Origin of the sequence: Pantanalinema rosaneae CENA516 (assembly GCF_050753385.1) — a bacterium.
Lineage (GTDB): Bacteria > Cyanobacteriota > Cyanobacteriia > Leptolyngbyales > Leptolyngbyaceae > Pantanalinema > Pantanalinema rosaneae.
In genome coordinates this window covers 1-195255 of sequence record NZ_JBLZFZ010000003.1, presented here as the reverse complement: position 1 = coordinate 195255, position 195255 = coordinate 1, and the positions used below count along the sequence as shown (strand labels likewise).

Genomic DNA, 195255 nt, shown 5'->3' with positions numbered 1-195255 from the left:
AGATGTGTATAAGAGACAGCCCATGTCCCCCTCCACCGCTTCCACTCAACGCACAATTGGTTTAATTGGCAAAGAAAGTACTGGAAAATCTCAACTGATTGCCTCACTGACCCATCGCACACCCTACAGCAGCAATTTTCGTGGCTCTACAGTCACCTGTGAAACCTATGCCGGAGATGGCGCTACTTTTGTCGATACTCCTGGCATTTTATATCGTTCCGACACTGCCACGACGCGAGTCGCGCTAGAACGATTGCAGACCCATGACACGGTGTTGCTGGTGGTCAAGGCGACCCATGTGGATGAGGATTTAACCGATCTATTACCTTTAGTCGCGGGTAAGCAGGGAATTGTTGTCATCACGTTTTGGGATAAGGTATTGCCATCAACGTTTACACAGCAGATAGTTCAGCGCTGGGAACAAGCTTCCAATCTGGCGTTTATCCCAGTGGATGCAAGGCATCTGACTGCCACGCAACGACAGGAAATCTTAGCGGCAATACAGGAGTCATCGGTCTTTCCCAGTCAATGGCATCTCATTCCGGCTGGATGGCGCATCGAACCGCGTCCAACGTTGCTGGAGCATCCCCGTTTGGGTTGGCTGTTGGCGATCGCCCTGCTGCTCATACCCACCGTTCTTGCGGTCTGGTTTGCCAATACCTTTGCGGCGATCGTTGATCCACTCGTACAGGGATTGGTCAACCCAATGGTAGAAGCCCTCTCTGGCTTACCGTCCCTACCCAGGGAAATTTTGATTGGGCGCTATGGCTTGGTCACAATGGGACCATTGCTGTTTGTCTGGGCAGTGCCAACGGTCATTCTTTATGCTCTATTCCTGGGTGCTTACAAAGCCAGTGGTTTAGTCGAACGAATCACCGTTACTCTACATCCGTTATTACGTCCCTTCGGCTTATCAGGACGAGATTTGGTGCGTGTCATTATGGGGTTTGGCTGCAACGTGCCAGCCGTGATCAGCACTCGCGCCTGCTCCAGTTGTTCTCGCAAAACTTGTATTTCAGCGATCGCCTTTGGTTCTGCTTGCTCCTATCAATTGGGTGCAACCCTGGGAGTTTTCAGTGCAGCGAACTTACCCTACCTGGTGATTCCTTACCTGCTCTACCTGGCTGTCACAACATTAATTTATACCCGCCTGATTGCGCCCAAGTCGGCTCGGTCTCCCCAAAACAGTCTCATGATTGAGCATCGCACGTTTCTGGACGTTCCCCGGTGGTCAGCCATTTGGCGTGAGACAAAGGGAACGCTGAGCCAGTTCTTTACCAACGCCATTCCCATTTTTCTGGTGATCACGTTAATTGCTTCTGTCCTGGACTGGCTGGGTGTTTTGAATCGTTTGAGTCGGTTGATTAATCCAGCAATGGGGCTGTTTCGCCTACCATCGGAAGCTGCATTGCCTGTGATTCTGGCATCAGTTCGTAAAGATGGACTCCTGCTGTTTGCTGAACCTAATACGGTTAGCCTGTTGTCTCCGGTGCAAATCCTCACAGGTGTTTATCTAGCCGGAGTGCTGTTACCCTGTCTGGTGACGGCACTGACGATCGCTCGTGAACAGTCCTTCAAGTTTGCGCTGAGGTTGGTGGTGAGGCAGGCGATCGCTGCGATTGTGTTCGCCTTAATTCTGGCTTGGGGCGGTTATTTGATCCAGGCAACTTGAAGCATAGTTCAATTCCAACGAGTCATTTTGCCTCAAGCGATGCCTTGCTAGAGCGATTTTCAGAGATTTAGCTCTGCCGTAAAGCGGCATCCCATAGAATGAGAACTATTATCAGTTTTAGGTGATAGTTTCTTGTCCAGAATCCAGAGGAGAAGTTGTGATGACTGCATCAATTTACAATCCTGCCACTCAAATTGGTGGAGAGACTCAATTCTTTGAATGGGTCTGGCAAAATCAAACCTATTCACTTGCCTATGAAACACGCGGCAGCGGCACTCCAGTTCTGCTCCTGCCTGCCTTTAGCACCGTTTCCACTCGTGGCGAAATGCAGGGAATTGCCGAACAGTTAGCGACCCACTTTCAACTCGTTGCAATGGACTGGTTAGGATTTGGGCAATCCGATCGCCCCCCATTAAACTATTGCCCAGCCCTCTACCGCCAACTCCTCCAGGATTTTGTTTGCGCCCATTTTCATCAACCGATCGCCGTTGTCGCTGCCGGACATGCCGCTGGATACGCGATGCAAGCTGCTCAACAGCCAAACCTTTTCTCAAAACTGGCGTTGGTGGCTCCTACCTGGAAGGGACCATTATGCGCGATGGGTGCGCCAACACCTGTACGGGATGGGGTGCGGAACCTGGTGCAATCGCCCGGTCTGGGGCAATTCCTCTACGGGCTGAATACAACTCCCGGTTTTCTCAAATTCATGTATCGTCGCCATGTGTTTGTGAATGAAGCACGGCTTACCCCAGACTTTATAGAAGCAAAGCACCAGATTACCCAGCAACCGGGGGCACGGTTCGCCCCAGCCGCCTTTGTGACGGGAACCCTAGACCCGATGGCTAATCGAGACGAGTTTTTGACAGTGGGGCAATCCCTCACCATCCCTACCCTGGTTGTCATAGGCGAACAATCACCACCTCAATCAAAGGTTGAAATGGAAGCCTTAGCAACATTGCCTAACATCCAATCTGCTCGGCTGTCGGGAACATTGGGTATGCATGAGGAAGATGCGAGTGAAGTAGCAGCGATCGTATTACCGTTCCTACGAGCTTAATTTGTACCCATCATCAAACTTAAAACCAGGGAATGGAGTCGAAGAAACGACCCATTTGCTGAAGATTGCTAAATAAGCCTACGATCCCTCCTGCTACTCCCAAGGCAACAAGGGTATAGATCTGGGATGCCGTAATATCCGAAAGAAAATACCACCCATAGGAGAGTGGGATTAGAGCCAGGAAGCAGCCAATAAAAGCACCCCAGAAAAATCGGATCGCTGCATCGGTTAGCTTGTTGGCTGGCGGGTCGGATGGTGTCGGTGGCATTGGAAATTACCGCATTAATGAGTTGTGGATATTCTGGCACACCTCCTCACCTGCTAACGTTCGGTTTCCTCAACCCAAAACTGCCAGAATTCCGCCTCAACCCAAAACACTTGTTGAATCTCAGCTTTTATCTATAATTTGAGAATGATTATCGTTCTTTAGCAAAGAGGCGTAACCGATGGTAGCTGCCGATATTCCAAGTTCTGTCCCTGTAACCGTCCTCACAGGCTATTTAGGCGCAGGAAAGACGACGCTCCTCAACCGCATCCTGACTCATGAACATGGCAAGAAGGTCGCGGTCATTATCAATGAGTTTGGCGAGGTCGGCATCGACAATCAGTTGGTGATTGATGCCGATGAAGAAATCTTTGAGATGAATAATGGCTGTATTTGCTGTACGGTGCGAGGCGACTTAATTCGCATCATTGGCAACTTGATGAAGCGACGCAACAAGTTTGATCATCTGGTAATTGAAACCACTGGGTTGGCAGATCCTGCTCCTGTAATTCAGACCTTCTTTATGGACGAAGATGTACGCTCTCAAACCAGCCTGGATGCCGTGGTCACGGTTGTGGATGCCAAGCACATTCACCAGCACTGGGATGCCGATGAAGCGATCGAACAGCTTGCGTTTGCCGACGTGATTTTGCTAAATAAAACCGATTTGGTTACACCCGCTGAACTGGATGAATTGGAGCAGCGCATCCGTTCGATGAATGCAATGGCAAAAATCTACCGCACCAGAGATGCTCAAGTGGCAATGGACAGCATCCTGGGAGTCGGTGCTTTTGACCTGAGTCGTGCCCTGGAAATTGACCCCAATTTCTTAGGTGAGGATGCTCATGAACATGATGAGACGGTCGGTTCTGTGGCGATCGCAGAATCTGGTACGTTGAACTTTGAGCGACTGAATACCTGGATGAGTGAACTGTTACGCAATCAGGGACCAGACATTTTTCGGATGAAGGGCATTCTCAACATTGAGGGGGAAGACAATCGATTTGTGTTTCAGGGGGTTCACATGCTGTTTGATGGTAGAGCCGATCGCCCCTGGAAGCCCAACGAAACCCGCAAGAATGAACTGGTCTTTATCGGTCGCAATTTGGATGAAACACAGCTAAAAGAAGGCTTCCGGGCGTGTCTGGCATGAAAACAAAAGCACAACTGGAATTTCAACAAACCTGGCGAGGCAGTTTGTCAGATTATGTGACGGCGATCTCCTGGTCGCCCGATGGTCGCTGCTTGGCGGCTTGTTCGGCGGCTGGGGAGGTGATGTTAATCAGCTTGCCAGGTTTCCAATCTACTCTTCTCCAGAGTGAAACGGGGTACTCCGTCGATTGCCTTGCGTTTTCCCATGATGGGCAATTTTTGGCGATCGGAGGGCAAAATGGGCGGGTCAAGATCTGGTCGCTTCAATCGGGTGCGCCAGAACTTATCACCACGTTAGAAAACAAATCGGTTTGGGTCGATTGTCTGTGCTGGAATCCGACAAAGCATGAGATTGCCTTTAGCCTGGGCAAGTATGTTCAGGTTTGGGATGCTGATACACAGCAAGTTGCGGCGACGCTTAACTTCGAGGCTTCAACCGTCCTGGACCTTGATTGGCGTAGAGATGGTAAATATCTTGCTCTGGCAGGCTATCAAGGGGCAAGGGTCTGGAATGCAACCGATTGGGATGCAGAAGAGGAGGCGCTAGATATTCCCTCGGCAACGGTAGGGATCGCCTGGTCACCCGATAACCAGTTCATTGCTGAGGGCAATCTCGATAGTACTCTAAGCGTGATGGAGTGGGGTAATCCGGCTCCGTGGCTGATGCGGGGCTTTCCGGGTAAAGTGCGGCAACTGGCATGGTCTGAGGTTCCCACAAATATTGGTGTGCCGATGCTGGCATCCTGTAGTGGAGCAGCGATTGTTGTTTGGGAGCGCGATCGTGATGAGCGCATTGGGTGGTCCAGTCGGATTCTGGGTAATCATCAAGGGGTGGTGCAGGCGATCGCCTTTCAACCCGGTTCACTCCTGTTGGCATCGGCAGCAGAGGATGGTTGGGTTGCCCTTTGGCACCGGGGCACCCGACTGATTCAATCGCTTACAGGTGCATCCAATGGCTTCTCCTGCCTCACCTGGCATCCCCAGGGACATCACCTGGCAGCAGGTGGGTTGGATGGCGAGTTGCTGGTCTGGTCACAGGCTCTCCGAGGGCAGGGATTTGGCAGACGATAATAAGTCCCTTACCCATCAGACTCATCTAAATGCTCAACTACAGCCTGATAGAAACTGAAAACGTGATCATCTTGCAAGCGGTAAAACACATGCCGCCCTTGCTTGCGAGAACTCACCAGGCGAATCGTTCGTAAGGTTCTTAACTGATGGGACACGGCTGATTCATTCATCCTCACAGCCGCTGCCAGATCGCCTACACACATCTCTTGTTCCGCCAGAATAGACAGAATTCGTAGCCGATTGGGATCAGCCAGAAAGCCCAAAAACTCTGCCATCCTTTGAGCTTTCTCACTGCTCAAAGGCACCTGTTGCAACGGTTGTGTTGAGGCAACAGAACGATCATGAGGAAGATCACAACAAAGGTCTTCCCCATCGTCAGAAGTTTCAGAAGTACGCTCAGCAGGCAGATTGGGCATTTTGGAAAGGGTTTAGCGATACTCAGGAATGGCAACCACAACCTGTATGACCGCAACCTGATCCTTGAGGGTGTCCATTGGCACAAGCCTCACCGCAATAGGCTTTTTCATCTTTCATTACGGCATCGCTCAGATTCACGATACACAGGCAATCCGGGCAAGCGCATTTCATTTGAGTCACGGTAGTCATAATAATTCTCCAAGACAACTTCCTTTATCTTAATACATGAACAGTAATTCAGATGTTGGACTACCAAAAATCTTTACGATCGGGAGAAATCGCTCCATATCATGTGCTTTTTGATGACAATTTTATGAACAAAGGCTAAATTGGGTGGCTAAGTACTGGCAGAAAAACAATGAACTTAACTAAACTAACCCTCTTTTCGTGCCCTATCATCCTGGCTGCTCTGGTGCTGGTCAGCAGTCCGGCTGAAGCCAGTACACCTGCTAACCTATTGCAACCCGGCTCAGTAGAGGTTACAGTCGATCATCACGCCATTTCTGTCGCTGTTGCATCGCCCTCTGAGCGTCCCCGCATCCCAACCGGATGTTCCTGTGCCCGCTGCACCAAAGCTGAAGAACTTCTACAAGGGCAACTTCCTGCTTTCTAAGCAGAGATTAGGTTGTTAGATAGCAGTGGCAATTGGGCTTGGTAATCAGTGACTCGGCTAAAGCATTTAGTGCGATCGCCTTCTATAATCCCGTCTCCAAACAGCGCATCTGGCAGCTAGAAAAAGCGAAGAAATTGTTATTACAGTGGCGATCGCCCCAACCGCCGATCGCGTTAGCCCGTAATTTGGGTAGACCCGGACAAACGGTAACGGTTAAATCGCTAGAGCAGTTGGCGATCGAGGAGGCTGATATGCGAACGGTGATTTTGATCGGCTCCAGTAAGACTCGAATCGTACAACAGCGCCAGGGAAAACAATGGGTCTATACTCCACGTCACTATTGAAACTGCGTTAACTAATCTGCCATCAACACGCGCTCAATTCGCTCTAATGCCCAATCGAGTTGCGATCGCGTGATCACCAGTGGCGGTGCAAATCGAATGATGTCTTCGCGGGTTTCTTTTGCCAGAATGCCTTCTTGCATCAACGCTTTGCAAAATCGCCGCGCGCCACCCGCTTCTGGTTTTAGTTCCACTCCGATCAACAATCCCCGGCCTCGCACTTCTTGGATATGAGGACTGGCAATTTCACGCAATCGCATGATGAAGTACGTTCCTAATTCGGCGGCGCGATCGGGCAATTGTTCTTCTACAATTACATCCAGCGCTGCCATGCCAACTGCCGCTGCCAGTGGATTGCCCCCAAACGTGCTGCCATGATCGCCGGGATTAAACACAGCCATAACTTCGTGGGTGCTGACAAAAGCAGAAATTGGGTAGAACCCGCCGGATAGGGCTTTGCCAATGGTAATGCCATCCGGTTTCACCCCTTCATGTTCAAAGGCAAACATTTTACCCGTGCGCCCCAATCCAGTTTGAATTTCATCAAACACCAGTAGCACATTGTTCTGGCGGCATAGGCGTTCGGCTTGTTGAAGATAGCCATCGGGGGGAATCATGATACCGCCTTCCCCTTGAATCGGTTCCAAAAAGAAAGCCGCTGTATGAGGAGTGATGGCGGCTTCCAGGGCTGCCACATCGCCGTAGGGCACCACTTTGAATCCCGATGTAAACGGGCCAAACCCAGATTGATACTGCTCCTCGGTGGAAAAGCTGACAATGCTGATCGTGCGTCCGGCAAAGTTATTGCTGCACACAATAATCTCAGCCTGGTTTGCAGGTACGCCTTTCACGGTGTAAGCCCATTTACGAATGGCTTTAATCGCAGTTTCGACCGCTTCTGCTCCCGAATTCATTGGTAGCACCTTGGGTAAGCCTGAAATCTGACACAGCTTTTCGTAGAATCGCCCCAACTGATCATTGCGAAAGGCGCGAGAAGTCAGGGTAACTTTAGCGGCTTGTTCCACCAGTGCTTGGAGGATGCGCGGGTGACAATGACCTTGATTTAAAGCAGAATAGGCGCTCAAGCAATCCAGGTATTGATTCCCATCAATATCCCAAACCCAGACTCCCTGCCCTTTGGTAATCACCACATCTAACGGGTGATAATTGTCTGCACCATAGGTGGTTTCCAGGTCAATGTAATCTTGAGTCGTGAAGTTAGGATGGCTAGAGGAGGAAGGCGAGATAGTTTGCATCATTTTTCTCAACTTTGACGAAAGTTTGATTGGTGTTCTAGTTCCAGGACTTAACACAGCAAGTCTCAACATCATGCGCTTGCAGACGACCTACAAACGGGAGATATCCAGATAGAAAATTGAGCCACTTAGAATGGCTGAGGAGGCTAGATCTAGCCCTGCATCAGGACGACATTAAGCGTAGCTTTGGATGGTTTTTGACAATTCCAAAAGGCTGCACCTGTGGCGATCGCAGCACTGTCATTTATCCAATGTTGGCACTAAATCTTATGAGTAAAACCTGTTGCCCATTCGACCTGGGCATAAAAATTAGAAGGGGAATCATCCCCCAGCAGTAGTGGCTGGTGCATCAGCACAACACCTGACTCATTAACACTACGATACTAGCAGACAAGGAAAGCGCATCTAAAACTGTAAAGATAGCTACAAACTTTCAATGTCTCGTGATGCGGCAATCCAGGTTGAGAGGGTTGTTATCCCGCTAGAGGGGATATGCAACCAACATCAGTTTAGTTATCGTGGAAAGGTTGTCCTTTCAAGAGGTGTACGACAGCAAAATTGGTGAATCCATCCACTTTCGCTTCTGAGGTTTGGGATCTCCAGATTCGCTTGGACAAGCGACGACAATCTGATCCGGCTATTTCCTGGTACGACCACTGCGAAGCGCCCAGTATGAGCGGGCTGGCTTATTAGTCAGTCCGTGTAATCTATTCGCTGAGCAATTCGTAGGTTGTGTTGTATTTATCGTAGGTTCAGGAGAAAGCCATGAATCGGCAGAGTTTGTTGCAAGAAATTGTTCAACCCATCGATATCAAAACGTTGGAAGTGGTGGGTTTGGTTGAGTCGATGAGTCAAATGGCATTTCAGGCACGAAATTTAGGTCGAGCCGCCAAAATTTATGATGAAATGCTGCGTGATCCAGACTGTGCCATTATTTTGTGTCTGGCAGGTTCACTGTTTAGTGCAGGCTTGAAACAGGTGGTGCATGATCTAATCAGCCATAACATGGTGGATGCGATCGTCTCGACGGGAGCTAATATTGTTGATCAAGATTTTTTTGAAGCATTGGGATTCCATCACTATGTGGGTGATCCACTGGCGGATGATGAACTGCTGCGGCAAAATAGCATCGATCGCATCTATGACACCTACATTGATGAAAATCAATTGCGGGTTTGCGATCTGACGATCGCCGAGATTGCTGAATCATTGGAAAAACGCCCCTATTCCTCGCGAGAATTTATCCAGGAAATGGGACGCTACCTGGAGCAACGGGGTATCGATACGCCTTCCGTAGTATTGGCAGCGTATCAGCATCAGATCCCCATTTTTGTGCCAGCGTTTAGCGATTGTTCCGCAGGCTTCGGGTTAGTCCATCACCAATGGAATTCTCCCGATGCTCACCTGACGATCGACTCGGTGCGCGACTTTCGGGAGTTGACCCAATGCAAACTGGCAAGCCAATACACAGGCTTGGTGATGATTGGCGGCGGTGTTCCGAAAAACTTTGCTCAAGATACCGTCGTTGCCGCAGAATTACTGGGGTTTGATGTGAGTATGCACAAATACACGATTCAGGTCACGGTGGCAGACGAACGAGATGGGGCATTGTCTGGTTCGACGCTACGCGAAGCCCATTCCTGGGGCAAAGTGAATAAAAACGTTGAGCAGATGGTTTACTCGGAAGCGACGGTGGCTTTCCCCTTGATTGCTGGATATGCCTACGGCAAGGGAAATTGGCGCGATCGCTCAGCGCGACAATTCGCTCAGTTATTCAGTCAGCCCAACGCAAACCTGATTGCGGTTTAGTCAACGCTGAATCAATCCGCAAGACGGTGGAGTTTCCGGTTTGGTCGATCTTCACCGTCTTGCTAAAAGAACCGTTATGGCGAATACAAATGGCTGGGATTGAGTAGAAATAGTGTGGAGAGGTGAGTCGAGAAAGGAGGAAAGAAATGGATATTGTGACAGAGATCGTTGGAACGCTTTCAACCCTACGATCGCAAATTAGCCAAACAGATGCGCTGATTCTCACCTCAGAAGAGCGATTGAGTCCCCATAGGGTGGGGTGCACCGTGGGCGATCGCACCGTCCGCATTTCCTTACCCCGTTCCGCAGAATTGTTTGATGGCGATGTGCTCGCGATCGATGGCGATGTGGCAATTGTGGTGGAAGCTGCGCCGGAAGATCTGTTCATTCTCTCCCCGACTGACAAACTGACCTGGGGAGTGGTAGGGTTTCAATTGGGCAATTTACATCGTCCGGTTCGCTTCACGGAAACCTCGATCTTGACTCCTGCCGATCCAGTGGTTGCAGAACTGTTAGAGCGAATTGGAATTGCCTTTGAGCAGCGAATGACCCCATTTATTGGGCAGCGCTATGGATCGCAAGCCAGTTCTCATACGCACGGTCATACGCACGGTCATACTCATACTCACGCCCACGTTCACTAATTCAAGAGGTGCAAGATGCGAAAACCTGTGCGAATTGGTATTGGTGGACCTGTAGGATCAGGTAAAACAGCATTACTGGATCAACTGTGTAAACAGATGCGACAGCAATATTCGATCGCTGCTATTACCAACGATATTTTTACCAAAGAAGATGCTGAGTTTTTAATGCGGAGTGGCGCGTTGAGCAGCGATCGTATTCGGGGTGTGGAAACCGGAGGTTGTCCCCATACGGCGATTCGAGATGATACTTCGATGAATCAATATGCGATTGACGAAATGCTGTTGTTGCATCCTGATTTAGATATTCTGTTTCTCGAAAGTGGTGGAGACAATTTAGCGGCTACCTTCAGTCCAGAGTTAGTTGATAGCCATATCTACGTGATTGATGTGGCAGAAGGCGACAAAATTCCCCGTAAAGGAGGCCCCGGTATCACCAAATCGCCGCTCTTAGTCATCAACAAAATTGATTTAGCACCCTATGTGGGAGCAGATTTGGGCGTGATGGAACGAGATTCCAAACAAATGCGGGGAACTCGTCCATTTGTGTTTACTAATTTACGCACAGGTAAAGGACTCGACCAGGTGATCGATTGGATTGAGTGCGAAGTGCTGTTGCTCGATAAACAAGCCAGTTAGAGATCGAGATTGAGGAATTCAGACGAACCCTATCAACTTTAGAAGCTGAGTTGTGTAGGGGTTGTACAGCCTCAGATCTTACTGAGAATTTATTGCGATAACCAGCGGACAGGAATAAAGGCTGCAATCGCAGCTTTCATCGGTATGACGGGAGTAAGACCAGGAGTAGTTGATTCCTGGTAGGTGGCTCAGCCTATCTGACAAGCTCAGATAGCATCTTCACAATCTCACAGGTGCATTGACTAGGCTAATGGCGGGCAGCAGGGATATCTTTTAACAAAACTTAACTCGATCTTATTGAGAATAATTTTAAACTAGCTCTTGCTACTTTATTGAGAAGTTATCTCAACTAGAAAATGTCTATGAATAGTGATGATTTAGTCAGTCATCGGACGGCTGATCGGCAAGCTGACCGTTGGCAGGAATTTGTATATGTCAGCGATGCAGTGATTGAGCCGTCGAGTCAGACAAGCTTGCCACCAGACGTGGCAGAGAGTTCCCGCAATGCCAGGGTTTTTCCGCTGTCTATGATGCAGGTAGGCGATCGCGTTCGGATTGTGTCGCTCAATTGTGGTGAATCCAACAATCGCCTGATGGGGATGGGATTGATCCCTGGTGCAGTGCTGGAGGTCATGAGCAGCAGGGCAACGGGGTCAGTGATCGTGTCTCTGCAAGATCATCGCCTGGGCTTGGGCGCAGAGATGGCAGAACGGATTCAAGTGATTGATGCAGACCAACCCATAGAGATTCCTCAAGCAAGTCCAGCAGCAACGATAGAACCGATGCAAACCACTCCTGATAGGTTCCCCGTCAAACTGCGAGATGCGGCGATCGGCTCGGTGTTACGAGTTGTCGGCTACGAACCCACCGCGCGGGACTACAAACGCAAGCTTCTGGCGATGGGGTTAACACCCGGTACGGAACTGAGGGTAATGCGCCATGCCCCCCTGGGCGACCCAACGGAAATTGAAGTGCGTGACTTTCACCTGAGTCTGCGAAAAGATGAAGCCGATGCCCTGATTGTCACACCCATTACCGGAGAAGCATCATGACGCAAGCAACGATTGGATTGGTCGGCAATCCCAACTGTGGCAAAACCATGCTGTTTAATGCTCTAACCGGAGCCAATCAGCGTGTGGGCAACTGGCCCGGTGTGACGGTCGAACGGAAAGAAGGCAGCTATCGCGCTCATGGTCAGCCCGTGACGGTAGTGGATTTGCCCGGTGTGTATTCGGTGGATGCAGAAGACAACACCACCGGACTGGATGAACTGGTGGCACGAGATTATCTGCTGTCTGATGAGGCAGATGTCATCATCAACATTGTCGATGCCTCCAATCTGGAGCGGAATCTCTATCTCACCACTCAGATTCTGGAGATGGGCGTGCCGATCATCATCGCCCTCAACATGATGGATCTGGCGGAGAAACGGGAAATTCGCATTGATTCCCGGCTACTATCTGAACGTCTGGGCTGTCCGGTCGTTCCCCTCTCTGCCCATACCGGAAAAGGCGTGCCGCAGTTAAAAGAGGCGATTCATCAGGCTTTGATCCATTCCACAATTCCCAGCACCTATGTGGCCTATCCTCCAGTAATTGAGGAGGCACTGGCTGATTTAATTCCAGTGCTGCAAACGCGAGCGATCGCCAATCCTGCTCATATTCGCTGGTTTGCGTTGAATCTGTTGCAGTATGACGATCGCCACTTGCCGGATCTGGGACGAGATACCCTGCGACAGATTGCCGAGCATCGGCACCGCATTCATCAGACCCTGGGAGAAGATACTGATTTACTGATTGCAGATAGCCGCTATACCTGGATTCGGCGCATGATTCAGGGCGTTACCGAACGGACTCATTTGGTGAAACAAACAGTGTCCGATCGCATCGATCGCTTGGTGCTAAACCGCTGGCTGGGGATTCCCATCTTTTTGGTGGTGATGTACCTCATGTTTATGGTGTCAATCAATGTGGGAGGAGCCTTTATTGATTTCTTTGATATTGGCATGGATACACTCGTGGTGCAGGGTCCTGCCCATTTGTTAGAACAAATCCATGCACCGGGTTGGTTGATTGGCTTGCTAACCGCTGGTGTGGGTGGTGGCATTAAAACAACTTCAACCTTCATTCCTCAAATTGGTCTGTTGTTTATCTTTCTCTCCGTCCTGGAAGATTCAGGCTACATGGCACGGGCCGCATTTGTCATGGATCGGTTGATGCGGTTTATCGGGCTTCCCGGTAAATCCTTTGTGCCGATGATGGTGGGATTTGGTTGCAACATTCCGGGCATTATGGCAACCCGGACGCTGGAAAATCGGCGCGATCGCTTGATGACGATCTTGATGAATCCGTTTATGTCGTGTGGTGCCCGTCTGCCTGTCTATGCTCTTTTTTGCGCGGCTTTCTTCCCCACCAACGGTCAAAATATCGTTTTCCTGCTTTATATCCTGGGTATTCTGGCAGCCGTCTTTACCGGACTGGTGATGAAGAAAACCCTGTTCCGGGGCGATGCCGCGCCCTTTGTGATGGAACTGCCCCCGTACCATATTCCTACAGTTAAGGGGGTGCTGATTCGTGCCTGGGATCGGCTCAAGGCGTTCATTACCAAAGCTGGACGCATGATTGTGGTGATGGTGTTGATTTTAGGCTTAATTAACTCCGTTGGCATGGACGGTTCCTTTGGCAAACAGAATAGTCAGGATTCAATTCTGAGTGCTTTCAGCCGCACGATTACCCCCGTGTTCACCCCAATGGGAATTCAGTCGGAAAACTGGCCTGCGACAGTGGGGCTAATGACCGGAGTATTTGCCAAGGAAGTCATGGTCGGCACAATGGACTCCCTCTATACCCAACTGGCAGAACAGGCATCCGGCACCAGCAACGAAGAAGAACCGTTCGATTTTTGGGGCGGTATCGGGGAAGCCTTCGCCAGCATTCCCAAGAACCTGGCAGACTTGACTAATCAGGTGCTAGACCCAATCGGACTCAACATTTTGAACGATACAGGCGATCAACAGGCAGCGGCGGCAGCACAGGACGTTCATTACACCACTTTCGGACAAATGGCGACCCGATTTGGTAGCACGACTGCGGCGATCGCTTTCCTGCTCTTTGTGCTGCTCTACTTCCCCTGTGTCTCCGCCACAGCAGCCGTCTACCGCGAAACCAACCTGGGTTGGACAGCCTTTGTGGGAGCCTGGACGACTGGGTTGGCCTATTGGGTTGCCACTTTCTACTACCAGTTCATGACGTTTAACCAGCATCCCGGCAGCACGATTGCCTGGTTGGTGGGTCTGGCTCTATTCATGGTCGCAGTGCTGCTGGGATTGAAATGGTTTAGCGATCGCCGTCGCATTCCACCCCAGAGTTCAAATCGTCAAAGCGTGTTGGTCAATCAATGATTCTGCAACAACTCCAAACCTACCTCCGCACCCATCCCCAAACGTCTCTGGAAGAACTTGCCCGTCAGTTTCAAACCGATGCCGATGCCCTGCGAGAAATGCTGAATTTGCTGATTCGCAAAGGGCGTGTACGTAAACTGGCAGGCAAACAGTGTGGTGGCTGTCATAGCTGTGCCCCAGAGAGTTTGGAACTGTATGAGTGGATCTATTCTAATTCTTGATTTTTGATAGAGGAGTAATTGAATAATGCTATCAACAGCGATGATCGATCGGTTGAACGAACAAATCAACCTGGAAATGTTTTCGTCTCACCTTTATTTGCAAATGAGTTCCTGGTGTGCCTACAAAGCTCTGGATGGATGCGCCACCTTCCTCAGTCAACACGCTGATGAAGAAATGATGCACATGCGACGGCTGATCAGCTACCTGCAAGAAACGGGGGCACTCGCCATTATCGGCGGCATGGACGCACCGCCGAAAGCGTTTAATTCCTTGCAGGAAATGTTTGAAAAGATTTACATCCATGAACAATCTATTACCGGGAAAATCAACGATCTCGTCCATCTGGCAAATACAGAACCGGACTATTCCACTCTGCAATTTCTGCAATGGTATGTGGCAGAACAACACCAGGAAGAGTTCTTGTTTAAGAGTATTCTCGACAAGATTAAGTTGATTGGCACAGACGGCCAGGGCTTGTTCTTTATTGATCGCGAAGTTGCCGCACTGGCTGCCATCAAAAGCAAGGAAACAACAGCTATGGCATAAGGGACTCGCCAGAAAATGGCATCCCATCCACTCATCTACTCATCCACCGTCTAATCTCTGGGATTTTATTTAATCCACGATCCTAAGCGTATCGCATCCACCGCTTAGCCATTTAGTTGGGGCGAGGATGATCCCCCTGTTGCCTCACTCAGACAGTTTCAAGATGCGATATTGCACCCCCTGATCAAAAATTCGGGTTCCCCCGCCCTCGGCGATCGTTTGCCGTAGAGCCGTTGGATCGGTGACTGCAACTCCGGCCAGATAATCAATCCCCATATCCACTAACTCAGGCAACCAGGGAACGGTGGGCTCCATCAATACCAACTCTGCTGATTGAGCGAGTTCAACTAGGCGGGGAAACGTCTTATTGGCGATGGAGGTTGCGGTGAGGAAGACCCAATCGGCATCGGGCAACAGGTACTCACAGGCGGTATCCGGCAAATCCTGAGCCGTGGGTTGACGCTCCAATATGGTCAGGTCTGCTGCTTGTTCGTACTGGGAGAGTCCGGGATACCGCCCAATAATCACCACTCGTTTCCCTCGAATCAGCGGGAGAAAATGCTCAAACACGGCTAGATTGGCAGAACCTTGTGGAGAAAGGGGTTGTGCCTGGGAGAGTAAGGGTGATATCTGGTTGATCACCGAATTGATCACAGCCATACCGATCGCTGCTTGGTAGCTATCCCAGGAGCGTAGCCAGGGAGCCAGATCTGCGATCGCCATTCCCACCAGCGTTCCCGACCAGGGTAAGGTGCGAGTCGGCTGACCGGGACTCATGCATAAGCCAATTCCTTCCGTTCGGCAAAACGTCCAGGTCAGTCCAATGATAATTTCTTGCACTGCCGTATCACTACAGCTTGACTCTAACAGCAAATCATAAATTTCACGGGGGTGAATCTTCATTTAGTGCAATCGTTCAATCAAATGATCCACCACTCGCAACGCATTAGCGATAATGGTCAGAGCAGGGCTGACGCTGGCGTTAGATGGGAAAAAACTGCTATCAACGACATAGAGATTATCGATATCATGAGTGCGACAATTCAGGTCTAATACAGATGTCGTGGGATCTTCACCAAACCGACAGGTGCCACATTGATTTGCCATCACCTGAATCGGAATTTCACCGCGCGGATGCATCACACCCCGCTGAAATCCATCCAGTTCTTTTTCAATCGTTTTGAGGCTATCAGTCCAGCGGTAAATCAGGCGATCGTGGGCTTCCACGTTGTTGGGAGTGTAGTCGATAGACAGTTTCTCCCCTTTGACCCGAACTCGATTATCTGGATTGGGTAAATCTTCCGTTTGTGCCCACCAGCTGATCGAGTGGGTGGCTAATTGCTTCAGTCCAAAACCGGGCATGAATTTTGCTAGAACCGAAAACATCGGCGGGGCTTCTGCAAAGATGATATCGGTGAGTAAACCACCTGCGTTTTGAATGTGTCCCATTGGATACGGGAAATCGCGATCGCCCCCATAAAAATCATTGATGCAAACGGTTTTGGGAAACGCACCAGAATTAGGTTTGGTACTCAGTTGCACCACAACCGTCATCAAGCTTTTCATCAGATTGCGACCGACCAGACCGGAACTATTGGCTAACCCATTGGGGTGGCGATCGCTGCTCGATCGCAGGAGCAGAGCCGCCGAGTTAACTGCTCCACAGGATAGCACCACCAGATCCGCCAGAAACAAATAGGATTGTCCAGCGATTTCGGCTTCTACACCCTTCACGGCTTGCCCTGATGGATTGGTATGCAGGCAAACCACCTTAGCCCCTGTTTTCAGATTCACATTCGGATGCTTCAACGCAGGGACAATGCCACTCACTTCAGAATCATTGGTGGGATCATCCGTTTGCCGCGTTAAGCCCAGGGGCAGTGGAGCAGGGTGTAAACCTTGCTGGGTTAGCCCTTCTACAATGGACTCAATCTGCGGATCATGGGAGACGGCAGGGAAGGGATAGTCCCGGCTGTGGGGTGGCTCGGTGAAGTCAGCACCTACCTGACCATGCACCTGGTAAAGCTGCTCGGCTGCTGTGTAATAGGGTTCAAAGTCTGCGTACTTGATTCCCCACTCCGGAGAAACGCCCGACTGATGGTTTGCTGTCTCAAAATCCTGTTCGCGAAATCGCGTCAGCACGGCACCATAGATTTTGGTATTACCGCCGATCGCATAATTCATCTGTGGTGAAAACGGCTCCCCATCTCTGTCATACCATTGTTCAGGAGCGTGGTAGCGTTCGCGCTTGAAGATATCCACATTACTGCGATTCTGTTCTTCTAAGGGCATGAAATCACCCCGTTCCAGAACCAAAATTTTCTTGCCGGTGGGAGCCAGTTTTGCAGCCAGTGTACCACCTACCGCACCCGTGCCAACAATAATCAGATCATAAATTTTGTCATCGATAATCATAAGATCCCCTCACTGCCAAACCACTACTGCCAGACATAGATCAGCACAAACAAAATAATCCAGATGACATCGACGAAGTGCCAAAACAGGGATGTTGCCGCTACCCCAAATTCACCGTGATCGTAATTACCGGGGATGAACGATCTCACCAGCATGATCGTCTGCAATAAAATCCCCGTCAGCACATGCAGCCCGTGAAATCCGGTGAGCAGGTAAAAGGTGCCACCAAATACGCCATCGGTAAAGCCAAACGACAGACTGCGCCATTCCACCGCCTGTCCATAGAGGAAATAGCTGCCCATTGCCATCGTTAACAGCCAGAAAAACCGGAATCCCCAGAGATTTTTGACATGCAGGAACCGTTCGGCAACGTAGATGACAAAACTACTGGAAACTAATACCACCGTATTAATTGCGGGTTCGCGGGTTTCCAGTCCTGTCACACCGAGAGGCAACCAGTCCAGAGCACTGGTTTTGTAGACAATATAGCCAGTAAAAAAGCTGAGGAAAATCACACTTTCCGACAGCAGAAACGCGATGAAGCCAAACATGCTGTTGCCCGCTTCGTCGTGATGGTGTTCGGCACTGACGTGTAGATCGGTCGTGGGAGCCGTGGGAGCCTTTGCGTTTAAAGAAGAATCGACTTCAGTGGGATTCATGGGCAACCTCCAACCGATCCGGATTGGCAACCAGGGGTTCAGTCTTCCCGTAGCCATAGGGTTCTGCGATCACGATCGGCAACTCCTCATAGTTTTCAACCGTGGGTGGTGAGGAGACCAACCATTCCAGCCCGATCGCCCGCCAGGGATTTTTAGGAGCCGCTTCACCCTGCACCCAGGAGCCAATCATGTTCAGAATAAAGGGCAAGGTGGACATCCCCAACAGGAACGCCCCTAAACTGGCAACTACATTCCAGAAGGCGAATTCCGGGTCATAGGAGGCAACCCGGCGGGGCATTCCCTGCAAGCCCAGGGGATGCATGGGGAAGAAGTTGAGATTCGTGCCAATAAAGGTCAACACAAAGTGCAACTTGCCCAACCCTTCCGAATACATGCGTCCCGTCATTTTGGGAAACCAGTGATACAGCGCCGCATACATTCCCATCACCACCGCACCGTAAATCACATAGTGGAAGTGACCGACGACAAAATAGGTGTTGTTAACGTGAATGTCAAAGGGAACTGATGCCAGCATGATGCCTGTCACCCCTGCAAAGACAAACATCACCAGCCCGCCCAGAGCAAATAACATGGGCGTATTCAGACGCAGCTTACCGCCCCAAATCGTGGCAACCCAGGCAAATACCTTGATGCCCGTAGGTACGGAAATCAGCATCGTCGTTGCCATAAACACCATCCGCATCCAGCCCGGAGTCCCGCTGGCAAACATGTGATGCACCCAGACAATGCCGCTTAACCCCGTGATGATCAGAGACGAAATGGCAACGACCTTGTAGCCAAACAGCGGTTTGCGGGCGTAGACCGGGAAAATTTCTGAGAAAATGCCAAAAATCGGCAGGATGATGACATACACAGCGGGGTGGGAATAGAACCAGAAGAAGTGTTGAAACAACACCGGATCACCACCCTTAGCGGGATCAAAAAAGCTGGTGCCAATGGTCAGATCAAACAGCAGCATAACAGCTCCGGCGGTCAGAGCAGGCAAGCCAAATAGTTGAATGATCTGCGCCGCAAAAATCGTCCAGACAAACACAGGCATGCGAAACCAGGTCATGCCCGGTGCCCGCATTCGCACGATTGTCGTGACAAAGTTCACGGCTCCCATGATGGACGATACGCCAGAAATGGCGACTGCCAGAATCCACAGCACCTGCCCGTTGATCAGATTTCCCGTGGGATTCTGGAGACTTACCGGAGGATACGCCCACCAACCCGATTGGGAGGGTCCGCCAGGAATCAGAAAACTTGCCATCAAAATCACCCCGAACACAGGCACCATCCAGAATGCCGCCGCATTCAGGCGGGGAAAGGCCATATCCTTTGCTCCAATCATCAGGGGCACCAGATAGTTGGATAGCCCCACCAGGGAGGGGAATGTCCACAGAAATAGCATCACCGTACCGTGCATCGTGAACATGGCGTTGTACACGGCGCGATCGAGTAGATCGGCTTCTGGGGTAATCAGTTCCCCCCGAATGATCATGGCAAAGATGCCACCCACTAAGAAGAAGAAGAAGGACGTAACCAGGTATTGAATCCCAATCACTTTGTGATCGGTACTGAAACTAAAGAACCGCTTCCAGTTGTTTGGCGCACCGGGGAGCGGTTGTTCAATCTGGGCGATCGCATCAACCGAAAGATTTGTCATGGGGTACTCGTTGGAAAACTGGGAGAGTTAACGATCGGGGGAGGCACAGGCTCGACAATCTTCCAGCCTGTACTGATGGGATTGTGGGCCCGCTGATATTCATCAAAGGCGCGGTTATAAGCGGCAACGGGAGGTTGGGTTGCCACTGCTACCAGCCACTGCTGATATGCTTCCGGCGACTCCACCACTACATCGGTTTGCATCGCGGCAAAATAGGTGCCACTGTACTGGGAATCTCGCAGGCGATAGCGTCCCTCCCGAATCGGAGTAAATTCAAACTCAATCACCTGTCCAGGGATGATGTCTTGCTTAACACGGAAGGCGGGCACAAAAAAGCCATGCAGCACATCTTCAGAATGCAGTGCCAGTTTGATCCGCTGACGATTGGGTAAATGCAGTTCGGTACTGGTGATGGCGGGTTGAGGATAATGGAACTCCCATGCCCATTGCCGTGCGTAAACGTCAATGAGTTCTACCGACGGTTGATCGGGAGATTCCTCAAGTGGGGCTGCTTCCGCTGTTGCCATGCCCATGTGCACATGCTCCATCGGACCCAGAATCGACATCTGGTCATAGATCTGATAGCTGTAGCCCGCAATCCAGATCACCAGGACAAAAGGAATAGCTGTCCAGACGATTTCCAGGGGCACATTGCCCTCAATAGGGGGGCCATCGCTAAAGTCATACTTACCTGCCTGTTGGAACAGAACGGCATAGGTCAGCGTCCCAACCACGCCCAGAAAAATAAAGGTTCCCAGCGTCACCAGAAAGCTAAACAACTGATCCACCAGCACCGCTTCTGCGGACGCTTGGGGGGGAAACCAGGAATACGCTTGCTGCCCCATCCATAAACTGATGAGAGCAAGGGCAATTGCCACGACTCCTAAGGTTAAAATTGTGCGAATGTTCATGCGTCCCATCATTTCAACAGCAAATTCGGATTCTCACCGATTCGCAACAGGCGATCGGCGGTGATATGCACACCAAATTCCGCTGCCATCTGTGCGCCCAGCGTCCCGTGGGCAAACATCAAGACAAAGATCCCCAAGCCCACCAGGAGATAGCTCCACTGCACCTGCTGTGCCTGGTCTTTGCGCCAGATAAACCGCTGAAATCCACGCCAAACAGTCATTGCTACAATCAATAGCAACAGCACCACCCCGCCCACTCCATGCCAGAGCAGCGTTTCCATGGCCTGCAATCCCCAGGCACTCGTAACATCCACAGGAGGGGTTGCCAGCAAGATTTCATAGAAACCAGCGGCGACGGTAAAGAAAGTAACGGTGGCAGCCGCGACGATGTTGTACCAACCCACGTCAAAGAAGTTAGATCGCGTGGTTGGAATGGCCAGAAACTTAAAGACGGGTTTTTCTAGAGGAAACAAAACACCGACGATATCAAAGGCGATCGCCATAATAAACAAACCCAAAGTCAAATGCACCAGATTCGGATGAATCGGGATGGGATAGGGCAATCCATTGGCACCTAATTGATCCCTGAGTTGATCAATTAAATCCAGGCTCACTACAGCACCCCCTGCTTCATTGCTTCCACCACTGGCACTGTATGCAGTCCGTAAACCCAGACCAGAAGATCCCCCAAATAAACCTGAACACAAACTATCCCTACTAATACAATGCCCACCCCTAAAAATGGGATGGGTAACTCCTTCGGATTGCGAGAGCGTAAGACATACCGCCATGCTGTGATCGCGGCAATGATGCCAGAGAGTGACCAGCCCAACAGCGTATGCAAATTCAGGGTTGACTCGGCGGCGGCGTAAGGTTCTGCTAATCCTGCCTCAATTTGCCCAAAGATGATCGCAATAAAGATCGAGATGGTTGCAAAAAATAAGTTCCACCAACTCACCTCGTAAAAACGGATGTTGCGGGTGAAATAGCCCAGAACATCGCAGAACACCGCGAATAACACCATTGCAATCACGAAATGCACGACGATCGGATGCATCGTATCGGGATAAGGCAGGTTGTGATCATTAAGTGGGGGAAGATACTCCAGCATAGTTAAAATGAAGAGCGGCAAAACGCTACTGAGGATAAAGCTAAAACGCGAAACAAAGATCAGTCTGTATCATTGAAAGCAACTCAATAAAAATTACAAAGTCTAGCGTGGTAAGGACTAGAATCGTAAAAACCTGCTCACCTGCAACATTTTCCATATTCGCTACAGCCCCCTATCTCTTATCCTCTTGGTTAGTCAAACTAAAAATCGACAAGAACTCCATTGTTTTGGAGGGAGCCAATCGTCACTTTAGACTGCGATTGAAATAGTCTAAAGTAGTTTGACTCTTCCGCAGCTTACTCAGTAAACCCCCTTTCTAGATGGGTTCTTAGGATTCTTTTAAGACTCGATCTCATGTTTGAAAGTATGACAATCTGTCAAACTTATGTAAGACAGATTGTCTTTTGACATCCCTATAAATCTTTGATTAATTTTGAGTCTAAATTAAAAGTTGCATAGAAGTTAAAGCTGTTTGTTTGACATCTCAGAGCAAGCATTTAAGATAACAGCTTCAAGTCAAAATCATTTCAGTTATTGAACTGAGAGTCATAATTGATTGAAAGTCAATTTCTTCAATATGACTGAGATAGTTTTGCTGTTTAGTATTTGATTTAGCTCTAGGTTTCACCCCTCTCAAGCGGCAAGCAACCTTGCTGACTCGCAGAAAGATTGCCATGGCTCTATTGATACTCCTGATCACGGTTGGATCGGCTTGGCTCCTGCGGATGACTTGGATTGAGTCAAACGGGCAATGGGGCGATCGCTGGTACTCTGCCTTGAGGCAATTTCTTTTACCTCCATTGCTACTCTTGACAACTGCGATCTCGATTCCTTTGCAGATGTTGAGTTATTCTGTGATCTGGTCATGGGACAAAAAGTTGAGCTGCGCGGTTTGTGTTGTCTTTTTGGGATGGGCATTACTGCTTTGGTTGCATCTGATGCAGCGTGGAAAACGGATGCTTCAACAGGTGAATCTCTATCCTGAAATGAATCTGTATACTGCAACCGCTCGGATTGTTAATTTTTCTATGCCCTACAGTGCTCAAATCGGGTTCTGGCGACCGCTACTGGTGGTTAGCACAGGATTATTCACTGTTCTAGAACCGTGCCATCTTGAAGCGGTTCTCGCCCACGAACAAGCACACTCTCACTACCGAGATACATTCTGGTTCTTCTGGCTAGGGTGGGTGCGTCGAACAACAAGTTGGCTACCTGAAACAGAAGCAATCTGGCAAGAGCTTCTGTTGTTACGAGAATTGCGAGCCGATCAATACGCTGCGCTGCAAACCAATCCTCTCTTGCTGGCGGAAGCATTAGTTTTGGTGGCTCAAAATACACCTCTATTGCCTGAAGATGGCTATATTGCGTTTAATCAGGCTTCCTCTCAAGGTCGTTTGGTTCAAAGAATTGAAGCACTCCTCAGCGAACCCACCTCGATAAATCTGTCTAGCTGGAAACTATGGGGCGCACTGTTGCCGATGCTAATTCCGTTCCTTGCAATTGTTTGTCATTTCTATGCAGCTTTTTAGTGAGACCTATCTTTATTAGTGAGACATATGATGATGAGGACTCATCTCTGTCTCCGAGGGTTGCTGCTGCATCTCAACTGGATTAAGCGGTTTTAAGCTCATATTGACTTTGCCGAAACTGGCTAATCCCATTGTGATGATTCCGGCACTGAACAGCCCCATTGAGACAAACCCAATCGAAATGACACCCATTGGGACAAACCCAATCGAAATCAATCCATGAGGAATGGCACCGATTGAAATTAATCCATGAGGAGAAACTCCGATTGAGAAAATACCATCGTGAGGTGCAATGCCTATCTCAACAAGCTTTAACCGCTTGGATTTCGGTTGTTCACGAGTCATACAATTCAGCCTAAAACTTAAACAGAGTTGGCCTGGATTAACTTACAAGCCTGATTCAAGTTTGTCAAAAGACAAAGTGTCATACTGACTCAGATTTGTCTTGCTAAATTTTGTCTTGTAAATATATTGTCATGTTTGACAATCAGTCTTTTGACGAATCCATATTGATTGGTCATCTTAAGCGAAGGTACCTTTTTCTAAAGTACAGATAGAAATTAATCGACGCAGTTAGGGTGGTACACGATGTGTCAATTTCCTCAAAGGAGCCTGAATGAAATTTTCTTCTGTGTTACCCCCTACCTCACTTTCTGAAACCCAAGAGTGGGGAGACTTTGTGATGAATTCACCCAAACAGCTCTGGTCTTTGCTTTTCATTGGGATTGGCATCATCCTTAGCATTATTGATTCTCATCCACCTCTAGTCGGGTTAGCTGCTGTTGCTGGAACAACACTATTGCCTAAACGTGCGATCGGAGTGATGACCTTAGTTTGGTTTGTCAACTCGATTCAGATTTACAGAGACCCGAACCATTCAGGCCTTATAGCATCCCTTATCTGGATGTTGATTACAGGGTTGGGCATTGTTTTGACCACGGGATTAGCCGCGATTAAGCCCAAGCTGATGCAAAAGTCACCCCTTGAACATCTACTTTGGGTTAGCGTGGTGAGTTTATTGGGGCTGATGATCGTTGAAGTGCTGCACACGGTATTCTGGAATACTTTGGGAGGCTATGGGTTAACATTTGAAGTCTTTGGTTGGATGTTCAGTAAAGAGTTATTTTGGGCAATCACTCTCACGGTTGGACAGTGGCTAATTGCATCATTCAGACGTGATTTTGTAGTATCACGCCCTCATTAAGGAAGGAATCAGGATGCGGAGATGATGGGGGAGCCAATGCATCATCTCCTTCGCCTTTGAGATTGCTTTGAATGCAAAGATGAACGCACGGAAATGATCCACCTCTATCAGCCTATACTCAGTTTTTTGGTTGCAGTGAGTATTTCGCTGTTGCTGATGGTGTCACCTGTATTTGCAGCCACATCTCAAAGCATTCCAAGTCCTGAAAAACTCTATTTTCAGGAAGGCGTTGCTTTATTCAATGACGGAAACTATTCCGTTGCTGTTGAAGCCTTTTCTAAGGCGATTCAAGAAAATGAGAACTACAGCGCAGCCTATGGAAATCGCTGTTTAAGTTATATTGAATTGCAAAATTATCCAAGTGCGATCGCAGATTGCACAACAGCGATCGCATTGACTTCTAATAATGCCGAAGCCTACCTAAACCGAGGACTCGCCCACTATCGACTAGGGGAATACGCAACAGCAATCGCCGACTTCACCCAATTGCTTCAAATCAAACCCCATGACCATCGGGCGCACTACAATCGGGGGCTGGCATACGTCGAGCAAGGTCAGTATCGAGAAGCGGTTGTAGACTATGGTGAAGCCTTACGACAAGTTTCCTCCCTCGATACCGCGTCCCTTACTTTGATTTATAACGATCAAGGAGTGGCTTACTTGATGTTGGGTCAAGATCGAGAGGCGATCGCGGCTTTAACTCAAGCGATTCACTATCATGCCAGTGATGCCAGAGCTTTGTTTAATCGGGGCTGCGCCTATCATCGTTTGGGGAATGAAACTGCGGCTCTAGAAGATTTTAGTCAGGTTACGGTGATTGATCCGGACTATGCTCAGGCGTATCTTAATCGTGGGCTAATTCAGCATCAGTTAGGAGAGCAGGACAAAGCGATCGCGAATCTGCGTCAGGCGGCTCAACAGTTCCTGAGTCAAGGGAACGTCACTGCCCATCGACAGACCCTCAATCTGCTCCACAAAATCCAAGCTTCTCCGTCCACCATTGGATAAGTCGTAAGGAGAGGACGATTACGCCGTTGATATTACCTGAAGAAATGCAAAGGCGACACAATTTAGCCGTTCAAGTATTGAACAGTTATGAAACAATCCTGGCTGCGATTGCCTGGAAGGGCTTTCAAAATCAGGGTCGAGGCTATATATTTGTCGCTCTGGTATTAAATTCAGCGACAACGATGGATCGAGTCAGAATTCAGTATTGTGCCAAAGACAATCACTCCGCTTCTTTCCCATCAGTGGATGCAGCCTATGAGCAACAGCAAAAAGAGCTGATTACGCTCTTGGCAAGCTATCATCCTCGCCAAGAATTCATCGCTGTAATTGTCTGGAGTGATCAGTTTATCCCCGATGATCCCCAAGCAATGCCAACTGAGCATTGGTTTTGTCATGTGCCACAAATGTCTCCGATACAGGCATTCACGGCTGTAAAGCGTCGTCCCTCGGAATTTGGCATGAAGCAGTTTCCATAAAACTGCTTTCAGGCTCTAATAATCGCCTGCAACTTTGCCGCGAAACACGACATAGTTATAAATTGTGTAAGCCAACAGAATTGGAATCAAAAAGCCAATAAAGGTCAGCATAAAAACGAGCGAACTGGGAGAAGCAGCGGCTTGATAGATGGTGATGCTGGGGGGAATGATTTTAGGGAAAATAACAAACCCCAATCCGATAAATGAGAGCGAGAATAGCAGAAATGTCCAGATCAGTGGTGTCACTTCTTCCCGCCGTTTCAAGCTCTGCAACAGCAGACCAATGAGTAAAACACCTAAGAGGGGAATTAAGCCAAAGATATACACCAGCGGTGCCGTGAACAACTGCGATCGCGCCTGTTCTGAAAAAGCTGGAGTGCTGATGGTAATGAAAACTGCACCCGCAAAGGTTGTCCAGGCAGCGATCGTCGCCGTTTTGTAATGGGTTTCTTGCAATTCTCCAGAAGTTTTCAAGATCAGGTAAGCCGAGCCGACCAACACATACGCCTGAATCAAGGTCAGCGCCACCACGACCGAGCGCCAGGTCAACCAATCCCAAATTCCACCCGCAAAATGTCCGGACGCATCTACCGTAATGCCTTCAAACACACTGCCCAATGCAAAACCCTGCCCTAATGCCGCCAAGAAACTTCCGACACCAAAGGCAATATTCCAGATGAATTTGCGATCGGCATTTTCCCGAAATTCAAACGAAACGGCTCGCAGAATTAAGCCCACGACCATAATGACCGCAGGGAGGTACAAGGCATTCAAAATGGTGGCATAGGCCAGGGGAAATGCCCCAAACAGCGAACCGCCCATCAAAATTAGCCAGGTCTCATTGGCATCCCACACATTACCCAAACTAGTCATCAAGATACTGCGCCGGTCCTCATTGGTGGCAGTAAGGGAGAGAATCCCAACCCCCAGATCAAAACCATCCAGCAGGACATAGAGAAATAAAAACAAGCCCAGAATAAAAAACCAGACTTGAGGCAAAAACTGCTGTAAAGGTTCCATGCTTGCCTCCTACTGTTGCGCCTCCGCAGGGCGGTGATCAGGTTCATGTTGAGCTGGCTCGATCCCCAGTTTGGGTTGATTCCCAAATACTGGAGCAGGTAATTCTAGATTGGGACCTTTTCGCACAATCCGACTACCAAAGTACAGCGCGGCTATGAAAAACACCAGATACAGGCTGGTCAAACCAAGCAACGAGAACAGGACTTCACCAGCGGGTAAATTGGAGGCAGAGTCAACCGTGCGGAGTTCCCCGTAAACGATCCAGGGTTGTCGTCCAACACAGCGGACAATCCAGCCCGTTTCAACGGCTAAATAGCCCAATGGAGCCGCCAGGACCCAGGCACGCATCAGCCATTTTTGTTGGGCGATCGCCTCTGCGGCAAACTTTCCGCGCAGCCACTGGAGCACACTGATCCCCATGAGGGCGGCAAAAAATAATCCGATCGCCACCATGATGCGGAAGGAATAGTAAATCAAACCCACCATGTGAGGACGATTTTCCGGTTGCCATTCCCTTAAGCCTTTGACAGGTTGATCCAGCGTGGGTTTGAGTTCTAAGAGATAGCTCAACGCCCCAGGGATTTTTACCTCCCAATCATTCTGCTCGGCTTGATCATTGGGCAACGCCACCAGACTCCAATCCGCAGGCTGACCCGCCGGAACAGTCTCCCACTGGGCTTCCATCGCCGCCAGCTTAGCAGGCTGGTAGTGATAGACCTGCTCTGCACTCAAATGTCCAACAAAGACTTGCAGGGGAGCGACGAGAATGAGTACAGCCAAAATCACTTTTAGGGACTTAGCAAAGAATTCAGGCTGCCGCTGCTTCAAGATATACCAGGCACTAATGCCACCAATCACAAAGAGTGAAGTCTCCAAAGTCGCGAAAAACATATGGAGGAAACTATTGACCATAAACGGATTAGCGATCGCCTGGAAGTAATCTTGGACGACAAATTTACCGTTGACAAATGTTCCACCGGCAGGGGTTTGGAGCCAGGAATTGGCTGACAAGATCCAAAAGGTGGATAAATTTGCGCCAAAGGCAACCAGGATCGTGGAAATTAAGTGAATGACCGGGGGCACCCGTTCCCAGCCAAACAGCATAATGCCGAGGAAACTTGCCTCTAACATAAACGCCATCGTGCCTTCAAATCCCAGGACGGTGCCAAAAAAATCACCGACGGCTTCCGAAAACGGTGCCCAATTTAAGCCGAACTGAAATGCCATTGGTAGCCCGGAGGCTACGCCAATCCCAAAGTTAAGGACGTAGATCTTCGACCAAAACCGAGCATGGTGATAGTAATCCAAGTTGCGCGTTTTTAACCACAGCCCTTCAATAATTACCAAATAAATTCCCATCCCGGTTGTCAAGACGGGCCACAGCATATGAAAAATTGCAGTTAGCGCAAATTGGATTCGTGACAGTGCAACCGTATTGGACAGCAAATCGATCATGACAAAAAATTAAATCCAAAAGAAATAAATCAAGCCTCAAGCAGGTATCTATATCAACGGTGTAGCGATTTAACTGCCCCAAAGCAAGCGACAGAGCGTCAAACCTCGATAATTTCAAGGTTTACTTCAGGATCGCTGCCCCTGATTAGGGGCGATCGCCATGATGATTAAACCGATATCACCATGCCGACTAACGCCTTACACCAAAAATATCGCCCTAAAATCCTGGCAGAACTGGTTGGACAACCCTACGTCCAAACCGCTTTGACCAATGCCATCAACCGGATGCACATAGCCCCGGCGTATCTCTTCACAGGTTCTAGAGGCACTGGTAAAACCTCTACTGCGCGTATCTTTGCCAAGTCTCTCAATTGTCTGAGTTTTGACGGACCTACCGATGAACCCTGCGGCACCTGTCAGTCTTGTCGCTTGATCGAAGCCAGCAACAGTCTGGATGTCAGTGAGATTGATGCAGCTTCCAATAATGGGGTGGATGATGCCCGTGCCTTAATTGAGCGTAGTAGCCTTACACCCGTGCAGGGACGCTACCGGATTTTTATTCTTGACGAAGCACATCAATTAACCACCCAGTCCCAAAACGCTCTGCTGAAGTGCATTGAGGAGCCGCCACCTCATGTAGTCTTTATTCTTTGTACGACAGAACTGCATAAGGTACTGCCAACGATTGTGAGTCGCTGTCAGGTGTTTCATTTTCGTGCGCTTTCCATTCAAACGATCGCTCAACACTTGCAAGAGGTTGCCGATGCTGAAGCGATCGCTGTCGAGAATGAGGCTTTGATGGCGATCGCCCGTTTTGCTGAGGGAGGCTTGCGAGATGCCCTTCAGCTTTTGGGGCAGGTTAGTCTGCTGGGTGAAGCCGTGACCGCGAACCATGTGATTGAAATGACCGGGGGAGTGACAGAAACAGACTTGTTGGCAGTACTCGATGCGATCGCCACCAACGATACATTTCAACTCCTTAAATTGGCACGAACGCTGGTAGACTCTAGCAAAACTCCCAAACTGATCCTCAGCAGCTTACTCCAAACCTACCGAGATCTGCTCATTCTCAAATCGGCTCCTAAAGCATCAGACTTGCTCACCAGTCCTGTCAACTACAACCAACTAAAGGTAATTGCTACTCACTGGGATTTTGATGCACTCAATCAATCTCTGGCTCAATTGCAGAAAGCCGAGATCTATCTTCGCAATACAACCAACGCGGCTGTCTGGCTAGAGACGTGTTTGCTGAACTTGATGCCGATGTTGAGATCGATCCCCTCCAGCTCTCCAGAGGCAAAGCAGGCAGCAGGTAAAAATGGGCACAGCCGTAAAACAATCTCTGAGCCAGCTTCGACAACCACAGGTCACAAACCTACTGATTTAGCAACTCTCTGGCAAAAAGTTGTAGCTTCGGCTAAACCAGGAACCCAGAAATTATTGACTCAGGCGCGCTTGACCAAGCTACAAGGCACTAAGGCAATTCTGGAAGTTGCCCCTGCCTCGTTTGCAAAATTTGAGGCGAATCAACAGGCGATCGCTCGAATGCTTCAGCGAGTTACCCATAGCTCGAAGCCGCTAACTGTATTGATCAGAACGCTCACACCTACCAAGAATGGGAGATCTGCATGATTATCCTATTGGTTGGAGATGATCAATTTGCCATCCGACAAAAACTGGAGCAATACAAAGCAGAACTTGATCCACAGTGGTTAGAGCTTTGCTATCATCGCTTCTCATCCAGTGCTTTGGAACAAGCTATGAGTGCGGCACGAACACCCTCGCTCAGTGGTGGTAAACGGCTTGTGGTCGTAGAAGACTGCAATCTGAAACAATGGGGTGATATCCAGTTAGAAAGTTTGCAGCAACTTGCTCAGATACCGGATGCCACAATAGTTGTCTTTCTGGCAACAAATGTGGACAAGCGCCTGAAAATCTACAAGCATTTGATCAAGCACGGTCAGTGTTTCGAGCTTTCACTAATTCCGCCCTGGCGTACAGATCTGATCGCAGAGGCGATCGCCACTCAAGCAAAGCGCATGAAACTGCGACTACCCAAAGATGTTCTTGAATATTTGGCAGAAGCGATCGGCAATGACATGATCCGGGCTACGTCAGAACTCCGCAAGCTAGCAATCTATACAAATGGTCAGCCCGTGTGTCTTGCTGAAGTACAAAGCCTGATTCCTTGCCAGACTCAGAGCAATCTGCAACTAGCGGAGGCGGTTCGCAACGGGGAAAGTGAAGCAGTGGTGCGTCTGATCGACGAATTGCTGGCTCGCTCTGAGCCAATGCTGGTGATGGTTGCGACTCTACTGACCCAGTTTAGAACCTGGCTATGGGTTAAAAGTGCGCTTGTGAGAGGTATTCAGAACAACACTGAAATTGCTCAACTGTGCAACGTGGGGAATCCTAATCGGCTTTACTATTTGCGACAAGAGGTCGCAACCATGCCCCTCAGAACATTGATTCAGGCAGTCACAAAACTGGTGGATCTAGAAATGGCAATTAAGCAAGGTTATGTCAACGCAAACTCTATCCTGTCGTTCTTGCTTGTGATCACACGATTGTTCCAACTTGTTCACTCAAAGTGATTTGGATAGTTCAGGAGATTGAAACTTTAATACCTGCACAATTGCAGGTTTCTGCCCTTCCCTCCCCTACGGGGGATGTTTTTGGGCAGTGAGCGAAGGCAACGACCATGACAACTACACCGAACTACGGTGCCCTGCTTCAAAGCTTTTGGACACCTCCGACAACCTCTACTGCGGAATATCCAGATTCCGCTGACAATCATCCTTCTGAACCAACCAACATTATTGAATTTCTTGGAGAAGACTTGCTTTGGCAGCAAACCATTCCTGCACAGGAGCCAGATTTGAAAGATATTCCTGCTGATTTGCCGCCTGAATTGGTTGAGGCTCTTCATGCTCAGGGGATTCACCAGTTCTACTCCCATCAACACAAGGTTTTGCAAGCCATTCGTGCAGGCAAAAGTCTGATTCTCACCTCTCCCACTGCCAGCGGCAAAACACTCAGCACCTACCCTGGCATTTTAGAAGGTTGCATGAGGCAGGAACACCGGGCCTTGGCGTTTTATGGACTCCGCGCACTAGCGCTGGATCAGTTTCATAAGATCTCGGAGTTGCTCTCAGCAATGTCTGTTGCCGTCCGTCCTGTATTGGCAATGATGACAGGGGATGTCAAGACTGAAGAACGGGAGCAAATTCTCGCGTCCGACCCTCATATACTGGGGGTCACGCCAGAACTGATTCACTTTCAACTTAAGCAAGCCTGGAAATCGCAGCGTTGGGCAACCTTCTATCAGCAATTACGTTACGTGCTGATTGACGAAGCACATACGCTCTCAGGTAGCTATGGAGCCAATATGGCTTGGCTGATCCGTCGCATTCGGTTAGCAGTGGATCACTATGGCGGTTGCTCCAGAGACCTGCAATTCATCTTTCTGAGTGCAACTTGTGGCAACCCGAAACAGCTTGCCCAAAAGCTGTCCGGACTGAAGCCAACTAAACGTGTTCCAAAGCCTCTCATTTGGATTCATAGGAGCGGAGCTGCGGCACCCCATCGCCAAGTGGTTGTGACTCAACCCAGCTACAACCTGACTGCGGATACAGCTCGTATTATTCAGTTCTTGTTAGCTCAAGAGAAGTCCGGGATTGCCTTTTGCAACTCGCGCCGGAGTGTCAGGGATCTAACGGGACTGCTGAAGTCAAACATGGTTGCTGCTTTCTATGGCGGCATCAGTCCAGAGCGCCGCGCTGAAGTAGTTCAACAACTCCAGTCCGGTATCATTCAATGGATTATTGCGACGGAAGCCTTAGAAGCTGGCATTGACCTACCTGAGCTGGAGTGCTGTGTTCTACGGGGCTGGCCCGGCTCCAAGATGGCATATCAGCAGCGTAGCGGTCGAGCCGGACGTGTCAAACCGGGAATGACAGTGCTGATTCCCAATGCTCTTAATCCGATCGACCGCTACATCACAGAGCATCCAGAACTGTTGATCTCTGGCGAAGCGGAGGACGTTTTCTTCAATGATGAATATCCCATCTTTGCGGCTAAACATCTGCTTTGTGCCGCAGCAGAAACGGGCATTCCCACCAGCAAAATCAAGCATTACTTTGGAAATGCTGGGATCGAAGTTGCAAAACTTTTAATGGCTCAAGGACATCTCAATAAAGGGCGTAATGGGCTGTGGGCGCGGGGCTACCCGCATAAAGATGTCAACTTTCGGGGAGGTGTGTCTCAAACGACCGTCAAACTGATGGATGCTGAGTCGGGCGAAGCACTGGAGGAAGTGTCAGAGGACATTGCCTATCGGGAAGTGCATCCCCATGCCATCTACAAACGGCAAGATGGCGACGGACAAATGTTGACCTATCAGTGCATCTCGCTCGATTTGACCAGTAAGCAGGCAATTCTAAACCAAGTGCCGGAAAGTCCCCTTTTCACGGTTGCCTGCACTCAATCGGAAACCAGCAGCCTGAAGGCTTTAACCAATCCGGTCGCATTGCCTTTAGAATTTCCCCGTGCGGAGGGGATTGCTGATTTACCTGCCGCTCTAACGCTTGAACTCAGCTATGGGCAAATCAGCCATATCACCAGCGGGTACAGTTTGATGACACAGCTGTATGAACAGACTTGTCTGAACCGACGGTGTTTGAACTACAAGGAGCCATTACCAGACGAGCGCCGCTGTCCACTTTGCAGCAAGCCAACCCGCAAGGCACTAATTATCAAAACCCTATCTGAGGAAAGTTTTGAGCAGCCCTACCGCACTCAATTTTCAGCCCCTATTGTCAAAGTGGCGATCGACTCAACAGCGCGAGACTATCTCCAAACCTTTGCTAGAGAAGCAAGAACTAGCTTGAGTCGCAGTGGGCAGCCAATTCCACCCGGCTATCAGCAATTATGGGAGCATTCCAGTAGCCTGATCGCCATACACAGCTTTGGGCATCAAATCCTGCGATCGCTCCAACTATTTGCCAGAGTTGACCCCAGAGAGGTGAATTTTTCGGTGGTTAAGGAAGCTGGCGATCGCAACCAGTACGCAGGCTATTTCTACGACACCAGCGACGGCGGAAATGGAGCTTCGGAAGCTGTATTTAAACATATGGCTGAACTTGCGAGTGCTGCCGCTGCGATCGCCCGTGGCTGTGATTGTGATGCGGGTTGTGCCAAGTGCCTGATTCAACATGGTTGTCCTGATGGCAATACGGCTTTGCTGAAGCAACTGGGGTTGGTGTTGTTGGATGCGTTGGCAGAGCCGTTGGTTGAGAGAAACGCTTTACCCACCGCACAAACTGGGACAGAAATTAGCTCCTGATCAACTGGTTAACCGTCAGCTATCGCTGCACATCCGCCGATCTTCAGAAATGGAGGTCGGTTGTTCATTTTTAAGAACGATGGCTAACAAACTGGTAAGCAAAAAATCGGATCTAGAGCACACCCTATCGACGATCAACCGAGAATTTGGCAATGGTTCCATCATGCGCCTGGGGGATGCTAGTCATATGAACGTGAAAACCTTCTCCAGTGGCTCAACTGAACTAGATTTGGCATTGGGAGGAGGCTATCCCAGAGGGCGCATTATTGAAGTTTATGGACCAGAGAGTAGCGGCAAGACCACACTGGCATTACAGGCGATCGCCGAAATGCAAAAGCTTGGAGGTATCACCGCTTTTGTCGATATGGAACACGCCCTCGATCCACTTTATGCCGCTGCGATCGGAGTCGCTAGCGATCAAATGCTGGTCAGTCAACCCAATAGCGGTGAGATGGCAATGGAACTGGTTGAACAACTGGTGCGTTCCAAGAGTGTTGATCTGATTGTGGTAGACTCCGTGGCTGCATTGGTGACAGAGGCAGAACTTCAAGCAGAGATGGGTGATTTTCCAACAACTTCTATTGCTTGGTTGATGAGCAAAGCCCTCCGGCGCTTAATGAATTGCCTGCATAGTCAATGCACAGTGATTTTTCTGAATCAACTGCGTTTCAAGATTGGGGTAGTTTATGGTAATCCTGAAACCACCACAGGTGGTAATGCTCTCAAATACTATGCTTCGATGCGGTTGGATACTCGCCGGATTCAGACATTGAAACGAGGAAGTGAGGAATACGGTATTCGAGTCAAAGTTAAGGTGGCAAAGAACAAGATTGCCCCACCCTTTCGAGCGGCAGAAGTTGACATGATCTTTGGTAAAGGCATCTTCAAAGGCAATACTCTCAACGAGCTTGCTGCAACCAACGGGCAGGTAGACAGCGATTTGCTGCTGTGCCGCTAATGATTCCAACCAAAACCAGCTGCAACCTGAAACTGGACTACCACGATCTCCCACAAAAACGACAACTTCTCGAACCACAACGTTGTGGTTCAAATTTGGAGCCAGTTAATGCTGTCTGAATTCAGACAGTAATTTTTTCTCCCCTAGCGGGGTAAATGGGCAGTTTTGACATCCCTTTCAGCAATACTTATGGAACCTGCTCAATTTCATCAACTCAGAAAAGCGCTTGGCACCTTCTACTGGGACAACGGATTTGAAACTTTCTGCTATGTAACTGGATTTGATCCACAGTTTCAACATGCTCAAGAGAAGTGGCAGCAATTTTCAACTTGTATTCAAGCGATGGGACAACTGGACGATCGCGCCTGGGAAAAGTTGTTAGAAGCCAGTCTGGCTACCCAACAAATCGAGCCGCTACTGCCTAGATAGAGACTGTAGCGGCGACAACCGCCGCATAGGTAGGATAGTTATCCCTTCTTACCTATGGCACTTTTTACCCTGGCTGATCTACATCAGATCCATCAAAGCCAACAGCCTCTTTTGGGGTTATGCACTCATGAATCAGAATTTGCATTTGATCCAGCCGATCCAGCTAATTTCCAGTTGTTGATGAAACAGCTATTTCTGGGACTGCCCGTGCAACCTCTTTTGGATACTCACCCATTGATTGGTCGATGGGTCACTGAAGTCCAAGAACTGGTTCCAGAGCTTTTCCAGGGTAGGAAGAAACTCTGGCTTGATGTGCCAATGGTTGCTCCTCTGAGGACTGGGGACGCTCCAATTTTCATTCAAGTTCAGGTTAACTATGGTCTTCGACGAGGGATACCCAGACTTTATGAATGGGCGATTCGCTCTGCAAAACCAACCTGGCAAGATGCTGTAAAGCTTTGGGTGATGTCTGTGCATTACGCCATTCCTCCAGAGAAGTTATCCCTGATTGGTTTGGCACTGCATCCAGTTCTACCAGCTCAAAAACTCCGATTGCAGTGGGATCAAACGCAACAGGATCAGACGCAGCAGTGGTTAATACAGCTCCTGACGCAGCCTATCAACCTTCCAGTGCCTGAAATCCACACGAACACTGATTATTCGGTGCTGTTGAACCTAGATGCGATTCCAGAAGTGCCTCTCTAGCAAGAAATTAACAGTATTTCACTCCACCCCTTATTTGAAAGAATGCAAGGTATTCGTCATGACAACACGATCGCCACAATCAAATGATCCAACACGCGCAATTCCAGTTTTAAATCCAACGGTGCCAATGCCAGAGTTTTCATTCTTCCAAATCGTTAAAGTCAGGACGACTAAAGAAGTTGGAACAATTGTGGGAATGTGGTGTGTACAAACAGAGGAACAGTCTTACCAATGGCTCTATCGATTAGAAGGATTGACAGAGCGGAGTACAACTTGGTGGCAGGAATTGCAGATTCGTAGTTTAGATCGTAGACAGAATCGTTGATGGGTTTGTTTTCCTCGCGATAGTTATTCTTGTAATCCCGGCGCTGTAAAACTCCGTTTAGGGAAATGATCGAGTGCATCCGTTTCAACACCACTTTTTGTTGATGAGTCTGATGCTGCTACTTCATCTGGGAGTGGTAACATTCGTTCTGCTTCTTCAATTCGCTCATACAAGGCTTGAGTTAGTGCGTCTACGTTTGGCATAATTACTTGGCTCTCCAAGCCTGCTCGCACTTGCGCTTCCCATAATGCCTCACTTTCCTTTGCACGTTTCTCATCTGCCTTAGAGACAGGAATAATCAACGGATAAGGAATCGATGCCTGCCCACCTGAACTATAGCCAGGACTGGTGATCACGCACTTGCCTTGAGGAAATTTGAGAATTTCATCGGCGCTGATCACCGGCATTTTTTGCAGATTCTCACTCCAGCTAATCGAACGGCTCATTTGTCCACCGAGCGATCGCCCCGTCGTTCGATTTTTGATCAGCACTTCTTTTTCACCGTACCGTTTCGAGTAATCCTCAGCCGTTTTATGATTGCCGGGATTGAACAAGACATGGGTGCTACAGGCAGAGGCGATCGCCGCGCCCATCTTGTCTCCATAAATGTCATAAAGTTGATCCAAACTTTGAATGCCCAGGATGAAGCAAGCGCCATTGGAGCGGTATTCGTTAATCCATTGCGGCAGGCGATCGAGCTTGATCGAGGGCAACTCGTCTAGAGAGATAATCAGCGGGTCTTTGCGGGGTGTGCTGAGATTGCCCACAATCATTAGGTGAATTGCAGCAGCCAGTAGCGGACCCACCACACTGCGACGCTCATCATCCAACTTGAATACTACGATCTCTCGTCCTTCCAAGCGAGTTGGAATCGTGGATTTGCCAATAAAGGCGCGGAGCAGATCTGCTTGAATGAACGATGAGAAGGTGCCTGCGGCGGTTGTTAGGATACCAGAGATTGTTTTTTCAGCGTCCTTCGCACTGAGGAACTGCACAAAAGAGGTAGCGACCCATTCATCCAACTGTTTAGATTGCACCGCATAGTCAATTCGATGCACTAAGTTAGGCAGGCGCAGCACGGCGTAAAGCATTGCCATGTCGGGGTAACGGGAACCTTTAACCAGTTGCAGCAATGCCTTTGCCAATAAGTCTCCTGCCTTAGTGAAAAACTCATCGCTCCGTCCACCATCGCCCTCCCTGGCGTTGCGATTAATGACTTTACCGATCTCACCCGCCATCACGCCATCTTGTGCATCCCGCATGTAATCCAACGGGTTAATCACGCCACTGAAGGCTTCTCCTGGTGCAAAGACTCTGACTTGATAACCATACCGCGCTGCCAGGGGTGCATGGAGGCGCATCTGATCACCCTTTTTGTCGTAGAGCAGAATGGGAAAGCCTTGTTGCATCGCGCTCTCCAGCATTCGATCGATGGTAGAGTACGTTTTTCCAGAGCCAGGAGCACCAATGACTAACGTACCTCGTTCAGAACTGGGAAACCAAACCGTTGGGGATGCTCCCAATGTGGTTTGGATGGTTGTCATTACCCCGCACCATGCGCCTTTTGCCCAATAGCGGGGTGTGCCAGACCAAAGCGTTACCTTATTGTGTTTGCGCTCCCGAATCTGTTTGCGCGACAGGCTTGTTGCAGATAGTTTCTCGGCAGTGCCGCATAGCTTGCCTGTCGTAATCTTGCCCTTACCCGATCCACTGATGCGGAGCAGCAACAATACAACCAGTAATCCACCCAGCATCATCCAACCTTGAGGATTGTTGTATTGCTGAAGCATTTTACCAAAGTCGATCGCTGCCAGTGGTTGGGAGTAGGATGGCACCTGCATCAAAGCAATAGATGTATTGCTTTTACTGCCAGAAAGGGAGTTCCAATGGGTCGGCAAGGGGAGAGGCATAGCAGAAGGCTAAGATTTTAGCGAAAATCCTAACGATTGCAGGTTGGTCAGTGGATCAGCTACCTGGACATTTTTTAAGGGGGTGAGGAGATGCGACAGCTTGCGCTGACTTGTCGGTTCGCGATGTCCAAAGGCTCAATACCCAAATTCTGTTTCAGATAGCGTCAGGCTAACGCCTCAGCGTTGGGATAATTCATTTGACTGCACTGCAATGGTTAAATCAACGAACTCCAGAAATAGCTCTACCAGCACTGCCAGAACGAGTGCTAAGACGGCTACTCCCAAATCACCAAAATCAACTGCGACAACCAACTCTCGTGCGGCTCGAACCGACAGGATGGAGCCAGAAGACTTTGAGGTTGACACAGACCTACTCAGCGATGTCTACAATCAGGTGCGCCGACCGCAGTTGCCCTATGGCATTGTCGTTAATGACAAGCCAGCCGGGATTCTGATTCCGATCGATCAGTTGGAAAAGGCGGGCTGGCTTGCCATGCCGGATGAAGATGACCTCACGACGGTTACTTTCACTGAAGATGTGACGGGTCTTTTGATTACGGAAGCCCGGTTGCTCGTGCTGGCATTTGTGCCGGAATACATTCGCTACAAGTCGGATGTGGAAGATTTGGGCGGTACGGTTGTGGGACTCTACGATGAGTACCGCAATAGCCTGGACAAGAAAGCGATGGATGTTTGCTCAGAACATGCGCTGTTGTTTCTGGATGAGGATAATCAACCCCTGCATACGATGCCGATCGTAGTGCGGTTCAAAAATGTCGCGCTCTGGAGCTTTAAGTCAGCCCGTGAGGAGTTCTACCGTGCCCTGGAAAAAACATTTGCTGACTACTTCAATGTGCCTTTCAGCGGCAAGAACGATCGATGGCGGAGTTTGGGAGTGTTGGAGGTGGAGTTCAAAGCCGTTAAGGAAGGGGAAGGCAAGAACAAACACGACTGCTGTAAGACAGTGGCATATACCAAACCGACGATCGAAACCTTGCCTCTCCTCTATTTGGGCACTCCTACAGCAAAATCGCTGATCTGGCAGCAGCATGATGCGATCGCAGGATTCACGGAACCTCAATCTCTGCCTGCCTTGCCAGGTGAGGTAGAAGCGGTTGAAGTAGAAGTATTGCCGCCTCACAAGAATGGTGTAACTGGTAAAGCCCTGAATGCCAAATCCTCTACTAAATCTCCTCGAAAGATCAAACCGATTGAAGAGGATGAAGATTTCCTGGATGACTTGGATGACTCAGATGCTGAGCTGAATGATGATGACTTTGATTTTGAAGATGATGACTTGGATGATGACGAGGAGTAATCTAACTTATCTCTATTAATTGTTTTGGATCAACCCCTGCTGGAGCTGAATTGGCTACAGCAGCTTTTTTGCTTGCTGCTGAAGGACTAATGTTGAAAGTCATTCAGGACGTGAAGAGTTGACTATCGGCAAGCTGGTAACGATCGCCATTGAAACAATAATTCAATTGCCGTAGGCGATCGCTCTCCATCTGTAACACCTCCAAACAGGGCAAAGCCTGACCCCGATCTTTTCCTACCTCAAACAGAAGTTTATTTGCTGGAAGGTTAGGGTTGAGATAGCTCTGGAAAACCTCTACTGCGGATCGATTCTCTCTCAACCAGTAGCCAGTGTAGAGACAACCTAAAGCTCCACATAAATTGGGGGTGTTGAAATTGAACAGAGTCAATTTACCTTCTTTTCCGTCTACAGACCAAGCAAGCAAGGTTTCTTTTGCCTGTGCCACATCCAAATCTGTGTTTGATTGAATCACTTGCTCTAAAACAGGTTCAGGAACTACTGTGGTTGCTTTTTGCCAAGGAACGGTAGCCGCACTAGAACTACAACCTGCTACCCCAATGAGTACTGATAGCAGCAGAAAAAAGCTAAAGCCGATGCGAAACCAGTATCCTACTTGGCATAACCAGTGAGGCGGTGGAGGAAGAGTGGGTGCATTCATTTCCTGCGGCTGAGTTAGAGCCAGTTTTGCAGATGAATCTATCATGGCGGATATTTTCTCCAACTTGAACTCACTGTTGCACCTGAACATTAGCGGGAACGGTAATGCCTAACTGCCGGAGTGCCCAGACTTCCTCAGCAAACCAGGTAGGATTTCGGGTGGCAGCAGCACCCTGATTGACCTGTTGCTGAAAACGATCTCTGCCAATACGCTGAATTTCCTGGCGGTATCGTGCCAGCGTCAACTGCTGGGCTATCGATTGGGGAACAACACTAGCAAAGGGAACGCGATCGCCCATCGGGTTAAAAAACACTTCCTCGCAGCGTCCATTCGTAACCGCGATAATCAAATTAGTCGGCGGTTGGCTGTTTTCGGTGTAAGTTGCCAGTAAGTAATAATCCTTGCCTTGTAATCGACTAGAGCCGATCAGTTCACTCCGAACAATGGGTTGCCGGGTTTGTTGGGGAATACAACGACTGACGGTTTCTGGGATTCCAGTAGTTTGAGCATCAAGCGGAAGATACCCTAAGCCGATAGTGAGCAGCATACCCACCGCTAAAGGTAGCCAGAAGGTTGCAGTCAAACGTCTGCCAATGGATCTCAGTGAAAATCGCTGCTGGGGTTGCATGATTGATTCCTCCTTAGAATTGAACCCACTGTCTAGGATTGATGGAAGAGCCGCTGCGCCAGTTGCCGGGGGTAGCACCTTCAATCACTTCAAAGTGGAGGTGGGGTCCGGTGCCCAAGCCGCTTTGTCCACTACGGGCGATCGCCTGCCCCTGCCGAACAGCTGTGCCAGCGCTCACGTCCATTGAATCCAGGTGAGCATAGAGCGTCATCCTGCCATTGGCATGTTCCACAATCATGGTTTTGCCATAGCCTGATAGCCAACCTGCGTAAAGAACCTTGCCCCCATCAGCCGCCCGAACCGGTGTCCCGATCGGTGTTCCGATATCAATGCCAGCATGATTAGAGCTACAACTAGCACAGGGACTGGAGCGAGGACCAAATTCACTGGTCACTGGAAAGCCTGGAGCAGGGTTAGTTAGCTTTCCGGTAGCTTGTCCGGGTGTCCCACGGTTCGAGGTTGTATCATTGCTTTTCGTTCCAGAAGCATTAGCGGTTGTCAGGGTGGCGCTGGGAGCACAGGTGAGTGTGCCATTACCACCGTTGCGATAGCGAGTCACAGCAGCGCGACCGTAATCTCGTAGGCTCAAACGACCCAAGGCATCAGAGCCTCCACCATCGACACGGCTGTAGTCGCCACCGAAATGTTTTTGGGCAACTCGTTCTAGTAAGCGATCGCCCCTAAAGGGTTGCCCTGTCGTTGGATCAATCTGTCCTCGCGTCGCCTGAATTTTATTGGCGAGATCTGCCATAAAGGCGCGATCTTGATCAGCAGGTGGAAAAAACTGAAACAGTTCCGCTTCAGTGGGTTGGTAGCCCTGTCCAATGCGATTTAAGAATCCCTGCCCCCCTGGCTTTGCAGCAATTAACTGCACTGCATAGGGATTGTAGCTCATGAACTGGTAGCGTCCTAACCCCCGTCCGCAGTTACTGCCCCCATCCGCACACGTATGAACTCCAACTGCTTGATAGCCTCCGCTTCCAGCACTTTCGATGCTGGCGATCGATTTTGCCAATGCGTTTAGACTAATGCCTTGCATGGACTGTGCTGATACGGGCTGACTACTGCCGCTGATCGTACAGGGATTGCCCTCCTTTTGATTTCCAGCACCAGTTCGGTTACTTCCAGACTCTCGACTAGCTCCAGTGGGTTGGGAGGCAGCGGCAGCGCGTTGATCGCTCAAATCCCCGACAAACATCAAAGCATTTACTTTGTAGGTGAAGAACGGCACCGGACCAATGAAGTAGGGTGTGCAGCCCAGCGCGTTGGCACAGAAACGGAAGAATAGAGCAGTATCTACGGTATCTGTGGTTTCATCTGGCTCCATCACCACAACTTTGAAAGCAGAACCGAAGGGCAAACGTCCTGTAGGTTCTCGACCACCATTCACCGATCGCAAAACACCCCAGCCACCCTGGACTTCCTGATATTTTCCTGAAATCCATTGCTTGCCTTCCAGCCTGCCACGCGCACTACGTCCGGCGTTCTCCAGATCATCCAGTTCAACATAGGCGCAATCCGTTTCAGCACAGGGGACAGAAAAGCCTTGAACATCGGAGCCAGAAATAGTGTTATTGCGTTGTGCCTCTGCTGGACCATACACCTGATCAACTCGCATGACCAGGCTACCCAGTTCAGCGATCGGGTTGGGCATTGACCCTAACGGCACCTGACCCAATCCTGGAATACCTTTCACAAAGCTGTTCATCCAGCCCTCAAATTGTTGGAGCTGAACGGCTTCCAGGTTGGGAATAGAGTTGACAGGAAAGCGAGAAAGATCAATCTCCTTTAAGCGTAGCTGTCCAATCTGAGGATTCTGTGCCAGCACTTCAGCCAGGGTCTGATCAGAGACATTAATGCCGACGGCTTTGGCAACCAAAAGCGCCGCGACAGGCGCGATCGCCCGGACATTAGTTTGTGCTAGCCCCGGCACCACTTTTGCTAAATGGCTCAGGGTTTGATCGGCTGCCAACGTAAACGCGCTCAGGGCAACTTGGTTGAGATCGAGGTTGGTGAGTTGGGCGATCGCCCCTGACGAAAATACTTCTGCTTGAAATGCTTGTGAAATATCCCCCAGCTTCAAATACTGATCGGGAGTCATGCCAGCACTCCAACGGCGGCTCAGGTCGTACCCCACCATTTGGCTGTAGGGCTTGCCATCTATGGAGCCGGAGCGACTGATACCCGGCATTTGTGATAAAGAGATCCGGTTCCAGTCAGGCAACAAAACTTGAGTTGCAGTCAATCCAGATTGACTCCCTGCAATTTCTAGAATTCGCGTGGGTAGGCTGCCGTCATCGATCGTTCGAGCAGATGCAGGTGCAACAAGCCCGCAAAGGCTGATGACAATCAAGCACAGCGAAATGAGCCATGCCAGAACACGCTGCCTTTTGAAGCCGTCTGGCATTCTCAGTGGGGTATTCATGACATCAGACCGGGTTGAGGGAATTAAAGCTCCAGTTCGGGTGCGGAAAAGTTACGCTCTGTTTTCGGCTGATAAGCGGAACCCTTGCCATAGCCCTTCAAGTGAGGGTTGGGGTTGGCGGCTGATTCTGAGTAAGGTGTATCGCCAAAATTTTGTTCAAAGATGTTTTCCTGATAGCCATCACTGAAGTGATCGGTTTGCCAGGGATTTGTGCCCGCCCCAGAGATCGACTGTTCGCTACCAGCACCAGTGGTTTGATAGCCATCCGTTTGATAACCGCTACTGCTGTCGGGGGTGGCATTGAAATCGGGATTTGATTCGGTGTTCATCGCGCAAGCATCCATACGAAACGATATGCTTGCCAGCCTATAAAGCTTGACTCGGTACTGACCTCAACCAGGTGGATAACAACGCTCCAGCCAATTGGCTGTTTGTAGGGACACCCCTACAAGAGGCTTGCGCTGTGGATCAACTGAGTTTTATTCCTGAAGAGTTGGTGCGAACTCTTCAACAAGCGAAAGATGCTGCTACCCCAGACACCCGTTGCTCATCCAGCACCCTGGAAATGTTGCGGCTTTTGGCATCCCTCGACGTTCCGAAAGAATTGCTAGCGTGCATGTTGGAAATGGCAGAGTTTTCCATCCATCATGTCCGTTATTTAGTGGGACCCTTGGTATTGCACCGCAGTTTGTGGGGTGATGTCATTCCAACCTGGTTGAAGGTTGCCTGTGTAAAAGATCGCTTTGATCTCATCCTTTCTGAATATGAGCAGGATCAAGTGGGAGACTACGCTACACCCACTGAAGTGCTGACCTATATGATGCCTGCCAGCTTTGAAGCACCTATGCACCGCGACTATTCTGACCTTTACATTTGGGCAGGTAATGAGGTGATGCGGAAGCACAATAAATTACCAGAAGGGGCTGACAATTTTTATGAATTGATTGGTGGTCATCCGATTGAATTCAGCACAGTCAAAAATGATTTTCAAGATCTGAGTCGATCGATTCGTCAAAGTGTAGTGAAACATGCGGCTCAACAGGGATGGGGAAAACGCCGCAATCGGAAGACAGAAGCAATTGCGGTTGCCCCAGTTCAAACAACCGATCAACCAGAGCAGGGCAGTTTGTTTTGAATCATGAGAGCTACTGGAAATAGTTGGTGCTATCGCCCCTTCAGGATAGTTCTCCATCCATTTCCAGTCATGCCCATTTCCAAAACTTACCCTAATTTGAAGGATGTTACGTATCGTCTGATTACATCGACCAGAGAACTTGAAATTGCACTGCGTTCGCTTGAACAGTCTCCAATTCTTGGCTTGGATTGCGAGACAACTGGGTTAGATCCTCACATTCATACGATTCGGCTCATTCAGCTTGCAGTCCCCAATCAGCCAGTGATGCTCATTGATCTGCCTCAGATTGCTCCCTGCGATCGCCACCCACTCCAACAGATCCTCTCCAGCCCTGCGATCAAAATTACCCACAATGGCAAATTCGACTGGCAGTTCCTTGCCCAGGCAGGACTCCAACCCGCGCCGCCCTTCTTCGATACACAAATTGCTTATCGTGTGTTGACGGCAGGACTGAAAACCAGTCTCTCGTTGCAGACGCTTGCTCAAAAGCTATTGAATATAGCGCTGGATAAAACCCAACAGGTCAGTGATTGGAGCCAACCCCTGACCTCAAAACAGTTACAGTATGCGGCGTTGGATGCCGCAATTTTATTGGAACTGTACCCGATCCTGGTCAAGAAGCTGGAGCGATCGCAGCTTCTCAAAATTGCCCAACTGGAGTTTCACTGTATGCCTGCGGTAGCTCAGATGGAGCTGAATGGGATGTTGCTAGATCTTTCCCGCTGGCAAACATTGGGGGCGAAACTGGAAAGCGATCGGGATGCAGCACTTCATCAGCTCAGCCAACTCCGGATCGCTGGTAAAGATCAGATGTCTTTGCTGCCGGAGATGACGGATACGATTAACCCAAACTCCCCCCAACAGGTACTTGCAGCGCTTCAGACATTTGGAATTTCAGTAAAATCTACCAATCAAAAGGAACTGGTTCCCCTGGTGAAACAGTATCCTGTGATCCGAGCGCTATTGGACTACCGTCACCTCTCCAAAATTACTGCTACCTTTGCCGACAGCCTGCCCAAGCATATCCATCCGGTGACAGGCAGAATTCACCCGACCTACTATCAGATCGGAGCCAGGTCAGGGCGGTTCTCTTGCCGCAATCCACCTTTGCAAACCATTCCTCGCGATGCTGCCGCCCGAACCTGTTTTGTCGCTGCACCAGGTTATCAAATCGTGCGAGCGGACTATTCTCAAATTGAGCTGCGAATTGTTGCCCGCTTGAGTGGCGATGCCCGGATGCAACGAGCCTATCGTAAGGGTGAGGATCTGCATCGGCTGACAGCAGCTCTTGTGACGGGGAAAGCGATCGCTAATGTGAGCGAGGAAGATCGACGGCTTGCCAAAGCCATCAACTTTGGGCTGATTTATGGCATGGGTGCTGCCAAACTTCAGAGCTATGCAGAGACAAAGTACGGGGTCACTCTGTCTCTAGAGCAGGCAAAAGCATTCCGAAAACGATTCTTTGAGGTCTACACCGGAGTAGCAGAGTGGCATGAGACGATTAAGCGCAGTTACATCCGGGGAGTAAGGGAGAGCCGTACCCTGGCAGGCAGGCGGCGCAGGTGGGCAGATAAACCCAGACTGGCGGAATTGCTGAACCATCCTGTCCAGGGATTGAATGCGGATATCACGAAATTGGCGTTGGTGAAGCTTGACAAAGTACTGGCGGGTACAGGAGCGAAGCTGATTTGCACAGTTCATGATGAAATCCTGCTGGAGTGTCCTGTTGCTGAAGCAAAGCACAGCAGTTATCTCCTACGTCGCTGCATGGTTGCAGCAGCTCGGAAGTTTCTGCATCCGATCCCGGTGGTTGTGGACATCAAAGTTTCAGCTAGTTGGGGTGGCGATGAAACTTAGGGAATAGTTTTACCTTTATGACGAGTTAAGTTTTTCTTAAGTAAAAGCAGTACGGGTGAATCTGGACTTAGGGAATAAAAACAAGCTAAAGATCCCTAAGTATTCCCTAAGCAATTTTTGCGGAGTCAGGGGTGGGAGATGCCAAAGCGGAGCAAAGCAGCGCGATTGATTCAGGAACTCCAGGATTGGAGTGATGAAGAGTTGGGGGATTTGGCTGAAATGATTCAGGGGCTACTGGAGTCGCGGCGGGAGGAAGCAGAGGAGGAGAACCAAGAGACTCGTGAGGATGGCACACCGCTGGGGAAGCACGGGGGACGAGGGCATATTGAGCTAAAGATGATTCCGGATTCTGAAACAGGTAAGGTTTATGGACCTTACCGCTATCTGCGCTACTGGGGAGTGACGAAGAAAGGAACGATGGGGTTGAAAAGTGTCTACCTTGGTAGAGTAGAGGGGGAATAGACGAAATCGATTTCTCCGCTTGAAACGAACAAGAGAGGGTAAACACTCCCTGTAATCTGAAGTTTCTTATTTCTGTCAGTAACGGAGGTTTTGCTAATGGACGTTGCATTGTTAACTGCCTTTCTTGCCCCTTTTCTACCTTTCCTGATGAAGTTAGGTAGCAAGGCATCAGAAAAAGTTGCGGAGAAATTTGGTGAGGATGCCTGGAACAAAGCAAAGGCAGTCTGGTCGAAGTTGCATCCAGAGATCGAAACAAAGGAAGATTTGAAGATGGCGGCAGAGCAGGTGGCTACAAAGCCAGACAGTAAAGCTCGTAAAGCTGTTTTTCAGGAAGAACTAGAAACTTTGTTGAAGGACAATTCAGATTTGGCAACAGCGATCGCCCAAATTCTGCAAGAAGATGCCCCCGATGGTACGTCTGGCAATCAAATCATCCAGACTGTGACGGGTGATCAGAACCAGGTGCTGGGACAGGTGACGGGTGGGAATGTCCTTGGCAACGTGCAGGGTAATGTCACGCTGAATTAAGCAAGAGTCAGCCTAAACCGCAATGAGCAACGAATTACCAGATCAGAATCAAACTTCTACAGACTTGTCTTCTCCAGATACAGTCGATTCTTCAGAGGCTTCTCATCCTCCAGCAACTGATGTTCAGCAAACAGTGAAGGGCGATCGCAATCAAGCGATCGGGCAGATGTCAGGTGGTACGGCGATGGGTAATGTGCAGGGACCAGTTTTTAATATCTTGAATAGCTCTATTAAAAATTTCACGGGGGCTGGAAATATTTATTATCAAGAAGCTCCCCACCAGCCGTTTCCCAATGATGATACTAGAGAGCCTGATCAGCCTCAAGTAGTCAAGACGATTCTAGTCTTGGCAGCGAACCCAAAAGGAACCTCGCCCCTACGACTGGGAGAAGAAGTGCGATCGCTGCAAATGGGGTTAGAGCGTTCTCGATACCGCGATCGCTTCAAACTTGAGCAGCGTTGGGCTGTGACTGCCATAGACATGCGACGAGCATTGCTTGATTGCCAACCCCAGATTGTTCACTTCTCAGGGCATGGGGTTGGAACGGAAGATTCAGATCAGCAAGTGCTTTCAAGAAAAGCAACCGTGGTTACGGATAGCACGGCAGAGCCAGAAGGGTTAATGTTTGAGGATGAAATTGGACAGCCTAAATTGGTGTCAGGAGAAGCGCTCTCAAGCTTGTTTGCATTGTTTAGCAATCAGGTTAAATGTGTGGTGCTGAATGCTTGCTACTCGGAAGTACAAGCGAGGGCGATCGCCCAGCATATTCCCTACGTGGTGGGCATGAAACGGGCGGTCGGGGATCAAGCGGCGATCGAGTTTGCGATCGGGTTTTATGATGCATTGTTGGCCGGACAATCAATAGAATTTGCCTACAAATTAGGCTGCGCAGCTATACAGATGGTCGGGATTCCAGAACATTTGACTCCTATACTGCAACAAAACAAATGCTGACCAGATTAAGTCTTGTCTATTACAGATAAATAGCTGGTTGACTGACAAAACTTGAAAAGGAGGGAGGCTAAGCCCTTGGTAAAAGGGCACTCGCGGATTAGTGTGAAAGTTACCACACAAACACAACTGAACCATGCGAACCTCCCGTCTTTATGATCAGCTATGCAACCTTTTGGGTCAATCCACTTCATGGGCAGATCGACGTCATCTGCAAACCCTGATTTGGATGGTGATTGGACTCATTTGTAGTGAGTGCATTAGCCTGACCAAATGGGGCGTTTACGTGCAGAGTCGAGCAAAATTCGCCCAAAGCCATCAACGCCGATTCAGTCGATGGTTGCACAATAGCCGCATCCATGTGCAACGAGTCTACAGCCCCATGATTGTGGCAGCATTAGCCCAATGGGGAGTGTCTGAACTGATTTTGATTGAGGATACGACGATGCTGTGGGATGAGTTCTGCCTCATCCGGTTATCAATTCAGTATCGGGGACGTGCCATTCCCTTGATTTGGCGGGTGCTGCGCCACGGCAGTAGTAGCGTTGGCTTTGAGTGTTACCAACTGATGTTGAAACGGGCAGCCCGGTTAGTGCCTGCTGGAGTATCAGTCCGATTTCTGGCCGACCGGGGATTTGCTGATACAAAGCTGATGCGCTATTTGCGCGAAGACTTGCAGTGGCATTTTCGCATTCGGGTGAAAAGTCGAGTCTGGATCTACCGTCCGCACCGAGGCTGGAAGCAACTTAAGCAGTATCATTTGGCGGCAGGAGATAGCGTTTTGCTACAAGGGATCACCTTAACGAAAACGCGACCACTCCCCAACTTGAACTTGGCAATGGGGCGTGACCCCATTTCGCATCAACTCTGGTTGGTGGTCAGTGATGAACCTGTCTCATTGCAAACGTTCCGAGAATACGGTGAACGGTTTCAAATCGAGGAGGAACTGCTCGATGAAAAGTCCAATGGGTTTCAACTGGAACGCTCTGAAATTCGCTCTGTTCCAGCCCTTTCCCGCCTCTGTCTGGTGCTTGCGGTGACCACACTGCTGTTGAGTGTGCAGGGGCAGCAAGTCGTCACCGCTGGGAAACGGCGGTGGGTTGATGTGCATTGGGAGCGGGGCAACAGCTATTTTCGCATTGGCTGGAATTGGCTCAAAGGTTGCCTACACAAAGACTGGGCATTGTTTGCCTCACTTGAGTTGCAGGGCGGACGCGATCCTGCTCCCGCGATTGCATCTAAAAAGCAAGCTCAACAGCAATCTAAACGAGAGTTTACTGTGCAGTCTTACCGATTTGTTCCCTAAGTTTTGTCAGTCAACCAGGATAAATAGACGGAGTTTAACTTTCTCCATCTCTAATTTCCAGGAGATTATTTAACTGGTTATTCTATGATCTCTGAAGGCTCAGGAAACCATTTTGCCTGCCCTTGAAGCTCACCATAACTCTCATCTGACAGGAGATTACGTACTCGTGTATTCGTCTTTCCGCCATCATCTAATCGCCAATAGGCCACTAGATCTTCATTCCCAAAGTCTTTAGATTCACTCAATAATAAACTCTCCAAGCGGCGATACATATTCTTTCTGATTTGCTCTTGAGTGCGGGCTTTTTTCCAAATGCGAACTTCCGAAATACAACACTGGAAGTTGGTATTCATGTCAGAAGATCGACCAATGTATAGTGTTGGTTTTTTATTGGGATCTGAAGCCTCAAAAGCTTCTGTAAACAGGGCAGAGGAGAACTTGCCAACGCTTTTATATTGATCGCCAACGACTACCGCTTCAGATTCACCTTGAATGGGAAAGCTATTTTGTCGAATTCCATCGATATAGATTTCAACTTCTGCTGTCTTTTGACTCCAGGTAAAAGCGATATGATGCCATACATGATCGGTAGGAGCATAATTAGCTGTTTCAAAAATTCCTATTGTAGATCGAGATTTTTGAGCTTGAGAATTTGGAGAAACAATGTCCTGGAGTGTTACACGAATCTTATTCCCAACCCAGGATATAGTATAACCACTATCTTTGTTCATCCTACTCTGACTAACAATTTCAACATTGCCAAACAGATGCTTGACCCAGGCTTCAACCGTAACTGAAGTTATTTGACCACTCGTGTCACCACTACTCCAGGCGACATTATTACATTCAACAAAGTTCTCTTTTTCGAAATGAAGTCCAATTGGAAAAGGTAAGCTAGGAAAATTGTTGGCACTCAAATATTGTATTCCTGGCTTATAAGAATATTTGGAATTTAGATATTCATCATATTTCCTGCTTATAAGTGCACTATTTAACAGTGGCAAATCTCCCCCTTCTTCACATCGCCAGTATCCTACCAAGCTCTTCTCACTTCCTGTTAATCGGCTAAACCTTCTATTGTTGATATCAGCATGGCTTATTTTTGTTGACCAAAGTCTTACTTCGGCAATCCTACCCTTAAATCTACTGCAATAGGTGTTAAATGCTCCTAACTGCATAGAATAAGCTCCAAGGGTAGTAGGAAGAAAATAATCTTTATTCTGGCTCTCTCTTTGTAAATTCTTTTTCTGTTGCTGTGATTTTAGCTGCACACCGTTAACATACAATTTAACTTCTGAAGCATCACAGATAACCACAACATGATTAAAACAGTCAGGTTTCAATAAGCTATTCTCAGTCGATATGGATTTTACTATGAAATTTAATCTTTCAAATTGAATTTGAAATACTTTAGAATGTTCAAAATTTTCATCTTTCTTTTCAAAACAATTGACTTGTAAATTATATTCATTTCTGTAAAAGTTGGATTTTGAAAGAATTGTACCGCCTTCTCCGTCAATAGAAGGATTTACCCAAACTTCAATACTAAAAGGTTCTCCTTCCTTAAAGGAATATGGATCTGTAATATCTAAATCATTTAAAGATAAATTTTCTTTGAATTCTACAGTTGTTAGGGGAATACTCTTGGGAAAATCATCGAAATAAAATCTCCTCATGGGTATATGTTCATAAACGTTTGTAAACTCTATGAGACCTTCTTTATCCGCTGATGCAAGTACTTGACTATCGATCAAAAAGCCTAAACCAACAATGCCATCATCATGCCCTTGCTGATTCCATTTTTCATCAGGGCTTCTCCAGTTCACAATGTCTATATCACCATAGTTCCAATTAACTGTTATGTATTGCCCCATAGGGCTAAAACAAACACTATGAACATCAGCACCTGCGTCGTCATTACCGGCAGCAGCGAACGCAAGCTCTATTTCTACAGAAGGCTCGGTTAAGCTATCTAAATCGTCTGCTAAATTCCAAACCTGCGCAGTATAGATATTACATGGATAAGGCTCAGTATGCCTGACTTCGGACGGCAGTCGGAGCTCAATACGCTTTCTAGCAGACATAAGAGCTTTACCATCAGCCGAGAAAGATAAGGTTGGAATTAATCCATTACACTTAAAACTTTTAATCAATGAATCTTTCGCTGGCTGTTTGTTAATCGTGCTCCATATTTTAATTTGTCCATTGCGACATCCAGAGGCAAGCCATTGGCTATCAAAACTGAAGCAGAGACTATGAATATCTCCTGAGTCGCCATGCTTGAACATTCTGCATTCACTGGTCTCAAGATTCCAAAGTCTCACTTTTCCATCATTGCCACCTGAGGCTAGCATTTGGCCATCTGGACTAAAGCGAATGCAGCGAACTTCTACCAGATTTCCATTTTCGCCATTATTGAAGCTTTTAACCTCAGACTCTAGTGAATCTAAAGATTCCAAGTTCCAAATTTTAACTTCACCATCAGTACCGCCTGAAGCTAAAGAGCTATCATTAGGACTAAAATTTAAGCATAAAACAGAACCATTATGTGCCTGGAATCTTTTTACAGGTTGCTCATGCCTGCTGCTCCATAATTGAACTTGCCCAATCGAATCTGCAGAAGCAAATATGATGAGGTTAGAATTTATAGAAGTAGAGACTTCTTCATCAGTTACCATCCAGTTACTAAGATCTATATGACCATCTTGACCATCAAACAGTAGAGAAGAAGGTATTTGAAGGTGATTTAATTTTTCGGCAGTAACAACAAAATTTTCAATAAATGTATATAAATTATCAACAATTCTTTTTGAATAGATTCGTCTATATGAGTCTTGCGAATTAAAGAAGTCTAAATAAAGATAGTGCAGGTATTGCTTCTTTAAGTCTTCTACAATTCGGCAAGTTCTAATGCCTTGTTCGGCAATAATGTTTCCATTTGAATCTGGGATTGAGGCATGGTTTAACCCAATTAACTGCCATTGTGTGTTAAAAACTGGGCTACCAGAGGCTCCTGGTAAAGAATCTGCTGTATACCTCAAGAAATTCTTGTAAAGTCCATTATTAGTCACTCGATTATTGGTCACAACAACTTGCTTACGCCGACCTCTAGGATGCTGAACAATAATGACTGGATCGCCAGGAATGCTTTTGTCTTTATCGTCATAGCCTAGAGCCTCTAAATCTATAGGACTCGCATTGAGAAAATCATTTAAGCTTCCTTCGGAGTCACCTAATTCTGTAAGACTCCTCTCAGACAATCCAGGAGCAATCCCTCCATAGAATTCAACTAGTTCTATCCAACCAAACTCATATCCAGCTTGTTTCTTGAAAATATCATTTCTTAGCTCAATTAATGTATAATCCAAATCTTTATTACTTACAAATAATGCCTTGGGATCAAACTCATATTCAATTGGTACTAAGATATTCCCTTCTTCTCCCTCGGCATAATTGAACTGAGCGATACAACGCCTAGCAACTTCCTGCGTAGGAAGCACATGCTGATTAGTTAGTAAGTGGTTTCCTCCCACTAAAAACCCTGTACCAATAGCAAAAGGATTTAGCTTAGCCAATCTACTTTCAGCAAGTTCATTATTATGAGCATCAGCAATGTATGATTTGAGGCGCTCAAGAGGTTTAGAATTTTGCTCAGAATCATTTCCAAAAATCTCTGTAGCATATTGCGGCGGAATTGAAAAAATTTCTTGCACTTTTTGTGGAGTGTCGAAATTTTGTGATTCATTTAAACCTTGAGCATACTCAATGAGCTTAATGAATTCTTCTCGAGAGAAATTTTGCAAAATTCGGCAGATCGCAAGACTCCTCTTCACAGCTTTTGGCAAAAAAGATACTGACAGAAAATCAGGGGTTCCTACGGCTGTAGAAGGTAAATTACTCCTCTCTACTTGAAGAATCCTGTCTCGAAATATTTTCTTTATAAACTCTGCGCTTTCTAGAGGTGGGTTAAGAAACTTTTTTATTTCTTCCTGATCTACGGGTAAATTTGATGTGTTTATCAACCTGAGCCAGTCATTCAATATCCAAAGTGGTCTTGAAGTATTAGCATTTGAGTCTACATCTTTTTCCATAAGGCTCTTCTTCCTACCTTTTTTTGAAAAACCTCTATTGAAAACCTCTGTATAAATGAGTATAATTTCTGAACTCTTAATCCTGTAAATTCCCTGATTTAAGTTAATGCCTATGGTGAGAAGCGACAATATTAAAGGAAAGCGACTTCGACAAAACACTTTGCAGACTGATTTTCAGAACAAAGCAGCAGGTCAGACTCGCTTGAATAAATTTATATTGCTAACCTTTTCCCTTATTTTATTTGGAATATCAGGTCTCTTATGTGGTTTGCTTGGATCTCTTACTAGCCTGCAGATAATTACAACCAAGGGCACCTTACCATATTCTCTCATGGTCATCACCTTGGGCATAGTATTCACGAATGTAATTTCTTTTAAGTTAAAAAAACTTCTTATTAGTATAATTTTGTACACATTTTTGGCAGCGATGCTTCTTCTGTTTCTTAATCAACTGAATATATTGGGTTATTCACTCAACTCATTTTCTGTAACTTTGGCGGTTACTATTTTTGGATTGGCATTTACCCTGATTTCTTTTGGAGTTACTCGCTTTTCAATTGCTCTGATCGATGTTCTGTTAAAGAGGGCAGAACCTTTAAGAATTCTTGGTGTTTTTGTTGGACTTTTGGGGGCATTGGCAGGGGCATGGCTAGAGAGTTCCCTAGAAAAGTCATATCCTACATTTCGCGAAGCTTTGCGCTCGGAAAATTTGCAGTTTCTGGTAATATTCTGCGGGATTATACTTGCCTTGCTTGTGTTTGCTAGTGGTTTTTTAGCTAACCATATTCACCGTATACCTTGGAAATATCCTGGTTTCCTAAGATATTTAGCGATTTTATTTGGGTCTTTAGGAGGCACATCTTTCCGAAATATAGACCTTAGCGGAGTGAATTTTAAGGGTTCGGAATTAGCTAATTCAGACCTTCGTGCTCGTCAGCTTTATCGAGTCTGTTTTCAAGATACTACGGGATTAGAAAGAGCAAGAGTTGATAATCAATACCTTGATTTAGAAAACCCGAAAGTTCAGATGCTGCTAGTAAAGGGATGTAGTCCAGATCCCATTTTTTGCAAATTCAATCTTCAAGGGGCATACTTGCAAAATGCTGATATGCGTGGGTTTGATCTGACCGATACGAATCTGACGGGTGCAGATCTCAAAAGCGCAGACCTCAGAGGAAGCATCCTTATTCGTACCCAACTGGCAGGTGTAGATTTCCAAGGAGTTGACCTGCGTAAGAACGTTCTGATTGATGCCAACCTGACGGAGGCAAACTTGCGAAATTCTGACTTAAGAGAGTGTATTCTCGTCCGCGCTCAAGTCGCACGAGCCGACTTTACCGGAGCCGATCTCACTGGTGCTTGCATCGAAGATTGGAGTGTTAGCGACAAGACCACCTTCACTGAGGTGCGATGTGACTATGTATTCAAAAAATACGAAGATGGTCAACCAACCCATCGCTATCCATTCGACCGCAACTTTGAACCTGGTGAGTTTGCTGCCCTGTTCCAACAACCGGAAAATGAACTGGAACTGATTTTTAAGGGCGACTTCAGCTATAGTGCCCTCAGTCTTGCCTTTTATAAACTCAAAACCGAGAAACCAGAGTTAGATCTGGAACTCAAAGGCATTGAACAACGCGGAAACTTATGGGTAGTTCGGGTTACCAGTATTAACCCAACGGTTGAAGCGCAGCTAGAGCAACAGTTTAGCGAAGTCTACCAGAACACGACAAACAGTGACAGTCTAGAAAGGCTTTGTTGCATGATTAGAAAAACGACCAGACCTGCCTTAAGGTCGTCCTGGTATTAAGCTGCAACTTTGTAGCTATCAGGTTTAGCGATCTGGATCATCCGGTTGAGCGCAGCACATTTGATGAACAGTTCCACCGCTTGATTGTCAAATTGACGCGCGCTGAGATTGCCACCAAAAATTGTCTTAAAGCGAAACATGGTGGTTTCGGCAATGGAGCGGCGATGATAGCCAGAATCCTGCTTCCAGCGTTTGCGTCCATGTTTGCGGATGTGACGCAGATTTTCATCTCTCGCATGGGGCTTGCCTTTGCGATTACCATGCTGCCAGATTTTGGCATCTTTGCGCGGTGGAATCACGGCTTTGGCTCCTTTGGCATCAATTTCGTCATAGCAATGGCGATGGTCATAAGCACCATCGGTTGAAACCTGTTCAATTTCCCCTTCAATCTGTTCCAGGAGGTCTTCTAGCACTTCTCCATCCGCCACATTATTGGTTGTCACGACCATTGCCACAATCTCGCCCGTAGCTTCATCAACCCCTAGATGCAGTTTGCGCCAAGTCCGACGCTTGCTCACCCCATGCTGACGGGTTTTCCATTCCCCTTCACCATAGACTTTTACCCCAGTCGAATCGACCACCACATGACGAGCACCCGGTTTCGGCACAATCGGTAAGTCAATGCTCAGGTTCCCAATTCGCCGTGATAGTGTACTGTGGTCAGGCACAGGCAAGTCAATTTCCATCAACTCAAAAATTGATTCGAGAAATCCTTGACACTGTCGTCCAGCCAGGCGATAGACCGCTTTGACAGTCGCCATCGTTTGAATCGCAAGGTCACTATAGAGGACAGACGCACCTGGTTTGCCGCTCAAATCTTCGACCACCCACTGCTCCAGAACCGATTCCTCAATCCAGAAGGTGAGGCTTCCCCGTTGCTTCAGTCCAGCGTTATACTCAGACCAGTTGCGGATGCGGTATTGAGGTTTCATGGCTTGTTTTGGTTGTGGTGATTAAAACTTACCATGCCTCGCCCTCCGCAACTCCTCTTCATGCAACAACGCCGTCTAGAAACCACCATTAAAGACTCAATTTACCGCGATTACGAAGATATCAAGCAACGCTTGGCCGAGAGTCAACAACTGGTCAGGCAATTCGCTGGGATTTCAGAAAGTCAGGCAGAAGCCCTGAAACAACTGAGCAAACAGGCTTTTGGTACTAACTTCTACATTGAAGGTAGCGCGATCACCAATCTGACCGGACAGGGACAGATTGAATACACCGAAGCGGCTGGGCAGATTCGTTCATTGGTGACTCAGAGTGGAACAGAGATTCAGGTTTCCCAGGGTTCCCAGCAGGTCTTGTCTCAGTTGCAAGATATTGCAACAACTCCACCCATGCAGACAGAGCTGATTCAGCAAATCCTTTTGAAGGAAGCCCAGAATGATCCTGCCTTTAGACACTTTCTCTTGCAGCAGCAACAACAAATTCTAACGGCCTTACCACCAGGCACGATCGCCTCAGCCATTCAGGGTGCGATTGCGCAACTCATCAGTGAAGGTAGTGGCAATGTTGTCTAAACCTTTACTCAAACAACTCCCGATGCACATAGGCAAACCTTGATCGATCGCCCCCACTCGCAGGTCTCGCATAGGTTGCTAAATTCCGAATTGCCTGCATTTGTTCCGACTCTCGCTCCATCGCTGGAGTAAACTGCTGCCGCTGCTCCAACAAATCCTCCAGTTCAATCTGCCCCGGTTTGCCCTTGTAAAACGCCTCCTCTGCACATCGCCGCACTGCATTCCCAATCTCAGCAGGGGTGCAGATTCGGTATTCCGTCAATAGTCTACGCCACTGGTTATCAGTCCAGGGAGACTGACCATTTCCCTGAAACGCCGGAAAGTACTTCGCCAGATGCAGATTGAACACCTCATATCTGGCTCCCTCATGAGGTAGATCCACAAAGAAGATGTCCTCGAACCGCCGTACCAATTCAGGTGGTAGCAGTCCTAAACGATTGACAGTCGCGATCGTGTAGATCGGTTCCTGGTGTTCCTGCATCCAGGTTAGCAAAGCAGCCGAAAGACGACGGGCTATCCCGCCATCCGCATTGGAGTCCCAGCCCGCAAAGCCCTTATCAAAATCATCCCAGTAAAGCACACAGGGAGCTAGGGATGTGACTACAGCAATAAACTCCTTCAAAGCGCGATCGGGATTAGGACTGCTCAAGAGAATGCCCCAATTTGCAGCCAGCAGGGGTAATCCCATCTTTTTAGCTGCTAATTTGGCAGATAAGCTTTTGCCTGTACCAGGTGGTCCCCATAGCACCATGCCCGTAGGCAAGCTCAGTCCATATTGTTGAGCTTCGGGTCGTAGCAGATAGGCGATCGCCTCCAACCGTCGCTCTAGTAAATCTAATCCCGCAGCAGTGGGTACATCGGGTTCTGCAATGTACTCTAATCCCCGCCCCCGCAGTTTGTTAATTTTGTGTTCCAAAATCAGTTGCACTAATTGCTCAGGGCTATCTACAAATGCCAACAGTCTGTTCAGCACCATTTCAATCTCACCGATTGGCAATCCCTGACAAGCTGTGATCAGTTTCTGTTTAGCTTCTGGGTCATCTTTGACCAACCAGAGATGCTGGTTACAAAACTGGGTAGCGATCGCCTGTACCTGTTGGTGATCGGGCAGTGCATGAGACAGTACTGGAATAAATGGTTGTAGTTCTAGCGGCAATTGAACGTAAGTTTCTAGCAAAACCCAGTAATGAGGCACGGAGTTCCATAGCGCCTGATGGTAAGTATTTAGGAGTTGGTAGCAACGTTGCTGACTCATCTCTGCAACCGTGCTATTCAAAACTCCTTCCAAAAGGTAGATACCAGGTTTTGGCTGCTCTAACAAGAATTGGAGAATATCTTGCTCGATCGTTTGCGTTGTAGATTTCAGAATCGTTTGTCCTTGAGGTGCTATCAACTGTTGAAGTGTTGAGAAACCCGGATTCCAGACATAAACCGGAAGCGATCGCACTTCACCCCATCGATAAAACTGGCTCAACACCGCCATCCGATCGGGGGTCTGATATTCTAGCGCCACGATCGGAACGTTCTGCTCGATCAGTTTTATCCAATCCTGCAACTGTCGCATGATCTGAACCTGTAGGGGTTCCCCTGGTTCTAACGAAACAAAAACACTCCTTGCCTCAGTCAAATGGACACTTTTGCCCAACAACGTTATGGAGTGTTGGAGGGAAATGCCGCTAATGCGGCGAGGGAGGGAAAACCTTGAATTTGAGAGTTTATTAAGATGGCAACAACCACAAAACCTCGCACCTCCAACGGCACTCGCAACAGTGCCACCTCCAAAATGGCTAAACCTAACGGTACAGCCTCAGCTACCAAAGCCAAAGCACCAACGGTTGATGGACCGCCGGAAACTAACGCATCAGCACTGCTCAAAGAATTGCGGAACTTGGTGTTCAAGGAGTACGGCGTGAAGCTGCAACTCCGGGATGCTCGTGTCTCTACCAAAATTGGGCATGCGACCCGCGAAAAGCTTGGGCTTGACATTGCCGCTCAGGTGAAGAAGAAGGGTGGTAACAAAAAGTTCGACTGGCAGCGATGGAATACGAAGGTGTTCCCGCGACTATTCGGACAACCCGATGCTCTGAAGTACCCGCCGGAAGTGGTGGCGATCCTGATGAGTCTTCTGTATGACACCATTCGTACTGATCCAGAACAAGCGGTTGCAGACCTGGTGGAATTCAACCGGGCATCACTGGAGCGGCGCAATTCGTTCCAGGCAGAGCAGGACGACGACCTGGACGATTTGGATGATGAACTGGACGATGACCTTGATGATCTCGATGATGAACTGGATGACGAAACCAGTGATGAACTGGATGACGATATAGATGACGAGTTAGACGAGGATCTGGACGAAGAAGAGGACGAGTAACACATTCAGCTTCGTTCACTGCCTGATTGCTTGCCCTGCATTAGTTTGACTGATGCAGGGTTCTTTTTTCCCGCCCACCTCCCTGGCACGCTGGAGTGGAACGCAGTAACAACTGCGGAAGGAATAGCAGTTTGGACTGCACAAAACAGGCATCTGTCGATGCGATTGCGGTGAGAAATCCAACTCACTCATAAAGGAGCAATTCTCATGGTTACTGCAACTGCAACACGCAAAGCTACAAAAAATACTGCACGCAAGGCACCGAAGCACACTCCCGCTTTGCAACGGGTGATTCCCTATCAGGAGAAAGTTCGACTGATGGTGATTGAAGTGTTACGGGAGGAGTCTGGACGGGAACTGGCAGCATCCGCTCGTTTCAACGGACAGGAGTTCGATTGGGAACAGCACAATGCTCAGTTTCGCAAGGACTATGCCGAAACCCCACTCCGGGATCTGCTGACCTATGCTCGCAAGCTCTATGGATTGCAAAATCTGGACGAAGTGCGCGATCGCCGTGCAGCCCACAAAGCAACCCGTACAGGGCGCTTGAATGCGCTAAACGGCTTGAGTACAACGGATGACCTGGATACGGATGAGGAGTTTGAAGTTGACCTGGAAGAAGACATCAATCTGGATGACTAATTCCTGGACAGCTTCAGCAGCTTAACATCAAACCCCGGCGATAAGTCGGGGTACTTCATTTCCCACCCACCCGCACCCTGCCGAAAGTTAGGGTATAGTTCTAGCTGTATAAGTTTTCATTATTAGCTAGAACCAGATCTAAAGGTTCAGTGAGTAGTGCGATCGCTTGCTCTAACGCTCCTTCCGCAATCTGAAGCTGTGTTTGGAGTTGGTGTAATCGGTTGCGGCGCTCAATTCCCAGTCGTCCCTCAGTATTGCGTGGATCATCGTCATGACTGAGGTGAATAACCTTGACTTTCTCCTCTTTTTCCTCTGGCTCAAAAATTGCTTCTCTGCTGGTGAGCTTGTTATACCAATAAGTTCCAGACGGGCGCTTGACATTGTAGCGGTGTGCCTCACAGTTATCGGGAGCGATGTAGCAGTCTTGGGTGAACTGTTCTGTACGCGATCGCAACTCTTGAAGTCTCATTTCGATCGATGCCAATGAATCGACTACGCCGAAGTCTTCCAGGGATTGTGAACAACCTCTCTCCATCAACATCGTTACGGCTGCCCAGTGACGGCTCACCCGGATACGTTCCTGAATTCGCTCCCATTGCTGCTGCGCTTCCTGCCGTTGCACCTCTCGAACCTGAATTAGCTCCACCTCCTCTTCAGGAGTTAACTCAGCGGCAGATCCGCAGGTTTCATAGTTGGGGCAGTCTTTTGGTTCTAGCCCTGGCTGAAGCATCATGGCAGCACAACTAAAGCTAAAGCCGCACTTTTTCCTGGGCATAGTTTTTTGTTCTAGCTTTACTATTTAATATAATAAGCTAGAACTAATTGTCCAAGATCGCTTGGACAATTGATGGTCTCTCCGCCGCCAGTACAGGATATGCTGGTTTCTGCCCGTCATGTAAAACGCCCAATTGCACAGTGTAGTAAGGTCTGGATGTCCCTCAGCACCATGTTCTGTAAACGAAATGGCAAGTAACCTGTCTTCAGATAGCTATGGTCGCTTTCTGGATGACCTCAAAGAATGGATTCAGAGTGCTCAACTGCGGGCAGCTACCGCAGTCAACCGGGAACTCGTGACTCTGTATTGGAGAATTGGGTGTGCCATTCTTGCTAAACAACAGCAGGAGGGGTGGGGAGCTAAAGTCATTGAGCGCTTATCCAAAGATCTGAAATATGCTTTTCCGGAGATGAAAGGCTTTTCTCGCTCCAATCTGCTTTATATGCGAGCCTTTGCCCAGGCTTTCCCTGATGAAACGCTGATTCAGGCAGTGATGGGACAAATTACTTGGTATCACAATATTGCTTTGCTGGACAAGCTCAAAGCCAATGAGGAACGGCTGTGGTATGCCCAAAAAACGATCGAACATGGCTGGAGCCGTAGTGCCCTGGTTCACCAGATTGAAAGCGGCTTGTATCAGCGAGTTGGAAATGCGGTCAATAATTTCGACCATACATTACCCCAAAGTCAGTCGGACTTGGCTCGTCAAATTTTGAAGAGTCCGTACAATTTTGAGTTTTTAGAACTAGCAGAAGCCGCTCAGGAACGGGATTTTGAACGGGCATTGGTGGATCACATTCGAGATTTTTTGCTGGAACTGGGAGTGGGCTTTTCTTTTTTGGGTAGCCAGTATTCGCTTGAAGTAGGCGGCAAGGAATATAAACTCGATCTGCTCTTCTACCACGTTAAACTGCATTGCTACGTGGTCATTGATCTGAAGATGGTCGAATTTGAACCTGAATTTTCGGGCAAAATGAGCTTCTACATTGCTGCTGTAGACGATTTGCTGCGAAGTGAAATGGATAATCCAACGATCGGAATTGTCTTGTGCAAGTCTAAAAATAAAGCAACGGTAGAATATGCGTTACGGTACATTCAGCATCCGGTGGGTGTGGCAACCTATCGACTGAAGGACACGCTACCGGAACCGCTACAGGGGAGTCTGCCCAGCATTGAGCAACTTGAGATGGAGTTGAATACTTTGTCAGTGGAGGCGATCGCAGACCTCACAGAGCGAGACGAGTAAGCTGTTTGGAGATGAAAAATTGTCCAAGGGCGCTTGGACGATTGGCGAAACGCGATTTCAACTAGCAAGTGCAGGTTCACAGCCACCACCGCCGAAGGTTGGAACACTTGAATTTGAAAGCTTCCCAGTGACCAATTCATGAACTTGCTGATTTGAAAGTTGTGTGGGTTTTACCTCGATCGTGGTTTTTCCACCCCGGTTAACCTGGATAATCGTGTCTGCCCAGTAAAATTGTTCTTGTGAAGGTTGCGAGTATGCTGGGTAGCAGCCTTTTGAGGCGATCGCAACTTTGTGTTGTACAGCGGACACGGATGGCAGAGCAACTCCAGTCCGAACCAGCTTTGCCTCGCCGACTGGACCCCAAAGCTGAAGTTGAGTCGTGATGCAGCGTTTTCCATCCTTTAGTGGTGCAATGATGTTGCCGCATACTTTAACATCCACATTATAGAGCAGCGGATATTCTGGAATGGAAGGATTTTGCGCTTGAGTGGCTTCATTTCCGCCTCTTGTTGCGCGAGGAGTGCAACCAACGGCAAGCATCCCCGCCAAAGTCACGACTGTCCAGTATTGAGTAGTTTTACAAGTCCACATTGGTAAATTCCCCTCAAACTTTGGATAGATGCTTAGTTTCATTGAACGGGCGCAAATTCGCGTTGATTAGGAGGCTGAACCCATAACGTGCAGAATCCGGCAGTCGCTTTTCGATTAGGCAGCATCTCCAGGGTGACACCCAAACGCTTCACTTCATTGGCACAGACAAGCTGTCCACTGCGATCGCGGCTTAACAAGTCCTGATTCCAATTCACTAGGTTGCGGGCAAATAGTCCCTCGGCACTGGTTGCCCATTCTAACGCTTTGGCTTGCTCTAATGTCAGTTGTCGGGGTCCGGCGGGATCGAGGGGGCGACTGGCTTGATACCAGGAAAGTCCAGCAATGCCCAAGAATCCTCCCAATCCGGCTGTAACCAGGAGCAATACCCCGGCTGCAATCAATGAGGGAACCGAGTGAATAGCCCGCTCAAACTCTGTGCGACGAATCAGAGCAGAGACGGTTTGGGCGATCGCCTTTTGGTGTCCCTTGATCGCTACCTTTTCATAGGTCTGGAGCCGATCGTATAACTGCGTCTGCCACTGATCAAACATTGTCTCCATCTCTTGGGGGCTGTCCTCTAGCAGCACTTCTAGCCTGCCCGTAGCCACCAGCATCAAAAAAGCTGGATCGTCTGGGTCAATTCCAGTTTGCACCACAATTTCCCAAACCCTGGCTTTGAAAGAATCATCCTTACCGCGAATTGCTAGATCGAGCAGGGTCGGGTAGGGAATCCGATTTAGACCTTTACCCCTGGCAGCCATCGATTCCAGAAATTGCTCATCTAGATCCAAAGGTTCTTCTATTTGGCGGGGATTGCTCATAAGCCTTACCTCCCTTAGCTTGAACGTTTGCTATTGCGGGATTTAGAACCGCTGGCTGCTGGTTCAGCCGTTTGAATGGTAGCTTCTCCATCTGCCATTGATGGCTCATCAGTCGCAGTTGGCTTTGAAGGACTAACTTCTGAGGGTGAGAGTTTCCAGATGTTTGCCTGGTCGATCGCCTGATAAGCACTCTTCAGAAACGTATGGAGCCGCTGCTTCCCTAAAACGCCCAGTTCACCACTCTCCCTACCTGCTGAAAAAGCAAGTCGCTTGGCATCCAGGTGATCCCGCTCTCGATAGCTGAATTTAGGAAAGTCAAGCACGGGGACTTTTTGCTTTGCCAGGAGTTTTTGTAGTTCCTCTCTACTGTCCAGGTGGGACCAATCATCACAGAGTCCCCAGTTGCGGACAAAAACATGCTGCACTTTGCCATCAAACTGCTTCAAAGATTGGATGAAAAGCTGCACACTGTCATAGCCGCCAGTGCAGATAAACCACTTACAGATACTGACCCCATGCTGCGCTCCCATCTCAAGCACTCCATTACGCTCAATCCAATCGGTGACGGCTGGAAAGACCTGAGCGGGAAGATTCACAATCACTGGAGTTTTGATTGCCAGGTCAAAAATGCGATCGGCATCATAGGCTTTGCGTTCGGCTTCACTAAAGACGGCCCGCTCACATCCTTCAGGGTAGACTTCCCCTACGTCAGGATTGCTGCGATCGGCTTCTACCAATACATGGGGCAACTGGCGATCGATGCAATATTGCACCATCACCCGAGCAAACAGAGATTTGCCCACGCCACCCTTCTCACCATCAATGAAATGAATGATTGCCATTGCGCTCTCCTATTGCCACATGGTTCGGGTTGTCCGTTCGGCGGGCTTGTTACTGCCATTTTGGCGATCGCCATTGGTATATTCGATTGTTGAAGATTCAGCAGATGGAATTGGTAGTTGCAAACATTCCCGGATATAGTCTGCCTGACGTTCCAAAGCACGACAGCAGCTCAATCCCAGTTGGCGTAGTTCTTCCTGGCTCAACAGACCTTCTGCCTGACGAGCGGCTACCATCCAAAAAGCTCTAGCGGACTCCAACATCAACTCTTTGCCCTGCCTCACGCCATCACCTTTCTTCAAAAATGCTGTCAATACACCGTCTGAAGTGTCGGTGTAGGGCGAATAGCGAAAGCTGAAATCTTCGCGTTTGCGCGAGGTTTGGGAAATATTGTTCATGCGACCTCCGCCAACTGCTCAACAAAGTCGCAGTACATTCCAAAAGCATCAATTAAACGAAAGGACAGTGCCTCTGCATCTAAACGGTTCGAGCGATAATCCAGTCCTAACAGGTCTTGTAATCGTCGCTGAAGGTCATTACCCCAATAGGTCGGGGTTCGATTGAGATAACTTTCCAATTCATCATGGAGATAAAGAGCAGCTCCGCCAGAAATAATCACCTCTGTGACATTCGGCAGCATGGTGTCAAGCCAATCTTGCAATCGTGACCAGTACTCCTCTTTGGCAGTCAAAATAGCAGTGACAATTTGTTCGCGTTCTAGTTTTTGTTCAGTAGGCGATCGCGTCTTCACCAGATGTTGAAGTTGTGGATTATCAGGGGCGATCTGATTGCCAATACTATAGATTGCGCTCGTTAACGAATCAGCACTTTGACCAGAGGTACGGTTTAATACCTTATCTACCAGTTGATGAAAGCCCAAATCGGTGGTGTTACCGATCGCCAGCTTGCCCCGTTCAAACAGCAATAGGCTGGTATTCCGATGCCCAAACATCAGCACAGCCAACGTCTGTTGCTGGAACCACTCTGCCCCGTTCTGCATCACTCGCGCCATTGCTAAACCTCCCCCCTCGGGACGACACTCAAAGGCTTCTAGCTTGACCTGGAGGCGTTCACCGCGAAAGCTATAATTCTTGAGATGTTGTTTCAGAAGTTGCTGAAAGCGTTGAGCATTCTGGTATTCGCTGTAGGGTAACAAAGCAGAGATCGCAACAGAAAACTTTCGAGGTAGATTAGTTTGTATGGCGATTGCTCCTACAGATGCCAGCACTTTGTATAAAGCCCGTTCATATTTCAACTCATTCATCCGCACGGCTGCCAGAAACTGACGTGCTAAATAACCAACCACCTGACAGTGTTGACTATCACTACATTGCAGCCAAACATCATCTTCAGGTCGGGTGATACCAAGGCTTCCTCTGGTTCTCAAGTGGGCATCAATTGAACTCAAGCTGAGTTCAATCACTTCAGGCTCCATAAGCAGCAATCGAGGTCTGCCATCCGCTAAGTGATAGATCACTTTACTGAGTGAGGAGCCTGGATCGAAAGTCAACGTGAGGTCAGACATCACGGGTTAATCAGTTAGGTTAGCGCTTCCTCAACTTAGCAAGCACTGAATGAATGCTCATCATCCATGTGGATAGAAAAGAGAAACCCGGATTTTCTCACACACAGGGGTTCACAAATGACCACAGTTTCCCTCAATGGTTCGTCTCCATCCTCATTTGACCACCCGATCAAGGCGCTGAATTCCTAATAAGCCGAACTTGTTGACACTCAATGCCCTCAAATGTCCACAGGTTTCTCGCAGCATTCCACCCATGACCCACATTCTTACAACAGACTACAGTACCCGTTCAAAATCCAGGATGCAGAGCAAGCCATGTTGTAATGTATATTCATCTATTGGAATAAAACAATGGTGTTATTGCAACACCCGTGAGCTTTGTTTGTTGTAAAAGGCTATTGCCCGATGCAGAAATCAAAAAGATAACCGACTGGTCGATCACAAGTCAACGAAGGAACAGCAAAGCTAGAGAAGAATCTTCACCGTCTTCCTGATTGGCTGGAATGTCATCGCAGAAACGTCCTATCAAGTTTCATATCTCCCTCAATGCTGAGGAGAAAGAGCAGGTGCGCTGTATGGCGGCAGAGAACAACCTGACGATGGCAGAGTTGTTTCGTGCCAAGACGTTGAAAAATCAGCTCCCCCGGCGCGTCACCCGAATCGCGGGTCTAACCTACTGGGAACTAACCAAAATCAGTGACAGCCTGAATCAAATTGCTAAGGCAATACTTGCTAACACAAAGGCTAGCACCAACACCATTGCTCCACTTCAAGCAACTCCGATCGTGGTCGATCAGGAGTTATTGAATCAAACCAGAAGTCTCTTGAGCCAAATACGGCGAGAACTTACTGACCTGGAATTCATGACAGAGATTGAAGACGAATCGTGATCGGCAAACAAATTAAAGGTCGAAGCTTTAGCAAACTGCTCAATTATCTATTTGGCAAAGATGGAGCCAGCTTAATTGGCAGCAATATGGAGGAAACAACCCCGCGTGGGTTAGCAGCGGAGTTCCGATTTTGCCGACAGTTAAACCCCAGAGTAAGTCGAATCGTCTACCACGCCTCCCTGAGTTTGCATTACACCGAGCATCTGGAGAATGACACCTGGCACGATATTGCCCAGAAATATCTTCAGGCAATGGGCTTTGACATGAATCAGTATGTCGTTGTGCGGCATAGCGATCGCGACCATGATCATGCACACATTGTCGCCAGTCGGGTTCGGTTGGATGGAACAACCGTTTCCGATAGCTGGGATTATCGCCGGAGTGAAGCCGCTATTCGCCAGTTGGAACAGGACTATGGGTTGCGATCGCTCCACTCCAGCCAGGAACAAGACAGCCGTAGCCCCACTACTGGAGAACAGCGATTACTGGCTCGGACTGGTGAGGAAAGTATTCGAGTGCAGCTTCAGCGATCGCTTGATCAAGCCACTCAATCTCCTGTCACTATGCCTCAGCTAATTGGGCAGCTACAGCAAAACGGCATCAGTGTTCGGATTCGCGATCGTCAAACTGGTGGGGTAAAAGGCATCAGCTACGAATTAAATGGTATTGCTTTCAGTGGAACTCATCTGGGCAAAGCCTACACCTTCCAAGGCTTGCAGAGGTACAGGGGAGTAAACTATGACTCACATCGAGATGCGGAATTAATTAAAAAACTGGTAGAACAGTCCGTTAATTCATCAACTACCAGTGGAATCGATGCAGATTCGTTAGTGCAGGTATCGAATATAGAAGAGATCCAACGAGACGATAATGCAGCGAAACATCGCAAAAAATCCAAATTATCAAAACACCGACAACGAGAGTTAGAACTTTGATAGTCAGGGCAGCTAACGCCACTCAGAGAGTAACAACGCTCTTGGCTTAACTGCGATGAATGTCAATCTGCGACAAATGACGATTCAATTTCTCAGGCACATTGGCTTTGTGTCAGGTGCTAAAATCTGGTTACGAATTTCCTGGGATCTGCCTGTAGAAATCATTCCTGACAACTGGAACTGCTACTGGAAGAACAATCAACTGATCTACGGTCATTACATTTTTTGTGGCAGCATCACTCCCCAGGGCTTTACCCTCTACTGCTGCACTCAGGGTGGGCGAGATCGCCAGGGTAATACCTGCTGGCAACTCACTCCCAAACGCTATGCAGATGGGTGGGCACTTGCATTCAAATTTTCCTATTTGGGTGCAACCGTTAGCTTCTATCCCAACCAACCTGATAAAGGGATTAGCAACAACCATGTCAGGCAATGTCAGTGCCTTTTCTACGAAATTGATGATTTACCTCTGACTGATCAATATGGTGCGTTGGAACGATTTAAGCATATGACTGGGTTAGAACCCGCAGCAGTTGTCTATACCGGGGGAAAGTCCCTCCATGTATATCTCAGATGCAGTGTTGGGCTATCTCCAGAGAACTGGATCTTGCTGAATCGGAAACTTGCGATCGCTCAAAATGCTGACCCAGCAATCTGCAATTTAGCGCGTTCTATGCGGCTTCCAGGTATGGTTCGCAGGGAAGTAAAAAATGGGGAGTTGAGCAGTGCTAGAGCAATCACCTTGGAGGATTATTCCACGTCCCAATACAGTTTCAGGAAGCTGAATACTGCTTTGGATGCCACTGGACTGTTTCCTTATGGACTATCGGATCAGCATTGGCGGAAGTGGGTACAACTGGTTCATCTGGCGAAAATGAATGATTCTGTTGACCCACACTCCGCACTGACTCAACCGCCTGCTCTAAGATCTCGCTCAACTGTGCTGAAGCATCGGAGACTTGGAACAAGCCTTGCAAGAGATAATCACTTATCTCTCAAACATCACCGCGCTAGCGGGATCTCAATTCCGCTAACCATCTGCCTGACAAAAAGCGATCGCGCCCTCTTAAAGTACGGTGAGCTGGAAGGCAACCGTAACAACGCAGGATACAAGCTAGCTCGAAATCTATTGGGAACCGCTGATCTATTAACCCGACACCAGATTGCTCACCATCCTGATCCGTATCGACTCTTCGAGCAATACTGCGATCGCTGTACACCCCCTTTAGATGCTGCCGAAGCAGAAACCATCTGGCAGAGTGCTAGCAAAACCCCTGCTTTTGCTAGTCGCAGCCTTGACTCAATTCTTGTAAGTGTAAGTCAATGGCGATCGCGGAAACATAAAAGACATGGTAAACCAACGGTTCAACCCCTGACCCGCCTATCCTGCTGATTAAGTACCCCTGCAATTGACTTAGGGAATAGATCTTGCTAAAACTTCAGTTTTTATTCCCTAAGTTTACTTTAGAGCTACCGCTCCACTGCTTTCAAATCTTTAATCTCTGAGCAATATGGAGTACTATCTCAACTTCAACCTGGTCGGCGAACCGCACCGCTTTCATGTGAGTCTTCCCTGGGGCAACCTTCACACCGTAAACTTCAATGCCGTTGACGCGCATCTGAAGAGTGTAGTGCCAGAGGCAATATACGACCGCACACGCAAGCTTAAACCCAGCGATCGCGCACCAGAACCTGAAAGTATCGACTTTCATAATTGGCTCCAGCAAGGGCAGACTAATCAGGACATCGCTATGAATCCCTATCAACAACAACTCGCTAAGTTGATCGGTGGTCAGATCCACCAGGTGGGCTTAACTCAGGATGGCTACCCTTACCTGATCGTTAAACAACCAGATGCAGAAGCTTTCTTTTATGTCATCGCTCAAGCAAACCCAGAAGGCACGAATGTCGGGTTCCTGCATATCACTGAGCGAACAGGAACCACCCTTTAAGAACTTCTAGCTCCCTTCTGCTGGCTCCTTCAGGCACTTGTCTGGAGGATTTTTTTATCTCTATGCCATGATTCCTCAGCTACATCTTCTTAATTGGGGCATGGGAGTCGAGAGCACAGCAATCCTCGTGCGTTGGCTGCTGGAGCCTCAGTCTCGTCCCTTCAATGACTTCCACAATCTGATTGTGCTAGCCGCGCAAACTGGCGATGAGATGAATGAAACCAAATACCTTTGTGAAACTCATCTCTTTCCGGTAATGCGGGAATACCAGGTTCGATTGGTGCAGGTTGCAAAAGCCTCTACCAGTAAACTGGATGGCTATATCATTCTCAGTGACACTCACCAGCCCTATGAGCTGCACACCGAAGGATACTTTCCCCTCAGCCGTGATTTACTCCAGTCTGGAACTGTACCTCGCTTGGGACGACCTCATATTTGCGCGCAACGCTGGAAGGGAGAGGTGCTTGATGCCTGGATCTCAGACCACATCACAGAAGCCTTTGGTCCCTATTTGGGTTACAACGCCGATGAAATCAAGCGGGCTGGTAAGGCTGATGGCTATACCTGCCAGGGACACCAGTTTCTCTATCCGCTCATCGAATGGGGATGGACAAGAGACGACTGCATTGAATATCTCTACAGCACTTTGCGAGTTCTTTGGAGGAAATCTGCCTGTAGCTATTGCCCGTTTCAACAAAAGCAAGCTGCGATCGCCCGCTATGATCGGGACCCAAAAGCCGCAGGATTGACACTGCTGATGGAAATGAACGCCCTGGCGTTTAACCCCCGAATGCACTTATTCTCATCAGGCACTGCTTATGATCTGATGGCAAAAAGTGGTAATCAGGCTGCCTTTGATGAATTAGAGCAGCTATTACAGCAATTACAGTGGGCAATCTATCACGTGCAACGCACTTACAAACAATTGATTGGGAAGAATGGCAAGCCCTACGTCAACTCCGATCGCAACGTGGTTCTCATCAATGAAGGTAACAAAGCTCAGATGGAATCCAAGTTAGAAGTGATTTGCCAACGTCATAATGCCCTAGTAGAAGACCTATATGGCAAACGATGCTATCGCTATCAACGGCAAGAAGGCGTTTATCCAGCTTTCGAGGAATTTTATGTCGTTGCTCCCAAGCTGGCAAAAAACAAATGCCGTAGCCTAAAAGCTTTTGACCAACATTGGAGAGAACTAACAGGACCTAGTAAACCTGTCCAATTGAACCTCTTTGCTCCCTGAGCCCAAGTACACCACGATATCGCGATCGCGGTAGAGCTTCCGCTCCAGATAACTGAGATGGGCTGTATGCCCTCACCTGTTTACTAATCTGGAGAGGTCTATGTCCGAATCGCTAAACTCAAATTCTCCAGCGTTTGTAGTGGTTAAGGTTGATGAACCTCTGCCGTGGTCAGAGCAGGAGATTTTCTATCCTATTTTGCCATTAGAAGAACCCCATACCTACGGTACGCTCCAGAGGGCAGCCGAACTGCTGGCATCCTTGATCGAGGACTTTGGATACACTGCCCAAAACACTCGAATTTATCGACTTGTACCTGTTGCTGACGAAGATGCCCTACCAATCATCCAAAACGCTTTGGCTACTTTGCAACAGGATGGCGAGTAGCTTCATGCGCTTCTATTTTAGTGGGCTTTCTGGCAAGAATGATGCCTTGATGCTGCAACAGGCGGGTGTACATCGAGTACTTGTGAATCCAACAAAAATTCATTTGGTTGAAGGATTTCACAGGGTGGCTTTAGACTCTAATGCCTATCACTACTTCAGGCACGGCGGTACGCTAGATGTGATTTCATACATGGAAGCTGCCGTTTCAGGTAATTATGTTTGGGTGAGTGCACCTGACGTGATCGGAGACTCAAAAGCAACTTATCAAAACTGGGTGAGTGCACACCACTGGCTTAAGCAAAATTTTAAGAAATCACCTGTCAAAATGGTTCCGGTATGGGGTTGGGGAACGCCCAAGGAATATCTCAATTACTACCTGCAATGCAGCAAGATTGTGGGAATTGGTGGATTAGTAATGCTAATGCGTCAAGGTAAATCTGAAAACCTGGAGGAACGGGCGATCGCCTGCAAAATGCTGCGTCAATTGAAAACCCTCTGTCAGCAATATCCTCAACGGTTTCACATCTATGGGTGCAATTGGACAGTTGCCCTCAATCATTTGCGGTATCTGGCTTACAGCGCAGATAGTAGCCTTGCCTGGGATGGTGCTCGCTATGGATTGATTATTCATATCCGTAACGGTAAACTAATTCGCACACCTGCCTGGAAATTAGGGTTTGAAGGTCACCGGAAAGCTCGGTGTATTGTGTGTGCCAGAAGCATTCGACGGTTTATGGCACAGAGGTAGTGCGCTATCGCGCTGGTTCATACAGCGTGATCAAGGCTACCCCTATGCAAACTCTGACAACCAGTTCTACGAATCACTCAGTACCACTGACAATCACCCATCCTGACCTCTCTCTTGAATCCGAGCAATCCTCAGAAGACATTAATCCAGGCACTCTGATGATTTTGGCAGACATTGAAGCAGAACGAGACTATTACGAATCTTGTGGGAGATGGTAATCATGACCTTTCCTCTGGCTCAACAATCCCTGGCAGGACTCTCTCAAGCAGCAGCGGAACTCTGGGATCTGCTCACCCATTCTCAAACAGTTGAGGAGGAAGCAGAACTTCTTGCAGCGATTTGGGAAACCCAGGAAGCGCAGGAAGACGCGATCGACCTTCACGCTGAACTCGCATTTCAACTTGATGCTGAGATTGCAGGGATCAAACAGCGGCTAGAACACTTGAAAGCCATACATCAAGATGCACTCGATCGCCTGGAACGATGGCGACAGTCCCTCGATCAAAGTATTCTGGAGCAAAACCTAGCCGGGGGGCTGCCCGATGAAGTCGTCGGACATTCACTCCGCATCACCATTCGCGAAAATCCTCCCAGTTGTGAGCTACTGGTGGATGCAGAAGACTTGCCAGATGAGTTCCGCAAAAAGAAAGTCACTTATGCTGCCGACAAGAAAGCGATCATTGCTGCCTGGAAGAGAGGCGTTCCCGTCGATGGCACCCATATCGAACGCAGGCGGCGCGTCATTTATGCACTAACCGCTACGGCGATTCAGGACTTCAAAAACTCACTTTTGGCAGAGCAATAAACCCTTTCGTCAGCCAGCAGCAAGGATGTGTCTCTGCTGCTGGCTAGTTTTTGCATTGTCCTGGCTACCGCCATGTCAGCTAGACCATTAATTTGTCTCTGCTATGAAATGGCTAACACCAGAAGAGGCGATCGCCAAAATGATTGCTAGTAGCTATTAACGAACCATAGCGGCAATCATTGCTTCAGTTAAGCCTAAATCTTTAGCATTCGCAGTTTCAATGGTAACGTTGGTGCGTTCACTACTGGTAGGAAAGTTATGCTCCAGAAGAATTCGGTCGTCTTCGGGTATACGAACCCAGCGTGCAGGCTGCTCCAATTCTTGTGCCAATATGAAGGTTAACTCACCAAGATAAGAATTATCGGAAGTAAATCGTTCAGAATCACCCCATCCACAAGCAGTTTCACCGTTAAACGTCCGCCATGTACCAACCGCACCACTCCATGAAGAAGAAGTGTAGATAGATTTAGAACCAATACTTCTCATGCTTCTACTTCCTCTCAGGACATTAACAATGCAATCTTTGATTCTAGAAGCTCTTGCTTTAGCCACTCTTAACTTTACCAAATGAGCTATCTCATCACTGATTGGAAAGTGTAAATGGACTTCTGATTCTAAATTCACTCTTGCGTATTCCTCTGATGCAAGAACAGCTCGACGAAAAACCTTGCTCTCCTGAAGATTTTCAGCAACTAGATAGATGGTGGCTCCCATCAATATGCGAGGAGTATAATAGGGCTTTAAAATGTCTAGAACCAGTGGTAACTTTATGGGATCAGGAATTGCTACCAGGATATCTTCGGTGTTTAGTTCAAGAAGTGTATAAGTCATAATCAAATATTCTCACTCCTATTAAAAGTTTTCTTTAGCTAAATGTCTAATTAAATCTAGAAGATTTTTACTGGCGATACTGCTTCCATGTCGCATTTAGTTCATTTTCCATCCTATTCCATAACCATGTTGGGATTAATGGAGCAGAAGCACGAGCAAGCTGATATTCACTCATTAATTTAATAGCTTCCGATTCCTGGATGCCTGAACTCGCAAGAAGATTTTCAGCAATTTTCTCAATTTGTCCTGCTTTAATACTAAAACTTTGATAGCCTAGAACAGAACGAAATAAATTTAGCGAGAACACTAAAGTTAGAGCAGATGTTACAACTCGTCCAAGACTAGATAAAGTTTGTGTATTATCAATAGTCTGAACACTGATCAGCAGTACAAGTATAGAAATACAAACTAGTAAGCAAGTCCCAATGAGGTAATAGTTGCTCATCCGCTCTGATAAATGTTTACTCCACCAAACAGACTCTTGTAAATTCTCTAATGCTCTCTTTGTTCCAGGTGGCTCTTTACTAGCAAAATATTTTCCAGATAATGCTTTTGTAACCACAAGCTTGTCAACTCTTAATGGACTTCGCATTAGCAAATCTGAGAGTTCAGCTTTTGAAAGTGCCCATCCAAAAGAGTCATGTCCATCCAGTTTACGCAGCAGAGCCTCAGCAATCCCCTTATAAGCATCTGACCGCCATGCCAGCCAATCTGCTAATACCGCCAATACAAATACAAACACTGGAGCATAGGTCGGCACTAGTGGAATCGTAACAGTCAAAACACCAACTAGAAACCCTGCCAACTTAGAAATAAAAGAAAATCTTGCCCACCGCTTCGCCAAGGTAAAATAGACTTGACAAAGTGCCCTTGGATTCTGTTTTACCTGATTGCTAGTATTAGCCATAAATTGGAAACTCCGAGCCAAAAACTTTCTTCCACCAGTAAATAGCAGTTTTCTGATCGTTTTTAGATTCAGCAGCTATTGCATGACGCGCATGACTTGCAGCCTTCCCAAGAGCCTTGCTGATGCTTTGTTTAGTATTAGATCCAACATCTACATCTAATGCCTCACCTAACCTTTTGGGATCAGGACAGCTACTGATTAGATAAAAGTTGCAATTTTGGAAGAAATATTCAAGTGCTTCTGGAATGTTAGTTATTTCAGGAGCGTACTGAAAAGTCTGGACCACCAAGGTTTCAAAATAGTAAGACATTAGAACTGGTTTGTGTCTGCGCTCATTCCAATACTTTAACAATCGCAAGATAGATAAAAGTCTACCTTTGTGTTTAATATTTGCCGATGTAATACTTTCAGCATCAATCTTAGGATTAGTTCTAATCCAATTTCCGTATCCATCAGGGATTAAAAAATGAGTGACCTTATCACGGTAATCATAGATCGGAATCGCTGGCACAATATCAAAAGTCCAAGGTTGAGACTTTATATTTAACGTTACGGCTTGCATGCGTCTATTTTTTCCAGAGTTTCTATAGTTAGTGATATAGGTAAGACAATGTTTAATTCGATTCAATACTTTAATTGAATTGACATATCCTTTATTATTTGTAAACCGCTGTAGAGGTGAATTACTATCTGTAATCTTTACTTGACAAACCGCTGTCATATTAACTCCATAACCTGAAGCCTTTTGCTGATAGGAAATCTCTACATTAACGCTCCTATTGTTCAAAAGAATCAAAAGATCAATATCATTTAAGGGACGAATTTTTGTTTTTCTAGCAAATTATGAAACGTCAACTATTTTGGCCGCTCCGCGCTAATTATTTTGGCCGGTTTTGCTGTGAGGTCGCAGATCGCTCTTTGGCGGCCTGCTGACGAAAACTTTCGGCTTGGATTTCCAGGATGAGCGCATGGTGGACGAGGCGATCGACGGCAGCGACAGTCATGGTTGGATCCATAAAGATGTCGTCCCAGGCACTGAAGGGATGATTGGCTGTAATCATGAGGCTTTTGAGTTCATAGCGGTGGGCAATCAATTCAAACAGAACCGAGGTCTCGGTTTCTGACTTTTTGACGTAGCTAAGATCATCGAGGATGAGTAGGTCAAACTTATCCAGCTTTAGCAGCGCAGACTGAAGCTGGAGATTGGCCTTAGCTGCTTGCAGCAATTGCACCAGAGTGGTGGCAGAGAGGAATTTGACCGTTGCTCCTAACTCGATTAGGCAGCGTCCAACGGCGGCAGCGAGATGGGTTTTGCCGACGCCAGAAGGACCAAACAGCAGGAGGTTGTCGCCGCGTTTGAGCCAGCTTTTGTCCTGACTCAACTGCGTGACGGTGGGCTGATGGACACCCGGACACCGGCTGAAGTCAAAATTGGAAAAGGCTTTGGCAGGCGGCAGGTGGGCATCTTTGAGGGCGCGTTGGACTCGAGCTTGGTAGCGTTGCGTCGCTTCGACCTCACACAGTGCCAGTAGAAACTGGGCATGGGTCCACCCCTGTTGGAGGGCTTGACGCTCCAGTTCCTGCCACTGTTGTTTCATGTAGGGCAGTTTGAGGGATTTGAGCAGCAGGCTGAGGGTTTCCATCGCTGTCGTGGCCGTAGGTGGTATGGGCATAGAGCAACTGGTCGTAATGGGTGAGGTCATGCTGTTGGGTTTGTAGAGTGGGTGGGGACGGCACGTCTACCAAATGAAATTGCTGTTGTAGCCCCACTAGACTGAGGGCGTTGGCATTTAGTTGAGCCTCCAAATACTGAGCAACTGCGTGTTCCTTGTCCTGCTTGGCCGCAATATAGAGGGCCTCGCACATCAGGCGAGCCGCCGTATAGGAGTCAAATTGGTGCTCAATCTGCCGCCATAATTGGCGGTAATGGTCGTTGGGCAAGAGGTCCTGTTGCCAGACCCAATAGAGGAATGCCCCCGGTTTGAGGCGCAAGCTGTCGATAACATGGCGGTAATTGACGCAATGCAATCGTTGTCGAGGATTGTCAGCCGGGGCGTAAAGCCGAGGCAGTTCAACGACCTGCTGACGACCGAAGAACCCCACAATCCGGTCATGGTGCAGATGCAGCGTCAGAGTACAGCCCACTAAGCGGGAGGGAACCGAGTAACTCATCCGTCGCACCCGGATGGTACTGTAGGTACTCACCTTCACGCTCAGCACTTCGTAGTCCGGATAACGATAGGTGGGTAGGGGCTGAAGATAGGGCACTTCCTCTTCAAAACGGGTTTGGCATCCCTGGTTCAGTCGAATAATCACCTGTTCAATGAATTGCTGGTAAGCGGCAACCGATGGAAAGTCAAAGGACTCCCGCAATAGTAGGGCTTGATGCAGGCGATTTTTGAAGTGCCCGTGAGGACTCTCTATCGACCCATTCTCATGGGCTATGCCACGATTGTTCCGACTCGGACGCAGGTTGTAATGATGGCATAAGCGGTCGTACATCTGCGTCATGTCTATATCGGTACGCAAACCTAGATTCCGGTAAGCCGCACTCAGGCTATCGGTACGGTGCTCTTTGGGGCAGCCTCCACAGGCTTTCAAGGCATTTTGCAAACCCTCCGAGAGCGCTACAAAACTCTCCCCGCCCTGCACCACCTGGACATACTGCCAACCGCTGTACGCTAGACGGTAGTGGTAGAGCAAATGCTCAAACGGCTTACCCGCAATCGTAATTTGTTCCTGCTTGAAGTGGGTGAAGTCGGATAAGCCCATCTCTCCGGGTGGGTGTTCGATAGCAAACATCACAACCTTGGGTGGACCTGCCGTGACTCGCCAGTTTTGCACCCGCCTTTGTAAGGTGCGCATAACGGACTTGCTGTAACGTCCGGGGTACGTGTCTTGCAGATACTCGAATAGTGTTATCGCTTGCAGTTTGGGTTGGTGTTCCAGCATCGGTACCAATTCACTTTCCCAAACTTCAGCCAACGGGTCACGGCGGGTGCGCCAGTCATGCGGACGCCCTCGTTGCGATTGCAACTCGCCCTGTTCTATCCGTCTACCACTGCGTACAGACACGCCAGCTTTTGCTGCCGCAGTTGTCTGCGTGCAGCCGTTCTCTTTGGCGCTCATGTATAGTTGAACCTGTTGATAATTAATTCGTTTTCCAGACACTGGGCAGTCATTTAATTGGCGTTAATTGACGTTGCCTAGTGTCTTTTTTTGATCCAGTAAAACTGTGTCAGAAGGCACACTTCGCTCACCTGAACGGCTGTCTGGAACCGGCCAAGTTAATTGTCGCGATGCGGCCAGGTTAATTGTCGCTCAACAAGCAAATGAACCAAAAGAAATATAGTCACCACTCAACGGTGGAAATTCTGGTTGATTTTTAGCTATTTTTTTAATTTGATCAAATAAATAGTCACGACTTACACGTCCTTTATCTGTAATTACTCGATCCAAATCAACAATTTGAGACTGAAACTTTTTAAATGCAGTCTTAACCGTACTTGCCTTCAAATCAGGCTTTTTCTTAGGTTTTATTTTTTTAACAACTTTAGGCTGACTAGATACCCCCTGAGTAGCAATTGTCTTCTTGGCAATAGGTTTATGGTGGATGTTAGTCTTAACTTTTGAACCTTGCTTTTCTTTACCGCCACTTTTAGGTTGTTTTACCTTGGCCGTCTTGACTGAAGCCTTATCATTTTTATCTCTACCTAAACTAGATTTATTATCAGAAACTTTATTCTCGGAAGTCAGCTTTTTTTTTGATTTATTGTTTACACTTTTACTTGACTGAGATCTTGTCGTACTAGCTCCTTCTCTCAGTGAGGTTTCTATCTTTTTGGATGCTTTCGCTTTTGAGCCAACTCTCTCTTTTCTTTTAGTGCTGTCATCTAAACCATTAGTTTGAACCTTACTAGTTCCTTTTGTTTTAGATTTATCGTTCTCCTTTTTAGTACCTTGACTAGTTGTTGAACTAGCAACAGCACGAGATCGCCTTTTTGGGCTTACTTTTTTAGCATTGGATCCACTAGTCAATTTCCTACTCCGCTTAATCATTCTGATATCTTAATTTCTACTTCAGTAATCCTAAACTCTCTGCTTGAGGTAGCACTCTTGGGAATATGTGAAAGTCTGAACACCTTAGCGCCCCTACTCTCACATACTTCCAAAAGTTATTTATCGCCTTTGTGCTTGGTTGGGTCAACTAGCCGATAGCGAAGACCTGATTCAGAAGTAGGTGGAAGAGGCTTACCCTTGGTTGAGGTTACCTCTATTCCTTTGCTTCCGCCTCGAGGTCCAGTAACCTCGTACTGTCCACTAACAGGTGTTATCTCACCAGGCTTATGCAGATTTTCACTGCTCATTTTGTTCATCCTTAAGAGAAAAGATACTACCATTCTAAACACTTGTTAAAAAAACTGGGTTAAATTCGGCTCTTTTCAAACAGTTTGCTGAATATCAGCATTAATACCAAACATCAGTATGATAGGTTTAAGAAAATACATACAAAATTTTGCTATGATTAGCGGCTTCACACGCCAAGAGGCTATATCTTTAACTGGAGTAAACTCTGGTAGGCTAAGTTACCTAGATGAGACTGGATTAGTTAAACCTGAAAAACTTGGCAATCCAAAACATCCCAAAGTCATTTACAGTTGGGAAAAGATTTTGCAACTAAAAGTAATCGACCGCTTGAGAGAACGACTCTCACTACAAGAAATTCGCAAAGTCATTGAATTCCTGGAGGAGAGAAACTACGAGCCGTCTCTTTTCACCTACAACCTAGTGTTTGTTGGTAAGCAGTTATATCTTATCGAAGACTGGAAAGAATTTGGAATGCTTGTTCTAAATGCTTCTGGCAATAATAAGGGTCAGATTGCTATTCATCAAATTGGTGAAATTGGTGAAGTATTTTCTGAATTGCAGAGAGAGGCAGAGAAACACCACGTCTTAGACTTTGATAAACGAATTAAAGGTACACCTTTAGAGGTCTAATTTGGGCTAAACAACCAGTTTATCAGGGCATTCAACAACGGGTTTCGATTATCTGTTGCAATTGACCACAGGGAAGCAGCGACGGTTCGCCACCTACTTTGATCTAGAGAGCGGCAGTGGGCGATCGCTCTACACTACCCAAACCAGTATCATTCAAGCAATCCATCAATCTTCAAATTAATCACCGCGACTGCATAATTTTCCACTGTGCCGGAATTTCTACTCGATCAGTCCTGCTCGCATTGCCAATACGGCTGCTTGAGTGCGATCACTGGCACATAATTTGCTGAGAATACTACGGATATGTACTTTGACTGTACCAAGACTCATATAAAGTTGCCCAGCGATCTGGTTATTGGTATAGCCCTGAACCATCAGTTCCAACACTTCCAGCTCTTTATTCGTCAGAGGATCAGACTCCAGAATTGTAGCTTGCTCCGAATCGAGTGCGTTGATGGTTACTGTTTGAGGTTCATTAGTACTTGATGGTGGTGATGCAAATTGCCGAGCATGTTTCAGGACAATGCGAGCGATCGCTGGATCAATCCAGGACTGTCCCTCATAGGTCATACGGATGGCTTCCAGTAGCAACTCGAACTTGGTGTTCTTGACACAATACGAATCAGCCCCCGCTGCAAATGCCGCTAATACCATTCGTTCTTGAGTGTAGGACGTTAGCATAATAAACCGGGTTTGAACATCTGACTCTGGAGGGACAGTATTCCGAAACCGCTGCACTACCTCTACCCCATCAATGTCTGGCAACCCAATATCTACGATCGCTAGATCCGGTTTCGTCTTCTGAAGCAGCTTTAACCCTGCCATCCCCGTTTCAGCATCTCCAACAACAGTAATATCCTGCTGCTCATTCAAAGCACTACGAATCCCTGTACGGGTCAGGCTGTGATCCTCGACAATTGCAACTCGCATCGTTCCCACCCTTCACGATTTTGACTACTACTTAAGGCAGATAGACGCGAATCCCTAGATAGAATAAGTCTTTGGCGAAATGCAAAGTTTTGATAAATCCGTTAGACTGACTTCTTTACATCTCTGTTCCCTATCCAAAAAGCTATTCCTTTTCCCAAATGTAGTGTTTCCCTAGGATGAAGGCTAAAAAAGCTTGTACTACACAGGCTTAGAGCAAGTTACAAAGCACAGGGTCATCGCCAGTTTGCCGTAAGTCACACAGACAACCGACAAATAAAGCGTTGGATAAAAAACATGCTCTCAAAACCTTTAAACCCAACCACCAGGTTTGCTTCATCCGGAGCGAAACGCATTCTACTGGTGAATGCCCTTCCTAATATCTTTCGCCCCATGCGCTCAATGCTGAGAAAACGTGGGTACCAAGTGGATATTGCTCATAGTGGAATGGATGCACTTGTTCAACTGGAGCAGTATCCACCTGACTTATTACTGCTGGATACGGATACTGCCGACATAGATGGATACGAAGTAACTCGACAAATTCGGAGAAACCCAGAGCTACCCTTTTTTCCAATTATGCTGGTGGCAGATCATAACCATTCCAATGTAGTTAAAGGATTAGCATTAGGCGCAAACGATGTCATCCGCCCAACGGTAAAAAAGCGAGAGCTATTCGCTAGGATTCTAGCAATGTTGCGATTGAAACACAGCATTGATGAACAAATCAGAATTAACCAGCAGCATGAAGAATTCATCGCCAGCTTGACTCATGATCTACGAACCCCTCTTATTGCAGCAGACCACGTATTGCATCTGCTACGTCGAGGTGCTTTCGGAAAAACATTGCCTAAGATGCGGGATTCTTTAGAGCAAGTGGTTCAAAGTAATCAAACTTTGCTGGAGATGGTTGATACTCTTCTAGAAATCTATCAATACGAAGCAGGATGTAAGGATCTGTACTTTCATAATGTTGACCTCTGGGAACTAAGCCAAAGCGTTATTAGAGAACTGACTCCTCTAGCTATAAGTAAAAGCTTAACCCTGAGTCTGCTTTTAGACAAAGGTACTGATGAAACATCTTTGTGGATGGGGGGCGATCGCTTGGAGCTTCGTCGTCTACTAACCAACTTGATCGGTAACGCCATCCGATACACTGATACTGGTTCAGTGGAGCTTCACCTACAGCATCTAACTCATGATTCTTCAGAGAAAAATTTTATCTTACTGGAAGTGAGAGATACGGGAATTGGTATCGCTCCAGAAGAACAAGAATTTCTATTTGAGCGATTCAGACAAGGAAACCATCAACGCCGGGGGAATGGATTAGGGCTTTATCTCTCTCGTCAAATTGTGGAAGCCCATCATGGGACTATCGAAGTTGAATCTGAAATTGGTAAAGGGACTCTCTTCAAGGTTCAATTCGATTTACTCCATGATTAGAACCTCAAGCCTTACTTCACTAGCTCCTCTATTTCTTTTAGCAGTGTTTCTAAACGATCGCGTTTCTCCTGATCCTCCCATGCAGATGTCTTTTTGAGCTGACGGCTTACAGCATTGAATCGCTTCAGGTAGTCGGGAGGCTGAGCAGTAGAGTTCTGTAATTGCGAAAATTGTTTGATACGGTCGCGAATATCTCTAATCGACAGGTCTTGGGCGATCGCTGCTTGAAGTAGCTCTTGCCGTTGCCCTTCATCCTTAACTCGTCCTATGGTTTGCGCCTTCGTATACTCAATTTTTCCTTGCTGAAGCGCCTCAAGTACTTCTTCAGGCAGGTTACGTAAAGGCAAACGATGCTTCACGAAAGACTGCCAACTCATTCTTCCCAATGCATTGAATACCTCTTCGACAACCTCTTCTTCTTGAACCACAACGTTGTGGTTCAAATTTCGAGTTGATTCATTCTGCATCCGATATAGGAGAGACACCGTTTCCTGGATAGACAACTCCAATCGAATCGCTAGTAGCTGTAAGATCCCTTCCGTCTCCTCAACCGGGTTTAAATCCTCCCGTTGCAGATTCTCAACCAGCGTAATTTGAAGTGCTTGCTGGTCACTTAGCTCAAGAATAGTAGCAGGAACCTCTGTTAAACCTACTCCCTGAGCCGCTCTATACCGTCGCTCCCCCGCAACTAACTCGTACTCCCCAGGTTTTCCCGGCATCGAACGAACCAACAGATTCTCTAAGATGCCGTACTCCCGCACAGAAGCAGTAAGCTGCTCCATCTTCTGAGGATCAAAGTAGCGTCTGACCTGCTCAGGCTTGCGATGGATCTGAGCGATCGGCAAAAAATTCTTGGGTTCGTTAGGCTCAGTCGGTTCCAATTCTTCAGTATTGGGACCGAATAGCCTAGTTAAATCAATGCTTCCCCCATAGGGTTTATCCTTTTTAGAAGCTTTGGAATGTGTCATAGAAGTTCAAGTCCATGAATAATCTGATTCATCGCTTTAAGCGCGGGATGCTTTTTGTCATACAGAGCTAGAGGCAGATGTTCTTCTGATGCATCTGCAAAGATTGTAGACCGTGCGATCGGGGAATAAACTGTCGCCACTGCTGAAAGCTGTTCTTGGATCGCTGCCAACGTCCGCTCATCATGAGAATTTCGCTGATCATACATGGTTGGCACAAATCCGGCGATCGCAAGGTCTCGGTTTGGACGTGCCCGCACCAGTTTAATCGTGTCAAATAGCTGTTGCACCCCATTAAATGCCTTGTACTGAGATTGAATTGGTACCAAAACATGAGTTGCCGCAACCAGCGAAATATAAGCCAAATTACCCAAACTTGGAGGACAGTCGATCAAAATAAAATCATACTGCTCTTGAACGGGCAAGAGTGCCTCCCTCAAACGAAAGTCACTCATCACGGCTGACATCAATTCACGCTCTGCTAAAGCAAGTCCCAAGTTAGCAGGAACTAAATCAACCCCAGGCGTACCATCTTCTTGTTGGGTCTGAGCATAAATCCCCTTATGAATGGGTAATGGCTCATCCTGCAAGATAGCGTGATAAATCGTTTTGTCCAATTCATAGGGATCAAGACCCATAAATATTGTGAGAGAAGCCTGTGGGTCCATATCCACCACAAGAACTTGATAGTAATCTCCTTTCTTCTTACTCCGTTTCTTCGTTTTCACGTCCAACCGCTTACAACAAGCAATCATGTAGCCAAGTTGATTGACAAGAGAGGTCTTGCCAACCCCACCAGCCTGATTAAACAAAGCAATAATCCGACTCATGCAAGTTTTCCCAAGTATTAGAATAAGTCAATTTTTGAACCACAACGTTGTGGTTCAACTACAAAGCACACTTTTGAACAGTTCTGAAACGCCCCTTCGGCATGGGGATCATCAAAAATAGCAACAAAATTTTAAGCGAAACTAGATTCACTACGAACCTGTACGCAGGACTGAGAACAGTGTCCAAAAAACCTCTTCGGGATTAATCAGACCAAATATTCCTGATAAATAGTATGTATCAAGACCAGCTTAATTGAGCATCCATCTTTGAAATTCGTCTCATTTCAAATCACTGTTTTGGGGAGGCTCTTCACCAATAGATTGATAAAAAGCCCGTTCTGCCGCTGCACCGAGTGCTCGCTTAGCATATCGCTTAAAGCTGGCTTCTGATTTATGACGAGTCAGCGTCCGAGCATGAAGGCTCTCAACCCCCCGCAAGAGCAGCCCAGTCGCAAAGGTGTGGCGTAACTGGTGAGGATACACATTCACCAAAGTCAGAATTTGTTTGAGTTCTGCCTCATTGAACTGTCCCCATCTATCCTGCGGATCAGGTTCTATCTCTCCTCGCTCAATTCTCTGCTGCCGCTCTAATGCCAATTGAGCCTGCTCTGCGGCAATTTTACCCAAAGCTTTAACTGCGTAATATAACCCTTGATAGCCCAAACACTGACCCACCCGGTTACGTCCAATAGACAAAAACAGGGGGCTATCAAATAACAAATCGCCCTCCTCAGAGCGACGCTGAACTAAATACGTGTTCAACTGCTCTCGCGCCTGACGGCTGAGCGGGACTGTGCCCGTACTGTCATCCTTGGCTTCTCGAATCGTTAACCGTACGCCATCGTAGTCTTCCATATTCAAATTCACGACCTCTTCTGCGCGCAGACCATGACCTAGCACGGCTAGCAATGCGCGATCGCGTACCTCCGTTTCTCCCCGTTCCTCCAATGCCAAGTATAGCGCCGCAACTTCAATTTCCGATAAGTCCCTGGCTGGGGGCAAAGGAACCCGCTCCATCTCTACGGCTGTCGTCGGGTCATGGGTAATTTGCTCCGGGTAAGCTGCTCGAAACCAATCAAAGAAACTCATCAGAGCGGTCAACGCTCGGTTAATGGAATTGGGAGAGAGGTTTTGCCCCTGCAAATAGGCTTTGAACTGGGCAATCTGGCGAGGGGTGAGATCTGACCAGGCGCGATCCGTCCAGGTGAGAAACCGTTTCAATTCGCGTCGATAGGCTTTTTGAGTGTTATCAGCCAGCGATCGCGCCTGGAAATACTCCTCGACTCGGAGCCAACGTAAATCCGTCGGTTCTGTTGAGCGTAATGTTAATGGAGCCTGGGAAGCCACCAGGCGAATCGGGGGAAGTCCGTCTGAGCCTGAAAACATGAGTAATGACCACGCAACTCAAGTTGGCTCTTTCAGTTTAGGGCATTTCAAGTAAAATATTTAAACAATATCTTATATGCGACTAAACTACGACTAGATTCACAGGGGCCAGGGTATACTGAATGAAAATCCTTGCACTGTGGGAGTTTGACGGATGCGATCGCCCTTCCCTGGCATGAATCCCTACCTGGAACAACCCGCCTTCTGGTCGTCGTTTCACACGCGACTGATGGTGGCGATCGCCGATACGATAGCGCCCCAACTGCGCCCCAACTATTACATTGAGGTGGAAACTCGCACCTACCAGGATCAAGCAGAGCCGGAAGAAATCGTCGTGGGTATTCCAGATGCTGCTGTCTTAGCGGCTCGGCTAATCGATCAATTGGAGCCGTTGCGAGTTGAATCGGGTGTAACGTTAACTCAGAAGCGACCTCGCTCCATTTTCTTGCCCCAGCCAACGACCATTAAAGAGCGCTATTTAGAAGTTCGCGAAGTCGGCACAGATACGGTCATTACAGTGATTGAGGTGCTGTCACCCAAAAACAAGCAGAAGGGAAAAGGCAGAACGGCTTATGAAAACCAGCGCAGGCGCATTCTGGGCAGTCTCTCCAATCTGGTTGAAATTGATCTGATCCGGGCGGGCATCCTAATGACGACAATAGGAGAGGTGCAGCCGAATGACTATCGCCTCATTGTGAGTCGTCGTTCACAACGTCCTCAAGCTGACCTGTATGACTTTGACTTGCGTGAACCCATTCCCAGTGTGCCGCTGCCGCTAAGACCCGAAGATGCGGAACCGTTGGTAGAACTACAGGCAATTGTGCAGGGTGTGTGTGATAGGGCGGGATACAACGAACGCATCGACTATCGTCAGCCTGTACCACCGCCCAAGCTATCGGAGGCGGATCAGCGGTGGGTGGATGAGTTATTGGCTCCGAGTCGAGGTGTGTGATGGCACGTCCCGATCAGGAAAAATGTCGGCTTTGCTCGAAGCTAGATTCCCAGGAAGCCCAACAGCGTCATGGACCAAATGGTGATGGCTGCTGGAATCCGAAGGTTTGCCATAACCGTCGCTCCTACTATCGTCATCGGGGAGTACGGAACCATATTCGCAAGCAGCGACGACGGGAACAGTTTGCAGATTTGCCAATATCCAAAACAGAAGCTGCTCCAGCAACACGAGTGGCGACTCTGGAAGTGTTGGCTCCGGCGGTGCCTGCTGCTGTGGTTCACTGGTATCGAGTAACAAAGGACTCGCCGCTTCATGCCCTGGGTGCAGAACTCTGGATAGGTAACGATCGAGTTGCGAAAATTGAGCCAGTTCACTGCCTGGGATTAACCGAATTGCAGGTTAAAACCTTGCTGGTTCGGATTCTAGATGTTTTTTCGCAGCATAGTGGGATCAAGGTAGAACGCTTCCGCTCCTCAGTGGAACTCCATCCCCAAAACTGCCCAATTCGACCCTGCCTTCTCTATCCGGAGGTCAAGCTGTAATGGAAATCCAACAGTTAGAGCTTGACCTCTGGCAATCTTTGGAGGCGGCATCTCGGTTTCCGGAGACAGCAGATTTGCGATCGCTCTGTGACGTATTAGAGCAGACCCTATCCGATCAATCTTTAACAGAACAGTTGACCGTCGCAGGGGATGTATTGGTGCAGCTCTCAGAGGTCCATGCTGCACGGGCAAATCTCTTGATTTCCGGGTGGGAGCGTCGGCATAACCCGGTTGAGCCAGTGGTAAATCTAGAGAACTGTGTCGATCTGTTCGTCCAATCCTTGACGCTAGATGTATCAGAGCTGTTTGAAGAACCAGAGCCAATTCAGTACCCTGCTAACCGCAAGCAGAAATCATCCATTCAGGAAGAGGGTTCGATCGTCGGGGAAGTCGAGAAGAATGCGTTGTTGAATTGGGTCGATCAAGTGGCAGCAGATCAAGCACTCAATGAAGCTCAGATGGCGGAGCAAATTCGGGATCTGGCGCATGGGGAGAATGTTGAAGAGTGGTCAAGAGCGATCGCCCAATATCTTCAGCGTTTCGGTTCAAAAATTCTTCTACCTGATTTGCAACAAGCCCTGGGGATTCCGATAGTGGAGTTGTGGCTTGGTTTATTGATGGGAGGATATTCGTTAAGCCAACAAGGTGAGTTTTATGATAGTCAAACCCTCTGGATTACGGAGTCCTAGAAAATACATTCTCATTCCGACAAGAGGATTTGAGGGCATTTACAACCAGAACTGACGATCGCCCTCAAGCAAACTGCTGGGGTAAATGCCCTGTAGCCGCAAGCCAGCCACTCGATCTGCGCCATAAATTGGCAGGGGTAAACGCGGTGCTTTTAGTGCCCCATGATGCAACAACGTGAGTTTCAGTGTGGTTTCTACCACTTGCTCAATAGGTGCGGGTTCTCCAGCTTCATGGACGGTCAAACGCAAGGGGCGTGCTAATCCTACTCGCTCAGAGACTTGAGTTGTCACAAGTACAGCTTCACGAGAAGATAGTCGTAAAGCTAACCCCTGCAAGGGCGCAACCAAAGTTTTCTGACTTAAGTTATAGAGCCTCGGAATGCCAGATTTTCGGCACTCTACCAAGATAAATCTTGCTCGAATTGCTCGTGCCCGCTCCAACAAGTGTGGTACTTCCTGACCGCAGAATCGTCCATCGCGATAAATTAGAACTGTTTTGTCTTCCAGCGACGCTGGTAGCAATCGTTCTAGCAGCCGCTGAGGAATTTCTTCACCTTCTAGCAGCGCATCTTCCAAGACGTAGCGAATAAACTCTCCTTGCTTACCATAGAGTCGAATACTGGCACAGGCATTCAAGGTTCCCGCAAGCTTGGCTTTTGGCGATCGCGAGATGTCTAATCCAATAAAATAATCCGCAATTTCCAAGGGTTCCGCCAGGATGAAAGGCAAATTCCCTAATTTTGCCAACACCCCTGGAACGACTTGATTAAGGATCTGCCCATGCTCAACCTGGGTTAGCGTGTCATCATAAATGACTTGACTAGCAATGTTGCGACGCAAGAGCAGTGAGTAAACAAGATGATAAAGACTACCGCCATCATCGTCATCAGCTTCGCGATCACTCTGTGGCAAAAAGGTCAACACAATATCGACTGGAACGGTTATCAGCTTATTGACTGCCTTTTCCAATGCGGCTCTTGCTTCAGCAGCACTTAGATTAACAATGGATAACGGTTTACGATCAATAATTTCGCTCTCAAACCCATAGCGCCTTAACCGTTGCTGAACCGCTTCTAGGAAAGCATTAACGCTACCGTCACAGAGCCTAAGAGCAGCAATCCGAATGATGCCAGGATGAAAATTTGGATGACGATTGTAGACACCACCCGTTGACAGCCCGTGCAGAATGCGCCCTCGAACGCCCGTTACTCCTTGACCAAATAGCAGTGGAGTTTGATCCAGAGGAATGGTTGGTTGCCAAAAGAGATCAGGATGCTCCAAACTGTTCAGGCTTCGTCCGATTTCAAAGCCGTATTTAAGCAACACCTCCAGTGCTTGCGTCTTAAAGGTTGTCAGTAACCGCTGTCGCTCTGCGTGAGGGATTTTTGTGAGTCGCAAAAACTGTCCATAGTCGAATCCAAACTGACCAGCCGTTTCAGCCGTGATCGAGGGGCGAAGGGCAGAGAGTGGATAGTGAAACAATTTTTTCCCCTTGCCAAATTGAATGGCCACCACAATCTGATCATCTGGCGCAGTTTGAATCGCATGGCGTGTAACTCCACCCGCAGCCAGTTTCAGAAGGCGATCTCGATGCTCCTGCATGGTGCCAATCAACCGGACAATGCTGCCGCTGCTACCCATATCAAAGTCCTGAACGGGTAAGCCGATCAAAACATCCTCTGGGTTTCCCTGTGTTACATTGCTGGCGTAGAAGTCTGCTAAACTTCCTGAAAACGCGATTTCAGTGTGAATGGCTATCGTCACTGCTGGACGGATTTCTGCTTGAAACTCGATCGTTTCTGCCCAGAATTTAACTTTGCGATTCACGGCTAATCCTGCAATTGACTTAATCAGGATAGGTTTGAAGGGCTGCTTAATTCTCAAAATCTGAAACGCAAGCTTGGACAAAACGGTTGGTGTTGCATTTCTAGCATCATCACCCTGAAGCTGGAGAGGTTGATCACACAAATCAGGAATATTTTGCTGCGTGGCTGAGAGCATCGCCTGACACCGCGATAGAGTCGGTTGAGGTCGCTGGTTTGGAGTGAGTACCCACAATCGTCGCTCATGCCAGACCACCGTAGCATCTTCTAATTTCCGCGAGAGATGAAAGCTCAAGCGATTACCAGTTTCTTGATCGATCTCAGGCATCACCTCGTAACAGGCAAGGTTAGATTGGACGATCGACAATGGAAACACTTCACTGAGAAAAACAAATTCCTGTGTGGGCGCAGCAGTAACAGCAGTCATGCAGAGATCTCCTGAACAGCAAATTTACAAACTGAGTTGAATTGGCAGTGTTGACATCGAAAACCAGGGTTAGGTGGGAAGATGCGATCGAACTCCGCAGGATTCTTGCGGTACTGCTTTTTCTCCATCTCATGTCGTTGAGCCAACCGCGCTAGTTCAATGCGAATAGCATTTAATTGGCTGGCAGTTGCCATGATGGGTTCGGACCACTTGCAAAGCTCAAGGTTATAGAATGAGGCGATCGCTCGTTGACGGGGAAACAGATAGCTGGCTGCCAGCAGATAAACAAACGCCTGTCGTTCATCAAAATCGGATTTGCCTGTCTTGAAATCTAGGATGTGTAACGTTCCATCAGGTTCGATTAGAATGCAATCGATCGCAGCGAACAAGTTAAATGCTGTGTTTCCGTAGTAAAGCTTGATTGGCTCTGGGAACCCTTCATCACCACGACTTAAGCTGAAAATTCTTCGTTGTAACAGAATGGGGTTCTCATGATAGCTGGTTAAAATATCGAGCATCCGAGCCTGAACATCAGAATTCTCTTTATCTAATTGCAAAATATCCGCTACTTTTGTAACTCCATCCAAGCTCTTTAGAAGATGAGTATTTTGATGAAACTCATAAACTCCTCTTTGTGCCAGCAGACCAACTCTTTGAGGTGCTGTGTCTTCCGCGAGGATTGCTGTAACCTCTGGTTGCTTTTTGCGGACTTTTGCAAAACCGCGCTTCATGTCACAGTGCCACTGTTCTTGTCCAATAGGTGCTGCAAATAAAGACCACAAGTTATAGCTAGAAAAAGGTAGCCAAGGCTTTTTCATCTCATCACACCCGAAAAAATCCTTAACGAGTTAAAACTCTATTTCATCCACACTTCTGATTAGAATAAAAAACTGTAGGATGACTTATAGCCTTCGCTGTCTTGGATTTTAGTTTTACTCCACTCGGAAAATAGGTAATAGAACAGGCATTCAGATCGACCGAGACTATTCCACCCCCGTTTTGATTCACCTGCCGCCATACTTCATACCCAGCCAAAATTGCTTTTTCCCAATCGTTAAGTGATCGTTGAGATACTTCTAAACCGGAGGTCAAATTTCTGACTGTTTTCAGCAACTCGTAATCCAGTTCTGTTAACCCTTCAAGAAACTCGTGATCTTGAGCGTAACGAAAAACAAGCGCCGAAATTCCTTCTTCAATAGCTTTTGCTCGACCTCCATCTTCTACCTCGTCGATTTTGGGATGGCTTTTGCGCTTGCATCCTAGCATTTGGCGAACAACAGGAGACCACCCAAGAATAGCGGCATAGGACAAGTGAAAAACGTCGTGAAAGCGATAGCCATCGCTGACATAAGAATTGTCAGTCAGATCATTGCCCATCTGCTTCCCATTGACAAAGGCTTGCATTTTAGTTGAACCATTCTGATCAAGCTCGGTAATTTCTACCTCAAATTTTCTCGGAAGACGTTCCTGTTCTGGTGAACCATTGTCAAACGCAAAAGCAACACATTCTCTGCTTTGAGCATTGCGCCAACCCCAGCGATCACGGCATTTCTCAAGATTCTGTTCAGCGATCGTATTTAGATCCAATCCAAATTTGTTGGCAAAGGCGGCGAGATACCAGAGAATATCGCCGAGTTCCTCTGCAATACGCTCTGGAAACAATCGGTGAGATTCGCCATCGCGCAAGAGCTTTTTATACTCACTTGATAGAGAACCAATTTCGCCAACTACCCCAAGAATTGCAATATCCATGCCGTCAGCGTTTTGAAGAGCCTGCCCTGTCTGGATAGCTTGCTCCTGATACTCGCAAAAATCCATCTTTCACTCCTGTTTTAACTTTTTAGATTTGCGTGTACGATCCTGTGTAACTGCTTCTGCCTTCAATTCAGCATCATTGCTGGTGATAAATTGATTGATATTCCATTTAGGTGGATACCAGTAACCAATTGGTTGAGAAACTGGTGTATATTTCTGTTTAATTCGGGTTCGACCAGAGATCCCGGCAACTGTTGGATGATAAACCCGCGAATACTTATCAACTTCACAAAATAGATTTTGGCAATCAATCAGTTGTAATGGTCTTCCCCAAAGAGATTGAAAGTCTAGACCTAACCGCTTAAACTCTGCTTCCTGTCGTTCGGTCATAAACTTGATGATTTCCGGCTCATTGAGTCCTCCTCGGTCAGCAAAGCATTTACGAATTCCATCTAGTGCGCCAGGCCCCGGAACTACAAAATCCATTTCGCTAAAGTCGGTGATCTCGCTGTAGTTGACATCAGTCACAAACTGGTATGCCAGAAAATCACCGATCGTTGGATAGGACCGTATTAGCTGAAACGCTTGATGCATGCTAGAAGCATTCGCTAACTTTTTTGGTAATTCATCAGCAATCATCTGCTCAATCAGTTTTAAATGGTTGCGATGTTTCACAGCGTAACCAAAGGATTTCCCTCCTGAAGGCATAATGTAAGCAGCCGAATAAACTGATTGACCTGCCTGCCTTGCTTGAGTAAGCACTTGGTCATATTGATCAAAAGAGTACTCACCATAAATAATTTCTCCAACATTCTTTTCTAAAAGCTGCCAGGTCTCTATTTTGTTGAAAAGTTTAAACAGAATAATTCGGAAAAAGACTTCCTCAAGTGATGAAGGAAGATCATCTCGATAAATTACATGGCGAATTAGATATTGACTTACTCGATCAGAGGCTCTGTAGGCATTAGTAAACTTAAAGGTGGCAAGAGTAGGATCATCGGTCCAGGGCTGAGGCTGTCCCCGGAGTTTACGGAAGAAAATATTTTGCCGCTCAACAGCAAAGCGCCAATAAGTGTCAAATACAACGGTCGGTTTTGCAGGTAAGATATGCGAAATAACAATCGGACTAGAAAAGCTAGTTTTTTTCTCTTGACCGAGATCAAGCCCTAGTTGCTCTTGTTCAAAAAAATCTTGCTGATCGTGTTGATCGTTCAAAGGCTCAGGAGGGATTAATGTGTACTTAATAACTTCTCTAACTTGCTGAAGAGTTATTTCTAGGTCTGTATCATTCTTTAAAATAGATACAGAGTAAGAGGTCTTTTCTTTAGCCGCTAATGCATCATACTCGTAGCTTAACTTTCTCCAGTCTTGAAGGGATACTTCACGATTAATTGGAGTATCTCTACGCAGCAGAATAGCAACTGCTGGTTTAACATCTCCCCAGTATGATTTCTCAAGATCAATCATCTTTTCGAGAACTTGGCGATTGACGCTAGAAGTCAGGCCATAAACCCAGGTAGACCACCAAAATCGATCAAGCACAACATGATGACCTTTTGCCAATAATGGTAGAACTTGGCACTCGATCGCGTCTAAGTGAGCAGCAATGTGAAGAATTTGTTGGCTCGTAGGAGTAACTGATTTAACTCCATATTTTGAAGGCTCATGATGAACTTCATAAATTAACTTTCCTAGTGTTCCATCCTCCCTTCCAGGAAAAGTCATTAGTTTACAAGCCTCACCATTAGCACTGAGATACTCTGCAATTTTTTGGGAAATGGTTGTCTTTCCTACTCCATCGGGACCCTCAAAAACAAAGAGTTTACCCCACATAGATTTGTTTTTGGTCATCTTCTATTCCTCACCAATTTCTGTAGGATTTGATGAGCTTAATACTTGCTGGATTATTTCCTTTAAAGTAATGATTTCCTTCGATTGTTTTGGAACTGTATCAAGCTTGGCAATTCCAATAAAGAAATTCACTTGATTTAGAGAAAGTTTCATCTCATGAGCCATAAAACTGCTTAGTCTGCATATTCCTAAGTAGTTTCCGTAAGCTTTCTCCAGAATCTGCTGCGTTGCATAATAAGCATTTACGGTTAGAGTTTTTTCTTGTTGATCAGGCACGAATTGAAGATGCTGAAGGCAGGGAAAACCAAGTCGAGGAGCTATTGTATGATCTCTATGAGGATCAAAAATTGATGCTTGAAGCATTGTATATCTCATTTTTGAATGAAGGTATCCAGAGATAATGTGTTCAAGCTGATTCCCGTTACATTGATCAAGGCGTTTACCCTTTCGTATATCACCACCAAAAGCTATGAGCCTTTGGAAATAAGTTCCCCGATCATTTTTATGACAACCCAAAGATTTTATTCTAGAAAAATTGCCAAGATATTTTTTATAGAGTTCATGTCGATTGAAATCTACTCGCTTCCAAAGATTGATGGGAAAGATAGTATTGGCTACAGTATGAACTGAGTGTTTATCAAATGCTAATAAACACTCATCTAACGCTTCTCGAATTATCAGATCTTCGATAGCTTCATCTTCTACAAAATCTGCTAAGCTGAGTAATACGGTTGAAGCTTTTGTACTCTTGCTATCAATAACGTGCAAAAACAAGTGTGCCCAAGCCTGTGAAAGATGAGTCGGCTTAATAATCAAAGGTGCATTGCTATTCATCATCGCTCTCCTCGGTATGCCGAAACTCACTGAAACCTGTGTATTCAAACCGAGATACTCTAATAAAAGCTGCCCAATCTGAATCTGGACAGTAGGCGCGGGCAACTCCTTGACGATCAGCCCGAAAAAGACAGCCTTCTTGAAGATCTGCCTTAAAGCTGATAATGTCACCTTCTATCTGCGCTGTTTTGGGCAACAAAAGCTGATACCCCACTTCAACATCAATCGTTTTAAGCAACCACTGCTCATCTGCAATTATTAGAGGGTTGGATGATTCCCCAAGTAGCTCCTGTCGCACAGTTTTAGGACTCGACTTTTTTAACTCCTTGGCTTTTATCTCAGTGATCAGTTGAAGAGTGTAAGTCATGTGGTCAATCAGTGTGTCATATCCCACACCAAAACTACAGGCAACAGTAAAAATCTGCTGCGGAGTAGCGGTTGCAGGTGTCCATCCCCGCAAAGTGAAAGCATTAAGTACGCCAACTTTGGGCATTAATAAGAAACCAGCGAAGCAATCAACCAGAAACTCTTGAGGATCTCGCTGATTTCTTCTTGCTGTTTCCTCCATCTCGTCAATTTTGGATCCATGCCCAAAGAGGTTATGTCCCAATTCATGCCCACAGGTATAGTTCTTTCGGGGAAGAGGACGCAGAGAAGATACAAGAATCCTTTTTTCTTTTTCCTCATTCAAATACATACCTGCAATCCCGGACAAAGCAACAAATTGAACTGTCAAGCCCAACTCTTTGCAAACATCGTAAATGCAGACTGGTGACTTCAAATCGAGATTTAATTTTCGCCGGACTTCTAGTGCTTTAGATAACGCCTGTTTAGCAAGATCGTTCTGTGCGTCTCCCATGCTTACTTCCTCCCACCCCGAATAGAGGCAATCACCGCTAAAACAGTATCTAGATCCTCTGGTTTCAGTTTTTTCATTTCCCTGGCGGCGAGCTGGAGCTTACTGTCTTGAGGATCTATCTGATCCTCACCTTCGCCTAACAACCAGGATGCATCTACCTTATATAGGTCTGCAAACTTGGCAATCTCCTCGGCAGAAACCTTCCTGTTACCGGCTTCAGCTTCCGTAACTGATGGGCGATGAAGTCCAAGCATCTTCGCGGCTTGCCCCTGAGAGAGTCCCGACATTTCACGAGCTTTGCGAATTCGTAATGCAATTATTGCCCTGATATCTGCTGTATCGGACATCATGTTCCTCCTTTGTTTAATCTTTCACAGACGACATCTGCTGCTTTATCGATAGTGAGAAGTGTCTTGCCATCCTCCGCAACAAAAATATTCATGTCGTCTGCAATTTCTATATTTAATGCACTAGAGAGCATGCTCATTGCCTCAGCGCAAATCATGCTGTCAAAACCTTGCAAATCCTTGAGTGGACAAGCACCTCCTGAGACGACAGAACCGTCATAACCACTGCTTGTCTGAATATCTCTAACCACCTCCACGAGTGCAGACCTTACTGTTGCTGGATTCATCGCTCAACTTCCATATAGTATCATAATCTTACGTTTTTCGGTAAGATAATCTTACTCAACTGGTTGATGAAATGTCAAGCCTCTACTGAAACTGTTAACCGCAATAAGCTCTAAGTATTAATACTCAGCTTAACGGGTTGCCTCTGATCTGAGTGCGATCGCGCTTGCCACTGCATATGACTCCTCATGGCTGATGCTTATAAGCCATGTAGCAATGCCAAGCTGGTCAGCTATTTCCTTAGCTTTTGCGTACAACACGACGCTTGGGCAGCCGGTTGCCAGTCTCTGAATTTCCACATCTGTCCATGTAATACCTTGACTCCATCCAGTCCCCAGAGCTTTGAGTACCGCCTCCTTAGCAGCAAACCGACCTGCAAGACAGGCAATGCGATTCACCCCTGCCTCATCTGCAATTTGACATTCCAAGACTGTGAAGCATTGAGACTCAAACTGGCTCTGCTTCCTATCCAAAGTTGCTTTGAATCTAGCAATTTCAACGATATCGATTCCATGCCCAACAATACTCACCTGAGAACCTTCCTCTGAGTGACATCAAATTGCATGTCGTCTATCACTCTAAACAAATTCTCAGATGACAAGTATCTATTTTTACTTTTGATGGCTCTTAAAACTTTAAATAAATAACCTCACCAGAGGAGTTGATTTACGAATAACCTCACCAGACCTCCTGAAAGCGACTATCAGAAGTCTGTCTAAAACGCAGTTCTTAATGTTGAAGTTTCCTGAATTGGCGAAGAAGGCTTATCCACTTGGGAAAGCCGTTCCAACTCTGTAAGTATCTCCAATGGAATCCCAACTGATTGGGCTGCCTCTGAAATCGTCATATTTTCAGTTCGCATCAGTTCCAAAAGCCGTCGCACTTTGGCAACAACAGGATCATCGATCGCTGTGTAGCCTCGCGTGATAGCAATGCTTAACCCGGTTTGGATTCTGTCAGGGGTCAAGTTGAGATTACCAACGGGAGATAGTTGTGCACGGGCGATCGTGGGCAAAATCTGAACGCCGACATAACGCGGGTTGCTGCTGTGAACAATATCAAACGTGTAGAGCCGATTCTGCCCTCTGGCATCTACCGTTTGCAGCATCAGGTTGGTTACGGGCGCAGTGGTAGCTCCCGGAAAGCGAAGCGGCTGAATCACTCTCAAGAAAACGGTTTTTGCCCGCCCAGTCTCTAACTCAGCATCGGTGCTATAGACTACCCGCGAGGCATCTGCCAACAGAATATAGGCGATCGTTTCATCCGTCTGGCTAAAACTAATCGACGTTGCTCGTCCAGGAGCAACTTGAACCTGAACCGCACTGGTCGTCGCTCTGTTGCGATCGACGACCTGATAGGCTGATGTTTGTGCCTGAACGGACAGCCCAGGAGATACCAAACCAATCAATAATGCTGTGCTAACTAAGGTCAGAGCGGGCAATCGTCTCATCGGTCTACCCTCAAAAAGCTGTTTACCACCACAGAAACTTCAGTTCCTTCAGGAACAAACTGCACATTGGGTCGTTGTAAGAGTTCTTGCATCGTTTGATCAGAGCGGCGAGATAGCCGTTCAGCAATGGGATTGAAGAAGCCTTCTAGTGCAGCCGCCCAAATCTGAGGTTCAGCACTCGAAGTGATTACGCTCTGATTAAAGTTACCTCCCGATGTGGTGGTGCTGGATTGGGTACGCGGTTGATTGATAATGGTTCCCACCCGACCCAAGCTGCTGAGTAACCCTGTCAACAGGTCTTGGCGAGCGATATCAGGTCCCACATCATTGAGCTTTTGGGCTATTAATGGTCGATTGTCTTGCCCTCGAATCTGAAGGCTATCGGGAGGTAAGGTTTGCTGACGAATTTGACCAAGGCGATCGCGGTACACAATGGCGATCGCACTAGCCGACACTAAGTTATTGCCTCGCCCTACAGATCTGGTGCGAATCACCAAAACCGTACCCGCCGGAAGTGCCACTGTACCATTGGCGGCTTTCATATCTTCAACCAACTCTACGGCAAAGCGATTTTCTTGGGCAGATGCTGTACCACCTGTCGAATTATTGCTACCCTCGTCCCAAATCATCGGCATAATCACCCTGGCTTTAGTGGACGTTCCGAGCGCGACTTCCCTGAAACCACCCATTTGTCCATCAAGCTGCCCCGCCGGAGTACGGTTCAGAATGCCAATCATGCCAGGAGTCATGTCAGCACTAAAAGTGGAACGCAATTCTGTAGGCGAAGCCACCCCAAAGGAGTTAGGAACCATGTCAGAACTGCTTGTCAGGCTAGATGATTCTGTGTCCGTTCTACCAATAGAGACTACGGGAATAACCGGGTTTTGCTGAGTCGCTGATGCATATGGATTAGACTGATCACCAAGGCCGCCAGAAGCTGTTCTCGAAGGCTCCATAGCACCGGGACTCACTCGTAGTTGTCCAACATTTGCCAGTTGTGCCCAACGCTGAAACGGATCGACTCTTTCGACAGGTTGAATCCTCTCTGGCGGAGTAACAGGTGACCTTACAATCACTGGATCTGGTCGAGAGGCTGTGATAGGAGGAGATACCGCAGTCGGAGTCGGCGCTGGAGCCGTTGATCTCGAAGCCACAGGTCTGGATGGGACTGGAGATTGAGGTCTAGCAGCAGATTCAGGCTGGAGTTGTTGCTGTTGATCCTGGAACGCTAGACGACTTTTTAGTTCAGCCGTCTCATCAAACGTTGGAGGCGCTGTGGGTGTTGGGGAAGGTGACTGCGTAACCTGGCGAGCTGGTGGGCGTGGCTGTAAGAAACCAAACCACAACACCGCTCCAGTTCCCATCACTGTCCCAACCACAGCTACCACAGACCCTAACCGAATGCTGGCACGTTCCGCTAGCGGACGCTCTACCGCCCCCTCCTGGTCTTGCTTCAGCCGGTATTCCTCTGAAATTAGCTGAGGGGTTGCGGGGTTAAAGCCTGCTAGCTGCTGTTCCTCTTCTGGGGTCAGGTTGTCATCCTCCTGCAAGTCAGTAAGGATGGGATTTGTAGAGGTTTTACCATTCCCGTTTGGATGGTGAGTAGGGTTTGAACGTGCCTCAGACACTTCATCAAACTCATGGGATTCAAACTGTCGATTTGCATTCGTCATGATCATCCTCGCTGCACTACCGCTGTTGCTGGGGTTTAAACTCGACAATTCGGGTGATTTGCAATCCCGCAGCACGCATTTCGTAAATTTTGCGTTCTACCAACGGTGCGTCAGCTCCAAGGGGCGATCGCGGCACCTCCACTGCTTGCAAGGTAAAGGTGCGATTGAAGGGAATTCGCTCATCTCTACCCGTGGTTCTATCGATCAACACTCGCGTCGCCACCAGATCCACTTCCCATTCTCCGGGTCGAATTTCTCTCGGTTCCGACAGGTAGGAAATGATCGTCGTGCTCCGAATCTGCCCCGAAAAAAGCGCCGGAGGAACCAGTTCCGCAACCTTGGGCAAAGACGCTTTGGCAAACTCCGATTCCAGCAGCAGAGAAGCAAACCAGGCATTGGTCGGAATCCGTTTGTTGTTCCCAACTCGAATCCCCTGATCGGGTTCATTTGTGCCAGGAATCTTTTCATCCCAGTTGAAGGTCAGGGTCGTCCAATCACTGACGACTTTCTGGATCACCGATGGATAGCGCCAGTTCCGCTCTTGCTCCGAGACATAAATCGTTTCACCATTCACCAACTGAGCAAAGGTCGTCTTCCGTTCGGCAATACGGTTCACTCGAAAAGCAGTGAATAAGGTCAAAACAAAAATCAAACTGTTAAAGACAGTCAGGCAGATGAAACACACTGCCAGCAAATTCTTTGCCTCTGGTAAGAGTGGAGCTTGAAGTCGCTTAATCTGCATAACTACCCTCGTCGTATCAGCGCAATGCTGGTGACTGTACCGATCGCATTGCTAAAAATGTCGATCAAACTTTTCACATTGGATGAAATGCCGTTGTAAAGCGCAAAGCCCCCACCACCCGCAACCAGAACCGCCAGTCCCGGTGCAAAGATGCTGAGGAAAAAGAGAAATGCCACATCCGACACCAGTTCCGCTCCAGACTTAACCAGCACAACGGCGGTTAAGCCGACCACAATGTTGTAACCCAGTTGAATCCCGAACAGAGTGATGAATCCAGTTAGCCATGCCCAGATCGGACGACCTTGCAGCGGTAAAAGCGAGAGTCCGATCGCGATCGGTGCAAACAGCGCCGTTAGCAACAGTGCCGCTTCCAGAATATTGACGAATCCCCATTGCAAAGCGTAAAGAATAAACCGGATGATGGGAATTGCAGTGTCTCGGAATACGCTACCAGGATCAGTTGTTAATCGCACGGCTGTGCTGATTTGACCAGGCAATGACGCATTCCATAACGCCTGACCAAAGGCACGTAACGGCTCCAGGGGCGATCGCGCCTGTCGCTCTGCTTCAGCCACGATCGCTTGTGCCTGCTCTTGTTTTGAGTTCCAGCACTCCACCAGTTCAGTGCCAACCTTACCCTGACATTCGCTGTAAAGACTTTCAAGCTGCTGTTTGGCAATGCCGGTGATCGTCACATTGGAAATAGCATCCCGAAAAGTCAATTCACCCACCTGAAGTTGCAATACATTCTGCACCTGTGTATAGGAAAAGCCCCGGATAAACTTGATCGTGCCTGCCAGAACATTGCCATTCGCACCCAGAAAAATCATAATCACGAGGGGCCAGATGAAGATTGAGGCTAGCTCTGACCAAGACTGCTTATCGATAATGTCTTTACCCGTAGTCATTGCAATGAACAAGATGCTGGCAGCTCCCAGCGTAATGCCCAATTGGATCAGCCCAATCCAGAGTCCAGACGCAAGCGGGTCTAGCGTCACCAGCCAGACCGTATTCCAGGACTCAACCGTTGCACGAGACAATTCCAGCGAACTGGTGATAATATCCAGCGCGTCAGATTCTCCACCTGTCGTTGGAAAGGATTGAGCAATCAGGGTCATCATGAGCATTAACCATCAAATCAAACCGTCATAGGGAGTGCCTTGGTTTCAAACTGAACTACTGATCAGAGCCGAGGGTTACTCCTCCTGGCATCATCAACAATCCTCCTTGCTGGCTAGCTGTATTGCCTGCGGAAATTGTTCTGCGGCGATCGGCAGTGGTAATGGCAGAAAGTTCACTTGCTGTTTGAGCCGACAATGTATTGCCGATCGCTCGATCAACCCGCGCTTGTTGTGCCTCCTGCAACACCCGCTCATTCACCTGACTGTTTAGGGCAGTCTGTTGAGAGAGGTTTTGCATAATCCGTTGAGTCACGTCTAACCCTTGAGATTCTTCACCTAAACGCACACTTTCCTGTGTATTCTGCTGCGTTGCCTGCCGCACCTGAGCCATTTGGGTTTGAGCTTCCTGACTCAGAGTAGATTGATCCACCACCCCTGTAGCAGTGGCTCTAGAGACATATTTGCTCAAATCCTCTCGAATGCCATAGGAACTGCGACCATTGGTTTTGTTCTCTAACGTTTCGGACAAAACAGCCCCTGGATCACGGCTGGCTGAACCTCCCATAATTCGGCTCCAAAGTTGAGACAAATCTGGAATCTGAACTGCACCCAGCGTCGATTGAATTAAGTTATTTACAGGACTCAGTACATCGTCTTGTACAAAGCTTTGAACATCTCCTAGAAAATCATTAATCTGGTTTTCTGTACTGGAAACGTAAACATTGCTGCCATTTGCCTGATCTTGAATTGTCGCTTCAACTGGATCACTGCCTGTGTCTTGGGTGCGTGCAATTGCAGGATTACTAATAGACGCGATACTTAAGACCAGGAATGGAGTGATGAATCGAATTGACATCCACTTGAGTTGCATAGATATGTCTCCTTAACGTGCAATAAGTGAGCGTTGATGACGTTCAACCGTGTCATTAGGATGGTCTTTGTGTTGCTGCAACTGCCTTGATGGTGCTGCTGATAAACTCTGCCCAATATGGCTAAATCCTTTGCCTTCCCGTAACGCTGGAATATATTCGTCTGCAAATGCTTTCAAGCCCAGCAACCGTCCTTTGGATGTGGAAGGATAGTGTGCCATAACCCGATCGCGTGTCTCCCGTTCATCCTGATTGTTGGCAACACTGGCAAGCATCAATTCACCGGGATAGAACCGAGTCCTCCAGAACCGACCACCCAGTTCCAACAGCCAGCATGAATAGAGATCACTGCTACGGGGCAGAAACGCTTCTGTGGCATTTTGGCTGATGATGTTGGCAGGATAGCCAAGGTACCGTTGGAAGGAGTTGATACCGCTACTGGTAATGCGTCCAGTAATTCGGTAATTAATGTTCTGCATGATTTGCGAACCTGCCGAACATTCACAAATGGTGTCAGGATCTTGAGAAAGCAATAGAACTGCAATACCGTCTTTACGTCCTGTCGCACAAGTCTCTCCCACGATTTGAGCAAACCCATCTCTGCGGAGCAATACCGAAAGCTCGTCTCCAATAAATAAACTGCGTGGATGGGAAAGTGCATTACGGATACAAGCCGCATGAGCATTGATTGCCATCAGATAAGCATCCTGTTCATTGGTCAAACCGCTAAGCGCGAAGAACTTAATGGCAGGTTCGGGTGAGAAAGTACTGGGACGCGCGATCGCTTTCCCTAATCGTGAAGACAATAACGCACCCACCTGACTCTGAATTTGATTGAGCGCATGTCGATCCAGATCCTCAAATGAGCGGAGGTTTAAGCGTTCACGGGTACAGAACTTGATGAAATCAGGTAGAGTTGGTATCTGCTGCCATTCGGGCGATCGCCAACCCATTTCAAACGCTCGGTTGTAACGAGTGATGATTTCTGGGTCGCGCAGAAATACATCCAACGCTCTAATCAACAACGCATCTACCCGTTGTGCTAAATGAGGATTATGGATTTTCCCCATTGCGATTGCGCTTAATGCTCGACGAATAAAGTCCTTCCAGGACTCCATGCGGCGATCGCGCTCCAATTTATCAAAGCGGCGTAGATCGGGAGGCTCCAGCAGGTTGCTGCTACCACTGGAAATGTCGTAATACGCTCCTTGATCGCCCAACAGCTCGATCGCCGTTTTGAATGTACTATTACCACTGGAAGAAATGTCCATCCCAACCACTGGAATGTTATTTGCCAGAGCTTCCATGGCAAATCGCCAGCCCAATACACTCTTGCCTGAACCTGACGTTCCAGTAATCAGCGCCCGTCCAATCTGATGATGAAATAAGTCAATGTAGATAGGCTTGCCACCGCGTCCGGTTAAAAACTCTACACCGCATCGATCGATATCCTTCGGCATCGTCAGGGGTATAATTCCCGCCACTGTATGTGTATCAAGGGTCAATCGGCGCTCATTCAAGTTGTTGCCATGCAACAGACGCTTGCAAGTAATCGGTAATGCCTGGAGCCAGATTTCCCAGGCAATATGACGCTCTCGAATCACCTTCGCCGTTTCAAAACTGTTCGCCAGCAAATTGCAGGCATGGGTCAACTCCTCAGCACTGTTGCGATAGACCAAAAAGACTGGCGCACAGTGTAGCGCTTTCGTACCCTCATAGAGACGGCGCTGTGCCTCAAAGGACTCTTCCTGCTTAATTTCAGCTCCTACATCTCGCCCCTGCCCTTTCGTAACCGCAATGGTGCGAGCTGCCTTGGACTGCTTTGCCTGCCGTGCCAAGTTGTCCTGAATAAAAAAGTCATTGCCACGACTGATCTCAATCCAGGCTTCAGTGTCATGCACATAGCTCGAAGAGAGAATTTTCCAAACCCATTTCAAATGTTCTCGGGTACTCGTCCAGCCCATCGGTGGATCGGTCATCGTCATCACACCGCAGACCTTACCTCTTCCCATCAGGTAAATCCGATCGTGATCACCTCGATGCTCCGGGCAAGCAGACCGCCCCTGAGTTCCTTCAATGAGCAAGGTACACAGGTGCTTGTCCGTCGTCACCGTTTCGGTCAGTTCCAGTCCGGTTTCTGTCTCCTTTAAAGTAATGACCTGCGGAATAGGAGGCGCAACGCCCTGATTAAATCGGCTCCAGAGCCACTGCCACAGATCTACTGCGCTACAGGGCGTTACCTCCAGTCCCACTTTAGTATTGAGCAATACTTCCCATTGAATAAACCCCTGCTGAAACCCCTGTAGTAAAAGCTTTTTGAAAAATGCTTCTTGATAAACCCGCTTATTTCCCGTAATCTGCTCGACTACCCAGGAACCCGTTTTTCTTAACCGCTCGATCAGTCCGCCAACCAAATCTTTGTGTTGCGTACCTGCTTCGTCATCACTCGTCCAGGTACAAAAAGCAAGTTGATTCCAGGTCTGCCGCGTTCCTCCCTGAGCAAGTTGCTGCACTCGTAATTGCTCATTGCGAGTCAGCACGGAAACAGGTTTTAATTGGCATCCCTCTGCCAGGGTAGACAGTTCTTCTTGTCGCGCTGCATCATCACTTGCACAACCTGTGCAGAAGGTAATTCGTTCACCGATCGGTAACTCTTTCATCCCTTCTTCAATCGCATGAGCAAACGCATTCACCTCACTGTCATACAGCAAATCGTGCAGTCCAGCAACACGAAATCCAAACACAAGCTGATACTGAGACTTACCTTTCTCTAGTAACAGTGCAGTCACTTCACGATCATCTTTTTTGATTTCTGCAATACAGCAGATATTGACTTCATTCTGGAATGGCATAAACGTACTTTTGCCTCCATACTGATTGGGCACCTGCACTGGTTTCAGCCGAATGTTGACCCGTGCATCACCATAACGTTTGCGAATCCAGATTGGTCTATGGTCTGGAATAGGCGAAACATAGATATTGTTGCCGTTACACCACTCGGTTCCCGGCGGATTACGCCAGCGATCGAGAAATTGATGGGGTTGATTTCCAGTCAGAATCCACCAACTCGCAATCAACCAGAATGATGCTCCAAAGAACCAGCCAAGACCCAAGCTGAAGAAACCATTTGTGATGACATAACAAAGAATAACAATGGCAACCCAGGGACCGAGTTGATCTGCTGGAATGGGACCAATACTCGCTTGCTTGCCTAAAATTCGATTGACTTTGATGAATTCTCGATTGAAGTCTTGTTCCATAATGCTTGCAATTCACGTTACCAGATCAACCACCAGCCGTTCCTGTACCATTCCCCACGAAGATAAACGTGACCACATCAATCGCAATCACGATCGCAAATGCCAGTCCTACCTGGGTTACGATCGGTCGCCAGTCATTTCCTTGCTGCGCCTGGTTATAAGCAAAGAGTGACGCAGCCGCAACCAGTAATAAAAACACTCCTCGAATCAAGTTGAAAATTAGCCCGATCACATTGGCATCCAGCGTGGCAGTGCCGCCACCTGCCTGTGAACTTTGTTGAGCCAGATTGACGAAAAATTGTTCTAATCCGCTGAGAAAAATAGCCTGAGCAGGTGCCGCGAAGGTGTTGAGCAGTGCCGTGATCGCAATAATGAGTGAGGCAATATGCCAGAAACGAATTTTGGCACCCAGGTATTTTTCTAGTATGGGTACTGCCTTAATCAAATGCCAGAGACTGAGAAATACCACACTGGCACAACCCAGAATCGTTATGAGCAACGGCTCTTTGATCAACAAATAAATAACAACAGCAACACAAAGCCCAATGAACAATAAATCAGGTTTAGTAAGGCTGAAATACCCCCATTGTTTAGTCGAGCGACGACGTAGTTGAGTTAAGTGAGACTTAGTAACGGGAGTTTTAATGGTTTGCATCATCGGTTCCTTTATCAATGCTGATCCAGCTTGTTAATTAAACTTGCAATTCTTCGCGATTCGGTTTGGCAGACGCTCTACCAGAACGGCGATTCAGATGCTTTTCATCCGTTTGTTCAGGTATCTGCTCATTGATGGCTGACTCCATCTCTCGGATTGGAATACTGCAATGCAGAATGTCTGGCGATTGACCGGGCACCAACATGGCATCCAAGACCTGTTCATCCTTGTGGTTCGGGTCAAACCCTTGCAGCAATTGAGTCCCGTTCGGTAACGTCACAACCTCAAACTCATACTTGGCTTTGCCCTGCTCTGTCCAGGTAAATACAGGTTCAGCCTCCCCATTGAATCGCTCCGATAAGCGTTCCTGGAAGGTGGCAATCAATGCTTGGGCACTGGCTTTGGTGGCATATTCCTGCTTGGACTGAGGAAGTTTGGCAATAGTAGCTTTCTCATCAGCACTGAGGTGATCTGCTGCGATCACCCACTGCCCATCGGTACGGTTGCCTGCAAAAAGGGTATTACCCTGATTGTTGTTAAGGGCAATTGCAACTTGATTCCCTTGCTCTTCAAGTTGCAGCGTTTTGTTACTGGAAATCGTAATTCCCTCCCGACCGGCATCATCCAAGTCTGCATGAGCCGCTCTGGCAAACCCCACTAATGATTCCGCACAGGCAATTTGCTCAGGATCAGCTCGCCGTGCCATCAGTTGTTCCAGCACTTTGGACTCTGCGATCGGTTGTGCGGGTAGAGCCGATTGACTTTCTGCCTCTGGCTCGACCATTGAGGAATTTTGTTCTGCAATTTGCTTCTCTAAACGACTCACCGCCACTTCTAAACGATCAAGCCGTTTGGATAGCCCTTTCAGATATGCCTCAATCTGGTCAAGCTGTTCACTAATGCTGGCTTCTCGATCGATCTCCAGGGGTTGCCCTTTGTAAGTGGGGTCTAGTTTTACACCCAGCCTGTCTACCTTACTCCCCACTGTTGCAGCCGCATCTGCTAGAGGATTTTTACCCACAACTGTTTCTGGCTCGACCGATGGCGTTACCGCTGAGCGCCCGGTTGTTGCCTCTTGCAAACGGCTGGTCAAATTATCAACCTGCTCATTCTGCCGCTGAAGCTCTCGGACAATTCGTTCGATCCGTTCTTCGTCATCCTGAGCTGCCAGGTTTTCTAACACGCCCTGCCCAACCACAATGCCCAGAGTTGCCAGTTGTCCTACCAGCCCTGCCACATTCACTCCATTAGTTTCGCGTCCATTTACCGCAGCCGAAGCACTGAGCCGCGACGCTTCCTCCATTGGGTCGCGGTAGCGGAAGTCTCGATGATTGGATTTACCAGCTTTGCCTTGAGCCTGCGCCTTGGATTGAGTTCTACTCTGAGCTTTTGTTGACGTTTTGGCTTGGTGTTTCGCTGTCGGAGGCGAAGCAGGCTCCTCATCGCCTAACTCATCCAACCCATCATCCAAATCGGCATCTAGTAGCGTGTCTAAATCCTCGTCTGGCTCTTCATCCAATTCGTCATTGAGATCAAGGGCATCATCCAAGTCGGCATCCAGCTCATCGAATTCTACCTCTTCAAACTCAAACATCTCAGCAATGTTGGAAGGCGTAAAGTAGTTTTCGTCCTTGTCTGTAACACCTTCCAAGTTTTTAATCAGATACTTGCCACTGGTTCTTTGGCTGGGGTCGCTGCTGAGATAGAAGCGGTAGCCTCGAATTTCTTCATCATTGCCACCACCCTCACAAAGCTCAACCGTGATGGGAGCCTTGCCCGATCGCTCACTAAACGATTCGACATAAGCCTTGAAGTCCTCATGAGACCCAATTCCTCCATCCGGTCGCGCCTCAGCAATGGCTTTATCTAAAGTGTTTTCAATGTGGCGGAGTTTGCGGCGATCGGTCAGGTTCTGCCAGGATCGCTTCTGAGTACTCTGCCGCTGCGTGGGTCGGGTAGGTGTTTTGGTAGCCATAGGCAGCCCTGGAACACAAGTTAAGGTTGCTGTAGTTGTCACCCTAACAAGGCGATCGCTCAAGCTACCTATGCCGAACGGCGATTTGTCCAGTATCCAGTTGGCTAGGTTATAATAATCCCAGAATTATGTCCTTTCGGTTTGCTCAAGCTATGAATAACAGCGTGATCAAAGATCCCACGTTCCCAATGCGCCATGCTCAGGTGACGGAGTTGAAAAATACTGCCAAAATCGCTGATTTGGCGAAAGACGCAGATGTTCTCATCACTCGGAATGGGGAAACTATTGCCTATCTAGTCAACCCAGAGCATTATGAGGCGCTGATCTCAGCATGGAATGAACTTCGGGTTAAGGTCAGCCAAATCGTGCTAACCAGCTATGAACAGCAGCATGGAGGGTTGCAACGCCTAGATGAGGCGATCGCGGCTGCCCAGCAAGGAGAATGGGCAACTCCTGAAGAAGAGGCTGAGGTGTTTGACGACTAAATGAAAGTCACGTTTCAACGAGCTGCTCTAGATGACATCAAGAACGAGAAGGGAGGTGTGCCAACGCAGTTCCGCAAGCCCCTAAGAGACTTCTTGCGGAGCATGACATACATCGGACAGGGGATGCGTTGCTCTGATCCGCGCTACTCTGACCTCTACTTCATCAAGTTCCGGAACTGGTATGTCCTTTATCTACCCATTTCTGAGCAGCATATTGTGGTAGTAGCGGTGATGTACAACTACGGACAACTGCCTTGATTCTGAGTAATTAAAAAAATTCCTAAACCAGCAGTACACATCTCTAAAATCTAGCCAATGCCAGAGATGCTGGAAGCCATTGAGTAATGCCGTCATTGGTCAAGCGATCATAGTGCGATCTCTCCTCCTGTAGGTGGGGTTGAGCACCGTCAAGTTCTTGCCTGTAAATCATTTGAAGCGAAACCCAACTGCAAGCGATCGCTCCAATCGTGAGCATCGACAGCTATTTGGAGGCGATCGCTTGGATTTGACCAGAATGTTGACCAGTGGAGTTTCCATCGACTTAATTGACGTTGCAACTCAACCAATTGGGTCGCCAACTCCAGGGTTGTCTCCAGGTTCAGGTTAGGAACAATCCACTCAATAAAAAACTGGCTTTCTCGAATCAGATCTTGGGCAGACTGCTCCTCTGTACCTGCTTGAGCCAATGCCTTAATTTGAGTCAGGTTTTCAACCAACCGACCAAGCTGAGTCGAAACGTCATGTTGTAGATATTGAGTTTTGAGGCTATCCAAATTTACTGCCATGACACATTTCCTAAAAGATTCTGAACAATGCGATGAATCTGCTCTCGAACTGCCGGATCTTGGATTTCCATTGAGCGATTGCCAACACGAGGGCGAATGTTAATCAACGATTCATAGCCGACGCTCTGTTTAAGGGGATACCAGTCTGCACCCCAAACGTGGACTTGCTCGCTGCCATCCTCCAATAGTACCTGTTCACAGTCCGCATGGAGTTCCCCTCCTCCCGCTAAAATGCCTCGTTGTATATCTACTGCTAGTTTAATGTAAATCCCCAAAACCTCTAGCATCTGTTGCATTTGCTCTGGTGTCGCTCGGTTGCGAATGATCTGGATCATCAAGGGAATGACGGTAAAAGCTTAATTCTCTCCCAATTTTCCCTTACTTTGTAGCGATAGACTCAATCCTGGCTGTCAGGTTCATAGGACACCCCAATCAATCGCGGTCAAAGGAAAATTGGGGGTTGGACAAATGGGGCGATCGCAGTTTCTCCTGCTGGGGCGACCCTTGCGGTAACGGCAAAGCCGCGCGCTCCCTCTCCACCAACATCCCCTCCAATTCACCAGCAGAATCCTCCGACAGCGGCACCGTTTCCTCACCCGTATGCAAATTTCCTCGACAAATCGTGCGCCTCGCTTCATTCCGAACAATAAAGTCACCTGTGGGTTGAACGTAGGCAGTCCATTTATCACCCACCTTAAACTGAGCAATTTTAGCATCACCTGACCGCCGCTGCTCGTAGGTTATGGCTACGGCTGTCACCAGTCCTGAAAACATCTCCCTACGCCATTGATCGCTATCCCGTTCAGAACTTTGAACCGCTTCGGCATCGGGGAAAACTGGCTCAGGCAGTTGAATGGAATCAGGGTTCACCTTCAGCACCACGCTGGAACCTTCAGGACGTAGATTAGCTTCAAAAGAACTCCCAATCGGCAGCTTAGGAGTATCGGGTGAGAAGGTGCCCAGGTTCTTGTCATCAATCTGCACGATCGGGGTGCCGTTATAACGGTAGTACTCTGGATGCGATTCCGGCAGTTCAAACTCCCCCACCTGAACCTTCACGGTCTGATTACGCCATTGCTTACTGGCAAAGTTCTCTCCAGCAAAGTCATTGTGGCGGATACCCAAAATCTTAATCTCATCGAACTGAAATGCCTGAAGCTGCTGACAGACTTCCTCAGTCAACAGGTTGTATGCCAGCGCCCCCACACCTGAATCCTGCCGAGATTCCGCCCAAGTATGATCAGCGGGAGGAATAATTCGCAAATCATCGGGCACACGAAGTTCATCCAGATCGTTAACATTCTTGCCAAACTTCGCCTCCAGCTTTTCAACCAAACGGGGCGGCAGATCTTTGAGCGCAAACTCAATCATCGGTAGCTGCGGATGAATCATCGCATCAAATTGAATGCCTTTTTGCTCCAGGGTTTCCTTCCACCGAATCGCATCCGACCCAAACGGTACACTCAACACATAGGCATCTCTGGGTAACGCTTCACTGGGTACTTCATAGCCATGCTGAAGGGCAAAGGTGATATCCATTTGCTCTGCCAATGCCAGACAATCCCGACGATGCCGATCCATTTCCGGGCGCGTGTGCTGGGTATACCAGAGTGCAGCGGCTCCCTCAAACCGTTCCTCTGGGGTCGGAAACAACTCATTGATTTCAGCCCGATAGCTGTCGTAGAGCTTGCCCAATTCCTCATTGAACGCATCCCGGTCTTCCCCCACCCGTTCCTGAATCTCATCCCTGGCTTGCTGGAAGCGAGTCTTCAATTCCTCTGACCACTCCAACGCATCCACAGACAAGTCATCTTTGGGAAATAGATAGCGGAACTCATGGCGATCGCGGCTCCGAATGCGGGTCGGCTCCCACAAGGGATTGACTACTTCTCTGGCAAGCACATTGATCGAGCCAGTAGCATCAGCAGGCATCGCAAAACTCCGATAGAGGCGATCGTCCTTCTTAAAGTCAAAAAAGTGGCTGGGATGAGATTCTGACCAGCGTTTTGCATCCGAAAGCAGATTCTCCCCTTCGATCTCCTTGATATCCTCCAACCGCTCTGCACTTTTGGGCGAATCCACCTCGACCTGAAGTGCCTGAAATAGACGATTGAGTAGTTTTCGTTGACGGCGTTCAAACCGCTCAATATTCTCCCCTTCACCCGGCATGGACGATTGCACCCGTCCAATATTCGTTGCTACCAACCCAACCTTATTCTGATTCACAGTCGCCGCAATCTGAGCTAGGCTCTGGTACTTCAAACCACCATCGTCACTTGCAACCTCGGTATAGGCTAGTTTGGGGCGTTGCTTCACCGTCTCAAATCGCCCTGGTTCTCCAGCCCGAAGCGTTTCCCTCGCAATGCTGGGTAACTTACTGGCAGGACTGACCATCAGTTGGTCACCGTCAAAGTCTGCCTGGTGATATTCCTCAGCATCTCTGGGATTAATCCAGATGACATTGCGAGTTTTCTTTAATTCTGGATCGTGAACGTTTTGATAGAGACGGATATTGTCTGAGTTGACGATCGGATATCGAGTCAGAATTACATCCCCTTCTGGAAGATGAGGCACACAAACCGTACCGCGCGACAAATTATTCGATGGCATCGCCATGCCTGAACTATGGGTGTAGCCGCTCTTAATCGCTAAATCTCGCCATCTACCTGCTACATAATCTGTCGCAAATTTCCGAAACTTGGGGGTTTCAACTAGCTGTCCATACTTGTCATTGCGAAGCAGAGAGATCCAGCGAGATTCTTGCACTTGGCTATTAGCGTTGCCATCCACATCCTCAAATTCTTCTTCTGATCGCTCCTGTCGCCGCTGCTGTTCCTTGTCGTATTCCTGCACAATGTACCGTGCTAGTGCCAAAGGATTCCGCTGTAAATCTGCCAAAATCTTAGCTTTTTCCTCCGTCGGCTGCTTCAAATCCTGCCGCACCGCGTTCTCAGAATACCAGATGGTAAACTGCCAGCTATTGTCGTAACTGGTGGCTCTCGCATTGCCCCGGTTACCTATCGCGGCTTGCGGAAACTCATAATCTCCACAAGGAATCAACTCAGCCAATCGAGCCTTTTTAATGCCCTTGATCGACGATCGATCCATGATGATGTCATAACCCTCTGCGTCAGTGAGTTGAGCATCAGGTAGTAGCGTTCCCTTGGATAGGAAGCTAGCACGGGGACCGCTTTCTTCACTTCCTTCCGCCCACTGCCGCCTCCAGGCAAACCGGAATTGAAAGGGGCAGTTCTGCTCACCCCCTAATTGTTGGGCAAGCTGCGGCGAAATCTTACCGTGGCAATCTCCAGTTTTGTAGTGGGCATACTCCGGGTCATTGAAATCCACAATTTTGACCCGCAGGTTCTCCAACTTGTCAGACCCTTTGTAACAATTACTCACTAGCAGAGAACCATACCGACAAGCGGCATCCGGTTCTGTTGCAAACAATCGCCGGATCTTCTTATGTAAGTCATCATCTGCAAAGTAGTAACTGTTACCAGAACTAAATGCCAGTCGCCGCTTAGTGCCATCTGCAAATTCACGCCTACGTAGATGATTTGCGTCTGGATTGCGATGATCAATTTTCACCAGCAGCAAAGATTGCAACTCCTCTGGTTCAAACATCTGCTCCAGCAAGGAGTTCTTAATAATCTCCGGCTCCGCTAAATACCGTCCTTTCCCGTTATTGTGCGCCCCATCAAAAATTGGGATGCTGAGACCGGAACCTGCCATGACCCGTGTGGTCAGATCCATTACCTACGGTATGTGGTGTATACGTACTGTTCTCTTGCCTAAAAACGTTAGACTGTTTTCTAACTTTCACGCACAACAAAATTGACAAAATCAGCCAGGTGGCTATTTTTGATTGAGTAGGCAAGGAGGCTAATTATGCCGTGGCACATTAAGCGTCTAGAAAACAGGTTGCTGGTTCAGGAATATGATCATGAACCCGATGATAAAAGCGAAGAACTCCTGACCCCAGATGACAGGACTCAAGATGAATGTCACCCGCGCTTTGCCCATCTGAAACCTGGGGAAAGTTTGGTGCTACCCGATGAACCCAAAACCACGACTTCTGGCTCCTGGTATCCCAGCCAGTATGAGGATCTGGGCGAGTTTTTGAACGGTGATTCGGGGGCGATCGATAAGTTGGACAGTGGAGGGCGATCGCGCCGCTACAACTGGCGGTATTACGAACCTGATGAATCTTTTTAAGGCGTATTTGATGGCTTGAGAGGGTGGCGAGGGCGATCGCAGCTAGTGAACTCACATAGCGAAGACATTGTATACACTGTATTCTCTACGCTAGAATGGGAGAAATTTGGAGAACACTAATGGCTCAAAGTGAAGTTCTTACCATTCGATTAGCTCCAGAATTAAAAGACAAGCTGGATGCTTTAGCGCAGAGTACTCGGCGTAGTAAGTCCTGGCTGGCAGCAGAGGCGATCTCCTTCTACATTGAGCAACACCTTTGGCAAATTCAAACGATTGAAGAAGCGATCGCGTTGGCGGACAGTCCTGAAGCCGAATGGGTAGAGGGTGAAGCAGTGGATGCGTGGTTGGATACCTGGGGAACGAAGGATGAAACGTCTGCTCCATGCGCGTAGTATTTCTTTCGCTTGCAGTAAAGGATTTAGCAGCCATTCGTGCCTATATTGCTGAAGACGACCCAGAGGCAGCGAAAGCGGTCGCTTCGCGGCTAAAGCAATTGATTAAGCGGCTTGCCTCAATGCCCAACCTGGGTAAACCGGGGCGAGTTTTTGGTTCCAGAGAACTGGTAACTCCCAAAATTGGTAAAACAGCTTACGTCGTCGTTTATCGCGTCAAAGACACACGTCTAGAAATTCTGCGGATTTTGCCAGGAATGCGAGATTTAGACAGTTTGCTGACTGAGGAATTGCCAGAAACATAATCAGGAATCGCCGTACCTTTGATGCTCAATGAGTAATCAAGAATGGGTGCTTAAAACCTTACTTCTCTGCCCAGTTAAGAGCGATCGCCACCTCCGCTTTCACTGGCACTTTTCTTAAATACCGCTGTCCAGCCTGCTCCATCGCTTGCTGAAGAATCTGTGCAGCCTGTTCTGCCTTACCTTCTGGGGCTTCCAGCAAGATTTCATCATGCACGGTGCCAATTAATCTGGCTCCTATTCCTTTCAATGCTACCGGGAGTTTCGCTAAAGCAGCCTTAGTAATATCGGCGGCAGTGCCCTGAACTGGAGTGTTCAAAAGCTCTGTTAACTTCGGCTCATCTTGCCAGCGCCGGAGGCGATCGCCCATTGTCCGCATCTCCCTGGGCAACCTTCGCTTAATCGCCCCATGCCAGCGGGCAATCCCCTGATATGCCTCAAAATATCGCTTGCGAAAGGTTTCTGCCTGCTTTAGGCTCATCTGCACCCCATAGTTGTTGTAGGCGTACTCCGCCAACCCCTTTGCTCCCATCGCGTAAATCAACCCAAAGTTAACGGCTTTTGCTGCCTGTCGCTCCGATTTTTCAACCTGATCCAGTGACTTATCGGCAATCAGAGCAGCCGTGAGCCGATGCAAGTCTTCATTATTTTGGTATGCCTCAATCATGCGGCGATCGCCACTCAATTCCGCTGCGACCCGCAGTTCAATCTGAGAGTAGTCCGCCACGACTAAGCGATAGCCTGGAGCGGGAACAAAGCAACTGCGAAAGATTTTGTCTCTGGGAATTTGTTGCAGGTTAGGGTTACGACAGGACATACGCCCAGTAGCAGCTCCCATCTGTTGATAGTCTGGATGAATTCGCCCGGTAATGGGGTGAACGTGCTTGGGTAGGCTACTGGCAAACGCCTGGACTGATTTGGCTGCCTTACGGTAGTCTAGCAACGCTCTAACGGGCGGATGCTCTTCTGCCAGGGGAATTAAAGAGAGCTTGCTGGTATTTTTCACTGGCACACCCATCTGCTGTAGTGCCTCTAATATCTGCTGCTGACTGTCCAGATTGAGAAAGGTTTGATTGCCCAGAATATCCAGTTGAGTACTGAGCAACGCTGGTTGGAGTTGCTTTCGCAAGTCATCTGCTAACTGATCTCTATTCCGTTCGAGTTCCTGCCGCAGGTCATCCCATCGAGAGAGATCGAGCAACATCCCGTTGAGCTCCATTTGGGCGATCGCTCCCAAACAATCAAACTCCAATTTGGCAGTTTCCACCAAACGAGCACCTGTCAGCTTGGGTTTCATCACCTCACGCAACCGCAGCAGAATCGCTGCATCTCGCACTGCATACTCCAACTGCTCTGAAGAAAGGTTGGAATTACTCCAATCACTTCGCTGTTGTTCTTTGGAGAGTTCTTCTCCTAGATAAACCTTGACTAGTTCTGCTAGATTGTAACCGTGCGATCGCACCCCTGCATCCAGCAATTGCGCCGCTATCATCGTGTCGAACAGTTTCCCAGCAATGGGAAGTCCTGCCTGTTGCAGGAATTTCACGTCGAATTTGGCATTCTGCAAAACTTTGATTGGAGTACCTTGAAGCAGTTCGCGCAGAGGATCTAGCGTTTCCTGGGCAACTCTAAACAGGTCAATGATAATAACGGGTTGATTAGTCGCAGCAATTTGCACTAAACGAATTCGATCTCTTAAGGGATCAAGTCCAGTTGTCTCTGTGTCAACCGCGATCGCCTGACAAGTTTGCAAAGGCTTAAGAAGTTCAGTAAGCCGATGCCCATCTTCAACGAATTCATAACTCACAACAGGGTGAGATGAACTAGAATCTGCTTTCTCATCTATATAGAAATCTTCTAAATCCATTGCAGATATACTTTCTGTAGCAGTGATCTGGACTATTTCTCGCAGCGGCATTAAGCAATCTGAATCGATCGACTTCAAACCCGAAAATGCATCACTACTACACCAAACACACCAAATATTTTGATACTGTCGATAAACGTTGATATACATCTCCTGAATAACTAATACAGCATTTAGCGGAATACCATCAGGGACACAATTAGTATCTGGACGAAGAACAACTTTCTGACCAATCTCAAATGTTGAGGGATGTTGATGTAGTACAACGGTGGGTTGAGGCGAGGGAGAGGTTTTAGACTCTAAAGCTTGACGTTCAGACTGGTTCTTTTCTTGAGCTTTTTTTACTTCCCCATCTTCTATGTCTGGCACTTCTTGACAAAGAGCCTCGGAAGGAACGGCTCGTTGTCTAGCACTTCCCGAAGGCAGAGACGGGGGAGTGTACCAGGTTTCAATCCAGGCTTCTGTCTCTGTTTTGATCGGTGATTCTGGATTATTTGAGCTTGAACTGACGGAACTCCCTTTCGCACGATTTCTTAAGAACTGCTGCTTGCGTTCCTTCGCCCAATCCATCAGGTCATTATAGATGGGATCTGAAGAATTCAGGTCAGCCGCCGCTGCTGACTTGGAAGAACTAGAGATCTTCAAATTCATTATCCCCTCCTAAATCAAGATCAACAGGAATAAAGCGGTGATATGCCTTCTCATAAACAAACATAGGTTCTGCGGTCATACCACCTCGATTCTTGAGTAGACTGAGACGTGCATAAGTGGCTTTTGCTCTTTCATTCAAAGGAAAACGAGTCCGGACATCCTGAAGTTGTCGAAGCTTTAAGTGATTACCTGCATAGCGTTCTTCTAATAAATCAACTTGATCTCTAGGCTGGTCATTACCACGCTGTGCCTTACCTGTTTGCAACAGCATGATGCAATCTGCCGCATGAGCAATTTTGAATGAATCTCGCAACGCGCTCATGTCCAGCATTCCGGTGCGAAGTGCCTCTTGATAAGCCGCTTTATTGATATCACTAATCGCAACGACAGCCGTATTCGTATCCCGTGCCAATTGTTTCAGCCCGGTTGCCACTCTAGAAACTCGCAAAACCTCATTAGCACCAGAATCCAACTTTTCATCCCCACAACACATCAGTTGTAGGTAATCAACGACTACCAGCACCGGCGCATTCTTACTCAAATTAGCTGTGCGTCTGACCTGAGCAATCACCCCTTTAAGGTGAGCCGCTGTCACTTCTGGTCCCGCTTCCAGAATGGTGAGGTGTTCTGCAATTTGCTGGTCATAGGCACGAATCGCTTGAGCAACCTGCTGCTTCAACCACTGAGCATTGGAATAGTCTGGATCATCCCATTGTTTAGACTCAATTAATCCTGAATTCAGTCCGGCAAGCCTGGACAAAGCACTGACCCAGAGCTGCTGTCTACCCATTTCAAAGGAGACATACAGCACCGGCGTTCGGGCTTTGGCTGCCTCATCTGCACACCAAGCACACCACGTCGTCTTGCCTGAGCCAGGGGGCGCACCAATCACATAGAGTCTACCAGGATGCAGCCCACCATTGAGAGCATGGTTAAGCCAGTGAGCAGGTGTCGGAATTGCAGTCTGCGGTTGTCCAAACAGGTCATGGATCAGATCCTGACTGTATGCCACCATTGGCAGAGTTTGAGAGGCGCTGCGTCGCTGTAGATTCTGAGACTCGTTGATCAAAGTTTCCAGGGTTTCAGTGACCGGTTGAAGGCGATCGCCCAATAACTCAGTCGCCGTAGTTGCCTTTTCTTTTGCCAGTAAACGCAGCCCCGTATCTCTTACCTTTGTCAAATGCTCAACAAACGTGTCCCAACTACAAGGCGGCATTTGCAGCAATTCATCCAAATACGTGGCTGCTTGGTTGATAACACTGGTCGGCGAAGCTGATTTCCCATCTAAAACCTGTTCCAATTGAGCCAGAATTAAGCTGGGAATCAGTTCTCTCCCGGCGGTTTCAAGCGTTACAAGGGCTTCCCAAATTAATTGATGCAAGTATAAAGGAGTTTTTTCATCTGCTACAGATGGGTAGGTTGCAACGAATCCCTCAGCAGGCAGGTCAATCCCCAACGCTTCCTGCATCCCCGCTTCTGGATGACAGAGGATGTATGCTAATAATTCTCGTTCTGTGCGTCTTGCCGCTTCATTGTCACCATCAGGTTTTTCCCACTGCCAGAAGGGACAAGCATAGCCCGTGCAGCCCCCACAACGTACAAGCTCCTGACTGGCTCGAACATAGCTACAACTCCATTGGTAATCTTGGGGATTACGTCGAGCTGAAGCGTAGGCACCCTGAAAGTTTCGTAGCTTGGCATCAACGGTAAGTTTGCTAGTAGGGTGGTGATCCGATGCCTGAGCCATTCTTTCCGCTAAGGATTCTATTTGGGTGCGATCGAATCCTCTAGTGATGGCATAGCGAGAGAGAGTGAGGTTGACAGCATTGTAGTCTTGGTCGGTTGGAGCACCATTGGTTATCAGATAGTGAATACAGACAGGATGCTCACTAGGCGACAGGATAGAAAAGTCTGCCGATTTTAGATTTTGAATTTTGGGTTTTGGATTGAAATCTGAAATTACTTTTCTCGTCTCTAAGTCCTGTACCTTTTCCTCTGCCAACTGGGCGATCGCACCTGCATTTACCTGTTGAAATTCTGTCATCAGCACCACTTGGTTCTCTGGCACAACCGGAAAACCATCTGCCCACCCCACTACTTCAGGCAGAAATCCATTGCGCCTACCACTCATTTGATGAATGCCACAGGGTAACCGAATTGGTCGTCCAGAAGCCTTACCATCGTTTGCGATCGTCGCGGTTGCTGGATAAATTTCTTTGGGTTTGTAACCTGATAAGTAGCAAAGATTCTGTAATGCCCTAATCCATGTTGCGCCAGGTAGAGAGGTATCAGCGAATAACCAAAGATGAAAGCCACGACGACCGCTAAATTCTAGGTATGTTGATAAACCGCGATCGCTAGCAGTCTGCCGCACTTTTTGTGCCTGAGCTAAAACTGCCTGAAGTGCTTCAGCGTCAGAACCATCTTTGGGAGCATCAAAATCAATACAACCCGCTCTGGCAGTGTTAGTGCCTGGTTGCAATAACCGCACTGAAACAGTTTGTCTGCCCTGAAGATGAGCTTCAACAACATCAGAGGTCAGCACCTTCTCATATTGAGATTGCAATATGTCAGTGCTTTGCCAGACCGCATAAAGCTGCTGATGCTCATGAAGGATCAGGCGATAAAGCTGTTGAGTGAGCTGAGTTGTAGTACCGGGGGACATGGATTTAACTGTCGCTGCAACGAAGTCTTGAGATTTATGAGCCTAAGAACAAACTAGTACCGACGGCGCGGCGTTTTTTGTTGTTCTAACAATAGCAACCGCTCTGGAAGGCAACCAGAGCGGTTGCTGGATCAAGATCATTAGAATGATCAGATGTGTAACCAAAATCTGAAATGCTTACTGGATAGAGGTTTCAAGATTTTTTCTGTAACTTTTGGAATTAGCGGAGGGTGTTTTTGGGACAGACCGGGGGTATTTTCTAAGCAACCCTGGGGTATTTCTTTGTAACCTTTGAAAGGAGTTTGGTTGTCATGGGAGAAGTGATCGCTGAATGATCTGGAAAATAAGGCTTTTGAGGAATTAGCCCAATGGTTACAAAACGATCGCCACCTAGATATTTGTAACTATTGGAACTGACCAACGGTATTTATGGTAAATCTTGTCCCTACTGTAACCTTCGGTCTGATCCTGGGGTATTTTGTAACCCTCTCGCTGTAACTATTGGTTCTGCCCTACGATATTTCTTCAAAACTCGCTTGTAACCTTCGGTCTGATCCTGGGGTATTTTGTAACCCTGGCTCCTCCAGCGTAACTTTTGGGATAGCCTTAGGGTGATTTTGGCGAAACCATGATGTAACCCTTCTACTGTAACTTTTAGGGCTAGCCTGGGGATGCTCTATGGTTTCAATCCGTGTTGTAACTTTTGGAGTTAGCCAAGGGTATTTCTAAAAAACATTGGCTTGTAACCTTCTGGCTAACCCTACGGTATTTCTACTTTGACTACGGGTTTGTTTCCAGGGTTCGAGTTTGCCTGAAAAGCCCTTCAAATGGGATCTACGCAAGAGTTTTAACCCAGTTGCAGTACGTTCCATTCAGTAAGCTGTTTGTAACCTTTAGTCTAACCCTGGGGTATTGAAAGCCGTTTTTGAACTGACTTGCAGCAGCACCTGTCAGTAGGATCTGGATCTCCGATCCCGCAAGCTTTTTGGAAGTTTTTCAAAGATGCAATCGAAATTTGGAACTCTACCTATAATGCAAGGTTAATCAACTAAACCCCCAGATCTAGCGTTCAGTTCTGTCTCGGTGTAACCACAATGTAACCTTGTCGGACTGCCAAAGGTTACAGATGCCTTTAGCGGCTACATCGTGGCTTGAAGAACAGTCAGTAGAACTGTTTGGTCCTCCGGTGTGATGCTGCGTCTGCCGGTTTCAACCAGTTTGACCCAACTTGTACTCTTGCCAATCTTGGCAGCAAGGACACTTTGAGTCATGCCTCTGGTTAACCTCAGCGCCTTCAACTTCTCTCCCGAATCAATCCGTTCAGTTGGCTTAGTGGTTTCAGGCAACTGGTTAGATGGTTCAGGAGACAGTAAGCGCCGTTCAGACTTGCGAGACCGCGATTTGAGTGACGTTGGTGATGAAGTTTCAGCCTCTAGGGCTAGCTTGGATATTGCTTCCCCTGCGGACATGCTACGCACTGGACGTGATTCCTTCAGCTCTTCTAGCTTTCTAGAAATTTCTTCTGGTGGTTGCACAACCATTCGGGCTGTCAGCAACTGCTCAAAGCCACCATAGGGTCGCTTTACAGTATCGGTGAGGCGATCGCCCTCTCCCTTAGCCCCATCCTCCAACCAGAACTCGGCTGCCTGTTCGGGATCATCAGGAATGTCAGTTAAAGGCAATAGGTCAGGCAGATCAGGCAGGTATTGCGGTGGGTAAGTTGCCAGATCAAACGTGAACTTCCAGCCCTGCTCATCCAGCACTTTCAGGGTAGTTTTCCACTGAGAAACCAGTCGTTTACGGGGGGCAGAGGCTTTTCTGGCTTGCTCCACCTTCTCTGTCCCGAATGCCACTTTGAATAGAGTGCCAGCTCGGACAGGTCCATTCCCGACCTTCGTTTTAAATAATAGCCAGAGAATGAGCCGCGCAGCCCCTTCGTGGTTATACCAGATGGTCATCAAGTCTTGCAGAATGGACTGAGACAAAATGCCGTACTCGTAGTAACCATTGCCATCTTTACATCGGCTAGGGTTAAGAAAGTACTGTGCCCAGTTGCCTGCCTTGACTTGCAGGGTAAAACCCACCATCTCAGAGTTGCCCATCAGGTCTTCCTGGAAGTGCAGAATCGGTTCTGAAATCTCCCAAAGCCAGGTGCGGCTGACGCTGAAAGACTTTACCTTTCCTTTTTCGGGCCAGGAGACATACACCAGTAAATGACAGGGCTGTTTTGCCAGCTCCAGCAACAGCTCTAGCTTCTGCTGTTTATTGAGCTTTTTGTTTTTGTCTAAACCGAGATATCGCTCAAGCTGACGATCGTTCAGAACAAACTGTTGCTCCCAGGGGCGTTCTAGTTGAGTGGCGTAAGCGGCGTAGATCAGATGTAAGCAGGCAGCCCGAATGTCAAACTGATCGATCAACGCTAAAGCAGCTTCTTCTTCTAGCACGGTTGGATGTTTGACGTGTAGTTCATTCGTAATCCAGAAGGAAAGATATCCTTTACCCTTAGCAACGCTGCTTTCGTAGTAGGGTGATCCTGGACCTGCTTCGACCCAGCCGATATCCCGTCCCTGAGAAAGAATATTGCAACCTTCCCAAATGACTTTGTTAGAAGCCATCCGATCGGTTTCACCATCAGGGAACAGATCGGCATGGGTTGGCGGACGTTCAAAGGAGTTATAACGCCCTCTACGCTTTGGTTTAGTTGTGGCAGCTTTTTTGGTTTCTGTTTCTGAGGCTACGACATCCACTTCGATCGCGGCGATCGCCATCGGAATATCATTCCCAGGAGTTCCGGCTTGTTTCATAACGGCTCACGAAGGTTAAAGAGGTTACTTGGAGCCAGAAACGCCATTCTATCAGTTCTTTCAGCTTCAGAACCGATGTGTCTTTTCAGCCGCATAGCGATTTGCTATGATGCAAGAGCGTGGAGAGGCGGCAACCAATCCAGCCCGGAAGGCACATATTTAATATGGTCGCTCTGGCTATAACAAAAAAACATCGAGAACACCAAGGTTTCACCCGCCAAGACGAGACTTTGGTGTTCTTCGATCTGAGGCATTGGTTGGATCACGCATATTGCATTTTGCTTGACGAGACATTGTTGCTCCTTCGCGCACAATTGGTAAGAACCTGAATCCTGGTAACTTAATGAGTAGTAACAGACGCTCCAACGGGGATCAACCGTCGGGCAATCTGTTCAATAAACTCAGATCGAGAAAGCTGAAACTCTGCGGCAAGCTCATCCAGTTGTTCAACCGCTGTGGGAGTAAGACCAATCATCGTCGGCTTTTTAGGCTCTGCATAATACTGTCCCTGTCCTTTACGGCTTCGCTTTTCCTTATCGGTGTTCATAGTTACCCATGATCGCTTATATAAGAGATACCACAGAATTTAAATTCTGATTGAGAATCTCAATAGCTCTCTAGATCTCTTGTATAAGAAACAGATTGATCTGCCAACTGTTGTATAAGAGAACTAGCCAGGTGGACAGAAACCATTGGTACCTCTGAATCACGTTTTAAGTTTGCATCCCTCGATCGGTCAACATTGGAGAGCAACATAGCGCGACTCGGAAGTGCGATCGTTGTGTTGCGAACTTCGAGGATACCAAAATAACCAGCTACCGCTGTACCAAGCCGATTTGTGGATGAAATTAGCGGAGTTGTTATGATGCAAACCCTTTCTGCTTCCTCCCCGGCTGTCTCTTTTCCGTTTCAACTGACTGAGCAGCAGCATAAAGCACTGGACGCAATGTGGACATTTCTGCAACCGACGGTCGCGGCTGCGCTGTTTCTGTTGGTTGGCTACGCTGGAACTGGAAAAAGTACCATCGTGTTCCAATTGATTAGAGTTTTGGTCAGCCAGGGAAAACGAGTTGTTCTGACCGCGCCCACCAATAAGGCTGTGGGTGTGTTGCAACGCATGGCGCTAGAAAATGGGGTGACTGGCGTAGACTTCTTCACGATTCATCAATTGCTGGGACTAGGCATGGTTTCCAGAGGTAACGAAAAAGTGCTGGCACCTACGGGAACGTCATACATTGGGCTGTTTGATGTTGTGTTTATTGATGAGTGTTCCATGATTGGGGAACAGCTCTGGCACTGGATTGAGGAAGCCTCCAAAAGAACATCAACGTGGCACCCGCTCAAAATGATTCTGATGGGTGATCCGGCTCAGCTTAACCCGGTGAATGAAGGGCGATCGCCTGCCTTCAACATACCCAATAAAGCGGTGTTGACTCAAGTGGTGCGTCAGGGTACGGATAGCCCACTGCTGGAGTTCATCACGGCTTGTCGTTATGCAGTAACCAAAAGCAAATTACCCTTTGAGCCATTTGCAAAATATCTACCGGATAAGAGTAACGGTTCATTGCTGGTAAAGCGGCGATCGCTGCTCAAGTATGCCTTCAAGAAAACCTCCAGGGAATTCACCCAAAATCCTGATTCTTTCAGGATTCTCTGCTGGACGAATGCTCAAGTAGATTACTATAACCAGCAGATTCGTAACTATCTGTATGGCAAGACGACCTCTCGTTTCGTTTCCGGTGAACGGCTGATCACGCGCGATCCGGTTTTAGCTCCGGATGGTAAAACGATCATTCTCTCAACCTCAACTGAATTCACGATTCAAGAATTTTCAGAAGATCGCTACAGTAATTACCAAGCTTGGAGGCTAAAGGTTGCAACTGATGATGGTACCGTGCGTCAAATCTATGCCTTGCATGAAGATGAGCAAAACCGCTTTGATGTAGAAGCGCGTCGGCTGATGGCGATCGCCAAGCACAATCCATTTCTGTGGCGCGACTATTATCGACACCTGGAGCAGTTTGCCAACGTGCGAAATTGCTTTGCAATCACAGTCCACAACAGCCAGGGCAGTACATTTCTGGAATGTGGCGTTGATGGACAGGATTTAAGTAAACGGCTTAACCCTGAACGTGGTGAGACGGCAAAAGATTTGTTGGCAAAGGTGAGGGAGCACAATCGCCTATGGTATGTCGGAGCTAGCCGTGCGCGTCGTCGGATTCTGGTTGTGTCCTAAGACTTTACTTAGGGAATAGTTTTGGAAAAAATATCTCAAAGTATTCCCTAAGTAAAACCAACTGCTAGAAGCCGTGTATCGGGGTTCACCCATGCTGGGCTGCTTCCAACAACCTTGTTTACTTAGGGAATGTTTAACAGTGTTTTGGCTCTATACTATACCCTAATAAATTTGACCATTCTACTAAGAAGCTTGAGTCATAGGGCCTTTGGCATTTTTCCTCTGCTAACGCAGGCATCCTTCGACGACCATTCAACCAGAGACACTGATCATGACTCAAGCATTAGAAAAATCCAGGGACAAGGCTGCAAAGCAAAAAAAGCAGACTGAGCAACCAACTTCTAAAGCGGCGGTCGCCCAGCGGGTTCCTGAGACGCTCACCTCTCTAGAGCAACCTACCAACACATCCGAGGTGAGTGAAGCCGAAGCAACGGTTGATGAGCCTAAAAATTCCGCTGAGCTTGAAGTATCAGCAGAGCCTGTGCCGAAGAAGTCATCGCGAAGACGGGCAGCTAAATCTCAGCCAAAGGACACTCCTGAAACTGAGCAAGGAATGCAGGTGATTTGTGCTCAAAGTCAGTTTCATGATGCGCTGGCGATCGTAAGTTGTGCTGTTCCAACAAAACCCAGTCATCCAGTGCTGGCGAATGTGTTGGTGGTGGCAGATGCTGACGCTCAACAGGTTCATCTGACTGTAACTGACTTGGCGATGACGATGCAGGCAAGCTTTGAGGCGCAGGTGCTTTTGGGTAGTGAGATTACAGTGCCTGTTGAGATGCTTTCAGGAATGGTCAAGCAGTTTCCAACGGGTAGCATCAACCTCAAAAGTCAGATGCAGACTACACAACCTATATCTGGAGAGGAGCAACCCATCAAAACTTGCTCGATGACCTTGTCGGATGCAGATGGCAACTATGAAATCCGAGGAATTCCGGCTGAGGAGTTTCCGCCGATTACAACACCCAAAGTGACTCCTGTTTCCCTACCGACTAATATTCTCAGGGAAGGGCTAAAGGGTGTGCTGTATGCAATCAGTGCTGATGAAACTAAGCGCATTTTGACAGGTGTTTACATTCAGATTGGGCAAAATGCACTGAAATTTATTGCAACAGATGGACATCGAGTGGCAATTGCTGAATTGTCAACGGAGGGGATTGGCAGAAAGCGGCGCAAGCGATCGGGAACTGATGAACTCATTCAATTTCCCATTCTTGGTAAAGCGCTGAAGGAACTGATTCGTAATCTTGCTGATTCAGTTGATGCGATTCAACTGCTTTACGATGCTCAAGCAACCCGTGCAAGTTTTGCATGGCAGGATATTATTTTGAGCTGCCAGTGCATTGAGGGAGAATATCCAGACTGTGAGCAGTTGTTGTCACGATACAGCTTTGATCGGGAAGTGGTGCTGGAGAAATCAGGATTGCTCAAAGCATTGGAGCGGCTGTCGGTGCTGACTGATAAGAAGGAGAGAGGGATTCAGTTTCGATTTGATGGAACGACACAACAGATTCATCTTTCGATCGAGCGAGAGTTTGGCAAAGGTGATGAAACAATCAGTGCTCATATCCCTACAGATATGACATTGGATATCCAATTCAATCTCAAATACCTGGGAGAAGCGGTTAAAGCCATTCCTAGTTCTGGAATCAAGATGCATTTGAAGCAACCGGACTATCCAGCAATGTTGGTTCCCGCTGGAGATTTCAACAATCCTGAATTAGAGGCGGAAATGCGCCACTTTCTCTTTCCTCTTTATAAGCAACCCGAGTAAGTTTGCACATGCAAAGGCAGCAAGAGCCTTGTGAGACGTTGCTGCCTTTGTCGATTTCCTATGGAGCTAAGCCGACAGCCCTGACCTGCAAGTGCAGATGTTCGAGCAGACGAGAATTCTAATCGTAGAGCAGCTTCATGACCAATTACTGCTTCCTGCTTGGACAAGATAGTTAGCGTATACTGAGTCCTTATAATTACATCAGCATAGAGAATCTAAAAATACACGAGAAGATTCGGGCTATCCAGCTTGAGCAGCGTATTTCCGAACACTAATCAAATTGAATTTAGAACAGTAAGGTGCAGGAAAAGGGTTTCAATCGATTAAACGCGGTAAAGAGTCTTCTAGTTCTTAAATATGGCGGTTGTAATTGTCTCAGTATTGAGCGATCGCATAGCATCCTCATGGGAGAATCGCCCGATGAAGACTAATCGAGTTTGGCGAGGTTCGTTGGGTTGCCAGGGGCGATCGTAAAAAGTATCAAATCGATTGCCAACACCTTGAACGACTAACCGCATGGCTTTATTGGGCACGGCTACAAAGCCCTTAATCCGATAAATCTCATACTGCTGAACCAGAGATTGCAAGCGGTTGACCAACTCTGCTGGGTCAAATGCCTGATCAAGTACCACATGAACCGAAGTAATGTCTTCATCGTGTTCATGATCTTCTTCCGTATCATGATGGCTAGGGCGAGAGTCGAGATTGTCTTCAACAGCGGCATTAAATCCCAGTAGAAGATCAGGGCTAATTTCTCCTTGTTTGCAGGGCACAATTTTCACCCCGGTTGGAAGTTCCTTTTGTAACCACTGCTGAACTTTTGTTTGAGTTGCTAAATCAACGCGATCGACCTTCGTTAACAACACCATATCGGCACACGCCAACTGATCTTCAAACAGTTCTTCGATCGGGGTTTCATGCTCCAGGCTATCATCCGCTTGCCGTTGGGCTTCCAGGGCATCCAAATCGCCCACAAATTGACCATTGGCAAGGGCTTCGCAATCCACGACCGTGACCACTCCATCAACCGTTGCTCCGGTGCGGATTTCGGGCCAGCGGAAGGCTTGCACCAGGGGTTTAGGTAGGGCTAAACCAGAGGTTTCAATCAGGATGCAGTCAAGACGATCGCGTCTTTTTAACAACTCCTGCATGGTTGGCAAAAACTCTTCCTGCACGGTGCAACACAAACAGCCATTTGCCAGTTCCAAAATATTGTTATTCGGGTCTTCATCGTCATCACAAACGCGACACGATCGCAATAACTCACCATCAATCCCCATTTCGCCGAATTCATTGACCAATACGGCAATGCGACGACCTTGATTGTTTTGTAATAGATGACGCACGAGTGTGGTTTTTCCGGCTCCCAAAAAGCCTGTCACGACGGTAACTGGAATTTTATGCATGATCTGGTACTTGATAAAGCTAAATGAGCGTTACTGATTTTCCACTGGCAGTGGTGGTAAGACGGCATGTATACCCTTCTTCACGACCTCTGGGCGCTCTTTGTACGGCACTTTGCCCTCGGAGCAAGCGACATACTGGCCACTAAATTGCAGGAGTTCAGGTACTGAATGAGTCGGAGACAGTTCACTTAAGATGAACGTAAGTTTGGTAGGAGCCGCAAAGGCTACCACACAAGCACGGCTACAAGCGCCCAGACAGCGCACTGGACGTAGCTGAATCGCTTCTTGCCAGTCACAGGCTTCTAAGCCCTGACTCAGATGATCAAAGAGAGCTTGACCCGCACTCAAGCCAGCCTGTGTTTGACTAGTCTCTGAAGGGCGGCAAAGCACACAAACAAACAACGTATGTTGAGTCATGATAATCATCAAGTGTGACGACGGCTTTGATGTTGGAGAAATTTCAGCGTTGCCATTAGCATTAAAAAGCAAGTGGAAACTAAACGGTGGCACCAAAAGGCTGCTTTCTCAGGAACGATTACTTACGACGCAGCTGCCACTTCAGCATTCAGATCGGCACAATAAGTTTCGTAGACTCCATCTAAAAATTGCCACAGGGCATCCACCGCTTGCTGCGCGACTTGCAGTACATCCGCCTCTTTCTCAGGCGTATCTGCGTACTGCTCAATCAGTTTCAATTCGGCTTCAGTGTGCCACACATCCGCCGCCTGATGAACCGTGAAGAACTGGTAGTCTTCTGGATTGTTCATGCCATAGAACTGCCTCAGCCCATCAATTTTAACGGCTGCAATTTCAGGCATTTGAGACTCGTACATCACTAATGCAGCTAATCCAGCGTAGAAGGGAGAATTGATGCAAAGGCTGCGGAAGGTTTCGATCAGATTTGTTGTGGTTGCTAAAGGAGCCGTCTCAGTTAGTTCAGCTTCCGCTGCACCGAGCGCGATCACAAACCGTTTCCAGAGCGCCGGATGATTATTCTCGCCCCGTTCTTCTTCGATCAGGTTTTCCAAAATTTCCTGGCGGACTAAGATCGCTCCATCCATGGCAGGCGTATTGAAATGCACTCCGCTGACATAAGTTGGAAACGCTAGCACATTCTGAAAATACTGAATTGCATAGTGTTTTAGATGCTCACGAGTAAGCTTCCCTTCTGTCCAGGCGATATAGAAGGGGTGTTTTAGCAAATGCTTTTGGTCAGCGATCGCCTTGAGTTGTTCACGAATTGTCATACAGCCTCCATAAGTGGGTAAAGTACAGGAAAAAGTCTAAAACTCTTTTGAACGTTGAGGTGAAAATTTGTCCTCGACGGTGCAGATGGTTTATAGCATTAAAAGCACTCCCTTAAATGATTTGGATTGTGTGAGCAGTGAACGTTAAAGGGGTATCCAAGCGCTATTGCTTGCCCTTGTAGAAGAGCAGTTGGTAAACATGTAAACCGCCGTAGCGGAACGATGCTTCAAACGATTGCAGATAGAGATACCACATGCGGAGAAATCGTTCGTCGTAGCGGGAATCGAGGGATGTAATCGTTGTTTTATTAGTTGTAAAATTGCTCGCCCAACGTTTCAGTGTTTCGGCGTAGTGCGGCTTCAAATTTTCGCAGTGAGCCACTGAGAGTTTGGCTGCCCACAGTTCTTGAGTCAACTCATGCAATTGTGGCGCGTATCCTCCTGGAAAAATGTATTTATCCACCCAGGCTCCGTTACGCTCATTGCTCTGGGTGACGATCGTGTGCAGTAATCCAATTCCATTGGGTATTAGCAGTTGGAATGCCTTTTGCATGAATGTGGCAAAATTTCCTTTACCCACATGCTCAAACATACCAATGCTGACAAACTTATCGTATTGCCCCTGCACCTCTCGATAATCGGCAATGATGATCTTAAGCCGATCGCTCAATCCTCTTTGCTCAATGCGCTCTCGTGCCAGCGCTGCCTGGGGTTCACTTAGCGTTACCCCAGTTCCAGAAATGCCATAGTGTTCGGCAGCGTAGATTAACATTCCGCCCCAGCCACAGCCGATATCAATTAGCGATTCTCCAGGCCGGAGTGCCAGTTTGCGACAGATCAATTCATACTTCTGACGCTGCATTTGTTCCAGAGAGTCAGTTTCCTGAAGCTGATAGCCACAGGAGTAGGTCATCGTGGGGTCAAGAAACTGCTGATAGAAATCATTGCCCAGGTCGTAGTGGTGCTGAACATTTTTGCGACTGTTTTGAATCAGAGTCGGTACGGTTCGCAATCGCTGCGTGATGATTTTGATTGCGAGAGCGATCGTAAGCCGATCCCGTGCTTGAGCATAAACATTGCTGCGATGAAATAGCCCAATCAGTTCCACAAGATTGTCATTTGCCTCATCCCACCAGCCAGCCATATAGGCTTCACAAAAACCTAGCGTACCGAATGCGAGCAGGCGATCGCAGGTTTCAGGATTGTGAATGATGAGATGGAGTGGCACATCAGAACCCACCTGACCAAAGTGGAATACTTTACCTTGTGGATTCGTAACGGTTAGATCACCGACTTCAATCAGACTGAAAAGTTGATAAAGATAGCGTTCTCCAGCAGGTAGGTGATGGATATGATCTGCTAAATCACAGGTAGATTGATCGCGTAACGTTTGGTTGTCAGGTTGATCAAGGAAGTTTTGCTGAGATCTGTTAATCACCATCTGCTGATTCCCCTGTATTCAATCTTAAGTGTGCAGTTTTGACGTTCGTGGCTAATTTCAGTTTCTCCAGTAATCGAACCGTCAGCCAAATCAGATCAATTTCCCACCAGTGCCAGCCAAACTGCGCTGAGGATTGACAGGCATGATGATTGTTGTGCCAACCCTCACCAAAGGTCAGTACTGCCACCCACCAGCAGTTTGTAGAGCGATCGCCCACCTCAACATTACGATAGCCAAACTTGTGACAAGCACTATTGACGAAGCAGGTGCTGTGAAAGCCCACAAATAAACGAACGAAAATGCCCCACACCACAAAGGGCATTCCCCCCAGTCCGTAGAGTATGAGTGCCAGCACACCTTGCAGCGCAATATAGTGCTGATGACAGAACTGATAAAACGGATCATCGGCAATATCTTTAGTGAAGCGGCACAGTTCGCTACGCATCGGAACGTCATGCATCAGCCAACTAATGTGACTCCACCAGAAGCCCTGTGTAGAATCATGGGGATCACCTGTGCGATCGGCATACAAATGGTGCATCCGATGATAACCCACCCAGCCTTTGACCCCGCCTTGCGCTGCTAAAGTGCCGCAGAGAATCAGGAAATATTCGAGCCATTTGGGAGCTTTGAAACTGCGGTGCGTTGCCAGACGATGAAAGCCGAGGGAAATGCCCAACCCGATTGTCAGCCAGTGGAGAAACAACGCAACTCCAACGGCTACCCAACTAAAATTAGCCGGAAAGAGAGCAAATAATACTCCCAAATGAAGTAGAACGGTGAATGCAATCACATTCCAACGAGGACGAGGTAAGGTCAAGTTTATATTGGTCAAGCAGCCTCTCCTGATTTGGAATAGTTTTGATGAGTTGCGCGACTACCCACAGATGTGACTGGGGGTGCAAAATTTGATAACTGAGGTGGTCTGCCCCACAGTCCAGTCATCAGTCGCAGGAATAATTGCCGCAAGGGAGTCCAGGCGATCATTCCGTGCAGGACAATGCGCCGCAGGATGATCAAAGGCAACCAGCGGTTAGAAAAGGTGCGATTGAGCAAATCGGTCATCAGCAAGATGATCCAGTTCTCATAACGCCGCCAGCGATCGTAGGACTTTAAAACCGTTAAACCACCAATATCCCGGTGCTGCTGCTGAGCCATTTGGAGAACCTGAGTCAGGGCTGCGGCATCGCGGATGCCCATGTTTAGCCCTTGCCCACCAATGGGATGGCAACAATGGGCGGCATCTCCGACTAAAGCAAGGCGGGGTTTGCAATAGGTTTGACTCTGCATCAACCGAATTGGAAACACCAGGGGATCACTAAGTAAGGTGAGGTCGCTGGCTTGGTTGCCATAGCGATGCTTTATTTCAGCCATGAACTGGGTCGGTGGCAAAGCAGCGATCGCCTTTGCTTCTGTATGGGAAGCAGTCCAAACAATCTGACAGCGGTTATCAGGTAAGGGCAAAATGGCAAATGGGCCACTCGACCAAAACCGCTCATAGGCGATGTTCTGGTGAGACGGAGCCGGTGAGATAAAGGCTGTAATACAGGATTGCCAATACTTCCAGCCGCTGGTTTTAATTCCAGATTCGATTCGCAATGGAGAGTTAGCACCATCAGCCGCTACCACGAGGGTTGCATTTACGGCAACAGTTTGTTCTGTTGGTTGCGCATGGCTGAGCATCAGTGTCGCGTGATCATTACCATAATTGACCTCTACGACTTGAGTTTCATACCAACAGGTCACGGTAGGGGAAGCTGCAACCTTTTGTTGAAGTGCCCGCACGAGAACGGTATGTTCAGCACAGTAGTAGACAGCAGGTTCACCAATATCATCTGGTAGGAATTCCACACGATGCGGATAGTTGGCATCCGACAGGACGACTTTGGGGAAGTGGGCGATCGCCGGAGCGATCTGCTCCCATAAACCCAGAGCTCGAAAAATGTGGGCAGACTGGGGCGATAGGGCATAGGCGCGGGGTCGCTCTGCCGCCTGCTGGGGTGTTTTCGCTTCGACGATGGCAACCCGCAACCCTGAAGATTGCAACCCGCAGGCTAACACCAGACCCACAACGCTACAACCAACAATGACCACATCGTAGATGAGATCATTATCGGCATCATGGGGAGCTAGAGGATCAATGGCACTCATGATCGTACAAGCCTATTACCCGTTTGCGTAGACAACGCCTCACTCATCGGGACATTGGCACGCACCGCCCGAAACATCCCAAAGCGACACAGCCCAGCCCCAAATGCCAGACGCATCAACAGGAACGTGGGCACTTCCCGCAATGATTTAATTAGCCCAATCAAGCCAAACCGAATAATTCCCTCTGGACGCACTACTCCCTGCCAGATGGAGTCGAGCCACGAGGGTAAGGTTTCCACTGTCCAGTCAGAAGTGGTGACTTCACCCGCAACCAGTCCGGTTGCCTCCAGTAATTCTGCAAATCCTTCAATGCTGGAAAACGCGGGATGAGACCACTGATCGAGCAGTTGGCGCATGACTGGCTTTTCCCAGAAATTTAGAGGTTTACGACGATCGTCCCGCTGATTCCAGTCAGCAACCACCAAAATTCCGCCTGGTTTCAGAACGCGCAATAGCTCTCTAGCGAACTGGGCTTTATCGGGCATATGGGGACCTGCTTCAATCGACCAGACGACATCGAAGCTGGCATCGGGAAAGGACAGTGCCAGGGCATCATCAACTTGGAACTGGGCACTCACCCCAGGTGGTGTCAAGTCTTGGGCACGTCTAACTTGCTGGGGACTGATGGTAATGCCAGTTACATGGAAGCCATAATCCCGTGCCAGAATGCGACTACTGCCACCAATGCCACAGCCCACATCCAAAACAGTAGTACCGGAAGGCAGGCTATCTAGTCCACCCCAGCGCACCATTTCATGTACAAAGTCTTCCTTAGCTTTGAGAAAGTCTTTTTTGTGGGGTGGAGAGCCATAATGCCCCAGGTGGATATGTTCGCCCCAATAAAATTCCAGAATGCCGTCATTCGTCCAGTCATCATAGGAATTCGCAACGGAATCAGGAGATTGATACTTACGGGCTGTGAGTAGATAGAGTACGATTCCAGCGATTAGGAGTACCAGTAGAATTCCCAGGGTCGTAAACAATAGATTCATCTAGATCAAGCCTCAACCTTCAATACTTTTAACCGTTGTATTGTTTGACTCTCCGCTGCTTGCACAATTGGTCGTTAGATTCGCCATCTCAGTTGCTTGACGCAAGGATGCGATCGACACTAAACGGTCTGAGTCCGTATCCCACAGAAGAAATTGGGCACAGTCAAATAGATCTCCGATTCGCAGGGTCTTGACATCCGAGAGCAGGTGACTATTTTCACGATGACAGGCTGCGAGATGATAATTAGGAATTCTTTCGGAGAGATGGTGAATCGTGTGATAGCCAATATCTGCGCTAAACCATCTGAGAATGACTGGGAATTCTAAATAACTGCTGCCCTTAACCGCTCCCAAAATATAGTTCCAGCCTTCTGTTTTGTGAGCATAAGCCCCCTCAAAAATATGCTGGACAAAAAAGATCCAGATGAAGATCGTTGCAGAACAACTGAGGGTGATCGAGTAAATACTCCAAAACAGCCCAACTCCCCATAGATGGCTCAGAAAAATCCAGCCCCCAATGACACAAATATTGTTCAACAGGAGATCCCAAAATTCAGTAGCCGACTGCCAGTGTTTTGACTGATGGGTAGATATCGTTTGCGCTAAGTTAAATTCCGAACCCTGCCTCAGGACAGTAAATACATGATGGATAAAATCATAGATCCCCATCATCAACATGAATCTGGGCTTGATCACCAGGTAGAAAAAACCACCCGGAATTCCCATTAATGGATGTCGTAGGACTTCGTACAGCCTTTGATTGAACGGATCGAGCTGAGAAAACTCCTCGGTGGATAAGAAATCTGCAACACCCCGATATCGCTCCCAGTCACCATTCGTTTTGTGATGGTAGGCATGATCTCTGGACCAGCCATATTGGGGAATCGCATTGATTACACCCAGCAGGAACCCAACGATGCGATTCGCTCGCTTTGACCGAAAGAGAGAATAGTGTCCGCAATCATGCATCAAAGAAAAACAGCGAAGTGAAAAGAGAACCATCAGAGCCATGATCGGGGGGAGCAGCCATAAGGAAATTGTTGCTGCTTGCACAGCCGCAATCCATAAAAGAACATAAGGCACAACGGTATTGAGAATTTGATACGTTGCTCGCAGGTTGCTGCTTTTGATGTATGGAGTCAACACAAAGTCAGCTTTTTTGAGCGTATCCGATGGTTTTAGTTGATGAGAAAATTCATGTTTGACAAAGGGATGAACCGCTGTTGGGATCTGTCCAGAGCGATTCAGGTAATACTTGAGCATAATGGGTCTCAATTCAGGGATAAGTCGGGATGAGGGGATGGCTAGACAATTCATCGCTTCGGAACACTGCGCGAATGTCCAGCAGGGTTACTGCACGACCTTCTTCGGCAATGCACAAACAGCTGGCTGAAACTCCTCCCAGGTTTTACACACTTGCTCGTAACATTGGGGCGGCGTGATCGGTAGATTTTTCAGGTAAAGGAACGTTACCTGGTTAAATGATTCCATCAGGAAGACCAATTCAGTTGTTGGATTGTAAGAATCCACTGCTTCCAGGATGTGGGCATTCATGAAGTGATGACGCAGAATCACCGTATCAGGAGCCGCTAACCAGGCATTCAAAAAAGCAGCAAGACGCGATCGCCGGACAAAATAGGTTTTGAAGGATTCCCCTGCAATGCCAACGGTCGGAGAATTGGTGCTGCAAATGATCGCGCCGCGTTCACCACCCAAATAACCTGCCCAAGCGTTATAACCGATCGCCAACAAATTCGTGGCAATAAACTCTTGCTGCCAGTCCAGATGGTTGGGAGTTTCACTCATGGACACCTCCTTGGGGTGGTTAAATCAGGCTGAAATTCTGTCCAGCGCCGTTGCACTTGTTCGTAACAGTTGGCTGGGGAAATCGCCAGGTTTTGCAGCAGGTTGATATCGACGGCACCGTTACCGATAATCAGGACGACGATCGCTTGAGTTGGGTCATAGGTGAGGATCGATTCCAACAAAGCGGTCACGACTCCTTTCTCTAGTTCCAGTGCTTGCATATATTGCGTGACTTGAACGTAAGGAATGAATACCTGATGGAACATCACCCTATCGATGTGCCAATCGATGGTAGGAGGGATGGCATCCACAACATCGCAGACCACCATGCCCCGTCCCTGGTTTGCGTAACCAATCCATGCCGTGTATCCGATAGTCAAAAGATTGTGCTGGATAAAGCGATTCTGCCAATAGCCAAAGTTGCCTTGCCATACTTCATTCCTTGGTCGCATGGGCTTCCTCCCGCACTTGTTGTGCTGCTGCTACCATGTTTTTCAGAGCGGGAATCACTTCCTCCCATCGGCGTGTTTTCAGTCCACAATCAGGATTTACCCAGATTTGCCGCAACGGTAAATTATGAATACCTGCCTGCAATTGCTGTACCAGTTGTTCAGTCGTAGGCACCACTGGACTATGAATGTCATACACCCCATTGCCGATTTGGTGGGAATAGCCTGCCTCAGTGACTTCCTGCAACGTGCGATTATTACTGCGACTATTTTCAATCGAAATCACATCCGCATCCAGACGTTCAATCTCTTTGATGATGTCGCCAAACTCGCAATAGCACATGTGGGTGTGAACTTGCGTCTGCGGTTGGGCGATCGCCGTTGCCAGTCGAAACGCATCTACCGCCCAGGATAGGTACTCATTCCAGCGTTCCAGTTTCAGCGGTAAGCCTTCCCGTAAAGCGGGTTCATCCACCTGGATTATCTGTGCACCAGCGGTCTCTAGGTCTGCGACTTCTTCGCGTAATGCCAGGGCAATCTGGAATGCCTGTTCCTGACGAGAAATATCACTACGCGGAAATGACCAGTTGAGAATGGTGATGGGCCCTGTGAGCATTCCTTTTACAGGTTTTTGGGTCAATGCCTGCGCCACCTGAAACTCTCGCACAGTCATCGGTTGAGGACGCGCTACATCACCATAAATAATTGGGGGACGCACATAGCGACTGCCATAGCTTTGCACCCAACCATTTTCAGTAAAGGCAAATCCAGCCAGTTGCTGACCAAAGTATTCCACCATATCCGTGCGCTCAAATTCGCCATGAACCAGTACATCAATGCCGATGTCTTCCTGAAGTTTGATGCACTCAGCAATCGCAGCGTCGATCGCTGCCTGATATTCTGCTTCTGTCAGTTCGCCTCGCTTGTACTTCACCCGCAGTTGCCGTACTTCAGAGGTCTGGGGAAAGGAACCGATCGTGGTGGTCGGGAGAGCAGGTAAGGGAATCTGTTTGTCTAACCGTAGAGAATAGGAGAGCGATCGCTGAAAGTCATTCGTCGTCAAATTCTTGAGCGCAGCCTGCACATCAGAGTTTGCAGGGCTAAATTGCTCAAAGGTTTGCCACTGCGTTTGCACTACTGCTAATTGATCTCCTGGATCATCTCCAGCCAATGTCTGTGCCAGAATCACAACCTCTTCCAGCTTTTGTTCCGCGAAACTCAACACATTTCGCAAGGGTTCCGGCAGTTTTGTTTCTCGCGTGGCATCATAGGGAACAAATTGCAGAGATGATGAGGGATGCAACCGAATATTTGGCGTGATGCTGTGAATGGTTTCTAGTGTTGACAGCACTGATTCAGGACGAATTTTCCAGATATTTCGCGCATCCACAAGCCCCACGCCCAACTGTTTATCGGCTGGGAATCCATGTTGTTGCAATAAGTCAAGATTGCGTCCACGGGTGAAGTCTAAACTGATGCCAGCGACAGGCAATTCCATTACCCACGGATAAGCCGCTCCCAGATCATCAAAATAGGTGACGAGCTGAATGGGTACTCCGATTTGAGCAAGCTGGGTGTAAGTGCTTGCGATCGCCTCTCTCAGATCTGCTGCACTGCTGGTGACGAGAATCGGCTCATGAACCTGCACTTCTGTGATGCCCAGTGCTTTAAGTTGAGTGAATAAATCACGATAAAGCGGCAATAGCTTTTCGAGATGGGTTGTCAGCTCACCTTCCAAACGGCTTAAACGCAATAGGGTGACAGGGCTGAGGATAATTGGCACAGTTCGCTCACCGAGAAAGTCTTTTGCCCGCTGTACCCTTGCCAAAAAATCTACAAAGTTTGCCTCTGGTTGGGCATCAGCCGCAATTTCGGGCACCAGATAGTGATAGTTGGTATCAAACCACTTGGTCATTTCCAGCGCCGGAACCCCATCTTTGCCGCGTGCCATTGCAAAATATTGATCGAGTCCAGCCAGATGACGAAAGCGATCAGGAATTAGCCCCAAACGAACACTCCAATCCAGTACAGGGTCATAAAGGGTGGTGTCACCGATGCCAATGCGATCGATCCCGGCTTCGAGTTGTGTTTTCCAGTTTGCAAATTCAACCTCTTGAACCGTTTGCAGCAAGGTTTCGGCATCAGATTTACGGCTCCAAAAGGCTTCTAATGCCTTTTTAACCTCACGATTTCTACCAATGCGGGGATACCCCAGCGTTGCAGTTGGAATAGTCATAGCTGTAGCGTTCTAAATTTTGTGGATAAGCATAGAAGATTAGCTGTTCCCGATTTGGAAACAGCCCATAACCAGACGTAGCGAGGACATTAGCTACAACTGCCAAATGCAACATCAGCCACCTTTGATCAGGTAGCCTTACTAAATGTCAATCGCGCGTTCAATTCAAATCGTCAACTCAGAACGCTACAACCTTAAAATTCCAACAAAAGTCGATCGCGCCGCGTCTCGTAGAAAATCGCAAAAACTTGAAGTTTTCATCATCCGTACCTCGCAGATGTTTATGTAACGGGTTTACGAATCGGCGGGCATCCTGACTCAGAGAGTTGCGCCTCTCCTCACAGTTGCGGGACAGCGGCAGATTCGCACTGCACTTTCCCCCTTGCGTCTGATGGCTGTTCCCCATCAAAACCGACTTGACCCTAAAGATAACACAGTTGACGCGCAGTGCAGCAGCTTCACCCTGCATTTCTTCATAGGCAAATTGCTGAACCACTTCAAGATATAGCGCCTTTCTAAAATTGCTTGCGCTATCCGTAGAGTAAAGATGATCCGATTTGATTTTTTTGTTTTATACTGAGTCGAACATTAAGCGTCATCTTTGCGCGGGTGCGCTTTGCTCTGATTCAGCTTTTCAAGAATTTTTTATTTCTGAATATCTACAGGATTAAGTTCGATCGCCTTCAGTGAGGCACAGCCGATCGAGTCTCTGAATAGCCGATCTCATCTGTGCGATTCTGCAGATCAGATCCGTCAAAGGCGGAATCACTAACTTTGTAACCTGCTTCAATGCTTTTCTCCTGCCAGTCTTCTCATTCAACAACGATCTACTATGCAAATCCTATCGACTGCTGAACCTATACCTTCAGCGGGGCTTAGCCCAACCGCAAGCCATATTCAGGTGATTCGGCGCAACGGTTCGCTAACGCCGCTTGATGTGACAAAAATTCGGACTGTGGTGAATTGGGCGTGTCGAGGACTGTCGGCAAATCCGATCACTCTGGAAGCCAGCCTGACAACTCGGTTGCACTCTGGTATTACTACACGGGAGATTCAAGATAATTTGATTCGCTGTGCGTTAGAACTGTGCAGCCCGGATGAACCAGATTGGCGCTATGTGGCAGGGCGATTGCACATCTGGAGTTTATGGAAAGATACCCAGGTGAGCCGGGGCTATCAATATGGTGATTATGCCCAGACGGTACAGGCAAAAGTCCGGGACGGACAGTACGATCGCCGCATTCTAGAGTACACACTCGCTGAGCTAGAACTTGCCAATCAATGGATTAATCCTGATTGGGACATCGACTATGACTATGCGGGGGCAGTCCTCCTGACGCAGCGGTATCTGTTGGTGGACGAGTTGCCGCAGGAAGCTCTCCTGACTTGTGCGCTCCTCTTAGCGTCAGTAGAAGCGCCAGAGCAACGGTTGGTTTGGGCAAAGCAGTTTTATGAAGCCCTCGCCTGTCGCAAACTTTCATTAGCAACGCCGATCCTGGCAAATTTGCGGCAGCCCAATGGCTCTCTGGCAAGCTGTTTCATCACCGCAATGGATGACAACCTGGAAAGCATTTTTGCAGGCATTCACGATGCCGCTCGCATTTCTAAGAATGGAGGCGGGGTGGGGGTGAATCTGTCCCGCATTCGCGCCACAGGTAGTTGGGTGATGGGCAAAGCCAATGCGTCAGGCGGGGTAGTTCCCTGGGTAAAACTGCTCAATGATACGGCGATCGCTGTCAATCAGGGAGGACGTAGAGCCGGAGCGATTACAGTCAGCCTGGATGTATGGCATTTGGATTTACCGGAATTTCTGGAAATGCAAACCGAGAATGGCGACCAGCGCCGCAAAGCCTATGATGTGTTTCCACAACTGGTCGTTAGCGATGAGTTTATGCGTCGAGTGGAAGCAGATACGGACTGGACGCTGGTTGATCCCTATGAAGTGCGAACCCAACTCGGCATTGAACTCGCAGAACTCTGGGGTGAAGCATTTGAGGAGGCTTTCAACCAAATCGAAGCCAGTTTAGATGAATCCATTACGCTTTACAAACGGGTCAATGCACGTCTTTTGTTCAAACAGGTAATGCGAACCCAACTGGAAACGGGAATGCCCTATCTGTGGTTTAAGGACACCGTGAATCGTGCCAATCCTAACCCGCACCAGGGCTACATTCCAGGTGGTAATCTCTGTCAGGAATCCTGGTCAAATGTGAAACCGGGCGAAGAAGCGCATACCTGCAACCTGGTGAGCCTTAACCTTGCCAATTTAGACGATGATGAAGGCTCGTCTATCTGTCAAATTGCAGTACGGATTCTGGACAACACGATCGACCTGACGACACCTCCCTTTGCTGCCAGTGCTACCCATAACAGCAAATATCGCACGATCGGGGTGGGTTGTATGGGATTAGCCGATTGGCTTGCCAAACGACACCTCTCTTACACCCATCTGCAAGAGATTAGCGATCTGTTTGAAGAAATTGGCTACTATTGCACGGCAGCATCGATGGAACTGGCAAAGGAACGAGGCGCGTATCCTGCCTTTGCTGGCAGTGAGTGGAGTAAAGGGCATCTGGTGGGGGCAAAGCCGGTTGAGTGGTTTGAGAAAAACGCGAGCAACCCTCAGCGATGGATACAACTATCCAGAGACATTCAACAACATGGGATTCGCAATGCTCACATCACGGCGATCGCACCCAATACCTCTTCTTCGCTGGTGCAGGGCTGTACTGCCAGTGTGTTGCCCGTTTATAGCAAATTCTTCTACGAGAAATGGGCAAAGGGAACGGTGCCGATCGCACCCCCTTACATCCGCGATCATTTCTGGTTTTACGCGGAGAATAAAACGCTGGATCAGCAAAAGGTGATTCACGCGATCGCCACCATGCAGCAGTGGATCGATACGGGCATTTCAATGGAACTGTTGTTTAACCTGAATGCAGGCGTGTACTTTCCTGACGAACTCGATCGCTGCCTGACTGCAAAGGATATTTTTGCCACGTTGATCCTGGCTTGGAAACTGGGATGTAAGGCAATTTACTACATTCGCACAGTTCAGAAAGACAGTTTCAAGGAAGCGAATGACGGCTGTGTGGCTTGTGCCAATTAACGAACATTACAGGATGAACTGACAATGATTTCAAGTCAATCAACTCGCCCGTTTTCATTTGACACATTCAATCGGATGCCGATTAATCCCGTTTTTAATCCCAACGGCAGGGACGATACTGGACATCGCACGATCTGGTTTGGCGAAACCACCAACCTGATGCAGTTGAATGATGTGCGTTACGGTTGGGCCGTGGGACTTTATCGCCAGATGCGAGAAAACTTCTGGATTCCCGAAAAAATTGACATCACCCAGGATGTTACCGACTATGCCAACCTCACTCCTGCCGAACGCCGCGCCTTTGATGGCATCCTCAGTTACCTGACCTTTCTCGATTCAGTGCAAACCTGTAATGTGCCTCACATTAAAAGCAGCGTAACGGCACCCGAAGTATCACTCTGTTTAGCGGAACAAATTTCACAAGAAGCGATGCACAATCAGTCCTATCAGTACCTGATTGAAACTGTGATTCCCAGCGATCGCCGTTCAGTTGTCTACGAATTTTGGCGCAGCGATCGTGTTCTCAAGCAACGCTGTGAATTCATTGCCGGACTCTATCAAACCTATGTGGATCATCCGACTCCAGAACATTATTTTGTTTCACTACTGGCAGATTATTTGCTAGAAGGATTGTATTTCTACAACGGGTTTATCTTTTTCTACAACCTCTCTTCCCGTATGTTGATGTCGGGGAGTGCCGATATTTTCAGAATGATTAACCGAGATGAACTTTCCCATGTGCGGCTCTATCAAAAATTAATTCCAGAAGCGATGCAGGTTTTCCCGTATAGCCTGGAGCAAATCTATGAAATGTTTGCCCTGGCTGTAGAACACGAAGTGAAGTGGAGCAATCACATTGTGGGCGATGACATTCTGGGCATCACGACCACCAGCACTGAACAGTACACCAAATATCTAGCCAATCAGCGGTTGAAGGCGATCGGCTTAGAGCCGCTGTTTCCAGAGATGAACTACAAGAAAAGTCCCTATGCTCATCTGGAGCGGTTTTCGGATACGAAGAAAGAGGCAAATACAAAAGCCAACTTCTTTGAAGCCAGTGTCACCAGCTATGTCATGTCCTCCAGCCTGGAAGGGTGGGATGATTTTTAGGAGACTTGCTGCTGCGTCACGGGTGGATAAAGATGGTGCATCACCTTTTTACCCTTCCCCAGATGAGAATCGACAATCTGTTTCGCCACCTCTGGAGTGACGCGGGTATACCAGGTTCGCTCACGTAGTGCTTCAGAACGCGGGTCGCCAGAGTAAAACACCACTGGTCCCAACTTGCAAACTTCCAGGCAACCTGCATTCATCACCGTCACATCCAGTCCAGCTTCCTCAACGGCTTGTTGGAGGGCTTCATAAGTGGGTTGCCAGTTGCGCGAGGGGTAGCAGCGACTGGAACGACAAACCGAGATGTAGGGACGCTTCAAGGGATTATGGTCAAACGGAATGGGACGATCGCCCAGCACATAAATCTGACGCAATTCCTCATATAAACTCAGCTTGTCGAGTTGGGGTTTGCCTTCCGGTAATAAGTCTTCATCTGCTCCCAAGAACGGATTGGGCAGAAACAGATTCATCATCTTTTCGCCCGCTCCATTCCAGAATTGAATGCCCCAACTCCGAGGTTCACCCCGCTCATTCAAGCGACGATACAGCGATGCTCGGTGGATCAACCGCTGCTGCCGAAGCTCCGGTGGCGTTTTGCAAAGGGGACCGCCCAAATGCTCTTCCACACACAGATGTAGATGCCATGCTTCGGTGACGACAGTGAGGTAGCCATCGTAGAGAATACAAATCTTCGGCGGCTGCGTAAATTCCAGCTCTAGAACACTGCCTTCCACCACATGACCCACTTGAGTCTCTTGCCAACGCTCTTGAAACAGAGTGTAGAGCAATGGACCGACGACATCGATCGTGCAAGGAAAGTCTTCATATTCAATGCTCTGCCCCGCATAGACAGGTTCTGTGCTGCGACGGTTGAGCGGGGTAATCCAGCGGGAGAATTCACTCATGGGATTGATCACAGTCTTCAGGTCAACGAGAAGTACGCTGTAGAATTCGCTGGTGGTTTAACACCAGAACGGTGTAGAAGGCAAAGAGGGCGATCGCCCAAATGCTGTCTCGCACAAACATTCGCAGGAACACATCAACCGTAAGACCATGCATGCCGACCCATTGATTGACCAGTAGAGTGCCGCTCTGATAGGCGGCAAATCCCAGCAACAGCGATATTCCTAACCACAAGCCCTGTCCTGCCCAACTCCGGCGGCTAAACGGTTGCGGCGTTGAGGCGATTAATACCACAGCAATCGTTCCTAGCAGATAGAAATGAACATTAACAATGATCGGCGGGAATTCTGACTCAGAGTTTTTGCTAAAAGTTCAGCAATCTCCTTACATCTTCGGGACAGCGGCAGATTCACGCTGCACTTCCCCCTTACGTCTGACGGCTGCTCCCCATCAGAACCGATGTCTCACCAAAGAATAGCATGGCGTGAGGAGAGCCGCACATTGTGAATCAAGCAGTTGAGCATACTTAATGTTGCGTAAGGTAACAACGAGGTTGAGTATTCCAACTTGCAGTGATACGCTCCTACTGTGTTTGATCGGCTCTGGTGGGGAACAGCCACCGGAAGTAAATGGGGAAAGAGTAGTGCAAAGCTGCCGCTGTCCCGCAACTGTGATGAGAGTTTGTCCTCTCTAAGTCAGGATGCCCGCCGATGTCAAAATCCATGTTGGATAAACCAGTCTGCGAGGCTACAGACGGACATGAAATTGCGTCTAGTGTTGCGCCTTGCCATCATGGCAGGGCTAAGTTGCTATTTAATCGTTGGTTCGCCCGCGCCTGCCCAAGCGATGCACATTATGGAAGGGTTCTTACCTGTACAATGGGCGGTATTTTGGTGGGTGGTGTCGTTGCCGTTCTTTCTTGTGGGACTGCGATCGCTGACTCGCATTACCAAACAAAATCCTGAGTTAAAGCCACTGATAGCGTTAGCAGGCGCATTTACCTTTGTCCTATCTGCTCTAAAAATTCCTTCAGTAACAGGCAGTTGTTCACACCCTACGGGGACAGGCTTAGGAGCGATTCTGTTTGGTCCTTCGGTGATGACGGTGTTAGGTGCTCTGGTATTGTTTTTTCAAGCATTGTTACTAGCCCACGGTGGCTTAACAACCCTCGGTGCCAATATGTTTTCGATGGCGATCGTTGGTCCATATGTAGCATATGGTATCTATCATCTGATCTTAAAAACAGGGCATCAAAAGGTCGCCATTTTTCTGGCTGCTGCCTTAGCAGATTTGTTTACCTATGTCACCACTTCAATTCAGCTTGCTCTGGCATTTCCTGCTGCTCAGGGTGGTTTTATGGCGGCATTCCTTAAGTTTGCTGGGATTTTTGCTGTGACACAAGTTCCCCTCGCAATTACTGAAGGATTGCTGACGGTGCTGGTATGGAATTGGCTGCAATCTTATGCTCGCCCGGATCTAGAAACCCTGAAAGTATTGAAGCAGGAAGCCTAAAATCATGAGCAAACAACCGACGAAATACGAGAACTGGCTGTTGATCATCGCAGTTCTAGCGCTGGCAGTGCTGCCTTTGATCTTTGTCAAGGGTGAATATGGGGGTGCCGATGGACAGGCTGAAGCCGCGATTGGGGAAATTCAACCCGGATACGAACCCTGGTTTAAGCCCTTGTATGAGCCACCGAGTGGGGAAGTAGAAAGCCTTTTATTTGCTTCCCAAGCGGCATTGGGAGCGGGGGTGATTGGCTATGTCATCGGGCTGTATCGCGGCAGCAGTAAGCGACAGGAACAGGAGAAAGAGTGATTGCATCATCATCTTGATGTTTACACTTACGCAAATCGCCTGCGGCAGATTTCGCCACAACAAAAGCTGTTATTTGCGATCGCAGTGCTTGTCATTGCCCTGATCACTCATCCCATTCCACAACTGCTGATTGCGGTTTGGTTAGGCATATGGACTGTAGGGTATGCTCGCATCCCTGCAAGGGTTTACCTGAGTGTTTTGATGGTTGCTGGACTGTTTTTGCTGACGAGCATTCCTGCGTTAGTAGTGAGCGTTGTTGCAGTCGATCAGATCGCATCCATTCAACCCGATCCAGTTGCCGGTATCACGTTTGGCAATGGATATTTCTTTGTTAGCCGAGACGGGCTGATTCGAGCCTTCCAAATTGGCATGCGATCGCTTGCCTGTACGTCCTGCCTGCTGTTTTTACTATTTACCATTCCGTTTACCGATCTGTTGCAGGTACTACGACAGTGGCGTGTGCCGATACTGCTGACTGAACTGTTACTGCTGATGTATCGATTTATCTTCTTGTTTTTAGACGTGGTGACTGAACTGCAACTAGCCCAAAGGGCTAGAGGTGGCTATCGTACCCGTCAGCGTTGGATGTATAGTGTGGGGCTATTGGTGAGCCAATTATTGGTGCGATCGCTGCAACATTACCATCATTTTTCTCTTGCACTAGCATCTCGTGGTTTTAATGGGAACTTTCAAGTTTATTCCAACGTGTCTTACCGCTACTCTAAACGATATGCGATTGAATCTTTGATTGGATGTGTTGGCTTAGTGATTTTGAATTTTGGCTTTTAGATTTTGGATTGTAGATTCCTCTTTGCCCCTTGACTCCCCCACCTCTCCATGTGCTCCACTCTCCTCGAATTTCAAGCCGTTTCCTACACTTATCCTGGTACAATCCAGCCTGCTATCCAGGACCTCAACTTAACGATCTTCGCAGGGCAGAAGACGGTCATTTTAGGACACAACGGCTGTGGCAAATCAACGTTGCTATTTCTGGCAGATGGGTTATACCGCTGTAGTTCTGGTATGATTTCCTGGAAAGGTGAGCCCCTCCAGTATCGTGCATCTGTTCTGAATCAGTGGCGGCAACGAATTGGTTTAGCATTTCAAGATCCAGAGCAACAACTGGTGGCTGCGACCGTTGCTGAAGATATTTCCTACGGACTTTGCAATCTATCATTATCCAAAGCCGAGGTTACCCAACGTCTGCATCAAACCCTGCTCGATTTTTCCCTCCAGGATCTCGCCGATCGCCCCCTCCATCACCTCAGCCTGGGGCAAAAGCGACGGGTGGCACTGGCGGGTGTGATGGCATTAAAACCAGAATTGCTGTTGCTGGATGAACCCACTGCCTTTCTGGATCGCCTGCAAACCCTTCATTTGTTTAAAGAACTCGATCGCATCCATGACGCTGGCACGACTATTGTGATGGCAACCCACGATCTCGATCTTGCCTATCGCTGGGCAGATTGGGTGATTGTGCTAGATGAAGGACGATTGGTGCTATCCGAGCAAGCCCAGCAGGTTTTCACGCAGGTGGATGTCCTGAACCAGTTACAACTGGGTATACCCACCCTTCTAGAATGCTGGTATGCACTTCCGGCAACATGGCGCGATCTGAGATCGCCCCCCAAAACGATTGCGGAGTTGCGATCTTACGGTCTGAACCGTTTTACGGTATGACTCAGAAAGGCTCCAACGGAGAACTTGTTCATTCTCTCCTTTTATCAAAGAGGTCAAAATGCAGGAATCGACCTATCCCATTGCAACTCCAAAGTCTAGCCGCTGGTCGGTTGTTTGGAGTGCCGTTGCCCAACATCGTCTCTGGATCGTGCTGCTAACGGCGATTGGCAGTTTGAGTAGCGTCATCTATGCCCATGCTCCCCTGGTTGCCTTTGGGGCGATCGCCGGAACCACCTTGCGTCCCAAACGCGCTTTCGGTGCAGCGATCGCCATCTGGCTGGCAAATCAGTTATATGGGTTTGGGTTGCGCCACTACCCTCAAACGGCAGAATCAATGATCTGGGGATTGGTGATGGGACTGGGAACGGTAATGGTCACCGCGATCTCTGCCCTGCGCCCCACCTTCAGCCAAATGACTCGCAAAGGACACAGGATCTGGGTAGCGATCGCCCTTCTGACTGGATTCGTGGTTTTTGAAGGCTTGGTTTTATCGCTGGGGTTTCTGCTGACCGGAAGCCATGTTTTTACCTGGGCAATTCTGGGTCGCCTTCTGATGAAAGAGGTGCTGTGGGGATTTGGGCTAACTTTGATTCATTTCGGCTTTGCCCAATTTCTGACGGCTAGAGGTGATATTAGACCCTGACTTGAATAAGATCTGAACCACCATTCAGATGGGAATGATTCTCGCTATCATAAAGGGATAGCTGAGAATGGATTTACGATGACTGGTTCTTCTTCCCGAAAGCAAACGGTTTCTCCGGTTGAAGCACCTGGATGTGGTGAAACCCTGGTTCATCTCGACACGGTGCGGCAGTTACAGGGAGACGTGTTGGCGACGGATAAAGCTCAGCGCATGGCAGAGTTTTTTGGCGTCCTCTCTGATCCACATCGGTTGAAATTGCTTTCAGCACTGGCTCAACGGGAACTCTGTGTTTGCGACTTAGCGGCGATTGTCAAAATGGGTGAATCGGCAGTCTCCCATCAGTTGCGTGTGTTGCGATCGCAGCGGTTGGTGAAATACCGTCGCAAGGGGCGCAATGTTTACTACAGTTTGGCAGATGACCATATCATTGCTCTCTATCGAGAAGTGGCTGAGCATTTGGATGAAGGCTAGCATCTCCCGATAGTCATCTGAACTCATCCACCGATCACAATCCGCTTACTACGGGATATAATCTCCGTTATCTGAACAATCTTTCAGATGTTCATGTTTATCCCGAAGCGGTATTCCTATGGCAGAACCCCATCTCCACAACGATTGCTGCGGTCACAGTCATCCCCACAATCACGACGAACCGCATCACCATCCGCAGCCCGTTCCTGATTCAGTCGCGGCTCATGACCCCTGTTGCGGGAGTGAACCCGTTGTCGCGGCTCCTATCACTGCCACTCAGCATCAGGATGGGTGCTGTGGACATGATCACGGTCATAGCCATGATCATGGGGCAGATGGGTTCAGTTTGAGACGAGAGCTACGACCGATTGCCATTGCCGCGCCTCTGTTTCTGGCTGGGTTAATCTTTCACAATGCTCTGCATGGCACACCCTTTTCCATCGCCGAATATGCGGTTTTGATTCCGGCGTATCTGACTAGCGGTTGGGGGGTATTGACCACTGCCGGACGAAATATTGTGCGGGGACGCATCTTTGACGAAAACTTTCTGATGACCATTGCTACTCTGGGCGCGATCGCCATCCACGAACTGCCAGAAGCTGTGGGTGTGATGCTGTTTTACCAGGTTGGGGAATTGGTTCAGGGCTATGCGGTAGGGCGATCGCGCCGTTCGATTCGAGCGTTGCTGGAGGTACGACCCGATACTGCCAACTTGAAGGTGAATGGGGACGTGCGATCGGTGTCACCAGAAACAGTGGCGATCGGGGATCTGGTATTGGTGCGTCCGGGGGAAAAAGTGCCCCTGGATGGCGAGATTCTGGAGGGCAAGTCTCAAGTCAATACCGCTGCCCTGACAGGAGAATCTGTGCCCCGCACATTGCGAGTTGGAGATTGGGTTCTGGCAGGTATGGTGAATCAGTCGGGAGCATTGACCATCCGTGTCACCAGGCGGTTTGCCGACTCCTCGATCGCCCGTATTCTGGAACTGGTGGAAAACGCCCGCAGTCGCAAAGCCGATACCGAAAAATTCATCACCCGCTTTGCCCGTTACTATACGCCCGTGGTGGTGTTCCTATCGCTGGCGATCGCCCTGCTGCCGCCGTTGCTGATTCCCGGTGCGACTGCCGCCACCTGGACATACCGGGCACTGGTCCTGCTGGTGATTTCCTGCCCCTGTGGACTGGTGATCAGCATTCCCCTCAGCTATTTTGGCGGAATTGGGGGAGCCGCCAGACGGGGCATTCTGGTCAAGGGTTCCACCTTTTTAGATGCGCTAACTCAAGTAAAAACGGTGGTGTTTGACAAAACGGGCACCCTGACGCAAGGCAATTTCCAGGTGACGGATGTGATTCCCTATAACGGTTTCAGTCCCCAACAATTATTGGAACTGGCAGCCCAGGCTGGCTCACAGTCTAATCATCCGGTGGCGCAATCGATTCGAGATGCCCACGGCAAACATGTGGATGGAGCAAATTTGCAGAATTACGAGGAAATTGCTGGACATGGCATTCGCGCGACAGTGAATGGACGCACCGTACTGTCAGGAAACGATCGCTTGCTACATCGGGAAGCGATTCCCCATGATGTTTGTGTGGTAGAGGGGACAGTGGCGCACCTGGCGGTGGATGGGGAGTACAGTGGGCGCATTCTGATTGCGGATGAACTGAAAGCGGATGCGATCACCGCAATACAAGCGTTGCATTGGGAGCAGATCCAAACCGTCATGCTGACGGGGGATAACCAATCTGTAGCAGATGCGATCGCCCGTCAACTCGGCATCGATCGCTATCAGGCAGAACTGCTACCAGAAGAGAAACTAACGGCGCTGGAATCTCTGATGGCATCGGTGAACTCAACCCATCACAAGATTGCCTTTGTCGGTGATGGCATCAATGACGCGCCCGTGATTGCCCGTGCTGATGTAGGTATTGCGATGGGTGGTTTGGGTGCAGATGCGGCGATCGAAACGGCAGATGTGGTGATCATGACCGATGCTCCGTCTAAAGTGGCGGAAGCTATTGTGATCGCCCGCCGTACTTTGCGGATTGTCTGGCAAAACATCATCCTGGCGCTGACTGTTAAAGGTATCTTTATTGCGCTGGGGGCGATCGGGTTGGCAACGTTATGGGAAGCGGTGTTTGCCGATGTGGGGGTAGCATTGCTGGCGGTGCTCAATGCCAGTCGGGTGTTAGCTAAGGGCGATTGCTGAAATGTATAGCGATCGCGGTTTTACTGAGGCTCTCCGCCCAGACTTGCAGACCTTGGATCAGTCGATTAAAGCGACCTGACGGCGTATTAGCGTTAACCGTCCTACCAGGTTCGGCTAATACGACAGAATTTTTATGTCAAGATCATTGCAATATTTATTTACATTAAGCTACACTTTGTTACATAAGGTTAAGCAAAAGGAAACAGCATCATGGTTCGTGGACAGGTCATGGAAGAAGGTGGACGCGCAAATGTCTATGCCGTCGAACCCAAGATGTATGTCGATGACACCCAGAAGTTCGGCTTCAATGAATATGCTGAAAAGCTGAACGGACGGCTGGCAATGATTGGTTTTGTCTCTGCACTGATTCTGGAAGTGGCCACTGGGCATGGTGTGATTGGCTGGTTGACAGGACTGTAGGGTATTCCTGCCTAGACAAGTTTGTTATGTAGTAAACGCGACGCAATTTGGAGAGAATTCTCATGAAAACTGACTTCGACTTCCCCAACAAGTACCTGATCGGTCCCGTTGTATTCAGACCGGACTTTAACGCTCAATCTGAAGTTATCAACGCAAATCAAGCCTGGTCACTGTTTTTCACGGCTGGCAAAGAAGATAAGGTTCTTGGCTTTAATGCAGAGGCAGGTCGCTTTTTCACAAATTTACTGCTGGCTGTGGGTGCAGCAGGTGTTCTGTGGGTAGCGTTGTTTAATAGCGTCGGGTAGGTGGTTTGTCACTCCTGCTACGCCTCTCAAAACTTCCCTGAAGTCCCAGTTGGTTCGCCTGCTGGGGCTTCAATCTTGGCTAAATATATCGTTGATTTGAACAGCGAATCAGGGGATGGCTTCTACCGAGAATAGCGACTCTTCGGAAGCATTCATTACGGCATCGTAGCGTTGTCGTCCAGTGGCGTCCTGGTTCCAGGCATCCAATTGCGTTCTGGTAGTTGCTGGAATGGTGTAACGGAGCATCTTTCCAGTTTTGCGATCGCGGATTTCAGCCATCCCAAAGGTTCCGGTTGGGCTGGCAGTGGTGGCTACTCGCAACAAGTTTTGCCCAGGTGTTGAAATCGTTGCAATCATAATGCCATCTGCAACACAGGGACAGGGTGCGATTATTCCGCTGTAATAGGTCACGTCCAGTGTGCGAGGGTTTGCGTTCAAGCGCTGCATGGCATCCAAACCGATACGAATTCCTAGAGCGATGTAGGAGCCAAATCCACCGTGTACTCGCCGCCCCAGTTCTACCCACTGCTCGGGTGTTTCGGTCGAACGAGTTTGCTGAAGCGTAAGTTGTTGATGGTCATTCAGTAACGCAGATTTGTTCTGGGTAAAATCGTGCAGTATGCCATTTGCCGCAACCGCGATCAGACTTCCGTCGAAACCCAAAACCCCACACAGTATGGCGACCCAACCCAGAGTATGCATGCTCTTAATCATTTTATAATCCTCAAATGCCCCTTGCTGGGATAGTCAAGCCGGATGCGGTCTGTTAGATTATGCCGAAGTGCAAAATCTCAAGCAATCGGGTCAAATCATCTACATGAGAGCAGACGAGCTTTTAGAACGCTATCGACGGGGCGAGCGTGACTTTCGAGGAGTCAATCTACGTGGTATTTATCTTAGAGATGTCCGGATGCGGGATGTTGATTTAGACTGCGCCGATTTGCGTGGTGCATCTCTAATGAGCGTTGATTTCAGTGGTGCGAACTTGCATCGAGCGGATTTAAGTGGCGCATTCTTAATTCACTCTAACCTCAGTTCTGCTAACTTAACGCAAGCAAATTTGACAAAGTCATTTCTGATTCTGGCGAACTTGCACGACAGTTGTTTAACTGAGGCAAATTTGAGTCAAGCCAATTTGACGAAAGCCAATCTTTCTGAGGTGACTGGGTTTGACGAAGCCTTTTTGGATCGCACCATTTTGGCAGGAGCCTTACTGCCGCCGCGATCTCCGCGTCAATGGCGGGCTTTCGCCTTGCATATGGGTTTTGCTACCTGATCCTGTCATCCACTCCAACTCAAGATTCTCGAACTTTTGGGCAACTCTCTGCTTGAGCTTGAGCCATTGGGCAGCGATCGCGCAAACAGGGTTGATAGTAGGCCGCTTCTTGTTCTAACGGCGGGGGGATCTGACCAAACACCATTTCACAACTATAATCTTCAAAATCAGGAACCATTGTGAGGGGAATGCCGAAATCGCGCGTGAAAAAATCTTGTGTTGGTAACTTGCACATATTGATGCACATTCCTACACAATTACTACTTTCTAAATAGCGACATTTCTTAATGTGAACTCCACTTTTCTGTTTTATGAGTTCTCCTTTGTTTCCAAAGATCTCAACCTCTTTCACTTCGCAGGGGCCAACTAGCCACTCAAATAATTTGGTTGCAAACCAGGCATTTAATTCGCAAACCAAGCGAGTTGGAGAAAAGGAAGCCCGAACGATAGCTAAGACTGGCGCAGGCACTAGCGATTTTAAAATGACAGCAACCACTGCTTGCTGTTCGTGAGCATTACGCCTTAGCATAATTTGCTTCGATAAATCGACAAGACCCTCATAGCCCTTCAGCTTTGTTCGTTTGCCAACCGCTTGAGCCATTTTGTGAGAAAACAACCAGATGAATAACTTATCAAATAAATTATCTCGATAGACTGTACTTTCTATGCGTTCCATAATCTCATTATGATGCATATCTGCGAGTGATTTTCAGGGTGAAATAATCTATATCTGAAAGCAGTGGCAGTTTAGAGATTACTTCGGCATCCAGGAATTGATGAATTGAGTGGCGATCTCATCCTGGGCAATCACCTGTCCCTGGCGGTCAAATAAGACAGTACCGACTGTGAGAGCGACGTTCCCGTACTTCTTCACATAAGCCTGTGCTCTCTGAGAAATGATCGTGGCTAATGCCTGAAACACCTTCCCTGCTAAATCGAGTGCAACTAAACTTTGATACGCCGCATCTGCCGTTTTGGATGCTAAAACAGCTTCTATCGTAGACAAGCTACCCCCCGTCCTGGCGACTGCGGCGCTGATAATTTCTAATTTGGCATCCGCGAGGTGACTGGAGGTATTGAAAATGCCCCCTGCCAGTTTCACCAATTTCCCCTGGTAGCCCAGCAGCAGTACAGATTCTGCACCACGTAAACCTGCTTCGATGAGCAATGCCCCAATCCAGTTACCCGTTTGGACAATAGCGGTTTCTGGAAACCCCATTTGTTGGGCAATGTGAATACCATGACTGCCAATACAAAAGACTAAATGCGTGTGAAATTTCACTTTTGTTTGCAGTATTTGACGTAAATCCTCCAGGTGATCTTCGGTGGAAAGGGGTTGGGAGATGCCGCTCGTTCCCAACAGTGACAGTCCTTCCAGAACACCAAAGGCTTCGTTAGAGGTGCGTTGAGCTAGTTGCCGACCTTCGGGCATAACAATGGCAACCGTGACGGTTTGATCGGCAGGAATCAACGGCAGCAGGTTCGCCTCAAATAAACGGCGAGCATACCGATAAATGGCTGGATCACCGGATGGCGTTTTGCCAATGCCCTCTCCGGCTTCTAGAATCAGCGGTTCTGCTTGGCGGGGCAAAAGTTTGACCCACGCCCAAATGGGGGTGTTGCGAGTCAGGTCTAAATTATCGCCAGGGTCGCTGATGGTGATTGCCAGAGCACTGTTGCTGTCTAGACGAGCGATTTGCTGGATGGGAATGATTGCTTCGTCGGGTAATAGATCCAGGGTGACGGTTTGCAGGGGTTCGGGGCGATCACCTTGAAGATAGACTAAGGCAGCTTTAGCGGCTGCGACAGCGAAAACGGGAAGGGTGTAACCGGAACGTGCCATTCGGTAAGAAAGGGAGTGAGGAAGTGAAGGGGTGAAGGGGTGAAGGAGTAAGCATCCATCTACCCCTTTTCCCCTTTACTCGATCATCGCACCAACCCGCCAAATGAACGATAGAATAGCTGGGCTAAAACTGAATGACTCTACCAGAGGTAAAGCTACGTACACTTCCATGGGGTACCTGAATGAGCAACTGTCCCTGGTCATCCAGTCCAATCGCTTGCCCTGCAATGGATTCTCCATTGAGTTCCAGGGTAATGGAGCGATCGCGTAGCCCATCACGACGATGTAATTCGGGAAACAAAGAAACAATCCCAGAAAACTGGGGTGAGTTGTATTTTTGAGCAATGATATCTCTGACCTGGGTCAAATAGTGGCGCAATCGCTCCAATAGAACCAGTTCCTCCGGTATCAGACTAGAAACCTGATGCAGACTAATCGCATTCCGAATCTGCTCTAGAGCCAGTCCAGCCTGAGCAAAGTCAACACAGCGATTGAGTCCAATACCCGCAACAATCTGCGTTTGCCCAGAGCTAGAAGTGGCTTCACATAAAATTCCGGCAACTTTACGTCCTGCAATCACTACATCATTGGGCCACTTCAGTTGCAATTTTCCCTGTTGGTCAGGGAGTAAATCCTCAATAGCGTAGATCGCCGCTAACCCAATAGCCAGAGGCAAGCCTGATAATTGAGGCGTTGGAAAATCAAGGACAAAGCTCGCAGTCAATACCCCGCTTGGAGAATGCCAGATACGTCCATGCTGTCCTCGCCCTGCGGTTTGACGACGGGTAAACACAACAGCACCATGATGTAGGCGATCGGCGTAGGTCAGTGCCCAGGTGTTTGTGCTGGGGCAACTGTCAACCCAATGCAGCCACCAGGGTAGATCGGTAGGATCAGGATCGCCAAAAGCAGGAAATTGAATGAGTGGGAGATTGTACATATCGGCAAAATACCAACTCCCCCAGTGCTTGAAAATGCCCCCGGTAGGGTTTAACAAAGTCAATGTCAAGATTGATTAACAGTGTGATGGAATATGCCTGGGGCGGGGATTGCATTGAAACCAGATTTGGTCAATTATGTGAGCAATCGGTTTACTCGACGTTCAACTAAAGTGCAATTCAATAAGAATATGCTTCTAGGGTTCCGATTTAGCTGGGGCTTCAGCTAAATGGCTGGTCCAAGAGAAGCAGCCAACCTGAGATCCTGACTTTCAAGGATGTTGCGTTGGTCACACGGAGGGAAAAAAGCCCGGGAGAGCCACACAGGTTTGCAAAGCTGTTGGTGATCCTGGGCTTTGCTGTTGGCGTTGGAGGTTGCTCTAACACCAGGAATGTGGGGTTTGGTTTCTGATTCCCAAACTGATTATCTAATCCTAATCGGAGGAGTTAATGGTGCAATCGTCTGTGCTGCCAAATGCTGGTTCATCCCATCCAGAGGTGCTCAATCCAGATCTAATTTTATTGAATGAAACGCTGCCAGGTGGCGCGTACTGGCATGGTGTCATCAAACGGGGAAATACCTTGCGTGTGACTGATTTAGAAGGATCTCAAGGCGTTTCACTGATTTGCTATAACGCAGACAGCCCAATCGAGCGGCTGAACGTTGCTGACACCGCCAAGATTCAGTTCAATGCCTTCTTAAAAAGAGGCATGGTGATTTATTCAGATATGGGGCGAGTGTTGTTCTCGATTACTGAAGACACTGCTGGACATCATGATCTCATCTGTGGATGTAGCAACGCCGCGAGTAACGCGACAAAATACGGCGAAGGTTCCTACAACAAATATGGAGAGAGTGATTACAACAACTCGCGCAACAATTTTTTAAAGGCATTAGGAAAACGAGGCTTAACTCGCAAAGATCTGATGCCTAACATCAATTTGTTTAGCTATGTAGCAGTCCATCCTAATGGTGATTTGGAATACCGCCCAGGCTATGAGAAGCCAGGAAGCTTCATTGATTTGCGGGCAGAAATGAATGTACTGGCGATCGTTTCTAATTGTCCGCATGTACTTCATCCTGATACGGTTTATAAGCCTAAGCCCATTCAACTCACCGTTTGGCAATCTCCTGCTCCTGCCCCCGATGATCTTTGCCGAACTGCTAATGAAGAAGTCATTCGCGGTTTCATCAACACTGATGCCCTGTTTGCTCAGGTTTAGTTTGCTCAGGTTTAAGGATTAGAAAACTATTGGAGGACAGAAACAATGGTTGCAGCACAATCGATTGACCGTGAACCCGCTACAGCAATTTATGATGAGGTTTTGCCTGCTCGTCAACCCTGGTCGCGAGTTGTGAAAAAAGGACAGACTCTTCGGATTATTGATCTGCAAGCGAATCAAGCCGTTGATACGTTGATTTATAACGCGCAGGATACCTCCGAGCGTTATAGCGCACCCGATACAGTCGTGCGTCAGGGGAATATCTTCATCACTACAGGTACTCAACTCATTTCTAATGAGGGAAACGTGATGATGACGGTAATCTATGATGATTGTGGCAGGCACGATACGCTGGGTGGTGCTTGTAGCATGGAGAGTAATTCTGTGCGCTATGGCTTGCACAAGAAACATTTGCACGCCTGTGTAGAGAACTATTTGCTAGAACTTAGCAAATATGAAATGAACAAGCGCGACTTGGTCAGTAATATCAACTTTTACATGAATGTTCCTGTGAGTGAGGATGGCACCTTAGAAATTGTAGACGGCATCTCTGAAGCAGGGAAAATGGTAGATTTGCAAGCTGAGATGGATGTGATGGTGTTGATCTCCAATTGCCCCCAAATTAATAATCCCTGTAATGCTTATAATCCTACGCCGATTCGGTTGATTATTTGGGATGCCGTGTAAGGGAATGGGGAGTGGGGAGTGGGGAGAAGACACCCGCTCCCTGTTCTCTTGTGTTCACTTTAGTGCCTGACTCTTTCCAGTCTTCTTTGAGAAGGTGTTCATGTTCAACAAAGTTCTCATTGCTAATCGGGGTGAAATTGCCTGTCGTGTGATTCGGACGCTCGATCTCCTGGGAGTTGCAACGGTTGCCGTTTATTCAGATGCAGATGCTCATACTCAACATGTTTCAATGGCAACCGAAGCGGTGTGTCTTGGTGCTGCCCCGGTGGCTGAAAGCTATCTCAGGTACGATCGCATTTTGGAGCTTACTCAGCGAACTGGAGCACAAGCCATTCATCCGGGTTATGGCTTTCTGAGTGAGAACATTGAGTTTGCAGAAGCCTGTGAGCAGGCAGGAATTGCGTTCATTGGTCCAACACCGAATCAAATTCGTCGGTTTGGTTTGAAACATACGGCTCGTGAATTAGCAGAACAAAATCAGGTGCCATTAGTTCCTGGGACAGGGTTATTAAAAAGCTTGGAGCAAGCACAACAGTTCGCCACAGAAATTACCTATCCGGTAATTCTCAAAAGCACGGCTGGTGGGGGTGGAATTGGGATGCAGGTCTGTTTTGATGCAACAGAATTAGCCGATGCGTTTGAGAAGGTGCAACGTTTAAGCCAAGCTAATTTTAAGCAAAGTGGGGTATTTCTAGAAAAATATATTCAAACGGCGCGACATATTGAAGTTCAAATTTTTGGGGATGGAAATGATCATGTGATTGCACTAGGGGAGCGTGATTGCTCGACTCAACGCCGCAATCAGAAAGTGATTGAGGAAACGCCTGCACCCGGAATCAGCGATGCATTGCGGCAGCAACTTTATGATTGTGCCGTGCGCTTAGGACAGGCAGTGAATTATCGATCGGCAGGTACGGTTGAATTTGTATTGGATGTGGCAACCCAACAGTTTTACTTTTTAGAGGTGAACACGCGCCTCCAGGTCGAACATGGGGTGACTGAAACGGTCAGCAGAATTGATCTGGTGGAGTGGATGGTGCGGCTGGCAGCAGGGGATTCTACATTCTTGGAGACCTACCATCATCAACCCCAGGGACATTCCATTCAAGTACGAATTTATGCCGAGGATGCCAACAAAAACTTTCAGCCCAGTTCTGGTCTTCTGAGTGCGGTTCATTTTCCAGAAACGGTTCGCTGCGATCGCTGGATTGAGACAGGAACAGAAGTGACACCCTTTTACGATCCCTTATTAGCAAAAGTAATTGTGCATGGAGAGAACCGGGAAGCGGCGATCGCTCACCTCCAATCGGCATTGCAAGCATCAGAAATTGCTGGAATTGAAACTAATCTGGAGTATTTGCGCCAGGTCATTCATAGTCCTGAATTTGCTCAAGGAACCGTCAGCACGCGCTACCTCAGCACCTTTGCATACAAGCCTCGCACGATCGATATTCTCGATGGTGGCACGTACACCACTATTCAAGACTATCCCGGACGGGTTGGCTATTGGGATATTGGTGTACCGCCATCAGGACCACTGGATCATCTGGCATTCCGTCTAGCAAATCGCATTTTAGGCAATGCTGAATCGGCTGCTGGGTTGGAATGTACGGTGATGGGTCCAACTTTACGCTTCAACTGTGACACGGTAATTTGCCTCACGGGTGCGGCGATGAAAGCCACCCTGAATAATCAACCTATCCCCTACTGGACAGCCGTTCCGGTTCAAGCAGGCAGTACTCTTAAACTCAACGCTATTCAAGGCTACGGCTACCGCACTTATCTTGCCATTCAACATGGCTTTGATGTCCCTGAATATTTAGGCAGCAGGGCAACATTTACGCTAGGTCAATTTGGCGGACATGCGGGACGAACTCTGAGAGCGGGTGATGTGCTGCGGTTAGGAACGGGGAACGGGGAATGGGGAGTGGGGAATGCAACATCGCTCTCGACTCCCGACTCTCTCCCGGTTGAGCTTATTCCGCACTACACAGACGAATGGGAGATTGGTGTTCTCTACGGGCCTCACGGCGCACCTGATTTTTTTACCGAAGCTGATATTGAGTTGCTTTTCTCAACCCGCTGGATCATTCACCACAATTCAGCCAGAACCGGCATTCGCCTCATTGGGCCTAAACCAGAGTGGGCACGATCGGATGGCGGTGAAGCAGGGTTACATCCCTCCAATATTCACGATAATGCTTATGCGATCGGCACCATTGACTTTACAGGCGATATGCCGATCATCCTGGCTCACGATGGTCCCAGTTTAGGTGGGTTTGTCTGCCCAGCGACGATTGTTCAAGCTGAACTGTGGAAAATTGGACAACTGAAACCTGGAGATACGGTTCGATTTTATTGCCTCACCCCTGAGATAGCCCTTCAGCAAGAACTAGAGCAAGATCGCCAGATTGAAACGTTGTCTCCGGCAGCAGTCGCTTCCCCTCCACCTTCCACCCTACTCCCCTCTCCCCATTCCCCCATCCTCCATCGCATCCCCCCCACTCCCATTCAACCTGCTGTCACCTATCGGCAAGCCGGAGATAAGTTCTTACTGGTTGAATATGGTTCCCTGGCGCTGGATTTGAATCTTCGGTTCCGCGCTCATGCGTTGATGGAGTGGTTGAGAGCAAATCACCTGCCGGGAATCGTTGATCTCACACCGGGAATTCGATCGCTCCAAATCCATTATGACAGTCGAGTTTTGCCAACTCAAGAATTGCTCAGTACCTTGATTGCAGCCGAATCTGAGCTACCTGATGTTGATGATATGGAAGTGCCCACTCGGATTGTGCATCTGCCGCTCTCTTGGGATGATGAATCGACCCAGTTAGCAATTCAGAAGTACATACAGTCGGTGCGATCGGATGCGCCTTGGTGTCCCAGTAATATCGAATTCATCCGCCGTATTAATGGATTAGACAGCATTGAACAAGTTCGAGACATTGTGTTTAATGCCAGCTATTTGGTGATGGGTTTAGGCGATGTTTACTTGGGCGCACCCGTTGCAACTCCCCTTGATCCGCGCCATCGTCTAGTCACGACAAAATACAACCCGGCTCGTACCTGGACTCCTGAAAATGCGGTGGGGATTGGCGGTGCTTATTTGTGCATCTATGGCATGGAAGGACCAGGAGGCTATCAGTTCGTAGGGCGAACGGTTCCCGTGTGGAATCGCTACAAGCAAACGGAGGATTTCCAACAACCCTGGCTACTACGTTTTTTTGATCAAATCCGCTTCTTTCCGGTTTCAGCCGCAGATCTGTTGCGCTATCGAGAAGATGTGATTCAGGGCAAAGTGAAGCTCGATATTCAGGAAGAGAAATTTAATCTAAGGCAGTATCACGAGTTTTTGGCGGCGAATGCCGATAGTATTGCCACATTCAGAGCGAAACAGCAGGCGGCATTTGCGGCGGAGCGCGATCGCTGGGTGGCTGCGGGAGAATTCACGCGCCAGGAAAATCTGGAAGACACGCAATCAGAAGCCGTCGATACTCCTGAAATTACTCTGCCGGATACAGTTGAAGCGGTGGTTGCCCATATTTCTGCTAATGTCTGGCAGGTGTTGGTACAATCGGGCGATCAGGTCGCTGAGGGCGATCGCCTGGTGATTCTCGAAGCAATGAAAATGGAAATTGTGGTGCTGGCGGAGAGTGCGGGCACAATTGCAGACATATTTTGTCAACCAGGGCAAACCATAATGGCAGGTCAACTTTTGGTCGCTATTCAACCAAATTAGAACGTAAAGAAGTTGAGCAGCGGAAGAAAAGGTAAATACAAACCTCATTTAACTCGACCATCGTTATGATTAGGAGCAGTCTCTTGGTTTGACGCTTATGACCTCTGTAGTCATCTCTCCAGTTCCAGTCCAAGCAGAAACGCCTGATGAGTGGATTGCGCTGGGACAAAGAATTCATGGTGGCTTTGGCAGTTACCTGGCGGTGGGAATTCGGATTGGATTAGATGCCAGAACTCGTTTAGGTGCTACCCCGCGTGAGTTGGATGTTACCTATCACACGGGAAAAGATGCCCCCTGCCCCTGTATGGTGGATGGCATCATGATTGCAACCGTTGCCTCCCCCGGACAAAACACGTTACGAGTTGTGTTTGACCAAGGTGGTTCAACGTTGTTTGGGGTTGCCATAATTCGTCATCGCAAGACTGGAGAAACTCTGCGATACAGTGTTCCAGCATCTACACGGTTGCGCTTGGATGAGTGGAATGAGGCTCATAATGAGCGTGGACGCTATGCTGCTGTGATGGCTGCACCTCAAGACTTCTTGTTTCAAGTCGAGCTGCAATCATCAAAATCAATTGGAGAGTAATGGTGACGACGATCGCGTATTTAGACTGCCCGGTTGGAATTGCCGGGGATATGTGCCTCGGCGCTTTAGTCAGTGCAGGAGTGCCCCTCGACTACCTCAACCAGGTTCTGTCTCAACTCAGCATTGACCAGGAGGTGAAGGTGTGGTCAGAACTGGTGCAACGGCATGGACAGGAGGCGCTGAAAGTTCATGTGGAACTGTTAGATCATCACTCAGATCATCTTGATAGTCACGACTCGGAATCACATGAGCATTCTGAGCATCATCACTTTCACTCTCATCATCGACACTTACCAGAGATTGAACAAATCATTCAAGCTTCAAACCTGCCTCAACGAGTGAAAGATTGGAGTTTGACGGTTTTTAGAAAACTGGCGATCGCCGAAGGGAGTGTTCACGGGATTCCGCTAGAACAGGTGCATTTCCATGAAGTTGGAGCACTGGATGCGATCGTGGATATTGTCGGAACCTGTGCCGGATTAGATTGGCTGGGAGTTGAGCAAGTCTTTTGTTCGCCGTTGCCAGTGGGTGGGGGCTTTGCTAATTGTGAACATGGAAAACTGCCTGTTCCTGTTCCAGCGGTGCTGAAGCTGTGGGAATTGCATCAAGTGCCTGTGTTTAGCAATGGAATTAAAAAGGAATTGGTCACACCGACTGGAGCCGCGATCGCCGTCGCCCTCAGCCAAGCCTTTGGTGATCCTCCCGCCATGACTTTAGAGAAAGTGGGCTTGGGAGCAGGATCACAGGATTTGGAATTGCCAAATTTAGTGAGACTTTGGTTAGGCAAGCGGGATGTTGCCCTGCGACATGGCTAACCCTAAACGAGTGCTGATTTTGGGTGGAACCGGGGATGCAACAGAACTAGCCGCTAGAGCTGCTGAAATACCAGAAGTGGAAGTCATTACTTCGTTAGCAGGTCGCACTCGGCAGCCCGTAGTGCCTTCCGAAAACACCCGGATCGGCGGATTTGGTGGAGTGGCAGGACTGATAGAGTATTTGCGAGAACAGCAGATTGATGTGCTGATAGATGCCACTCATCCCTTTGCGGCTCAAATTTCGTTTAATGCGGCTGATGCTGTCACTGCGCTTGGCATTCCCCATTTAATGCTGGTTCGTCCAGCCTGGGAACGAACAGAGGGCGATGCTTTCGGCACACTGCGTGACCGCTGGATTGAAGTGGACAGTCATGAAGCTGCCGCCGCCACCTTACCAGACCTTGCCCAGCGCATCTTTCTGACGATTGGGCGGCAGGAACTCGCTGCCTTTGCCCATCTGCAAGATCTCTGGTTCCTGATGCGAATGATTGATCCCCCTCTACCGGATGCGGCTGTCCCTCCCGGAAAACTCCTCCTGGAACGGGGACCGTTTTCACTGGATGATGAGCGATCGCTATTGCAACAGTACGAGATTGGGGCGATCGTCAGCAAAAACAGCGGCGGAAATGCCACCTATGCCAAGATTGTTGCGGCACGGGAGTTAGGAATTCCGGTTGTGATGATCCAGCGTCCACCCATTCCACCAGGAGACATCGTTGCAGATATAGAGAGTGCTCTGTCGTGGCTTAAAAACACGTTGTCGCGATTCGATAAATAGTCAGCTCATATGCCCCATCACCCGCTGCAACTAACCTCAAACTCAGATAGTGAACCTTTCACTTCATAGACTATATTTTCAGCCTCGTGGTTTATCCTTTTACCACAGCCCACTGTGTCACAGGTGCCATTGCCTTCCAGCCTAAAAATTTACCGACAGGTTCTGCCCGCTGAATGGCAATGCGGGTCAGGGTTCCGCCCAGCTTGCCTTGCCACTGAAAGAGCATGTGTTCGCTCTCGACTGTAACCGCATTGGCAACCAGGCGACCACCGGGACAAAGCGCTTTCCAGCAGGTGTTCAACAAATCTGGTGTGGTGAGTCCACCGCCAATGAAAATAGCATCCGGTTCTGGGAGATCTTTGAGCGCATCTGGGGCTGCTCCAACCACAATTTGCAGATGGGGAACGCCTAAAGCCGTTGCGTTATCGGCAATGTATTGCAGGCGCGTGGGGTGTTGTTCAATGGCGATCGCGCGACATCGGCGATCGCTGCGTAGCCATTCAATGGCGATCGAGCCACAGCCTGCACCGACATCCCATAACAGTTGTCCGGGTAATGGCGCAAGGGTAGATAGTGTGATCGCGCGAACTTCTCGTTTTGTTAATTGTCCGTCGTGGTGGTAGGCAGTGTCGGGAAGGCCGGGAAGGCGGTGGGCATGGGGAGTGGGGCATGGGGAGTGGGCGTGAATGGCAATGGTGTTGAGATCGGCAAGGTCGGTGATCGTCCAGTCGGAGGCAATGCTTTCAGTGATCCGTTCGTGGATGCCGCCCATGCGTTCTAGAACCATGATTTGACTGTCGCCATAGCTCTGTTGGGTTAGAAGTTGAGTGACCGTGCTGGGGGTAGTTTTGTCGGCACTGAGGATCAAAATTTTGGCACCAGGGTAAAGCACAGCGTTTAAGAGAGCCAGATCGCGCCCGCAGAGGCTGAGGGTTTCCACCTCGGTGAGCGACCAACCCAGACGGGCACAGGCGAGGCTAAAGGCAGAGGGAGCGGGAACAATCATCATTTCCGTGATGGGGATGTGGCGGCTCAGGGTCACGCCAATGCCGTAACACATCGGGTCACCGCTAGCCAGCACACAGATCGACTGCCCCCGACGCTGAGTGATCTGCTGTACCGAGTCTGCGATCGGGGAAGTCCAGAGCAGCTTTTCGCGTTTATCCTCTGAAGGTAATAGGGCGAGATGGCGTTCTCCACCGACGATCAGAGTGGCTTGAGCCAGGAGCGATCGCCCTACCGGACTGATTCCCTCCAGCCCATCCTCACCAATTCCCACAATCGATAGCCACTTTTGCATTGCCCCTCCTGGTCTTAAGAAAGATTTGAGAATTGAAGTTTTGCGCGGTCAATGTGATACGCTGCATTGGCTTGATGCTGGGAAAGTCCGGTGCGATTCCGGTACTGTGCCGCAACTGTAATGCGATTTTAGATTGGCGATTGTAGATTGAAACCATACGGTTCAATCCAAAATCCAAAATCTCAAGTCTAAAATCGATCAAGTCAGAATGCCAGTCTCAAGTACGTTCCGAATGAGCGTTATCTGAATCAACTCTCTGCGTCGCACGGAGGAGGCTACTGTGACTTGGCTGCTTGAACCGAATGTTTGCCCAGGATTGTTTTATGGCACTCCAGCCCAAGACGGATTCTTAATTCGGATTCGCACCCCTGGTGGGGGATTAAATTTTCAGCAAGGACAAGCGATCGCAACTCTGGTGGAACAATGGGGCAGTGCAGCGATCCAGGTGACAAATCGCGCCAACTTGCAAATTCGAGCCGTTCACACTGCCCCGACTGCCGAGGTTTTTCAGACCCTACAGACACTGGGGCTTGCGGCTCAAAATCCGAGCATTGATCATCTCCGCAATCTGATGACCAGCCCCACAGCGGGAATTGATTCACAAGAATTGACTGATACTCGTCCATTGGTGCAAGCGTTAGATGCCTATATTCAAAGCCATCCAGAACTGGCTGACCTGCCTGCCAAATTTAGTATTGGGATTGATGGAGGAGGCGCAGTTGGGATTGGCACTCGGTCAGAAATTCCCTGGGAGCATCGTTACAACGAGATTCAGCTTTCGGCAGTTCTGGGGAGTGGAGAATGGGAAATAGGGAATGGGGAATGTCCTGCTACCCTCCACTCCCTACTCCCTACTCTCCACTCCCTCCCTAGAAACATCTATTTTCAGTTGGCATTGGGTGGTAATAAACAGTTGTGGGACACGCAGGTGTTGATTCAGCCTGATCAGTGTGTCTCTGTCGTAGCAGCCTTGGCAAGGGGCTATCTGGATTATGTGAATCAGTCGCCACGCCTACAGAAAAAGCCCCGAATGAAACACCTGCTGCAAGATTGGGGCATCGAGCGCTATCTCCATCAGGTGAATCAGTATCTAACCTGTCCACTCCGCCCAGTGATAGCCTGTCCCACTTCCTTCTCGACTCAGCGATATGCCCATCTGGGGGTTCATCCTCAACGACAACCCGGCTTGTCTTACATCGGCATTCATCTGAGCTTAGGGCAACTGACCGCAACGCAACTGCAAGAGTTGGTGCAACTGTCCAAAACCTTTGGTAGCAGCGAGCTGCGACTGACCCCCTGGCAAACCATTTTGTTACCAGATATTCCCGATCAACAAGTGGCTGAGGTACTGCAACACCTTTCGTCATTGGGATTCTCAGTATCCGACAATCGGGTTGCTGCTGCGATCGTGGCGTGTGGCGGTAAACCGGGCTGTGCTGCCTCAAAAACGCAGACTCAAACTCATGCGATCGCCCTTGCTAATTCCCTCAATCAGCACCTGACGCTAGAATCTCCCGTCAACATTCATCTCACAGGATGTCCAAAATCTTGCGCTCAACCCAGTCCGGCTGAAATCACTCTGTTGGGTACAACGATTGAACAGTCTGGTGAAACTGTAGAAGGCTATCAGATTTATGTAAGTACGAATCTATACTCCTGTGGTGACTCAAAACAAGAAGCCATTCAACATTATCTGGGAGAGGTGATTGTAGCTGAATTACCGTCACGAATAGAACAACTGCTGACTCTATACCAACAACGCAGAAAAACGCTAGATGAGTCCTTTGGAGAATTCACAACTCGATTTTCAATTCCAACGATTAAACAATTGATAACTTCCCCGAACCTTTAGAACTTGATGATATTAAAAATCGCATGATTGACTATATTCGCAACGGTGATGATATCTATCGCAAATCCTTTGCCATCATTCGTGCAGAGGCTAGTTTAGAACACTTATCCGATGATTTGGCACAGGTGGCAGTGCGGTTGATCCATGCCTGTGGCATGACGGATATTGTGCAGGATCTCGTGGCTTCACCCGATATAGTACAAGCAGGACGAGCGGCTCTAATCGCAGGGGTGCCCATATTGTGCGATTCGCAAATGGTGGCAAATGGCATTACGCGCAAGCGACTTCCTGCAAATAATGAGATTATTTGCACCCTGAATCAGCCTGAAGTTTTAGCGATTGCCCAGCGCATCAACAATACGCGATCGGCAGCGGCAGTGGATCTCTGGACACCTTACCTGGCTGGGGCTGTTGTGGCGATCGGCAATGCCCCAACAGCCCTGTACCGTCTGCTCGAACTACTGGATGAGGGAGCACCCAAACCTGCATTGATTTTGGGCTTTCCGGTTGGCTTTGTCGGAGCTGCCGAATCGAAAGCAGAACTGGCGGCCAATAGTCGTGGTGTTCCCTTTATCACGCTCAACGGTCGGCGGGGTGGTAGTGCGATCGCCGCTGCTGCCGTCAATGCCCTAGCCCAGGAGAACGAACTATGAACACAGGTAAACTCTACGGCTTAGGCATTGGTCCAGGTGACCCCGAACTGCTGACACTGAAAGCTCACCGGATTTTGACCTCCGTTCCTGTGATTGCCTACCCGACCTTAGAGAACGGCAAGGTATTGGCGCGGGCGATCGTGGCCGATTTCATTCGTCCCGACCAAATTGAAATTCCGATGCCGTTGCCCTTTAGCGTGGAGCGATCGTCTCAACCGTACTACGACATTGCCGCCGAGAAAATCGCTGAGCATCTGAGCGTCGGACGGGACGTGGCCGTGTTGTGCGAGGGAGAACCCATGTTGTATGGCAGTTTCATGTATCTGTTTCAGCGTTTAGCCTCGCGATTTCCCACTGAAGTCGTACCAGGAATTTCGTCCACAATGGCCAGTGCCGCCATGTTAGGTGTGCCCATTACCTTTCGCAATGATGTGTTGAGCATTATGCCGGCAACGCTGGATGCAGAAACATTGCGCGATCGCCTTGCAGTGGTGGATGCAGCAGTCATTATCAAACTGGGTAGACACTTTGCCAAAGTCCGCACCATTCTGGATGAACTCGGATTACTTGATCGCGCCCTCTACATCGAACGAGCCACTCAACCCAACCAGCGAATTGTCGCCATTACCGAGATTGATCCAGCCGAGGTGCCCTACTGGTCGCTGATTCTGATTCCCAGCCAAACCCAACCCCAATGAAACCCCAATGAAACCCCGATGAACGCACCTGTTATTGTCATTTTGGGAGAAGCCAGTATCACCGTTGCCCGCCAAATCCAGACTGCCATTCCTGAAGCCGTTATCTATGGGCTAGCCAGCCGCACGCAATCAGCAACCATCACCTACGACAGCTTCGGCGACACCGTTCGGGAATTGTTTCGCTCAGGCACTCCCATCATTGGAGTTTGTGCAGCAGGTATTTTGATTCGCACGATCGCCCCCCTGCTGACCAATAAATGGCAGGAACCCCCAGTTTTAGCGATCGCTGAAGATGGCAGTGCCGTTGTGCCGTTACTAGGTGGCTTACAGGGCGTGAATCATTTGGCGCGTCAAATTGCAGCCGTTTTGCAAGTGTCTCCTGCCATTACAACAACAGGCGATCTGCGATTTCAAACCGCCCTGTTATCGCCACCAGCGGAATACCGCTTGGTGAATCCTGATGATGCTAAAACCTTTATTTCAGACCTACTGGCAGGCGCTACCGTCAACCTCGTCGGTGAAGCACCCTGGTTAGAAACGAGCCGTTTACCTATTTCAACCAAAGGGAAACTCACAATTCAAATTGTGCAGCAGGGTAGCTCAGAACAAACACCAAGTATTCACTGTCTAGTATATGAGTTTAATCCAGAGTCCATCCACTCCCCACTCCCCACTCCCCACTCCCCACAGAGAAAGCTTGCGATCGTCGGCACAGGTCCTGGCTCCTCTGCCTGGATGTCTCCCGAAGTGAAAGAGATTCTGCAATCCGCAACGGATTGGGTCGGATATAAAACCTATTTGAATCTGGCAGAATCGTTACGGAAACCCCACACCACTCGCCACGAATCCGATAATCGAGTAGAACTCGATCGCGCCCGCATGGCGTTGGATTTAGCGGCAACCGGGCGAACGGTAGCGATCGTATCATCGGGTGATCCAGGCATTTATGCAATGGCTGCTGCCGTTTTCGAGGTGCTGGAGCGAGAAGCAAACCCAGCATGGGAGCAGGTTGAAATTCAGGTCTGTCCCGGAATTTCGGCGATGCAAGCCGCTGCTGCCCAGGTGGGCGCACCATTGGGACATGACTTTTGTGCTATTTCTCTCTCCGATATTCTTAAGCCGTGGGAGGTGATCGCTCAACGGATCGCCGCCGCCGCTCAGGCAGATTTTGCGATCGCCTTCTACAATCCCGTCTCTAAACAGCGCACCTGGCAACTCGAAAAAGCAAAAGAGATTTTGTTGCAGTGGCGATCGCCCCAAACACCCATCGTGTTAGCTCGCAATCTGGGCAGACCTGGGCAAACAGTGACGGTTAAGTCATTGGAGCAGTTGGCGATCGACGATGCCGATATGCGAACGGTGATTTTGATCGGCTCCAGTAAAACTCGAATCGTACAACAGAGGCAGGGAAAACAATGGATCTATACTCCCCGACACTATTGAGGCTAATCTATTGCAACGGCACGACTCCAGAAAAGCAGCACAATCCTTACATTGCAAATTGATCCAACGGAAGTCGAAGATGCTAGAGTTGCGATTCTTGAGTCGGGTTCGTCCACCCTGGCAAGGTCCAGGTATCTTCAAAATTGATTCCGATCGCTTTTTCTTCCGGGTTGCAAATGAAGGTGGACTTGAAAGAGGTTCAGAACGGCTTTGTTGCATGATTAGAAAAACGACCAGACCTGCCTTAAGGTCGTCCTGGTATTAAGCTGCAACTTTGTAGCTATCAGGTTTAGCGATCTGGATCATCCGGTTGAGCGCAGCACATTTGATGAACAGTTCCACCGCTTGATTGTCAAATTGACGCGCGCTGAGATTGCCACCAAAAATTGTCTTAAAGCGAAACATGGTGGTTTCGGCAATGGAGCGGCGATGATAGCCAGAATCCTGCTTCCAGCGTTTGCGTCCATGTTTGCGGATGTGACGCAGATTTTCATCTCTCGCATGGGGCTTGCCTTTGCGATTACCATGCTGCCAGATTTTGGCATCTTTGCGCGGTGGAATCACGGCTTTGGCTCCTTTGGCATCAATTTCGTCATAGCAATGGCGATGGTCATAAGCACCATCGGTTGAAACCTGTTCAATTTCCCCTTCAATCTGTTCCAGGAGGTCTTCTAGCACTTCTCCATCCGCCACATTATTGGTTGTCACGACCATTGCCACAATCTCGCCCGTAGCTTCATCAACCCCTAGATGCAGTTTGCGCCAAGTCCGACGCTTGCTCACCCCATGCTGACGGGTTTTCCATTCCCCTTCACCATAGACTTTTACCCCAGTCGAATCGACCACCACATGACGAGCACCCGGTTTCGGCACAATCGGTAAGTCAATGCTCAGGTTCCCAATTCGCCGTGATAGTGTACTGTGGTCAGGCACAGGCAAGTCAATTTCCATCAACTCAAAAATTGATTCGAGAAATCCTTGACACTGTCGTCCAGCCAGGCGATAGACCGCTTTGACAGTCGCCATCGTTTGAATCGCAAGGTCACTATAGAGGACAGACGCACCTGGTTTGCCGCTCAAATCTTCGACCACCCACTGCTCCAGAACCGATTCCTCAATCCAGAAGGTGAGGCTTCCCCGTTGCTTCAGTCCAGCGTTATACTCAGACCAGTTGCGGATGCGGTATTGAGGTTTCATGGCTTGTTTTGGTTGTGGTGATTAAAACTTACCATGCCTCGCCCTCCGCAACTCCTCTTCATGCAACAACGCCGTTCAGAACACAAAGATGCCGATCGCAAGCAGGCAGTGAAAGCGGTATTCTCAGCCACAAAGAAGAAACTGTCTGAGGAGCGCATTCAGGAAGTCGCCAGTTGGTTACCAGAAGCCGGAGTTCGAGAGCTTTGGGAGCAAGCATAGTGCCATTGGGTTAGAGAGAAGCCACCCCGGTCAATTCAGGATATTCGTCATCAATTGAGGTATGGAAGAAGAAACGGCAACCTCCGTTAGTGTATGGCGCATGACTGGAACCGGGGTGAGAGCGGATATAATCTCCAGCACCGTAGACCTCATCCCCAACTACCAGATCCCCTTCCAGCATGAAGATTTCCTCAATCGCCGCATGACGGTGGAATGGATAGCGAACGCCTGGTTCAGCTCGAAGAAACCCAGCCAGTTCTCGCTTAACCTCATCTCGATGAACGATCGCCACCGTAACACCGGGGGTTGCGTGAGGAGTCCAGTCTAAGTTCTGCGATTGCCGAAGGGAGTGTTCACGGGATTCCGCTAGAACAGGTGCATTTCCATGAAGTTGGAGCACTGGATGCGAGTCGATACGTCCTATCAACAGATTCGCCAAAAACGTGGTACTCGCAAAGGTTTCTTTCAAGACATTCTCAGCCTGACGAAGTATTTGTTATTTGAGAGTTGGCAGCAGTTGATTGACTTTATGCTCTCTGATTCCGATCCCTCTCTAACCCTGAACTCTTCTTAGAGTTTTGAATTTGGAATTGCTGAGAAACCGTCCTCGCATCGATTTCTTTTTCTGCAAAAGATGAGTCACCAGCGTCAGGGCATGGGATCCCGCCCCGATGATTGCCAGGTCGATAGAGGCTGGAAGTGTGAACACGGCATCAGGCATGAATCAATTGCTAATTTATGAGAATGATTATCATTTTAGTTGTATCATAGGATGATGTTTTGCAATGAATGAACTATGAGGAGAAAAAATGTCTTTGAATGTCAGTGAAGCCCTGGTTCAACAGGCAGCAGCAGGTGAGGTGGATGAGAAAGCCTTTGTTGAAACCATCCGGCAATCCCTACCCTATGCTTGGGGTATCGTCGAGAAACTGTCCTATAGCCTCCACCAGGATGGCGAGGAGTGGGCGAACTATGCGGTCGCGCCACCCAGCGAACAGGCGAGAGGACAATTACTTCGCATGGTGGGTGGAGACGCGATTCGAGGTGCAGTGGAGCGTCACTTTAACGTGAAGTTAGCGTTTCAAAATTGTCACAACCTGGCTGCTTTTCGGCGAGATTGCTTGGATTCTGATGCCTACCGCAACTTTACGTCTATTCGGAATCAGATTCTCAACCAAACCCCTGAACTGCAAGACTGTTAGAAGCCCTAATGCCATCTCTCAACATCACTTTAGTATCTGGTCCACCTGGCGTGGGAAAGACGACCTGGATACGGCAACAAGTCAATTCTGCTGCTGAGACAGCCGTCTATCTAAATCTGGGAGCGGAAAATATTCCGATCGACTCAACCTATCTAGCAACAGAGGTCGCGGGACTCACGGTACTACCCGTCGAGCAGTTGACTGATTTTTTAGCACAACCGCTTGTAGGCTCTGCTGTCTACGTTGAATTGGGGTTTCAGATTGATCTCACCTCCCTGATTCTGCCTGACCAGATGGCAGACTGCCATCGAGTGGCGGTGTTGCCGCCAGGAACTCGACACACCGAATGGCACGATTGGGCAGACCTTGTGGTAACGGGTGTTGAGCCGGGTGTGGCACTATCACAGCCCCATCTCTGGCGTTCTGTGCTGTCAGGACAGGTGCTTGATCTCGCGAGTCTGAATACGTTTTGGTACGAACTAACGCATGGGGCGTATGGCACCGTTCAACGCGCCAAAGGCATTTTTGATGTGGCTGATGGGCGATCGCTCCATTTCGATTTTGTGGCAGGACTCGCTGAGACGACTTATCTTGAACTGGATTTGCCGCTTTGGTGCAATGGCAGACCCGATCGATTTAGCGGCATTGAGGTAGTTGGTGAAGCACTGGATCAAGAGGCGATCGCTGAAACAATCAAAGCATGCTGCTTAGAAGATCATGTGATTGCGTACTACCAACAACAAATCAAAGACTCACTAGAACCAGGAGATGAGGTGGCATGAAAATCGCGGTGATGTCTTGCATTCACGGTAATTATGAAGCGTTGAATGCTGTGCTATCGGATATCGATGATCACAATGTCGATAAGATTTACTGTCTCGGTGATTTAGTGGGATACGGACCTCATCCCAATGCGGTGGTGGAAATGATTCGCACTTTAGATATTCCAACCTGTCAAGGCTGTTGGGATGAGGACATTGTAGAAGGATTGAACGCTTGTGAATGTAGCTATCCTTCTGTGTTGGCGGAGAAACGCGGTAAGTTAGCGCATGAATGGACAAACCAGGTCATCCACCCTGAAGTGCGAGAATATCTGGCACAGTTGCCCTTAATTTTGCGCGATGAAAGTCTGTGTTTTGTGCATGGCAGTCCCCATAACCAGCATGAATATCTGCTGCCAGAAGTGGATGCGTTTGTGGCAATGGAACGAGTGCTGGCGACAGATGCCGATATTTTGTTTTGTGGTCATACCCATGTGCCGTATGTGCGATTGCTGGATGCGGGACAACTTCAAATTCGAGTCAAATTGACTCACAAATCAGAGCAAGAGATGAGTTTTTCGGCACCACTCAAGCGAATCGTGAATGCCGGATCGGTCGGAGAACCGCGTCATGGTAGACCCAATGCAACCTACGTGATTTATGACGCAGATACGGATCAGATTACGCTCCGTGAAGTGGAATACGACTATCAAAAAACCTGTGCTGCCATTATTGAAAAAGGCTTGCCGCCGATCTTTGCGTGGCGATTAGCCAGAGGTTTAGAGTTTGCCGAACGCGCCGATGATCCAACTCATGTGTGTGAGCGATAGCCATGACTACTTGGGCAATTTTAAGTGGCATTGAAGGGAACTTAGCTGCCTATGAAGCGGTGTTGGCAGATATCAAGCGGCAACGACACCCGGTGGAAGAACTATATATCCTGGGGGATGTGATTGCGGCAACCCCTGCCAGCATCAAAGTGATTCAACGAATTCAGTCTCCTCGTGCTAATGAACCTGTACCCCAGGTTTGTCAAGGATGGTGGGAAGAACAGTTGTTGATCTTGCATGGCTTAGGACGCACAGGAGAACCTACCGAACTGATTGAGCGATATGGCATGGACATGGTGAAAACCCTGTGGGATGCGATTCCGCGAGAAATGGTGGAATGGGTGCGATCGCTCGACTTCGGCTTTTTTGAACTGGACTGTTTGTTAATTCACGGGAGTAGTGTCAGTGTGAGTGATGAGCTAACACCGGATACACCCCCAATTCAGATGCTCGATCGTCTCATACGAATGGATGCTAACACTTTATTTTGTGGTCGTTCTGGATTGACATTTCAGTATCAGATTCAGCAAGGTACTGTGACATCCAGTGTGACAACTCTGGATAAGGTTATCTCACCACAAGTAACCCAGGTAAAACCTCGGCAGATTGTTGGCGTTGGCAATATTGGACGTGTTTCTGGTCAAGCTACGTATACGCTTTATCGCCCCAATTCCAACCAAATTGAATTCAAAACTGTTCGCTACGGCTCTGGAAGAGGATTTCAAACCGTAAAAAATCACAGTTCTTAGTGAGTTTTTGATTAGTTTTAATATAAACCGCGCAATCATTAAGGAATTTGATGATTGCAGGGTTCACAGAGTCCAAAAAACTCTAAGGTGTGGTAGTAAACCTTGAACGGAACTGAAGGCTGTAAGTGCGTTTCTAATTCCTGTACCGGGCAGTGATCCAGTGGAAACGACTGACCACACTGCAAACAAGTGAGGTAGTGCTGATCAGGCGTAACGAGACTGTAGAACGCTTCGCCGTTTGTCCCCATCCGACTTTTGATCAATCCATGCAATTTCAGTGTTTCTAATGCCCGATACACGGTTGCTAGCCCGATCGTCTGTCGTTCTCGCAAAAGACTGTATAACTCCTGAGCGGAGATGGCATCTGCTTGCTGGTGCAGCACATCGAGCACTGCTTGCTGATTGTGAGTCAGACGAGGTGAATGGGTTGCACTTTCTTGAGAGGATGAGTCACTTTTCACGGCGAGTGCTGTAGAATAAGCGAATGATAATCATTCTCATTATACTATGAGCCTGACTGAAACCTCAACGCTTGTACTCCAAACTCCTCAGACAGAAACTGATCCCACCGATTCTGGATGCCAAGCCAGATCCACTGCGCTAGCGATCGCCCATCGTCCCCGGCGGTTACGGCGAACTGAAACCCTGCGTCGGATGGTGCGGGAGAATGTTCTGCGGGTCGAAGATTTGATCTATCCGCTGTTTGTGATGGAAGGAGAAGGGCAGCGGGAAGAAGTACCGTCGATGACTGGTTGCTACCGCTACACACTGGATTTGCTGTTGGATGAGGTAAGGCAGGCGGATGAGTTGGGCATTGGGGCGATCGCGCTTTTTCCTCTGATTCCCTACGAACAAAAGGACAATGCCGGAACTGAGAGCTATAACCCGGATGGCTTAATTCCGCGTGCGGTACGAGCCATTAAACAAGTCGTTCCCGATATCCTGGTCATTACCGATGTGGCTCTTGACCCCTACAGCAGTGAGGGACATGATGGCATTGTGCAGGATGGCACGATTCTCAACGATGAAACGGTTGCCGTGTTGGTGAAGCAGGCACTCGTTCAGGCAGAAGCCGGAGCCGATTTTGTTGCCCCATCCGACATGATGGATGGTCGCGTCGGAGCGATTCGCAAAGCGCTGGATGAGGAAGGCTGGATCAACGTGGGCATTCTCGCCTACTCCGCCAAATATGCCTCTGCTTACTATGGTCCGTTTCGGGATGCCCTGGATTCAGCACCTAAGTTTGGCGATAAGAAAACCTATCAGATGGATGCAGCAAACGCCAGAGAAGCGATCAAAGAAGTCGATTTAGACATTGCAGAAGGTGCAGACATTGTCATGGTGAAGCCAGCGCTAGCGTATCTAGATATCATCTGCCAAATCAAACAGCACACCAATTTACCAGTCGCAGCATACAACGTTAGTGGTGAGTACGCCATGATCAAAGCCGCTGCGGCACAGGGTTGGGTTGATGAGCAGAAGGTGATTTTAGAAACGCTGACGAGCATGAAACGTGCCGGAGCCGACTTGATTTTGACCTACTTTGCCAAAGAAGTGGCGTTGATGTTGCAGAAGGGGGAGTAGGGAGTGGGGAATAGGGAATGGGGCTACTCCCTACTCCACACTCCCTATCTCATCAAACTAAAAACTGCTGTAAATACGTGAGGATATTTTCAGATGATTGATTCAAAAACAAGACTACAACCATCCAGCAATTTCGTTCGTCGGTTGTCTATTGCTGTGATGTCTGCGATCGCCCTGAGCTTAGGAAGTTGTGCATCCAATGCACCAACCACCAATTCAGGATCACCGCAAGCCCAGTCTTCATCACCTGCTAAACGGTTAGTCGTGGTGACAACCTTCATTCCCATTACGGATTTTACCAAAGCTGTGGCGGGCGATCGGGCAGAGGTGACGCAACTGCTACCAACGAATGTGGGTCCCCATGACTTTCAGGCGAAACCAGAAGATGCTCAAAAGTTAGCGAAAGCAGATGTTCTGGTAGAAAATGGGTTGGGATTGGAGGAATTTCTGGATGATTTGGTCAAGAATGCCGAGAATCCCAATCTGAAGGTAATTGATTCCAGTAAAGGCATTCAAACCATCACAACTGAATCGATTGAAGGGCATGATCACGGGCATGGAGCCGAAGAGAAAAAGGCAGAAGTCGGACATGATCACGGAGAATTTAATCCTCATATCTGGCTTGATCCGAAACGGGCAATTCAGCAGGTGGAGAACATTCGAGATGGGTTGATTGCGGCTGACCCAGAGGGTAAAGAAACCTACACGGCGAATGCAGCCGCTTACATTGCTAAGCTCCAGCAGTTAGACCAGGAATTTAGTCAGAAATTTCAGCCCTTTGCCGGGAAAACCTTTGTCACTTATCACGATTTTGCCCCGTACTTTGCCCAGCGGTATAACCTCAAAGCTCAGTTTCTGGTCGGGATTCCTGAAGAAAATGCTTCGCCTGATGATGTGAAGCGCGTCATCAATGCGGTCAAGGCATCAAACCTCAAGACCTTGCTCACAGAACCCCAAGCGGTTGGGAATCCATTCTCTGCATTGGCAAAGGATTTGAATGTGCAGGTGAGCTATTTTGACCCCATGGAAACGGCTGGGGCAGATGGAACGCAGCCTGACCATTATTTCGCTGTAATGCGTCAGAACGTGACGAATTTAACCACTGCCTTCGGAGGGCAGTCTACTCAATCGTTTTTACCGACTTCAGTTTCCAAGGTTGCCATCGTGCCACAAACTGTTGGCTTTCGATTTTAGGAGGGTTGCTTGAGAGAAATCGTGTTATCGGTTGAGCAACTCACAGTTTATCGAGAAACCTTTGCGGCGGTGCAGGATGTTTCCTTTTCCCTGGAGACAGGTACCGATACGGCGATCGTGGGTCCGAATGGTGCGGGTAAAAGTACGCTGGTGCAAGCGATTCTGGGCATTTTGCCCCGGCAAGCAGGAGATGTCTTTATCCTGGGACAGCCTCTGTCTCGTCGAGGTTTTCTCGCGCCTGCCATCCGCCAGCAAATTGCTTATTTGCCACAAAATTTCCTGTTTGATCGCCGTATTCCCATCACCGTTGAAGAACTGGTGGGACTGGGATGGGATCAATTAGGGTTTCAGGTGCCCTGGAAAGACCACCGCAAGCGCCGCCTTGCTGTTCGAGAGGTGTTAGCACGGGTCGATGCTGCCCATCTCAGGCATCAGTTAATCAGTGGGCTGTCGGGAGGCGAAACTAAGCGAGTTCTTCTAGCCTACTGTCTGGTGCGTCCCCGTCGTCTGTTGATTCTAGATGAAGCCTTGGCAGGATTAGATGTGCGGGGAGAGTCAGAATTCTACCAACTGCTATACCAACTCAAACGGGAGCAAGGTTGGGCAATTTTGCAAATTTCTCATGACTTAGATATGGTGCGGCGACACTGCGATCGCGTTATCTGCCTGAACCGCACGTTACTTTGTCAGGGAATTCCAGAGGTCGCCCTTTCCCCCGATAATCTCTCGGCTGCCTATGGGTCTGAATTTGTCCGCTATCGCCATCAGCATTAACTCTATTCCCTTATGCCTACCGAACTCACCCGTATCATCGAACTGTTTCAACTTCCCTTTATGCAACGGGCACTTTTGGGTGGCATTCTCACGGGGTTAATGGGTGGAATGCTGGGAAGCTTCACAATCCTGCGCCAATTGTCTTTTTTTAGTGATGCATTAGGGCATTCAGCTTTGTTGGGTATCAGCATTGGCTTACTGATCGGCATTAATCCATCCGTTGTATTGCTGCCCTTTGCCGTCTGTTTTGCCCTGGGAGTGACATATCTGTTAGAACGGACTCGCCTATGGACAGACGCACTGCTGAATATCATTTATTCTTCATCCCTGGCGATCGCTGTCATTGTCCTCAGCTTTGTCGGACAGTACAAAGGTGGACTGAATAACCTGCTGTTTGGTGACATTCTGGCAGTACGAGAACTGGATTTAGTCTTTAGTGGTTTGTTATTGATTGCGTGTACGGTATTTATTGGGTTAACGTTGCGAACGCAAATGTTGTTGACCCTGCATGAACCACTCGCGATCGCCCGTGGAGTTTCGGTTTCGGCTCATCGTACCGCCTTTATTGTCTTGCTGTCGCTGGTAGTGGGCATTTCGATCAAGGCGATCGGGGTGTTGCTGGTGAGTGCGTTTGTGGTGATTCCTGCCTGTGCTGCCCGACTGCTGAGCCGAACATTCACCAACTACGTGGTGCTATCAGCAGGATTAGGGGCGTTGAGTGCTGTGGTTGGGATGCTGATTTCAGCGGCGTTTAATTTGCCTTCTGGTCCCAGTATTGTGGCAACCCAGTTAGTGATTTTTCTAACGACAATGGCATTGCCCCGATTACGTGCTTTAGGACATGGGTAAACGTGCAATGTCTGGATCTGATATCACTCCCGAAATTTTGCAGACGATCGAGATTCTGGAAGCACTGGAAACCTTGCTGGACAAGGCTCCCAGTGCTGAAATCGAGGATATTTTGCAGGAAGCCTGGATTAAGGTGAGTGAAACCTTCCCAGATGATTTCAAAGAGGCTACGCGGGAAGATGCCGGAGCAGAGGGCTTACGGCGCTATATCCGCATCAAGGCATTTTTTGAGAATCCCACCGAGAATTCCGTCAGCCCGGAAGAATTAAAGGCATATTACCGCAATCGTGAACCCGTGGATGAAGATTCAGCAGAGTTTTTCTTTCCAGAGTGAGGGGCGATTCTCCTGCGGAGACACTTTGTGAACGAAACTGCTGATTCAATGAAGCTAAAGTCTTACAGTTCATGGTTGGTTGTTTGCGAGATAATCAAGAATGCCCTGCACGATCGCCCGTGCCATTTGGGTGCGAGTGGCTGGATCGCTGAGTCGTATGGCATCCTCTTGACCCGTCACAAAGCCAACCTCCACCAGCACCGCAGGCATCGCGGTACGAACCAGAACATAAAAGCGAGCACGTTTCACACCGCGATCGCGCATTCCGGTACCTGCCAATAGTTGTCGCTGAATATGTTCTGCCAGTCGTTGTCCCTCTCTGCTACCCGCAACATGAAAGGTTTCAATCCCGTTCACCTCCGGACGGCTCATGCTGATGGCATTGGCATGAATGCTGACAAAGAGGGTGGCACGCGCGCGGTTGGCGAGATCCACACGCGGTTGTAAACCCAGATCTACATCCGTCTGTCGGATCAGGATTGCCTGGATTCCTTGATTCTCCAGCAAACTGGCGACTTGTAAACTAATGTCTAATACAATGTCTTTTTCATAAATCCCGCCAATTCCAACGGCACCAGGGTCAGGACCCCCATGCCCTGGATCGACTACTACGATTGGGCGCTGCTGGGGTAGAAGATTGGTTGGTTGGGGGGAAGGAACTGGGACTATTGGTGCAGATTCTATCCTTTCTGGGACTGAGTGGCTGGGAACAGTCATCGTCTCACCAGCAGGCGATGAGGGGGACGGTTGAGCGATTACCACAGCGGCTTGCAGCCAGATCAGTCCAAAACAGCCAACGAATTGCCAATGAAATTTCACGAATTTGAAGTCCAGAAAACTGAAGAGCTGAGTTTTTGCGTTCGGCTAAGTGATTATAATATGAGAATGATTATCATTTTTATCGATTATGAGCAGTTCTGTTCTTCAGTCCCCTCCCAACCCAACCAGCGCTGAAATGTTGCGGCGGCTTCGTCATACCTGTGCCCATGTGCTGGCAATGGCAGTGCAAACGCTGTTCCCAGAGACAAAAGTGACGATCGGACCCTGGACAGACACTGGTTTCTATTATGATTTCGATCGTCAAACCCCCTTCACCCCTAAAGAATCCATGTAAGCCGTGGGTTGGAAAAACCAGGACAATCAAACCAAATCAAGATTGACCTGTTGTGTGTATCTCCAACCCCAGGACAAAAGCTATGAAAATTCTAGGGATTGATTTAGGCAAATACAAGTCCGTCGCCTGCTTATTCGAAACTGAGACCAACGATACGCTCTACTTCACCTTTACCAGTCAAGCGAAGGAATTTGAGCAATTGCTCGGGCAAACCCAGCCAGAGTTGGTCGTCTTTGAAGCATGCGCTTTGACTGGGTGGGTGTACGACTTGAGTGTGGCGCAAGGGTTCAAGGTGCTGGTTGCGAACCCCAACGGGGAAGCGTGGCATTGGAAACATGTGAAGCGTAAAACAGATCGAGATGATGCCCTGAAACTAGCAAAACTGGCAGCGATTGGACAAATTGTACCCGTGCATGTGCCATCGATTGAAACTCGCCAGTATCGGCAACTGGTGAAGTACCGCAAGAAATTAGTGAGCCGCACCAACCAGGTGCAGAACAGCATTCGGTCGTTGTTTGTCCAGCAAGGCATCAGTATTCCAGTGGGCAATCGAGCCTGGACCGTTGCAGGAATCGCAACCTTGAGTGCCTACCGCAAACCGCTTGCCGAATGCGATCGAGTTTGCCTGTGGCGAGGACAGTTAGATTTGGAGTTAGCTGCACTGGATCGGTTGTGGGAAGAACTGCACAAAGTGGATCAGCAATTAACTCAGATTGCCAAGACAGACAAGCGGGTGCAACTGCTGGAAAGCATTCCAGGGGTCGGGCGCAAGACGGCGGAAGTCGTGGTGGCGTATCTGGATGACCCGAAACGGTTCCAGAATGCCCGTCAAGTGAGTGCCTATGGGGGATTAGTCCCTAGACAGCATCAGTCTGGGGAGACGAATCGGATGGGCAAGATCACTCGACGCGGACCGAGAGTCCTGCGAGCTGCATTGGTCGAGGCAGCGTGGGCAATGTTGCGCTACAACCCTTGGGCAGCGGCGGTGTACAAACGCCTTTGTGGAGGACAAAAGACGCGCAAGAAGCAAGCGATTATTGCTCTGGCTCGCAAGTTATTGGTGCGGTGCTGGGTGCTGTTACGCAAGCAGGAGAAATGGGATGAGGCGAAAGCCAGGATTCAACCAGTTGTGGCTTAGGGTTGAGTCAAGACTGAAGCGAAGCGAGCATTCGGTTGGTTTAGATTTGGTTGTGATTTGACAGTTAGCCTTGATTGGCGATTTTACCCAGAGCTTGTAGCGGGAGCTAATCTGCTGATTCTTGTTCAAATAAGATTGCCCTAACGAATAAGCCTGGACCTTTTGTAAGGACTCTTGAGACAACGCATCGGTAAATAATAGCGTTGACACCTCGGATAGTCGAGTAAACTCAACCAGGTTTGAATCAAGAAATGATATAAAACTAATCAAAGGAAAATATGAATTCAGAGAACTGAGTGGTTAGAAAACTAATAACAGAATAAGAAGCACGAACAGAGAACTAAGACTAAATTTAATTTGGATACAAATGAGTAGATGCATTTCTGTATCCAGAAAACCGGGCTGCTTGGAAAGGGAAATTTGATTTGTTGACACCCCCACGGCTTCATAGTCGATCTCACTCAGATTGAAACCGAGATGCGCCGCATCATCAATGCCAATTTGCCGATCATTCGAGAAGCAGTCGATCGCGAACAAATTCGGGCAGAAATTGAGCAACTTCACGAACCCTACAAGCTGGAAATTCTCGACAGCATTCCTGCTGATGAACCCATCACGCGTTACTTTATTGGTTGTGCAGATACCCTGCAAGGTGTGGCAGAGGCTTCCTTGTTTCACGTCGCAGCGGACACCCTGACTCAGAAACAGATGGGCAAGGATTGCTGGTGGGATTTGTGTGCAGGTCCTCACCTCAACTCCACGGGTGAAATTAACCCCGATGCTTTTGCTTTGGAAAGTGTGGCTGGAGCCTATTGGCGAGGGGATGAAACCAAACCGCAGTTACAGCGGATTTACGGCACAGTCTGGGAAACACCCGAACAACTACAGGCGTATCTCACCCAGAAAGAAGAAGCCAAACGTCGCGACCATCGCAAATTGGGACAAGAACTTGATTTATTTAGCATCCAGGAGGATGCAGGTGGGGGACTGGTCTTCTGGCATCCGAAAGGGGCGAGGATGCGGCTCTTAATTGAAGACTACTGGCGTAAAGCACATTTAGATGCCGGATATGAACTGCTTTACACGCCGCATATTGCCAATCTTGATCTCTGGAAAACATCGGGGCACTTCGATTTTTACCGTGAGAATATGTTTGACCAGATGGAGATTGAGACGCAGCAGTACCAGCTAAAACCGATGAACTGCCCGTTTCACGTACTGACGTACCAAAGTCATTTGCATTCTTACCGGGAACTCCCGATTCGCTGGGCAGAATTAGGCACCGTCTATCGCTACGAGCGATCGGGGGCACTGCACGGCTTAATGCGGGTGCGTGGCTTCACTCAAGATGATGCTCATATTTTCTGTCTGCCCGAACAGGTAGCGGACGAAATTTTGGGCGTGTTGAATTTGACCGAGCAAATCCTGTCGGACTTTGGCTTTACTGAGTACGAAGTATACCTTTCCACTCGTCCTGGCAAGTCTGTGGGTACGGATGCCATTTGGGAATTAGCGACGGATGCGCTGGTTCAAGCCTTAGATGCAAAGGGCTGGAATTATGTGACGGATGAGGGGGGTGGTGCGTTCTATGGTCCTAAAATTGACATCAAGATCAAAGATGCGATCGCCCGTCAATGGCAATGTTCCACGATTCAAGTCGATTTCAATTTACCAGAACGCTTTGACATGGACTACGTAGCAGCCGATGGTTCCCGCCAGCGTCCGATTATGATTCATCGCGCCATCTTCGGTTCACTCGAACGCTTCTTCGGCATCTTGATTGAAAACTATGCCGGGGACTTTCCCCTCTGGTTGGCTCCAGTCCAGGTCCGATTGCTGCCTGTAAGCGATGAGCAGCGGGATTATGCAACTGCGATCGCCCAGCAATTAAAACAACTGGGCTATCGGGTTGAAGTCGATTCCAGTGGAGAACGGTTGGGGAAACAAATTCGCACCGCAGAATTGGAAAAAGTCCCGGTCGTTGCGGTTGTTGGGAAACGGGAAGTGGAAAACCAGACCTTGAGCGTGCGAACTCGTCAATCTGGAGAACTCGGATCGTTAACGTTGTCAGAACTTCAGGAAAAAATGCAGCAAGCAATCATGAACCGACAACAAATGTAAGACAGGAGGAAAAATGCAAGAGTCTGTTACGCCAACCATTCCTCAGTCGAGTCAATGGTCAATCACCTGGAAGCGGGTTGCCAGCGATCGCCGTTGGTCATTCCTGCTGATTGCAATGGGCGTTTTCAGTAGCATCATCTATCCCCATCCACCGTTTGTCGCATTTAGCGCGATCTCCGGAACCACCCTCAAACCTAGACGAGCCATTCTGGTTGCCCTATTGATCTGGTTAGTGAATCAAGTTTATGGCTACACCGTGCGGCAGTATCCCTGGTCAGGAGATTCGCTACTTTGGGGATTGATGTTGGGATTGGGAACCCTGGTCGTTACAGCATTGGCATCGCTGCGTCCGAAGTTTAGTCAGAAGACATTGAAAGAACATTGTTTGTGGTTAGGGGCAAGTGCGTTGCTGGGCTTTGCAGTGTTTGAAAGTTTGATTCTGACCGTTGACTGGTTGCTAACAGGCAGTCATACCCTGACTTGGGCGATCACTCATAGCATTTTGATCAATACAACCCTCTGGACGATCTCGCTGACTCTGATTTACCTCGTGTTTGTTCGATTAACAACTTGCTCTAATCAACCCATCTCATGAATCTATTTTCCCAAGACAAACCCAAAGCCGACCCAGAGAAAGTTCGGGATATCAAGAACTGGGTCTACCGCATTCTCGAAGTGGATAGTGGGATTCCGATTTCCATCAGCCAGCTTGCCTGTAAAGAGCCGGGATGTCCACCCATTGAGACGGTGATTGCAATAATGTCAACACCAGTTCAGCAATACAAGATTCATAAAGCCGTCAATGATATTGATGAAATCGATATTTGTAACTTGATTTGATCAATCAGCCATAAACTTCAACAGCGATCGCAAACATGAAGTTCGCTGAGTTAATAAAAGCACACTGGAAAATTTAATCACAATGACAAAACACACTTTATTTGTTTGCAAATCCTGTGCGTATTCATCAACGCAACGAGATTATATGGGTCAGCGGGGCGGGTATCATCTGCTGAGTCATCTGCTGCGCCTCCAACCGCAATGGACGTTAGCCGCAGAATACACGATCGCACCGGTTGAGTGTCTCAGCGCTTGTAATCGTCCTTGCGTCGTTGCCTATGCTGTTCCCCATAAAACCACATTGATGTTTGGCGATTTATCGCCGTTCCAAAGTGCGATCGCTATTCTGCAACTGGCGGAACAATACCATAGCAGTTCGGACGGGTTAATTCCACGCCAAGAGCGCCCCGATATTCTCAGGAAGGGAATTTTAGCGAGAATCCCTCCCTGCCAACCTGCAAGCCCATGTACTGAAAGCAATTACGAGAATAGGCTGTAGGAAATCATTTCATTGTGCTAGAATCTCTTTGAGTTTATTGAGAATATTTATCAATAACCTAAAGCATACCGATCGAGCGTTCCATGAGAGGTCAACACCGTTATCCATCCTCAATCGAGCTAGAAAGTAGGAAGACCTCATGAATGATTGCCCTTGTTGCCCTGGAAACCTATTACGTCATGTTCGTAGCTCTGGTGTCTATTGGTTTTGCCCAAATTGTAGGCAGGAAATGCCAAATCTGACTGCTGCAACTATCAATCAGTTCAGAATTCATAGGCGATCGGGCGATGTCCACGCTACGAGATCTCTCAAAGCGCACACTTCGTGACTACACGCACACCAAGTAATACAAACGTTGCAGAGCGCTATCACCCGTCACGCCTACCTTTAGATATCTTGAGCAATTGATCAATGGCTAATCCCACTCTAATCGCACCAAAGCTAGAGGTACGCACATTTAAGCGTCGAGAGCATCTTCCACTGCGTGAAAATTTCCTCTGGCAAATTGAAGCTGGAGCAGTGCGTAGCTACACGCTCACTGAAGATGGCACCGTTATCGCTCTCGGATTTTGGGGGCTGGGAGACACCGTAGGGCAACCTCTCGCTTGCATTCAGCCGTATGAGATAGAGTGCTTAACCGATGTGATGGTTCATGCGCTTCAATTTGATCAATGCAGTCACCTGAATCAAGTGCTATTGTCCCACCTCCACCAAACCCAAACCTTGCTGCGGCTTCGTAGCGGACAGATTCACCAGCGATTACAGCAATTATTAGACTGGCTGGCTGATAAATTTGGTCATGAGTTAGAACAGGGTCAACTGATTCAGCTACGCCTCACGCATCAGGATATTGCAGATGTTTTAGGCACTACACGAGTCACGGTAACCCGTTTGCTGAGTCAGTTTGAGCAGGAAGGTCGGATTTGTTGGATGAAGCAAAACTTGTTCTTACCTCGAAGCTTGTAAATTCGCTAATATCTAGCCCGTTGTTCTTATTGATTCCTTACCTGTCTTAATTAGGGCGATCGCCCCACATTCAAGATCTTGCCTTACCCCACACTCGCTTTGTCGGTTTGTGGTCAACCGTTTTCACCCCATTGACGAAGAGCGAATCGTTCGCCAATTCATCCGCCATCGTCGGAATCAGTCGATTCAGATTGATGCTGTAATTATTTTGCCAGAATTCTATCAGCTTCGCTCTAGCCGCTTCATTTACCAACACTGTTTTATCGGGCATGATCAGCACCATCGCCACATGCCCTGAGTTTTCTGTTACCACAAACACGAAATCATCGTGATCGGCTTTCAGACCGTCGTACCAGTAATCAATATGCTCCTCTAACTCATATTCGTAGAGGGAATATGCCATCTCGCTGTCGTCTAGCAGTGCTTTGCGGAGAAGGCGCTCTATCTTTTTGCTCATCCGCAGATTCTTTCACCCATGCATCAAGTTTTTAGATTCTACCAACACTGCTAGATAAAAGGCGTAAGACTCGTCCAAAGCAACAAAGATCCTGTATTATGAGAATGATTATCATTTTTATGGATAGCTTACTTCTAGAACGGTATGCCGCCTGTCTCCCAACCCTTGCCTGCCTCCCTTGAGCGGATTGTCCAGCGGTTCCAACAGATTTCGGAACCGAAGCGGCGCTATGAATACTTGCTTTGCTTTGCCAAGCGCCTGCCACCGTTTCCTGATGAGCAGAAGGTGGCAACCCATCGGGTGCCGGGTTGTGTTTCTCAAGTGTATGTGACTGCCAGTTTGGAGCAGGGCAAGGTCAGCTTTCAGGGCGATTCCGACTCTCAACTAACGAAGGGATTAGTGGGGCTGTTAGTCGAGGGATTGAATGGGCTGACTGCCGCAGAAATCATCCAGTTAAAGCCCGATTTCATTCAGCGAACTGGGCTGGATATTAGCCTGACTCCTTCTCGTGCCAATGGTTTTTACAATATTTTTCAAACCATGCAACGGAAAGCGCTGGTCTATCATCTGGCTGAGACTTACTTGCGAACTTAAGGAGTCATTATGTCCAATCCAGTCATGCAGGTTTGTCCAGAATCCGTGAGGCTTCCTCGACGTGTCATGCCTGTTACTATCATTACCGGCTTTTTAGGCAGCGGTAAAACAACGCTACTCAATCATATTTTGAACAATCGCCACGGGTTAAAGATTGCCGTGATTGTGAATGAGTTTGGCGATGTTGATATCGATTCACAATTGCTAGTTTCTGTGGATGAAAACATGGTGCAACTGGGCAATGGCTGTATTTGCTGCACTATCAATCAAAGCCTGGTTGATACTGTGTATGAAATGGTCGATCGCCATGACTTAGTTGAGTACATTGTGGTTGAAACGACTGGAATTGCTGATCCTTTGCCGATCATGTTGAGCTTTGTCAGTACAGAGTTGCGGGATGTTACGCGGCTAGATTCGGTTCTGACAGTCGTAGATGCTGAATCCTTTACGCCTAATCATTATGGTAGTGAAGCCGCACTCAACCAACTCCTCTTTGGGGACATTATTCTGTTGAATAAGACCGATCTGGTTTCTCCTCAAGTTGTGGATGAGTTGGAAAACTACATCGGCTCGATCAAACCAGGCGCTCGAATCATCTCGACCCGATATGGGGAGGTGCCGCTGCCGCTAATCTTAGATATTGGATTTAATGATGCCAGTACCTACCTCAACTCATCCCAACCGACTCATGAGCATCATAACCATAAACATTCTCATCATCTAGAAAATGATGGGTTTGTAACGGTGTCATTTGAAAGCGAATCGCTTCCAGAGCAACTGCGCCAGCGCCCCTTCGACTTACCCAAGTTTCAAAACTTCCTGGATCACCTGTCTCCTGATGTTTACCGTGCAAAGGGAATTGTCTGGTTCCAGGGCAGTCAACTGCGCCATATTTTGCAACTGAGTGGTAAACGATGCGATATGAAAAGTGAGCGATCGCAGTCACCTAAGCGTAATCAATTGGTGTTCATCGGGCGAAACTTAAATGCTGAATTAATCAAAGCACAGTTAGTTGAATGCATTGCGATTTAATTTGAGGAATTGGATATGACCAACACAACAACTCTTCCCACTCCCAGCACCCTGGACATTCCCAAACGAGGAATGCCTGTCACGATTATCACGGGATTTCTCGGCAGTGGTAAAACCACATTACTCAACCACATTTTGAACAATCGCCAGGATCTAAAAGTTGCGATCTTGGTGAATGAGTTTGGTGACATTAACATCGACAGTCAGTTACTCGTGTCGATGGATGAAGACATGCTGGAACTGAGTAATGGCTGTATCTGTTGCACCATTAATGATGGCTTGGTGGATGCGGTGTATAACGTGCTGGAGCGGGACGATCATGTCGATTATATGGTGATTGAAACGACAGGTGTGGCTGATCCACTGCCGATTATTTTGACCTTTCTGGGAACCGAATTGCGAGATATGACCCGGCTGGATTCGATCGTCACCGTTGTCGATTCTGAGGCTTTTACTCCCGATCATTTCGATAGCGAAGCGGCATTCAAGCAGATTGCCTATGGAGATGTCACGATCTTGAATAAGACTGATTTGGCAGATCCAGACCAAATCCAGAACCTGGAAGCTTATATTCATACGGTTAAAGAAGGTGCCAGAATCCTGCACAGTCAGCATGGAAAAGTACCGCTGCCACTGCTTTTAGATGTGGGCTATAACAACCCAGAAGCCTATGCCAATTTAATTCAGGAAGAGATTGAACAAACCCAGCAGGATCACTCCCACGAAGCGCATCATCATGACCATGATCACCACGCTCACGATAACCATGATCACCACGCTCACGATGACCATCACGATCACACCCAGCACCCTCACGAACACCATCATCACCATTCTGATCATCTGGACAATGATGGGTTTGTGTCCGTTGCTTTTGAGAGCGATCGCCCCTTTGACGTGAAAAAGTTTGAAACCTTCTTGCAAGAACAGTTACCCAAAGAAGTATTCCGGGCAAAAGGGATTCTCTGGTTCAAAGAAAGCGACTTACGCAACGTCTTTCAACTCAGCGGTCCTCGCTTTGACCTGCAAGGAGAAGAGTGGCGGACTCCGCCGAAAACCCAGATGGTTTTGATCGGGCGCAACCTGAATGCAGACGAATTGCGGCAACAGTTAACCGCCTGCCTTGCCTGATCCCAAGTCTTTCAGCAGTGCAGTTGTCTGCTGGAGGGAGGGGTATTGCGTGCCTTACCCCTCATCCTTACGACTGATGTTCCTAACCCAATTTCATTCATGACACTATCCATTTCACCCAATGAAATCCGCAAGCAAGCGGTGATTACTGAATCAAAACCGCCCGTCTCTGAAGCGGAAATGCAGCAAGCCGTTCGTACACTCCTGTTGGGGATGGGTGAAGATCCCGATCGCGAAGGGTTGCGCGATACGCCGAAACGGGTCATCAAAGCCCTGAAATTTCTCACCTCTGGCTATCATCAATCCCTGGATGAGTTGTTGAATGGAGCCGTGTTTCATGAAGATGCCAATGAAATGGTGTTGGTGCGCGATATTGATCTGTTTAGCTCCTGCGAACATCACATTCTGCCAATTTTGGGCCGCGCCCACGTCGCCTATATTCCCAATGGCAAAGTCATCGGTTTATCCAAAATTGCCCGTATCTGCGAGATGTATGCCCGCCGTTTGCAAGTTCAGGAGCGCCTGACCCATCAGATTGCTGAAGCTCTGCAAGGTTTGCTAAAGCCTCAAGGTGTTGCGGTGGTTGTGGAAGCCACTCATATGTGCATGGTGATGCGGGGTGTGCAAAAGCCGGGTTCCTGGACAGTGACTAGCTCGATGCAGGGCGTGTTTGCCGACGATGCCAGAACCCGTCAGGAATTTATGGATTTGATTCGTCATAGTCCATCTTTTCATTAAGCAGTAAACAGGGGAATGAGGTGAAGAGGTGGGGAGGTGAAAGGCTTCTTTGCTCCTTTACCCCTTTACCTCCCTACTCCCCACTCCCTACTCCCCACTCCCTTTCCCACCCTCCATGTCTGATCTCTTGACCACCAAAACCAAACTCCCTGTCACCATCATCACTGGCTTCTTAGGTAGTGGTAAAACAACGCTGTTAAACTACATTCTGCAAAACTTTGAAGCCTATAAAGTCGCTGTCTTAGTGAATGAATTTGGCGACATTAATATCGACAGTCAGTTTTTAATCGCTGTCGAAGAAGACATGATTGAACTGACAAATGGCTGTATTTGCTGCACCATTAACGACAACTTAGCAGATGCAGTTTATCGAGTGTTAGAACGATCGGATCGGATTGAGTATTTAATTGTGGAAACAACAGGAGTTGCAGATCCTTTGCCGATCGCTCTAACATTCTTAGGAACTGATTTGCGGGAACAGACTCAACTCGATGCTATTCTCACAGTTGTCGATGTGTCTACCTTTACTCCCGCACACTATTTTAGTGATGCTGCCATGAGTCAGATTACCTATAGTGACATTATCTTATTGAATAAAACTGATTTACTGCCTGAAGCTGACGTGGATAAGTTGGAAGGAAATATTGGTTCGATTAAAGCAGGAGCTAGGATTTTGCGTTCCCAATATGGCAAAGTACCCTTGTCCCTAATTTTAGATGTCAATCTTGCGGAGTCAGGTTCTTCTACTCAAACTCTGGCAGTACCCACACCCAGTTCCAAGCATCTTAACAATGATGGATTTATGTCCGTATCGTTTCAAAGCGATCGCCCTCTAGCCCTGAAGAAATTTCAGCAGTTTTTGGATTACCAACTGCCTGATAATGTGTTTCGGGCAAAAGGGGTACTCTGGTTCGCTGAAAGCCCTAAACGACATCTGTTTCAACTCAGTGGCAAGCGGTTTACGATCGACGATAGCGAATGGACGGTTGCCCCAAAGAATCAAATGGTATTGATTGGGCGTAAACTGGATGCTCTCTTTTTGATTCAAACGTTGAATAATTGTTTAACCAAACCGTGACGATGAACCAAACCTTTTTATGGATAGAACAGATTAAGTTCAACGAGCAGGGCTTGATTCCAGCGATCGCCCAAGATTATCTGGACAATACCGTCTTGATGATGGCATGGATGAACCGTGAATCGATCTATCGAACCCTAGAAACGGGAGAAGCCCATTACTGGAGTCGTTCCCGTGCAGAACTGTGGCATAAAGGGGCAACGTCTGGACACATTCAGAAGGTCAAAGCGTTTTATTACGATTGTGATGCCGATACGCTTCTCTTAAAAATTGAGCAGGTGGGCAATGTTGCCTGCCATACGGGAGCCAGAAGTTGTTTCTTTAATACTATTCAATTAGCAAAAAACTGAAGGAGATCAAGAGAAATGCTTGTGCAAACTTAGCGACGATGTAAAAGTTGTTTAGACTTTTTGAACTGTCTGGCTGGAATAAAGCGGCTCATACTCTTCTCCAAATAATCGATAAAAGAAGCTTTACGCCTCGGTTCCTGATGATGTAGCCGTAAGATTATAGATATTTTCTTTGTTGCTTCGACCCAGGAAGGTAAAGGAGATATGTCATGAAACTCAAGCTTACGCTTTTCAAAAACTTCCACAAATTCTTCAATAAAGTCGAGATACCAAGAATAATGATCTATAAAAACAATCTCAAATAGTTCTCTGTCTATAATGTTTTTTTCATAATAATAGACCACTTGAGATAGAAATCTGAGATAAATGTCAAGATGTTGATGGTCTGTAAGACTATTTAGATGACAGCTTTCTTCTGGAGTTCTTAGATTAGGCGATTGTATAAAGTGATTTACTAAGAGCTTTCCATCATCTTGTTGCCATGCATTGCGCAAATCCCACATCACCTGAAGCACATAGTAATGTTCTGCACTAGCAATATATTTCATGAGATCTACGGTTATCGTATGTCTCGTAGAAAATCGGGCTAAAGCTACTGTGAGAAGAGAGCCTAAAATAGTACCGAGAATTGTGCCAACTACGCCAATCAAAGCTTCCAACATTATGATTTGTTGAGGTATTAACTTCACAGATCATAACTTCAATTTCAATTGAACAAATTCCGCATTTGCCATGTCATTTAATCTTTAGTTTAATTTATTTCACCAAAGGACAGTACTCGCTAATGGTCATTTTCCAGCAAAATCATGAAAGAATCGGGTAATTGATTCTTCTCTCCTCCACCGCTTGACTGCTTCACTTCTCCAGGGGATGTTGAATCACCAAACTACCACCTCGCTGTCGAGTTCCAGGATTGATGCTAAACAAACGCACATATTGATGTGGATAACGTTGTAGAAGTTGTGCTATTGCAGCGATCGCCTCCTCTTCCTGCGTTGCTCTAATCACGCCACAATCTGACCAGGAATTTGCCCGAAACCGTCGCGTATCCGCCTGTTCTACGCCAATATAAAATTTTTGGCTTAACACTTCTCGAATCCAGACGATCGCTTGAGCATCTAGAGGTGAGGATGGGTGATGTCCATTGCGAGAAGCAAGCTGAACGGTTGGGTGTCTGTTGGGTTCATTGCGAATGGTGGCGATACAGACCTGATCGTCGGCACAGAGGTAGCCCTGACGCAGTTTTTGATTGATGCTGACGACATGACGGGCAAAGGTTGAATCGGCTTCCTGGACATTGGGTAAGCGATCGGCTTGTTGCTGATGGATAATCACTGAGCCAGATGCCACATACCTGCCCGATGGAATCTCCACATTCTCAATTAACGCATGGGACATGACAATACAACCATCCCCAACACGGGCATTAAACACAGTGGACCGGAATCCAATAAAACACCCCTTGCCCACATAGGCAGGACCGTGAATCAACGCCATATGAGTGATTGAGGCATTGTCACTAATCCACACCGAGTAAGAGTCGCCATCATCGCCAGTGACACGCCCCTGCTCTAACCCGTGAACGACTGCCCCATCCTGAATGTTGACATTGGCTCCGATGTAAAACGGCATTCCCTCATCGGCGCGAATCGAGACCCCTGGTGCAATATGCACCTGTGCGCCAATACGGACATCCCCTATCACATTCGTTAATGGATGGATGTAAACACTGGGATCGATCGCGGGTTCAATGAGTTGCTGTGCCCAGGGAGTTGGCGGGGCAGGAATGCTGTGGATGTCCATGCTAGTATGAGAATGATTATCATTCTAAATAATACCTGGAAACAGGTCTTGTCCGCACTCTGAACCTGGCAGCAGTTTTCCATTATGAGCCTCACCCTCTACAATACCCTGACACGCCGCAAAGAGCCGTTCTCACCCATCCATCCCGGTCAGGTGACGATGTATTGCTGCGGGGTGACGGTGTATGACGATTGCCACCTGGGACATGCTCGCTCCTACATGGTGTGGGATGTGGTGCGACGATATTTGCAATGGCGCGGCTACTCGGTGCGCTATGTGCAGAACTTCACCGATATTGACGACAAGATTCTCAAGCGTGCTCAGGCAGAAGGATCAACCATGCAGGCGGTGAGCGATCGCTACATTGCTGCCTACTTTCGAGATATTCGACGGCTCAACATTCTGGATGCCGATGAGTATCCCCGTGTCACCGAGCATATTCCAGCGATTCATGATCTGATTCAAGCACTGGTCGAGAAAGGCTATGCCTATGCAGTCGATGGCGATGTCTATTACAACGTGCGGCAATTTGCAGAGTATGGCAAACTCTCTGGGCGACAGCTAGAGCAGATGCAGGCGGGGGCAGGGGGACGAGTTGACCCCAACGATCCAGAGTTCAAAAAACAATATCCGTTTGACTTTGCGCTGTGGAAAGCGGCAAAGCCAGATGAACCTGCCTGGAATTCTCCCTGGGGTGAAGGACGACCGGGCTGGCACATTGAATGTTCTGCCATGATTCGGGCACGCTTGGGAGAAGCGATCGATATTCACGGAGGTGGCGGCGATCTGGTCTTCCCTCATCATGAGAATGAGATTGCTCAGTCGGAAGTGTTGACGGGTCAGCCATTAGCCCACTACTGGTTGCACAACGGCATGGTGACAGTGAATGGTGAGAAAATGTCGAAGTCGTTGGGCAATTTCACCACTATTCGAGACATATTGGAGGGCAACTGGTCAGACTATCCCCAACCCGTTGACCCAATGGCAATTCGGCTATTTGTGCTGCAAGCCCATTACCGTAAACCATTGGATTTTACGAAAGATGCCATCATTGCCGCTGAGAACGGCTGGCAAACGCTGAAAGAGGGACTGACACTGGATTGGCAGCGATTGAATTTATCATCCCAGATGCCGATTCCCGGTGAACTGGACGCTGAATCGGTCAATCGTTTTCAAACAGTAATGGACGATGATTTGAATACGGCAGCAGGATTAGCGGTGCTATTTGAGTTAGCCAAGATACTGAAGCGGGAGTTCAATTTACGCTGCTATCAAGGATTGTCGGAGCTAACCGATATACAGTTACAACAGCGTCTGCAAACCCTGACTCACCTGGCACAGATCTTAGGTTTAGCCGTTCAGCCAGCCTCCATCCCTGAGCCAGATATTGACGTTGGTTGGATTGAATCTCTGCTGCAACAACGGCAACAGGCACGGCAGGAAAAACGCTATGCCGAGAGCGATCGCATTCGCAATGAGTTGGGAGCAATGGGCATTACTTTAATTGATCAACCCGATGGACAAACGCGCTGGCATCGATAAGTGGCTATGGCACACCGAAACGTTGAGCAATGGAATCACCAATGGAGCAAAATTTTAGTTTGGGCTGGGCCGCTCAGTTGGCTTGTGCTAGCGATTTATGTGCTGATCCGCAATCAGGTCATGTGGGGAGGGCTGGCTGCACTTTATATCGCGATACCGATCAGCTTAGTGATTCATACAATCGCTCCACTTGCACTAATTATCCTGGTATTTTATCGTCGTCGTCGCCGTCAGCCGATTGGCAAAATGATTCATTGGGGGCTGGTTTACTACGTCTCAGTTCCTTTAATTATTTTTACTCTTTCGATTAAGCTGCAAGGTCTTTCAGGAACATTGGCATGGATTGAGATGATGATTCGCGAAATTAAGTTTCAACTGAATCGATAGAGAAATATAACCTAAAAAATACGAAAGAGACGATGAGTGTAACCCTAAAATCAATTCTGGAGTTAAGTGCGAAAGAAACACTGTCCGATTACGTGACGGCGATCGCCTGGTCACCGATAGGCAATACTGTAGCGGCTGCCTCTGGGTCGGGAGAAGTGCGATTGTTAAAGAATTTTGTGAGTCTGTCGTTATGTCAGCCCACAGGTCAATCTATCGATGCCTTAGCCTTTTCATTCGATGGCAAATGGTTAGCGGCAGGTGGGCAGGATGGCACCATGACGCTGTGGCAGATGCATGAAGATGTGCCCAGAATTGCGGATACATTGGAATGTGGCTCTTGGGTTGATCGCCTAGTCTGGCATCCCACCTGTAATCACCTGGCATTTAATCAAGGAAAAACTGTACAGATTTGGGATGCGGATCAAGCGGAAACTGTGACCTGTTTGATCGGAATTGCCAGTCCGCAAGATATTCGCTGGTCGCCGGATGGAAAACACCTGGCGATCGCCATCAAAAGCAACATCCACATCTGGAATAGCCAGGACTGGAGCACAGCTCGCTATCAATGGGAGTTGACCGCACCCGCCAGCGCGATCGCCTGGTCGCCCGATGGTTCCTTGCTGGCTTGTGCCATTCATGACCACAGTATCGGAGTGCTGGACTGGTCAAAGGTACAGCACCTCCAGCGTGAGCCAACCGATGAAAACGACCTGCCAACTCTCATGCGCGGCTTTCCTGGAAAAATTCGCCAGTTAGCATGGGCAGATTTACCGCCATCGGTTGACCTGCCGCCGATTTTAGCAGCTGCCACTCGTGAACTGGTGACGATGTGGATGCAATCCCCAGAAGGTTGGGATAGTTGGGTGTTAGACCTGCACAGTGATACGGTCTTGGACGTGGCATTTCAACCCCAAACGGGATGGCTTGCCTCACTGTCCGAAGATGGCTGGATCATTCTCTGGCAAGCAGCCCTGGAAGCGGCTCAAGTACTGGAAGGAGCGGAAGCAGGGTTTTCCTGTCTGGCATGGCACTCGACGGGACGACACTTAGCCGCTGGCGGACAACGGGGTGAATTGTTGGTTTGGTCTATGTCTACAAATAGGTGATGAACTGTATGGAAAAGCCGGAAGCGTTTGATGTGATTGTGGTGGGAGCGGGTGCATCGGGCATCGGGGTTGGGGCAGTGCTGAAGGATTTGGGATTGGAGAATTTTGCAATCCTGGAGCGGCATCAAATTGGCGAGTCCTTTCGATGCTGGCCGCAAGAGATGAATTTCATTACCCCATCCTTCCCCAGTCATGGCTTTGGACACCTCGACTTGAACGCGATCGCCCGCAAAACCTCTCCTGCCATTAGCTTTCGGCGAGAACATTTGTCGGGCAACCAATATGCTCAGTATCTAGAGAAGGTTGCAGATTACTTTCAGATCCCGGTTTATACCGGCGTTGAAGTTCAAAAGATTGAACTTTTATCGCAGTGCAGAGGGTTCCTGATTCATGTTCCGGATGGTATCCTCAAAACCCAATTTCTGATTTGGGCGGCTGGGGAATTTCAATATCCTAACTTAACTCCTTTTCCGGGTGCAGATTTATGTTTACATAATTCTCGGATTCAATCCTGGACTCATTTGAAAGGAGATGAATTTATCATCATCGGTGGCTATGAAAGTGGCATGGATGCCGCGTCCAATTTAGTTGCATTAGGCAAACGAGTCAAAGTTTTAGATCGCACTGGCATTTGGGCAAACCCCGATACTGATCCCAGTATTTCCTTATCTCCCTACACCCTTCAGCGGATTGAGTTTTGTTACTCTACGGGGCGATTAGAACTGATTGGTAATGCTGCGATCGAAGAGGTGAAAACTGTTCCTGGTGGCTATGCGGTTTATAGCGAATACAACAAATGGGTGTCACATACTCAGCCCATTCTCTGTACAGGATTTGAGGGCAGTTTAAAGCAAATTGCTCATCTGTTTAACTGGTCTGAAGGCTATGCCGGATTAACTGAAGAAGATGAATCAACCATCACTCCTGGATTATTCGTAGTGGGTCCTTCCGTGCGTCACGGAAACGTCATCTTCTGTTTTATCTACAAGTTTCGCCAGCGTTTTGCCGTTGTTGCCAATGCGATCGCCCAACGTCTCGACATTGACCCCACACCCCTTAAAGTTTACCGACAGGAAGGGATGTTTCTGGACGATCTCTCCTGCTGCGACAACGACTGCCTCTGTTAACCCCACTCCCCACTCCCCCATGTCCCTGTCTCTTATACACATCT

The 195255-nt window shown here is 48.3% G+C and carries 193 protein-coding genes and 4 riboswitches; of the genes, 106 read left to right on the top strand and 87 right to left on the bottom strand.

What is annotated here, in order from left to right:
* The first annotated feature begins 4 nt into the window (after window positions 1-4).
* The gene (locus ACN4EK_RS03050) at window positions 5-1672 is read left to right on the top strand and encodes a nucleoside recognition domain-containing protein (RefSeq protein WP_431656007.1); all 1668 of its coding nucleotides are present in this window, start codon (window positions 5-7) and stop codon (window positions 1670-1672) included.
* Window positions 1673-1832: 160 nt separating this feature from the next.
* Window positions 1833-2729: an alpha/beta fold hydrolase gene (locus ACN4EK_RS03045; RefSeq protein WP_431656005.1), complete on the top strand. Its 897-nt coding sequence runs from the start codon at window positions 1833-1835 to the stop codon at window positions 2727-2729.
* Window positions 2730-2748: 19 nt separating this feature from the next.
* Here the strand turns inward: ACN4EK_RS03045 and ACN4EK_RS03040 are convergent, their stop codons facing one another.
* Entirely contained in the window at window positions 2749-2997 is a 249-nt protein-coding gene (locus ACN4EK_RS03040) for a hypothetical protein (protein ID WP_431656004.1), read from the bottom strand.
* Between the two features lie 178 nt (window positions 2998-3175).
* Between ACN4EK_RS03040 and ACN4EK_RS03035 the strand changes: the two genes are divergently transcribed.
* Both ACN4EK_RS03035 and ACN4EK_RS03030 read left to right on the top strand, forming a co-directional pair.
* Window positions 3176-4147, top strand: coding sequence for a CobW family GTP-binding protein (locus ACN4EK_RS03035; protein ID WP_431656003.1), 972 nt, complete (start codon window positions 3176-3178; stop codon window positions 4145-4147).
* The gene (locus ACN4EK_RS03030; protein ID WP_431656002.1) at window positions 4144-5217 is read left to right on the top strand and encodes a WD40 repeat domain-containing protein; all 1074 of its coding nucleotides are present in this window, start codon (window positions 4144-4146) and stop codon (window positions 5215-5217) included. Before ACN4EK_RS03035 ends, ACN4EK_RS03030 begins: the two co-directional genes overlap by 4 nt.
* A gap of 8 nt (window positions 5218-5225) precedes the next feature.
* Here the strand turns inward: ACN4EK_RS03030 and ACN4EK_RS03025 are convergent, their stop codons facing one another.
* Window positions 5226-5633, bottom strand: a complete 408-nt coding sequence (locus ACN4EK_RS03025) for an ArsR/SmtB family transcription factor (RefSeq protein WP_431656001.1) — start codon at window positions 5631-5633, stop codon at window positions 5226-5228.
* A 22-nt stretch (window positions 5634-5655) separates the two neighbouring features.
* Window positions 5656-5805: a metallothionein gene (locus ACN4EK_RS03020; protein ID WP_431656006.1), complete on the bottom strand. Its 150-nt coding sequence runs from the start codon at window positions 5803-5805 to the stop codon at window positions 5656-5658.
* 187 nt (window positions 5806-5992) lie between these two features.
* Between ACN4EK_RS03020 and ACN4EK_RS03015 the strand changes: the two genes are divergently transcribed.
* Complete coding sequence (locus ACN4EK_RS03015; RefSeq protein ID WP_431656000.1) at window positions 5993-6247, top strand: hypothetical protein; 255 nt, start codon at window positions 5993-5995, stop codon at window positions 6245-6247.
* 38 nt (window positions 6248-6285) lie between these two features.
* Window positions 6286-6591 carry a hypothetical protein gene (locus ACN4EK_RS03010; protein ID WP_431655999.1) on the top strand — a complete coding sequence of 102 codons (306 nt, stop codon included), beginning with the start codon at window positions 6286-6288 and terminating at the stop codon, window positions 6589-6591.
* An 11-nt stretch (window positions 6592-6602) separates the two neighbouring features.
* On the opposite strand, the gene rocD is transcribed toward ACN4EK_RS03010, so the two are convergent.
* Window positions 6603-7847, bottom strand: coding sequence for an ornithine--oxo-acid transaminase (gene rocD, locus ACN4EK_RS03005; RefSeq protein WP_431655998.1), 1245 nt, complete (start codon window positions 7845-7847; stop codon window positions 6603-6605).
* A 762-nt stretch (window positions 7848-8609) separates the two neighbouring features.
* On the opposite strand from rocD, the gene ACN4EK_RS03000 reads away from it, so the two are divergent.
* The 7 genes from ACN4EK_RS03000 (at window position 8610) to ftnA (ending at window position 15101) form a co-directional block, all read left to right on the top strand.
* Window positions 8610-9653 carry a 1,9-bis(guanidino)-5-aza-nonane synthase gene (locus tag ACN4EK_RS03000; RefSeq protein WP_431655997.1) on the top strand — a complete coding sequence of 348 codons (1044 nt, stop codon included), beginning with the start codon at window positions 8610-8612 and terminating at the stop codon, window positions 9651-9653.
* A 146-nt stretch (window positions 9654-9799) separates the two neighbouring features.
* Window positions 9800-10297, top strand: coding sequence for an urease accessory protein UreE (locus ACN4EK_RS02995; protein WP_431655996.1), 498 nt, complete (start codon window positions 9800-9802; stop codon window positions 10295-10297).
* Between the two features lie 15 nt (window positions 10298-10312).
* Entirely contained in the window at window positions 10313-10933 is a 621-nt protein-coding gene (gene ureG / locus ACN4EK_RS02990; RefSeq protein WP_431655995.1) for an urease accessory protein UreG, read from the top strand.
* Window positions 10934-11289: 356 nt separating this feature from the next.
* Window positions 11290-11985, top strand: a complete 696-nt coding sequence (locus ACN4EK_RS02985; protein WP_431655994.1) for a FeoA family protein — start codon at window positions 11290-11292, stop codon at window positions 11983-11985.
* Window positions 11982-14333, top strand: coding sequence for a Fe(2+) transporter permease subunit FeoB (feoB, locus tag ACN4EK_RS02980; RefSeq protein ID WP_431655993.1), 2352 nt, complete (start codon window positions 11982-11984; stop codon window positions 14331-14333). The genes ACN4EK_RS02985 and feoB overlap by 4 nt, the downstream gene beginning before the upstream one ends.
* A complete protein-coding gene (locus tag ACN4EK_RS02975) occupies window positions 14330-14554 on the top strand; it encodes a FeoC-like transcriptional regulator (protein WP_431655991.1) in 225 nt (74 codons plus the stop codon). The genes feoB and ACN4EK_RS02975 overlap by 4 nt, the downstream gene beginning before the upstream one ends.
* A gap of 25 nt (window positions 14555-14579) precedes the next feature.
* Window positions 14580-15101, top strand: coding sequence for a non-heme ferritin (gene ftnA / locus ACN4EK_RS02970; RefSeq protein ID WP_431655989.1), 522 nt, complete (start codon window positions 14580-14582; stop codon window positions 15099-15101).
* Window positions 15102-15245: 144 nt separating this feature from the next.
* On the opposite strand, the gene ACN4EK_RS02965 is transcribed toward ftnA, so the two are convergent.
* Genes ACN4EK_RS02965 through ACN4EK_RS02935 form a run of 7 tightly spaced genes read right to left on the bottom strand, consistent with a single transcriptional unit; the run spans window position 15246 to window position 21866 of the window.
* Window positions 15246-16004, bottom strand: a complete 759-nt coding sequence (locus ACN4EK_RS02965; protein WP_431655987.1) for a Rossmann-like domain-containing protein — start codon at window positions 16002-16004, stop codon at window positions 15246-15248.
* On the bottom strand, window positions 16005-17516 hold the full coding sequence (locus tag ACN4EK_RS02960; RefSeq protein WP_431655986.1) for a GMC oxidoreductase: 1512 nt from the start codon (window positions 17514-17516) through the stop codon (window positions 16005-16007).
* 23 nt (window positions 17517-17539) lie between these two features.
* Window positions 17540-18175, bottom strand: coding sequence for a cytochrome c oxidase subunit 3 (locus ACN4EK_RS02955; RefSeq protein ID WP_431655984.1), 636 nt, complete (start codon window positions 18173-18175; stop codon window positions 17540-17542).
* Entirely contained in the window at window positions 18162-19844 is a 1683-nt protein-coding gene (gene ctaD / locus ACN4EK_RS02950; protein WP_431655983.1) for a cytochrome c oxidase subunit I, read from the bottom strand. Before ctaD ends, ACN4EK_RS02955 begins: the two co-directional genes overlap by 14 nt.
* Window positions 19841-20755, bottom strand: a complete 915-nt coding sequence (locus tag ACN4EK_RS02945) for a cytochrome c oxidase subunit II (protein WP_431655981.1) — start codon at window positions 20753-20755, stop codon at window positions 19841-19843. The genes ctaD and ACN4EK_RS02945 overlap by 4 nt, the downstream gene beginning before the upstream one ends.
* Window positions 20756-20763: 8 nt before the next feature.
* Complete coding sequence (locus ACN4EK_RS02940; RefSeq protein WP_431655979.1) at window positions 20764-21369, bottom strand: DUF2231 domain-containing protein; 606 nt, start codon at window positions 21367-21369, stop codon at window positions 20764-20766.
* Window positions 21369-21866, bottom strand: coding sequence for a DUF2231 domain-containing protein (locus ACN4EK_RS02935; RefSeq protein WP_431655977.1), 498 nt, complete (start codon window positions 21864-21866; stop codon window positions 21369-21371). Before ACN4EK_RS02935 ends, ACN4EK_RS02940 begins: the two co-directional genes overlap by 1 nt.
* Window positions 21867-22540: 674 nt before the next feature.
* Between ACN4EK_RS02935 and ACN4EK_RS02930 the strand changes: the two genes are divergently transcribed.
* Complete coding sequence (locus ACN4EK_RS02930) at window positions 22541-23395, top strand: M56 family metallopeptidase (protein WP_431655975.1); 855 nt, start codon at window positions 22541-22543, stop codon at window positions 23393-23395.
* Between the two features lie 15 nt (window positions 23396-23410).
* Here the strand turns inward: ACN4EK_RS02930 and ACN4EK_RS02925 are convergent, their stop codons facing one another.
* Window positions 23411-23740 carry a hypothetical protein gene (locus ACN4EK_RS02925; protein ID WP_431655974.1) on the bottom strand — a complete coding sequence of 110 codons (330 nt, stop codon included), beginning with the start codon at window positions 23738-23740 and terminating at the stop codon, window positions 23411-23413.
* A gap of 337 nt (window positions 23741-24077) precedes the next feature.
* Here ACN4EK_RS02925 and ACN4EK_RS02920 point away from each other — a divergent pair, with 337 nt between their 5' ends.
* The 3 genes from ACN4EK_RS02920 to ACN4EK_RS02910 all read left to right on the top strand — a co-directional run bounded on the left by ACN4EK_RS02920 (window position 24078) and on the right by ACN4EK_RS02910 (window position 26083).
* Window positions 24078-24599 (top strand): hypothetical protein, encoded by a 522-nt coding sequence (locus tag ACN4EK_RS02920; protein ID WP_431655972.1) that lies wholly within the window; start codon window positions 24078-24080, stop codon window positions 24597-24599.
* 135 nt (window positions 24600-24734) lie between these two features.
* A complete protein-coding gene (locus ACN4EK_RS02915; RefSeq protein WP_431655971.1) occupies window positions 24735-25607 on the top strand; it encodes a tetratricopeptide repeat protein in 873 nt (290 codons plus the stop codon).
* 44 nt (window positions 25608-25651) lie between these two features.
* On the top strand, window positions 25652-26083 hold the full coding sequence (locus ACN4EK_RS02910; RefSeq protein ID WP_431655969.1) for a hypothetical protein: 432 nt from the start codon (window positions 25652-25654) through the stop codon (window positions 26081-26083).
* Between the two features lie 15 nt (window positions 26084-26098).
* Here ACN4EK_RS02910 and cydB read toward each other — a convergent pair whose 3' ends face one another.
* Entirely contained in the window at window positions 26099-27103 is a 1005-nt protein-coding gene (gene cydB / locus ACN4EK_RS02905) for a cytochrome d ubiquinol oxidase subunit II (protein WP_431655967.1), read from the bottom strand.
* Between the two features lie 9 nt (window positions 27104-27112).
* The gene (locus tag ACN4EK_RS02900; protein ID WP_431655965.1) at window positions 27113-28558 is read right to left on the bottom strand and encodes a cytochrome ubiquinol oxidase subunit I; all 1446 of its coding nucleotides are present in this window, start codon (window positions 28556-28558) and stop codon (window positions 27113-27115) included.
* A gap of 183 nt (window positions 28559-28741) precedes the next feature.
* Between ACN4EK_RS02900 and dnaX the strand changes: the two genes are divergently transcribed.
* From dnaX to ACN4EK_RS02865, 7 genes are all read left to right on the top strand, one after another.
* Window positions 28742-30190 carry a DNA polymerase III subunit gamma/tau gene (gene dnaX, locus ACN4EK_RS02895; protein ID WP_431655964.1) on the top strand — a complete coding sequence of 483 codons (1449 nt, stop codon included), beginning with the start codon at window positions 28742-28744 and terminating at the stop codon, window positions 30188-30190.
* Window positions 30187-31152 carry a DNA polymerase III subunit delta gene (holA, locus tag ACN4EK_RS02890; protein WP_431655963.1) on the top strand — a complete coding sequence of 322 codons (966 nt, stop codon included), beginning with the start codon at window positions 30187-30189 and terminating at the stop codon, window positions 31150-31152. Before dnaX ends, holA begins: the two co-directional genes overlap by 4 nt.
* A gap of 107 nt (window positions 31153-31259) precedes the next feature.
* Window positions 31260-33902, top strand: coding sequence for a DEAD/DEAH box helicase (locus ACN4EK_RS02885; protein WP_431655961.1), 2643 nt, complete (start codon window positions 31260-31262; stop codon window positions 33900-33902).
* Between the two features lie 79 nt (window positions 33903-33981).
* Window positions 33982-34860, top strand: a complete 879-nt coding sequence (recA, locus tag ACN4EK_RS02880) for a recombinase RecA (protein ID WP_431655960.1) — start codon at window positions 33982-33984, stop codon at window positions 34858-34860.
* A 189-nt stretch (window positions 34861-35049) separates the two neighbouring features.
* Window positions 35050-35289 (top strand): hypothetical protein, encoded by a 240-nt coding sequence (locus ACN4EK_RS02875; protein ID WP_431655958.1) that lies wholly within the window; start codon window positions 35050-35052, stop codon window positions 35287-35289.
* Window positions 35290-35343: 54 nt separating this feature from the next.
* Window positions 35344-35994, top strand: coding sequence for a hypothetical protein (locus ACN4EK_RS02870; protein ID WP_431655956.1), 651 nt, complete (start codon window positions 35344-35346; stop codon window positions 35992-35994).
* 58 nt (window positions 35995-36052) lie between these two features.
* Window positions 36053-36319, top strand: a complete 267-nt coding sequence (locus tag ACN4EK_RS02865; RefSeq protein WP_431655955.1) for a hypothetical protein — start codon at window positions 36053-36055, stop codon at window positions 36317-36319.
* A 23-nt stretch (window positions 36320-36342) separates the two neighbouring features.
* Here the strand turns inward: ACN4EK_RS02865 and ACN4EK_RS02860 are convergent, their stop codons facing one another.
* Window positions 36343-38229, bottom strand: coding sequence for a type IV secretory system conjugative DNA transfer family protein (locus tag ACN4EK_RS02860; protein WP_431655953.1), 1887 nt, complete (start codon window positions 38227-38229; stop codon window positions 36343-36345).
* Window positions 38230-38440: 211 nt separating this feature from the next.
* Here ACN4EK_RS02860 and ACN4EK_RS02855 point away from each other — a divergent pair, with 211 nt between their 5' ends.
* On the top strand, window positions 38441-39547 hold the full coding sequence (locus ACN4EK_RS02855; protein WP_431655951.1) for a DUF5895 domain-containing protein: 1107 nt from the start codon (window positions 38441-38443) through the stop codon (window positions 39545-39547).
* Window positions 39548-39650: 103 nt separating this feature from the next.
* On the opposite strand, the gene ACN4EK_RS02850 is transcribed toward ACN4EK_RS02855, so the two are convergent.
* Genes ACN4EK_RS02850 through ACN4EK_RS02835 form a run of 4 tightly spaced genes read right to left on the bottom strand, consistent with a single transcriptional unit; the run spans window position 39651 to window position 43587 of the window.
* Window positions 39651-40250 carry a hypothetical protein gene (locus tag ACN4EK_RS02850; protein ID WP_431655949.1) on the bottom strand — a complete coding sequence of 200 codons (600 nt, stop codon included), beginning with the start codon at window positions 40248-40250 and terminating at the stop codon, window positions 39651-39653.
* A gap of 25 nt (window positions 40251-40275) precedes the next feature.
* Entirely contained in the window at window positions 40276-40833 is a 558-nt protein-coding gene (locus tag ACN4EK_RS02845; RefSeq protein WP_431655947.1) for a hypothetical protein, read from the bottom strand.
* Window positions 40834-40846: 13 nt separating this feature from the next.
* Window positions 40847-43258 carry a M23 family metallopeptidase gene (locus ACN4EK_RS02840; protein WP_431655945.1) on the bottom strand — a complete coding sequence of 804 codons (2412 nt, stop codon included), beginning with the start codon at window positions 43256-43258 and terminating at the stop codon, window positions 40847-40849.
* Between the two features lie 23 nt (window positions 43259-43281).
* On the bottom strand, window positions 43282-43587 hold the full coding sequence (locus tag ACN4EK_RS02835) for a hypothetical protein (protein WP_431655944.1): 306 nt from the start codon (window positions 43585-43587) through the stop codon (window positions 43282-43284).
* 71 nt (window positions 43588-43658) lie between these two features.
* On the opposite strand from ACN4EK_RS02835, the gene ACN4EK_RS02830 reads away from it, so the two are divergent.
* The 6 genes from ACN4EK_RS02830 (at window position 43659) to ACN4EK_RS02805 (ending at window position 49498) form a co-directional block, all read left to right on the top strand.
* Window positions 43659-44393 (top strand): hypothetical protein, encoded by a 735-nt coding sequence (locus ACN4EK_RS02830; protein WP_431655943.1) that lies wholly within the window; start codon window positions 43659-43661, stop codon window positions 44391-44393.
* Between the two features lie 3 nt (window positions 44394-44396).
* Window positions 44397-46250 carry a bifunctional 3'-5' exonuclease/DNA polymerase gene (locus ACN4EK_RS02825; RefSeq protein WP_431655942.1) on the top strand — a complete coding sequence of 618 codons (1854 nt, stop codon included), beginning with the start codon at window positions 44397-44399 and terminating at the stop codon, window positions 46248-46250.
* Window positions 46251-46388: 138 nt separating this feature from the next.
* Window positions 46389-46712, top strand: coding sequence for a hypothetical protein (locus ACN4EK_RS02820; RefSeq protein ID WP_431655941.1), 324 nt, complete (start codon window positions 46389-46391; stop codon window positions 46710-46712).
* 96 nt (window positions 46713-46808) lie between these two features.
* Entirely contained in the window at window positions 46809-47240 is a 432-nt protein-coding gene (locus ACN4EK_RS02815) for a hypothetical protein (protein ID WP_431655939.1), read from the top strand.
* 22 nt (window positions 47241-47262) lie between these two features.
* Window positions 47263-48195: a CHAT domain-containing protein gene (locus ACN4EK_RS02810; protein ID WP_431655938.1), complete on the top strand. Its 933-nt coding sequence runs from the start codon at window positions 47263-47265 to the stop codon at window positions 48193-48195.
* Between the two features lie 226 nt (window positions 48196-48421).
* Window positions 48422-49498 (top strand): transposase, encoded by a 1077-nt coding sequence (locus ACN4EK_RS02805; RefSeq protein WP_431655936.1) that lies wholly within the window; start codon window positions 48422-48424, stop codon window positions 49496-49498.
* Between the two features lie 77 nt (window positions 49499-49575).
* Here ACN4EK_RS02805 and ACN4EK_RS02800 read toward each other — a convergent pair whose 3' ends face one another.
* Window positions 49576-53589, bottom strand: coding sequence for a LamG-like jellyroll fold domain-containing protein (locus tag ACN4EK_RS02800; RefSeq protein WP_431655934.1), 4014 nt, complete (start codon window positions 53587-53589; stop codon window positions 49576-49578).
* 112 nt (window positions 53590-53701) lie between these two features.
* On the opposite strand from ACN4EK_RS02800, the gene ACN4EK_RS02795 reads away from it, so the two are divergent.
* Entirely contained in the window at window positions 53702-55399 is a 1698-nt protein-coding gene (locus tag ACN4EK_RS02795) for a pentapeptide repeat-containing protein (protein WP_431655933.1), read from the top strand.
* Here the strand turns inward: ACN4EK_RS02795 and ACN4EK_RS02790 are convergent.
* On the bottom strand, window positions 55396-56331 hold the full coding sequence (locus ACN4EK_RS02790) for an IS5 family transposase (protein WP_431655783.1): 936 nt from the start codon (window positions 56329-56331) through the stop codon (window positions 55396-55398). The genes ACN4EK_RS02795 and ACN4EK_RS02790 overlap by 4 nt on opposite strands.
* Window positions 56332-56364: 33 nt before the next feature.
* On the opposite strand from ACN4EK_RS02790, the gene ACN4EK_RS02785 reads away from it, so the two are divergent.
* Window positions 56365-56919 (top strand): hypothetical protein, encoded by a 555-nt coding sequence (locus ACN4EK_RS02785; protein ID WP_431655932.1) that lies wholly within the window; start codon window positions 56365-56367, stop codon window positions 56917-56919.
* Window positions 56920-56923: 4 nt separating this feature from the next.
* Here the strand turns inward: ACN4EK_RS02785 and ACN4EK_RS02780 are convergent, their stop codons facing one another.
* A complete protein-coding gene (locus tag ACN4EK_RS02780) occupies window positions 56924-58483 on the bottom strand; it encodes an AAA family ATPase (RefSeq protein ID WP_431655931.1) in 1560 nt (519 codons plus the stop codon).
* Between the two features lie 159 nt (window positions 58484-58642).
* Between ACN4EK_RS02780 and ACN4EK_RS02775 the strand changes: the two genes are divergently transcribed.
* Together ACN4EK_RS02775 and ACN4EK_RS02770 are read left to right on the top strand one after the other, a co-directional pair.
* Window positions 58643-59293, top strand: coding sequence for a hypothetical protein (locus ACN4EK_RS02775; RefSeq protein WP_431655930.1), 651 nt, complete (start codon window positions 58643-58645; stop codon window positions 59291-59293).
* A gap of 207 nt (window positions 59294-59500) precedes the next feature.
* Window positions 59501-59935: a hypothetical protein gene (locus tag ACN4EK_RS02770; protein ID WP_431655929.1), complete on the top strand. Its 435-nt coding sequence runs from the start codon at window positions 59501-59503 to the stop codon at window positions 59933-59935.
* Between the two features lie 100 nt (window positions 59936-60035).
* On the opposite strand, the gene ACN4EK_RS02765 is transcribed toward ACN4EK_RS02770, so the two are convergent.
* On the bottom strand, window positions 60036-60710 hold the full coding sequence (locus ACN4EK_RS02765; protein ID WP_431655927.1) for a hypothetical protein: 675 nt from the start codon (window positions 60708-60710) through the stop codon (window positions 60036-60038).
* A gap of 187 nt (window positions 60711-60897) precedes the next feature.
* Here ACN4EK_RS02765 and ACN4EK_RS02760 point away from each other — a divergent pair, with 187 nt between their 5' ends.
* On the top strand, window positions 60898-61956 hold the full coding sequence (locus ACN4EK_RS02760) for a PDDEXK nuclease domain-containing protein (protein ID WP_431655925.1): 1059 nt from the start codon (window positions 60898-60900) through the stop codon (window positions 61954-61956).
* Window positions 61957-62013: 57 nt separating this feature from the next.
* On the opposite strand, the gene ACN4EK_RS02755 is transcribed toward ACN4EK_RS02760, so the two are convergent.
* From ACN4EK_RS02755 to ACN4EK_RS02735, 5 genes are read right to left on the bottom strand one after another with little or no spacing between them, the layout of a single operon-like run.
* Complete coding sequence (locus ACN4EK_RS02755; protein WP_431655923.1) at window positions 62014-62589, bottom strand: hypothetical protein; 576 nt, start codon at window positions 62587-62589, stop codon at window positions 62014-62016.
* Complete coding sequence (locus tag ACN4EK_RS02750; protein ID WP_431655921.1) at window positions 62586-63368, bottom strand: DUF6753 family protein; 783 nt, start codon at window positions 63366-63368, stop codon at window positions 62586-62588. The genes ACN4EK_RS02755 and ACN4EK_RS02750 overlap by 4 nt, the downstream gene beginning before the upstream one ends.
* Window positions 63369-63382: 14 nt before the next feature.
* On the bottom strand, window positions 63383-64210 hold the full coding sequence (locus tag ACN4EK_RS02745) for a P-loop NTPase family protein (RefSeq protein WP_431655920.1): 828 nt from the start codon (window positions 64208-64210) through the stop codon (window positions 63383-63385).
* Between the two features lie 9 nt (window positions 64211-64219).
* Entirely contained in the window at window positions 64220-64606 is a 387-nt protein-coding gene (locus ACN4EK_RS02740; RefSeq protein WP_431655919.1) for a hypothetical protein, read from the bottom strand.
* Window positions 64603-65733 carry a ParM/StbA family protein gene (locus tag ACN4EK_RS02735; protein ID WP_431655917.1) on the bottom strand — a complete coding sequence of 377 codons (1131 nt, stop codon included), beginning with the start codon at window positions 65731-65733 and terminating at the stop codon, window positions 64603-64605. Before ACN4EK_RS02735 ends, ACN4EK_RS02740 begins: the two co-directional genes overlap by 4 nt.
* Before the next feature lie 503 nt (window positions 65734-66236).
* Here ACN4EK_RS02735 and ACN4EK_RS02730 point away from each other — a divergent pair.
* The 8 genes from ACN4EK_RS02730 (at window position 66237) to ACN4EK_RS02695 (ending at window position 72691) form a co-directional block, all read left to right on the top strand.
* A complete protein-coding gene (locus ACN4EK_RS02730) occupies window positions 66237-66623 on the top strand; it encodes a plasmid mobilization protein (RefSeq protein WP_431655916.1) in 387 nt (128 codons plus the stop codon).
* Window positions 66620-67558 carry a relaxase/mobilization nuclease domain-containing protein gene (locus ACN4EK_RS02725; protein ID WP_431655915.1) on the top strand — a complete coding sequence of 313 codons (939 nt, stop codon included), beginning with the start codon at window positions 66620-66622 and terminating at the stop codon, window positions 67556-67558. Before ACN4EK_RS02730 ends, ACN4EK_RS02725 begins: the two co-directional genes overlap by 4 nt.
* A 55-nt stretch (window positions 67559-67613) precedes the next feature.
* A complete protein-coding gene (locus ACN4EK_RS02720; protein ID WP_431655914.1) occupies window positions 67614-68951 on the top strand; it encodes a hypothetical protein in 1338 nt (445 codons plus the stop codon).
* Between the two features lie 118 nt (window positions 68952-69069).
* Window positions 69070-69510, top strand: a complete 441-nt coding sequence (locus ACN4EK_RS02715) for a hypothetical protein (RefSeq protein WP_431655913.1) — start codon at window positions 69070-69072, stop codon at window positions 69508-69510.
* A 100-nt stretch (window positions 69511-69610) separates the two neighbouring features.
* On the top strand, window positions 69611-70753 hold the full coding sequence (locus ACN4EK_RS02710) for a hypothetical protein (protein ID WP_431655912.1): 1143 nt from the start codon (window positions 69611-69613) through the stop codon (window positions 70751-70753).
* A gap of 100 nt (window positions 70754-70853) precedes the next feature.
* Window positions 70854-71138, top strand: a complete 285-nt coding sequence (locus ACN4EK_RS02705; protein WP_431655911.1) for a hypothetical protein — start codon at window positions 70854-70856, stop codon at window positions 71136-71138.
* Between the two features lie 325 nt (window positions 71139-71463).
* On the top strand, window positions 71464-71886 hold the full coding sequence (locus ACN4EK_RS02700) for a hypothetical protein (protein WP_431655910.1): 423 nt from the start codon (window positions 71464-71466) through the stop codon (window positions 71884-71886).
* 220 nt (window positions 71887-72106) lie between these two features.
* Window positions 72107-72691 (top strand): siphovirus Gp157 family protein, encoded by a 585-nt coding sequence (locus ACN4EK_RS02695; RefSeq protein ID WP_431655908.1) that lies wholly within the window; start codon window positions 72107-72109, stop codon window positions 72689-72691.
* Between the two features lie 156 nt (window positions 72692-72847).
* On the opposite strand, the gene ACN4EK_RS02690 is transcribed toward ACN4EK_RS02695, so the two are convergent.
* The 6 genes from ACN4EK_RS02690 to ACN4EK_RS02665 all read right to left on the bottom strand — a co-directional run bounded on the left by ACN4EK_RS02690 (window position 72848) and on the right by ACN4EK_RS02665 (window position 78467).
* Window positions 72848-73522 (bottom strand): hypothetical protein, encoded by a 675-nt coding sequence (locus ACN4EK_RS02690; RefSeq protein WP_431655906.1) that lies wholly within the window; start codon window positions 73520-73522, stop codon window positions 72848-72850.
* A 67-nt stretch (window positions 73523-73589) separates the two neighbouring features.
* The gene (locus ACN4EK_RS02685; protein WP_431655904.1) at window positions 73590-74429 is read right to left on the bottom strand and encodes a hypothetical protein; all 840 of its coding nucleotides are present in this window, start codon (window positions 74427-74429) and stop codon (window positions 73590-73592) included.
* A complete protein-coding gene (locus ACN4EK_RS02680; protein WP_431655902.1) occupies window positions 74422-75150 on the bottom strand; it encodes a hypothetical protein in 729 nt (242 codons plus the stop codon). Before ACN4EK_RS02680 ends, ACN4EK_RS02685 begins: the two co-directional genes overlap by 8 nt.
* Before the next feature lie 157 nt (window positions 75151-75307).
* Entirely contained in the window at window positions 75308-76027 is a 720-nt protein-coding gene (gene istB / locus ACN4EK_RS02675) for an IS21-like element helper ATPase IstB (protein ID WP_431655901.1), read from the bottom strand.
* Window positions 75945-77558 carry an IS21 family transposase gene (gene istA / locus ACN4EK_RS02670; RefSeq protein WP_431655899.1) on the bottom strand — a complete coding sequence of 538 codons (1614 nt, stop codon included), beginning with the start codon at window positions 77556-77558 and terminating at the stop codon, window positions 75945-75947. Before istA ends, istB begins: the two co-directional genes overlap by 83 nt.
* Before the next feature lie 192 nt (window positions 77559-77750).
* Window positions 77751-78467: a hypothetical protein gene (locus ACN4EK_RS02665; protein WP_431655897.1), complete on the bottom strand. Its 717-nt coding sequence runs from the start codon at window positions 78465-78467 to the stop codon at window positions 77751-77753.
* 447 nt (window positions 78468-78914) lie between these two features.
* Here ACN4EK_RS02665 and ACN4EK_RS02660 point away from each other — a divergent pair, with 447 nt between their 5' ends.
* Complete coding sequence (locus tag ACN4EK_RS02660; RefSeq protein WP_431655896.1) at window positions 78915-79427, top strand: MerR family transcriptional regulator; 513 nt, start codon at window positions 78915-78917, stop codon at window positions 79425-79427.
* A 219-nt stretch (window positions 79428-79646) separates the two neighbouring features.
* Here ACN4EK_RS02660 and ACN4EK_RS02655 read toward each other — a convergent pair whose 3' ends face one another.
* Window positions 79647-80357: a response regulator gene (locus tag ACN4EK_RS02655; RefSeq protein ID WP_431655895.1), complete on the bottom strand. Its 711-nt coding sequence runs from the start codon at window positions 80355-80357 to the stop codon at window positions 79647-79649.
* A gap of 294 nt (window positions 80358-80651) precedes the next feature.
* Between ACN4EK_RS02655 and ACN4EK_RS02650 the strand changes: the two genes are divergently transcribed.
* The gene (locus ACN4EK_RS02650; protein WP_431655894.1) at window positions 80652-81797 is read left to right on the top strand and encodes a hybrid sensor histidine kinase/response regulator; all 1146 of its coding nucleotides are present in this window, start codon (window positions 80652-80654) and stop codon (window positions 81795-81797) included.
* A gap of 11 nt (window positions 81798-81808) precedes the next feature.
* On the opposite strand, the gene ACN4EK_RS02645 is transcribed toward ACN4EK_RS02650, so the two are convergent.
* The 3 genes from ACN4EK_RS02645 to ACN4EK_RS02635 form a co-directional block, all read right to left on the bottom strand.
* A complete protein-coding gene (locus tag ACN4EK_RS02645; RefSeq protein WP_431655892.1) occupies window positions 81809-82765 on the bottom strand; it encodes a ParB/RepB/Spo0J family partition protein in 957 nt (318 codons plus the stop codon).
* The gene (locus ACN4EK_RS02640) at window positions 82762-83592 is read right to left on the bottom strand and encodes a ParA family protein (protein ID WP_431655890.1); all 831 of its coding nucleotides are present in this window, start codon (window positions 83590-83592) and stop codon (window positions 82762-82764) included. Before ACN4EK_RS02640 ends, ACN4EK_RS02645 begins: the two co-directional genes overlap by 4 nt.
* 279 nt (window positions 83593-83871) lie before the next feature.
* Window positions 83872-84978 (bottom strand): tyrosine-type recombinase/integrase, encoded by a 1107-nt coding sequence (locus ACN4EK_RS02635; RefSeq protein WP_431655889.1) that lies wholly within the window; start codon window positions 84976-84978, stop codon window positions 83872-83874.
* Window positions 84979-85132: 154 nt separating this feature from the next.
* Between ACN4EK_RS02635 and ACN4EK_RS02630 the strand changes: the two genes are divergently transcribed.
* From ACN4EK_RS02630 to ACN4EK_RS02620, 3 genes are read left to right on the top strand one after another with little or no spacing between them, the layout of a single operon-like run.
* Window positions 85133-85930, top strand: coding sequence for a DUF4058 family protein (locus ACN4EK_RS02630; RefSeq protein WP_431655888.1), 798 nt, complete (start codon window positions 85133-85135; stop codon window positions 85928-85930).
* A complete protein-coding gene (locus tag ACN4EK_RS02625) occupies window positions 85930-86472 on the top strand; it encodes a hypothetical protein (protein ID WP_431655886.1) in 543 nt (180 codons plus the stop codon). The genes ACN4EK_RS02630 and ACN4EK_RS02625 overlap by 1 nt, the downstream gene beginning before the upstream one ends.
* Window positions 86472-87161 (top strand): hypothetical protein, encoded by a 690-nt coding sequence (locus ACN4EK_RS02620; protein WP_431655884.1) that lies wholly within the window; start codon window positions 86472-86474, stop codon window positions 87159-87161. The genes ACN4EK_RS02625 and ACN4EK_RS02620 overlap by 1 nt, the downstream gene beginning before the upstream one ends.
* A gap of 39 nt (window positions 87162-87200) precedes the next feature.
* On the opposite strand, the gene ACN4EK_RS02615 is transcribed toward ACN4EK_RS02620, so the two are convergent.
* The 17 genes from ACN4EK_RS02615 to ACN4EK_RS02535 all read right to left on the bottom strand — a co-directional run bounded on the left by ACN4EK_RS02615 (window position 87201) and on the right by ACN4EK_RS02535 (window position 107087).
* On the bottom strand, window positions 87201-89411 hold the full coding sequence (locus ACN4EK_RS02615) for a Piwi domain-containing protein (RefSeq protein WP_431655882.1): 2211 nt from the start codon (window positions 89409-89411) through the stop codon (window positions 87201-87203).
* A complete protein-coding gene (locus ACN4EK_RS02610) occupies window positions 89408-90229 on the bottom strand; it encodes a PD-(D/E)XK nuclease family protein (RefSeq protein ID WP_431655880.1) in 822 nt (273 codons plus the stop codon). The genes ACN4EK_RS02615 and ACN4EK_RS02610 overlap by 4 nt, the downstream gene beginning before the upstream one ends.
* Window positions 90230-90272: 43 nt before the next feature.
* Window positions 90273-91229, bottom strand: a complete 957-nt coding sequence (locus tag ACN4EK_RS02605; protein ID WP_431655878.1) for a nucleoside triphosphate pyrophosphohydrolase family protein — start codon at window positions 91227-91229, stop codon at window positions 90273-90275.
* Between the two features lie 3 nt (window positions 91230-91232).
* Window positions 91233-93017 carry a nucleotide kinase domain-containing protein gene (locus ACN4EK_RS02600; protein ID WP_431655877.1) on the bottom strand — a complete coding sequence of 595 codons (1785 nt, stop codon included), beginning with the start codon at window positions 93015-93017 and terminating at the stop codon, window positions 91233-91235.
* Window positions 93018-93020: 3 nt separating this feature from the next.
* On the bottom strand, window positions 93021-93851 hold the full coding sequence (locus ACN4EK_RS02595; RefSeq protein WP_431655875.1) for a hypothetical protein: 831 nt from the start codon (window positions 93849-93851) through the stop codon (window positions 93021-93023).
* Window positions 93844-94710 carry an ImmA/IrrE family metallo-endopeptidase gene (locus tag ACN4EK_RS02590; RefSeq protein ID WP_431655874.1) on the bottom strand — a complete coding sequence of 289 codons (867 nt, stop codon included), beginning with the start codon at window positions 94708-94710 and terminating at the stop codon, window positions 93844-93846. The genes ACN4EK_RS02595 and ACN4EK_RS02590 overlap by 8 nt, the downstream gene beginning before the upstream one ends.
* A gap of 2 nt (window positions 94711-94712) precedes the next feature.
* Window positions 94713-95057: a helix-turn-helix domain-containing protein gene (locus ACN4EK_RS02585; protein WP_431655872.1), complete on the bottom strand. Its 345-nt coding sequence runs from the start codon at window positions 95055-95057 to the stop codon at window positions 94713-94715.
* On the bottom strand, window positions 95057-95344 hold the full coding sequence (locus ACN4EK_RS02580) for a hypothetical protein (RefSeq protein ID WP_431655870.1): 288 nt from the start codon (window positions 95342-95344) through the stop codon (window positions 95057-95059). The genes ACN4EK_RS02585 and ACN4EK_RS02580 overlap by 1 nt, the downstream gene beginning before the upstream one ends.
* Before the next feature lie 129 nt (window positions 95345-95473).
* Window positions 95474-95872 (bottom strand): holo-ACP synthase, encoded by a 399-nt coding sequence (gene acpS, locus ACN4EK_RS02575; protein ID WP_431655868.1) that lies wholly within the window; start codon window positions 95870-95872, stop codon window positions 95474-95476.
* Between the two features lie 185 nt (window positions 95873-96057).
* Entirely contained in the window at window positions 96058-96792 is a 735-nt protein-coding gene (locus tag ACN4EK_RS02570; RefSeq protein ID WP_431655866.1) for a hypothetical protein, read from the bottom strand.
* Window positions 96789-98465, bottom strand: coding sequence for a hypothetical protein (locus ACN4EK_RS02565; protein ID WP_431655865.1), 1677 nt, complete (start codon window positions 98463-98465; stop codon window positions 96789-96791). Before ACN4EK_RS02565 ends, ACN4EK_RS02570 begins: the two co-directional genes overlap by 4 nt.
* A 16-nt stretch (window positions 98466-98481) precedes the next feature.
* The gene (locus ACN4EK_RS02560; protein WP_431655864.1) at window positions 98482-99207 is read right to left on the bottom strand and encodes a hypothetical protein; all 726 of its coding nucleotides are present in this window, start codon (window positions 99205-99207) and stop codon (window positions 98482-98484) included.
* Between the two features lie 2 nt (window positions 99208-99209).
* Window positions 99210-100328, bottom strand: a complete 1119-nt coding sequence (locus tag ACN4EK_RS02555; RefSeq protein ID WP_431655863.1) for a hypothetical protein — start codon at window positions 100326-100328, stop codon at window positions 99210-99212.
* A 55-nt stretch (window positions 100329-100383) separates the two neighbouring features.
* Window positions 100384-101199: a hypothetical protein gene (locus ACN4EK_RS02550; RefSeq protein ID WP_431655861.1), complete on the bottom strand. Its 816-nt coding sequence runs from the start codon at window positions 101197-101199 to the stop codon at window positions 100384-100386.
* A 12-nt stretch (window positions 101200-101211) separates the two neighbouring features.
* Window positions 101212-104457: a hypothetical protein gene (locus tag ACN4EK_RS02545; RefSeq protein ID WP_431655860.1), complete on the bottom strand. Its 3246-nt coding sequence runs from the start codon at window positions 104455-104457 to the stop codon at window positions 101212-101214.
* A gap of 25 nt (window positions 104458-104482) precedes the next feature.
* Window positions 104483-105115: a hypothetical protein gene (locus ACN4EK_RS02540; protein WP_431655858.1), complete on the bottom strand. Its 633-nt coding sequence runs from the start codon at window positions 105113-105115 to the stop codon at window positions 104483-104485.
* A 34-nt stretch (window positions 105116-105149) separates the two neighbouring features.
* Window positions 105150-107087: a hypothetical protein gene (locus tag ACN4EK_RS02535; RefSeq protein WP_431655856.1), complete on the bottom strand. Its 1938-nt coding sequence runs from the start codon at window positions 107085-107087 to the stop codon at window positions 105150-105152.
* 128 nt (window positions 107088-107215) lie between these two features.
* Here ACN4EK_RS02535 and ACN4EK_RS02530 point away from each other — a divergent pair, with 128 nt between their 5' ends.
* Both ACN4EK_RS02530 and ACN4EK_RS02525 read left to right on the top strand, forming a co-directional pair.
* Entirely contained in the window at window positions 107216-107572 is a 357-nt protein-coding gene (locus ACN4EK_RS02530) for a hypothetical protein (protein ID WP_431655854.1), read from the top strand.
* Window positions 107573-107830: a hypothetical protein gene (locus tag ACN4EK_RS02525; protein ID WP_431655853.1), complete on the top strand. Its 258-nt coding sequence runs from the start codon at window positions 107573-107575 to the stop codon at window positions 107828-107830.
* A gap of 149 nt (window positions 107831-107979) precedes the next feature.
* Here the strand turns inward: ACN4EK_RS02525 and ACN4EK_RS02520 are convergent, their stop codons facing one another.
* From ACN4EK_RS02520 to ACN4EK_RS02510, 3 genes are all read right to left on the bottom strand, one after another.
* Window positions 107980-108357, bottom strand: a complete 378-nt coding sequence (locus ACN4EK_RS02520; RefSeq protein WP_431655852.1) for a hypothetical protein — start codon at window positions 108355-108357, stop codon at window positions 107980-107982.
* Window positions 108348-108692, bottom strand: coding sequence for a DUF5674 family protein (locus ACN4EK_RS02515; protein ID WP_431655850.1), 345 nt, complete (start codon window positions 108690-108692; stop codon window positions 108348-108350). Before ACN4EK_RS02515 ends, ACN4EK_RS02520 begins: the two co-directional genes overlap by 10 nt.
* 97 nt (window positions 108693-108789) lie before the next feature.
* Window positions 108790-112113 (bottom strand): RNA dependent RNA polymerase, encoded by a 3324-nt coding sequence (locus ACN4EK_RS02510; RefSeq protein WP_431655849.1) that lies wholly within the window; start codon window positions 112111-112113, stop codon window positions 108790-108792.
* 135 nt (window positions 112114-112248) lie between these two features.
* On the opposite strand from ACN4EK_RS02510, the gene ACN4EK_RS02505 reads away from it, so the two are divergent.
* The 3 genes from ACN4EK_RS02505 to ACN4EK_RS02495 all read left to right on the top strand — a co-directional run bounded on the left by ACN4EK_RS02505 (window position 112249) and on the right by ACN4EK_RS02495 (window position 113272).
* The gene (locus ACN4EK_RS02505) at window positions 112249-112575 is read left to right on the top strand and encodes a hypothetical protein (protein ID WP_431655847.1); all 327 of its coding nucleotides are present in this window, start codon (window positions 112249-112251) and stop codon (window positions 112573-112575) included.
* A 119-nt stretch (window positions 112576-112694) separates the two neighbouring features.
* The gene (locus tag ACN4EK_RS02500; protein WP_431655846.1) at window positions 112695-112967 is read left to right on the top strand and encodes a CopG family ribbon-helix-helix protein; all 273 of its coding nucleotides are present in this window, start codon (window positions 112695-112697) and stop codon (window positions 112965-112967) included.
* The gene (locus ACN4EK_RS02495; RefSeq protein ID WP_431655844.1) at window positions 112958-113272 is read left to right on the top strand and encodes a type II toxin-antitoxin system RelE/ParE family toxin; all 315 of its coding nucleotides are present in this window, start codon (window positions 112958-112960) and stop codon (window positions 113270-113272) included. The genes ACN4EK_RS02500 and ACN4EK_RS02495 overlap by 10 nt, the downstream gene beginning before the upstream one ends.
* Window positions 113273-113330: 58 nt before the next feature.
* Here the strand turns inward: ACN4EK_RS02495 and ACN4EK_RS02490 are convergent, their stop codons facing one another.
* The 4 genes from ACN4EK_RS02490 to ACN4EK_RS02475 all read right to left on the bottom strand — a co-directional run bounded on the left by ACN4EK_RS02490 (window position 113331) and on the right by ACN4EK_RS02475 (window position 121803).
* Complete coding sequence (locus tag ACN4EK_RS02490) at window positions 113331-115787, bottom strand: bifunctional 3'-5' exonuclease/DNA polymerase (protein ID WP_431655843.1); 2457 nt, start codon at window positions 115785-115787, stop codon at window positions 113331-113333.
* Window positions 115768-118452 (bottom strand): DnaB-like helicase C-terminal domain-containing protein, encoded by a 2685-nt coding sequence (locus tag ACN4EK_RS02485; RefSeq protein WP_431655841.1) that lies wholly within the window; start codon window positions 118450-118452, stop codon window positions 115768-115770. Before ACN4EK_RS02485 ends, ACN4EK_RS02490 begins: the two co-directional genes overlap by 20 nt.
* Before the next feature lie 1139 nt (window positions 118453-119591).
* Entirely contained in the window at window positions 119592-121256 is a 1665-nt protein-coding gene (locus ACN4EK_RS02480) for a helix-turn-helix domain-containing protein (protein ID WP_431655840.1), read from the bottom strand.
* A gap of 340 nt (window positions 121257-121596) precedes the next feature.
* Window positions 121597-121803 carry a ribbon-helix-helix domain-containing protein gene (locus ACN4EK_RS02475; protein WP_431655838.1) on the bottom strand — a complete coding sequence of 69 codons (207 nt, stop codon included), beginning with the start codon at window positions 121801-121803 and terminating at the stop codon, window positions 121597-121599.
* A 315-nt stretch (window positions 121804-122118) separates the two neighbouring features.
* Between ACN4EK_RS02475 and ACN4EK_RS02470 the strand changes: the two genes are divergently transcribed.
* Complete coding sequence (locus ACN4EK_RS02470) at window positions 122119-123492, top strand: ATP-dependent DNA helicase (protein WP_431655837.1); 1374 nt, start codon at window positions 122119-122121, stop codon at window positions 123490-123492.
* A 271-nt stretch (window positions 123493-123763) separates the two neighbouring features.
* Window positions 123764-125263, top strand: a complete 1500-nt coding sequence (gene dnaN / locus ACN4EK_RS02465) for a DNA polymerase III subunit beta (RefSeq protein ID WP_431655835.1) — start codon at window positions 123764-123766, stop codon at window positions 125261-125263.
* A 344-nt stretch (window positions 125264-125607) separates the two neighbouring features.
* On the opposite strand, the gene cobW is transcribed toward dnaN, so the two are convergent.
* From cobW to metE, 11 genes are all read right to left on the bottom strand, one after another.
* Window positions 125608-126669 (bottom strand): cobalamin biosynthesis protein CobW, encoded by a 1062-nt coding sequence (gene cobW / locus ACN4EK_RS02460; protein ID WP_431655834.1) that lies wholly within the window; start codon window positions 126667-126669, stop codon window positions 125608-125610.
* Between the two features lie 30 nt (window positions 126670-126699).
* Window positions 126700-127086 (bottom strand): DUF1636 family protein, encoded by a 387-nt coding sequence (locus ACN4EK_RS02455; protein ID WP_075597068.1) that lies wholly within the window; start codon window positions 127084-127086, stop codon window positions 126700-126702.
* A gap of 122 nt (window positions 127087-127208) precedes the next feature.
* On the bottom strand, window positions 127209-127916 hold the full coding sequence (locus ACN4EK_RS02450) for a CADD family putative folate metabolism protein (RefSeq protein WP_431655832.1): 708 nt from the start codon (window positions 127914-127916) through the stop codon (window positions 127209-127211).
* A gap of 163 nt (window positions 127917-128079) precedes the next feature.
* Window positions 128080-129357, bottom strand: coding sequence for a class I SAM-dependent methyltransferase (locus tag ACN4EK_RS02445; protein ID WP_431655830.1), 1278 nt, complete (start codon window positions 129355-129357; stop codon window positions 128080-128082).
* Window positions 129347-130192: an acyl-CoA desaturase gene (locus ACN4EK_RS02440; RefSeq protein WP_431655829.1), complete on the bottom strand. Its 846-nt coding sequence runs from the start codon at window positions 130190-130192 to the stop codon at window positions 129347-129349. The genes ACN4EK_RS02445 and ACN4EK_RS02440 overlap by 11 nt, the downstream gene beginning before the upstream one ends.
* Entirely contained in the window at window positions 130189-131508 is a 1320-nt protein-coding gene (locus ACN4EK_RS02435; RefSeq protein ID WP_431655827.1) for an FAD-dependent hydroxylase, read from the bottom strand. Before ACN4EK_RS02435 ends, ACN4EK_RS02440 begins: the two co-directional genes overlap by 4 nt.
* On the bottom strand, window positions 131505-132500 hold the full coding sequence (locus ACN4EK_RS02430; RefSeq protein WP_431655826.1) for a methyltransferase domain-containing protein: 996 nt from the start codon (window positions 132498-132500) through the stop codon (window positions 131505-131507). The genes ACN4EK_RS02435 and ACN4EK_RS02430 overlap by 4 nt, the downstream gene beginning before the upstream one ends.
* 12 nt (window positions 132501-132512) lie before the next feature.
* Window positions 132513-133763 (bottom strand): fatty acid desaturase, encoded by a 1251-nt coding sequence (locus ACN4EK_RS02425; protein WP_431655825.1) that lies wholly within the window; start codon window positions 133761-133763, stop codon window positions 132513-132515.
* An 87-nt stretch (window positions 133764-133850) separates the two neighbouring features.
* Window positions 133851-134306, bottom strand: coding sequence for a hypothetical protein (locus tag ACN4EK_RS02420; RefSeq protein WP_431655824.1), 456 nt, complete (start codon window positions 134304-134306; stop codon window positions 133851-133853).
* Window positions 134303-134758 carry a hypothetical protein gene (locus ACN4EK_RS02415; RefSeq protein WP_431655823.1) on the bottom strand — a complete coding sequence of 152 codons (456 nt, stop codon included), beginning with the start codon at window positions 134756-134758 and terminating at the stop codon, window positions 134303-134305. Before ACN4EK_RS02415 ends, ACN4EK_RS02420 begins: the two co-directional genes overlap by 4 nt.
* Window positions 134742-136991 carry a 5-methyltetrahydropteroyltriglutamate--homocysteine S-methyltransferase gene (gene metE, locus ACN4EK_RS02410; protein ID WP_431655821.1) on the bottom strand — a complete coding sequence of 750 codons (2250 nt, stop codon included), beginning with the start codon at window positions 136989-136991 and terminating at the stop codon, window positions 134742-134744. Before metE ends, ACN4EK_RS02415 begins: the two co-directional genes overlap by 17 nt.
* Window positions 136992-137277: 286 nt before the next feature.
* A riboswitch (cobalamin riboswitch) is annotated at window positions 137278-137422 on the bottom strand.
* 401 nt (window positions 137423-137823) lie between these two features.
* Here metE and ACN4EK_RS02405 point away from each other — a divergent pair.
* On the top strand, window positions 137824-140100 hold the full coding sequence (locus tag ACN4EK_RS02405; RefSeq protein ID WP_431655820.1) for a ribonucleoside-diphosphate reductase subunit alpha: 2277 nt from the start codon (window positions 137824-137826) through the stop codon (window positions 140098-140100).
* 24 nt (window positions 140101-140124) lie between these two features.
* On the top strand, window positions 140125-141210 hold the full coding sequence (locus ACN4EK_RS02400) for a ribonucleotide-diphosphate reductase subunit beta (RefSeq protein ID WP_431655819.1): 1086 nt from the start codon (window positions 140125-140127) through the stop codon (window positions 141208-141210).
* Here the strand turns inward: ACN4EK_RS02400 and ACN4EK_RS02395 are convergent.
* A complete protein-coding gene (locus ACN4EK_RS02395; protein ID WP_431655818.1) occupies window positions 141207-142118 on the bottom strand; it encodes a (2Fe-2S) ferredoxin domain-containing protein in 912 nt (303 codons plus the stop codon). The two genes, ACN4EK_RS02400 and ACN4EK_RS02395, sit on opposite strands and share 4 nt — an antisense overlap.
* A gap of 22 nt (window positions 142119-142140) precedes the next feature.
* Window positions 142141-142410, bottom strand: coding sequence for a hypothetical protein (locus tag ACN4EK_RS02390; RefSeq protein WP_431655817.1), 270 nt, complete (start codon window positions 142408-142410; stop codon window positions 142141-142143).
* A gap of 26 nt (window positions 142411-142436) precedes the next feature.
* A riboswitch (cobalamin riboswitch) is annotated at window positions 142437-142592 on the bottom strand.
* 104 nt (window positions 142593-142696) lie between these two features.
* Window positions 142697-142842, top strand: a riboswitch (cobalamin riboswitch).
* Window positions 142843-142875: 33 nt separating this feature from the next.
* Between ACN4EK_RS02390 and ACN4EK_RS02385 the strand changes: the two genes are divergently transcribed.
* From ACN4EK_RS02385 to ACN4EK_RS02345, 9 genes are all read left to right on the top strand, one after another.
* Entirely contained in the window at window positions 142876-143628 is a 753-nt protein-coding gene (locus ACN4EK_RS02385; RefSeq protein ID WP_431655815.1) for an energy-coupling factor ABC transporter permease, read from the top strand.
* A 4-nt stretch (window positions 143629-143632) separates the two neighbouring features.
* The gene (locus ACN4EK_RS02380) at window positions 143633-143935 is read left to right on the top strand and encodes an energy-coupling factor ABC transporter substrate-binding protein (protein ID WP_431655814.1); all 303 of its coding nucleotides are present in this window, start codon (window positions 143633-143635) and stop codon (window positions 143933-143935) included.
* Window positions 143936-144724 carry a cobalt ECF transporter T component CbiQ gene (gene cbiQ / locus ACN4EK_RS02375; RefSeq protein ID WP_431655812.1) on the top strand — a complete coding sequence of 263 codons (789 nt, stop codon included), beginning with the start codon at window positions 143936-143938 and terminating at the stop codon, window positions 144722-144724.
* 48 nt (window positions 144725-144772) lie between these two features.
* Window positions 144773-145615, top strand: a complete 843-nt coding sequence (locus ACN4EK_RS02370; RefSeq protein ID WP_431655811.1) for an energy-coupling factor ABC transporter ATP-binding protein — start codon at window positions 144773-144775, stop codon at window positions 145613-145615.
* 58 nt (window positions 145616-145673) lie between these two features.
* Window positions 145674-146258 carry a hypothetical protein gene (locus ACN4EK_RS02365; protein ID WP_431655810.1) on the top strand — a complete coding sequence of 195 codons (585 nt, stop codon included), beginning with the start codon at window positions 145674-145676 and terminating at the stop codon, window positions 146256-146258.
* A gap of 78 nt (window positions 146259-146336) precedes the next feature.
* Window positions 146337-146729 carry an ArsR/SmtB family transcription factor gene (locus ACN4EK_RS02360; RefSeq protein WP_431655808.1) on the top strand — a complete coding sequence of 131 codons (393 nt, stop codon included), beginning with the start codon at window positions 146337-146339 and terminating at the stop codon, window positions 146727-146729.
* Window positions 146730-146847: 118 nt separating this feature from the next.
* On the top strand, window positions 146848-148938 hold the full coding sequence (locus ACN4EK_RS02355) for a heavy metal translocating P-type ATPase (RefSeq protein ID WP_431655807.1): 2091 nt from the start codon (window positions 146848-146850) through the stop codon (window positions 148936-148938).
* Between the two features lie 210 nt (window positions 148939-149148).
* Complete coding sequence (locus ACN4EK_RS02350) at window positions 149149-149358, top strand: chlorophyll a/b-binding protein (RefSeq protein ID WP_431655806.1); 210 nt, start codon at window positions 149149-149151, stop codon at window positions 149356-149358.
* A 62-nt stretch (window positions 149359-149420) separates the two neighbouring features.
* Window positions 149421-149663, top strand: a complete 243-nt coding sequence (locus tag ACN4EK_RS02345; RefSeq protein ID WP_431655804.1) for a hypothetical protein — start codon at window positions 149421-149423, stop codon at window positions 149661-149663.
* A gap of 108 nt (window positions 149664-149771) precedes the next feature.
* Here the strand turns inward: ACN4EK_RS02345 and ACN4EK_RS02340 are convergent, their stop codons facing one another.
* A complete protein-coding gene (locus tag ACN4EK_RS02340; protein WP_431655803.1) occupies window positions 149772-150377 on the bottom strand; it encodes a formylmethanofuran dehydrogenase subunit E family protein in 606 nt (201 codons plus the stop codon).
* A 103-nt stretch (window positions 150378-150480) separates the two neighbouring features.
* Here ACN4EK_RS02340 and ACN4EK_RS02335 point away from each other — a divergent pair, with 103 nt between their 5' ends.
* Window positions 150481-150939 carry a pentapeptide repeat-containing protein gene (locus ACN4EK_RS02335; protein WP_431655801.1) on the top strand — a complete coding sequence of 153 codons (459 nt, stop codon included), beginning with the start codon at window positions 150481-150483 and terminating at the stop codon, window positions 150937-150939.
* Between the two features lie 19 nt (window positions 150940-150958).
* Here the strand turns inward: ACN4EK_RS02335 and ACN4EK_RS02330 are convergent, their stop codons facing one another.
* The 3 genes from ACN4EK_RS02330 to ACN4EK_RS02320 form a co-directional block, all read right to left on the bottom strand.
* Window positions 150959-151615: a DUF4033 domain-containing protein gene (locus tag ACN4EK_RS02330; protein WP_431655800.1), complete on the bottom strand. Its 657-nt coding sequence runs from the start codon at window positions 151613-151615 to the stop codon at window positions 150959-150961.
* A gap of 78 nt (window positions 151616-151693) precedes the next feature.
* Window positions 151694-152782 (bottom strand): cobalt-precorrin-5B (C(1))-methyltransferase CbiD, encoded by a 1089-nt coding sequence (cbiD, locus tag ACN4EK_RS02325; RefSeq protein ID WP_431655798.1) that lies wholly within the window; start codon window positions 152780-152782, stop codon window positions 151694-151696.
* 124 nt (window positions 152783-152906) lie between these two features.
* Window positions 152907-153791: a biotin--[acetyl-CoA-carboxylase] ligase gene (locus ACN4EK_RS02320; protein ID WP_431655796.1), complete on the bottom strand. Its 885-nt coding sequence runs from the start codon at window positions 153789-153791 to the stop codon at window positions 152907-152909.
* 115 nt (window positions 153792-153906) lie between these two features.
* A riboswitch (guanidine-I (ykkC/yxkD leader) is annotated at window positions 153907-154039 on the top strand.
* A 146-nt stretch (window positions 154040-154185) separates the two neighbouring features.
* Between ACN4EK_RS02320 and ACN4EK_RS02315 the strand changes: the two genes are divergently transcribed.
* The 6 genes from ACN4EK_RS02315 (at window position 154186) to ACN4EK_RS02290 (ending at window position 161549) form a co-directional block, all read left to right on the top strand.
* Window positions 154186-154944, top strand: a complete 759-nt coding sequence (locus ACN4EK_RS02315) for an urea amidolyase associated protein UAAP1 (protein ID WP_431655795.1) — start codon at window positions 154186-154188, stop codon at window positions 154942-154944.
* Window positions 154945-154989: 45 nt separating this feature from the next.
* A complete protein-coding gene (locus ACN4EK_RS02310) occupies window positions 154990-155631 on the top strand; it encodes an urea amidolyase associated protein UAAP2 (RefSeq protein ID WP_431655794.1) in 642 nt (213 codons plus the stop codon).
* Window positions 155632-155731: 100 nt separating this feature from the next.
* Window positions 155732-159370: an urea carboxylase gene (uca, locus tag ACN4EK_RS02305; protein WP_431655793.1), complete on the top strand. Its 3639-nt coding sequence runs from the start codon at window positions 155732-155734 to the stop codon at window positions 159368-159370.
* A 97-nt stretch (window positions 159371-159467) separates the two neighbouring features.
* Complete coding sequence (locus ACN4EK_RS02300) at window positions 159468-159956, top strand: formylmethanofuran dehydrogenase subunit E family protein (protein ID WP_431655792.1); 489 nt, start codon at window positions 159468-159470, stop codon at window positions 159954-159956.
* Window positions 159956-160771, top strand: a complete 816-nt coding sequence (larC, locus tag ACN4EK_RS02295; RefSeq protein WP_431655790.1) for a nickel pincer cofactor biosynthesis protein LarC — start codon at window positions 159956-159958, stop codon at window positions 160769-160771. The genes ACN4EK_RS02300 and larC (ACN4EK_RS02295) overlap by 1 nt, the downstream gene beginning before the upstream one ends.
* Window positions 160764-161549, top strand: a complete 786-nt coding sequence (locus tag ACN4EK_RS02290; protein ID WP_431655789.1) for a cobalt-precorrin-6A reductase — start codon at window positions 160764-160766, stop codon at window positions 161547-161549. The genes larC (ACN4EK_RS02295) and ACN4EK_RS02290 overlap by 8 nt, the downstream gene beginning before the upstream one ends.
* A gap of 91 nt (window positions 161550-161640) precedes the next feature.
* On the opposite strand, the gene cbiE is transcribed toward ACN4EK_RS02290, so the two are convergent.
* On the bottom strand, window positions 161641-162849 hold the full coding sequence (gene cbiE, locus ACN4EK_RS02285) for a precorrin-6y C5,15-methyltransferase (decarboxylating) subunit CbiE (protein ID WP_431655788.1): 1209 nt from the start codon (window positions 162847-162849) through the stop codon (window positions 161641-161643).
* A 280-nt stretch (window positions 162850-163129) separates the two neighbouring features.
* Between cbiE and cobG the strand changes: the two genes are divergently transcribed.
* The 4 genes from cobG to cobJ are packed head-to-tail and all read left to right on the top strand — an operon-like array spanning window position 163130 to window position 167495.
* Window positions 163130-164701, top strand: coding sequence for a precorrin-3B synthase (gene cobG, locus ACN4EK_RS02280; protein ID WP_431655787.1), 1572 nt, complete (start codon window positions 163130-163132; stop codon window positions 164699-164701).
* Between the two features lie 23 nt (window positions 164702-164724).
* On the top strand, window positions 164725-165354 hold the full coding sequence (locus ACN4EK_RS02275) for a precorrin-8X methylmutase (RefSeq protein WP_431655786.1): 630 nt from the start codon (window positions 164725-164727) through the stop codon (window positions 165352-165354).
* Complete coding sequence (locus ACN4EK_RS02270; RefSeq protein WP_431655785.1) at window positions 165351-166052, top strand: precorrin-2 C(20)-methyltransferase; 702 nt, start codon at window positions 165351-165353, stop codon at window positions 166050-166052. The genes ACN4EK_RS02275 and ACN4EK_RS02270 overlap by 4 nt, the downstream gene beginning before the upstream one ends.
* Before the next feature lie 18 nt (window positions 166053-166070).
* A complete protein-coding gene (gene cobJ / locus ACN4EK_RS02265; RefSeq protein WP_431655784.1) occupies window positions 166071-167495 on the top strand; it encodes a precorrin-3B C(17)-methyltransferase in 1425 nt (474 codons plus the stop codon).
* Window positions 167496-167756: 261 nt separating this feature from the next.
* Here the strand turns inward: cobJ and ACN4EK_RS02260 are convergent, their stop codons facing one another.
* Window positions 167757-168692, bottom strand: a complete 936-nt coding sequence (locus ACN4EK_RS02260) for an IS5 family transposase (protein WP_431655783.1) — start codon at window positions 168690-168692, stop codon at window positions 167757-167759.
* A gap of 33 nt (window positions 168693-168725) precedes the next feature.
* Here ACN4EK_RS02260 and ACN4EK_RS02255 point away from each other — a divergent pair, with 33 nt between their 5' ends.
* Window positions 168726-168911 carry a DUF2267 domain-containing protein gene (locus ACN4EK_RS02255; RefSeq protein WP_431655781.1) on the top strand — a complete coding sequence of 62 codons (186 nt, stop codon included), beginning with the start codon at window positions 168726-168728 and terminating at the stop codon, window positions 168909-168911.
* A 10-nt stretch (window positions 168912-168921) separates the two neighbouring features.
* On the opposite strand, the gene ACN4EK_RS02250 is transcribed toward ACN4EK_RS02255, so the two are convergent.
* A complete protein-coding gene (locus tag ACN4EK_RS02250; protein ID WP_431655780.1) occupies window positions 168922-169311 on the bottom strand; it encodes a cupin domain-containing protein in 390 nt (129 codons plus the stop codon).
* Here ACN4EK_RS02250 and larC (ACN4EK_RS02245) point away from each other — a divergent pair.
* The 5 genes from larC (ACN4EK_RS02245) (at window position 169218) to ACN4EK_RS02225 (ending at window position 172453) form a co-directional block, all read left to right on the top strand.
* Window positions 169218-169415, top strand: coding sequence for a nickel insertion protein (gene larC / locus ACN4EK_RS02245; RefSeq protein WP_431655779.1), 198 nt, complete (start codon window positions 169218-169220; stop codon window positions 169413-169415). The two genes, ACN4EK_RS02250 and larC (ACN4EK_RS02245), sit on opposite strands and share 94 nt — an antisense overlap.
* A gap of 305 nt (window positions 169416-169720) precedes the next feature.
* Entirely contained in the window at window positions 169721-170113 is a 393-nt protein-coding gene (locus ACN4EK_RS02240) for an SCO5389 family protein (protein WP_431655778.1), read from the top strand.
* Window positions 170114-170163: 50 nt separating this feature from the next.
* Window positions 170164-170895: a GTP-binding protein gene (locus tag ACN4EK_RS02235; protein ID WP_431655776.1), complete on the top strand. Its 732-nt coding sequence runs from the start codon at window positions 170164-170166 to the stop codon at window positions 170893-170895.
* Window positions 170892-171704, top strand: coding sequence for a metallophosphoesterase family protein (locus ACN4EK_RS02230; RefSeq protein WP_431655775.1), 813 nt, complete (start codon window positions 170892-170894; stop codon window positions 171702-171704). Before ACN4EK_RS02235 ends, ACN4EK_RS02230 begins: the two co-directional genes overlap by 4 nt.
* A gap of 2 nt (window positions 171705-171706) precedes the next feature.
* Window positions 171707-172453 (top strand): metallophosphoesterase family protein, encoded by a 747-nt coding sequence (locus tag ACN4EK_RS02225; RefSeq protein WP_431655774.1) that lies wholly within the window; start codon window positions 171707-171709, stop codon window positions 172451-172453.
* A 38-nt stretch (window positions 172454-172491) separates the two neighbouring features.
* Here ACN4EK_RS02225 and ACN4EK_RS02220 read toward each other — a convergent pair whose 3' ends face one another.
* Entirely contained in the window at window positions 172492-172914 is a 423-nt protein-coding gene (locus ACN4EK_RS02220) for a Fur family transcriptional regulator (RefSeq protein WP_431655773.1), read from the bottom strand.
* Between the two features lie 46 nt (window positions 172915-172960).
* Here ACN4EK_RS02220 and hemB point away from each other — a divergent pair, with 46 nt between their 5' ends.
* From hemB to ACN4EK_RS02195, 5 genes are all read left to right on the top strand, one after another.
* Window positions 172961-174037, top strand: coding sequence for a porphobilinogen synthase (gene hemB, locus ACN4EK_RS02215; protein WP_431655772.1), 1077 nt, complete (start codon window positions 172961-172963; stop codon window positions 174035-174037).
* A 93-nt stretch (window positions 174038-174130) separates the two neighbouring features.
* Complete coding sequence (locus ACN4EK_RS02210) at window positions 174131-175231, top strand: metal ABC transporter substrate-binding protein (protein WP_431655771.1); 1101 nt, start codon at window positions 174131-174133, stop codon at window positions 175229-175231.
* A gap of 9 nt (window positions 175232-175240) precedes the next feature.
* Window positions 175241-176005, top strand: a complete 765-nt coding sequence (locus ACN4EK_RS02205) for a metal ABC transporter ATP-binding protein (RefSeq protein ID WP_431655769.1) — start codon at window positions 175241-175243, stop codon at window positions 176003-176005.
* 12 nt (window positions 176006-176017) lie between these two features.
* Complete coding sequence (locus ACN4EK_RS02200) at window positions 176018-176854, top strand: metal ABC transporter permease (protein ID WP_431655768.1); 837 nt, start codon at window positions 176018-176020, stop codon at window positions 176852-176854.
* Window positions 176855-176861: 7 nt separating this feature from the next.
* Entirely contained in the window at window positions 176862-177188 is a 327-nt protein-coding gene (locus ACN4EK_RS02195) for a hypothetical protein (RefSeq protein WP_431655766.1), read from the top strand.
* A gap of 69 nt (window positions 177189-177257) precedes the next feature.
* Here ACN4EK_RS02195 and ACN4EK_RS02190 read toward each other — a convergent pair whose 3' ends face one another.
* A complete protein-coding gene (locus ACN4EK_RS02190) occupies window positions 177258-178007 on the bottom strand; it encodes an N-acetylmuramoyl-L-alanine amidase family protein (RefSeq protein WP_431655765.1) in 750 nt (249 codons plus the stop codon).
* Between the two features lie 88 nt (window positions 178008-178095).
* Here ACN4EK_RS02190 and ACN4EK_RS02185 point away from each other — a divergent pair, with 88 nt between their 5' ends.
* The 7 genes from ACN4EK_RS02185 (at window position 178096) to ACN4EK_RS02155 (ending at window position 183866) form a co-directional block, all read left to right on the top strand.
* A complete protein-coding gene (locus ACN4EK_RS02185; protein WP_431655763.1) occupies window positions 178096-178302 on the top strand; it encodes a hypothetical protein in 207 nt (68 codons plus the stop codon).
* Window positions 178303-178384: 82 nt separating this feature from the next.
* Window positions 178385-179440, top strand: a complete 1056-nt coding sequence (locus ACN4EK_RS02180) for an IS110 family RNA-guided transposase (RefSeq protein WP_431655761.1) — start codon at window positions 178385-178387, stop codon at window positions 179438-179440.
* Window positions 179441-179917: 477 nt separating this feature from the next.
* Window positions 179918-181561 carry a threonine--tRNA ligase gene (gene thrS, locus ACN4EK_RS02175; protein ID WP_431655759.1) on the top strand — a complete coding sequence of 548 codons (1644 nt, stop codon included), beginning with the start codon at window positions 179918-179920 and terminating at the stop codon, window positions 181559-181561.
* Window positions 181562-181574: 13 nt separating this feature from the next.
* Window positions 181575-182156, top strand: a complete 582-nt coding sequence (locus tag ACN4EK_RS02170) for a hypothetical protein (protein ID WP_431655758.1) — start codon at window positions 181575-181577, stop codon at window positions 182154-182156.
* Window positions 182153-182401, top strand: coding sequence for a hypothetical protein (locus ACN4EK_RS02165; RefSeq protein ID WP_431655756.1), 249 nt, complete (start codon window positions 182153-182155; stop codon window positions 182399-182401). Before ACN4EK_RS02170 ends, ACN4EK_RS02165 begins: the two co-directional genes overlap by 4 nt.
* A gap of 82 nt (window positions 182402-182483) precedes the next feature.
* Window positions 182484-182900: a DUF1636 family protein gene (locus tag ACN4EK_RS02160; RefSeq protein WP_431655754.1), complete on the top strand. Its 417-nt coding sequence runs from the start codon at window positions 182484-182486 to the stop codon at window positions 182898-182900.
* Window positions 182901-183311: 411 nt separating this feature from the next.
* On the top strand, window positions 183312-183866 hold the full coding sequence (locus ACN4EK_RS02155) for a Crp/Fnr family transcriptional regulator (RefSeq protein ID WP_431655752.1): 555 nt from the start codon (window positions 183312-183314) through the stop codon (window positions 183864-183866).
* Between the two features lie 70 nt (window positions 183867-183936).
* Here the strand turns inward: ACN4EK_RS02155 and ACN4EK_RS02150 are convergent, their stop codons facing one another.
* Complete coding sequence (locus ACN4EK_RS02150) at window positions 183937-184323, bottom strand: hypothetical protein (protein WP_431655750.1); 387 nt, start codon at window positions 184321-184323, stop codon at window positions 183937-183939.
* A gap of 144 nt (window positions 184324-184467) precedes the next feature.
* Between ACN4EK_RS02150 and ACN4EK_RS02145 the strand changes: the two genes are divergently transcribed.
* The 6 genes from ACN4EK_RS02145 to hisI all read left to right on the top strand — a co-directional run bounded on the left by ACN4EK_RS02145 (window position 184468) and on the right by hisI (window position 189246).
* Window positions 184468-184917 (top strand): SufE family protein, encoded by a 450-nt coding sequence (locus ACN4EK_RS02145; RefSeq protein WP_431655749.1) that lies wholly within the window; start codon window positions 184468-184470, stop codon window positions 184915-184917.
* 9 nt (window positions 184918-184926) lie between these two features.
* The gene (locus ACN4EK_RS02140; RefSeq protein ID WP_431655747.1) at window positions 184927-185949 is read left to right on the top strand and encodes a CobW family GTP-binding protein; all 1023 of its coding nucleotides are present in this window, start codon (window positions 184927-184929) and stop codon (window positions 185947-185949) included.
* 15 nt (window positions 185950-185964) lie between these two features.
* Entirely contained in the window at window positions 185965-187080 is a 1116-nt protein-coding gene (locus tag ACN4EK_RS02135) for a CobW family GTP-binding protein (RefSeq protein WP_431655746.1), read from the top strand.
* A 99-nt stretch (window positions 187081-187179) separates the two neighbouring features.
* Window positions 187180-187818, top strand: a complete 639-nt coding sequence (gene folE, locus ACN4EK_RS02130) for a GTP cyclohydrolase I FolE (RefSeq protein WP_431655744.1) — start codon at window positions 187180-187182, stop codon at window positions 187816-187818.
* Window positions 187819-187933: 115 nt separating this feature from the next.
* Window positions 187934-188896, top strand: a complete 963-nt coding sequence (locus tag ACN4EK_RS02125) for a CobW family GTP-binding protein (protein ID WP_431655743.1) — start codon at window positions 187934-187936, stop codon at window positions 188894-188896.
* A gap of 2 nt (window positions 188897-188898) precedes the next feature.
* Window positions 188899-189246, top strand: coding sequence for a phosphoribosyl-AMP cyclohydrolase (gene hisI / locus ACN4EK_RS02120; protein WP_431655741.1), 348 nt, complete (start codon window positions 188899-188901; stop codon window positions 189244-189246).
* Between the two features lie 29 nt (window positions 189247-189275).
* Here hisI and ACN4EK_RS02115 read toward each other — a convergent pair whose 3' ends face one another.
* Together ACN4EK_RS02115 and ACN4EK_RS02110 are read right to left on the bottom strand one after the other, a co-directional pair.
* Entirely contained in the window at window positions 189276-189935 is a 660-nt protein-coding gene (locus ACN4EK_RS02115; RefSeq protein WP_431655740.1) for a hypothetical protein, read from the bottom strand.
* A gap of 166 nt (window positions 189936-190101) precedes the next feature.
* A complete protein-coding gene (locus tag ACN4EK_RS02110; RefSeq protein WP_431655739.1) occupies window positions 190102-191049 on the bottom strand; it encodes a ribulose bisphosphate carboxylase small subunit in 948 nt (315 codons plus the stop codon).
* 84 nt (window positions 191050-191133) lie between these two features.
* Between ACN4EK_RS02110 and cysS the strand changes: the two genes are divergently transcribed.
* Genes cysS through ACN4EK_RS02090 form a run of 4 tightly spaced genes read left to right on the top strand, consistent with a single transcriptional unit; the run spans window position 191134 to window position 195211 of the window.
* The gene (gene cysS, locus ACN4EK_RS02105) at window positions 191134-192591 is read left to right on the top strand and encodes a cysteine--tRNA ligase (RefSeq protein ID WP_431655738.1); all 1458 of its coding nucleotides are present in this window, start codon (window positions 191134-191136) and stop codon (window positions 192589-192591) included.
* Window positions 192592-192978 carry a hypothetical protein gene (locus tag ACN4EK_RS02100; protein WP_431655736.1) on the top strand — a complete coding sequence of 129 codons (387 nt, stop codon included), beginning with the start codon at window positions 192592-192594 and terminating at the stop codon, window positions 192976-192978.
* Window positions 192979-193010: 32 nt separating this feature from the next.
* Window positions 193011-194084: a WD40 repeat domain-containing protein gene (locus tag ACN4EK_RS02095; protein WP_431655735.1), complete on the top strand. Its 1074-nt coding sequence runs from the start codon at window positions 193011-193013 to the stop codon at window positions 194082-194084.
* Between the two features lie 8 nt (window positions 194085-194092).
* Window positions 194093-195211 carry an NAD(P)/FAD-dependent oxidoreductase gene (locus ACN4EK_RS02090; RefSeq protein ID WP_431655734.1) on the top strand — a complete coding sequence of 373 codons (1119 nt, stop codon included), beginning with the start codon at window positions 194093-194095 and terminating at the stop codon, window positions 195209-195211.
* Window positions 195212-195255: the final 44 nt, after the last annotated feature.

Excerpts from the sequence above, each read along its gene's own strand:
- ACN4EK_RS03045 (WP_431656005.1), top strand. The coding sequence starts at position 1,833 with ATGACTGCATCAATTTACAATCCTGCCACTCAAATTGGTGGAGAGACT.
- ACN4EK_RS03040 (WP_431656004.1), bottom strand. The coding sequence starts at position 2,997 with ATGCCACCGACACCATCCGACCCGCCAGCCAACAAGCTAACCGATGCA.
- ACN4EK_RS03035 (WP_431656003.1), top strand. The coding sequence starts at position 3,176 with ATGGTAGCTGCCGATATTCCAAGTTCTGTCCCTGTAACCGTCCTCACA.
- ACN4EK_RS03030 (WP_431656002.1), top strand. The coding sequence starts at position 4,144 with ATGAAAACAAAAGCACAACTGGAATTTCAACAAACCTGGCGAGGCAGT.
- ACN4EK_RS03025 (WP_431656001.1), bottom strand. The coding sequence starts at position 5,633 with ATGCCCAATCTGCCTGCTGAGCGTACTTCTGAAACTTCTGACGATGGG.
- ACN4EK_RS03020 (WP_431656006.1), bottom strand. The coding sequence starts at position 5,805 with ATGAAATGCGCTTGCCCGGATTGCCTGTGTATCGTGAATCTGAGCGAT.
- ACN4EK_RS03015 (WP_431656000.1), top strand. The coding sequence starts at position 5,993 with ATGAACTTAACTAAACTAACCCTCTTTTCGTGCCCTATCATCCTGGCT.
- rocD (WP_431655998.1), bottom strand. The coding sequence starts at position 7,847 with ATGATGCAAACTATCTCGCCTTCCTCCTCTAGCCATCCTAACTTCACG.
- ACN4EK_RS03000 (WP_431655997.1), top strand. The coding sequence starts at position 8,610 with ATGAATCGGCAGAGTTTGTTGCAAGAAATTGTTCAACCCATCGATATC.
- ACN4EK_RS02995 (WP_431655996.1), top strand. The coding sequence starts at position 9,800 with ATGGATATTGTGACAGAGATCGTTGGAACGCTTTCAACCCTACGATCG.
- ureG (WP_431655995.1), top strand. The coding sequence starts at position 10,313 with ATGCGAAAACCTGTGCGAATTGGTATTGGTGGACCTGTAGGATCAGGT.
- ACN4EK_RS02985 (WP_431655994.1), top strand. The coding sequence starts at position 11,290 with ATGTCTATGAATAGTGATGATTTAGTCAGTCATCGGACGGCTGATCGG.
- feoB (WP_431655993.1), top strand. The coding sequence starts at position 11,982 with ATGACGCAAGCAACGATTGGATTGGTCGGCAATCCCAACTGTGGCAAA.
- ACN4EK_RS02975 (WP_431655991.1), top strand. The coding sequence starts at position 14,330 with ATGATTCTGCAACAACTCCAAACCTACCTCCGCACCCATCCCCAAACG.
- ftnA (WP_431655989.1), top strand. The coding sequence starts at position 14,580 with ATGCTATCAACAGCGATGATCGATCGGTTGAACGAACAAATCAACCTG.
- ACN4EK_RS02965 (WP_431655987.1), bottom strand. The coding sequence starts at position 16,004 with ATGAAGATTCACCCCCGTGAAATTTATGATTTGCTGTTAGAGTCAAGC.
- ACN4EK_RS02960 (WP_431655986.1), bottom strand. The coding sequence starts at position 17,516 with ATGATTATCGATGACAAAATTTATGATCTGATTATTGTTGGCACGGGT.
- ACN4EK_RS02955 (WP_431655984.1), bottom strand. The coding sequence starts at position 18,175 with ATGAATCCCACTGAAGTCGATTCTTCTTTAAACGCAAAGGCTCCCACG.
- ctaD (WP_431655983.1), bottom strand. The coding sequence starts at position 19,844 with ATGACAAATCTTTCGGTTGATGCGATCGCCCAGATTGAACAACCGCTC.
- ACN4EK_RS02945 (WP_431655981.1), bottom strand. The coding sequence starts at position 20,755 with ATGAACATTCGCACAATTTTAACCTTAGGAGTCGTGGCAATTGCCCTT.
- ACN4EK_RS02935 (WP_431655977.1), bottom strand. The coding sequence starts at position 21,866 with ATGCTGGAGTATCTTCCCCCACTTAATGATCACAACCTGCCTTATCCC.
- ACN4EK_RS02930 (WP_431655975.1), top strand. The coding sequence starts at position 22,541 with ATGGCTCTATTGATACTCCTGATCACGGTTGGATCGGCTTGGCTCCTG.
- ACN4EK_RS02925 (WP_431655974.1), bottom strand. The coding sequence starts at position 23,740 with ATGACTCGTGAACAACCGAAATCCAAGCGGTTAAAGCTTGTTGAGATA.
- ACN4EK_RS02920 (WP_431655972.1), top strand. The coding sequence starts at position 24,078 with ATGAATTCACCCAAACAGCTCTGGTCTTTGCTTTTCATTGGGATTGGC.
- ACN4EK_RS02910 (WP_431655969.1), top strand. The coding sequence starts at position 25,652 with ATGCAAAGGCGACACAATTTAGCCGTTCAAGTATTGAACAGTTATGAA.
- cydB (WP_431655967.1), bottom strand. The coding sequence starts at position 27,103 with ATGGAACCTTTACAGCAGTTTTTGCCTCAAGTCTGGTTTTTTATTCTG.
- ACN4EK_RS02900 (WP_431655965.1), bottom strand. The coding sequence starts at position 28,558 with ATGATCGATTTGCTGTCCAATACGGTTGCACTGTCACGAATCCAATTT.
- dnaX (WP_431655964.1), top strand. The coding sequence starts at position 28,742 with ATGCCGACTAACGCCTTACACCAAAAATATCGCCCTAAAATCCTGGCA.
- holA (WP_431655963.1), top strand. The coding sequence starts at position 30,187 with ATGATTATCCTATTGGTTGGAGATGATCAATTTGCCATCCGACAAAAA.
- ACN4EK_RS02885 (WP_431655961.1), top strand. The coding sequence starts at position 31,260 with ATGACAACTACACCGAACTACGGTGCCCTGCTTCAAAGCTTTTGGACA.
- recA (WP_431655960.1), top strand. The coding sequence starts at position 33,982 with ATGGCTAACAAACTGGTAAGCAAAAAATCGGATCTAGAGCACACCCTA.
- ACN4EK_RS02875 (WP_431655958.1), top strand. The coding sequence starts at position 35,050 with ATGGAACCTGCTCAATTTCATCAACTCAGAAAAGCGCTTGGCACCTTC.
- ACN4EK_RS02870 (WP_431655956.1), top strand. The coding sequence starts at position 35,344 with ATGGCACTTTTTACCCTGGCTGATCTACATCAGATCCATCAAAGCCAA.
- ACN4EK_RS02865 (WP_431655955.1), top strand. The coding sequence starts at position 36,053 with ATGACAACACGATCGCCACAATCAAATGATCCAACACGCGCAATTCCA.
- ACN4EK_RS02860 (WP_431655953.1), bottom strand. The coding sequence starts at position 38,229 with ATGCCTCTCCCCTTGCCGACCCATTGGAACTCCCTTTCTGGCAGTAAA.
- ACN4EK_RS02855 (WP_431655951.1), top strand. The coding sequence starts at position 38,441 with ATGGTTAAATCAACGAACTCCAGAAATAGCTCTACCAGCACTGCCAGA.
- ACN4EK_RS02850 (WP_431655949.1), bottom strand. The coding sequence starts at position 40,250 with ATGATAGATTCATCTGCAAAACTGGCTCTAACTCAGCCGCAGGAAATG.
- ACN4EK_RS02845 (WP_431655947.1), bottom strand. The coding sequence starts at position 40,833 with ATGCAACCCCAGCAGCGATTTTCACTGAGATCCATTGGCAGACGTTTG.
- ACN4EK_RS02840 (WP_431655945.1), bottom strand. The coding sequence starts at position 43,258 with ATGAATACCCCACTGAGAATGCCAGACGGCTTCAAAAGGCAGCGTGTT.
- ACN4EK_RS02835 (WP_431655944.1), bottom strand. The coding sequence starts at position 43,587 with ATGAACACCGAATCAAATCCCGATTTCAATGCCACCCCCGACAGCAGT.
- ACN4EK_RS02825 (WP_431655942.1), top strand. The coding sequence starts at position 44,397 with ATGAGAGCTACTGGAAATAGTTGGTGCTATCGCCCCTTCAGGATAGTT.
- ACN4EK_RS02820 (WP_431655941.1), top strand. The coding sequence starts at position 46,389 with ATGCCAAAGCGGAGCAAAGCAGCGCGATTGATTCAGGAACTCCAGGAT.
- ACN4EK_RS02815 (WP_431655939.1), top strand. The coding sequence starts at position 46,809 with ATGGACGTTGCATTGTTAACTGCCTTTCTTGCCCCTTTTCTACCTTTC.
- ACN4EK_RS02810 (WP_431655938.1), top strand. The coding sequence starts at position 47,263 with ATGAGCAACGAATTACCAGATCAGAATCAAACTTCTACAGACTTGTCT.
- ACN4EK_RS02805 (WP_431655936.1), top strand. The coding sequence starts at position 48,422 with ATGGTGATTGGACTCATTTGTAGTGAGTGCATTAGCCTGACCAAATGG.
- ACN4EK_RS02800 (WP_431655934.1), bottom strand. The coding sequence starts at position 53,589 with ATGGAAAAAGATGTAGACTCAAATGCTAATACTTCAAGACCACTTTGG.
- ACN4EK_RS02795 (WP_431655933.1), top strand. The coding sequence starts at position 53,702 with ATGGTGAGAAGCGACAATATTAAAGGAAAGCGACTTCGACAAAACACT.
- ACN4EK_RS02790 (WP_431655783.1), bottom strand. The coding sequence starts at position 56,331 with ATGAAACCTCAATACCGCATCCGCAACTGGTCTGAGTATAACGCTGGA.
- ACN4EK_RS02785 (WP_431655932.1), top strand. The coding sequence starts at position 56,365 with ATGCCTCGCCCTCCGCAACTCCTCTTCATGCAACAACGCCGTCTAGAA.
- ACN4EK_RS02780 (WP_431655931.1), bottom strand. The coding sequence starts at position 58,483 with ATGCGACAGTTGCAGGATTGGATAAAACTGATCGAGCAGAACGTTCCG.
- ACN4EK_RS02775 (WP_431655930.1), top strand. The coding sequence starts at position 58,643 with ATGGCAACAACCACAAAACCTCGCACCTCCAACGGCACTCGCAACAGT.
- ACN4EK_RS02770 (WP_431655929.1), top strand. The coding sequence starts at position 59,501 with ATGGTTACTGCAACTGCAACACGCAAAGCTACAAAAAATACTGCACGC.
- ACN4EK_RS02765 (WP_431655927.1), bottom strand. The coding sequence starts at position 60,710 with ATGCCCAGGAAAAAGTGCGGCTTTAGCTTTAGTTGTGCTGCCATGATG.
- ACN4EK_RS02760 (WP_431655925.1), top strand. The coding sequence starts at position 60,898 with ATGGCAAGTAACCTGTCTTCAGATAGCTATGGTCGCTTTCTGGATGAC.
- ACN4EK_RS02755 (WP_431655923.1), bottom strand. The coding sequence starts at position 62,589 with ATGAAACTAAGCATCTATCCAAAGTTTGAGGGGAATTTACCAATGTGG.
- ACN4EK_RS02750 (WP_431655921.1), bottom strand. The coding sequence starts at position 63,368 with ATGAGCAATCCCCGCCAAATAGAAGAACCTTTGGATCTAGATGAGCAA.
- ACN4EK_RS02745 (WP_431655920.1), bottom strand. The coding sequence starts at position 64,210 with ATGGCAATCATTCATTTCATTGATGGTGAGAAGGGTGGCGTGGGCAAA.
- ACN4EK_RS02740 (WP_431655919.1), bottom strand. The coding sequence starts at position 64,606 with ATGAACAATATTTCCCAAACCTCGCGCAAACGCGAAGATTTCAGCTTT.
- ACN4EK_RS02735 (WP_431655917.1), bottom strand. The coding sequence starts at position 65,733 with ATGTCTGACCTCACGTTGACTTTCGATCCAGGCTCCTCACTCAGTAAA.
- ACN4EK_RS02730 (WP_431655916.1), top strand. The coding sequence starts at position 66,237 with ATGTCATCGCAGAAACGTCCTATCAAGTTTCATATCTCCCTCAATGCT.
- ACN4EK_RS02720 (WP_431655914.1), top strand. The coding sequence starts at position 67,614 with ATGAATGTCAATCTGCGACAAATGACGATTCAATTTCTCAGGCACATT.
- ACN4EK_RS02715 (WP_431655913.1), top strand. The coding sequence starts at position 69,070 with ATGGAGTACTATCTCAACTTCAACCTGGTCGGCGAACCGCACCGCTTT.
- ACN4EK_RS02710 (WP_431655912.1), top strand. The coding sequence starts at position 69,611 with ATGGGAGTCGAGAGCACAGCAATCCTCGTGCGTTGGCTGCTGGAGCCT.
- ACN4EK_RS02705 (WP_431655911.1), top strand. The coding sequence starts at position 70,854 with ATGTCCGAATCGCTAAACTCAAATTCTCCAGCGTTTGTAGTGGTTAAG.
- ACN4EK_RS02700 (WP_431655910.1), top strand. The coding sequence starts at position 71,464 with ATGGTTCCGGTATGGGGTTGGGGAACGCCCAAGGAATATCTCAATTAC.
- ACN4EK_RS02695 (WP_431655908.1), top strand. The coding sequence starts at position 72,107 with ATGACCTTTCCTCTGGCTCAACAATCCCTGGCAGGACTCTCTCAAGCA.
- ACN4EK_RS02690 (WP_431655906.1), bottom strand. The coding sequence starts at position 73,522 with ATGACTTATACACTTCTTGAACTAAACACCGAAGATATCCTGGTAGCA.
- ACN4EK_RS02685 (WP_431655904.1), bottom strand. The coding sequence starts at position 74,429 with ATGGCTAATACTAGCAATCAGGTAAAACAGAATCCAAGGGCACTTTGT.
- ACN4EK_RS02680 (WP_431655902.1), bottom strand. The coding sequence starts at position 75,150 with ATGACAGCGGTTTGTCAAGTAAAGATTACAGATAGTAATTCACCTCTA.
- istB (WP_431655901.1), bottom strand. The coding sequence starts at position 76,027 with ATGAAACAACAGTGGCAGGAACTGGAGCGTCAAGCCCTCCAACAGGGG.
- istA (WP_431655899.1), bottom strand. The coding sequence starts at position 77,558 with ATGAGCGCCAAAGAGAACGGCTGCACGCAGACAACTGCGGCAGCAAAA.
- ACN4EK_RS02660 (WP_431655896.1), top strand. The coding sequence starts at position 78,915 with ATGATAGGTTTAAGAAAATACATACAAAATTTTGCTATGATTAGCGGC.
- ACN4EK_RS02655 (WP_431655895.1), bottom strand. The coding sequence starts at position 80,357 with ATGCGAGTTGCAATTGTCGAGGATCACAGCCTGACCCGTACAGGGATT.
- ACN4EK_RS02650 (WP_431655894.1), top strand. The coding sequence starts at position 80,652 with ATGCTCTCAAAACCTTTAAACCCAACCACCAGGTTTGCTTCATCCGGA.
- ACN4EK_RS02645 (WP_431655892.1), bottom strand. The coding sequence starts at position 82,765 with ATGACACATTCCAAAGCTTCTAAAAAGGATAAACCCTATGGGGGAAGC.
- ACN4EK_RS02640 (WP_431655890.1), bottom strand. The coding sequence starts at position 83,592 with ATGAGTCGGATTATTGCTTTGTTTAATCAGGCTGGTGGGGTTGGCAAG.
- ACN4EK_RS02635 (WP_431655889.1), bottom strand. The coding sequence starts at position 84,978 with ATGTTTTCAGGCTCAGACGGACTTCCCCCGATTCGCCTGGTGGCTTCC.
- ACN4EK_RS02630 (WP_431655888.1), top strand. The coding sequence starts at position 85,133 with ATGCGATCGCCCTTCCCTGGCATGAATCCCTACCTGGAACAACCCGCC.
- ACN4EK_RS02625 (WP_431655886.1), top strand. The coding sequence starts at position 85,930 with ATGGCACGTCCCGATCAGGAAAAATGTCGGCTTTGCTCGAAGCTAGAT.
- ACN4EK_RS02620 (WP_431655884.1), top strand. The coding sequence starts at position 86,472 with ATGGAAATCCAACAGTTAGAGCTTGACCTCTGGCAATCTTTGGAGGCG.
- ACN4EK_RS02615 (WP_431655882.1), bottom strand. The coding sequence starts at position 89,411 with ATGACTGCTGTTACTGCTGCGCCCACACAGGAATTTGTTTTTCTCAGT.
- ACN4EK_RS02610 (WP_431655880.1), bottom strand. The coding sequence starts at position 90,229 with ATGAAAAAGCCTTGGCTACCTTTTTCTAGCTATAACTTGTGGTCTTTA.
- ACN4EK_RS02605 (WP_431655878.1), bottom strand. The coding sequence starts at position 91,229 with ATGGATTTTTGCGAGTATCAGGAGCAAGCTATCCAGACAGGGCAGGCT.
- ACN4EK_RS02600 (WP_431655877.1), bottom strand. The coding sequence starts at position 93,017 with ATGACCAAAAACAAATCTATGTGGGGTAAACTCTTTGTTTTTGAGGGT.
- ACN4EK_RS02595 (WP_431655875.1), bottom strand. The coding sequence starts at position 93,851 with ATGAATAGCAATGCACCTTTGATTATTAAGCCGACTCATCTTTCACAG.
- ACN4EK_RS02590 (WP_431655874.1), bottom strand. The coding sequence starts at position 94,710 with ATGGGAGACGCACAGAACGATCTTGCTAAACAGGCGTTATCTAAAGCA.
- ACN4EK_RS02585 (WP_431655872.1), bottom strand. The coding sequence starts at position 95,057 with ATGTCCGATACAGCAGATATCAGGGCAATAATTGCATTACGAATTCGC.
- ACN4EK_RS02580 (WP_431655870.1), bottom strand. The coding sequence starts at position 95,344 with ATGAATCCAGCAACAGTAAGGTCTGCACTCGTGGAGGTGGTTAGAGAT.
- ACN4EK_RS02570 (WP_431655866.1), bottom strand. The coding sequence starts at position 96,792 with ATGAGACGATTGCCCGCTCTGACCTTAGTTAGCACAGCATTATTGATT.
- ACN4EK_RS02565 (WP_431655865.1), bottom strand. The coding sequence starts at position 98,465 with ATGACGAATGCAAATCGACAGTTTGAATCCCATGAGTTTGATGAAGTG.
- ACN4EK_RS02560 (WP_431655864.1), bottom strand. The coding sequence starts at position 99,207 with ATGCAGATTAAGCGACTTCAAGCTCCACTCTTACCAGAGGCAAAGAAT.
- ACN4EK_RS02555 (WP_431655863.1), bottom strand. The coding sequence starts at position 100,328 with ATGATGACCCTGATTGCTCAATCCTTTCCAACGACAGGTGGAGAATCT.
- ACN4EK_RS02550 (WP_431655861.1), bottom strand. The coding sequence starts at position 101,199 with ATGCAACTCAAGTGGATGTCAATTCGATTCATCACTCCATTCCTGGTC.
- ACN4EK_RS02545 (WP_431655860.1), bottom strand. The coding sequence starts at position 104,457 with ATGGAACAAGACTTCAATCGAGAATTCATCAAAGTCAATCGAATTTTA.
- ACN4EK_RS02540 (WP_431655858.1), bottom strand. The coding sequence starts at position 105,115 with ATGATGCAAACCATTAAAACTCCCGTTACTAAGTCTCACTTAACTCAA.
- ACN4EK_RS02535 (WP_431655856.1), bottom strand. The coding sequence starts at position 107,087 with ATGGCTACCAAAACACCTACCCGACCCACGCAGCGGCAGAGTACTCAG.
- ACN4EK_RS02530 (WP_431655854.1), top strand. The coding sequence starts at position 107,216 with ATGTCCTTTCGGTTTGCTCAAGCTATGAATAACAGCGTGATCAAAGAT.
- ACN4EK_RS02525 (WP_431655853.1), top strand. The coding sequence starts at position 107,573 with ATGAAAGTCACGTTTCAACGAGCTGCTCTAGATGACATCAAGAACGAG.
- ACN4EK_RS02520 (WP_431655852.1), bottom strand. The coding sequence starts at position 108,357 with ATGGCAGTAAATTTGGATAGCCTCAAAACTCAATATCTACAACATGAC.
- ACN4EK_RS02515 (WP_431655850.1), bottom strand. The coding sequence starts at position 108,692 with ATGATCCAGATCATTCGCAACCGAGCGACACCAGAGCAAATGCAACAG.
- ACN4EK_RS02510 (WP_431655849.1), bottom strand. The coding sequence starts at position 112,113 with ATGGATCTGACCACACGGGTCATGGCAGGTTCCGGTCTCAGCATCCCA.
- ACN4EK_RS02505 (WP_431655847.1), top strand. The coding sequence starts at position 112,249 with ATGCCGTGGCACATTAAGCGTCTAGAAAACAGGTTGCTGGTTCAGGAA.
- ACN4EK_RS02500 (WP_431655846.1), top strand. The coding sequence starts at position 112,695 with ATGGCTCAAAGTGAAGTTCTTACCATTCGATTAGCTCCAGAATTAAAA.
- ACN4EK_RS02495 (WP_431655844.1), top strand. The coding sequence starts at position 112,958 with ATGCGCGTAGTATTTCTTTCGCTTGCAGTAAAGGATTTAGCAGCCATT.
- ACN4EK_RS02490 (WP_431655843.1), bottom strand. The coding sequence starts at position 115,787 with ATGAATTTGAAGATCTCTAGTTCTTCCAAGTCAGCAGCGGCGGCTGAC.
- ACN4EK_RS02485 (WP_431655841.1), bottom strand. The coding sequence starts at position 118,452 with ATGTCCCCCGGTACTACAACTCAGCTCACTCAACAGCTTTATCGCCTG.
- ACN4EK_RS02480 (WP_431655840.1), bottom strand. The coding sequence starts at position 121,256 with ATGAAACAAGCCGGAACTCCTGGGAATGATATTCCGATGGCGATCGCC.
- ACN4EK_RS02475 (WP_431655838.1), bottom strand. The coding sequence starts at position 121,803 with ATGAACACCGATAAGGAAAAGCGAAGCCGTAAAGGACAGGGACAGTAT.
- ACN4EK_RS02470 (WP_431655837.1), top strand. The coding sequence starts at position 122,119 with ATGATGCAAACCCTTTCTGCTTCCTCCCCGGCTGTCTCTTTTCCGTTT.
- dnaN (WP_431655835.1), top strand. The coding sequence starts at position 123,764 with ATGACTCAAGCATTAGAAAAATCCAGGGACAAGGCTGCAAAGCAAAAA.
- cobW (WP_431655834.1), bottom strand. The coding sequence starts at position 126,669 with ATGCATAAAATTCCAGTTACCGTCGTGACAGGCTTTTTGGGAGCCGGA.
- ACN4EK_RS02455 (WP_075597068.1), bottom strand. The coding sequence starts at position 127,086 with ATGACTCAACATACGTTGTTTGTTTGTGTGCTTTGCCGCCCTTCAGAG.
- ACN4EK_RS02450 (WP_431655832.1), bottom strand. The coding sequence starts at position 127,916 with ATGACAATTCGTGAACAACTCAAGGCGATCGCTGACCAAAAGCATTTG.
- ACN4EK_RS02445 (WP_431655830.1), bottom strand. The coding sequence starts at position 129,357 with ATGGTGATTAACAGATCTCAGCAAAACTTCCTTGATCAACCTGACAAC.
- ACN4EK_RS02435 (WP_431655827.1), bottom strand. The coding sequence starts at position 131,508 with ATGAGTGCCATTGATCCTCTAGCTCCCCATGATGCCGATAATGATCTC.
- ACN4EK_RS02430 (WP_431655826.1), bottom strand. The coding sequence starts at position 132,500 with ATGAATCTATTGTTTACGACCCTGGGAATTCTACTGGTACTCCTAATC.
- ACN4EK_RS02425 (WP_431655825.1), bottom strand. The coding sequence starts at position 133,763 with ATGCTCAAGTATTACCTGAATCGCTCTGGACAGATCCCAACAGCGGTT.
- ACN4EK_RS02420 (WP_431655824.1), bottom strand. The coding sequence starts at position 134,306 with ATGAGTGAAACTCCCAACCATCTGGACTGGCAGCAAGAGTTTATTGCC.
- ACN4EK_RS02415 (WP_431655823.1), bottom strand. The coding sequence starts at position 134,758 with ATGCGACCAAGGAATGAAGTATGGCAAGGCAACTTTGGCTATTGGCAG.
- metE (WP_431655821.1), bottom strand. The coding sequence starts at position 136,991 with ATGACTATTCCAACTGCAACGCTGGGGTATCCCCGCATTGGTAGAAAT.
- ACN4EK_RS02405 (WP_431655820.1), top strand. The coding sequence starts at position 137,824 with ATGCAAATCCTATCGACTGCTGAACCTATACCTTCAGCGGGGCTTAGC.
- ACN4EK_RS02400 (WP_431655819.1), top strand. The coding sequence starts at position 140,125 with ATGATTTCAAGTCAATCAACTCGCCCGTTTTCATTTGACACATTCAAT.
- ACN4EK_RS02395 (WP_431655818.1), bottom strand. The coding sequence starts at position 142,118 with ATGAGTGAATTCTCCCGCTGGATTACCCCGCTCAACCGTCGCAGCACA.
- ACN4EK_RS02385 (WP_431655815.1), top strand. The coding sequence starts at position 142,876 with ATGAAATTGCGTCTAGTGTTGCGCCTTGCCATCATGGCAGGGCTAAGT.
- ACN4EK_RS02380 (WP_431655814.1), top strand. The coding sequence starts at position 143,633 with ATGAGCAAACAACCGACGAAATACGAGAACTGGCTGTTGATCATCGCA.
- ACN4EK_RS02370 (WP_431655811.1), top strand. The coding sequence starts at position 144,773 with ATGTGCTCCACTCTCCTCGAATTTCAAGCCGTTTCCTACACTTATCCT.
- ACN4EK_RS02365 (WP_431655810.1), top strand. The coding sequence starts at position 145,674 with ATGCAGGAATCGACCTATCCCATTGCAACTCCAAAGTCTAGCCGCTGG.
- ACN4EK_RS02360 (WP_431655808.1), top strand. The coding sequence starts at position 146,337 with ATGACTGGTTCTTCTTCCCGAAAGCAAACGGTTTCTCCGGTTGAAGCA.
- ACN4EK_RS02355 (WP_431655807.1), top strand. The coding sequence starts at position 146,848 with ATGGCAGAACCCCATCTCCACAACGATTGCTGCGGTCACAGTCATCCC.
- ACN4EK_RS02350 (WP_431655806.1), top strand. The coding sequence starts at position 149,149 with ATGGTTCGTGGACAGGTCATGGAAGAAGGTGGACGCGCAAATGTCTAT.
- ACN4EK_RS02345 (WP_431655804.1), top strand. The coding sequence starts at position 149,421 with ATGAAAACTGACTTCGACTTCCCCAACAAGTACCTGATCGGTCCCGTT.
- ACN4EK_RS02340 (WP_431655803.1), bottom strand. The coding sequence starts at position 150,377 with ATGATTAAGAGCATGCATACTCTGGGTTGGGTCGCCATACTGTGTGGG.
- ACN4EK_RS02335 (WP_431655801.1), top strand. The coding sequence starts at position 150,481 with ATGAGAGCAGACGAGCTTTTAGAACGCTATCGACGGGGCGAGCGTGAC.
- ACN4EK_RS02330 (WP_431655800.1), bottom strand. The coding sequence starts at position 151,615 with ATGGAACGCATAGAAAGTACAGTCTATCGAGATAATTTATTTGATAAG.
- cbiD (WP_431655798.1), bottom strand. The coding sequence starts at position 152,782 with ATGGCACGTTCCGGTTACACCCTTCCCGTTTTCGCTGTCGCAGCCGCT.
- ACN4EK_RS02310 (WP_431655794.1), top strand. The coding sequence starts at position 154,990 with ATGGTTGCAGCACAATCGATTGACCGTGAACCCGCTACAGCAATTTAT.
- uca (WP_431655793.1), top strand. The coding sequence starts at position 155,732 with ATGTTCAACAAAGTTCTCATTGCTAATCGGGGTGAAATTGCCTGTCGT.
- ACN4EK_RS02300 (WP_431655792.1), top strand. The coding sequence starts at position 159,468 with ATGACCTCTGTAGTCATCTCTCCAGTTCCAGTCCAAGCAGAAACGCCT.
- larC (WP_431655790.1), top strand. The coding sequence starts at position 159,956 with ATGGTGACGACGATCGCGTATTTAGACTGCCCGGTTGGAATTGCCGGG.
- ACN4EK_RS02290 (WP_431655789.1), top strand. The coding sequence starts at position 160,764 with ATGGCTAACCCTAAACGAGTGCTGATTTTGGGTGGAACCGGGGATGCA.
- cbiE (WP_431655788.1), bottom strand. The coding sequence starts at position 162,849 with ATGCAAAAGTGGCTATCGATTGTGGGAATTGGTGAGGATGGGCTGGAG.
- ACN4EK_RS02275 (WP_431655786.1), top strand. The coding sequence starts at position 164,725 with ATGATTGACTATATTCGCAACGGTGATGATATCTATCGCAAATCCTTT.
- ACN4EK_RS02270 (WP_431655785.1), top strand. The coding sequence starts at position 165,351 with ATGAACACAGGTAAACTCTACGGCTTAGGCATTGGTCCAGGTGACCCC.
- cobJ (WP_431655784.1), top strand. The coding sequence starts at position 166,071 with ATGAACGCACCTGTTATTGTCATTTTGGGAGAAGCCAGTATCACCGTT.
- ACN4EK_RS02260 (WP_431655783.1), bottom strand. The coding sequence starts at position 168,692 with ATGAAACCTCAATACCGCATCCGCAACTGGTCTGAGTATAACGCTGGA.
- ACN4EK_RS02255 (WP_431655781.1), top strand. The coding sequence starts at position 168,726 with ATGCCTCGCCCTCCGCAACTCCTCTTCATGCAACAACGCCGTTCAGAA.
- ACN4EK_RS02240 (WP_431655778.1), top strand. The coding sequence starts at position 169,721 with ATGTCTTTGAATGTCAGTGAAGCCCTGGTTCAACAGGCAGCAGCAGGT.
- ACN4EK_RS02230 (WP_431655775.1), top strand. The coding sequence starts at position 170,892 with ATGAAAATCGCGGTGATGTCTTGCATTCACGGTAATTATGAAGCGTTG.
- ACN4EK_RS02225 (WP_431655774.1), top strand. The coding sequence starts at position 171,707 with ATGACTACTTGGGCAATTTTAAGTGGCATTGAAGGGAACTTAGCTGCC.
- hemB (WP_431655772.1), top strand. The coding sequence starts at position 172,961 with ATGAGCCTGACTGAAACCTCAACGCTTGTACTCCAAACTCCTCAGACA.
- ACN4EK_RS02210 (WP_431655771.1), top strand. The coding sequence starts at position 174,131 with ATGATTGATTCAAAAACAAGACTACAACCATCCAGCAATTTCGTTCGT.
- ACN4EK_RS02200 (WP_431655768.1), top strand. The coding sequence starts at position 176,018 with ATGCCTACCGAACTCACCCGTATCATCGAACTGTTTCAACTTCCCTTT.
- ACN4EK_RS02195 (WP_431655766.1), top strand. The coding sequence starts at position 176,862 with ATGTCTGGATCTGATATCACTCCCGAAATTTTGCAGACGATCGAGATT.
- ACN4EK_RS02185 (WP_431655763.1), top strand. The coding sequence starts at position 178,096 with ATGAGCAGTTCTGTTCTTCAGTCCCCTCCCAACCCAACCAGCGCTGAA.
- ACN4EK_RS02180 (WP_431655761.1), top strand. The coding sequence starts at position 178,385 with ATGAAAATTCTAGGGATTGATTTAGGCAAATACAAGTCCGTCGCCTGC.
- thrS (WP_431655759.1), top strand. The coding sequence starts at position 179,918 with ATGCGCCGCATCATCAATGCCAATTTGCCGATCATTCGAGAAGCAGTC.
- ACN4EK_RS02170 (WP_431655758.1), top strand. The coding sequence starts at position 181,575 with ATGCAAGAGTCTGTTACGCCAACCATTCCTCAGTCGAGTCAATGGTCA.
- ACN4EK_RS02165 (WP_431655756.1), top strand. The coding sequence starts at position 182,153 with ATGAATCTATTTTCCCAAGACAAACCCAAAGCCGACCCAGAGAAAGTT.
- ACN4EK_RS02160 (WP_431655754.1), top strand. The coding sequence starts at position 182,484 with ATGACAAAACACACTTTATTTGTTTGCAAATCCTGTGCGTATTCATCA.
- ACN4EK_RS02155 (WP_431655752.1), top strand. The coding sequence starts at position 183,312 with ATGGCTAATCCCACTCTAATCGCACCAAAGCTAGAGGTACGCACATTT.
- ACN4EK_RS02150 (WP_431655750.1), bottom strand. The coding sequence starts at position 184,323 with ATGAGCAAAAAGATAGAGCGCCTTCTCCGCAAAGCACTGCTAGACGAC.
- ACN4EK_RS02145 (WP_431655749.1), top strand. The coding sequence starts at position 184,468 with ATGCCGCCTGTCTCCCAACCCTTGCCTGCCTCCCTTGAGCGGATTGTC.
- ACN4EK_RS02140 (WP_431655747.1), top strand. The coding sequence starts at position 184,927 with ATGTCCAATCCAGTCATGCAGGTTTGTCCAGAATCCGTGAGGCTTCCT.
- ACN4EK_RS02135 (WP_431655746.1), top strand. The coding sequence starts at position 185,965 with ATGACCAACACAACAACTCTTCCCACTCCCAGCACCCTGGACATTCCC.
- folE (WP_431655744.1), top strand. The coding sequence starts at position 187,180 with ATGACACTATCCATTTCACCCAATGAAATCCGCAAGCAAGCGGTGATT.
- ACN4EK_RS02125 (WP_431655743.1), top strand. The coding sequence starts at position 187,934 with ATGTCTGATCTCTTGACCACCAAAACCAAACTCCCTGTCACCATCATC.
- hisI (WP_431655741.1), top strand. The coding sequence starts at position 188,899 with ATGAACCAAACCTTTTTATGGATAGAACAGATTAAGTTCAACGAGCAG.
- ACN4EK_RS02110 (WP_431655739.1), bottom strand. The coding sequence starts at position 191,049 with ATGGACATCCACAGCATTCCTGCCCCGCCAACTCCCTGGGCACAGCAA.
- cysS (WP_431655738.1), top strand. The coding sequence starts at position 191,134 with ATGAGCCTCACCCTCTACAATACCCTGACACGCCGCAAAGAGCCGTTC.
- ACN4EK_RS02095 (WP_431655735.1), top strand. The coding sequence starts at position 193,011 with ATGAGTGTAACCCTAAAATCAATTCTGGAGTTAAGTGCGAAAGAAACA.
- ACN4EK_RS02090 (WP_431655734.1), top strand. The coding sequence starts at position 194,093 with ATGGAAAAGCCGGAAGCGTTTGATGTGATTGTGGTGGGAGCGGGTGCA.